The sequence below is a fragment of the Sulfurospirillum sp. UCH001 genome, from assembly GCF_001548035.1.
Lineage (GTDB): Bacteria > Campylobacterota > Campylobacteria > Campylobacterales > Sulfurospirillaceae > Sulfurospirillum.
In genome coordinates, this window is the sequence record NZ_AP014723.1 from 1,384,118 (window position 1) to 1,614,803 (window position 230,686).

Genomic DNA, 230,686 nt, shown 5'->3' on the forward strand with positions numbered 1-230,686 from the left:
CAAAGCTGGACCAACTATGACCGCTGAGAGCTTGATGAAACTCATAAACAAACTCAATCCTGAAAATGAAGCAGGTCGTCTAAACATCATCGTTCGCATGGGTGCAGATAAAATTGAAAAAGAGTTCCCAAAACTCGTTCGTGCAGTTAAAGAAGCGGGTGCAAATGTTTTATGGAGTATTGACCCAATGCATGGCAATACCATCAAAGCTTCTAACAACTATAAAACACGTTCATTTGATGAAGTACTTCGTGAAGTTAAAGGATTCTTTAAAGTTCATGAACAAGAAGGTACCTTCCCTGGTGGTGTTCACTTAGAGATGACTGGTCAAGATGTCACTGAGTGCATCGGTGGTGCACAAGAAATTACAGAAGAAAACCTTGCATGCCGTTACCACACACAGTGTGACCCACGTCTAAATGCAAACCAAGCACTAGAGCTTGCTTTCCTCATTGCAGATTCTCTTAAAGCTGCGCGACAAAGATTTTTAGCGCACTAAAAATAAACTTCTTCCAAGTAAAAGAAAAATCTTTACTTGGAAGATACCTCTTGAAATGTATCAATCTAGCCTACAAAGGATTTAAATGTCAAAAAGTGTTAAAGCTGCATTATTTGCTAATGGTGTCATTGCATTATCGAAAGGAGCAGCAGCATTTTTTACAGGTTCTGCATCAATGATGGCAGAAGCTATCCATAGCACAGCAGATTGTGGCAATCAGGCATTAGTAATGCTGGGTGAAAAGCAAGCATCAAGGGGGCGTTCAGAGTATCACTCATTTGGACAAGGAAAAGCAAACTTTTTTTGGTCTTTTGTTGTAGCCGTTGTTCTTTTTTTGCTTGGTGGTTTATTCTCTCTCTACGAAGGATTTCATCGTATTCAACATCCACAACCTATTGAAAATCCTTTACTTATTTTAGGCATCATCGTTTTATCGATTTTACTTGAGGGCAGTGCTTTAAAAGTTGCTCTTAAAGAGAGCAATTCTACGCTTAAAAATATGTTTTTAACGATCAAAAACAGCTCATCATCTCATATTCTTGTTGTCTTAATTGAAGATACAGGTGCGTTAATCGGTTTGATTATTCTAACGTTAGGACTGGCTTTATCGGTTTTTGTTCATCCTATTTTTGATGGTATCGCAGCATTAATGATAGGTACGCTACTTATAGGACTTTCTAGTATTTTATTTATTGAACTTAAGAAGTTGCTTATTGGTGAAAGCCTCGATAGAGAAACAATAAAACAGATAAAAAATGTGATTAAAAGTGAATCGAATGTATTGGTTCACATCAATGCTGTGCGCAGTATGTTCGTTGGCTCTAATGAAGTTTTATTGATTATCTCAATGAATGTCAAAGATGATGCAACAGGATATGAGATAGAACAAGATATTAAAGAGTTGAAAAATAAGATTCAAAAGATGCTCAAGCACCATAAAATGCAAATTTATGTAGATGTATTTGAATTTTAACGCTTATCGTCCACTCAGCCAATCTTTTAATGAAAAATAGGGATTTTGCTTTTTAAATTCTGCTTCATCAAAATCAAAGCGATAATTTTCCATATACTCTTTAATTAAACGGTACGCATCGTTGATTTCTTGAAATTTGGAAGTATCCCCATTTGGTGCGTCAGGATGAAATTCTCTTGAAAGCGAGAGATAGAGTTTATGAAGGGTCTTTTTATCAGTTTTGGCGACAACGCCCAAGGTTGAAAGTGCTTTTTCAAAATCACTGTACTCTAAACCTTGGAACATTGCCTCTCCTTTAGAACTTTTTTGACTTTCGCTTGTGTTCTTTTTTCTTGTGCAGCCAAATATAAATGACACCGGCAACAACAATAAACGCAATCACAGCAATCGTGATCGTATGTAAATGTTCATTGAGTAATGCTTCGTTTTGTCCAAAAAAATAGCCTAAAAAAGTCAATATACTCACCCAAATTCCAGCACCAAAGCCTGTATAAAAACAAAAAATGCCAAGGTTCATACGTGCAAGACCTGCAGGAAGAGAGATATAATGGCGAATGACAGGAATAAGTCTTCCCGTAAACGTTGAAAAGGAACCGTGTGTTTTGAAGAATACTTCTACTTTTTCAAGAGTTTCTGGCGTAAAAAAAACATAATGACCGTATTTTAAAATGAGTTTTCGGCCCAATTTTACGGCCAAGTAGTAGTTTAATAATGCTCCTGCGATACTTCCAAGCGTACCAAGTGCAATCACTATCCACAACTCCATTTCACCCTTAGCACACAAATACCCAGCAGGAATCATAACCACTTCACTTGGAAGGGGAAAGATACTGCTTTCAATTGCCATCATCACAAAAATACCAAAATAACCTAATGCTCCAACCGTTTGAACAATCCAATCAATAATAACGTGCATTCTATTCCTAATCTAAGATTTTAATTCGATCATGCGATCACTACACCATGAAGCTAAATGTTTGTCATGTGTAATAAGCAATATACCCACTCTGTCTAAAAATTGCATCAACAGCTGCATTACGTGAAGTCCTGTGATGTTATCAAGAGCAGAAGTCGGCTCATCTGCTAAGATAAGATCTGGTTTCATCAAAAGTGCTCTTAAAATTGAGCATCTTTGAAGTTGCCCACCACTGAGTTGATGGGGTTTTTGAGCCAAAACATCGGGATCAAGATCGAGTGCGTGGCAGAGTTGATGAAGGCCTTCTAAGTGTGCTACATCACTGATTTGATTGATGATGGTGTAAGTTGGATGAAACGATGTATAGGGGTCTTGAAAAATCTGCGAGAGTTTCATCGCCCCAATAGTGCCACTTTTAGGTTTGAGATTACCTGTTATCAGCTCAAAAAGCGTGCTTTTACCACTACCGCTCGCTCCTAAAATAGCAACAACTTCTCCCACATTAACATGCAAAGAAAAATTGTTATATAAAAGCTTTGAATTTTTATATCCAAAGGTAAGGTTTTCTACACGTAAAACCTCTTTATTCATTCGCGAATTTGCCCTTTACCGTAAACTTTGAACTTGTAGGTCGTTAAATCATTAATACCCATAGGTCCACGTGCATGAAGTTTGTTTGTACTGATGCCTACTTCTGCACCAAAGCCAAACTCACCACCATCGGTAAAGCGTGTCGAAGCATTGGCATACACACACGCAGCATCGACTTCATTCAAAAATCGTTCAACTAATGTATAGTTTTCACTTAAAATTGCTTCAGAATGAGAAGAACCATACTCAGCGATATGTGTAATCGCTTCATCCATGTTTTCTACAATTTTGATATTTAGGGCATTACATAGATGCTCTGTATGATAATCTTTATCTTCTGCAAGTGGTACATTCAAAAGTTCATGTGTTTTTTCGCACCCTTTTATCTGAGCACCTGTAAGTAAAAGAGCCTCTTTCATACGTGGTAAAAAATCTTTTGCAATGGCTTCATGGACTAAAAGGGTCTCAAGTGAATTACACGCACTTGGACGTTGGCATTTTGCGTTTAAGACAATCTCAATAGCTTTTTCCAAGTTAGCATCTTTATCGACATACGTATGACACACACCTTTATCGTGTTTGACTACAGGAACGGTGGCATTTTCACTCACAAAACGAATGAGTGCTTCTCCTCCACGTGGGATGATAAGATCTACATATTTGTCCATTTTAATGAGCTTTGCAACACCTTCACGACTTGCATCTGGTAAAAGTGAGATAATTTCTTTTGGCAAATGATGTTTTTCTAAGACCTCTTGTAACAGTGAAGCGATGATAGCATTGCTATGAAATGCCTCTTTTCCGCCTTTAAGAACACATGCATTGCCACTTTTGAAGCAAAGTGCAGCAGTATCACTGGTAACATTAGGACGACTTTCATAAATAATGCCAATAACTCCAATAGGAATAGTTACTTTTTCAATCTTAATACCGCTAGGAACAACCCATCCCTCTAAAACTCTTCCAACAGGTTCTTTCAAGCTCGCAATCTCACGAATTGCTTTTGCCATCTCTGCAATGCGCTTGGAATTGAGTAAAAGTCTATCCACCATAGCCGAGCTTAAGTTGTTTTTTTTCGCATTGTCTAAATCTTTTTGGTTTTCAAAAATTATACGCTCGCTTTGTGATTCCAAAGTACCTGCCATGTCTGCTAAAACATCATTTTTTGTTTTCGGATCAAGTGTCGCGATAATACGACTGGCAGATTTGGCATGTTTTAAGAAAGTTTGCACGTTAATTGTTCCTTAGAATGGCATTTGATGGGATTTTACACTTTTTATATTTAATGTGTCATAAGTATGTTCAGAGTATAATAGTTAGCATTAAAAGAGAATAATAGTAAGGATAATAAAATGCAGCAGATTTACGATTTAGTCATTATCGGCGGGGGACCTGGTGGTATTGGTGCAGCAGTTGAAGCTAAAGTTCTTGGTATTAAGCATATTATGATGATTGAGAAGGGTGACAACCACTCACAAACCATCCGTAAATTTTATAAAGATAACAAAAGAGTTGATAAAAACTACAAAGGTCAAGAAATTGAATTAAGAGGTACAATTGACTTTCGTGATGGAACAAAAGAGAGTACACTCAATTATTTTGATTCACTCTTAGATTCAGGTGAAATTGACTCAGCATTTAACAGCGAAGTTGAAAGTATCACACAAGAGGGCGATGAATTTCATATCGTTACAACCAAAGCAGGCTATAGAGCTAAAAACGTTGTTGTAGCTATTGGTACGATGGGTAAACCAAATAAGCCTGATTATACCTTACCGATTTCACTTAAAGAGCGTATCAATTTTAACCTCGACAAATGTTCACAAGGAGAAAAACTTCTCATTGTCGGTGGAGGAAATTCAGCAGTAGAGTATGCTATTGAGCTTTCCAAAACAAATAATGTTACACTGAATTATCGCCGCGATACCTTTAGCAGACTCAATGAAATCAATCTAAAAATGATTCACGAATACAATGGTCAAGAAAAATTACGTTTACGCCTTGGTATGGACATAGTCTCCATTGAAAATGAAAATGGTTTGGTAAAAGTCAACTTTACTGACGGTTATTACACCGTTTATGACCGAGTTGTGTATGCTATTGGTGGAACAACGCCTGTTGACTTCCTCAAAAAATGTGGTATTACATTTGATAGTGAAGGGAAACCAGAGTTTGATGAGCATTTTGAAACAAAAACCAAAGGGCTCTACCTTGCAGGTGACATTGCAGTTAAAAGTGGTGGAAGTATCGCTATTGCACTTAATCACGCATATGAAATTGTAACACATATCTTAAACGCAAAATAATTAAGGCATTGTATTAATGGCAAAAATTGCTCTCTCTTCTTCGCAGATTTTAAATATTGCACTTGGATTAGTCATCGTTGTCGGAGGCTTTGCCTCCGTCCAATATGGTAATTTTGGTGGTGTCTCTTTTGATGAGCTCACAGAAAAATACATCAGTAAAAATGATGTGAAATTCAGTGACTTACCCCTTGACGTACAAAAACAATACATAGATAAAGAAGCGACACTTGAGCAGAGTAAAGATGGTAATTTGTTTGAAGATACCTATTATGATGAGCAAGGTAAGCCAATTGCAGAATCTGAGCTTACCAAACAAGATTTTAAACGTATGATCAATCGTCTTCAAAAAACGCTTCTGTTTGTTCAACATGATAACCTTTTATTGGCAAATGAGAAGAATGAGCTCTCTAAAAAACTTGATGAACAGCAAAACGAACTTGAAGAGCAACGCAATCAATGGACCAATAAAAATACTGAACGCCTTAACGAAGCAGAGCAACAGCATTATCGCAACATTAGCGATTTAACCATGAAAATCAATGAGCTTCAAAAAGAAAATGTTGTTATTGCACAAAAAGCCAATATTGAGGCAAATACATTAAGAGGACAAATCGAAGAGCTAAAAGCAAAAGCTGTCGAAGATGAAGAAAAAAAACAAATTGCTATTAAAAAGGCTAGAGAAGAAGAACAGGCAAAGCTGACAGATTATAAAGAAAAAATCAAATTTTTAAATGATCAGATAGTCCTTTTAAATGAGCAAATGAATACCAATAATGAAACAGCAAAAACAGCGTTTGCTCGTAAGCAGGATGAGATCAATAAGCTCAAAGAAGAGATTGTTCAAGCAGCTAAAGAAAAAAATGATCTTATGAGCAAGCAAACACAAACATTGGTTTTAAACGAACAAAAGTATAAAGAAGAGATAGCAAAATATACAAAAACGATTGAACAACTCAAAGTTGATACGGAAAAACTCATTGCTAAAAATCGTCAAGATATGGTTTTACAAGACGAAGACCATGCTAAAAAAATGGCACAGCAAGAAGAGAAGATAAAAAATGTAAATACTGAACTTGCAAGTGCTAAAAAACACATCGATGCTTTAATGCTTGAGAATGAAAAAGACTTCAATAAATTTAGAACGTATCTCGAAGATGAGAAAAAACTCAACAAAGAGCTTACTGCGGCGAACAAAGCACTTGAAGAAAATGCTCAAAATAATGAAAAAGCCCTTAATGTGTCTATTTTAAAGCTTAAAGAAGAGATTGCTAAAAAAGAGAGCAACATTAAAGAGTTAAGCGATAAGATTGCATCCTTAAACAACGAAAAATTGAACTTTGAAGCAGAAGTAAAAAAACGTGTCGATGAAAATGACAAAGTTCATAATAAAAACTACAAAGCCTTCAATGAAAAAATAGCTAACTTCGACGCATCAAAAAAAGAGTTTGCTGATAAGTTTGAAAAGCAATTGAACGAGTACAAAGCAACGGTTAAAGAAAATAATGAACGCATCCAATTCCATGTGAATGAGCTTACAGCTTCTAACAATGATTTCAAACTCAAAAATGATGAAAAAGAGAAAGAACTTCAAGGTTTAAAAACACAATTAGCTTCTATTCGAACTGAAACGCAAAAATCAAAAGAGGGCGATGAAGCAAAACTAAAAGAACTCCGTACAGCATTGGAAGATGTGAAGTCGAACAGCAAAACAAAAGAGAATGATTACATTGCAAAAATTCAGCTTCTTCAAGCGGATATAAAAGAGAAAGAGGGTGCAATTGTTTCGGCGAAAAAAGAAGAAACGCTTAAAATTGCTGCACTAGAGAAAGAGATTAAAAGCAAGGCTATTGAGCTACAAAAAATTCAAACCGAAAATGCGCGTCATGAAGGAACCATCCAAACACTGACTGTCAAACTAAAAGACGCTGAAGAAAATGCGACGAAGGCGATAAACAAACAAATTGAAGAGCTAAAAGCGAAAGTAGCAACATTTGAAAAAAATCGCGTCAGTGAAGATGCAAAAATGGTAAGTCTAAAAGATGAGCTTCGCCGTAAAGAAATTGAATATCTCGATATTATTAAAGAAAAAGACAAAGAATTAAAAGCAAAAGAAGCTATGATCGCTTCAAATAAAGAAGGCATCAAAAAAGTGGAAGCATTGAAAGCTTCTGTGGAAGAGAATCTAACAAAAACAAAAGAAGAGTTCAAACAAAAAGAGCTACAACGCTTAGCTGAGATTAAAGCACTTCAAGGTGAAATCAAGTCAAAAGATAGTCAATTAAACGCTTCTAATAAAGAAGAAACACTCAAAAGTATTGCCCTTGAGAAAGAGTTAAAAGCGAAAGAGGCAACTATCGTTGCAAATAAAGAGAGTTATAAAAAGACAGAAGCACTGAAAGCTTCTTTAGAAGAAAACTTAGCAAAACTCAAAGAGGAGTTTAAACAAAAAGAGCTCCAGCATTTGGAAGCAACCAAAGCTTTACAAGCGGAGCTAAAAGCAAAAGAGACACAACTTGGTGCGAGTAAAAAAGATGAGACACTTAAAATCATTGCATTGGAAAAAGAGTTAAAACAAAAAGAGAGTGCATTCGCACAAAGTCAAGATGAGTTGAACAAACGTATTGCATCTAATGAGCAAACCATCAAAACACTCAATGAAAAAATTAAACTCTTAGAGACAGCAACACCAAAAGTTGCGACAGCAAAAGTACCTAATACTCCTGCACCAAAAGGTCAAAAATTAACAATGATTGATAAAGTAACGTGTACCGATATGGGAACCGGTGTCAATGCAATCTCTGAAACATGTAAAAAAGAGGTACAAACGTTCCTCGCTAAGTATGATAGTAGTTACTTCTTTGAAGTAGCGCCGATTGTAGACAATGGTGGATTTGCTTCATTGAAACTCATTAAAAGTAAAAAAGTGGGTGTAGAAGACAGTGAGATTGATCGTATCAGTGGGCTTGCAAACATCGGTTTAGGGAAAGCACGTGCAAAAGCAGGTGGTGAGCTTGTTGAATCATACGTAGGAGAAGGTGCAAAAATCAGTTATGCGCTTTCTAATATCGAGCAAGATAAAGCAAGAGGCTTCCAAATCAGGGTATATCATTAAGCTATGAATTTATTTCAACTCGACAAAGGCTATCGATACAACAGCGATACACTACTCCTTTATGATTTCATCAGTACATTTACGCCAAAAGGCGAGGTACTTGATGTGGGGTGTGGCTGTGGTATTTTGGGATTATTGCTTAAACGTGATTTTCCATCTTTAAAAATGCATCTTTTAGATATACAAGAACAAAATTGTACGATTGCATATGCCAATGCAGAACAAAATGGTATAGAGATTGCTAGTGTTATATGTCATGATTTTTTAAGTATCCGATTTGAATGTAAATTTGATATGATCGTTTCAAATCCTCCTTTTTATCACAAAGGCGGAGTAAAGAATGAAGATACATCTCTCTTCTTGAGTCGTCATAGCAGTGCACTCCCTTTTGATGCTTTTGCAAAAAAAGTCACAAAAACACTTAGCAACCGTGGGTATTTTTGTTTTTGTTATGACGCTAAGCAACTCGATCATCTTATGGCAGCCTTACTCGCTAATGGGCTCAACGTTGAAGATATCTGTTTTGTTTATCCAAAAGAAGAAAAAGAGGCATCATTGGTACTTATTCGTGCTCGAAAAAACTCGAAATCACTTTGTAAAGTACATCCACCATTGTTTATATATACTGGTGAAGTCTTTAGTGAGCGTGTTCAATCTATTTTCAAGCGATCTCAAACACAGAGTGTAACATGGAACAATTAATGCGATGTGATGGATACCCTTATGCGTTTGATCCAAAAGCATGTCAAAATTGCTCAGGGAAATGCTGTGTAGGGGAGAGTGGATACATCTGGGTGAGCCCTGAAGAGATTAGCGCAATAGCGCTCAAACTTTCACTGAGTAAAGAAGAATTTATCAATAAGTATTTACTAAAAATTCGCTATCGTTTCACGATCAAAGAGATCGCGTACGAAGGCGGCTATGGTTGCGTCTTTTTTGATATGGAAAAAAAGATGTGTCGTATCTATGACGTACGACCTTCACAGTGCCGTACCTTCCCATTTTGGGAATATTTTAAAGAAAACATTGACGAGGTAGTTTCAGAATGTCCCGGTATTATTCGCTTATAGTCGTTTTATTTTTTTTGGTAGGATGTACCACTAAAGAGGTTGTTGTTACCAGTGAAAGCACTAAAAAAGTTTTTGAAGAGGAAGACAATCTTATATTACAAGCATTAGATTATCAACAAAATGGTGATTATGTAAACGCACGTAAAATTTATCATACACTTTATGAACAGAGCCAAAAGAAAATATACTTGACTGAAGACGCTGGACTTGCTTTTGTTTTGAACGATCCTGATGCACGTGATCTTATTATGCAAGGTATCAAAAAGTATCCTGATGAAAAAAACTTCAATCGCCTACTTGTAGGTCAGCTTGTCAAAGACAAACGTTATGAAGAAGCAGAAAAAGAGATTTTAAAACTTATTGAATACGATAAAACCGTTCAGCATCTTAGTATCGCAGGAAATCTGTATTTACAAATGAAATCGTACGATTTGGCACTTAAATATTTTGAAAGTGCTTACAAACAAGAACAGAATGAAGACCTATTGCTTAACATTGTTGAATTGCTGTACCGATTTTTAGGTCGTAAAGATGATGCAGTAGCTTATCTTGAAACATATGCCAATATGGAAGGTTGCGGTAATCATACTTGTTTTAAATTGATTGAAATCTATGGACGAGATCGCAATGTTCAAGGACTTATCGCTACGTATAAAAAGCTTTATAAAGAGCAGCAAAGCGATGAAATTGCTAAAAAAATTGTAGAACTGATGTTATACATTAAAGACGTCAAAGGTGCTATAACATTTTTGGAAAAAACAGGTTTCAGCCAAGATATGCTGCTTCAGATCTATGCAACACAAAAAAAGTTTACAGAAGCTTATAATTTAGCTCAAAAACTTTATGAAGAGAGCAAAAATCTCGATTATTTAGGCAAAATGGCTATTTATGAATATGAAATCAACAAGACAAAACTTACAGCTGAAGTACTTGAGTCTATTTCTCAAAAATTTGATGAAGTCACAAGTTTACTCAAAGATTCTGTCTATCTTAATTACTATGGCTATTTATTAATTGATCATAATATTAACATTGAAAAAGGCATTACTCTAATCCAAGAAGCCCTTAAAATTGAGCCGAACTCACCCTATTATCTTGATTCACTTGCGTGGGGTTACTATAAAAAAGGACAATGTGAAGAGGCCTATAATATTATGAAATATTTTGGTGAAAACGTTATAGAAGAAGAGGTTGCAACCCATATTGATGCGATTAAAAAATGTTTGAAAGAGAAAAATACTCCATGATTTTAGATGAAATTATTAAACGTACACGTGAAGATTTAGAAAAAAAGAAAAAAGAGTACACCATCGATTGGCTTGGTCGAAGTCTTGCGTTCAATCCTTTTATGCCTCGCGATGTTAAACCATATTTAAAATCGACACCAGACAATCCTTATCGTATGATTGCTGAAGTAAAAAAAGCAAGTCCTAGCAAGGGGATTATTAAAGCAGATTTTGATCCATTGACGATCGCTAAAGCCTATGAATTAGGTGGTGCTGATGCTATATCTGTTTTAACAGAGCCTCACTATTTTCAAGGAAATCTTGAGTATCTAACACAAATCCGCCGTTATGTACCGACACCACTTTTACGAAAAGATTTCATTGTTGATGAATATCAAATCTTAGAAGCCCTTGTTTATGGTGCTGATTTTATTTTATTGATCGCAAAAGCGCTTTCAAAAGCTGAATTAAAACATCTTTTAGAATATGCATTGCGACTTGGACTTGAAGTTTTAGTCGAAATTCATGATAAAGAAGATCTTGTTAAAGCCATTTTTGCAGGTGCAAATATCATTGGTATCAATCACCGCAACTTGGAAACATTTGAAATGGATATGAGTTTAACAGAAAAATTAATGCCACTCATTCCTCAAGGAAAGATCATCGTAGCAGAGAGCGGACTTACCGACAAAGAAACTATCAAACACCTCAGTAAAATTGGTGCTGATGCCTTTTTAATTGGTGAATATTTTATGAGAGAACCTGATATTCAGGCTTCTTTGGAAGCTATCAAAAGAGTCGATTAATGAATTATATGTACGCACCTTGGCGTGATGCTTATTTTAGCGAAAAACCAGAGGGTTGTGTGTTTTGTAACATTTCAAACCATCCAGAAAAGGATGCGGAGCATCATGTTTTATACCGTGATGCACTCTGTTTTATTGTTATGAACCGTTATCCTTATGCACCAGGCCATTTTATGGTTATTCCACATCACCATACCGATGCTATAGAGACACTTGAGCCAGAAGTGTGGCTACACATCTCGTATATTGTTCAACGCTGTGTCAAAATGCTCAAAGAGGGTATTGGTGCGCAAGGCGTTAACCTTGGTATGAATCTTGGTAAAAGCGGAGGTGCAGGCATTGCTGAGCACATTCATTATCATCTCATACCTAGATGGTTGGGTGATACGAATTTCATTACAACCATTGCTGATACAAGGGTATATGGAACGGATTTTGAAAAAATCTATACACATCTACAAGGACTTGTTTCTGAGTATCTTTCATGTTAATTGATTTAGCAATCGATGATTTTATTGCACAAAAATCGACTTTTGACCTTCTTATTGATGCGCGTAGCCCCAAAGAATTTCACGAATCACACGTTTTAAATGCCCAAAATTTTTACGCATTAAATGATGCTGAGCATCAAGAAGTAGGAACACTTTACAAACAAGTCTCACGTAACGACGCTAAAATTTTAGGGGCGCGTTATATCTGCCAAAATATGGCTCTTCACCTTCAACAAATCGCAAAGACGTACAAAATAGGCTCAAAAATTGGTATCTATTGTGCTAGAGGAGGGCTTAGATCTAGTTCTATTGCCATTATTCTCTCACATATTGGTTATCAAGTCTATCGACTCAAAGGTGGCTACAAAAGCTACCGTTTTTATGTGCTTACATATCTTGATCATTTTCCACACAAGCGATTTATCGTTCTAGGTGGTAATACAGGATGTGGAAAAAGCGAACTAATCCAAGTACTCAAACCTTCCATCGATCTTGAAAAATTAGCAAATCACTTAGGTTCTAGCTTTGGCAGTATCAAAGGTGCACAACCCAGCCAAAAAGCTTTTGAAAATATTTTATGCGAAATTTTATGTAAAATTGATCCAAATGACTATATATTCATTGAAGCAGAAAGCAAGAAAATGGGCAAATGTACGATTCCAGCCCTCTTACATGAACGTATCTTGCAAGGCTATCGTGTCGAAATCACAGCACCACTTTCTCAGCGAATAGAGCGCATTTTGAAAGATTATAACTGTATAACTCCAGAATTTTTTTATCACGCTATCGAAATGATTTCGCCCTATATCAAAAAAAGTGTCAAAGCAGAAGTGCTTCTTGCATATGAAAAAGAAGATTTAGCTGAAGTCTCTAAAATACTCCTAGTTGCGTATTATGATCTAGTGTATAAAAAACCACACCATATTGATATGATTCTCGATAATTCAAATCAACAGGTCACGCTTGAGGCACTACATACCTTACGAGAAAAACTTTCTCATCTTTAAATTAAAAATGGTGCATATGGTAGTGGGAATGATGAAAATCTTTGTGTTTATGCGCATGGATATGCAACAAATTTCCCTCTATTAAAATCTTTTTATTGCGCATTAATGCTTCAACTTCACCATTATAGATAAGTTGATGTTTATCGTTCAATACAAAAGCTCTATCGCCTAATTCATACGCTAAAGAGATATTATGCGTTGAAATAAGTGTAGTAATTTTCATCTCTGATAGCAAATCCACGAACCAACCTGTCGTTTTAGGATCCATATTGGCTGTTGGTTCATCTAAAAGTAGAAATTGTGGCTCCAATGCTAAAATAGCACATAGCATTACTTTTTGTTTTTCTCCACCACTAAGTTTCAACGGAGAGCTTTGCAAATGCTGTTGTAAAGAGAATTTTTCTGCCATTGCATGAACTCTCTCATCGACATTTGCAACATCAAATTCTCTCAACCCAAAAGCAATCTCGTCGTATACGGTTGGATTGAACATCATTGTTTCAGGATTTTGAAATAATATACCTATTTCTTTGCGAAAAGATTTATCAACGCTCTTTTTCGTAATCAAACGCTCTTTATAGGTGTAGCTGCCTTCTCCAAAATAAAGCCCTGCAAGAATACGAAGAAGTGTACTTTTTCCACTGCCATTATTTCCAAGGAGAACAACTTTTTCACCTGCTTGAATTTCAAAAGAGAGTTTATCTAAAACACATTTGCTTTCATATTGATACGTTAAATCTTCAATTTTGATCAAAAAATCCCCTTGCCTTGAGCGCTAAACTTTTTTCTTCGCTATCATACAACGCTTTCGTAAAAAAATAACCAAAGACAGAGGTAATAAACTCTTTTTTTGCACGTTCATTCATTTTTTTGATGAGTCTGCTTTTAAGGGCTAGCATAAAATTTTCGTAACTTTTTTGATAACTGTAAATTTGGGAAAGAGAAATACTGAGAAGAAAACTGAGTGTTTTAGAAAAGGAGAGGGCAAGAGCAATATTGACATAATGAGAGAAAAGAAGTGTTGTTAATGTCAGAACAAAAACACGCAGGTTAAATAGGAGTATGTACTCTAACCACACTCTTTCTTGCAATACAGCAATAGCTATATAACCGATGCTAATTGCAATATTGAAAAAGAAAATAGATTTGAGAGCTTTTTTAAGTATCTTTAACCATGATGATCGTGCTAAACATAACAGGGCAATAGCAAAAAAACTTAAGAGATAAAAGGAGTGGCTAGAGAGAATTATCACTAGCCCTAAAAGATAGAAACCAAGGAGGATTCTATCGCGCAAGTTTTTTTCCTAAGAGGTAAAAAATTCCAAAAATAAGGGCAACGCCTAGCATGCCAGAAAGATAGTACGCCACAATACCATTCATACCTTCTATCGTATAATCAGGTGCTAATACTTTAACGTGAAGGGCATTTTCAATTCCTTTAGGAATAAAACCTAATGCTTCTTGGTAATATTCGTTATCCCACTCAGCCCATGCAGGATTTTCACTAATCAATCCCAAAGGAATCAATATAAAAATAATGAGCATTGGATAGAGAATTTTTTTCATGCATTCACTCCTTTATAGATACGATTCTTGACGATATAACGATAAGCGATACCCGTAAATATACCTTCAACCACACCAAAAAAGAGGATATGTGAACCCACAACAGCAGGGAAAGTCACATCAAAGCCAAAAGGGAAATAAAGAGGTTGACCATCTAAAGTCGCAATAAGTGGTTGAATACCTAAGAAAAGCGTCAACACCAAAGACGAACATACAACACTCACCCAGCCGCTTACATAAGGTGCAAACGACTTTGTTTTGAGTATCTGAAAGATATAGTAAGAAGAGAAAGAAGATGCAAAAGCCATTAAAAGGGCATTCGCACCAAAGGTTGTTACTCCTCCATCACCAAAAACAAGCGCTTGGATAAAAAGTACTAAACTCACACATAATGAAGCAATCCATGGACCAAATAAAATAGCGATTAACGAGGCCCCAACAGCGTGTCCACTTGTGCCACCAGGAATGGGGATATTAAACATCATGATAATAAAGCTCAAAGCGCTTAACGAAGCAATCAACGGCAATGTTGTTTCATTGAGATCTTGTTTGAGTTTTTTGAATGCAATGACCCATAAAGGCAAAGCAGCAGCATACGTTGCAATACATGTAATAGGGGAGAGATATCCATCTGGAATATGCATAATTCAGTAACCTCCAAAAATGTAAATCCAAATAATAATTGAGTAATACTTAAATATTACTCAATTTAATTTGGTATTATTATTACATTTCTAGTCTTAGTATTACTTGAATTAAAATGTTAAAAGTGCTTTGCCTGTTGCAAGTTTGACAGCTTCTTTTACAGCATTAATATAACTTAAACATGAAGGATTACCATCTTTGTAAGCGATGTCAAAAGCGGTTCCATGATCTACTGAAGTTCGTACGATGCCTGCATTAAGGCTTACATTGATGCTCTCTTCAAAATAGAGTGTTTTTAAAGGAATTAAACCTTGATCATGATACATACATATATAATACGTAAAATTTTCACGATTCATCTTTGAAAAAGCAGTATCTGGTACCAAAGGACCTACAAAGACCTCACGCTCTAAAAAGTGGTTAGCTTTTACAATCGCCTTTTCAATCTCTTCATCTTCATCACCAATGACACCATGGTCACCTGCATGAGGATTGAGCCCTAACACAGCAATACGCTCAATGCCAAGTTCTTCATAGACTTTCAGTAAAAAAGGCTTGAGTTTTTTTGCTTTTATTTCATGCGGAACATCACGTAATGGAACATGATGTGTGTAAAGAATGGTAAACATCTCTTCACATCCCAACATCATAATCGCTTCGCATCCGAGTAAATCGCTCAAAGCATCAGTATGCCCTTTGTATTCTAGCCCAGCTAATGCCCATGATTCTTTGTTAATAGGAAGGGTCACTATGCCACTGACTTCATTGCTTTTAGCCAGTGCTACTGCGGTAATAAAAGAGTCATACGAACTCTCACCCGCTTCAGCAGAACAAACACCTGCTTCAATTTCAAAGACTTTACCACAATCACGGATTTCAAAGTCAGTAGGAACATCTAATCCCAAAAGAGCAGCACCCCACGCAAGCATATTTTCGTTAATACAATAAATAGGTTGACAATGTTTTTTGACTTCCTCATGTGAACGTAAGGCTATTTCTAAGCCAATTCCATTGAGATCTCCAACACTAATGGCTATTTTTTTCATTTAAGTAATCCTAACATCTCTTTTACCGCTTGTTCAAAACCAGTAAATACAGAACGTGCAATAATACTCTGACCAATGTTTAGCTCACTAATCTCTTTAATTTCTAAAATGCGTTTAACATTTTGGTAGTTTAAACCATGTCCTGCAGCTACTTTAAGCCCTAATTGATGAGCAAGCTTTGAAGCATGTTCAAGTTCATGCGTTGCTTCAAGCAGTTTGATAGTGAGTGTTTCTCTATCGACTTCAAGCTCTTTAATGCTATGACGAGAGCGAGAAAGGTTAGAGTAAAGCATCGCATAAATATTGGCATACAAACCTGTGTGTAGTTCAACCCATTGTGCTTTGATCTCATGGGCAGCTTCAATCATCGCACTGTTTGGATCGATAAAAAGAGAAAGTTCAATATGCTCTTTTTTGAGCCTTTGTGCGATCTCTTTCATTATCTCTTTATTTTTGAGCACATCAAGGCCACCCTCTGTGGTTACTTCTTCACGCTTTTCAGGCACCAATGTAGCGCGGTGAGGGCGAAATTCAATGACTTTTTCGATAATTTCAGGGGTAATCGAACACTCCAAATTGACAGGTAATTGAGAGATTTCAATAATCTTTTTAGCATCATCATCATTAATATGACGTCTATCTTCTCTTAAATGGATGGTAATTTGATCCGCACCAGCACGTTTTGCTAAAGAGAGGGCATCAAGAGGATCTGGGTCATTAATCTTTCGTGCTTCTCTTAACACTGCAATATGATCGATATTTACGCCTAGAAGCATCATCGTATCCTTCGTTTTTAGGAAATATTATAGCTAAAATATAATTTCTAAAAAGTTTCAGCGCTTATTTTGGGATGTGAATGCGTGTATTATCTAAAATTCCATATTCAAAATCAGGATGACAAACAAAACAGTTGGACGCTTTTTTAATAGGAGAAGTTTTAAAAATAGCTTTATCAATACTTTTGTGAGATTCACGCCAGTATGGTACTTTACTCATCGAGATTGGTCGCATATCGCCTAAAGAATCTAATGTTTTAAAGGCTACTTTGTGTGTTGATGACTCCGCACTATGCGTAAGAAGATACTCTTTTATACTGGCTTGTTCACTTTTTGTAATGTTGTTTTCCATAATTTGCTCACCAAAGTGATTATCAAGCCCATCCATAAGGCGTATCCATGAGTCATGAGGTAACATAAAAGGAGGATACGTTTTATGACATTTACTGCATTTTTCATAAAAACTAGGATTTTCTACTTGAAAATTTCGCTTCTCAAATCTACTTTTTGTTAAAAATGTTTCATCTCTTTGAGCAACAAAGTAGAGTGTCAAAATTGACAATACAATGACAGCATATGCAAAAAGATGCCTTACAATAGAAACTTGAGCATCGTTACCTTCTGCTTTTTTATAACCTGTAATCATTGCAAAAAGCATATGTGTTTTATGATAAAACTGCTCAATCAAAACACCAATAATATGGATAATTGCCCATGCAAAAAGCACATAAGAGAGTAGGGAATGAATTGTAAAAAGCGTAGAAGAGAGATAAAAATAGTGTTGATTAAGTTGCCCTAAAAGTCCACTACCTTCTTGAATGCCTTGCAAAAACAATCCACTAATAACACTCCAACTGCCTAGTCCTAGAACAATCAAAGTAAACCAACTGGATGCGGCATTGTGACCAGCATGAATTTTACGCCACCTATTTTTTACTTTTTGCGCAAAATAGTCTTTGAGTTCATGTAAGCTTAGTTTGAATGTTTTGAATGTTGCATAGTTTGGACCAACAAATCCCCAAATAAGGCGAAAAAGTAACACAATGCCAAAGATAAGCCCAAAAGCAAGATGCCATCTAAAGAGATTATGATAAAAAGAAGTGACAAAAGAGAGGAAAAAAGAGCTGGCTATAATCCAGTGAATAATGCGTGTACACAACGGCCAGACAAAAACTTCATGAGCTCTTTTATTCATTGATAACTTTCAGATGTTTTTTGATGCATGAAAGCACCAAAAAACATCATATGGAATTTTATTTAGCGACGTAGAATGTATTGTGCAAGTAGCTTGCCATCATTTTGATATCGTAGTCATAACCTTTTTCAGCCAATTTCTTCATGTTATGCTCCATAACATCATGCTCAGTAGCTGTTGATTGTCCACCAATACCACCATTTTTAATATCAAAAAGTGACATCTCAAGCTCTTGTACACTTTGTTTTGTAAGAGCTGGTGCTTTTTTCTCAGCGATACCTTCACCTTTTGCACCATGACAATGAGCACATGTCTCTGTATAAACTTGTGCTGGGGTGTATTTATATTTGACAACATCTGATTTTGGTTTATCACCACATCCACTTAAAGTAACCAAGAGGACTGCAAACGATAATGCTAAAGTTATTTTTTTCATGCGTTTTTCCTTTTTATGTATCATCAACAAAATTAGGCTCTACCAGAGAGCATACCATACACGGTCATTGGTTTAAGTGCATAGACTTTGAGTAACCACCAAATCCATCTCTCTTGTGTTGGATCAAGAGGGAATGAAGGCGCAGGTTTTGCTGTCCAGTTAAACTCTAAGAGTGCAACGGTTCCAATACTGGTAATTAAAGGACATACGGTATAACCATCGTATGCTGCAGGAAGTTTTTCTTGTTTTTCCATAACAGCGATTAAGTTTTCAGCAACAACATTGTATTGTTTACGTGCGCTTCCTCCTGTTTTTCCCATAGGAACAGCTGCAACGTCACCCAGTGCAAATACATTTTTATACGTAACATGTTGGAGAGTCTCTTTAACGACTGGTACCCAGCCTTTACTTGAGCCAATAGGCGATTTACCAACAACATCAGGCGCTTTTTGAGGAGGGGTAATATGAATAAAATCATATTTTTTCTCAACATTTTTACTCATTGAAATCATGGTGTATTCTTTGAGATCCTCGTCGTATTCACCTTTTTCGAGCCATTTTTTCTCAAAAGTCGCTATCTTTTTCTCTGTATCAATCGCTACTAAATTGGTTTTAAATTCCCATTTAAAATCTCTCGCTTTAAATTGCTCGAAGATTGCTGTGTTGTACTCAGGTACACCAAACATTTTATCGCCTGATGGACAGAATGTTAACTCAACTTTATCGCGTACACCTGCTTTTTTGAGTAAATCATGTGTAATGTACATAATTTTTTTAGGAGCACCTCCACATTTAATGGCTGTATCTGGGTCAGTGAAAAGAGCTTGTAATTTTTCAGGTCCCTTATGTGCTTTTGCTTTTGCGATCAGCTCTTCAATACCTTTTTTTGTATCGACAGCACCATCTGCAAAATAGATAGAATATACGCCATCTTTGCCCACTTTTTTACGGACAACATCATTTGCTCCACTTGAGGTAATTTCACCTTCTAAACCTTTAATCGCAGCAAAATTAAGCGTTAGACCTGTAGCAACAACTAAATAATCATAGCTGATCTCTGTACCATCAGATGTTTTGACTTTGTTATTTTGTGGATCAAAACTTACAACAGAATCTTTAATCCATTTGACACCTTTTGGCATAAAATTAGCAGTTTCATACTCAATGTCACTTTTTTGCCATACACCAGCCGCAATCAACGTTTGCCCAGGTTGATATGAAACTGATTTTGGATTTGGCTCGATGAGCGTAATATTAGGATTTGAAAGTCTACTTGTAAGTTTTGCAGCTGTTGCAACACCTGCTAGACCACCACCAACAATAACAATTTTGCCCGTTGCATTAGAACTTGCAGCATGAGCCTCAGTTGCCGTAGTTGCACTTGCCAAGACACTTGCAGCAATTGGTGAAGCTGCTAACAACTTCATTGCATTACGGCGAGACATTCCACCTTCATGCTTCTCAATCTCAAAGAGTATCTCCTCAATGATTTTGTCTGATTTCATAGTTTTCCCATCCTTTTTGGTTGTATGTTCTCCCCATTCTACTTCCAACAATCTGAGGCTTTCCTTGGTTAAAAATATTATACTTGATTATTTTAGTTGTTTATAATCTTCTGAAATTGTCCTCATAATGTAATGTTATCCAAACCTAACATTAAGTTTCTTTTCTCTAAAATCATCTATTCGATTTTAGAACAAGTAGGGATTATGTTTATACGAGAAGTCATTATTTTTATCGCCATTTTTTTGTTCCTCGCGTTAGGGATGCACATGAATCAATGGCTAACTCACCCCATAGAGCATCTTCAGCAACTTTCAATTCATAAAATGCCTTATCACCCACTTTTGTATTCTACAATTGTCTATATTCTTCTTGGCATCATCCGCGCCATTTTTAATACGTTTATGAAACTCTTTAGACGAAAATAGAGCATACTGATGATTGGCTGTGATTTAGGCTCAAACACCCTACGTATCGTTAAAATAGACTGTCAAAGCAAAGCCCGTATTTTGGCATTTGAACGCATTGTTAGAACAGCAAAAGATTTGCATATTACAGGTAGGATTGGAGAGCAAGCAAAAGAAAACATTTTTAATGCATTGCATGAAGCTTCAGCATTATTTGATTTTAAAAATGAACGCTGTTTTTGTGTGACAACAGAAGCAATGCGTGTCGCTTCTAATGCACAAGAGATTCTTAATGAGATTGAAACTACTTTTGGTCTTACTTTTAGAATTATTACAGGAAAAGAGGAAGCTTTCCTCACATCACTTGCTATTGAAAATGCTTTAAAACGTGAAGGTTTTGACCCTACAATATATGCGCTATTTGACCTTGGTGGAGGTTCAACAGAATTTACCTTTTGTAAAAATGGTGACAAACAATCACAAAGTTTTCCCTTTGGAATTATTAATGTCGCAGAACGTTACAAAACAGATCTTGAGCAAAACATAGCATCAATTGTAGGTTCAATTGATGGATTTATTCAAAAACAAAAAACAACAATTCCTTCTAATTTTTTACAATTAGTAACAACCGCAGGTACGCCTACAACTGTTGCTGCATTTTTAGAAGGTTTAGATTATAACCATTATGATGCAAATGTCGTAAATGGAAAAGTATTACATATCAATGATTTTGAAGAAGCTTATGAGCGTTTGACCACAATGAATTTAGATGAAGCAGAACGTTATACAGGAACAAATCGTAGAGATTTAGTCATCGTGGGTATTTTAATTGTAAAGGCTATTATGAAAAAACTAGGCTTTGAAACGTGTATTGTTATTGACGATGGGCTTAGAGAAGGTGTCGTGTTAGAGCAGTGTTACAATTTGTACAAATCATAAAATATGCCCTAAAAATGAGCCTTCTTTAATCTTTATTTGCTATAATAACCCACTTTTTTTAGAAGAAGTATCATCAACAATATGAAAGGAGAGGTCATGGAGTTAAGCGGTTCCCAAATGGTCATTGAAGCACTACGCAAGGAGAACGTCAGCGTCGTCTTTGGCTATCCTGGTGGTGCTATAATGAATGTTTATGACGAAGTTTATAAACAAAATTATTTTAAACATATACTTACACGACATGAACAAGCAGCTTTGCATGCGGCAGATGGTTACGCCCGTGCAACAGGTGATGTAGGTGTTGCGTTTGTAACCAGTGGTCCTGGATTTACGAATGCTGTTACAGGTCTTGCAACAGCCTATATGGATTCTATTCCGATGGTTGTTATCAGCGGACAGGTTCCTATTAGTATGATTGGTACCGATGCATTTCAAGAGATTGATGCTGTTGGAATTAGCCGTCCATGTGTTAAACACAACTACTTGGTTAAAGATGTTAAAGATTTGCCACGTATATTAAAAGAGGCATTTTATATTGCACGTAGTGGCAGACCTGGTCCTGTTCATGTAGATATCCCTAAAGATGTTACAGCACAAATTGGTCATTTTGCATACCCTAGTGAAATTAAAATGCAGACCTATAAGCCAACCTATAAAGGCAATCCGCGTCAAATTAAAAAAGCAATTGAAGCAATTGCTGCTGCAAAACGTCCTGTCCTTTACATCGGTGGTGGTGCAATCAATTCAAACGCAAGCGCTGAAGTAAGAGAATTTGCCAAAATCTGTGGCATTCCTGCGGTTGAAACATTGATGGCACGTGGTGTTATGGGTGATGAGAATCCATTGCTTCTTGGTATGCTTGGAATGCACGGCTGTTACAGCGCCAATATGGCAATGAGCGAAGCTGATCTTATGATAGCATTTGGTCCACGTTTTGATGACCGTGTTACCGGTAAACTCAGCGAATTTGCGAAACATGCCAAAATTATCCATGTTGATATCGACCCAAGTAGTATTGGTAAAATCGTTCCTATCGATTATCCAATCGTAGGTGATCTTAAAAATGTTGTTGAAGCGATGATTCCTCTTGCAAAAGAGCACGTTGAAGCAGACAAGTACAAGCCTTGGCGTGATCTTCTAAAACGATACAATGAAATCCATCCGCTCAAATATGAAGACTCTAATGAAGTCATTAAACCTCAATGGGCAATTGAGCGTGTTGGACAAATTCTTGGCGATAAAGCCATTATCTGTACTGACGTTGGTCAACACCAAATGTGGGCAGCACAATTTTATCCATTCTCCTATCCACGTCAATGGCTTACTAGCGGTGGCTTAGGAACGATGGGCTATGGACTTCCAGCAGCTATTGGTGCAAAAGTTGCCGTTCCAGAAAAAACAGTTATTAACTTCACGGGCGATGGCTCAATTTTGATGAACATTCAAGAGTTAATGACGGCTGTTGAAAACAAAGTTGGTGTTGTCAATATTATTCTCAATAACCAGTTTTTAGGGATGGTTCGTCAATGGCAAACCTTTTTCTATAATAAACGTTACTCATCAACCGATCTTTCAATGCAACCTGATTTCGTAAAATTAGTTGAGAGTTTTGGAGGACGAGGTTTTAGAGTAAAAACAAAAGAAGAGTTTGATAAAGCTCTTAAAGAGGCAGTTGAAAGCAACACTGTCTGTATGATTGACGTTCAAGTCGATCGCTTCGAAAACGTTTTACCAATGGTTCCAGCAGGTGGAACGCTTTACAATATGATGCTTGAGTATAAGGAGTAAGAGATGGAACATATCAGAAGAGTTTTATCTGTTATCGTTTTAAACGAAGATGGCGTTTTATCGCGCATATCGGGTCTCTTTGCAGGTCGTGGGTACAATATTGACTCATTAACAGTAGCTCCTATACCTAAAACAAATTTATCTAGATTGACTATTGTTACATCGGGTAGTACGCCTGTTTTAGAGCAAATTGTGAAACAGTTGCATAAACTTATTCCAACATATAAAGTTATAGAGTCAGGCCAATTTGTTGAAAAAGAAATGGCACTGGTTAAAATACCACTGAGTGAAGATTTTAATGGTCTTGATGCAATGCTTAAAGCCTATAATGGAACGATAGCAAGTAGTGGTGAAGATTTTATTGTTGTTATGGTAGCAGATGATTATGATCGTATCGATAACTTTTTAAAAGCAGTTAAAAAATACAATCCAACTGACATTGTAAGAAGCGGCTCTGTCGCGATGGACATCTAATGAAACTTAGCCTTTTAGCTCAAGCGATTTCGCTTGAATTTTCAGGTACCGATATGGAAGTCACCTCTTTTGCAACACTCAAAGAGGCGACTTCCTCGCAGATTGCTTTTTTTGAAAATCCTAAGTTTTTAGCTGATTTACAAGCAACACAAGCAGGAGTCGTGATTCTTTCTCCTGCTTATAAAGAGTATCTTCCAAAACATTCACAAGCACTTTTAAGCGACAACCCTCATCTTAGTATGGCATATGCAAGCGCATTTTTTGCCAAAAAAGCTTTTGACACTTCAATCCCTGCAACTATTTCAGATAAAAGTTCAATCGCGCAAAATGTAGTTATTGGGAGCAATAGTATTGTAGAAGAGGGTGCTCACATTATGCCTAATGTCACCATTGGTGCAAATGTTCATATTGGCAAAAATGTCAAAATTTTCCCTAATGTCGTTATTTACGATGATGCCATTATAAAAGATGGATGCATCATTCAAGCAGGTGCCATTATAGGAAGCGATGGTTTTGGCTATGCGCATACAAAAATGGGTGAGCATATTAAAATACATCATAGTGGGAATGTCATTCTTGAAGAAGATGTTGAAGTTGGCTCTAACAGCACTATAGATAGAGCTGTTTTTGGATCTACCATCATTAAAAAAGGGACAAAAATAGACAACCTTGTTCAAATCGGTCATAACTGTGAAATTGGACAAGCGTGTATTTTAGTGGCACAAACAGGTATTTCGGGTTCAACAAAACTGGGCAGAAATGTTGTTATGGGTGGACAAAGCGCAACAGCTGGACATCTGGAAATTGGTGATTTTGCAACCATTGCAGCACGTGGTGGAGTTTCAAAATCGATTGAAGGCGGTAAAATTTACGGCGGTTTCCCTCTTACTTTACAGAACGAGTGGTTAAAAACGCAAGCAAAACTCGCAAAATTTTTTAAAAAGAATTAAAAGGATTACGTCATGGGCGGAAAAAATACAATACTCACAAAATTTCCATTAGCAGGAACAAAAAACGGAATGATTTCTGTTTCTCATTTGGAAGAACCCTATGGAAGTGGATCATTTCCTGTTGTAAGCATTGGTATTGCTTTGAAGAAAAATGGGGAAGAACCAGATTGGAAAGCACATATTCCTTATGAAAATCTTGATGAACTCATTGCAGCACTTCAAGATGCAAAAGCACGTTTCGGAACAGAATCAAAATAAATACGTTTTATGAGTTTTACATGTAAAACATACATGTAAAACTCATCTTTTTTTATAGTGTACCTACATATTCTTCAATAGCAGTAGCAACTCGCTTTGAAAAGGCTACCGCTTCTACAACGGTTCTTGCACCAGTAACAACATCGCCTGAAGCAAATACACCTTCCATCGTGGTACGTCCACTTTCGTCTGTTATAACTAAACCTTTACCGTCTACTTCAATTTGACGTGCAGATTGTACGATATTATTATTTGGACTTTGACTGATAGCGACTAAAATAGAGTCTGCTTCTAAAAGACCTACTTCTTCACTTCCGTCAGTACAACTATATTTAACGCCTTCTTCGGTGATCTCAAGCGGTTGTTTATAGAGTTCAAATTTTACACCATCGATCTTAGCACATTCGATCTCATGTTTGGAAGCAGGCATATCATCCATACCTTTACGGTACATTATAATCACTTCTTTTGCATGATGACGTACAGCGGTTCGAGCAACATCCATTGCCACATTACCAGCACCTAGGATAACGACACGTTTTCCCAATTGATAAACATCCGGGCTTTTGAGATAATCGATCGCAAAATGAACATGTCCTAGACTCTCACCTTTGATACCAAGTTTTTTCGGTGCCCAAACGCCCGTACCAATAAATACAGCTTTGAAATCATCGCGGAATAGATCACCAACGGTGATATTTTTGCCAATGGTAATATTAGGACGAATTGTTACATCTAATTGTCGTAATTTACTCTCAATCGTATCGAGTATCTCTTTATTCAATCTAAAATCGGGTATACCGTAACGAAGTACGCCTCCAATTTTATCGTGAGCATCGTACATTGTTATTTCATATCCTTTAGAAGCAAGAATAACAGCTAATGCAATACCCGCAGGGCCACTACCGATAATAGCAACTTTATGACCATTTTTGGTTGGTTTTTCAAATTGAACGTCATGGATATACAAATCGGAAATATAGTTCTCAATGCTTCCTACACTAACTGCTGTTCCTTTTTTAGTGAGAATACAATGACCTTCACAATGTTTTTCATGTGGGCATACCATAGAACAGATAACAGAAAGAGGATTGTTCTCAAAAAGCATTTTTCCTGCTTCTTTAATATCACCTGCCAAAAAAAGGCGAATCATCTCAGGGATAGGTGTACCTACAGGACATCCTGTACGACATGATGGCTTTTTACAGCCTAAGCAAGTTTTTGCAAGTGTGATGACATATTTATTCATTTGTCTTTAAGCCTTTATCAATATATGTAAAAATAATGTCAGAATTGTACCAAAACTGTATGACTTTTGTAGAATTTTTTAGAAGAGAAGGGCATTTTAAAAATGCCCTTGTAAACATTACTTGTAGTTTTCAACAAACGTACGAATACGTTCAATTCCATCTTTAATGGTTTTATCATCTGTTGCAAAAGAGAGTCTGAAGTAACCATCACTTCCAAAGCCAAGACCAGGAACCACCGCTACACCAGTCTCTTCTAGAAGTTTTGAACAAAACTTCATTGAATCTTCTTCAACTGCTTTGATATTCACATAAAGGTAGAAAGCACCTTCTGGTTTCATGACTGAGAGGCCTTTGATGTTATTGAGCAATTCATAAGCCATATTGCGACGTCTCTCAAATGCTACGCGCATTGCTTCAATATCTTCATCCACAAGACCATTCAATGCTGGAAGTGCCGCTTTTTGAGTAATTGTGTTGATATTAGAAGTACTTTGTCCTTGTAAGTCAACAATCGCATCTACAATCTCTTTAATAGGACATGCTAAATAACCAAAACGCCAGCCTGGCATAGCAACTGATTTACTTAGTCCATTTACAGTAATGGTACGATTGTACATATCTTCGCTAATCGAAGCAACTGAGGTGAATTTTAAGTTATCAAATAAAATCTTTTCATACATCTCATCTGAAACAACTAAGATCTTTGTTCCTTTAAGAACTTCCGCTAAACCTTCAAGTTCAGCCTTTGAATAAACTGATCCTGTTGGATTTGATGGAGTATTAAAAAGAAGGACTTTTGTTTTAGGCGTGATAGCTGCTTTTAGTTGTGCAGGCGTAATTTTAAAACCTGTTGATTCATCTGTCTCAATATAAACAGGAGTACCACCAGAATATTTTACAATTTCAGGATACGTAACCCAATATGGAGAAGGGATAATGACTTCATCACCTTCATCAATAATCGCTTGAAAAATGTTAAACAATGAGTGTTTAGCACCAACATTGACAACGATTTGTGAAGGTTTGTAATCGAGGTTATTTTCACGCTTAAGTTTTCCAGCAACTGCTTTAAGAACTTCGGGTGTACCTGCTACAGCAGTATATTTTGAGCAGCCTTCTTGAATGGCTGTAATAGCAGCATCTTTAACACGTTGTGGTGTGTCAAAATCTGGCTCACCAGCAGAAAAGCTAAGAATGTCTCTTCCTTGAGCTTTAAGATCTCTTGCTAAAGCAGTAATTGCTAAAGTCAAAGAGGGTGATAACACTTGGATTCTTTGTGATAGCATGAAACTTTCCCCTATAAAAATATCGTGCAGATTATAGCGAAAAATTAATCATTTCTTCCCAAAAAATATTTATTCTTTGACCGATTCAAGGTAGCATTTATAAATAGCTTCTAGTTCATCATCTTTGATTTTCAGATCTTTATTGGTTGCCAATACTGCTTCTTCCAAAATCTTAATACGTTTAAACATATAGATAAAAAGCTCTTTATTGATATCAGGAAGTTTATTGTGTGCCATTGGGCTTTTATCACGCCCTTTTTCGATAATACGAGCAGGAATTCCAACTGCAGTAGAATCATCAGGAATGCTTTTAACCACAACAGAATTAGAACCAATACGGCAATTCTCACCAATGGTAATATCGCCCAAAACTTTTGCGCCAGAACCGATAACCGTATGATTTTTGATGGTAGGATGACGCTTCACACCACGCTCTAGGCTCACACCACCGAGAGTTACCCCTTGGTAAATTAAAACATCATCACCTACAATGGCAGTTTCACCAATAACAACACCAAAAGCATGATCAAAAAAAACTCGACGACCAATGGTACATGCTGGATGAATATCTATGTTAGTAATAATTTGTGAAATGCCCATAATAGCGCGTGCAAGGGTTTTGAAGCCCTTGACGTGTAATGCATGAGCAATACGATAATTTACCAGTGCCCAAACACCTGGGTAATTAAAAAAAAGCTCTATTTTCGAGTTAATTGCAGGATCATTCAAAATAGGCTGTGAAAAATCCTCTTTAATTTGTGCCCATAACGAAATATCACTCATGTGCGATAGTGTCCTCATTATTGATAGTTTTCAAATAACCATTGTCATTTAAGAAAAGATAGATCTCACCTAAAATATATTTTTTCTCTTTGTCACTGATAATATCTGATGCCTCGATACGTTCATTAAGGTTCTCTTGTACCTCACGAATATCATAGTCAAGATCTTCTAAAATATCACTAATACTTTGGGATTCAAGCATATTTTCAATCTTATAGCCATCATCATCAATGATAATCGTAGCTTCTGTTGGATGTGTAAAGAGGTTGTGTTTCATACCCAATACTTCCTGATAAGCTCCAACTAAGAAAAAGCCCAAGAAATAGTCACGGTTTTTAATGTCCACATCATGTAAGAAGAGAGGAGTCTCTGTATTAAACCCTATCTCTCCATCACTATCACACGTAATATCCCATAATGAAGCAGAACGTGTTGGTACTTCATCTAAACGATCCAGTGGCATAACAGGAAACGTTTGTCCAATGCCCCAAAAATCAGGCAAACTTTGGAAGAGTGAGAAGTTAACCAAATAGCGTTCTTGCACACGATCTTGAATATCTAAAATCTCGCTAAATTTTTTATCTGCAACAAGTCCAACGGCTTTTTTAATAATAAGATTGACTAAAATCTCCGTATTAGAGCGATCTTGTAAATCAATATAACCCAAATCAAAAAGAGTGAGTAATGATTCCATATGATCAATACTATCGTGTAAGAACTCTAAAGCATTTTTACGGTTCATTGTGCCAAGAAGGTCATACAACTCTTGAACCAATGGAGGATTTTTCTCTTTTAAACGTAATTTCAAGTCAGTATATTCTTGTGAGAAAAGCTCTAAAACAGGCGCTATCAATACGGCATGATGCGCAGCGACAAAACGACCTGATTCGATAAAAATATCAGGTTCATGAACGCCTTTTTGAGTTGCAATGTCTTTAAGTAAATAAACAACGTCGTTAGCATACTCGCTTAGGGTATAGTTTTTATGCAGTGTCGTTTTATGTTGAGAATACTCAACCGCCAAACCACCACCAAGATTAATGGCTCTAAGGTTTGTTGCACCCATGCGGCAAAGCTCAGCATAAATATTTCCAGCTTCACGAAGTGCTTTTTTAAGAGGTGCGATATCTGTAATTTGTGAGCCAATATGAAAGTGAATCATCGTAAATTTATCAAGTAAATTAGCATCTTTAATCATATTTACGGCTTCTAAAAGCTCTGTGGATGTCAAACCAAACTTGGAGTTAATACCACCACTTTTTGCCCAAATACCAATACCTGAACTATGCAGACGAATACGTAAGCCAATATTTGGTACGCAACCAAAACGATCTTTTGCGATGGAAATAATGCTCTCAAGCTCATTAAGACCTTCAATCGTTAAGGTTATATCGTGCCCCATTTCTGCAGCAATAAAGCCTAATGAAATCATCTCATTGTCTTTAAAACCATTAACCGTAATAGGAGAACCTGGATTATTGTACGCCATTGCTAAAATTAGCTCTGCTTTACTACCTGCTTCAAGTCCATAATGATATTTTTGGCCTAAAGAAACAAGATTTTTTACAAAATTAGGGAATTGATTGACTTTGAGAGGATAAACCGCACTAAAGTTACCTTCATATCCAAACTCTCTTTTCGCATCAGCAAAACTCTTATAAATCATACGGATCTGTTTTTGAATCAAGTGAGGAAATCTCAAAAGAATAGGACCACGAATACCGTCTTTGCGTATTTGTTGTATGATCTCTATTAAAGAAGGCTCGCAGCCTATGTTAACTTTTACTTTACCATCTTCGATAAAAAAGTTATCGTTCCCCCAGGTTTTAATTCCGTAATCCAATGTTTTGCTCCTTAAAAATGCGCTATATTAATAATTTTTTCTTCTTTAGTTTCTAGGTCTTTTACCCAAACTGTTTGATTTGAAAGTTCATCTTCCCCAACACATACACAAAATTTTACATTATTTTTATCAGCATTTTTGAGATGATTTTTGAGAGACTTTGCATCATAATCCGTTAAAACTTTTGCTAATTGGCGTTTACGATCAACAAGATCAAATACGACATCTAAAGCTTCATCGCATAATGCACCAATATAATAACCTTCACGCCCAATTTCAGGCATTTTTACCAAATCCATCAAGCGTTCAATTCCCATTGCAAAACCAATACCAGGTGTCGGTTTGCCATCTAAAAATTCTACTAAACGATCGTAACGTCCACCACCTGCAATGGCACTTTGTGCACCGATTTCATTGCTTACAAATTCAAAAGCTGTTTTGGAGTAATAATCTAATCCACGAACCAGTTTTGGATTGACAGTATAGGAAACACTAAACTGATCTAAAATCCCTTTTAATGTAGCAAAATCCTCTTTACACGATGCGCATAAATGATCTACAATGAGTGGAGCATCAGCCAACAATGTCTTACAGTGTTCGTTCTTACAATCAAGCACACGAATAGGATTAGTTAGTTTTCTTCTTTCGCAATCTTCACATAAACCTTCACGTGTCTCTAAAAACTTTACAAGTGTTGTACGATACTGTGGCATACATGCTGGGCAACCAAGAGAATTGATTTCCAAACTATACCCAATACCTAAAGCATCAAAGATCGCTCTAAGCATTAAAATAATCGTAGCATCTTCTCTAACATCACTCTCGCCAAAACTCTCTACACCAAATTGATGGAATTGACGTAAACGACCTTTTTGCGGTCTTTCATAACGAAACATCGGACCATGATAAAAAAAGCGTCTATTGCCACCAGCTTTATCAAATTTTTGTTGAATAAACGCTCTTACAACACCCGCCGTACCTTCAGGACGCAAACAGACATCATTTTCACCTTTATCGATGAATTGATACATCTCTTTACCCACAATGTCACTGCTTTCGCCTACACTGCGTTTAAAAAGCGCTGTCTCTTCTAAAATAGGCGTTTCAATAAATGAAAATCCGTAATTTTGTGCAATACGAGTGCACGTCTCAATAATATGCTGATAGATTTCACTGTGTGGAGAGAGAGTATCTTTCATTCCACGTAATGCATTAATCATTTAAAAATTCCTCAATTCGTGTATAAATTGTTTCAATATCTAATGAAGCATCGACTTCTAAAACCTGAATCGGTAAGGTCTTAACAACGCGACGCATTATATCTTGAATACGTAACAAATAGCTTACACCACGTTCTTCAATCACATCATGTTCTTTATTTCCAAGTCGCGATTTTATAAGTGCTTCATTCGTTAAAAAAAGAACAATTTTTTCGGGGTAAGACTCTTCAAGTGCTAAACAATTCATTTGCAATAAAAATTCACCATCAATATCGCTGTGATTGGCGCACGCATAGGCAATACCTGATAAAAAACCACGATCACTTATGACTAAACGCTCATGTCGTGCAGGTTTTACAACCGTATCGTAGTGCAATGCACGATCCGCTAAAAATAAAAAAAGCTCCGCATTAAAAGAGCTTTTAAGCTCGCCACCTAAAAGCATCTCACGAAATTTAAGACCAGTGGGTGTGCCACCAGGCTCTTTGGTTGCTAAAACATTTTTATGACGTTCGGCAAAAAGTGCAGCTTGTGTGCTTTTGCCTGTCGTATCAATTCCTTCGAAAATCACATACATGTAAATCTACTTTGTAAATAAGGTAAAACAGCACATGGTACGAGATGAGAAACATCACCACCATGTTTTGCGATAGAACGCACTACAGATGAGCTAATAAACGCATTTTTAAGGCTTGGCATAAGATAAACCGTCTCAATCTCACTCCATAAAGAGGCATTCGCATAGCCCATTTGAAGCTCAAACTCAAAGTCACTTACCGCCCTAAGACCTCTAATCATGACACGAATATTTTTCTCTTTAGAAAAATTCACCAAAAGATTATCGAAAGGCTCAACTTCAACCCCATCAATATCTGCAATGGCCGCTTGGACCATCTCAACACGTGTTTTTATATCAAACATAGGACGTTTTTCTTCTGAAATCGCAACGGCAACCAAAACTCTGTCAAAAAGCTTTTTTGCACGCTTGATAACATCCATATGCCCATTGGTAATAGGATCAAAAGTCCCTGGATAAATGGCAACTCTCATGCTCCCTCCCAACGTTGAAAAAGATTATGTTCGATTCCTAGAAGATCGAACCACTTACCAATTAAAAAATTCTCCATATCTTCAAGGGTCCCAGCCTTCGCATAATAGCCCATAACGGGTGGTGCAATATGTATGCCTAGCTGTGAGAGCTTTAACATGTTTTCTAGCGCAATAGCAGAAAAAGGCATTTCACGAGGAGCAAGAAGAAGAGGGCGTTTTTCTTTTATCATCACAGCAGCAGTACGCGTTAAAAGGTTATCTGCAATCCCATGAGTAATCTTAGCCAACGTATTCATACTACAAGGAATGATCGCCATAGCATCTGTTTTAAAAGAACCCGAAGCTGTCACAGCTCCAATATTTTCATCATCAAGTAAAAACGTATTGGACTCTTTTTCAAAAACGATTTTTGCATGATCTGAAACGATAATGTATTTTTCGATTTCTTTTGGGAGTGCTTTAATAAAAGAAAGACCAAGTTCTACACCACTAGCACCACTAATGCCAACAATGATGCGCTTCATTCGAGGATTACCGCTTCTTTTAAAGATACGATTTTTGCATTCAAAATTTTGCCTTGTTCTGTTTTAATCTTGACAATATCTCCGATATCCGCGTCTTCGATAAGTGTCGCTTGCACTTCTATCACCAAGCCACTCTCTTTTAGTAAGGCTCTAATAGTATCTTTTTTAGAGAGTGCTTTTTTCACATCAAAATGATAATCTGTTAAAATTTGTCCCTCTTTTATGGTACTTTTCACCATTGCGTTTTGAGGTATATCCTGAATAACAGCCCTTGGAGGAACACTTTCAAAACTCATCCAAATGCTTTCGTAGTCATCATTTGTAAGGATTTTACCGTTAAGCAAATTACGTTTTGCTTTAAACACCATAACCTTGGCATTCATCTCATAAGTAAAATAGAGCTTTCTTTCTTTATCGCCTACTTTAAAAATAGCGATAAATGAGCCGTTATTTTTTTTAAGCGTTGTTTCTGGAATACTAACACCAACTAATTGATAACGTTGGAAATCAGCAGGAAGTGAAGATTTAACAGATATACGCGGTTTTTCTTCAATAAGAACAGAAGGAGAGACTTCTTGAAATTTTTTCAAAAAAGCTTCTTCAATAGCATCAGCTTTTCCCATTAATGTACAGTTACGTTTAAAAACAACTACACCATCGCTGCTATCAATGATTGTGACATTGTGCTCACTAAACGCAGATCGTATTGAATTAGTCGGAACACTATAATACATACGTTCTTTTGGAATTTGGATAATGATAGGATCAGTATTGCTTTTATAGCCAAAGAAAGAGGCTTTGAGCGTATCTTCTTCAATACAATATGATTTATCGATATAAATAGGTTGAGAAAAAAGTGAAGAAATAAAAAGAAGTATAAAAAGAATGGAGCGGGAAACGAGGTTCGAACTCGCGACCCCAACCTTGGCAAGGTTGTGCTCTACCACTGAGCTATTCCCGCAAAACGGACGGAATTCTATCAAAAAAAACCCTTTATGTCAATCTTTTTGTTCACTAATTGTAGCACAAATAGATTTTAAAGGGCTTAGATAGGAATTTTATACCTTGAAAATAGTCAATTCTTGCTCTAATTCTGCTGATGAAAGATTGAGATTACTGGACACTTCTAATAAATTATCTGCAATCTTTTTATTTTCATGAGCAAGTCCTGTTGCTTCTTCAACACCTGCAGTAAGGTCATCAATTTCTTTTGTAATACTCAGTGCTTTTGCATAAGCAACATTGGTAATTTCTAAACTTTTTGCTGTTTTTTCTTTCGTTTCATTCGCTAATGATGAAATTTTGATAGCATTTTCGTTCAAATCGATCACTTTTTGACTATTTTCTTTAATATTATCACTTGCGGTAGAAACACTTTGTACAACAACACTAATGGTCACATCGATTTCAGCGAGCGATTTTTGCGTTCTTTCAGCTAATTTTCTTACTTCATCCGCAACAACAGCAAAACCTCGTCCATGCTCTCCCGCACGCGCTGCTTCAATCGCAGCATTAAGCGCTAACAAATTGGTTTGTTCAGCAATATCTTTAATCATCTCGATAATTGAACGAATTTGCGCTGTTTGCTCTGCAAGAGTATTCATTTGAGAAGATATATGCTGTTCATCTTGACTGACGCGATTGATACTTTCAACAATATGATCCAATGTTAGAATCATTTGATCTAACATCGCATAATCTTCTTTCATGTACGTTGCTGATGTTTCAGAAATGTTGCGTGATTCTTGTAACTCAGCGTTAATTTTTGATGTCAATTTTTTAACATTTTCAACAATACGGTCTTGATTTTCTGCAACATTTGTGATGGTATGCGCAAATGTTTGCATACTTTTATTGATCTCTGAATTTGAATTCATCGTCATTTTTGCTTTAATCAATGCTTGTTGAAGAGTACTGAGTAGTGTATTGAGATTCTCACTAATATGCCCAATCTCATCTTTGTTTGCCACAACAATAGGGCGGTTTAGCGCTAAATCTTGTGTAATGTCCGATAAATGATCGCCAATGCGTGCAATACGCTTAACAATATAACGGGTAATAGCAAATAAAAGACCAGAAGTAACCACTAAAATCAGTGAAGAAATTACTATAACGATATACAGGTTTTGTTTGAGCTTCGCACTAATTTGTTCACTAATATCTTTCACTCGTTTGGTCGTAAATTTAGACATATTATCAAAACGCTGTGCGATATATTTGCAATCTGCTTCAATTTCAACTGCCATATCACCGATGTCTTCACGATTATCTTTAACATAAAGCTCATAAATACGTGAATATTTTGGAGCAATTTTTTGACTGTAGCGTTCATACGCTTCATTGAGGTTTTGCTTTAGCGTTGGTTCTGCATAAAAATCACTTTGAAGTGCTTTTTCAAAAAAGTCTTTCATATTTTTTTCAATAAGAGGAAGACGATCTTTTGCTTGCCCCGTAGGCAAGAATTCACTTGTAACATGAATCAGATCATTGAGAACCATCTCAAAATTATCACGTGCTGCAGTAATTTCACTATCGGGAACAACATTTTTTTCATAGATTGTTTCGAGGGAATTCTTACCAATAAGACTTGAATTGATACTCACATAGGAGAGAACAATTAAACCAATAACCGTTACGATTGAGATAAAAAGCAGTTTCGTCGAGATCTTTATTTCGTTTAACATCACATACCTTTAAAGTAGCAGTTGTCATTTTTCGTTTTGCCATGTTAGCGAAAAAAACATCAAAAGGTCAAGTTTTTTGAACTAAATTCAAAAAAAGCCTTTTGAATGTTAAAATACTCTCTTAAAAGAGCAAAATACGAATCTCATCTCCTGCTTCAATGCGACTAGTTTTTTCGTCACTAACCCAGAGTGCATTACTATTTATGAGTGGTTTTACCATTCCTGAACCATATTTATTGGCACCAAATACATGAAACATTCCATCCTTAAATGATCCCAAAACTAAGTTTACACGACCTGATTTTAGATTGAATGGTTCAGCATTAGGAACCTTAATGGTATCTAAGTTAAATTTTTTTTGACCTTGAAGTTTTTTCAAAACTGGAATTAAAAATAAAAAAGCATTTACATAAGCGGCCAGCGGATTGCCAGGCATAGAAGCAACGATCGTTTCACCCATCTTACCCATCATCGTTGGTTTGCCAGGTTTAATATTGATACCATGAAACGAAGCTTCAAAGCCATTTTGAATCAGTGCGCGTTCAACAAAATCAGCCTCACCCATACTGACTCCACCACTGGTGATTAAAACATCGTACTGTTTCATACGTGTAAAGTACTCTGTTGCAGCTTCTAAATTATCAGGAATGACCCCACAGTTATGTGCAACAAAACCGTGTTCAGCAAGCAAAGAAATGAGCGCAAGGGCATTGATGTCATAAATTTCATTTTCATTGGCATTTTCCCAAGGTGATTTAAGCTCATCACCAGTTGAAAAAACAGCAATTTGAAGCTTTTTATAGACTTCTACCATGCTAATACCTTGAGAAGCAAGGAGCGCAATGTCACGTGAGTTTAAACATGTACCTTCTTCAAGCAAAATAGACCCCACACGCTCTTCTTCTCCCATTAAACGTAACGCATTGCCTTTTTTGATAGAGGAGGGAAGAACGATTTTGTTTTCATCATACGATACACAATCTTCAAAAGGGATGATGGTATCGGCATCATCAGGTACTTTTGCGCCTGTCATGATTTTATAACATTCAGTCTCACGCAAACAAGGCTCAACAATTTGACCAGCAAGGATGGTTGTTTTAATGTTAAGTTCGCCTAAATTATCGCCATGTTTAAATGCAAAACCATCCATTGCAGCATTATTGTAAGAGGGAAGATTTTTTTTGCACACAATCTCTCTAGCCAACGTGCGTCCTAACGCATCAAATATACTTACCCATGCTTTATGTGGCTTTGACGTAGCTAGGCTCAGACTTAAATTGACGGCTTCATCAAAACTAACGGCTTGCTCTTTGTTCATCTTCTACTCCTCAAGTCTCTCAATACGAGCACCTAATTTGGAAAATTTACCCTCTAAATCTTCATATCCACGATCAAGGTGATAAATTCTGTGAATTTTAGTCGTACCTTCAGCAACCAGTGCGGCTAATATAAGTGCCGAGCTTGCTCTAAGATCTGTTGCCATTACATCCGCAGCATTCAGTTTTATTTTGCCTTCAACTGTTGCGCTGTGCCCTTTAAGCTTGATGTTTGCACCCATACGAGAAAGCTCACTTACGTGCATAAAACGATTTTCAAACAAGCGCTCATCAATGATACTTGTGCCTTTTGCTTGTGTACAAAGTGCCATAAATTGAGCTTGAAGATCGGTTGGAAAACCTGGATATTCTGTTGTTTCAATATCTGAAGGAAGGATTTTCTCCGCAGGATGTATGGTTAAAGTATCTTCTTTTTCATCAATTTTAAAGCCCATTTGCTCTAATTTTAAAATAACGGCATCAAGGTGTCTTGGATTGACATGTTTAAGTGTGATTTTGGACTTTGTGATAGCTCCTGCACACAAGTAGGTTCCTGCTTCAATACGATCTGGAATGACACGAAAATCAGGAATATCTAAAAGCTTTCCACCACTACCTTTAATGACCAGTTTTGAGGTACCAATACCTTCAATACTCACTCCCGCTTCTGCTAAAACTTCGCAGACTTGTACCACTTCAGGTTCTTTTGCAACATTGAACAAAGTCGTTGTTCCATGCGCAAGCGCTGCTGCCATAATGATATTTTCACTTCCAGTGACGGTTACTTTATCAAAAATAATGGTCGCACCTTTAAGGCCTTTTGGTGCTTTAGCTAAAACATATCCTTGCTTGATTTCAATCTCTGCACCCATTTGCTCTAGTGCTTTTAAATGAAGATCAATAGGACGCTGTCCAATAGCACAACCACCAGGAAGTGAAACTTCACAGTGCCCAAAACGAGCCAGTAATGGTCCAAGTGTTAAGATTGAAGCACGCATTTTACGGACAATATCGTAATTTGCACACGCAGAGTTAACGGTCGTTGAATCCACTTCGACAATATTTTTATCTTTATTGGTAAAGCTTGCGCCTAAATTAGTAAGAAGTTGTAACAAAGTTTTAACATCGGCAACTTGAGGTATATTGGATATCGTGATTTTTCGCTTTGAGAGGAGGGTTAACGCTAAAAGAGGGAGTGCGGCATTTTTGGCGCCTGAAATGGTGACGCTTCCGCTAAGTTTTTGTTTCCCTTCGATCGCTAAATAATACATCATTAGAGTGTTCCTTTTAAAAGATGATGTATTGTAGTAAAAAGATGATTAAATTTTCTATGAATTTTGGTAGAATTTGAATTACTATGATTGTGAGGATTTTAGATGCTCTTAGAACAGTTTTTGCATGAAACACGCTATTTGTCTATTGTTCATCTCTCCTTTGGCGAAGAAAAATTAACAATTTTTAATCGTGCAAAAAAAGAACATCCAAACTTTCACTCTTTTGATCTCAATAATGACATCAAATCTACCCCTATGGCTGATATATTTTTTATCGAAATTGGCGAAACAACCAAAGAAAAGCTCAAACTTCTTCTTGGACTGTTTGCGAAGCACAAGCCCATTATTACGTATCTTTTCGCTGATGATGTTGAAAATAGGCTTTTACTAAAGTTTGCACTTCACTTTGGCATTACCGATGTACTTCCTCTGAAAAATGAAGAAAATCTTCTCTTTTCTGTTTTCTCTAAAAATGCCAATAAACTCGATGACAAACTCTATACATTCCAAAAAATTGAGCTTGAGAAAAAAATAGAACATTTTTTTCCATTTCTTGTTTTTCAAGGGGAAACACTTATCTACGCCAATGCCAAAGCAAAAATGCTCTATGAAACCAATGATTTGAATGCTCTTCAAGCAAAAATCAACCGTGATGAAGAGCTATGTGAAGCGCTAAAAGAGAATGAAGATGCACAAGGCAGTATTGTGATAGAAACAGCTTCGTCACAAAAAGAAGTCTATCTGTGTGTCATCAAATCGTTTCCACAAAGCAATGAAAAAATTGTCACACTCATCCAATACGATCCTGAAAGCGAATCTAAAAATTGCTCAACAATTCTGAACCGCTTTGATTTTGTCGATAAACTCAAAGACCGTCTTGCCCAACAAAGTGTGACGCATGCTGCAATTTCACTTATTTTTATCAACATTTCCAATCTTGATAAACTCAGTAAAACCTTTAAAAGTACAACGCTTTATGACGCATTCAAAAACCTTGTAAATAAAATTTTTCAATTTAAAGATGAAACTCAAGATGTCATTCAATGGAGCCCAAATCTCTACATTCTCATGGGCGAGGAAAACAACTTTGAGCATGCGTGTGAACAAACAAAACATCTGCAACAAGAACTTGTACATGCAACAGCGAGCGAAAAAATAACACCTATTATTCTGACTTCTGCATTTCATGTCGAATCAAGTGATCTGAATGAAGTCATTGACTATATTGAAAAGATCAATACCAAAAAACTTTTGCCGCAAGATATTGCTAAAATAAAATATTTTGAGCTTGAGTATTTGGACCATGTCATCGAAGAGCAAGAACAGATAGCCTATTTGATGCACAACTGCGTCAATAACAAAATTCCTATCAAACTGCTCAATATCTATAAAGGGCTTTGTATTAACACAAACTCTTACATCCTTAAAATGGCAGAAGGCACGTACCACATGAGTTGTGAAAACTTGCAAGGTTATGCGATGCAGTTAGAAGGTGAAACTGTCTTACAAGCACCAAATTTTCCAAAAGACATTAAGGCTGAAATCTCTTTAGTCGATATCAAACGCTCTTTAGTCATTATTAAGAATCTTAAATTTATGCCAAATAGTGCAAACAATAGACAACATACCCGTGTTCAAACCAGTATTCGCACACCTGTACTCATCAAATATGCACATCGTTCATCCGCACAAGGCGATATTCTTGATATTTCTGTCAATTCTGTTGCGATGAAAGTGAGTAAAGTTTTCCGTGAAGAAGAGATGCTAAATCAAACAGTACGTCTTAATTTCTCGTTGCCAAATGAAGAGGGCGAGAATGGTTATGTTATTATGGATATAGAGGCTAAGGTCACGCACATCGCTCAAAGAGAGGATCACACCAAAATCGTAGCAATGCTCGACAACCTTCCAAAACCATACGATGACTATCTGTTACGTTATATGTATAACCGTCAAAAAGAGCTTATTTTCGAGATTAAAAAAGCCACTAAAGCCTATAATTAAGGGCTTAAACCCTTAATTATAAATGGTTGATGATACTCGCATTATATGCAGCACCAAAACCATTGTCGATGTTCACAACACTGACACCACTCGCACAACTATTGAGCATAGAAAGAAGTGCCGCAACACCTCCAAAACTTGCACCGTATCCCACACTGGTTGGAACAGCGATGACAGGTTTATCGACCAAACCACCGATGACACTCGCAAGTGCACCTTCCATACCTGCTATGACGATAACGACTTTGGCATTTTGAATGTCATCAAGATGTGCAAATAAACGATGAATCCCCGCCACACCAACATCAACGATTTTTTTAACATTATTGCCTAAAATTCGAGCTGTTTCATACGCTTCTTCAACCACATACAGATCTGAAGTACCAGCTGCGATGATAGCTATATAGCTTGAAGGAGGGGTGACGGTTTCTCTCTCAATTGTAATTGTTCTACCCATAGCGTTATATTTAGCTTCTGGTGCTATCTTTAGAACGGCTAGATACGCTTCTTCATTTGCTCGAGTAATCAGTATATTATTTTCCTTATCCAAAAGCTTTTGGGTAATTTGAGCAATCTGCTCAGGTGTTTTACTCTCGCCGTAAATCACTTCAGGGTATCCCAAACGAATACCTCTATGATGATCAATTTTTGCGAAATCAACATCTTCAAAGGGAAGTGCCTTAATTTTTTTAAGTGCATCAGAAATACTTACATCACCATTTTTTACTGCTTCTAAGAGCTTTTCTATCCCTTGTGCACACATTTTATACTCCTACATTCAAAGATTCCATCACTGAGGCGTGACGATACCCTTCTAAATCTAACGTAACATATGAAAATCCAAGTGATTTTAAATATGAACATATATCACCTAAGCGTTTATCATTTATGAGATGAAGACTATGTTCCATTGGTATTTCAAGTCGTGCTAATCCTTCTACGTAGCGAACACGAATATTTCCATACCCTTGATCAATCATATATGCCTCAGCATGATCAACCATACGAAGTGCCTTTTCATCAATATGCTTATCGTATGGGAAACGCGTGAGCAGACACGCATAGGAGGGTTTATCCCACGTGCTCAGTCCCAATGCATTTGATAAAGCTCTTATCTCTTCTTTCGTAAGCCCTGCATCTAAAAGAGGGGTTTTTATACCCAGTTCTCCTAGTGCCACACGTCCAGGCCTATGCTCTTTGGTATCATCCACATTACTTCCCTCTGCTACAACACTAAAACCTTTTTGATGAGCGACATCGAGCAAAGAGGAAAATAAGGCATGTTTACAGAGATAACATCTCTCTTTTGGATTATTACGAATGGCTTCAATCCAAGGTTTTTGAACTATTTCATGCTTTGCACCAATCTCACGTGCAATGCAGATGGCATCATCGATTTCCCATGTAGCAATATAAGGCGTTGAAGCTGTAATACCTATTGCTTTATCTCCTAAAACATCGTAAGCTATTTTGAGTAAAAATGTGCTATCAACACCACCTGAAAATGCTACAACAAGGCTCTCATACGATGCAATAATTTCTTTTAACTGTTCATATTTTTTATACATCATGTCCTCATTGCCATAGCCACACATTCATAAACCTGCGCAATAGGTACATGATGTGTTAGTGCTGCTTTTTTACACTCTTCAAACTCTGCTTTATACTTCACGATTTTTCCATTTAAAAAAGCACATTTGACACTTATCATTCCATAAGGTGTTGTCACTGTTTTAATTTCACGATTCAATGCAATTTTTTGTACCGCTGAACGTCTAAGCCCAATAGATGAGCTCTCTAAAAAGATTATATCCATCACGTTTGCCTCATTCTCAGCACTGACTAAAACACTAAGCTTAACACCCAAACGATTTTTTTTAGTCGTAATGGCGGTAGTATAAACATCTTTAGCGCCGGCCTCAAAAAGACGCTCTTCCACATAAGAGAGTATTTCAGGGCTCATATCATCGATATTGGTTTCTAAAACAATCTCTTCAGGCACTAAAGAGATAGCATCTTCATGCCCTAACATGACACGCAAAACATTAGGAATTGCAAAATCTTTATGACCAATACCATACCCAATTTTTTCAATCACAAAAGAGGGCTTTTCTTCATACGCTTCAACATTTGCTTTAATGATGGCTGCACCTGTGGGTGTTGTGGTTTCAAATGGCACACGACCTAATGTTACAGGTACATTTTTTAAAATTTCTACGGTTGCCGGAGCAGGGATGGGAAGGGTACCATGTTCACATTGCACAAAACCGCCGCCTAGCTCTATTTTAGAAGCGATGATTTTATCAACTTTTAGGGCTTCTAAACAGATAGCAGCGCTCACGATATCGACAATAGAATCAACAGCACCTACTTCATGAAAACCAACATCCAAAGGCTCTTTTCCATGTATTTTCCCTTCTGCCAAGGCCACTTCCCAAAACATTTTCAAACTTCGTTCTTTAATGGCGTTTGTAAGTGTACTATGGGTGATAATGGCTTCAATATCTCTAAATGTACGATGTTCATGTGAATGATGATGCGTATGTGGATTAGTGTGCCATGTGGAATGCTGATGCGTTAACGTTACATCAACTTTTGTTCCACAAATGCCCATTTTACACCTCTTTTGAATGACAAGCTCAAATGAAGCATCCAAAGAGAGTTTTGAGAGTTCTCGCTTTAAGTAGTCCTCTTCAACACCTAAATCAAGAAGAGCTCCTAAGTGCATATCGCCACTTATACCGCTAAAGCAATCGTAATAAAGAACTCTCATTATTCTCTCCCTTTTCTTAGTTATTTACCAATTTTGGAACCGTAATAGAACCAAATGGCAGCACTATAATGCTTGCATCTTCACCTTTTTCTTTAATGGCATCTTCTAAAGCGATATGCAAATCATGGTATGGTTTGAGATGAACTGCTTTCATCTCTTCATCACTCAGCTCACTCACTGCCCAGCTTTGTGCCCAAAGATTAATTTCTGCCATTTTGGCTGCTTTGTGATAGCCTAATTTATAACCGCATTTGATTTTATTGAGCACTTCTTGCGCGCAGTGCGCAGAACTCATGAGTTTAAAGAAACCTTCTTCACCAATACCGGTTCTACATTTTGCAACCATGATTAGAATACCATTCTCCTTAAGTGCTAATTTGCCGTTATCTAGGGATTTTTGTGACTGATAAAGGTCAATATCCATTGGATAAGGAGCTACAGAGATCACAATATCCGCTTTTTGAGGAATGTTCACACAAAAGACTTCATCCGCTTTATCGATGGCTGCATAAAAAGAATCACTTAAATCACCCGCTCTTACAGCGCAAATATCATGGTCACTATCCAGTACCGTCATGATGGCAAATACATCGATATGTTTAAGCACACCCATTGCATCCATCATATCTTCATGCACTGGATTACCTTTTAAGGAAAGAGCTTGTGCATTGGGATGAAGTGCTAAAAGATGATTTTGCTGAATCGTCTCGTACGCTGCAACACCTGGTAAGAAGGCTTTACGTCCACCTGTATAACCTGCAAAATAATGTGGTTCAACAGAACCGATAGCACACACTTTTTTCGCATTGGCAACGATTTTATTGAGGTACATCTCTGTTCCATTGCTTGACTTACCAAGATAAACCATCTCATCTTTTTTAGAGTCATGGCTCCAAAGACGATTTTTAGCGTTTAAATCTTCGTAAATCTCTTTGCCCAAGATAAAATGCCATTCTTCCTCAGTAGGCGCTCTATGACACCCTGTTGCAACAATAAAATAAATGTCTTTATCTTTGATTTTTGGATAGATGCGCGCAAGAACCTTACGAGTAGGAGTAGGGCGTGTACCATCATTGACAATGAAAACAATACGCTCATTAGTATCAATAAAATGATCAAAACTCTCTTTACCTATTGGTTTTTCTAATGCAACATCAATCGCATGGTTATAATCAATTTTTGCAACACTGTTAGGATTGTAAACACCTACAAGCTGCTGCTCACGAATATCTAAATCAAATTTTTCATCTTTTCCATAACCAACTGTAACTTTCATACATTATCCTTTATCACCGATATCTAATTTGTAAACATATTGAAGGCATAAATACAGCAACAACCTAAAATAAAATATATGTGATATTTTATCACGGATGTAAGACTTTTTTGAAACCTTTATCAAAAGAGTAATGCATCTGGCAAATAATTTTGATAAAAATTTTACGAAAGAACATAAGAGAGTCTAAAATATAGACTCTCTTGCTTTATTTTTAGAGTAATTACAATACTTCGTACTGTGCACGACCAATTTTATAAAGGTCTGCACCATAAGTATCGTTAATAACAGTTAATGGGAAGTCTACAACTTCAAGTCTACGAATTGCTTCAGGGCCTAGTTCTGGGTATGCGATAACTTCAGCACTTTTAATTTGGCGTGCTAGAAGTGCACCCGCACCACCTGTTGCACCAAAGTAAATTGCTTTAGATTTAACACACGCATCAATAACGTCTTGATTACGTTTACCTTTACCAATCATACCTTTAAGACCTTGCTCATTGATAAGTCTTGGAGAGTAAGAGTCCATTCTATAACTTGTTGTAGGGCCAGCACTACCGATTGGATCACCTGGTTTTGGAGGAGTTGGTCCAACAAAATAGATTACTGCGCCATTCATATCAAATGGGAGAGGTTGACCTGCATCTAAAAGATCGATTAATTTTTTATGTGCTGCGTCACGTGCTGTATAAACAACGCCTGTTAAATAAACAATATCGCCTGCTTTAAGTTGTACTACGTCTGCGTCACTAAGTGGTGCTGTTAAATGATAAGTTTTGCTCATAATGTTCTCCTTATAACGTAATATGCATATGTCTAGTACTGTGGCACTGGACGTTAACGCTTACTGGTAAACTTGCGATATGACATGGATTTTTCTCAATGTGAACACCAAGAACAGTTTGTGTTCCGCCCATACCCATAGCACCAATACCTAAGTTATTAAGAAGAACCATCAATTCATCTTCCATTGACTGGAGAACTGGATCTGGGTTTTTGCTACCAAGATCTCTAAAAAGTGCGTGTTTAGATGAGATAACTGCTTTTTCAAATGTACCACCGATACCAACACCAACAGTAAGTGGAGGACATGGATTTGGACCTGCATCAGAAATAACTTGTTTTACGTACTCGATAATACCTTTTCTACCTTTTGCAGGAGGGAATACTGTAGCACGTGAGACGTTTTCAGAACCGCCACCTTTTGCAGCGTATTCAATTTCAATTTTATCGCCTTCAACAATGTCAAAGTGAATAATAGCTGGTAAGTTATAGCCAACTTCATCTTTTAGGTTAGCTCGTGTATCCCAATGACAGGTAGACGCTCTTAAATAACCCTCTTTATAACCTTGTTCTGTTCCTTCGTTGATTGCTTTTTTAAGGCTTCCACCAACAACTTTTACATCTTCACCGACTTTAACAAAGAAAACAGCTAAGCCTGTATCTTGGCAAAGAGGTCTCTCTTCATTTTTAGCGATATCTGCATTCTCTAAGATTTGCTTCAAAACTGCTTTACATACTTCACTTTTTTCATTGTTGTATGCATCTTGCATTGCTTTATAAGCATCTTTAGGCAAGTTTGTTGCACTATAAAGGATCATATCCTTTACACTCTTGACGATGTCTTCGTACTTGATTTCTCTCATTTTTCCTCTCCGAAAAAGTTGGTTTTTGTCACACATAGTACTAGGTGGCAGAGGTGCTTTGTTGAGTTTACATTTAAAAGGAGGGCACCTCTACAAATCTTTACGAATAAAGATTTGTAAAAGTGTACATCCCAAAACTGGGATGTACCTTTCGTATTATACAAAAATGAATACGCCTAAAAGTAATACTGCAAGATAAATAGCAGCAAATAGTGCGCCTAGTGCCCACCAACGTGCTTGGCTGATATAACCAGCACCATACCAAATTGGTGAAGGACCTGTACCATATGGAGTGATAATTCCCATAATACCAAGGCTACCTGCTAAAAGAATCATAAATGCTGGTAATTGATCTGGAGCAATGAATTTAACTGCGATCAAAGCGAAAACTGGAACTAACGCAGAAACGTGCGCAGTAACACTCGCAAAGAAATAGTGTAATAAGAAGAATACTACAATCATCGCAATCATCAATGAAAGTGGAGCAAGTCCTGTTAATGAAGACTCTGCTAAAGTACCGATCCATTTAAGAATACCAACTTTTGCCAAACCACCTGCAAGAGCAACAAGAGTTGAAAACCATACTAAAACGTTCCAAGCACCTTTGTTACCGATGATGTCATCCCAAGAGATAACGTTACAAAGAACCATTAAACCAACAATAGAGATCGCTGCAGTTGTAGCATCAATGCCAAGTTCTTTACCGAAGATCCAAAGAACAAGTGCAAGTACCGCAAACAATAACATCATAATCTCTTTAAAAGTGATAGAACCCATTTTTTTAAGTTCATTCGCTGCCCAAATAGGAGCTTCTGGAGATTGTTTTTGTGTTGGAGGATATACAATGTATGCCAAAAGTGGTGTTAATAAGAAAAGTGGCAACATTAAAGGAATCATGATTTTTGCCCATGCGCCCCATTCAATACTTACTTTAGCACTTTTAGCGATAAGATCGATTGCTAAAAGGTTTGGAGCAAGTGCTGTTAGGAACATAGAACTTGTAACACATGTTGCAGCCATCGCTACCCATGAAATATATGCACCAAGTTTTCTTGGCTCATTTTCTGGAGTAGAGTTAAAAATTTGTGGGATGTTAATTGCGATTGGGAAGATTGTACCACCACTTCTTGCTGTATTTGAAGGCATAAATGGAGCAAGAAGAAGGTCAGCAAACGCAACGGCATAACCAAGGCCTAATGAGCTTTTACCCATAAATTTAACCATGATAAGAGAGATTCTTTTACCAAGACCTGTTTTTTGATAACCAGCCGCAAACATAAATGCAGCGAAGATTAACCAAATAATAGAGTTGGAAAAACCAGAAAGTGCCCATTTAATGCCCTCAGCAGGTTTTGGGTCAATAATGCCCATTAAGGCAACTAAACATACGCCAACCCAACCAACAAGCGCAGCAGGAACTGGCTCAAGAACAAGACCTACGACAACTCCTAAAAAGATTGCCATAAAGTGCCAAGCATTCGCACTCAATCCCTCAGGAGCAGGGATAAACCAAACAACCAACACTACCAATACTGGAATCAGCATGGATATTGCTTTTTTCGACATCGCGAAACCTCCATCAATAAATTTTACTCAACATCTCATAATTAAGACTGCTGTAATTATATGGCGATAAAAGAGATATAAATGAGACTTTTTTGATAAAATTACGAAAAAACATGACATTATACTTACAAAAATCTTAAAAAATATATGTGAACTGTTTTTTTATAGATAAATTTTATATTTGGACTTTTTTGGTAAAATTAAAAAAAAGAATATGACTGGATTTTTATGAAGATATTGAAAATTATAATGGTGCTATTTTGTTATAGCTCATTCTTATATAGTAATGAAATTTTATTGCTGCATTCCTACAATAAAGGTTTAAAATGGAGTGATGGTATTTCACGTGGCGTTGAAGATGTAATGTTAAAACATCCGCATTATGAATTGACAACAGAATATATGGATAGTAAAAAGATAGAATCAGAAAACTATTTTGAAGAACTTCTAGATTTATATAAGAAGAAATTCAAAAATAGAAACTATAAAGCTATCATTGCAGCTGACAACTATGCCTATGACTTTGTGCTTAAATACCATCGTGAACTGTTTCCCAACACACCTGTGGTTTTTTGTGGTGTAGAAAACTTTAACCCAAAAGAGTTAGATACGTACCTTAAACAGTATGTCACAGGCGTCGTTGAATACAAAGATATTCGTAAAAACCTAGAACTTATCTATCAACTTTTCCCTGCCATTAAAATGGTTTATATTATCAGTGACGATGCTTATTCATCGCTTGTGATTAAAGATCAGATCATTGAAGAGTCTAATTATTTCAAAGATAAATTTCGTGTTGTTTTTGACAATCAGATCGATTTTAATATGATTGACGAAAAAATAAATAAACTTCCAAAGCATAGTGCCATATTATTTACCAGTTTTTATCGCGATATGTATGGTGCTTATATACCTTATTATAAACTTCAAGCTTTTTTTCAACGCTCAAAATATCCTGTGTTCGCACTCAATCACATTCACGTAGGTGAGGGGGTCATTGGTGGATTTATGATTAACCCTTATGAGCAAGGCATGCTGGCTGCCAAAAAAGCGTTTGAGATCATAAATGGAAGAAAAATTAGTTCCATACCCGTTGAGACACCTTCAGGAAGCTATTATTTTGATAATAACGTCTTGCGTAAATTTGGCATTGCATTAACCGATGTTCCTAGCCCTTCAGAAATACTCAATGGCGTTGAAAGTTTCTATGAGAAACACCGAAAATTTGTTGAAAATGCTTTTGCACTCATGCCACTGCTTCTTTTACTAACAACCATTTTGGTACTTAACATTATTAAACGTATTTCATTGGAAAAAGAGTTATTGCGACAAGGAAAATTAGACTATGTTCTTTTAAATAACATCCAAAGTGCCATCTTTTGGAAAGCGAATGATGGAAAAATCTTAGGATGTAATGATCTTTTATGTCATATCTTAGAACGTGATAAAATAGATATTATTGGCAAACACGTCAAAGAAGTCATGCCAGGAATTTGTGATGCTATCCAAGAAGTGCCACTTGATTGTCCTAATAGTTCTGAAATAGAGATGCAAATGCCGTTTAAAGATAAAATCATTTTTGCTGTGAGACGTACTTACTATACCGATGAAAACAATCAAGAAGCAGGCGTTGTAACCGTTCTAACAGATATTACTGAGAAAAAGCGTATCGATACAGAACGTAAACGTCACGAACAATTTGTCATTCAACGTTCAAAACAATCTGAAGTAGGCGAGATGATCGCAAGCATCGCACACCAATGGAAAACGCCACTGGTTGAGATATCGGCTATTGCGCAAGAGCTTATCTATAAACGCAGAAGGAAGCCTTTAGATGAGGAAGATACTCAAAAATTCGTTGATGACATCATGACACAAGTCAAATATATGTCAAACACTATCGATGATTTTAGACAATTCATCAAGCCATCATCGATGCAAACAGCGTTTGATGTACGAGAAGCCATCGATACACTCTTAACTGTTGTCAATCATAATGTCAAATATAACTATATTACGATTCATATTCTTCAAAAACAACCAGAACAACTCTTAGCTTTTGGCTATCCTAATGAATTTAAACAGTGCGTTTTAAACATCATTAATAATGCAAAAGATAGTATTGTGAAAAAAAGAGAGACTCAAAGTACAGAAGGTGTGATTGACATCGAACTTGACAGCGATGAAAATCATATCTATCTTTCTATCAGTGATGATGGTTGTGGTATTGAAAAAAACAAACTAGAGTCTATTTTTGATCCGTTTATGAGTACCAAAGCAAATGGAGATGGGTTTGGTCTTTATATGGCTCGTTTGATTATTGAAGATAAAATGGGTGGTAAAATTATCGCAAAACAAAAGAAACATGGTGCACAAATTTGTATTACAATTAAAAAAGCTAAAGGAGCTGCATGAAAATATTGATACTTGAAGATAATGAACGTCTAGCCAATCTCATTGTTGAAGCTTTGGAGCAGAAAAAATACCACGTTAATCTCTTTAGTGATGGTAAACGTGCCCTTGAAGCAATCGATAACGGCTATGACTGTTTTATCTTAGATATCAATGTTCCTGGCATTGATGGACTCAGTCTTCTTAAAGAGATTCGTAGTATGGATGATTCCACTCCTGCAATTATCATCAGTGCCAACGTCGAGCTTGACACTATCCAAGAAGCTTATAGTAAAGGATGTGATGAGTATCTCAAAAAACCTTTTTATATGTATGAACTAGAAACTAAAATTGAAAAACTTTGTAAACCAAAAATCTGCCTTGTAAATTTGCCAGAGGGATTTACGTATTCGATGGAGCATGAACAACTGCTTGATGGAAATGGAGAAGAGGTAAAGTTAGCTAAAAAAGAGATTTTATTACTGAACCTTTTTACGAAAAATCTTAATAAAAATATCTCTTTTGAGCGTATTGAACAGTATGTTTGGGGTGGAGAGCTTACAACAACTGAAAACATTCGTGCCTTAGTAAAAAGACTACGTAAAAAACTTCCTGAAGACACCATCGAAAATCAAGGTGGAATAGGGTACCGACTCAACTATGAACATTAAAGCCTCATTTTTTGCCTCACGTGAGCAGCTACTCTATCTTCTAGCGGCTGCCGTTCCCATTGCATTTACTGCTTGGAACGCTTTGCTCAATAACTTTGTGGTTGAAGTAGCAGGCTTTAATGGCGAGAAAATTGGTTTACTCCAAAGTATTCGTGAAATTCCAGGACTGTTAGCCTTTAGTATTGTTTTTATTCTCATGATTTTTAGGCAACAAACGGCTGCGTATGTTTCACTATTTTTATTAGGATTAGGAACACTTTTAACAGGTTTTTTTCCTTCAACAATTGGGCTCTATGCAACAACGCTGCTTATGTCTGTTGGATTTCATTATCTTGAGACGTTGCATAGCTCACTCTCTTTACAGTGGATTCAAAAAGAACAAGCCCCTTCTTTTTTAGGTAAACTCTCAGCCCTTCGTTCATTTATGGCACTCTTTATTTTGGGGCTTCTCTATATCATGATGCAAATTTTAAATATTGGCTATATCGCTGTGTATGTATTTAGTGGTGGCGTCACTATGCTTTTGGCTGTCATTGCATGGATGGGATTTGAACATTTTAAAGATGATGTAGTACAAGAAACCAGGCTCTTTTTACGTAAAGAGTATTGGCTTTTTTATATCTTGACATTTTTAGCAGGGGCACGTCGCCAAATCGTCGTTGTTTTTGCAGGGTTTTTACTGGTTGAAAAATTTCATTTCAGTGTTGAAAATATGTTACTGCTACTCATAGCCAATACTATCATTAACATGATTTGTGCACCCTATGCTGGTAAACTGATTGAGCGTTTTGGAGAAAATCTCTCCTTGAAATTAGAATATATCTGCATTGTTCTCATTTTTATCCTCTATGGTTTGGTACAATCTCAAATCATGGCAGTGACTTTGTATATCTTAGACAATCTTTTTTATACGATTGCGATTGCTTTAAAAACCTATTTTCAAAAAATAGCCGATCCAAAAGATATTTCAGTGACATCAGGTGTTGCTTCTGCCATTAACCATATTTCTGCGGTTTTTTTACCGTTTACATTGGGTATTATTTGGATTTACTCCACGAGTGCAGTCTTTTTCATAGGCGCTGCTATTGCGATGGTGGCATTTTTGTTAACATTTTTACTACCGAAAAAGGAGTCCGTATGAGTTTGCGCATACAAGAAGATTTTTTGCAATTTGATGACTATCAACACGATGATACTACGTACAATGAAGCCACTTTTTTTGAAGCTGAAGGCAGTGAAAAATTCGATAAAAGTTCTGCAAAACAGATGGTTATGATGATGAACCGTGTTGCGTATGATCTAAGGCTTGATGAGTACTCTATGAAGAAGCTTGAAATCGTCCTTCGTGAAGAGCTTCCTTTCTTTGCGGTCAACCGAAGACTCGTCTTAAATTGGGTCAATGAAAACTTTTTATTTTAATCTCATACTTTCTCGTCTATAATATGAATTGATGAAAGGGTAGTGATGAAAAAGATTTATTTAATCAGACATGCAAAATCAAGCTGGAAAGATGAAACACTCAGTGATTTTGAACGACCACTGAATGGTCGTGGAAAACGCGATGTTGTCTTTATGGGAAAACGTTTAAAAATGTTTCATGTTATGCCTGATCTTATCTATACAAGCCCTGCAAAACGTGCTCTTAAAACAGCTAAAGAGATCGCGAAAGAGATAGATTGTGAGAAAAAACGCATCATTAGCTCAGATGCACTCTATGAAGGCTCATACGAAAGCTATCTAGATCTTATTCATCAAACAGACAATAAACACTCATCTATCTTCATCATTGCACACAACCCTGCTATTACAGAAGTTGGTGAACGTCTAAGTGGTGCCATTTTGAGTAACATTCCTACGTGCGCTATTGTGTGTATTAGCTTTGACGTCTCACATTTTAAAGAGATTACAGAAGAGAGCGGACATATTCTCTTTTTTGACTACCCCAAAAAACATCTCAAAGATAAAGAAGATTAAAGCCTTCTTTTCAAAAAGAGAATCAATCCTGTCATCACTAAAGCACATCCTGCCATTATAAGCGTTACTAAGCTTGTACCATAAGGAATTTCGTTAAAAGGAAGTCCTTGAGAGTTCATACCAAAATAGCCTGCAACAAAGTGTAGTGGTAAAAAAATACCAGAGAGAATGGTCAAAAGATAAATCGTACGATTCATTTTTTCATTGCTACGACTGGTATAAAAGTTGTAAAGGTTGTTCAGCTTATCGGTAGCAAGAAGGGCAGAACGATTTGTTCGGCTGATATGTTCATGAATATCTTTAAAATGAATTGCTAAAAAATCTTCTTCTTTAAGGTAGGTTGTAATAAAAGTATTCAAGACTTCTACGCCTAAATTCAAGACTCTGTGAATTCTACTCAAATCTTTTTTATTTGAAAGCCAATAATGCATAAAATTGGAAAAACGTGTATTGTCATACAGCTTTTCTTCCATCATATCGATGCTTTCATGCATCGTTGCAACCATTTTCATGACATTATTTGTTTTTTCATTAAGAAATTCATACACACGTTGCATCGTTTCAAAATTGACAAACTGAGCTGCTTGTTTATCAAAATAGTAGTATGACTCGTGATCAAACACAAAAGCATGAGATTCCATTTTTAGAGACAAATCCACCATACTTGGAAGCGATAAAATAAGAATATCATATGCTTCTTCTTCAATGAAAATAGAAGGATGTGTAGGGTTTTTGATGTCCGATAGGTGAAAACTATCTACTTTTTCAAAAAGATTTTTCATGAGAGTCCATCCATTGTATCTGCTGCAATTTTTAGTCGTTCTTTATCAAAATGGGTATAAATACGTGACGTGTTCAAATCAGCGTGCCCAAGAGCTTCTTGCACCAAAATAAGATCACGATTTTTTTGGTAAAGCAGTGTCGCAAATGTATGACGAAGCATATGCGCTCCATTTTTTTCTTTGCGTATGCCTGCACTCATAAGGATTTTATCCATAATGTAACTCACATACGCTTGAGTAAGAGGCTTACCGGTTCGGCTTTGAAAAAGAAGCTGACTATCTGAACTGCGATACTCCATCCATTCATGCAAATCATGTTCTATATGCTCACATTTAATCATGGCAGTACGTGGCTTATTGCCTTTGCCTCGAATTTGAAAGACAAAATACTCTCCATCTTTCACCATGTCTTTCACTCTAAGTCCTAATGCCTCACTGACACGCATTCCAGTAAAAATGATGAGTTTAATCAGCAGTCTATTTTTAGCTTGTGCATAGGGCTTAAACTCAGTTTCATCAATGGCTTTAAAGAAGCGAGAAAGTTCTTCTTTGTACATATGAGCAGGCAATTTTTCGCCTTTACGCCCCCCAAGTCCACCCCAGTTTTTCAGCTCAATGCGAAATTGATGAGAATTGCCTTTTTCATCCTCATTTTGTTTATCCATGAATTTAAAAAGTCCTAATAATGCAATTCGGTAGTTTTTTTTCGTAGCATCAGAAAGTGAGCCTGTTTGAGATGCTAAAAATTCACTCAAAAGCTCTTCATCAATCTCTTTTAATGATGAAAGACCCATAGGAACAATGTAATAATAAAACTTCTCCAAAGGATTAATAAAAAGATTAATCCCAATAAGCCCTATATTTCGGGCTTCTTTCGCTAGTTCTTTGAGCTCTTCCATCGTTTTAGAGCCATGATTTAAAGAGCCTATGATGGAAGAGAGTTTGGCATTTTCTTCAACATGGCGGTTGGATAAAGAGGTGAGCTTTGACTTGATGAAACGATCAAGCCAAAAGAGCAAACTTTGCTCAAAACTCTCTTTAGCGTCCACCTTGTAGCGCATTATTTGCCTCGTTTCCTATAGAATTCTGCTTTGAAAGCTTTGAACTCGCCTTTTAATATAGCCTCTCTCATCTGCTTCATCAAAGAAAGATAGTAGTGTAAGTTATGAATAGATGCTAGCCTAAAATAGGTCAGCTCTTTGGCACGGAAAAGATGATGTAAATACCCACGTGAATAGTGCTTACAGGTATAGCAATCACATTCAGGATCAAGAGGACTTTCGTCACGAGCAAATTTCGCATTTTTGATACTTAGTTTGCCAAAAGAGGTAAAGAGTGAACCATTGCGAGCGTTGCGTGTTGGCATAACACAGTCAAACATATCAACACCACGTTCAACATTTTCCACCAAATCCTCAGGCGTTCCAACGCCCATCAAATAACGTGGTTTATCTTTTGGCATCAAAGGAGTGACAAACTCAACGGTTTCATACATCAAATCATTACTTTCACCCACACTAAGACCACCAATAGCAAAGCCATCGAAAGGAAGAGCACAAAGCTCATTTGCACTGATGTGTCTAAACTCTTTATCGGTTCCACCTTGAATAATCGCAAAAATATTTTGATGTAAGCCAACACCCTCAGCTTGTTTTTGTTGATGATACGTTATCGCTCGTTTTGCCCAATCGGTTGTGCGTTTGATGGAGAGAGCAACGCGCTCTTTGGTTGCAGGAAGTGCGACTAAATCATCTAAAATCATCATAATGTCAGAATTGAGGTTGTACTGAATGTCAAGCACTTTTTCAGGTGTAAAGTAGTGCGTTGAACCATCAATGTGGCTTTTAAACATAATACCGTTACTGTCTGCTTTTGAGATATCACTCAAACTAAATGCTTGAAAACCACCACTATCTGTTAAAAAGCTGTTAGGGAATTTTGTAAAGCCATGAAGCCCTCCAAAATGTTTAACTACTTCATCATTAGGGCGCAAATACAGGTGATAGGTATTACCTAAAATAATCTTAGCACCTAGCATTTCATTCATATCGACGGCGTCTAAGCTTTTAACACTGCCAACCGTTCCTACAGGCATAAATACAGGGGTTTGAATGGTACTGTGTGCCGTTTTTATCGTACATGCACGAGCTAATCCATCGGTTTTATCTATCTGAAATTCCATTTTAGTTACAATATCCTCTCGTAATTTAGGAGCAAAGGTAAACCTTTATAATGAAAAAAATTTTAATCATCGCTGATGGCATTCTAGCAAAACAATTTTTAGAAAAGGTTATGGAAACCGAAGCAGGGGAAAATAGCTATACTATTGTGACCTACAAAGAGGAAACTTTACCTAAAAAACGTCCTGAAAATTTCAAATTTTTCGAGTTTGACCCAACCAGTTACGAAAAACTTGCCGTTATTTTGAATGAGCAATTTTTTCAAGTAATGATCATTATGTCTAATGAACTAGACGTTAAAGCAACCTATACCAATATCAGACGTGTCGATAGCAAAGTGCGTATTGTCATCATGGACAGATGGGACTTACAGATCGAAGACAAACGTCTTTTAATGCTCAATTCACGTGAAATTCTCGCTTCTCGTTTTACCGACCATCTACCAAATACACCGATTGTTGCACAAAATATCGGTCTTGGGATTGGTGAAATTATGGAAGTCTCTGTTCCTGTTGGAAGCTCTTACGCCTACCGTCATCTTGCTTCCATTGAACAAAGCAAGTGGCGTATCGCAGCGGTGTACCGTTCAAACACACTGATTTTACCTAGACCTGCACTGATGCTTTTACCAAACGATCTTTTACTTCTTGTGGGTGATCCAAAAGTACTTCAAAGTGTTTTTAAAAGTATTAAACGAGAATTAGGACAATTTCCTTCACCATTTGGTAGCAGTATTTACTGCCTTGTCGATATGCTACGCATGAAAGATGATGAGATTGACGTACTGATTAATGATTCGCTCTTACTGCATTCAAAACTCAATAGCAACAAATTACATATCAAAATCATCAATCCAACCTATTCAAAAACACTTGAGAAAATTAAAAGCTATAGCAATCATCACATCAATGTTCTTATTGACTATTTTGAGACAAATCCACGTAAAGTTTTGCGTGATGATACGGAGAAAATGGATATCGGTCTTATCGTTGTGATGAATACCTTTTTTCAAAAGAACAAACGTACACTGTACAAAACAAAACTTCCTATTTTCAAAATGGGAAAACGTGGCTTTGGTAGCCTAAATCAAGGTGTTGTTCTAAGCAATGATGCTCATGAAATTGAGCAAGAATCTTCTGTCATCTTTGATGTTGCAACACAACTTTCACTAGAGCTGAAACTCTACTCATACAATCCAGATCATGAAAATGAAAAAAATAGCCTCATTGAACACTTTGATAATCTCTCTAAAATTTTTGGACGTGAAGTAGATGTCGTACAAAGTGATAAAAACCCACTGATTAAACTTAGAAATCGCGACAATATTTTGCAATTTTTACCATTTAGCCCAAAAATCTTGGAAGCGAATTTTCTCTCAATTTTTTCAACTGATATGGAAAAACTACACTTTAAACTTGCCGACAATTACCAACTATTCATCCCAATCAATGCATAATTAAGTGCTTTTTGAGTATTATAGAATAAAAAAATTTTGGATAGCGCATGCAAGTCAATGTTGTCTTAAACAAACAGAGTTCGAAAGATTATAGTGTTCATATTGGAAAATTAGAAAAACTTGTATTTGACACAAAAGTTTTAGTCGTAACAAACTCCACCGTTGCGGCTTTGCACCTTGAAACACTCAAAAACCATATTGCTGCAAAAGAACTTCATACCATCATTTTACCTGATGGGGAAATGTACAAAAACTTTGAAAGCCTAAATCTCATTTTAAATGCGTGTTTTGAACATCGATTGGATCGTCAATCCCTGCTGATTGCTTTTGGCGGTGGTGTTATCGGCGATATGACAGGTTTTGCCGCTTCAATTTATCAAAGAGGCATTAACTTTATCCAAATTCCAACAACACTTTTAGCACAAGTCGATGCTAGTGTCGGCGGAAAAACAGGTATCAATAACAGTTATGGCAAAAATCTCATCGGTTCTTTTTGGCAACCACGCGCGGTTTATTGTGACAGCACATTTCTTCAAACTCTACCAAAACGTGAATTTGCTGCAGGTGTTGCTGAGATTATCAAAATGGCAGTAACGTTTGATAAAAACTTTTTTGAATGGCTTGAACGACACGATTTAAGTGATGAAACAAATCTTAAAATCGCAATTCATAAAAGCATCGCGATTAAAGCTGATGTCGTTTCACAAGACGAGACAGAAAAAGGCATACGTGCTGTTTTAAATTATGGTCACACGTTTGCACATGTCATTGAAAATCAGACCCATTACAGTACCTATCTGCATGGAGAAGCCGTTGCTATTGGTATGGTCATGGCAAATACGCTTGCCATCAAACTAAACCTTCTTAATGCGGAAGATGCTTTACGTATCAAAGCTCTCTTAGAGCGTTACGAATTACCAACACACTATAAAATTGATTCGCTAGAAACATTTTATGATGCATTTTTCTTAGATAAAAAAAGTGCCAATGATAAAATCACATTTATTTTCGCCAAGGGTATCGGCGGTAATGAAATGCGTAGTGATGTCCCTAAAGAGACGGTTTTAAAAGCACTAGGAGAAAGCCATGCTTAAAAAAATTCTTTGGCTTGTTTTACTCTCATCGACTCTTCTTTTCGCAACAGATAACAATAGCACCAAACTAGAAGATGCCATCAAAACAGATGCCATTCATCAAAAAATTGCAGCCATTGATGAAGCTATCAAAGATAATTTATGGTTCAAGCGTTATGGAAATTATCTGAGCTATCAAAAGCTCATTGAAGAGCTCTCAACGGTTGATGCTGAGATTAAAAAATTTAAAAACACCAAAGATAAAGTTACTCTTGAAAAATACGAAAAATTGGTCTCTAAACAAGAATCTTTAGAAAAACAGATTGAATTATTGCAAGAGTTCAAAAACTCTCCATTTAGCAAAATGGTTGAGCCTGTTGAGCTTGAAAGTTATCCAAAAATCACCAACCCTTTTGCGATTATTTCAGCACTATCATATGTTAAAAAGATCAAACAAGACAGCATGGATTATAAAGTACGTCTTGATCGTTTGGACTTTTTGGTCGGAAAACTCAAAGAAAAACTCTCGTTACTTGAAGAGTTGTACCAAATTGAACCTATCATGATCAATGAAGATATGGTCTATGAAGCACAAAAAGAGCTCAATGCCTTTATTGCTGCCCAAGAAATAGCCAATACCAGTTACACATTACACGTTAAAAAAGTTGAAGAAGCAACCATCCGTGTTACTCAAGACATTACGTTACAAATGAAACGTGCCTTTAACATTGGTATTTTCATTGTTGTCGTCATCGTTTTCACACTTTTACTCAAATTTGTTGCAAAGCGCTATATTAAGGACAATGATCGTTTTTATACTGCCAATAAAATCATTAACTTTGTAAACGTCACTTTAATTATTCTCATTTTACTTTTTTCTTACATTGAGAACGTTTCCTACCTTGTTACAGTATTAGGATTTGCTTCTGCGGGTATCGCGATTGCAATGAAAGACTGGTTTATGAGCATTCTTGGATGGATGGTGATCATCTTTGGCGGTAGTTTTCATGTTGGCGATCGTATTAAGGTCAAAAAAGATGGTCTTTCATACGTAGGTGACATTGTCGATATCTCTTTGCTTCGTATGACAGTTTTAGAAGACATCACTTTAACAAGCTATCTTGAAAATACACGTGCAGGAAGGATTTTCTTTGTTCCAAACAATCTGATCTTTTCCTCTGTTATTTCCAATTATACGCATAGCACTATGAGAACGGTTTGGGATGGCATCAATATTTATATCACGTTTGATTCAAATCATAAAAAAGCAGTTCATATTGCACGTGAAATTACCAAAAAATATTCAAAAGGTTATACCGATATCGCGAGAAAACAGCTCAATTTACTTCGCAGTCAATACAGCCTTAAAAATACAAATGTAGAACCTCGTATTTTTGCCTTTGTTGAACAACAAGGTTTTTGTATCAATTGTTGGTATATGACCAATTCATATGCGGCGCTTTCTCTTAGAGGTACTATCGGATGCGAAATCATCGATGCATTTAACCAAGAGTCCGATATCACCATTGCTTACCAAACTCAAAATATCAATTTTGGGAAACAAGAAAAACCTGTTCCTTCTGAACCACCAAAGAGTCCCGATGAAAAAAGTCTTTTTTAAAACGTTTGGCTGTCGTACCAACATTTACGATACCCAAGTGATGATGGAAAATCTCACTGATTTTGAAATCACCGAAAATGAACAAAATGCTGACATCATCGTTGTAAACTCATGTACCGTTACCAATGGAGCCGATACGGGTGTGCGTAGCTACATTAACCATGCAACAAAAGAGGGAAAAAAAGTCATCGTTGCAGGCTGTGGCGCGATCAGTAAAGGGGAGAGCCTTTTTAATCAAAAAAAAGTTTTTGGCGTTATGGGGCACTCTGAAAAATCGCAGATCAATACACTCTTAAAACAAGATACACCGTTTTATCAAATCGGTGACCTTACCTCGCTTGATGAAACCATTGTGCATGAATACACAGGTAAAACCAAAGCTTTCATCAAAATCCAAGAAGGGTGTAACTTTAGATGTAGTTACTGCATTATTCCCTACGTTAGGGGTAATGCACGAAGCCAAGACGAAGCAAAAATTATCGAACAAGTGCAAAAATTGGCACTGAATGGCTATGGTGAGTTTGTTCTGACAGGTACAAACATCGGTAGTTACGGTAAAGATAAAGGAAGCTCTCTTGGAAAACTCGTTCAACGCTTAGGCGCTATTAGGGGTGTTCGTCGTATTCGTCTTGGGAGCATTGAGCCTGTACAGATTGACGATAGCTTTAGAGAGATTTTGAGTGAGCCTTGGTTGGAGCGCCATTTACACGTTGCACTTCAGCACACTTCTGAACGTATGCTAGAGCTTATGCGAAGACGCAATAACGTTAAGCGCGACTTGGAACTTTTCACAGAACTTAGTGAGCGTGGTTTTGCTTTAGGAACCGATTTTATCACGGGACACCCAGGAGAGAGTGAAGAAATTTGGCAAGAGGCATATGCCACTTTGGAAAAGTTTCCACTCACACATTTGCATGCTTTTACCTACTCAAAACGTGACGGAACACCTTCTGCGACCATGAAACCAGAAGTCAAAGGCGATATTGCCAAAGAGCGTCTTAAAAGTATTGAAGCGCTTATAGAGTCGAAAAACATAATGTTTAGAGAAAAAAATAATGCAATACCTCTCAATGTCTTAGTCGAAGAGTTCAAGGATGACCACTACATCGGTTATGACCAATTTTTTAATAAAGTCATTATACAAAGTTCAAGAGACCTGCTTAAAGAGTGGGTGACTATCGAAAAATACGAAGTAAAACAGGAGGGAAACTATGCACATTTTTAAATCCCAAAAACTGATGCTCTCTTTAATGGCACTCAGCATTTTTATCGTTTTACTTGCTTTTGGGTATGTGCGAGATTCTGCTAAAATTATTGACCTACCAACCTACCATGCACTTTTAGAAAGTGGTGGCATTAAAAAAGCAAAAGTCGAAGATAACGAAGTATGGTTGTATGGGCTTAAAGATGAATTTGTCATTATCAAAGATGGCATTGACATTGGTGAGCTTCTTAAAAAAGTACCTATTGAAGTTAAAAAATCCAATCCTATTTTTGAAGACCTTATTATTTTAGGCATGCTTGGTAGTTTACTGTTTGCACTGCTTATTTATGCACGCAAAAAACGCGCAGAAGATCTTAAAAAAGAACAAGACAACAACCAAAAGGCTTATGCAAGCTACGATCCTTTTATGAGTAGCATCATTCGTCCAGTTCGTGCACAAGTGAGTTTTAGAGATGTTGCAGGCATCAAAGATGTCAAAGAAGAACTTGAAGAAATCGTGGACTTTCTTAAAAACCCCGCACGCTACAAACGTTATGGCATAACTCTTCCAAAAGGCGTGCTTCTTGTAGGTCCTCCAGGTGTGGGTAAAACGATGATCGCCAAAGCAGTTGCAGGGGAGGCGAGTGTGCCTTTCTTCTATCAAAGTGGCGCTACGTTTGTGCAGATTTACGTTGGTATGGGCGCTAAGAGGGTTAAAGAGCTTTTTTCTCAAGCGAAGGCTCATGCACCATCCATCATCTTTATCGACGAAATTGATGCCGTAGGACGTGCGCGTGGCGGTATGCGTAATGATGAACGCGAATCAACATTGAACCAGCTTCTTACCGAAATGGACGGCTTTGAAGACAGCAGTGGTGTCATCGTCATCGCTGCAACCAATAAAATCGACATTATCGATGAAGCACTGCTTCGCTCAGGACGTTTTGATAGACGCATCTTCATCCCACTTCCCGATAAAAATGACCGCTTAGAGATTTTGAAAACCTATATGCGCAACAAACCGACAGAAGTCGATTTAAACGAGCTTGCCAACATGAGTGTGGGCTTTAGCGGTGCAGCACTGGCAACCTTTGTCAATGAAGCTGCCATCAATGCGCTTCGCCGAGGCTCAACCATCCTAGAACTGGGCGATTTTGTAGCTGTACGCCAAAAAGTCTTGATGGGTAAGAAAAAAGTACTCAGTTTCTCCGATGAAGAGAAGAAAATCCAAGCGTTATACCAAGCTGCGAAAGCGCTGTGTGCGTACTGGTTTGAGATAGACTTCGACAAAATCACCATCGTCAATGACCGACTCAAAGATATGGATCGAGAAATCGAGTCAAAAACCCAAATGCTCTCAAAAATCAAAGTCTATCTTGCAGGTATGGTCGCAACCAAACTGGCTTATAATGAAAAGTTTACCAACGCTACAGAAGATTTGAGTCGTGCGACGGCCATCGCCAAAGAGATGGTCGAAGTCTATGGCATGGGAGAAAAACTCATACCATATGAGAGCGATATACTGCTTATTTTAGAAAATGCACACAAAGAACTGGAGCACTTTTTAGAAGGGATGAATACTGTACTAGAGAAAGTCTCTCATGAGCTTTACACCGTAGAGAGCATCTCCAAAGTGCGCTTAAAAGCCATCATTGATGAAGTTCTTTAGTGGTTTTTGCCTTGCCAATGAGCAAGAACTCTTTGCTCCATACCTCATCCGAAGCGACTTTACCGTTGCTGGGTTTAGTTATGGAGCAATAAAAGCCCTAAAATGCGCTCTTTCCTCTACTACACGCATCGACACACTCCAACTCTTTTCACCTGCCTTTTTTCAGGATAAAGACGCCAAGTTTAAAAAGCTTCAAACCCTCTCATTTTCCAAAAACGGTGAAGCTTATACACAAAATTTTATGCAAAATATTGTGTATCCTTCCTCTTTTAATATGCAACCATTTTTCAAGCAAGGAAGCCTAGAAGAGCTACATGAGCTATTACACTACACATGGGATGAAGCAGCATTAAAGGCTTTAAAAGAGCGTGGTATAAATATCGAAGTGTATGTGGGCGAATGCGACACTATCATCAATGCTATGGCAGTCAAAGAGCTTTTTGTGCCTTATGCTACGGTCTATTATTTCAAGCGTGTTGGGCATATACTTAAAGATTAAAAAGGAAATTTTCATAATGAAAAAATTAGTTTTAGTGGCACTTTTGAGTTTAAATGTTTTTGCAGGTACACCACTGTGTGACTCTGGTAAAGTTATCAAACTACTTAGTGATGACAACGTAGGCAATCGTCACCAACGCTTTATCGTCAAACTTGCTTCTGGCAAAACACTCCTTATAGCCCATAACATAGACCTTGCACCCAAAGTGACGACGTTGCAAGAGGGTGGAGTAGTAAAATTTTGCGGTGATTTGGAAACCAACGATAAAGGCGGCGTAGTACACTGGACACACCGCGACCCACACAATAAACACGTTGCTGGGTACTTAGAATACAATGGGCAGAAATACGAGTAAGATAAAAAAATCCTAGTTCTTCTTGATAAAAAATAAGGATCTTCAATGTTAGGTTATGTAGGAGCACGTCCTTTTGAATTATTTGAACATTTAAATAATGATGTTATAAAAAGCTTACAAATGCTAGAAGATGATAAAGAAAGCCAATGTTTAAGAAGATTTTTTGTGAAAAGTGCTTTTTCTTATATTGAATGTATTCCATATTGTTTAAAATATCATTTGAGAAGAAAATTACATAGAGTATCATATGAATTAAACGAAAAAGAAAAAGATTTATTGTATGAAACTAGTGATTTTAAAATAAGTCTCCTAGATAACTTTAAACAAACGTTTAAATTAGCGAAAAAAATGCTAAATAAGGTAAATTTTGATTTAAAAACCTCAGGACAAGAATTTCAATTATTAAGAAAATCAATTCATGTTAGAGATAAAATAACGCATCCAAAAAAATTTAGAGACATCGAAATATCTGATAAAGAAGTCTATTATGTATTAACATCGGTTAAATATGTTGAAGAAATTTTTTTAGATTTTCTAAGTTACAAAACAAAATAAAGTCAGCTATTACCCCACTCAGTATGATAGCTGACTTTTTAGGGTATGCCAACGCCAAGGCATCATTCGAATGAATAAACCACCAACCCCATCCAAAGAACTACTCGTTCTCAACAAACCTAAGGGCTATGTGGTAACGCGTTCGGATGACCTTGGGCGAAAGACGGTTTATGAGCTGTTACCCCTGTGGGCGTATGATGAGGGGTGGATGCCCATAGGTCGGCTTGATTTGGAGTCAAAAGGGCTTTTACTCTTTACGACCAACAGCAAACTAAACCACGCACTCACCACGCCTAAAAAGTGCATCAAAGTCTATGAGATTTGGGTGAGGGGGCATGTCACAGATGAGCACATCCAAAATGCCTTAAAAGGAGTGCAAAGCCCTGTGGGATTACTTCAAGCGCTAGAGGTTAAGAAAATAAGTACGGGTGGGGCAAAAACAAAACTTCGTGTAAAGATAGACGAGGGAAAAAACCGACACATTCGCCGTCTTTTTGGAGCACTGAAAGACCCAAAATTTGGCACGCCTTTAAAAGTTTTGGAGCTAAGTCGAATCAGCATCGGGAGTTTTAACCTTGACATCCCAAGTGGTGAGTGGCGTTACTTAAGTGTCGATGAAGAAAAGATGCTCATAAAGAACCTTGTTTAATACAAAATGTTTAAGTGATTTAATATTTAAACAATAGAAATTTTTTATGAGAAGAAAAGGCTCAGAGTTTACCTTTTAACCCTCACTTTCTTTAGATGTAACATTTCTCTTTTTGAACACTTTTTATATAATATCTCAAAATAATGTTAAAGGAGGGCATAATGATACTGTTGGAGAACATCAGCAACGATATACTAAAGCTACTAGGTGAATTAGAAAGTATCTTAAAACATGCAAACATCAACGACATTGCGACAAAAACTAACACACAACATCGTACCGTGAAGCAGATCGTCGGTCACCTATGCGATTCGGCATCAAACAACACACACCGCATCGTTCATTTGCAGTATCAAAACAGCCCGCTCATCTTCCCAGATTATGCAAATCTTGGCAAAAACGATCTTTGGATAAAGCTCCAAGACTATAATAACTACGATTGGGAAGACTTGCAAGCACTCCTTAAAGCCGTGACCAAACACGTTGCCCATGTCATTAGAAATATCGACAACTCAAAGCTCCAAAATAAATGGATCAGCGCATTAAACGAGCATATAAGTTTAGAAGCGATGATCGTGGATTATCCACGTCATTTTAAATTGCATCTTGATGAAATCGTTGATTTAACGCATTAAACGATTATTTTAAAGGAGTAAACGATGCCACAACACTTAGAGATCTTCCAACTAGGCGCTCCCATCATCCGCATGGTAGCAAAAAGAGTGCCTGACATCAAAGCAGTAGAGATTCAAACGCTCATCGATGACATGATCCAGACGTGTGTGGAGTCTAAGGGTGTTGGCATCGCAGCGCCACAAATAGGGCATTCTCTAGCCATCATGATTATGGCCTCTTATCCAAATACACGCTATCCATACGCGCCACAGATGGAACCAACCGCGTTGATTAACCCTAGAGTTATTGATTATACGGAAGAACAAGTGAAAGACTGGGAAGGGTGCTTAAGCTTACCTGGCATTAGAGCTCTTGTACCAAGACATACGTATATTGAAGTTCAGTACTTCGACAGAGAGGGCAGGGAACAAACGGTTGTCTTTAGAGACTTTCTTGCACGTCTTTTCCAACATGAATATGACCATCTTATCGGTAAAGTATTTATCGACAGAGTGGAGAGCACACAAGACGTCATTATGGAGAAAGAGTATCAACGTCTTATGCGAAAAGAAATTGACTAATTTTTTTCTTACCCCATATAAATAATTTTAAAATCCATTGACTTTCAAATTGAAAAGATGTAACATTTCATAAAATAAATGACTGACGGTCATTCATTATTGGAGTATTATGGCTAGAATAATAGATAAAGAAGAAAAGCGGTGCGACATAGCACTCTCAGCTATTAATCTTTTTTGCGAAAAGGGCATACAACAAACCAGTATCGACGAAATCGCAAAAAGTGCTGGGGTAGCAAAAGGCACAATTTACCTCTACTTTAAAAACAAAGAAGAGATTGTCTTTGCTATTTGGGATGTAATTGCGGGGCGTCATCGTGAGGCATTTGCAAAACGTGTAAGAGCTGATATGAGCGCTAAAGAGAAAATTTTAGAGTTCTACAACTTTACAGAATGTGAAGAAGAGCAAAACAAAGAACAAGTTCTTATGCTCTATCAACATTTCGTAAGTTCTATGCTCATCGATAAAACAGGGTTATACACAGCATACTTTGAAAGCTTTTTTCAAGAGGATTATGACTTTATCATGAATGCCTTAAATGAGGGCATTGCGCGAAAAGAATTTTGTGTTGACAACATTGAATTACTCACCACAACAATCATTTTACTCTTAAAAGGCGTTTTAATCAGAGCCAAAGCTAACAATATGGGCTTTCATGAAGCTCAAACATCACTCATCAACCATATTACCTATTTACTTGATATAGGAACAAGGAAAGTATCATGAAAAAATTAAGTCTTTTATGTCTCTTTCCACTGCTTGCGTTCTCAGGAAACCTACAACAGCTTCTTACTCTTGCAGAACAAAACAAACACGTGGAATCTTCACGCTATGAGCTTGAAGCAGCAAAAGAAAAAGAGTATGCCACTAAGAGCGGGTATATGCCAAGCCTCAGTTTTGGAGCCAATCAAACATACAATCAAGAAGAGAGTATGCTTTCTCCAGAAAAAAGTCGTACAGGCGCAGCAACACTCTCTTTTACCATTTACGATGGTGGAAAACGTGAAGCACTGTTCAGTCAACAAGAAGCCCTTGTCAAAGCTGCCACATTTTCTCTTGCATCTGTTCAAAATAACGTCTCATTAAATGTCATCTACTACTATTTCAACTACATCAGTACACTTGCAAGCAAAGAATCAACGCTGCAAAAGATGGAACAGTTAGAAGCAGAACGTTATAGACTCGAAAAATACCTTTCAGTAGGCTCCGCAACGGCAGATGAACTTCAAAAGATCATCTCATCCATTGAGCAAACGAAAGTCGATCTTTTAACCCTAGACAACACGCTTAACAACATTTCCAACACCTTAGAGTACTTAACAGGAAAAGAAGTAAGTGTTGAAGCGGGTTCATCCGTTAGACTGCAAGAAACACAAAGTAGCGATGATGCAAAACGTTTCGACATCCAAGCGCTTGAAGAAAGCGTACAAAGTGCTAAAGCGGAAGCAGAAGCTGCAAAAGCTCCTCACTTGCCAACGATCAAAATAGAAGATACATACTCTCGTTTCAAATATGACTATGCTAATCCATTATGGAATTCAGATGCAGATCATCAAAATACTGTGCAACTGAGTATGCAATGGAAAATTTTTGACTTTGGTTCAACCTCAGCCTCTGTACAAGCTGCTCAAAAAAACTATCTTGCTAAGAGCAGTGATTTAGCCTATGAAAAACAAAAAGCCAAAGCAAGTTATAAGAGCGCTCAAAACAGCTATAAAACAGCACTTGCAAAGATAGATGCCGCAAAAGCAAGACTCTCTGCCTCAGAGATGACGTATGAACTTGTTAAAAAGAAATTTCAACAAGGCATTGTCAATAACGTTACGTATCTTGATGCATTGACGGACAAATTCAATGCAAGGTCACAACTTCAAACAGCATTGAATGAAGTCGAATACCAAAAAGCCGTACTACTCTACGAAATGGGTAAAGAAATAAAAGGAGCCATCCAATGAAAAAAACGTTAATAGCCACACTACTTATGTTTCAAGCCCTTGTTGCAGGGGAAGTTTACGCAACATTTGATGTTGTCAGTGAAAAGAGCTCCGAATTAGGACTTTCTATATCAGGTGTTGTAGGCACACTTCATGTAGAAGTGGGAGACCGTGTTAAAAAAGGAGACTTACTTCTTTCTTTACAAAATGCTCAAGAAAAAAATGAGTATGAAATCGCACGCAAAAATGCTGAGCATTCTGTAAAAACCTATGAACGATACGCAAAAATATCAGATGTAATCGATAAAGAAAAGATGGAAAACTATCTCTACGACAAAGATATACAGCTTTTAAATGCCCAAAACAAAGAGATTATCTTCAAAAAAACAGAACTTCGCGCACCTTATGATTTGGTCGTTACAAAGAAAAATACCGAACTTGGTAACATTGTTTTAGGTTCTCAAACCAAACTTTTAACCGTTGAAAGCACACGTGATGTAAAACTTGTTTTAAAATTTGATGAGAAATATTGGACCAAAGTTAAAGTAGGGCAAAAATTTACCTATAAAGTCGATGGAAGCGATAAAAAATATGAAGGTGTCATTAGTAAAATCTATCCTACTATTCTTCAAAGTACACGAGAAATGCAAGCTGAAGTCAAAGCAACAGATCTAATGCCAGGACTCTTTGGTAATGGCATGATTAGCGTGGAATAACCCATGTATAAATTAGCCATCAATCGTCCCATAACCACCCTTATGGGTGTTTTAACCTTTATTGTTTTTGGTTTGATGTCGTACAACACCATGCCAATCAACCTCTACCCAAACGTAGATTTTCCTATTGTTACGGTACAAACAACCTACAATGGGGCAGATCCTTCTACCGTTGAGACAAAAGTAACCGATAAAATTGAAGAAGCGGTTTCTGGAGTTGACGGCATCGATAAACTCATGTCAACCAGTTATGAAGGTCTTAGCGTAGTCACCATTCAGTTTAAACTGACTAAAAACATCGATGTTGCGACCAATGACGTCCGTGATAAAATAGGCGCACTGAACCTTCCTAGTGAAGTTGAAAAACCTGTGGTGAAAAAGCTAGGTGCAACAGGCGGTGTCATCAACCTTTTTGTCGCAAGCGATGGAAAAAATGATATTGCCCTCATGCGTCTTGCCGATGAGAAACTCAAACCAAAACTCCAGAGAGTTAAAGGTGTTGGTGAAGTCAATATTATCGGTTTTCAAGATCGTGAAATTCGCATCTTCCTTGATCCATTTTTACTAAATAAGTACAATCTGAGTGCATCTGATCTTAGTGGCATTATTTCAAGACAAAACGTTAAACAAGGCGCTGGAAAGATGATCAACAAAGATCAAGAGATCATCATCAAAGCCGAAGGAGATGCTGCAAACATACAAGAGATCGAAGAGTTACTTGTCAAGCCCGGTGTTCGTCTTAAAGACATCGCTACCGTTGTAGATGGACTGAGTGATGCTAAGAGCTTTTCTTCTTACAATGGACAAAGAGGTGTTACACTTGAGGTCAAAAAAATCGCAGGTGAGAATGTTTTAAACATTATCGCTGGTGTTAAAAAAATCTTGCCAGATCTTCAACTCTTAGCAGGAAAAAATAACGAAATTAAAATCTTGCAAGACCAATCTGAAAAAATTATGGTCAATATCGACAATGTTCGTTTTGACCTCATCTTTGGTGCATTTTTATCGATTGTTATTGTATTTGCATTTTTACGTAATATGACAGCTACGATTGTTTCTGCCCTTGCAATTCCAACATCTGTTATTGGAACATTTGCCATTATGAATTCACTAGGGTATGACCTTAACCGTCTTACACTTATTGGTCTGACACTTGCAATTGGTATTTTTATCGATGACGCCATCGTTGTTATCGAGAACATCATGAAAAAGATGGAAGAGGGGCAAAAGCCTTTCCAAGCCTCATTTGAGGGTATTAAAGAGGTTGCATTTTCGATTCTCGCTATCTCATCTGTTTTATTAGCTGTATTTATTCCTGTTGCCTTTATGGATGGTATCGTTGGTATGTTCTTTAACTCATTTGCGATGACAGTAGCTTCAGGTATTGTGATTTCATACCTTGTAGCGGTTATGTTTGTTCCTTCCATTGGTGCAAGGCTTTTAAGTGCAAAAGAGAGTAAGTTTTATTATGCAACAGAACCCATTTTAAAAGCCGTCGATAAAGGGTATGTTTCTATCTTAAAACCATTGCTTCGCTTTAAAACACTGACAGTTCTAGCAACGTTTGGATTCTTGTTTGCATCTATGACACTCAAAGTAGGTATGGACTTCCTTCCTATGCAAGATAACAGTGAATTCCAAATCACGATTAAAGGACCCGTAGGCATTAACCTTGAAACAATGAAACAAAAGGTTATTCCTATTGATGAGATGTTAAAAGGCGACCCATCTATCTCTTATTCTATTGTCTCGGTAGGATATGATTCGGCAAAAAGTATCCATAAAGCGCGCATTTATGTAAAACTAAAACCTGTTAAAGAGAGAACCGTTTCACAACTTACACTCATCCAACAATACAGAGAAAAAATGAAAAACATTGAAGGGCTTGTTATCGCTGTTGAAAAAGTAGATGACTTTAACACAGGCGGAACAACAGCACCACTTCAAATCGTTCTCACAGGTGATAAATTTGAAACGTTAGATGAAACTTCAACCAAGTTGATGGAATTTTTAAAATCAACACAAGGCATTGTTGATGTCGATAGAGACTATGAAAGTGGCAAACCTGAGATGAAACTCAGCATTCTTCGAGAAAATGCCCAAAGAGTAGGGGTGAGCGCTAAAGAAATCGCTGCAGTCGTAGGTTCAGCATATTCAAGCGATAGCGCTATCTCATACTATGAAGACAATGGTAAACAATTCGACATTACTGTGCGTTTTAGAGATGACTTTAGAATGTCTCTTGACGATATGAAAAAATTACAAGTTAAAAATGCCAATGGTGAATTTGTAGCACTTGAAGGCTTGATTGATTTTGAAGAGAGTTTGGGAACAGCTTCTATTAATCGTTTCGACCGCGAACGAAAAATCCTCGTAACAGCGAGCACCGTAGGGCTATCACTCGATAAAGTTGTTGTAAAAGTCGAAGAGGAAATGAAGAAAATCTTACCTGAGGGGTATCATTACCGCTTTACGGGTGATGTTGAAAATATGAGTGATACAGGCAAAGCCTTTGGTGCGGCTGTACTTCTAGCAGTTATTTTAATTTACCTGATTCTAGCAGCACTTTACGAATCACTCATTCAACCATTCATCATTATGATTTCTATGCCACTTTCATTAACAGGTATTATGGTTGCCTTATATCTAAGTGGCAATACCTTTAGCCTTTTTGTTATGATTGGTATTATCTTACTCTTGGGTATGGTTGGTAAAAATGCGATTTTGGTTGTTGACTTTGCAAACCGTGCTATAAAAGAGGGCAAAAGTATTGATGATGCCCTACTAGAAGCAGGCGAAAAACGTCTTCGCCCAATTTTAATGACAACCTTTGCGATGATAGGCGCTATGATGCCTCTTGCCTTTGGCAGTGGAGCAGGGCATGAAGCAAACGCGCCTATGGCGCTTGCTATTATTGGTGGTCTTTTAAGTTCTACTATTTTGACATTACTCGTTGTCCCTGCCATCTATAAGTTTATGTACCCTATGGATAGTTGGTTACGTAAATGGTATGAAAAAGGCACGGTTCACTAAACACTTTTTTGAAATGCAAGAGGTAATTTTTCATCAATGCCTCTTGCAAAAACTCCTATTTTCCCTCATTTATTCCAAAATCGGCATACTTTTTGCTTTCATCTTTCCGTATTTTCAATTGTTGCGGTTCTTGGTTATCACACCAAGCGGATAAAAGAGTCTAACTCTTTTTAGGTATGAAAAAATCTCATACCAGTGTCTGAGTTTTCAGGCATGCCTTATTATTGTTTCAAAGGATGAAGATGAAAAAGGTCTTATGTTTGGCTTCAATTGCAGCAGTGCTTGCGTTGAACAGCTATGCGAAAGATTATGGTGAGTATGTACATGGTAGCATTTCTAGTGCCAGTGTTGATGGTGAGCATAAAGCAGCGTACACTATTGGTTATGGTATCACGAAAACTCTTGATAATAAAGTCTTTTTTGGTGTTGCATTTGATGGTGAATATTCCAATTTATCGGATGGTTCACTCTATGGTGCAGGAACTGATTTTAAATTAGGTTACAATGTTTGGGACAAAGTGAATGCTTATGGTATTCTTGGTGCAAAACTCCAATCTGTTGATGGTAATGCAGGTTATGGTTTAGGATATGGACTTGGTGTTGACTATCCAATTACACGAACAATTTCAGCAGCTGTTGAGTATAAAAACTACAATATGAATGCAAGCAACATTCCAGATTATGACTATAAAACTTTAGGTCTTAATCTTAAATACGCGTTCTAAAATTCTTGCAGGGAGGTCAAATCCCTGCACATCTTCTTATTTATTTCTCTTTCTATCTTTTTTTGCTTGCTTTGCTTTTGCTTTTGCCTTTGCTTTTTGGGCATCACTCATTTTGGCTTTGTCTGAATTGACAGCACCAACATTGGTTTGCTTGCCTTGGTACGGAACTGTGTGTTTTTGTTGCGTTGCTAAAGCTGCCATTTTATAGCCATTTTCCATCTTTACACTATTATTAATTAATCCACCCATTATGTATCCTTTCTGATGATTTAAAAGAGTATTGGAGAAAAATCGTTGAGAGTTTTATAACGATATAGTTTTATTATACTTGAATCTTGCTTCAAACCATGTAAAAATAGCTAATACATTTAGCCTTGTTTTCAGCCTAGTTGATTACAATAGCATCTACAATTTACAGCCAAAGAGGGAAATGTATGTTAGAAGAAAACCTACTAAGCATCCAACAATATGCACTCAAACATAAGATGAGCACTTTTGCTGTTGTCAAACTGGTCAATGCAAAAAAACTTAAAACTGTAAAAAAACGTCATGATGGCGAAGAACAAGAATACATCATCGACGATACATTACCACGTCGTAAAGAAACAAACAACGATACGATAATGACAGCAGAATTGGAGCAAAATACAAAAATTGACTACGAAGCCGAATTTCATAAACTTTTAGCAAAATATATTGAAGTTCAAGAAAAATACACCAAATTGATAGAAGAAAATAAAAAAGCTTAAAAGAAGAGGGCATATGTGTATATGCCCTGCAAACTGTAGAAATTTAATGATTTAGAATATCAAGTGTTTTCTCATACACACTCAATTTTTCAAGCTCTTTGTTTAACTCATCGGTTAAACGAGATTGAGATCGAAGTTCATTGGAAATTGTATGACTTTTACCTGCCAAATTCTCCATATCAGAAGAGAGTGCATTACTTTTTGAAGAAACTTCCAGTAACCCACTACTGACACCACTCATCGTTTTACTGATGTTCTCAACCGCTTGAATAATCGTACTGACCGATACATTAGTTTCAGAAAGACTTTTTTGGGTACGTTCTGCTAGCTTTCGTACTTCATCAGCAACGACAGCAAACCCACGACCATGTTCACCTGCACGGGCTGCTTCAATAGCCGCATTCAATGCTAAAAGATTGGTTTGATCTGCGATATCAGAGATCACACTTAAAACAACACGAATATCACGAACGTTATTGGTAAGGTTTTCTACTTCAATGGCAAGATTTGCATTGTCAGCGCTTCCTTTTTCCATACTTGAAGAGAAGATCACAAACTCTTTTTCAACCGTAGAAAGATTTGTTTCTATTGCGTCTATGGCTGCTCCAGCGTGTTGCAGTGTTACGCCGATGGTCTGAAGAACTGGCATACTTTGTTTCATTTGTTCAAGCATCGCTTTGTTGATATTATTGATCATATCTTGGCGATTAATCTTGCGTTGTAAGAAATAGCTTTTAAATCCAGCATATTTTTGAACAAAATTATCAATGTATTCATCTTCAAAATTTGTTCCATCTACCTGATAAAAAAAGATCGCTGTTAATGTTTGGTTGATATTAACACCTAAAAGCTCCCCAAACGTTGAAAAGCCTACAACAGGTATCTCTTTAAATGTAAACAGTTTATTGATCTCTTGGTTATTACACAAACGCCTTAAAACACAATCATTAAAAATTGCGCCAATGCTCTTAGGTTTATTGCGACTAAATTCAGCATAATCATGATTTGTCGTCTGAACAAAATCTGTTTTTTCAAGCAAAATAAGCTCTTCACCAGATTCGATATCACAATAAAAATGAATAGTATCGTTTGCTACATCTATGGCTGCAACAGAACGAATGTAAATCTCTCCATTAATTTCAATACCAAACGTATAATTGGTAAGTTTTGCATTTAATTCATTAGCAGGACACCTAAAATGCTCACTTAAAGCACTCACAACACCGATACCCATATTTGTTTTATGGTCTAAAAAAGCATGAATAGTACGTGCAATCGGATTGGCTGCTAACACAGTAAATGATGTTGATGTTTTTCTGAAATTTTGACTTTTAAAGACACCAAAACGATACTCTGGTGCCAATTTGATGAATGTAACAACTGCATGATGACGTAACGTACGTGTTCCATCATAAATATAAGTGTTTTGAAAATCAAGTTTACCACCAGCACTACCACCAATCAGCAAACAGGGGAATTTAGCTACATTGTAAACGGCTTCCATAAAAAAGCTCTCACTAGCACTTAATCCATCGATGAGTGTATAGCCCAAAGTGTCATCAGAACGCATTTTAAATGGAACACGTACTTTTTTGACCTCTTCAGCAATCATAGCTGAACGCTCAGCTGCTGTTTTTTTACTTGTTGCCATATCTTCGCTTTTTAATGGTATAGAAGCGACATAAACATCACTCACCATGGAAGAAGAAAAAAGCATCAAAACTATATTATCGCCTTCACCAGCATTTGCACCTGAATAGAGGGAGGGAAGGGGATTTGTACCATTAAGACTACATAATTCGCCTGCTGTTGTTGAGAGAATTAGCGTGGTATCATTTGGAAGAACATTTTTTAATTTTGATGAAATTGAATTAAAATCTAAAGAGGACGAAACAAAACCTAAAACAACTTTCGGTTTAAAAGAAACGTTTTCAAGCAACGATGTAATCATAGCTTCTTTTAATGCTAAAGTTACAATGGCGTCATTTGCATTTGCTTGAGATTTATGGAAGGCTGTTTGTTCTTGTGAACGAAAGAAACTTAACATTGGGCTTTCCTTTTTGCATATTGGTATAACTCATAATCTACACAATTATTCATCCTAACTTGGGAATAATAAAGATGTTCTTAAAATCTATTTTCAAAGTATTTTGAAATCACTTAGCTCACATCAGTGTTTCAAAATCGCTTATCTAAAATATAGTACATAAACTGCATAGCATGAAAATAGCGTTCATATCGTCCATAGGTGTTTATAGTTATATTGAAGTCATTGAAAGGAAGTATGGTTACATGCAGTTTATTTAATTATTGAAAACTGTAATTTTCAAAGTTAAATAGATAAAAGAAAGGGTATATAGAGTCAACCATTCTGGCAGACTCTATACAACAAATTAAATACCTAAATCTTGACGTTTGAAGTATTCTTTTCCAACTTTACATAATGGACAAGCATTTGGTGCTTTTTTACCTCTGTGAATATGGCCACACACTTCACATACCCAAATTTCTTCTTCTTCATCAGCGAAGAATCCATCTTCTCTCATTGCGTCTTGAAGTGCTTTGTATTCACGTTCATGTTCAACTTCAACTTTACCAATAGCATTAAAAAGACGTGCAAGTTCTTTATGACCTTCTTCTTCTGCAATTTTTGCAAAACCAGGATACATCGTTTCATGCTCATAATGTTCACCAGCCATTGCTGAATCAAGATTTTTAAGTGTTATTTCTGTTTCTGCACCATCTACTAATTTATGGTATGCTTTAAATTCTGCACGTGCATGCCATTTTTCATTTTCTGCTGCTTCTCTAAAGTGACGTGCAACTGCATGCCAACCCTCTTCTTGTGCAATATCAGCAAATAAGTCATATTTGTTTCGTGCTTGAGATTCACCTGCAAAAGCTTTCATTAAATTGACAGCAGTTAGATCTGTAGTAATACACTCCATTGCTTGTCCACAACAGGTAAGCTTACCGCCACCTACATTTTGAACCTCTACTTCGTTACCGCATTTACTGCACTTATAGGTCTCATACTGTCTCATTTTTTCTCCTTAAAATTTATGGTGTTATTGTAATCAAGAACTACTTAAATAATAATTAATTCTAAATGATAAATTTTATTATCTATAATATCTCTTTTATAGAGAATTATTTTATTGAGAATATTTTTTGCCTTTTACAAGCTTTTTTTTGAGATTTTTTGCTATTCCATACAGTGTAATAATAATCCAAAAGACCTCTATTAAAAATGAACCTAGATTAAAATGTACCAGTAAAGAGATAATTAATGCAATAGCACCTAAAAGATTTAAAAACTGATAACCGATGGAATGTATATCGTATTTGCCTATTTGTAACAAAAAATAGGCTAAAACGATACAAGCCATTCCTAAAAAACCAAGCCACTGATAAAAATCCATCTCAATAGGTGCCATCATTGACTATAAAATTCCTTTTTTACTAAAAAAATCTTCAATTGCTTTCACTGAAAACGCTTTATCATACATATAAAGCTCTTGCCATGTTTTTCCTTCTAAAAACGTCTTTGTTTCGATTTGGTATTTGTGTTTAGTGTATTGAACGAACTCCAAAACAGTGCTAAATAAAAGTGCATACTGTGCAGAAGTAAACTTTTTGAGAAGATCAAATAATCGATAATAATTTACCATCTTTTTACTTGACTCTTCACCCATTCTTAGAGACCAAATGCGCCCAGCAAATTCATGTTGGTACTCAACGCCACTGCGGATTTCTAGAGAAAATTCTCTTAGTCCTTGTAAAAATGTCTCTTTGGGTAAAAAATCTGTAGTATTATGGAAGAAAAGATAGATACTAAACAGAAAGAGATCTTCAGCGCATGGTGCATATGCTTTAATTTCTGCATATGTCTCTTGTTCAACACCTAACTGCATTCGAAGATAGGCCAAGTGTTTTACACGCCAGTTATCTTTTTGTTCTGCCCTCTTCTGCCACTCTATCAATGTCGGTCTTGGTATATCATAACGCTCAACTAAAGGCTTGTAAGACGTCTGCATAGCTTACTCCCAAGTCAGAATACATTATTCTATTACATTTTGTTAAATATTTCAATACTTTAGAGGTGGGTGTGAAAGGTAATGTCAAAAAATGTATATCATTCCTCATCATGAGAAATGATATACAAAAATAGAGAGCTTAAATGTGGAAATGTTTTAAAAATTGTGGATTATTTTCAATCAAACCAAGCTCTATTAAATGACTTATAACAGCCTGATCGCAATCAGTATCTTTTGGCCACTCTCTTGTATAGCCATCCAATGCATTTTTAGTGGTTGCATCGATACCAATAAACTCATCTTCAACAAAAATATCGCGTAGTGCATCGATGTTATTGACCACGCGCCAAATAAGCATATAAGCATTATCGACGTCATTACCATTTTTATCGACAACAACTAAAAGTTTCATATGCTCTTTAAGAGGCTTCAATGCTTCGTAAACCTCTTTTCCTGCTCTTTGTTTATCAATCGTTATCACAGTAATAGGTGTTTTTGTTTCCGTTTTGTACTGTTTTAGTGTACACACTTCTGGAACCAATGTTGTAACTTTTAAGAGTAGTTCTCTATCACTCAAAATGGCTTTAGAAGGAGCATCTACAATCTCACCTGTACAATCAACTCCTAGCTTTCCACCAAAAAGCGCATTCGGAGAAGCATGATCGAGTGCATCACATACGCCTTCGCTGATTAAGAGACGTTTTGCACTGATTCGATTTAAAATATAATCGCTTAGCTTTTCATAATCTTCAAGCTCTGGAGCATTTTCATCGACAAAAATAGCATGTTTCACAAAACTCATCTGTCCAACACCCCAAAATGCGTGCATAAATTGCTTCGCATGCCCTGGATACAGTACATTCATTTTTGCCAAAATCAAGTTATGGAATACCCCATTTTCAGGCATGTTGTAGTCAATCAAATCCGGTGCTGTGGTTTTAAGAAGCGGTAAGAAAATACGCTCTGTCGCCCACCCCATATATTTGTCTTCCAAAGGAGGTTTTCCTACAACGGTTGCTTGATACACAGGCTTTTCTTTACTGGTAATGCACGTCACATCCATTACAGGATACGGCTCTTTTAGTGTGTAATAACCCGTATGATCGCCAAATGGTCCTTCTATTTCCATCTGACTTGGATCAACCCACCCTTCAATGACAATATCTACATCTTCTGGTACGTAAATTGGATTAGTAAGTGACTTCACTAAACGCGCATTTTTATCTTTGATAAATCCATACAATAAAAGCTCAAACATACCAATTGGCATTGGCGCTTGACCACACCAAATGTAGAGCGGATCACCACCAATTCCAATACTAACAGGCATTTTTTTACCTGCTTTTTTATATTCGTGGAAAAAGTGTGCACTGTCTTTATGAATTTGCCAATGCATACCTAAACGGTTCTTATCGTATACTTGTAAACGATACATACCTAAGTTTTGTTTGGTACCATCTAGGCTTTGCGTATATACTTGTCCCATTGTGATAAATGGACCACCATCTTCGCTCCATGTTGTCAAAATCGGAAAATCATAAAGATTTGGCTCTGTATATACCTTTGTTTGGCAAATCCCCTTTCCTGAAAGTCGCTTTGGAAGAGCATTTTTGAGATTGAAAAGTGTACCAAGCATGCCAACCTTATCCATAAAGGATGTTGGGGGCTTCATATGCATCAATGCCTCAATTTGTTTTGAAACATCATTAGGACTTTTACCAAAGATAAGCTCTGTTGCTTTGGGAGAACCAAAAACATTCATCAAAACTGGCATATCAAAATGTTTACCTAATCTTTTACTCACGGGTTTTGTAAAAAGAAGAGCTTTAGAATCTTCTTTTTTAACTTCAACATACGCTAAATGAGGAATTTCTAAATCAATATCTAATTCAGTATCTATGACTCTCAGAAGATTATGGTTACGTAAAAGTTCTATGGTTTTTTGCATATATTCCCTTTAAAATACTTCGCTTAATGCCATTTTTTCAGCACGCTCTAGTAAGCCTTTTGCACCTTTGTCAACAACTTTTTGTGCTAATGTTTTACCTATAGTCAAATAATCTGTACGTGTGCCATTCATTGATTCTGTCATAATTTCAGAACCATCAGGAAGTCCTAAAATAGCCTTCACTTGTATTGAATCGCCCTTCACTTCTGCATTAACACCTATTGGAACTTGACATCCACCTTCTAGAACGGTAATAAATGCACGCTCAACCATCGTCTCAACAATCGCATCTGAATCATTCAATACAGAAACAATACGCTCTACTTCTGGATTATCTACAATCTCAATTCCTAATGCGGCTTGTCCAGAAGCTGGAATCATAATTTCTTTTGAAATAGGACTAAAATAACGCACTTCACTTGCAAGACCAAGACGGTTAATACCAGCACTTGCTAAGATAATTGCGTCAAATTCGCCTTCTTTAAGCTTACGAATACGAGTGTTGACATTACCTCGAAGATTTTTGATGATTAAATCAGGACGTATTTTTAAAAGCTGCATTCTTCTTCTTAAACTTGTAGTACCAACAACGGCACCATTTGGTAATTCGTCAAGGCAACTATATTTTTCAGAAAGCATTGCATCTCTGACATCTTCGCGCTTGGTTATGACGCCTAATTTTAATCCTTCTGGAAATTCCATAGGCACATCTTTTAGACTATGAACTGCGATGTGTGCCTCGCCTCTTAACATTGCTTCTTCAAGTTCTTTAGTAAAAAGACCTTTCCCACCGATTTTTGCTAAAGGGGTATCAAGGATTTTATCACCTTTTGTCATCATTACAGACAACTCAACTTCTAGACCAGGATGCGCTTTTTCAAGCTCAGCTTTAACATGTTCTGATTGCCAAAGAGCAAGTTTACTACCACGTGTTGCAATAACTAATTTTTTCATTTTGTCTCTTTTATAAAATTTCTGTAACTTCGTTTACTATCATCTTTTTTGCCATCAAAATAGATGGTAGGTGTGCCATTAACCATTAAGTTAGTAGCGAGGTCTTGGTCATCGTTTAATTGTTTGAGAATATGTGCTTGATTAATTTGCTCAACCGTAAAGTTTTTATTGAGTGCTTTGTTAAAAATGTCTAGAACGACTTTCTCATCGCTCTCTTTGATATCAAAAAACTCTTTATACACTTTTGCGACAATTTCTTTATCGCCCTTCTCTTCTGCTAGGATCATTGCTTTTACAAGCGTTGGAGCCGCAGGATGAATATTGAGTGGGAAATGATAATAAAAAAGAGCAAATGTTTCAGGATTTTTCTGTACATCCGCAATAACTTCAGGAATAAAATCCATACAGAAAGGACACAAAGGGTCACTGAAAACAACAATTTTATGAGGGGCATTGAAATTTCCAGCTAAAAGATGCTCTTTGTTATACGCTCGGACATCCATATCAAGCGAATACCTTCCTTTAAGGCTTCTGCCACTATTAATGTCTGCAAAATCTTTACTCAAAATCTTTCCATTGGTAAATACAATGTCATTAACAGACAGTTTTTTCCCCTCTTGCTTTGTCAGCATAAGATCAATACGCACAAAATAGACCATCCAACCAGCGAGATCTTTCATCTCCTCTTTTTTGAGAATGACGACTTTATCGAATGTATAGCTCTCGTTAGGTGCAATTGCTTTTTGTAAAAATGTCGTTACTTTTTGATCGAGTTCAGCATTGACATCAGCCGCAAATAGAGAAAAACTACTTAAGGCGATGATTATCGTCAATAACTTCAACATCAATGATCTCATCTTCATTTCCTTGTCTAAAATGGTGTGGAGGATTTTCCTCTTTATCGTGAAAAAATTTTGAAACAAACAACGTTACAATAGAGCTAAATTGCAGCAAAAGACCTACAATATCACCTAAAAAACCAGGCAATATCAATAAAATAGCTCCAACAATCGTCCACAGGTTTAAGCGTTGAAATGATTCAATACTAATCTCTCCTTGCATCAATGCATTAAGATTTTGCATAAGTGTTATACGCATATTGGCAAGTAATATAAGTCCTATAACTGCAGATAAGACAAGTTCAGCAAAAGTTGCAACTGCACCTATGGCCGAAGCCATATTAACACTTACCATCACCTCAAAGAAGAGATAGATCAAAAAGTATTTCACGCTAAAAGTTCCTTCAATTTTGCAAGAGCTTCTTCTTTTTTGACAACTATTTTTTCTAATGTTTTACGCTCAACGATCTCTACAAAACCCTCTTCAAGTTCTTTACCAACAATAAGCGCATACGGTAATCCGATAAGTTCATAATCTTTCATTTTAAAGCCAAAACGCTCATTTCTATCATCAAGAAGTACACTTAATCGCTCAGCTTTTAGAACGTTATAAATACTCTCAGCATAGGCACTCTGCGCTTCATCTTTGCTGTTTGAAACAATGATATCAAGTAGATATGGAGCGGTTTGTTTATTCCAAATACATCCCTTCTCATCGTGACTTGCTTCGATCATTACCGCAACTAAGCGACTCACACCAATACCGTAACATCCCATATAAAACGGCTGTGCTTTACCATTTTTATCTAAAAAGGTTGCGCCCATTGCTTTTGCATATTTTTGTCCGAGTTGAAAAATGTGCCCTACTTCAATACCTTTAGTGATTCCAAGTTCTCCGCCACAACATGCACAACGATCACCTGCTTTGACACTCACTAAATCTTTATAACGATCCTCTTTGAAGTTGAACATTGAAACACCTACCATATGGAAGTCTGTTTCATTGGCGCCACAAATAAGGTTTTTAGCCTCTTTTAATTCTAAATCTATGTAAAATTTTACACATTCTAATCCGACAGGCCCAATAAATCCTGCTTTTAAGCCTGCACGTTCGACTTCCTCAAGGCTTGCATCGACAAGATCAAGTGCACCACATGCATTTTGAGCTTTCGTCTCTTGAAGTTCATCATTACCTCTTACAAAGAAGACAATAACATCTTCTTTATCGACATAGATTGCTTTTTTTACGACTGCTTTAATACTATAAAATGGGTCAACTTTGAAAAAGTTACAGACATCTTCAATCGTTTTCATATCGGGAGTTTTAAATTTAGAGAGATTTGCTTCAGGTGCATCCGCACTTGTTGTTTTAGGAGCACGTTTTGCTGCTTCAATATTGGCAGCGTACGAGCATTGTTGACACACAACGATGTCATCTTCTCCATTTTGTGCCAAAACCATAAACTCTTTACTACCACTACCACCGATAGCACCACTATCTGCTTCAACAGCTCTAAAGTTCAGTCCTAAACGTGTAAAGATTTTGGTATAGGTTTTTTCCATAACGTCAAACTCTTTTTTCATACACGCTTCATCTTCATGAAAACTGTAACCATCTTTCATCGTAAATTCACGACCGCGAAGTAGTCCAAAACGAGGACGCGCTTCATCACGGAATTTGGTTGTTATTTGGTATAAATGAAGAGGGAGTTGTTTGTAACTATTGATACGATTGCGAACAACATCGACAACAACCTCTTCATGTGTCGGTCCTAAAACAAATTCGTTCTCTTTTCGATCTTTAAAACGGCATAACTCTTTGCCAAATACATCATAACGTCCACTTTGTTTCCAAAGTTCAGCAGGTGTGACCACATCCATTTGGATCTCTTGAGCACCTGTTTCATCCATCTCTTCTTTGACAATATTTTTGATTTTGTCAAAAACGATTTTTCCCATCGGCAAAAAGTTATACAGTCCACTTCCTACTTGAGAGATAAAACCGCCACGCACCAAGTATTGATGGCTTGGAAGCGTTGCATCTTTAGGTGCTTCCTTTGTTGTTGGTGCATACAGTTTTGAAAATCTCATTTTATTCCCCCCATTTGGTATTCACATTTATACATATTGATTCGTTTTGTTTGGTCTTCATTAATGTTAAAAATATATTGAACGGCTTGAACAATCGTATCTGCTTCTGGTTTTTCTGCAACTTCTTTGAGATTTTTTGTAGCAGAGTGTAAAAAGGAGTTAAACGCATGATGCAATACTTTAGAAACTTGATCTTGTAATTCTTCAGGAATGTACCCTTTTTTGACTGCTTTTTCTAACTCTTGCATAGAACACTCTTTCGCATGATCACGGATCTCTTTAATGATTGGATCAACACACATGCTTTGCAACCATTTAAAGAAGTCCATTGTTGAGCGACCAACAATAGAATAAGCAATTTTTGCTTGCTCTTCACGAAGTGACATATTTTTATTGACAATTTCTTCAAGGTCATCAACTGCATATACATGCAAATTAGCATGATCTTTGACATCAATATCGCGAGGTACTGCTATATCAAACCAATAACGTGAGAACTCTCTCTCTTCAACCATATCATCTGTAATAACACTATGAGGTGCACCTGTAGCACTAAAAACTAAACGGTAACGGTTGATAAACTCTGTAAGCTTAGAATACGGAGCTGTTGTAGCAAGCTCTCCTAATTCTGTTGCTAAAGCTTGAGCATGCTCTAAATTACGATTAATAATAATAACATTGACACCGTTTGAGACAAGGTGTTTTGCCGCTAACTGACTCATTTCACCAGCACCAACAACCAAGGCGCTTAGTCCACCAATGCTACCTAAGAGATCTTTTGCTTTATTGACAGCTACACTTGATACCGAAACAGGACTTTTTGAGATATCAGTACGGCTGCGCACTTCAGCAGCACAGCGAAACGCATGGTGCATTGCTCGACCGAGTTTTTGTCCACAATAATTGTTTTCAAACGCAAATTTAAACGCTTCTTTAAGTTGTCCTGCGATTTGAGTTTCACCAATAACCAAGCTGTCCAATGAAGAGCAAACGGTAAAAAGATGGTGAATCGCGCCATTATCCTCATAAATATCTGCTCTGCCTTCTAATTCCTCACGCTCTATTCCCGAAACATGACTTAAAAGATCAAACGAATCGCTTAATGCTGAGGCACATTCTGTTACACTTGCGATCACTTCAACACGATTACAGGTTGAAAGTAAAATCACTTCATTTACAGCAGCACAGCTTTTCAATGTTCCCATAAAGTGGCGACATTTTTCTTCTGAATTGAATGCTAATTTTTCACGAATGCTAATATCTGTATTTTTGTGTGTGAAACTAATAGTGAGATAGTGCATATTAAAAATTCCTCTCGATCATCTCTTTTATAATGGAGCTTAAGCCAACATCTTCTTCTTTCTCAATCACTGCTAATGCTTCTAACCCTAATTTTCTTGCATAGAAAATGGAGTCTTCCAATGCTTTTGTTTCATGCATTTTTGACTTAATCCACTCTTTTTGTGCATCGTTAAGTTCTTGTTGGAACAAAGACAGAAGTTGTGTTTGGTCGCCATGAGAAAGTCTTTGATAAAGATAAAGATATGGAAGCGTTGTTTTTCCTTCTTTAAAATCATTAAGTGAAGGTTTACCAAGAGTCTCGCTTGATTGGGTAATATCTAAAATATCGTCTATGATTTGGAAAGCAAGCCCTAAATTTTTGCCGTATAAAGCGTAAATATCGCCATCTTTTCCTGCCAATAAAGCAGCGGCTTTTGCAGAAGCTTCAATCAATGAAGCTGTTTTTTTGTAGATCATATCAAAATAACGCTCTTCACTATCGTTAAATGTATTTGAGAGTTCAACATCTAGAAGCTCACCTACTGAGAGTAACGCAACCGCATGAGAAATGCTGTAAGCAACATCTTGAGGCATAAAAGTAAGTTCACTAAAGCCTTTTGAATACAAAATATCACCGAGCATAATCGCTGTTTTATTGCCAAAAAGCGCATTGATCGAATCCTCACCACGTCTTGTGAATGCATCATCAATCACATCATCATGAAGCAAACTTGCCGCATGAATCAACTCAACAATCGCTGCTAATTTCAACGAAGCATCGCTCACTCCAGCAATTTTCAAAATTAACTTTGCGCGTAAACGTTTACCTTTAGGAACTCTATGAAAGAGCTCAACACTGCGTGCGTCGCCTAAAGAAGCGACCATCTCTACCATTAAATTTTCAACTTTTCCTAGCACCTGCAATCCTACGGTTTCTTTTTAGGTTTAAACTCAACTTCTAAACGTTGCTGATTATCTTCTATAAATATATCTAAAATTGCCTCTTTATTTCTTTTATCGAACTCAGTAAAGACAATTCTTGCATATGTTTTAGAAAGTATCTTATTCTCTCCATCTGGCAAAAGAGGTATAACAATACTCTCTAAAGGGTATTTCTGCTCTAGTACATACTGCGTTGGGTAACCTCTATAGTTGACAAGAAGCGTCAACATATTATTGGTAAAGAGTGTCCAACGAAGTTTGAGCAAATACTCATTATTAGGGTTGTCTGCTGTTGGTTTTTTTGTAACCTCTTTGTGGTTGATTAAAACCAGCCCTACTTCATCTTTTTTGAGAACGAACTTATGTTCGTATTCATACTCAATTTGTGCAAACAATGAAGTTGAACACAACAATACCCCAAAAAACAAACACCGTATTTTATTCATTTTGAGTTAATATTTCCCCAACAGAACTGATAAAAAGATCATTATTATGCTCAACAACAGTATCCAAATCTTCTGTCAGCACTGTGCGAATCATTCCTTCTAAGGCATCAACTCCTACTTGCTTTTCAAGTAAAATTTCCATAGCGCTGTAACGATCGACAATTTCTAAAAGTTTTGTCTTTACAAGTTCGCGGTTAGCATTAAAGAGGATGTCAAAGAACTTGCTCTTAGGGCTCCCCATAAAAAAGTCATCTTCATCTTCATATAACATCAACTTCTCCTATACTTAAAAAAAATGATTATAGCACAGTAAAACTTGCCTCATCTGAAAAATGGACGCTAGATTTGAGAATTTAAAAGAGATTATAGAGCTAACACAATGTTAGTGAGAAAAAATATATCACATAAAAAATAGTTAAAAATATGTCCTAAATATCGATATTTACATATAATTTTATGTATAATAATCTCTATAATTTTTTCTGTTAGTTTCTTTATATTTCATTGGGATTTGCGTATTATTTTCTATTTAATGCGTTTTTTATATTCTATAGATCATTATTCATTTTGCCCTCCTCTTTCTAAAAAATCAATCTCTACTTTTTTAATCATTAGTTTTTTGATAAAGTTACTTGACATTAGAAAAAAAATAGTCTATACTTTCAGCAACAAAACAAAAAAAGGATTTGAAATGAATCAAGAAACTCTCGCTTTACATTATGGATATGACAAGCAACAGTTTGGAACAATGTCAGTTCCTGTCTACCAAACAACAGCATATGATTTTGGAAGCGCAGAGACTGCTGCAAATCGTTTTGCTTTAAAAGAGTTAGGACCTATTTATACACGTCTTAATAACCCAACAACAGATGTTCTTGAAGCTAGAATAGCAGCTGTTGAAAATGGTGAAGCCGCTATTGCTACAGCGAGCGGACAAGCAGCGATCTTTTTTGCCATTGCAAATCTTGCTGAAGCGGGTGATAACATCATTGTTGCTAAGAAAATTTATGGTGGAGCTACAACGCTTTTAACACACACCATTAAACGTTTTGGCATTAAAGCTAAAGTGTTTGATAGTGATAGTGCTGATGACTTAGAAGCATTGATCGATGAGAAAACAAAAGCAATTTTCTTTGAAACACTTTCAAACCCACAAATTGCAATTCCAAATATCGAAAAAATCGTCGAAGTTGCTAAAAAATATAACATTATTACCGTTGCAGATAACACCGTTGCAACCCCTATTCTCTTCCAACCACTTAACCATGGCATTGATGTAAGCGTTCATAGTGCGAGTAAATACATCTCTGGTCAAGGAAGCGCCATTGGTGGTTTAGTCGTTGAGGCAAAAGGGCTTAATGCAAAACTCATTGGCAACCCACGTTACCCACAATTCAACGAACCAGATGAGAGTTACCATGGATTGGTCTATGCAACATTACCATTCCCTATCTTTTCACTCAGAATTCGTCTTTCACTGATTCGTGACATTGGAGCAACGATTGCACCGTTTAACTCTTGGTTACTCATTCAAGGACTTGAGACACTTTCTCTTCGTGTGAAAGAGCATTCACGCAATGCTTATAAAGTGGCATCATTCTTAAAATCGCACCCAAAAGTCAAAAAAGTCTCTTATCCTGGACTTGAGAGTGATCCTTTACATACAAGAGCAAAACAGTACTTCAAAGATGCTCAAACATCAGGACTGTTAAGCTTTGAAGTGGAAGATTTTGAATTTGCAAAACATATCTTAAATTCAACAAAAATCTTCTCAGTCGTTGTGAATATTGGTGACTCTAAGTCTATTATCACGCATCCAGCAAGTACTACACATCAACAGCTCTCTGCTGATGAGTTAGAAAAAGCAGGTGTCAAAGCTGGACTTATTCGCCTTAGTATCGGTCTTGAAAATGCAGATGATTTGATCGAAGATCTTAAAATCGCGCTCGGGTAAGGAGAAAAGTATGTCACTACTCTCAACCAAAGGAATGTATGGCTTAAGTGCCATGTACCAGCTCTTTTTATCGAAGAGCAACAAACCATTACAAATTAAAGAGATCTCAGCACGTGCTGAGATCCCACAAAACTACCTTGAACAACTTTTAATTCTACTACGTCAAGCAGGCTTGGTCAGTAGCGTTAGAGGTGCTTATGGTGGCTATTTGTTAGCAAAAAATGCTGAGGATATTTTGATCAAAGATATTCTTATCGCCCTTGAAGGCAATCTTGTTGTTACAGACGTTGACGTAAAAGACCCAGTTCTTCGTATTTTCTATGAAGAGAGCAATCATAAAATCCAAGAGATTTTCAATGTGCCCTTATCAGAATTTGAAGTCTATTCACAACGTCTTAGTAACCAATTAAACTATAGCATCTAAATCTAATTAAAGGAGATTCCTATGTATGCAAAAAACGTAACAGAACTTATCGGTAACACTCCACTTGTAAAACTTAACCATGCATCAAATGCATCGAATGCTTTAGTGCTTGGAAAATGTGAATTTTTGAATCCATCACATTCAGTAAAAGATCGTATCGGTTTCAACATGATTAAAACAGCCCTAGATAAGGGCTTAATTGATAAAAATTCAATTATTATTGAGCCTACCAGTGGAAACACAGGTATTGGTTTAGCAACCGTGTGTGCAAGTCTTGGTTTAAAACTTATTTTGACAATGCCAAGTTCAATGAGCTTAGAGCGCCGTAAACTCTTAGCAGCACTAGGTGCAGAACTTGTTTTAACAGAACCAACATTAGGCATGAGAGGCGCTGTTGAAAAAGCAACTGAGCTTTCAAAAGAGACACCGAACTCTTTTGTACCACAGCAATTTGCCAATGAATCAAACCCAGCAATCCACTATGCAACCACAGCAGAAGAGATCTGGAAAGATACCGATGGTAAAGTTGATATTTTTGTTGCAGCGGTAGGAACAGGTGGAACGATTACAGGAACAGGAAAAAGACTAAAAGAGCTTAATCCAAATATTAAAATTATTGCTGTTGAGCCAGACACTTCACCCGTTCTTTCAGGAGGAAACCCTGGACCACACAAAATTCAAGGTATCGGTGCAGGATTTGTTCCAGCTGTCCTTGATACAAAAGTGTATGATGAGGTTGTAAAAGTCAGTTATGAAAATGCTATTGAAACATCACGTAATTTAGCGAAACAAGAGGGCTTATTGGTTGGTATTTCAGCAGGTGCCAATGTCTATGTTGCGTCAGCTATCGCACAAAAAGCAGAAAACAAAGGTAAAACTATTGTTACCATTTTATGTGATACAGGCGAGCGTTATTTAAGTGCAGGCTTGTACGAATACAAAGAGTCGTGAAAACGACTCTTTATTTTTTTACCTCTACTTTTTTTACTCTCCACTTTAACAGATTTTATGGTACTATTTCCCCAATACAAAAGGGGTATATAAACTCATGAAAAGAGTACCTAGCATTTTGCTTAAAAAGCCTATTTTACTAGGAACAATAACCTTCATAGTAAATCTTTTCATTAGTACAACACCTGTTTTAATCTTACATGAAAAGCATCTTGATCAATACAAAAACACTTTTGCTCTTTTTGATTTTTTTGATACAAAATTGCTCACGGAACAGCAAGAAATTGTTCAAAGTGCACTCATTTATTCTTTTGTTTTTTCTCTTATTCTCTCTATCCTTATTACATTTTTGGCTATTTTTTTAAAAAAATCTTACCTTGAAGTCGAAAATCTTTCACATTTTGATGGATTGACAGGACTTTACAATCGATTGATGTTTATGACGATCTTCCAAAAGGAGATTCATAAAGTTAAACGCAACCAAGAAAACCTCTTCTTAGTCATTCTTGATATTGACGATTTTAAGCCTATTAATGACACGTATGGACACCTTGTAGGAGATGAGGCCATAAAGACCACTGCACATACCTTGCAACATCTTTTACGTACCTCCGATACCATTGCTCGTTTTGGCGGTGATGAGTTTATTATTAGTATTGTTGATCAGGACAAAGATGCCGCTTCGATCATTGTCAATCGCATATTGAATGAATTTAATCATAAAGTTATTCCTGTGTCACGAAATCATGAACATCAAGAGTTACAAATCAACCTTAGTATCGGCTATACAGCGTATAAAAAAGATGATGATTTTAAAACAATGTTACAACGTGCTGACCAAGCACTTTATATTTCTAAAGAAGCAGGCAAAAATACCGCTACTTACCTTGCTTAAACCAAGTCTTACCCCTCTTTTTGTATAATCCCCTAAAAAATTTATAAGGTATATAAACCTATGAGCGAAAAAAGTACTGTTTACAATCCAAAAGAGATCGAAGAGAGTTACTACAAGATTTGGGAAGATAGAGGCTACTTTGAGATTGATGGAAATAAAACAATCCAAGAGAGCGGTAAAAACTTCTGTATTATGATGCCTCCTCCAAATGTTACAGGAAGCCTTCACATTGGTCACGCCCTCACCTTTACCCTCCAAGACATCATTACACGTTTTAAACGTATGGATGGTTTTAAAACTCTTTGGCAACCAGGAACTGATCATGCGGGTATTGCTACACAAAACGTTGTTGAAAAACAACTTCTTGCACAAGGGATTAAAAAAGAAGAGCTTGGACGCGAGAAATTTTTAGAGAAAGTTTGGGAATGGAAAGCGTACAGTGGCGGACAAATCGTTCATCAGATGCGAAAACTTGGCGTTTCTCCAGCTTGGAGCAGAGAGCGCTTTACGATGGATGAAGGACTCAAACACTCTGTTAAAAAAGCATTTGTAAAATACTACAATGAAGGTATGATCGTTCGTGGCAACTACATGGTTAACTGGTGTACCCACGATGGTGCGCTTAGTGACATCGAAGTAGAGTATGAGCAAAACAAAGGCAAACTCTACCACCTCAAATACTTCCTCAAAGACTCTAACGACTATCTCGTCGTTGCAACGACACGTCCAGAGACTTACTTTGGTGATACGGCTGTTATGGTTCACCCTGAAGATGAGCGCTATAAACACTTGATCGGTCAAAAAGTGGTTCTTCCACTCATTGGTCGTGAAATTGAAATTATCGCTGATGAACACGTTGATATGAGCTTTGGAACAGGTTGTGTTAAAGTAACCCCTGCTCATGATGTTAACGACTACGAAGTTGGCAAACGTCACAATCTAGAATTTATCACTATTTTTGACTCTAACGGTATTTTAAATGACTATTGTGGTGAGTTTAAAGGACAAGAGAGACTAGAGGCGCGTGCTCCTATTATGGCTAAACTCGATGCTGAAGGTTTTGTCGATAAAGTGGAAGACTATGAGAATCAAGTTGGTCACTGCTACCGTTGTAAGAACGTGGTTGAGCCGTATATCTCAAAACAGTGGTTTGTAAAAAAAGAGATCGCAGATGGTGCAATTGCTAAAGTCAATGAACACTTAGCAGAGTTTTATCCTAGCCATTGGATCAACTCATACAATGCATGGATGAAAGACCTACGTGACTGGTGTATCTCGCGCCAACTTTGGTGGGGACATCAAATTCCTGTATTTTACTGTGATGCATGTGGTCACGAATGGGCAAGCGAAAAAGATTGTGAGCATGAATGTCCAAAATGTAAAAGCGCTAAAATCCACCAAGACCCAGACGTTCTAGACACATGGTTTAGCTCGGGTCTCTGGCCATTTTCAACACTGGGTTGGGAAAATGGAGACGCTTATAAAGGCGAGAAATGGAATGAGAATGACTTAAAAGACTTTTACCCAAATACGCTTCTCATCACGGGTTTTGACATCCTTTTCTTCTGGGTTGCGCGTATGATGTTCTCAGGCGAACATACACTTGGAGAACTTCCATTTAAAGACATTTACCTTCATGCCCTTGTTAAAGATGAACACGGTCAAAAAATGAGTAAATCTAAAGGCAATGTCATCGATCCTCTTGACACTATCAGCGAATACAGTGCCGATACTTTACGCTTTACACTTGCTATCTTAGCTGTTCAAGGTCGTGATATTAAACTCAGTGGTGAGAAACTCGAGCAAATTAGAAACTTTACCAACAAACTTTACAATGCGTCACGTTTCTTGCTCATGAATGCAAACTCATTTAAAGATTTGGAAAATATCGAGATTAAAACAGCCCTTGGTGCGTATATGAAAAGCCGTTTAGCTGTTGCGATGGAAGAGGTACGAGCTCACTTTAGCGATTACCGTTTCAATGACGCCGCAACCACCCTTTACCGCTTCTTGTGGGGTGAATTTTGTGACTGGGGCATTGAGCTTAGTAAAGCCGATAAACCTGCGATTTTAGAGTTAGGTTCTATTTACAAAGAAGCGATGAAACTAATCCATCCATTTATGCCATTTATCTCAGAGTTCCTTTACCAAGAGCTCTCAGACACGACACTCGAATCAACAGAGTCCATTATGGTGAAACGCTACCCTCATGCGCTAAAACGTGATGAGCAAATCGAGAAAACCTTTGAACTTGTTATCGAAGCGATTGTTGGCATTCGTCGTGCAAAAGCAAATATCGACCTTGGAAACAAAAAAATCGAACATGCTTACATCAAAGTACCAAATGCAGAAAATCTTAAAGATGCTATTAAATACATTAGTTTATTGGCAAAAGTTGAGAAAATCGACTTTACAGAGACAAAAATTGCAAACTCTGCAACCGATGTTGGCGATAATGTAGAAGTGTTTATTCCTCTTGAAGGCGTTGATCTTAGCCCTATTATTGAGCGTTTGAACAATCAAAAAATCAAACTTGAAAAAGAGATCATGAAGCTTTCAGGTATGCTCTCAAATGAGCGCTTTGTGGCAAATGCCCCAAAAGAGGTTATCGCAGAAAATCAAAAAGGTTTGGATGACGCTAAATCAAAAATGGCAAAAATCGAAGCAGAACTTAACTCTCTTGGAGTGTAAGAATCTCTAAAGAGTAGGAGCTTTTTAGCTCCTACTCTACCCTATTTTAGGCCTTTGGACGAAAAGGCTTAATCACCTCTTCATGACACGTTAAAAATGGTCCTTCTAAAAGATCGATACAATATGGAACAGCTGGGAAAACAGCATCCAAACACTCCCGAATCGACTTTGGTTTTCCAGGAAGATTGATAATCAAACTTTTACCCCTAATTCCTGCAGTCTGACGTGATAAAATGGCTGTTGGCACATACTTAAGGCTTACTTGACGCATCAACTCTCCAAAACCTGGCATCATCTTCTCACATACCGCTTCTGTAGCTTCAGGTGTGACATCACGAAGTGCAGGACCTGTTCCTCCCGTTGTAACGATCAAACAACATTGATCGTGATCTGCCATATGCTCAAGGGCTGCCTCGATTAATGGCTGCTCATCAGGAATGACTTTATAAACACTTTCCCATTCACAACTCAGATACGCATTTAGTGTCTCAATAATCGCTTTGCCTGAGAGATCTTCATACACACCTGCACTTGCACGATCAGAAACAGTTAATATTCCAATTTTTGCTTTCACACTTTTTCTCCCAATTTAAATTCAAGCAATGCCTTAATCGTTTTTGTATAAGGTGCATCGACACCTATTTGATGAAGTGCTCTTATCACAACACCACAGATTTCTTCTATCTCTAATGATCTTCCATGTTCTAAATCTACAAGCATTGATGGCTTAATAGAATCAAACTGTTTGATAAGAGTAAACATTGCGTCAACATCTTCTTGCGAAATCTTAATATGCAAGCTACGAGCTGCATGCGCTGTTTCTTGCATCAATCCATATACCACATCAGCAAGAGAATTTTGCTCAAATAAAACACCTGTTTGCACACGAAGCAAGGCACACAAAGCATTGACACCATTGTTAATGATAAGCTTTTTCCAAAGCTCTTGTTTGATATCGTGTGTTGTTTGTGTAGGAATTTCTGCTTGATTGAAAATCAGCGCGAGTTCTTCTAAAAAACGCTCATTTTCCATTGATGAATGCATCATTCCTAAAATAGTCTCAGCAGTGCCCACAGCCTCAATATAGGCTGGTTTGTTAACATGTGCACCAATTTTGCGTGTCAATCCACCGATGATATACTCCTCAGCAAAGTAATCACACAAAATCGCTTCATTTTCGACACCATTTTGCAATGAAAGAATATAAGGAGGCTTCATTTGGGTACGCAACCATTGTGCAAGATGCATAGACATCTCACGCGTAGCAATGGATTTAGTTGCGAGAATTATCAGATCTATCGAAGTGGCATCCAAATCAGCTAAACTATCAAGATCAAACGCCCTGATTTTTTCTTCAAATTCAAAATGTGGATGCTTGACATGCAAGCCTTCAGTTTGAAGAGCTTCAAGATGTGCGCCTCTTGCCACAAAAGCGACATTATGACCTGCTTGGAGCAGGCGCGCTCCAAAATAGCTACCAACGCCGCCCGCTCCTAAAATAATAATATTCATGGCTGTCTATTTAGAAAGACGAACGCGAACACTTGCTTCGTGTGCGCCAAGACCTTCTGTATGTGCGAGTAATGCACATGCCTCACCAATCTCATCGATGCCTTGTTTACTCATACTAATGATGGATGAACGCTTCAAGAAATTCTCTACCCCTAATGGTGAGTAAAACTTAGCTGTACCGCCCGTTGGAAGCGTATGGTTAGGTCCAGCGATATAATCCCCAATAGGCTCTGGCGTGTAAGAGCCCATAAAAATAGCCCCCGCATGGCGAATTTTAGGCAATAAATCAAAAGGATGTGATGTCACTACTTCTAAGTGCTCTGGCGCAATTTGATTCATTAAATCAACCGCTTCATCCATCGTTGACGTTACAATAATCGCTCCACGCTCTTTAATAGAAACTTCTGCAATCGCTTTTCTATCTAGTTTTTCAAGCCATGCATACACTTCTGTGCGTGTTTTCTCAGCAATTTCTAACGAAGGTGTAATGAGAATAGAACTTGCCATCTCATCATGTTCTGCTTGAGAGAGAAGATCAATCGCTAAATGGTGAGGATTTGCACTCTCATCCGCTAATACGCCAATTTCGCTCGGTCCAGCGATCATATCAATGTTTACTTCACCAAAGACCAACTTTTTAGCGGTTGCAACGAAAATATTTCCTGGTCCTGTGATGACATCAACTTTTGGAATGCTCTGTGTACCGTATGCCATTGCAGCAATAGCGCTAGCCCCTCCCACTTTGTAAGCTTTTTTAATGCCACACAGATGCATAGCAGCAAGCAACAATGGATTGAGTTCATTATTGGGTGCTGGCGTACAGACAACAATCTCTTTAACACCTGCAACAATAGCAGGAATAGCATTCATTAAAAGACTACTTGGATACGCCGCTTTACCACCAGGGATATAAAGGCCTGCACGATCTACTGGAGTAACTTTTTGTCCTAAAACAGTACCATTATTCTCAAAATCAAGCCATGATTTTGGGATAAGTTTTTCATGATATGCATAAATGCGTTTGTACGCAAGCTCTAACGCTTCTTTGAGTTTCACATCAAGCGCATCATAGGCTTTTTTCATATCTAAAGTTTTTACTTCGAGCGCCTCATCACTCTCTACACACCATTTATCGAATTTTTCAATGTGATTTTTTAAAGCGCCATTCCCTTCGGCTTTAATCTCTGCAATTATGTTTAAAACGATCTTTGAGACATTTTCCATATCCATATGTCCACGACGCAAAAGTTCGTCAAATTGGGCTTTGAAATTTGGTTCATTCGTTTTTAAAAGTAACATTGTTCATCCTCTTTATAAGTGCTTTATTATAGTTTTTTTTCGCTTATAGCGTTCTTCCATTGAGCTATTACCCAAAATTCCACCTTGGTGCACGTAGATAGGCGTACCATGAAGATGAGGTAAATGCTCTAAAAGAACACTCCATCCTACAGGATCATACACCAAATCAAACACCACATCCATTTCGTGTTTCAATCTTTGCCAGAGTTCAAACAGCTCTGGATAGAGTTTCCCATAATGAAATTTTTTAGCTGCTGTAAGTATGATGGGGAAATGAGTAGTTTCTGGTTCAACCATCGTCCACTGTTTTTGCAAATAAGTACTATCCCCTACGGTAGGACACGTATATACAGGGAAAGGTAGATGCTTTTGCAAAAAAAGTGCTGTTGTTCCTGTGCCAGAAGGTAAGAAAAGGTATGGGTTTTGAATGTTTTCTCTTTGAATATCAGCTAAGAGCTCTCTCGCCAATACAGCGACACCTTCTTCAGCTTCTTTTTGTCTGCCACCCTCTTCAACATGCACTGTTTTCTCATCACAGTACATTAAAATTTCATCTTCACGTGTATGGGATTCTATAACCTTCATGCCATTCTCACAAGCAGCTTTGTAATTACCTATAGGATTTTCTTTAAGAAAGCTTGGAATATGGTCACACACATAGATAAATTCCCACCCTTTTAGACGCGCTAGTACAGAAAGAGAATACATAGCGTTTGATTGGTTTGATCCTGAGCTCACCACGCGTTTGATAATAGGAAAATCATGCGTCAGAAAGTAGTGAAATTTTCGAGCTTTGTTACCTGAAAAATCTTTATATAAGAGATCATCACGTTTAAGATAAAAAAATTGATTTTGAAAAGAACGTCTCTCAAAAGGGGATGAAGGAAAAAGCATTTAAATGTATTGGAGAAGAAGCCCTATTTTAGGGCTTCTTATAATTAACAACGGTTTAAACAATTCAGATCTTCAAAGGCTTTGAGAAGACGACTTTTGACAGCCTCTTCACCAGGGCGAAGCCATTTACGTGGATCATAATATTTTTTATTTGGTTTATCGTCACCTTCTGGGTTACCAATTTGTCCTTGAAGGTAAGGAGCGTATTTTTCAATATACCCTTTAACACCTTCCCAAAATGCCCATTGAGTGTCGGTGTCGATGTTCATCTTAATAACACCGTATCCTACTGCTTCACGAATGTCAGCAAGTTCACTTCCGCTACCACCATGGAATACAAAATTCACTGGTTTTGCATCGGTTTTAAATTTTTCTTGAATATATTTTTGAGAATTATCCAAGATTTTTGGTGTTAAATGAACATTACCTGGCTTATAAACGCCATGAACATTACCAAAAGATGCTGCTATCGTAAAGTTAGGACTTACTTTCATAAGCTCTTCATACGCATAGGCTACATCTTGAGGTTGTGTGTAGAGGGCAGAGTTATCCAAGTTGGTATTATCAACACCATCTTCTTCTCCACCTGTACAACCAAGTTCAATTTCTAACGTCATACCCATTTTGCTCATACGTTTTAGGTAAGAAACACATGTTTGAACGTTCTCTTCCAAAGACTCTTCAGAGAGATCTAACATATGTGAACTGTAAAGTGGTTTACCTGTTTTTGCAAAATGCATTTCACTTGCACTGAGTAATTCATCAATCCAAGGAAGAAGTTTACGTGCTGCATGATCTGTATGTAAAATTACAGCTACACCATAGGCTTCAGCCACAGTATGAACATGCAATGCACCACTAATAGCGCCAAGAACACCTGCTTTAAGTCCATTGACGCCTTTTCCTGCATAAAATTCAGCTCCACCGTTAGAGAACTGAACAATAATAGGAGAGTTCGCTGCTTTTGCTGCTTCTAAAACTGCATTGATAGAGTTAGTTCCTACAACATTTACAGCTGGGATTGCAAACTGATTTGCTTTTGCGATTGCAAAAACCTTTTGCACATCATTTCCTGTCACAACACCTGGTTTTATACAATCAAAAATTTTCGCATTTACCATAAAATACCTTTGAGTTAATCTGGAATTACTTGATGGTTACTTTTGCATTTTTTCTAAGTGTTTGTGCTTTATCCGCTACTTGAATACGGAATTTTTCCATTTTCAAGCCATTTTCAATTTGTGGTTTAACCGCTTCAAATGTTGCTTTTTCTGCTGGTTTTGTGTCTTCAACTAAGATTACGTGGAAACCAAATTGTGTTTGAACTGGAGTTTTAGTGATTTCACCTTTTTTAAGTGCAAACGCAGCATCTGAGAAAGGTTTTACCATTTGATTTGCAGCAAACCAACCAAGTTCACCACCGCCTTGTCCGCTTGGTCCTGTTGATTTTGTTGTTGCTAATTCAACAAATTTGTCATTAAGTTTTTGACCTGATAAACCATCAAGTTCTTTAATAACATCTTTCGCTTCTTGCTCAGTTTTAACAAGAACGTGTCTTGCTTTTACTGTTGCTGGTTGCATAAATTTGTCTGCATTTTTGTCATAGTAGTCTTTAACATCTTTTGCATCTACTTTGACTGCATCGTAGATTTTCTTCATCCATACTTCAAGGGCAAGGTCTGCTTTAATACGTTTTAACGCTTCAGCATACTCTTTATCTTTCTCTACACCGCTTTTTGTTGCTTCTGTTGTCAATAATTTTCTCTCAACAGCTTGCTCAACGATTTTTTGTTTTGCATCTGCAGGAAGTTCTTCAAACTTTGCGCCTTGCATAGCACGCATAAGAACAGCGATATCTTGATCGTTAACATCTTCACCGTTTACAGTTGCATAAACTGTTGCATTTAAACTTACACCTAATACTGCCGCAGCAATACTACTTAGAATAACTTTTTTCACTAAGATCCTTTATTGAAGTAATTCGCGTATTGTACCCCAAATCTTATTACTATTTCTTAAATGAAATGTTAATTTTAAGGATTGTCGGTATAATTTTTCAAAACGAAGCAAGGTTTGAGATGAAAAAAGCAACCCAAAAAGAGATTGCAGCCATTAAAGCTCTTTTTTTAGAACATTATCCAATAGCGGTTACGGAACTAAAATACACCTCTTTATACGAGCTATTAGTCTGTGTGATGCTCTCAGCACAATGCACAGATAAACGTGTCAACCTCATCACTCCAGCACTTTTTGAGCAATATCCTACGTTAAAAGCGCTTTCAAATGCCAACCTTGATGACATTAAGTCTTTTATCAATTCATGTTCATTTTTCAATAACAAAGCGGTCAATCTTCTCAAGATGGCACAAAAAGTCGTGGAACTCTATGATGGAGAAATTCCTTTAGATGAAAAAAAACTTATGGGACTTGCAGGCGTTGGGCAAAAAACAGCCCACGTTGTGATGATTGAGTATGCCAATGCCAATTTAATGGCGGTTGATACACATGTCTACCGCGTTGCGCATCGATTGGGACTCTCAAGTGCTAAAACAGCGATTAAGACGGAGGAAGATTTAACAAAGATTTTTAAAAGTGAACTGCATACGCTTCACCAAGCAATGGTACTTTTTGGCAGATACACCTGCAAAGCAGTCCATCCCTTATGTGAAGCGTGTTTTTTAAAAGCGTATTGTAAAACGACACAAAGCTTTAAAGTCTGATCATCCAGTAACGGTATCAATCCATTTTATAGAACATCCTTGTGATGGATGCTGAACTTTAGGAGCTTCTTGTTTGCTAAATAAAAGCATGATCGCCTCTCTAAGATCTTCTTCTTTAACGCTACGTGCATCTTGCCAATTATCATCCAAGCGTCCATGATAATAAAGCTTTTCTTCCGCATCAAATAAAAAGATATCTGGTGTACAAACGGCACCTAAACTTTTAGCAACCATTTGGTGCTCATCAATGAGATAAGGGAATTCTATCCCCATCTCTTTAATCTTATCAAGCATGTGAGACGGTGAGTCTTCTGGGTAATTTGGATGAATATTTGGGTTGATAGCAACAGCGGTAATATCGAGTTTTTTAGCAAATTCAGCAACCGCATTAAGACGTTTCCAAATTGCATTGGAATAAGGACAATGATTACACATCACTGCAATTATGAATCCACCTTTACCAAAAAGATCTTTACTTTTGAAAATTTTTCCATTTGGGTCTTCAAGTTCAAAATGTTCTAATGTTTTACCAAGTTCAAGTGAAGCAGAATGTATCAGTGCCATAGCTTAATCCTTATATGTATTAATAATTTTTTGAACAATAAATGCTGTATTGTTAACAGAATTCATATCGCACTCTTCTCTTAATGAATGAGGATAACGAATGGTTGGTCCAATAGAAACAGCTTCTATTTTCTTTGGCTGACGCAAGATTAATTCCCCACATTCAAGCCCCGCATGAATCGCTTTAAACGCGGCATGAGGGTAAAATTCTTTCATCACACCATACACACTCTGTGCAAAAGAAGTCATTTCAGGGTTCCATGCACCATGCCACCCCTCTTGTTTTACATCAAAACCAAGTGCCTTAAAAAAAGCCATTGTTTCATGTGTTAGTATAGCCAAATTTTTATCATCCATAGCACGTGCAGCACAATCAAGTCTAAGAACACCTTCAAAATCAGAAATGATCCCTAAGTTAATACTCATAGAAGGAATATCAAGTGTTCTATCCCATTCACGGACCCCTTGTGCAAAAGCACCAATTGCTTTGATAATAGCGTTAGATTGGACAATAGCACTTGTGTATGTTCCTTCTTCTAAGGCTTTTACACTCAAACGCGTATCTTCAACTTGTAAAGGTGCTTTAGACGCAACAATAGCCTTTGCACTTTTTGGAATAGCATTGCGTCTCTCGCCTCCTTGGAGACTGACCAAAGAGACATCGTGTTTTAATAACTCATACCCCAATGCTTTAATCGCAGAGGGAATTTTTTTATCGATATCTACACCAGAATGACCACCAACAAAATCAAAAGCACTAATTTCATAGAGCTTTGCCTGTTCATCAAGTGGTACATAATGTAATGCTAAAGATGCGATGACATCTACACCACCTGCACAGCCGATATAAATTTCACCCTCTTCTTCGGCATCTAGATTTAAAAGATAAGAGGATTTTAGTGGTAAGCGAAATTGCATAGCGCCAATAAGCCCTACTTCTTCATCTGAAGTAAAAAGACACTCTACGTTTTCATTTCGCTCCATAGCCCAAAACATAATAGCCATACCCATGCCATTATCTGCACCTAAAGTAGAGTTTTTTGCCTTTATAAGGGTATTTTCTAAGACAATTTCAATTTTATGTGTCTCACCAATACACACCATATCGTAATGTGCTTGTAAGCACACCTTAGGTGATCCTTTTTGACAAAGGATGTTTCCAGCATGATCTTCTTGTACTTCAAAACCCAAAGAGAGTGCAAACGTTTTAATATAATCTTTCATTTTAGTTGTATGATGACTACAACGTGGAATTGCCGTTATGGCTCTAAAATGCTCTAATATACGCTCCATCAAAACCCTTGAAAATTTAATAAATGAAATGCTATTATAGCTACTATGAAAACAATATTAATCCTTTTAACAGGTCTTCTTTTTCAAGGTTGTCTCTATTTTAATGACCGTGGAGTATCGGGTCGTTACTATAATGATTGCAAAGAGTACTACGATGGCATGGGTATTTACCATAAAGAATGCGACGAAAATCTTGTTGACTACAAAACAGTAACTGATGGTGTTTCCAAAGGAGTTGACAAGAGTGTTAATGCTACCAAAAGCCTTTTCGAATAATCTTCCATGTCTTTAACTACGATTCGCCAAGAGCGCTTGGCATGGCTTAACTGGAAAGATATTGCACCGATGCGACAAGCTCTCGCGTCTTTGCCTTCCATACAAAATATTCACTACACACTAGGCAATACCGTTACAATAGACTCCTCGCAAATCAATGATGCCGAAAAAGAGGCTATCAAAGAGTGTGCCTTAGCCCTTCGTCCTTGGCGCAAAGGTCCTTTTGAACTTTTTGGAACCTTTATCGATACCGAATGGCAAAGTTTTATAAAATACAATCTTTTAGAGCCCCATTTTAATCTAGAAGGTAAAATTGTAGGAGACATTGGTTGTAATAACGGCTACTATCTTTTCCGTATGCTTTCACAAAACCCAAAAAAATTAGTTGGGTTTGATCCTTCGGCATTGTATAAAACACAATTTGATTTTATCAACCATTTTATGAAGAGTGATATCGTTTATGAAATGCTAGGTGTGGAGCATCTACCTTTATACGAACATAAATTTGATACTCTTTTTTGTTTAGGAGTACTCTACCATCGCAGTGATCCTATTCAAACACTTAAAGCCCTCTACCAAGGACTCAATCCAGAGGGTCAGCTTATTTTGGACACTTTTATGATTGATGGAGATACACCAGTAGCCCTCTGCCCTTCTAAAACGTACTCCAAAATTCCCAATGTCTATTTTGTACCAACAATTCCTGCATTGTATAATTGGCTAGAGCGTGCAAAATTCAGAGACATTGAGCTTTTGGAAATCAAAACAACTGACACAGATGAGCAACGAAAAACAGAATGGATTTACGGAGAGAGTTTGGAGCATTTTTTAGATCCAAACAACCCTGAACTTACTGTCGAAGGCTTTCCTGCACCAAAGAGAGTCTATATTAAAGCAAAACGCTAAATCAGCCGATTTGCACACAATAAAACGAATTAACAGCAAGGATGCTAAATGGTTAAGAGTAAAGCGGGATTAGTCAAAGAGATGATTGATAATACCAGCAATTTTGATGATGAGTTGGAAATATCAGATGACGTCTCACTCGATTCAACCAATTTTTTAAATGATGACATCAAAACACATCAAAAAGTTAAAAGTACTCTTGTTGGGAATCTTGTTGAACTTGCTAAAAACACCTCTAAAGTTGTTTTACAAACTACCAATGACATGAGCGTTGATGAATTTGGACTCATTCACAGTGGTTTTCTTTTTGGCTCGGCAGAATACGCAGCTGTCGCGGCTGTCAATGAACCTAATGTTGTTGTTATTGGATGTCGCACCAAATTTTTTGCCCCAGCTAAAGTGGGTGACTTAGTCAACTTTGAGGCAAAAGGTCGTTTTGAAGATGCAAGAAAGCGAGAGATTAAGGTTATCGGTATGATCAATGAGATTAAGGTGTTTGAAGGTATTTTCCAAGCGGTTATTCTTGAAAGACACATTCTTCAAACACAGATCGATGAACTCCAAGCGAGTTTCAATCCTAAAGATTTTTCATAAAAAATTGAACCAATAAGGTACATTTTTTTGCTCAGCTTTGAGCGTTGTACTGCTTCCATGACCTGGAAAAATTTCCCAATCTGCTTTAATTTTTAGGAATTTTTCCAAACTTTGTCGCATTTGTTCACTGCTACTGTATGGAAAATCATACCGACCAATAGAATTTTTAAAAATAAAATCCCCACTAAAAAGCGCATTTCCAATTAAAATGGCACTACATCCTGGGGTATGCCCTGGGAAATGGAAAAATGCAATATCAATGCCTTCTATCGTGAAGGTTTGATCCCCCTCAACTGCGATATCAGCATGACTCTCTGGTGTACCCTGCGTAAAAGGGTCATTTTCTAGCATAAAACAATCATCTTTTGGGGCATAAATAGGAACATGAAGTTCTTGTACAAGTGCTGCATTACTCCATACATGATCAAAATGGCCATGCGTATTTAAAATAGCTACAGGATGATTGACATTACGCAAAACCCATTCTGTAGCTTCCATACCAGGATCAATAATAATTTCTTTTCCATCAATACTTACAATATAACAATTTGTTCCATAAGCACCACATGCTCTACTTTTTATCTGCATTTATCACTTCTTTCTAGTATTTCTCAAATTTTAACACATCTCATCTTATTTTGCTTTGGAAGCTTAAAAGATTGCATTAATTTTAAGTTTAGTATAATTGAGTCGTTGCTCAAATTGCTTATGAGGTTACTGTCGTGAACAAATACCAATCTATCGAAAATTATTTAGTTAAGTTTCTTCAAGATGAGGTGAAAAAAGCTGGTTTTTCCAAAGTTGTTCTAGGTATTAGTGGTGGTATAGATTCGGCAGTTGTTGCGATTCTTGCACATAAAGCTTTTAAAGACAACCTCTTAGGTATTATGCTTCCCTCCTCTACATCAAGTCGTGCCAGTTTAGAGCATGCAACTGAGCTTTGCCAAAAATTTGGTATCAAAACTGAAAAAATTCCTGTTGGGCCACTAGTAGACACCTATTTCCATGACAAAAAAGATGCTTCAAAACTTCGCATCGGTAATTTTAGTGCACGCATGAGAATGTCTGTCTTATATGATATCTCTGCACGTGAAAATGCTCTTGTCTTAGGAACAGGAAATAAAAGTGAAATCCTTCTTGGATATGGCACTATTTTCGGGGATCTTGCATGTGCGATCAATCCTATCGGCGAACTCTATAAAACTGAAATATTTGAATTTGCAGCCCATCTTGGTGTTCCACACTCCATTCTTACAAAAGCTCCATCAGCGGATCTTTGGGAAAATCAAAGTGACGAAGATGAGTTTGGATTTAGTTATGCTCAAATCGATCAAGTCCTTTACGCTCATATGGAAGAAGGTAAAAACAAAGAAGCTTTATTAGCTGCTGGATTTGAAAGAGCACTTGTCGAGATGACACTTGAGCGTATTGCAAACAATAGATTTAAAGGTAAACTCCCAACCATAGCTGATTTGACAGCGATAAAATAAAGGATAAACATGAAAGAAATACCATTTTATAAACCATTTATCGACCAAAGAGAAAAGACACTTATCAATGAAGTTTTGGATTTGGAAAAAGCAAATAAAGTTGAAACCCTTGAAAAAGAGTTCATAAAATACATCCCTTGTGGCGATGCTATTTCGACTGTCAATGGAACAGCCGCAATGCACCTTGCGATGTGTGCATTAGATCTTAAGCGTGGCGATAAAATTATCTGTTCTGTCAATGCCTTCCCTTCTGTGGCTGAAGTCGTTCGCCACTTTGATGCTGAACCTATTTTTGTGGACATTGACAAAGATGATTTTAATATTGATGTTGAACAACTTGAAAGTGTTTTGAAAAACAATAAAGCAAAAAAACTAAAAGGTGCGTTTATCAGCCATATCGCAGGACAACCTGCAGATCTTGCGCGCATTTATGAACTTGCAAAACTCTATGACATTAAAATTGTTGAAGACGCAACAGCAGCTCTTGGATCAACCTATAATGGTAAAAAAATTGGATCGCTTGATGCAGACATCACAGTCTTTCGTTTCAATCCACAAGCCAACAATTCTGTATCCAGTGCAGGAATTATGACCACAAAAGATCCTGAGCTTGCAGCACGTGCAAGACTTCTTCGTAATCATGCCCTTGTAGGTGAAGGTTGGGATAAATTTGGTAACCTTGGCTATGTTTATGATGTTGTCGATATTGGTCTTAAATATGATCTTAATGAACTCAATGCTGCCTATGCGATTGGTCAATTAGAAAAAAATGAAAGTTTCATTGAAAGACGCATTGAAATTGCAGATATTTACAATCGTGAGCTCGCATCATGTCCTCACGTAAGCACACCTGTAAAAAAACGTGATCATACATATGCTCAGTACATCATCAAAATAGACAAAAACAGAGATAATTTTGCTAAAGAGCTAAAAGAACGTGGTATTTACACAGGTCTTCACTATATTCCATTGCATTTATTAAGCTACTATAAACATAAATACAATCTCCGTGTTAATGACTTTCCAAAAGCACTGAGTAATTATCAACAAATACTATCACTTCCGATTTATTCAAGTCTGAGCGATAAAGACATCTTACATATTTGTGAACAAATCAAAGAGATAGCAAAGAACCGTGTTTAATCGTTCACGTATTGTTCTATGGGTAGAGGCCTATCTCTTCTACCCTACTTCTTTCATACAGCGACTCTTGTCGTATGTTTTACTGCCACTGAGTGCTATCTATTGCGCTATTGTGTTAAGTAAACGCTTTTTTGGCAAAAAGCGAAAACTGTACTTTACTGTTCCTATTGTAAGTATCGGTAATCTTACAGTCGGTGGCAATGGCAAAACTCCTTTTTGTATAGCTTTGGCAAAAGATTATTCAAATATTGCCATTGTTCTAAGAGGCTATGGACGAAAATCACATGGGCTCATTTTGGTTTCAGATAATGGACAAATCATGTGTGATGCCATGGCAAGTGGTGATGAAGCGATGCTTTACGCAAAATCATTACCTGATGCAACCGTCATTGTAAGCGAAGACCGTGTAGAAGCCATTCGTTTTGCAAAAAAAAGAGGTGCAAAAATTATTTTTTTAGATGATGGTTTTTCAAAAAGTTTTATCTCAAAAATTGATATTCTCATGAAACCAATTCCTGAGCCAAAGAACTCGTTTTGTCTTCCAAGTGGCCCCTATAGAGAACCTCGTTTCCTCTATAAGTATGCAGATGTGATTATTTCAGAAGGTGCAGACTTCAAACGTCATGTTGAAGTCCTGAGTCCAACAGAGAAAATGCTCTTAGTCACTGCTATCTCCAAACCAAGTCGTTTGGATGCTTATTTACCAGAAAATGTGATTGCAAAAGTAAGCTTTGAAGATCATTACATGTACAATGAAAAAGAGCTTGAAACACTCTTGCATGAACACAATGCAACCTCCATTTTAACAACACAAAAAGACGCTGTAAAAATGTCTACTTTTGACATTCCACTCTCTATTCTCAAACTCGAAGTAGAAATCTTTCCTGAAACAAAAGCAAAAATCAACGCACTTTTAGCTCCTAAACGCTAAAATAAGGCTTTAACCTTTAACGAAGGATTTGCTGTGCAACATAAAATACAACAAGCACAAATCTTGATGGACGCACTGCCGTACATTAAACACTTTAACAAAAAAACCATTGTCATTAAATACGGTGGAGCCGCACAAATTAACCCAGAACTTAAAGAACAATTTGCAAAAGATATCGTTCTGCTCTATCTTGTTGGCATTAAGCCTGTTATTGTTCACGGTGGTGGTAAAAAAATCAACTCTCTGTTGGATAAACTCGAAGTTAAAAGCAATTTCGTCGATGGACTTCGTGTAACAGACGATCAAGTCATGGAAGTAGTCGAGATGGTTCTTAGCGGAAGTATTAATAAAGAAATCACCACTCTTTTAAACCATCATGGCGCAAAAGCAATTGGTATTACCGGTAAAGATGCTAATTTTATGCGTGCAAAACCAATGGATGATGGAAAATACGGTTTAGTGGGTGATATCACCAAAATCGATAAAAAAGTACTCAAAAACCTTATTAAAGAAAAATTTATTCCTGTGATTGCACCTATCGCAGCAGGAGATGATGTTGATCATCCAGGATATAACATCAATGCTGATTTAGCGGCAAGTAAAATCGCTGTTGCACTCAAAGCAAAAAAAATTATTTTTCTAACAGACACACCGGGCGTACTTGATAAAGAAGGTAATCTTATCTCAAGTCTTGATAAAGCAAAAATCAAAGCGCTTAAAAAAGATGGAACGATTAGCGGTGGTATGATTCCAAAACTAGACGCATGTTTAGAAACCCTTCGTGGTGGCGTTGAACGCGCTCATATTATCGATGGTAGAGTTGAACATTCCATTTTATTAGAGCTCTTTACCAAAGATGGTATTGGCACCATTATTAAAGAATAAGGACAAAAGAATTATGTTTATCGAAACTCGTGGAAATGATGGTGTTAAACCAAATAAAGTTCCTTTTTCATTTGCTATTTTAAATCCAAGTGCAAGTTTTGGCGGACTTTATGTACCAGAGAATTTACCAAAAATAGATACTGCTTTTTTAGAGAGTGCTTCTAAAAAGAGCTATAAAGAGATCACGCTTGATATCTTAAAACTTTTCAACATTGATATCGAAGAAGAAGTCATGAAAAAAGCAGTCGCACTCTACGATGCTTTTGATGATGCAAAAGAGCCTACCCCTCTTTCTCAAATTGAAGATGACCTCTTTGTAAATGAGCTCTATCATGGTCCAACACGTGCATTTAAAGATATGGCATTACAACCTTTTGGCTATATCCTTTCTCATCTTGCTCAAAAACTAGATGAGCAATACCTCATTTTAGCAGCAACCAGTGGTGATACAGGTCCAGCGACACTTGATACTTTTGCAAATAAACCAAACATCAAAGTTGTCTGTTTGTACCCTGATGGCGGTACAAGTGATGTCCAACGACTTCAAATGACCACACAAAAGAGTCCAAATCTGAAAATTATTGGTATTCATGGTAATTTTGATGATGCTCAAAATGCGCTCAAAACACTTCTTGCATCACCAAGTTTTAAAGAAGCACTCAGTAACAAGCATATCAAACTGAGCGCTGCAAATTCAGTTAATTTTGGACGTATTATCTTCCAAATCATCTACCATATTTATGCCTATGTAGCAATGCTCAAACAAGGAAAAGTTGAGCTTGGGAAACCTTTTTACACCATCATTCCAAGTGGAAATTTTGGTAATGCTTTGGGTGCTTATTATGCGAAAAAAATGGGATTACCAATCGAAAAAATCTTGATTGCGTCTAATATCAACAACATTTTAACAGACTTGATAACAACAGGTGTTTATGATCTTCGTAACCGAAGCCTGCTACAAACAACATCTCCAGCGATGGATATTTTGATCTCATCAAACGTTGAGCGTGTTTTATTTGATAAATTTGGTTCAACTCGTACCAAAGAGCTTATGGAAGCACTAAAAGAGCAAAAAATCTATACACTGACAAGCAGTGAACTAGCAAGCTTACAAGAAGATTTTGAAGCCGTTTACTGTGATGATGCTTTTGGCAAAGAGCAAATCAGACATTATGCACAAAAGGGCTATGTAATGGACCCTCATACGGCGACATGCCTTAAAGCCTATCAAACACTAAAAGCAAAGCCACTTCCATGCGTTCTTTGCTCCACTGCAGAATGGACAAAATTTGCTCCAACCATGCTCAACGCCATTAAGCAAGATAGCATCAAATACAGCGATAAAGAGGCGCTTGAGGGCATTAGTAAAGCGCTTCATGTGAGTATTCCAACATGTATTAGCGATCTGTTTAATGAAACTGTTATTCATGATAAAGTGGTCGATAAAGATAAAATTGAAGCGGAAATTTTTGATTTTCTAAATAAGGCAGCGCAATGATCATTATCCCCGCACGTCTTGCTTCAACACGTTTTCCTAATAAAATTTTAGCAAACATTCATGGTCTTCCTATGGTCATTGCAACAGCAAAACGTGTACAAAATCTTGATGATGTTGCCATTGCAGCTGACACGGAAGAAGTGGTAACCCTTGCACATGATTATGGGTTTAAAGCCATTCTTACTTCGCAAAATCATCAAAGTGGAACAGACCGTATCAATGAAGCAGCATCAAAGCTTTCTCTCACAGAAGATGAAATTATTGTCAATGTTCAAGCAGATGAACCCTTCATCGAAGAAGCTGTCGTAAAAAGCGTGATTGAACGAGCTAAAAACACCGATGCGATGATTACCAGTGCGTGTAAGAAGATTGATCTCTCACACGTAAAAGATCCCAATCTTGTCAAAGTTATTTTAAATGCTCATGGCAACGCTATCTATTTTTCAAGAAGTGCAATTCCATATGACCGCGAAGGTGGATTTGATGGATACTTTGGGCATTTAGGCATCTATGCTTTTCGTAAAAAATCGCTTGAGACATTCTGTGCACTTCCTTATGCACCAATTGAGCATATTGAAAAATTAGAGCAATTACGCGCCATTTACCATGGTTATAGCATTGCGATGGTCGAGGTAGAAAGCCAGAGTTTTGGTATTGACACCAAAGAAGATTTAGAGCGAGCACTTACGTTTTTTAAATAGTTTTTTGATACAGGGTAAGAGGAGTTCTTCTTACCCTCCTCTTTCTTAAACTGCTACTTGTTCAAAACTATCGCTTTCAAGATTAAAACGATACGCTTCCATAGGATTTTCCCCTACTTGAAATATGATTTTACATGACTCAAAACCTGATTTTTTAAGCCCTTTGCTAACAACTTCTAAAATAAATGTTCTAGTGCTAAACATATGCGTTGTCGTCTCACCTTCATAGGCAAACACTTCCCCTTCTATAGGCGTAATACCTTCTTTTTTGAGGTGTTTCTCAAAAATAGCTTGATCTTGTAAACCTTCTACTTCAACAATCAATACAACTTTCATTTAAATCCCTAATTTCTCAAGATGTGCTAAAAATTCATCAGCATTTTTAAAACCAACCAATCGTAACTCTACAATTTCTTTTCCCTCTTTAAAAAACAAAATGGCAGGAGGACCATAAATATTAAATGCTTTTTGCAGTGCTTTATCTTCTTCGCTATTTTTTGTGACATCTGCTTTTAAAAGTGTTAGCTTTTCAAGCTTTGCTTTGACACGAGCATCACTAAACGTAAACTGCTCAAATTCAACACAATTAACACACCAGTCTGCATAAAAATCTAACATAACTGGCTTTTGTGCATTTTTCAATGCAAGAGTGAGCTCATCCATATTTTTGATTTTATTAAACGCGGATGATGATGAAGCAGTTGCAACAACATTTTCTTTAGCTGTAAATTTTTCAAAAGGAGTCAGTGGATTGCTCGCGCCACTTAAAAAACCAACAAAAAGTGCTACGCCGTACACTAGAGCCATAAACAAAAAGCTTTTAACGATTTTATGCCACCCTTTAGCGTACTCATGACATGATTCTAATGCACCAAAATAAATAGCACTACTGATGATTAGAACAGCCCAAAGAACCATGCTTATAGAGCCTGGAATAACGCGTGAGAGCATCCAAATAGCAACACCGAGAAGCATCACACCAAAAAATGCAGTGATGTTTTGCATCCAAAGACCCGGGCGAGGCATATAACGACCCGCTGTTGTTCCTATGAGTAAAAGTGGAGCGCCCATACCAAGGCTCATCACAAAGAGTGCTGCCCCACCCAAAATGACATCACCACTTTGTCCAATATAAATCAAAGCACCTGCAAGAGGAGCTGCAACACAAGGACCAACAATAAGCGCTGATAAAAAGCCCATAACGGCAATGCCTAAAATGCCCTGAGTTTGGGCTTCACCTGTTTTTTTGTTTACTCTATTTTGAATGAATGAAGGCATTTTTATCTCATAAAAACCAAACATAGACAGTGAGAGTAAGACAAAAATCGTACTAAAAATACCGATAACCCAAGGGTCCTGCATAGAGGCTTGGAGATTTGCACCAAAGAGTGCTGCAAAAATACCTGCGATAGTATAAGCAAGAGACATTGCTAAAACATAGACTAATGAGAGCCAAAATCCTTTTTTTGCGTTCATAGAAACCGATGGTTGTGAGACAATAATAGAAGATAGAATAGGAATCATCGGGAAAACGCACGGTGTTAGAGAAAGCAAAAGCCCAAACCCAAAAAAACTAAGAAGCACTAACGCTATATTTTCGTTCATTAAACGCGCAGCAATACCATCTTGTTCCGATAAAGGTACTCCATTTTGTACGCTTCCACCTTTTAACTTATAGGTAAACTCTTTACTTTCGGGCTGATAGCAAATACCTAATTCTGAACACCCTTGATACGAGAATTTGAGGGTAAAACTACCTTTTTTGACTTCATTTTCTAAAAGACTCTGTGGTACAAAAAGCTCAAAAGATTTACGTTGTGTCATTGTATCGTGGAAGTATTCGGCTTTTGGTTTTTCTACCATAGCTGAAATATCAATCGCTTTTGGTTTTACAAGTTCCAAAGTAATTTTGTCATCATACAAGTAGATACCTTCACCCAATACAACGCTGATAATCACACCTTGCACATTATGTATTGCTGTGACTTTAAAAGCCTCTTCAGATGTCAAAAGTTTTGGTTTTTCAACGCCAAAAAGTGAAACCACAAGTAGAAAAAATAAAGCAGAGTATCGAAAAATATGTTGCACAAAATCACCTTTGGTAAAATAATGTTTTATTGTAGCAAAGAAGTCTAAATGTTTTTTAAATTACAACGATTTTTAGGGTATGATTGAATGTAAGATGTCAAAGCAGGAGTACGCTGTGGGTAAAAAGAAAAAAGAGAAATTAGTACTACAAAATGAAGAGCTTGTTATGGCAAAAGAGAGTCCAAAAGAGAAAGAAGAAAAAGTTCAAATTTGGGTCAAAAAAAGTGAACTCAAATATGAAAAAGAACTCAAAAAACTTCAAATAGAACTTCTTAAATTTCAAAATCACGTAAAAGACAAAGGATTGAAAGTTCTTATTATCATCGAAGGTCGAGATGCTGCAGGGAAAGGTGGAACCATCAAACGTATCACTGAGCACCTCAATCCAAGAGGTGCACGCATTGTAGCCCTTCCTAAGCCTTCTGATACCGAGCGTTCACAGTGGTATTTTCAACGCTACACACAATACCTTCCCTCAGCTGGAGAAATCGTACTTTTTGACAGATCATGGTATAACCGTGCAGGTGTTGAGCCTGTGATGGGCTTTTGTACGCAAGAAGAGCATAAAGAGTTTTTACGAGAAGTACCAAAATTTGAAACCATGCTTGTAAATGCAGGTATTATTCTCTTTAAATTTTATTTCTCTGTGAGCAAAGAAGAACAAGCAAAACGATTTCGTGAGCGCAAAACAGACCCACTAAAACAGTTTAAACTCTCACCAGTCGATGCAAAATCACAAGAGCTTTGGGATCAATACACTGTTGCAAAATACTCTATGCTTTTAGCGTCAAATACGCCACGCTCTCCTTGGACTATTATTCTCTCTGACGATAAGAAAAAAGCACGTCTCAATACGATAAGACATATTTTAAAGAATGTAGACTATCCTGAAAAAATTAAAAAGAAACACCTAAAAACGGATTCGGATATTGTCCGAACAGCGAAACAAGAGATAGAAATTATGGAGCAAAATCTACCGAGTGAAAATCTTTCACATCTTAACGGTTAAACCGTAATTATCTTAAATGCTTGATTAAGAGCTTGATATAATCAGGATCAAGCCTATTTTTATACTCTTCACGCATAAGAGATAATGCATTATAGGTGCTATATGCCCCTCTGTAGGGTTTAATTGTAATCAATGCATCAAACATATCGCAAATTGCAATAATCTTTGCAAAGGGACTAATTCGTGAACTATCAATTCCATGAGGATATCCACTACCGTCTAATCGTTCATGATGCTGTTTGATAGCATTTAAAACGATTCTGTCTTTCAACCCACTTCGCTTCACTAAATAGACACTTGTCTCAGAGTGCGTTTGGATTTTTCTCTTTTCATCCTCATTCAAAAAGTCAGGTTTGTTTAACAGTGATTCATCCAATTCGCATTTTCCAACATCATGTAACATAGCACTGACTACAAGCTTTTTTTGGTCTGTCATATCGATGCCAATTCTACTTCCAATAATAGAAGCAAAAAATGCAACTTTAACAAAGTGAGCAGCTAAAGAGTCATATTCGTCTAAAAAGTCATTGAATTTTGAAAGCGTTATACGTTCTTGATTGACGACGGAAACCAACTCTTCTGAAAGAATATCAATCGCTTCAATAGGAATATATTTTTCTTCTTTACTTTTTATCCAAGTATCGAAAAGATATTTTGCACTCATATAAATTGCTTTTAATTTTTCGTTGATAGATTTTGCACGTGAGACAATTTGATAAATATTAATACAATTTTTAACTGCATCCTCAAAACTCATGGTTTCATTTTCTTCGAGATGATACGTTTTGGAAAGAGACTCTTCTCGGTATTTTTTATATAAATCATAATTTTTGTTTTCGACATAAATTTGTAAATCACGTTTAATGAGCTTTTGATAAATATCATCGTCAATAAATGTACCACTCTCAATTAAGATAGCAAAACCATTAAATCTTTGAATATAACAGTCAAAATCCAACAGAGTTCCACGTCTGAAGAGGCTATTATCGATAGGTGTAAACCCTTGATTTAAAAATATTTTTACAACTTTGCCCATAATACAACACCTTAAATCAACATGCTTCGTTAAGAAATATTTTTGATAACGTATATTGTATCATCTCAAAGTGAAAAAAATAGGATTATTTGTTTTTAGAAGAAATTTATAAGAAAAAAGGCAGTTCTAGCCAGTTTTGAAACTGGCTAGAACGTGGTATATTATTCTACTTCAGCGTCAATGACATCGTCATCTTTTTTTGCTTTTGGTTTTTCACCACCAGTGCCACCTGCTGCACCTTGATCTTTTTTGTACATTGCTTCAGCCAATTTATGACTTGCTTCGCTCAAAGATTTTACTTTTGCATCGATTTGCTCTTTTGTAGCACTCTCGTTCGCAAGAACCTCTTTAAGGGCTTTAAGCTCTGTTTCAATTTTTGCTTTTTCTTCAGCACTAATCGCTTCGCCCATTTCACCTAAAGATTTCTCTGTTTGGTGAGCCAATGCATCTGCTTGATTTCTAGCATCAACTGCTTCTTTACGTTTTTTGTCTTCTTCTTTGTGAAGCTCAGCATCTTTAACCATTTTTTCGATCTCTGCATCATCAAGTCCTGAACTACCAGAGATTTTAATCTCTTGTGCTTTACCAGTTGCTTTGTCTTTTGCAGATACAGTTAAAATACCGTTCGCATCGATGTCAAAAGAGACTTCAATTTGAGGTACACCACGAGGTGCAGGTGGAATGCTCTCAAGGTTGAACTGTCCTAAAGATTTATTGTCTCTTGCAAATTCACGCTCACCTTGGAGAACATGAATGGTAACTGCTGGTTGATTGTCTTCTGCTGTTGAGAACACTTGTGATTTCTTAACAGGAATCGTTGTACCCTTCTCGATGAGTTTTGTCATAACGCCACCCAAAGTCTCAATACCAAGGCTAAGAGGTGTAACATCTAGAAGAAGAATATCTTTGACATCACCTTTGATAACCGCACCTTGAATTGCTGCACCAATTGCTACAACTTCATCAGGATTTACAGATTTGTTAAGGTCTTTCTCAAAAAATTCTTTTACTTTTTGTTGAACTAAAGGAACACGAGTTGATCCACCAACCATAACGATCTCTTTAATTTCAGCTTTTTTCAAATCAGAGTCATTAACAACTTCTTTGATTTTTTTGATTGTAAGTTCTACTAAATCTTCGATCATTGACTCAAATTTTGCACGAGTCAATTTTTTAACAAGGTGTTTAGGACCTGTTGCATCTGCTGTAATAAATGGTAAGTTTACCTCTGTCTCGTTAGAAGATGAAAGTTCTTTTTTCGCGTTTTCAGCTGCTTCTTTAAGACGTTGAAGAGCCATAACATCAGCTTTAAGATCAATGCCATTTTCATTTTTGAATTCAGTAACTAACCAGTCAATAAGACGGTTATCGAAGTCATCACCACCAAGGAACGCGTCACCACCTGTTGAGAGAACTTCAACGACATTATCACCTGTCTCTAGAACAGTAACGTCAAATGTACCACCACCCAAGTCATAAACTACGATTTTCTCTGCTTCTTTTTTATCTAAACCATAAGACAAAGCCGCTGCAGTAGGTTCGTTGATAATTCTTAAAACATTAAGACCTGCAATTGTACCTGCTTCTTTTGTTGCTTTTCTCTGAGAGTCATTAAAGTATGCTGGAACCGTAATAACCGCATCAGTTACCTCTTCACCAAGGAAAGCTTCTGCATCTTCTTTGAGTTTCATCAAAACTTTTGCGCTGATTTCTTGTGGAGTATACACTTTACCATCAATTTCAATTGCACATGCACCATTTCTATCAACAACTGCATATGGAAGACGTTTTTTAGCCTCATTTGCTTTCTCTTCATTGCTCATAAGACCCATAATTCTTTTGATAGAATAAATTGTTCTTTTAGGGTTTGTTACGGCTTGACGTTTTGCAGTATCACCAACAAGAACTTCTTCTTTATCTGTAAATGCTACAACAGATGGAGTTGTGTTTTTACCCTCTTTATTTGGGATTACTTTACTCTCGCCTCTTTCATAAACACATACACATGAGTTTGTTGTTCCTAAATCTATACCAATTACTTTTCCCATTTTTTATCCTTTGTCATTTTGATTTATTTTACGATACTAACCATTGCTGGTCTTAAAATACGTTCTTTGATTTTATAGCCTTTTTGGAAAACCTGTAAAATCTCGCCCGATTTTTTTTCATCACTCTCTAATTGCATTACCGCTTCATGGAAATTTGGATCAAACGTTCCTTCAATATCAACAAGTTCAACACCATGCTTTTCAAATGCTTTTCTAAACTGTTCAATCGTAAGCTCTAAACCCTCTTTTACTTTTGAAAGAAGTTCACCACTTTCAACATCCGAATTGCCTCCTGCAAGAATTGCCATCTCTAAAGAGTCAATTACAGGTAAAAGATCACGTGCAAATACTTCGTGAGCATAAGAAATGGCTTGCATTTTCTCTTTCTCTAAACGTCGTTTCATATTGTCAAAATCAGCATTTGCTCTTAAATATCGATCTTCAAGTTCAGCAATTTTGGAGTTTAGCACTTCTATTTCATTATTTTGTTCACATTCACACTCTTCATTGTCCCCACAACACTCAGGAACAATTTCTGCAGAGGATTCAGAAATACTCTGCTCTTCTTTTATTTTTTCATCCACATGTTACTCCTTAACTTGATTAAAAAAATCTTCAAAATCACTCTCGATGCGTCCAAAACAGAAGAAATCAACGGTTGTATCTTCATCTTTGAGTTGTGCCTTTTGCTTGACTGCCATGCATCCACGAGGAACAAAACCATCAAAATAAAGCCCATCACGAATAGATTCTACAAAATGAAGCGTTTGAAACCTTTGTATAAACGTATCATTTTGGAGATCTTGAGCAATGGAATACATCTCTCTTTCGCCCTCCTTTAAAATAGGTGCTTGAGAAAAAATTGCAGAGAGTTTTTCGTGCAACTCATAAAGACCTACTTGCGCTGAAATATCTTTCAACTCTCGCATTTGGCACCCTACAAGACGCTGTAAAAACTGTTCTACTTTAGCATTAAACTTTAAAACAACCTCATGTCCATCAAAAACTAATATCAAAAAACGATTCTCTACAGTTACTAACTCTTTAAAAGTTTGCATTGCTGTCTTTTCAACAATACAAAAAAGATTGTGTTCATGTGTAGAACGCTTAATTTTATCAATATTTTTTATCTGCAATGGATGTGTTAAATCTAATTTTTCTTGCCAATATCCCATGAGAGCGCGGTGCGTTGGAACACGTCCACTACTAACATGGAGTTGTTCTAAAGAACCAACATCAGAGAGTTTTTTGAAATAAATGCGTATAGTAGAAGGAGAGATGCCAAGTGTCATCTTCATCTGTAGCTCAGATGAGCCTATAGGCATTCTTGATTTTAGGTACTCTTGGATGATGGCATCTAAAATCAACTCTTGCTTTGAAGGTTTTTTCATTTTTAGCACTCTTAATGTTTAATTGCTGATAAAATTATACAACATTGAGTGTAGTATTGTCAAGCAATAGGCAACAAAAGAACTCATTAAATAGCTATCTGTATTAGAAATGCCATTATATGGGCATTAGTACTTTAAAATTGAAGGAATAGGAATAAAAAAAAGAAAGATGAGTTTAACGGACAGGATGTTTGAGACGTTTTTTATTTCGCATGAATAGAAGTTTTAAAAAATGTTTGATATTACTTTTATTTTCTTTGAGTTTAGAGAAGAAAGTCTCTTTTTCAGTAATAGCAGTAAAGATGTCGTTTAAAGCTTGTCTTTCATTTTGTGACAACGTACTCATTTTTCATCCTTTAATTCTTGTGCTATGCGTCGAATCAAACGTAAAGCATCAACCTCTTCGAGTTCACCTAGCATTTTGAAAATTGCTGATGCTGCTTGAGGTTGAGAATTACCAAGCTTCCAATCTTGGTATGTTCGCATTGATACGCCCAATTTATCTGCCATCTCACGCTGAGAAATCTTCTTGCCAAAAAATTTTGACTCAACAGCATTATGAAGGAGATTAAAAATATCGTTTGTTTTCATGTATAAGATTCTAGCCAAGGCTGGTTTAATTATACATAAATACGATTATTTTATAAGTTATTATATCTTAAAAATAACAATTTACTACATATTTAATACAATAAATTGATATTATTAGTATATTATACATTTTTTTACTCACTTTATGTTTATTTTTATACAGAAAAACGTATAGATTTATTTTGTCTATGGTAATATAGATAAAATGATAGAAAAATTGTGTGTTTAAATTTTAAATAATGTTGCTATGAATGAAGAATAAAAATTAAGATTGAAATGAGAAGTAAAAAGGAAGAGATACGAGATGGCAATTACCATCTCGTATCGTAAAAAAGCGCTGACTATTTATCTCTAATAGAAAGTTCTTTAATAACTTGGCTGTATTTTGCAAAATCTTTTCTTTTAAGATATTGCATCAATCGTTTACGTTGACCAACAAGTTTAAGAAGTCCTAATCTTGAAGAGTGATCTTTTGCATTACTCTTAAGATGTTCTGTCAAATCACTGATTCTTTTAGAAAGAAGTGCGATTTGTACTTCTGGAGAACCTGTGTCTCCTTCTTTTCTGCCAAACTGACTAACAATTGCTTGTTTTTGCGCCGAACCTAAAGCCATGATGACCTCCTGATTGGTATATGAATTTACTTTTAAAATAAAAGCTTGGAATTGTAGCTAAAAAAAGAAAAATTGTCTATTGTGCTTTTACAATACTTCACAAGCATGGTAAAAAGCCTTCTCAACAAAATCAAAGACATCCATGTCTTTAGGAACTATCTTTGTAATTAAAGCTAAATATAACGTTTATTTAGTACAATATTTCTCTTATTTAACCTGATATGTTGAGGAAAACGAATGTTATTAACCAAAGCAAGTGAATATGCACTGCTATCATTGATTATTATTTCTCAAAAAAACACCCCACAAGATGTCGATACACTTTCCAATCAACTTGGTATTTCAAAAAGTTTTTTAGCAAAAATCCTTCAAGCACTTGCTAAAGAAAACATTCTTAGCTCTTTTAAAGGTGCCCATGGTGGTTTTATGCTTGCAAAAAAACCTGAAGAACTTACCTTAAAAATGATCGTAGAGTGTGCAGAAAAAAAACAAACTATGGTTTTTGAATGCTCCCCTTCAACACAAAAATGCCCAGGAGGCAAAGGTACGTATTGTCGTGTTTGGCCTATCTTGAACAAGCTTCAAACGAAAATTGATCTATTTTTGGATAATATGACACTTAAAGATATAATAGAAATTTAAGGGTGTTGATTGGCTAAAAATCAAAATGCGCTTCTAGCTAGAGTTATTCCTTACCTAGAGCCTATTGTCAAAGCAAAAGATCTTACTGTCGTTATTTTTATTGTCGCTATTATGGCGATTATTATTGTCCCTCTTCCTAGTGGTATACTCGATTTCTTCCTAGTTATATCCTTGTCTGTATCAGTGCTTATTATTCTTATATCACTTTATATCCCTAAACCAACGGATCTATCAACGTTTCCAACACTTATTCTGATTATTACACTTTTTAGGCTTTCGTTAAATATCGCTACAACAAGAATGATTCTTACCAACGGTCACTTAGGTCCAGATGCTGTAAGTGACATCGTCTCTAGCTTTGGACAATTTGTTGTTGGTGGTAACTATGTTATCGGTGTTGTTGTCTTTACGATTCTTGTTTTGATTAACTTTATGGTTATTACCAAAGGTTCAACAAGGGTTGCTGAAGTTGCTGCACGTTTTACACTTGATGCGATGCCTGGTAAACAAATGGCAATCGATGCTGACCTCAATGCGGGTTTGATTGATGAAAAAACAGCACGAAAAAGACGTGAAGATATTATTCAAGAAGCAAACTTTTATGGTGCGATGGACGGTTCGAGTAAATTCGTTAAAGGTGATGCTGTTGCTGGTATTATCATCACTATTATTAACATTATCGGCGGCTTCCTCATTGGCTCGTTCCAACATGGACTTGAACTTGGTGTAAGTGCTCAAACCTATACCATTTTAACAATCGGTGATGGTCTTGTATCTCAGCTTCCAGCGCTCATTACATCAACAGCAACCGGTATCTTAATCACCCGTGCCAATAAAGCAGATGACGTTAGCTTCTCTGACGGTGCTGTACAACAACTCTTTGGGGAACATAAAACCCTCTTGATTGTTGGATCTATCTTGGTGCTTTTTGCATTGGTTCCAGGTCTTCCTACCCTTTCACTGATGTTTGTTGGATTTATCTTCTTAGGCTTAGGCTATCTTGTTAAACAAACCAATGACGGTAGTTTCTCTTTACAAAAATTCTTTTCATCGACACCTGCTTCTATGCAAAAAGCAAAACAAGAAGCTGAGACAAAAGCACAACAAGCTAGCACGGCGCCGAAGAAAAGCCCTGAAGAACTCCGTAAAGAAGAAGAGACAACACTTAATGATATTCTTAAATTGGAAATTTTGGAACTCGATTTGGGATATCAGCTCATTAAACTGGCAGATCCTGCACAAGGTGGAGATCTTCTTGATCGTGTTAAAAGTATGCGTCGTAAAATTGCAGCTGACTTTGGTTATCTTATACCACAAGTACGTATTCGCGATAACTTACATCTTGCACCAAATCATTATCAACTTTTGCTCAAAGGTATTGAGATTGGTAGTGGCGAAATCTACCCTGATAAATTTATGGCGATGGACAGTGGACTTACGATCGATAAAGTACAAGGTATTCCTACAAAAGAGCCTGCATTTGGGCTAGATGCTATTTGGATTGAAGCATCAGCCAAAGAAGATGCAATTATTAAAGGTTACACTACGGTTGATCCTGCAACTGTTATTTCAACACACCTTAGTGAGCTTATTAAGAAATATGCAGAAGAGCTTCTTACGCGTCAAGAGGTTCAAAGCCTCATTGATAAGCTGCAAAAAGATTATCCTGTTGTGGTTAATGACTGTCTTAAAGTGGCAAATGTCGGACTTATTCAAAAAGTACTTAAAGCGTTGCTTCATGAAAAGATTCCAATTAAAGATCTTCTTACCATTGTTGAAACCATCAGCGATGTGGCAGAAGTTACCAAAAATATTTCTATTATTGTTGAACAAGTGCGTGCTAAACTTTCTCGTGTTATTACAAAACAATACAAAGATGACAATGGCGTCTTAAAATTATTGACTTTTAATGCAGGAACAGAGCAAAAGCTTCTAGATTCACTCAGAGAGCGTGATGGTGTTCGCGACCTTGTACTCAATATTGGACAGATTAATACCCTAGTTAAGGCATGTAGTGACGAAGCAACCAAGCTTCTTCACAAAGGTATCGCGCCTGTTGTTATTATTGTTGATCCTCTTCTTCGTAAATCACTCTCTGATATTTTCGAAAAATTTGGACTCGATATTGTCGTTCTTTCACATGCAGAGATTGACTCAAGCTCTAAATTTGAAGTCATGGGCTCAATCGAAATCGAAAAGCTCTAAACCAAACATACCCTATATATCACTAAGCATTAAGGATTTTTATGAATTATACATTACACCACCTCTCGCACACAGATTTAGATGGCTACAGTTGCCAGATGGTGAGTGCACACTATTTTGATTCAATTCAATTTTATAACTCTAACTATGGCAAAGAGATCAACGAATGTTTTAATCAAATTTTAGCATCTATTCAAACCTCCACGTCCCAAAAACATGTTATTTTAATCACGGACTTAAACCTTACGATGGATCAAGCAAAAGAGTTTGAATCTAAAGTCAATATTTGCGATAAAGAAATTATGATGTTTGTCTTAGACCATCATAAAACAGGTCAAGAATGCGCAGATGCTTTTGAGTGGTATTTTCTTGATTCTAGCCGCTGTGCCACAAAAATTACCTATGATTTTTTCAGCGCATTGTATGGAAAAGATGAGAAGTTAAGTAAATATGTTGATGTCGTCAATGCCGTCGATATTTGGCTTGAAAATGAGCCGGAATTTGAGTTGGGTAAAGTCTGTATGGGACTTGTAAGTGGTGCTAAAGAAGTTAATAAAGTGATGTTTCCTGATGAGAATAGTCAGTACATCTTTTCATTACTGAATAAAGCACAAGAGTATTTTTCATGCCAAGAAGCACATATCGCTTTAGATGATGCTATACATAGTATGAAAAAATCATTTTTTGTATCCACTAAAAATGACACCTTAAGCAACCTCGTCTCTGCTTATAATGTCATCTTACTTACTCAAAATAAAGAAAAAATGCAGATTAGTTATAAAGAGTATAAAGGCATTTTAACCTATAACATTGGTAATGTCTCTGTCATTGGTAACGACTTTTTAACAGCAAATCCTGATATGGATTTCTTTATGGATATTACCTCCAAAAAAACGATTAGTTTACGCTCTAATGGTAAAGTGGATGTCAGTAAAATCGCAGCACAAATCGCGAACGGTGGCGGACACCACAATGCAAGCGGAGGACTTCTCAGCAACTTCAAAGATGCTTTTATCTATGATAACATCAAATCACAAGTGATGAGTATCATCGCGAATAAAGGATAAAACATGGAAGCCAAAGAACTCCAAAAAGAGCTAGAACGCGCTGAGGTTGAGATCGAAGAGATGGCAATGCAACTGGCTGACATGCTAGGAGCTGCACTCTATTTTGCGGGCGTAAAAAAAGAAGATCTGCCTAAAGCAATTGATTTATATCTCAAAGGACTTGATGAAGTCTTTGATGATGAAGATGAAGACAGTGAGATGGGATTTGAAGAGATAATCGAAGTTATTGAGTTTCTTAAAACCAAACACCCAAAATTATTTCATAAATAATATCTGTGTAGAGAAAACTTTCTCTACACCCTCTTTTTCGCGATGAATGTCGCGAAATTTCCCCATTTAAAAATGGTTTCAATCGTATTAAATCCCGCATTTTTTAACATTGCTTTGTTCTCTTCTTCCGTATAAGGAATCAAAACATTTTCAAGTGCTTCACGTTTTTGAGCGATCTCAAAGTCACTATATCCTTGTTGTCGCTTAAAATCATAATAAAGGTCAATCATCTGTTTGTTAAGCTCTTTATCTTCAAAAACGATCTTTTCACTAAAAATAAAAAGTCCATTAGGATTTAAGGCTTCATAAATTTTAGCAACAAATTCAGGACGCTGAAGTGGACGAATAAATTGAAGCATATAATTAGCAATAATTGCATCGTGCTGGCTTAGTTCTACTTGGGTAATGTCTGCATCTACAAGTTCTATAGAGGCACCATACGCATGTACCTTTTGACGTGCAATGTGTAACATCGCTTCTGCATTATCAATACCCAATAAATGATAGCTTTTATTGCTTTTTTTGTGAAGAGCAAGCAGAGTATTAGCGGTTGAACACCCAAGATCAACAACACTAGATCCTTCTTTTAGATGCAGACAAATCGTTTTACAGGTTAGATCAATCACCTCTTTATAAAAAGGAATTGAGCGCTCTAGCATGTCGTCAAAAACAACGGCAACGTCTTCATCAAATTCAAATTGTTTCGTGATAGGCTTACTAAATACTTTATCCATTACAATACGCTTCCATAGCTTTAAATTCTTGGGGATTATAACAAAATATTAGTTACTATTAAGCATTCTCTTTTTATACTGTGGATATTTACATACAGGTCTTACCATGAACAAGCAACTCCAAGAACTAACTGATCTGACTATCAAAGAAATACGAAATCTTGAAATTGTTTTACCAGAGATCTACCGTGATATTTTTTATACCAAGGCAAAAGAGCTAGGTATCAAACTGAGTGATATTGACAAAGAAGCAGCTATGCTTTATGCCTTGCGAAAAATTCAATTTTTAAAAAATGAAACTGAACGCTCAGCATCGGCACTTAAAGAAAATGTCATCAATGCACGAATAGCCATTACCAACAAAGATAATATGGCTCTTCAGTTTATCGAAAACAACATCATTGAGCTTGAATCAAAAATTATATCGCTACAAGAAGAACTATACATTGATGAGTTAACCCGTTTGTATAATCGAAGGTGGCTTTTTGAAAAATTTCTTCAAGATGACCACTTTAAAACAAATGGTCTTTTAGCCTTTATTGACATTAATGACTTTAAAGAAGTGAACGATCAATTTGGTCATATCATTGGAGACAAAGTCTTACATGTCATAGGAAAAGTTCTCAAAAAAGTTAAAAATACAACAGCAGTTCGTTATGCTGGTGATGAGTTTTTAATTTTGAGTGAAAAACATAACGAAGAAGAAATACATAAAATTTTACATACTGTGAATCAAAATCTTATTAAAACACCTTTTAAACACAATAAAGAAGTCTTTCGCATTGATTTTTCTTTTGGTGTTGCGGCATTCAAAGAGAAAGAAAATTTTAAAAAGGTTCTTGAAGAATCTGATCTTAAAATGTACAATTATAAGAAATCATTGAAATAAAGTTTACACGTTTTTAAATATTTTCTTGCTTCTTTGATATCTTTTTCTATTTGCTGTTTTAGCTCTGTAAGACTACTAAATTTTTGATTATCGCGTAAAAACTCTACAAAAAAGATTTCTACAGCACCTTCAATCGCATCAATAGTTTCATCTAAAATATGAGTTTCTACGGAGAATTGATGGTCCGTGCTTTTACGAACACCAACAAAAGAAACCGAGTGATAAACCTTCTGTCCTATACGTGTACGTGTTGCATAAACCCCTTCACGAGGAATAAGATATTCTAAGACCTTGAGATTGAGTGTAGGAACAAGTTCTTTTTTCCCTAGTCCTTGACCAGAGATTACATCACCTGTAATGGCATATTCGCGCCCTAAAAAACGGTTGGCTTCTTCTAAACGACCTTCTTTAAGGTATTCTCGAATCAAACTAGAATGAACGGAAACACCTTGGTAACTGAACTCTTCAACGATAATGACCTCTCCATCAAAAAGTCGTTTCAGGTCATACGCATTACAGGAACGATGCTGGCCAAAAAAGAAATCATATCCAACAACAATTTTTTTAAGATTGATAAACTCTTTTTTTAGAAGTGCAACAAACTCTTCACCACTGAGATGTTTAATTTTTAAAAAATGAAAAAACATACACGGATAACCCGCATATTCACTGCGCTTAATTCCAGGTGTTAGATTGGCTTGGTCTTTGTCAACGACAAAAAGCGCACCATTTTCACCTAAATGATTAAGAAGCTGTCGGTGTCCTACATGGATGCCATCAAAACTACCAATGGCTAATGTATCAACACTCTCTTTTTTTAAAATAGTAGAACGTCTCAACATTCCCCTCTTTCCCTTTTACAAGTGATTCTCTTTTATCGATTAATTGCCAGCCAAGACTTATCGTTTGTGCTTCAAACTGATGTTGTGCGCGCATAATAGCCGAGCCATCTTTAACGACACCTTTAGTTGTACGTTTAACATCTTTTCCCACTTCGAACTGCGGTTTAAATAAGATAATAATCTCTTTTTTCGCAAGACAGTCAATATGTTCTAAAAGAGCACCTATACCGATAAATGAAACATCACAACTGACCACATCATAGGTTTTTTCAGGTATAAAAAGTCGAATATCAGTATTTTCATGTAAAATAATTCGGTTATCGACTTTTAGGCTTGGATGTAACTGCTCACTTCCCACATCAACAGCGGTCACACTTTTGACATTTTCCTCTAACCAAACCTGTACAAAACCACCTGTACTACTTCCAATATCAAGCACATCAGCATCTTTTACATTCAACGCTAATTCATTAATAAACCCACGAAGTTTTAATCCTGCACGGCTGACGTACTGTGCAATTTTTTCAACTTCAATAGTATCGTTTTCGCCAACTTCTGCAGAGTTTTTACGCTCTACTTTACCATTGAGCCAAACGCTACCCTCTTTAATAAGTTCCGCTGCTTTGTTACGGCTTTGCGCAAAACCTTTTTCAAATAAATAACTATCTAATCTCATAAAATCATCTCATTTAATTCATTTTCACTTAGAGTCTTGACGCCAAGTTCCATTGCTTTATCCAATTTACTGCCTGCTTCTTCACCAAAAATAACAAAATCAGTCTTTTTGGAGACACTTCCACTTACTTTTGCGCCTAATTTTTCAAGCATCTCTTTAATTTCATCACGAGGTTTACTCATTGAGCCTGTAAGGACGACTGTTTTACCTGTGAATACAGACTCCGTAATCTCTAGTTTTGAAGCAATCGGTTTGATAATAGCCATGAGTTCATAGGTTTCTTGTTTATTTACATGAATAAACTCTATGAGGCTCTTTGCCATCTCTTCGCCAAAACCTTCAAGCGCTATAATCTGCTCATAACCAATTTCTAGCCATTCAAGCCCAAAAGCACGTGCAATTTTTTTAGCAGCCACTTCACCGATATGTTCGATTCCCAAAGCATTGATAAATTTTTCTAAACTTACCCCTTTGCTCTGTTCAATGGCTTCTAAAAGGTTGAGTGCTTTTTTCTCTTTAAACCCTTCTAGTGCTAAAAGCTGATCAAGTCTTAGTGCATACAAATCTTTTACATGCAATACAAGTTGTTGTGCATAAAGTTGTTCGACTATTTTATCACCAAGACCGTCAATATTTAGGGCTTTTTTGGATGCAAAGTGAATAATTGCTCCAACAACCCTTGCGTCACATGAGAGATTTTGACATTTGATCAGTGCACCATCATCTAATAGCTCACTGCCACAAACAGGGCAAACTAGCGGTCTTTCTACACTTTTTTCTGTACCATTTCGTCTTTCATGAAGCACTTTGATAATTTTAGGAATCACATCACCACTACGGATGATAATGACACTATCCCCTATGCGAATATCTTTACGTTCTATCTCATCAAAGTTATGCAGCGTTGCTCTCTCAACCACTACCCCTTCGATATTTACCGCTTCTACCTCTGCTACAGGCGTTACGACACCTGTTCGTCCTACTTGAAGGGTAATGTCTTTTAGTATTGTCACTTTTTCAATTGCGGGAAATTTAAAAGCAACCATCCATCTAGGGTACTTAACCGTATAACCTAATTCTTCTTGTAAACTTACATCATCAACCTTAACAACCATGCCATCCATCATCATCTCGATCTCATCACGTTTGGCAATGAGTTCTGCATAAAGCGTATGGACATCATTTACATTTTGTGTTACCACAATTTTAGGGGGTTGCAAGAATCCAAGATGGTAAACAAAGCGCATTTTTTCACTCAAAAAGCTCTGAGGTAGCGTGTTAACGCCAATACCCCATGGATAAAACATCAATTTTCGCTTTGCCGTAATGCGTGTATCAAGTTGTCTTAGACTTCCAGCTGCTGCATTTCGAGGGTTAGCAAAAAGCGGCTCATTACTTAAAAGTCGTTCATGGTTAAGCTTTTCAAAATCTGCTTTTTTAATAACTACTTCACCACGAATTTCAATCAACTCTTTGTAATCAATTTGCAAAGGAATGGAGCCAATAGTTTTGACATTTTCAGTAACATCCTCACCAATACTTCCATCGCCTCTTGTAATCGCTTGTTTCAAAGAGCCATTTTCATAAATGAGATTAAGACTTGCTCCATCAAATTTTGGTTCACAGTAAAATGTAAAGCTCTCTTTGACTTTTTTAACGCGTTCTATCCATGCATCAAGATCAGCTTCATCAAACACATCTTCCATACTCCACATACGTGCTTTATGTTCTGCTTTATTAAAACCTTCAAGTACCATTCCACCGACACGCCTACTAGGGCTATTTTCGTCTGTAAAAAGTGGATTTTCTTGTTCATATTTTAAAATTTCATGATAAAGTTTATCGTACTCTTCATCACTCGCGATAGGCGCATCATTCACATAATACGCCTTTGCCCATGCATTGGCTAAATCAATTTTGGCTAAGTACTCTTCGTGTGTCATGCGATATAGCTACTATAGATCAGTTTTAAAAGTGTTAAGGCGACCATCGTTAAGAAGAATGTGCGGATAAACTTCACTTCTTTTTTAATAACCATATTTGAGCCCATATATGCTCCTATAAGTTGACCAAACCCCATCAACAATCCTACGACAAAAAGAACATTACCGCTCCATAAAAAAACGGCTAGAGAGACAATATTGCTTGTAAAATTCATGACCTTTGTTTGAGCCGTTGCTTTTTTGAGATTAAGTCCTAAAAGTGTTACTAATGCTATCGTCCAGAATGTACCCGTACCTGGACCGAAAAAACCATCATAAAAACCAATGCCAAGTCCAAATATAAAAAAGAAGAGATGTGTACTTAAGTAAGCATGGCGATCATTTTCGCCCATTTTTGGCGATAAAAGCGTGTAGATAAAAATACCTACTAACATCAGTGGAATAATTTTTGAAAGTATGCTTGCATCCATCAACAAAATCGCGTAAGTTCCAAGCGCTGCACCTATAAAGGTATAAATGACACCAATGTACACTTCAGACCATTTTATAAAGCCTTTACGTATAAAATTGATAGAAGCCATACCACTACCAAATGTTCCTTGAAGTTTATTGGTTGCAAGAGCAATATGAGGAGGCATTCCTGATGCTAGAAGCACAGGAATCGTGATAATTCCCCCACCACCTGCAATCGCATCAATAAAACCTGCGACCAGCCCAGTAAGAAGAAAAATAAGATAGTAATAAAACTCAAACTCCATCTTTTTTTATCTCCTTCTCATCTTCATCTATGACTGTCTGTAGTTCTTCCGTACTACGTTCTTCTTGTGAAAAATGATGTTCATGAGTAGAGTTGGTTGTTTCGTTTAATTGATGATGTGTCATTGTAACAGCTTCTGTTTCTGGAGATGGAGTATCATTGTTTTCTTCAGAAACGTCTTCTACAGAACCTTCTAAATGCTCAACTTTTTCTTCTAAAGAGGCTAAAACTTCAGCTTTTTCCTCTGTTTTTTCTTCCTCTAACTTTGCGTAAATATCAAGTGCTTCTTTTGTCGCTGTTGCAACTTCATTATAACTTCCATCACGAATATGTCGCCAAATATCACGTCGAACGAGACTTAAAACATAACGTCTATCGCCACCAATAACACGACCAAGTTCATGACCGCCACATTCAGGGCAAACAAAATAGGTAATTTTATGCTGTAATGTCTCTTCTGAACGACAATTTTCATCATCAACCATCAGCATATTTTGACATTTTGGGCAATAACACCAAAGACCTATGACATCGCCTTTTTTATACTTCCAACGCCACAATACTTTAAATAAAATCAGTTCACGAAACTTATGGTACTTTGGACGCATCAATACACGTGCGATAAATGGAAACGAAATTAAAATAACACAAATAGCAATGGCACCACTGTTGACAATCCATTGGGGAATAGCGTAAAGTTCACTTATACGCGTAAGAAGACTAAGAATTTTTTCCAAAGGAACGTCCTAAATAGTAAGATTAAGTGCTCTTAATACACTAAGAGCTTGTACATGTGCTTTCACATCATGTACACGTAAAATAGTTGCACCATGTTCATATGCCTTTAAATGAAGTGCTAATGAGCCAGCTAAACGCTCAGGAATAGGTGTAGGAATAATTTTATCAATCATTGATTTCCGACTTGCTCCAACAAGCAATGGATAACCAAAATGTAAAAAATGTTCATGATGCTTGAGAAGCTTCAAATTGTGCTCTAAACTCTTTCCAAACCCAATTCCAACGTCTAATACGATTTTTTTAATTCCAAAGCTTTTTGCTTTTGCAATACGTTCTTCAAAAAATGCATCAACCTCTAAAAGGACATTTTCATAAAAGGGTTCTTGTTGCATACTTTGAGGATCTCCTTGCATATGCATCAAAACAACGGTTGCATCGTATTTTGCTGCTACACGAGCAACATCATCATTTGCAAGTGCAGTGATGTCATTAACAATGCTAAAACCTCTTTGAAGAGCATACTCTAAAGACACGGGAGAGTAGCTATCGAGAGAAAAAAGAGCTTTATCAAAAAGCTTATGCTCATAAATAAGATCAATAATAGGCTTTACGCGAGCAAGTTCTTCAAAATCACTTACACCAAGACTTCCTGGTCGGCTTGAGACACCACCAAGATCGATGATGCTTGCACCCTCTTCTATCATTGTTTCAATGTGTTTTAATGCATTCTCACCACTAAAACGACTCCCTTGAAAAAAGCTATCTTCATTGGTATTGATAATACCCATAACATGGAAATCATCTTGAGGACTCACAACAAATTCATTTAAATGTGCTGCGAACTCTTTTAAACCAAAAGGTTGCACTTTTTCTTTGCGGGCTAGCTCTTTTAGCTGTTTATCATTTGCGATTAAAATAGCATCAACCAAAGGGTTTTTACACGTAATCGTCTCTTTAGGCACTGCCAAATCTGCACCTATTGAGAGGGCATCTTGCTTGAGGATGTTGGCAGCTGGGGATTTAAGATCTTTAATATAAATAAAATTAAGATGTGACTTTTGCTCCAAAATAGCACTACCCTCTTTGGTAACACCTAAATTTTGGAACAATGATTTTACATCACTGTTAGAATTGAGTTTATAAAGTTTCATCGGTATTTTCTCAGCATAATTGAAAGTAAAAGGGATGTTAAAATAGTCTGTGCTCTGGTATTAAGCTCAACCAAATGGAGAAGCTTTTGAAAATGCTCTAGCTCTTTTTCACTAAAGCGTAAGTGGTGTTCATTGATAGCTTCAAAAACAATAGCTTGTACAAGCTCTTTGAGAAATGTTTTTTCAACACTTTGATGCTTTTGAATAAAAGGATAAATATCACTAAGATCAAGCTTTGAAAGATTTAGTCCGCTATGGATCACCTCTTGTTCGACCAATAACTCTTTATGAAGTAAACGTGAACGAATGGTTGGTAAAAAAGCTGTTTTGGAAGGTGCAACAACAATGAAAACAATATGCCTTGGTGGCTCTTCAAGAATTTTCAGAAGAGCATTTTGTGCTTCTACACGATACCCTTTAGCAATAAGAATCAGATATTTATTAGCAGATTCCGCAATGTACGCCTCTTTGATAACCTCTTTGGCATCATCAATCAAAAACTCATCTTTAATAAAAAAAAGATGACGCTCTTTAGCGTACTCTTCTTGCAGACTCTCTTTGGCCTTTTCCACATTTTTACAAATTAAAATATGGCTAAGAATCCCTTCATCACTCATTTTCAAAGGTAACCTCAGCAAAAAGTACGGCATCAATACTTTTATCAAGAAGTCTGAAAAGCTGAATTAATTTAATATCTAAACTATCGTCATCACTTAAAAGATAAAAGCTATTTTGAACGTGTTCATCCATAATCCACATAAAACTATCATCTTTACGTTTAGCAATCTGCATTTTTATGTCGCTATTCTTTCCTACATAAAAGAATGTATAACCACTTGGGAATGCTTGTGAGAGCATATTTTCTAGAAGCTCTATATCTTCTTTTGTTTTTACTTGATACAAGTTAGGATAAAGCGTTTGCAGCGATAAAAATGGCAAAAGCGGTCTATTTTTATGGTGATTATTGATGGCTCTAAGCATATAGTGGCAGAACCATGCTCTATCATCGTCCGTAATCACAATAAAAGTATGTCCATCGAGAAGATTTTTCAGCATGGAAGCAGCAAGAGGTACCCATTCGAACCTCTTCTCTTCCATCCAACTCATCGTAGAGCCGTCTTTGCGGATCTCTTCAAGTGTCCACTTTAAAAATTGTTGCATAAATTATTTGTCCAATTGGTATGCGCTATGAAGTGCACGTACTGCTAACTCACCATATTTTGCTTGAATAACCATAGAGATTTTAATCTCGCTGGTACTGATCATTTCGATATTAATTCCCTCTTTAGCCATAGTGTCAAACGCTTTACACGCAACACCGCTGTGTGATTTCATACCAACACCGACAACAGATACTTTTACGATGTCGCTATCGTACTCCATAACATCACTTGCTCTAAGTTCGCTCATAGCAGCTTTTGTCATTTCAAGTTCGTTTTGAGGTACAGTAAATCCAAGATTGGTAGTACCATCGTGTCCAACATTTTGAATAATCATATCAACGTTAACGTTACAATCAGCCAATTTCTTGAAAATCTCAGCTGCAATGCCTGGTTTATCTGTAACACCACGTAAAGTAACTCTAGCTTGATTTTTATCGAGTGCAATACCGCTAACTAATGGTTGTTCCATAATATTATCTTCCTTTGTTATAAGTGTTCCTTCATTGTGGTTAAAACTGCTACGAGTGACCAAATTGACATTCAATTTTTTAGCCATCTCAACAGAGCGACTTTGGAGTACTTTTGCTCCAAGGCTTGCAAGTTCTAACATTTCGTCATAACTGATTTTATCAAGTTTTTTTGCTTTTGGCTCAATACGAGGATCGGTTGTGTAAACACCATCTACATCGGTATAAATCTCGCAAAGATCTGCTTCAAGAGCACCTGCAATTGCTACAGCAGAAAGGTCACTTCCACCACGTCCCAATGTCGTAACTTCACCATTTTCTGTTACACCTTGGAAACCAGCGACAACAATAATCTTGCCCGTTTTTAATGCTGCTTTCATCGCCGCTGTATCGATGTGTTCAATTCTCGCTTTTGTATGTACATCATCCGTTACAATACCTGCTTTACGACCACTCATAGAAACAGCTTCATACCCTTTGGCTTCAAGAGCAATGGCTAAAAGTGCACTGGTTACACGCTCACCTGCACTAAGAAGTACATCAACTTCGCGTTGGTTAGGTGTAGAGCTGTAAAATCCTGCAAAATCTAAAAGCTTATTGGTCTCGCCACTCATCGCTGAAACGACTACAACAAGATCATGCCCTTCTTTTTTGCTCTCAATAACTCTTTGAGCAACGGCATCGATACGCTCAACATTGCCAACACTCGTTCCTCCGTATTTTTGAACGATTAACATCTTAAAGGTACCCTTCTTTCTTGAAATATTCTAACACCTGTTTATATACTGGGCGCTTGAAATAGGTAATAAAATCAAACACCTCTTCTAAACTGACAAATTTAAAGTCGCAAAACTCTGGCTCTTTCGTTGCAAGATTAATCTTGGCATCTTTTTTGAGTCTTACTAAAAAATATTTTTGGCTCTGACCATCAAAAGGGTACATTTTTTGAGCAATTTTTTGAGGAAAGTCATATTGTAGCCATTCAGGATACTCTGCAATAATTTCCACCTCACCTGTACCAATCTCTTCTTCTAATTCACGGTAAAGCGCTTCTCGTGGTGTTTCACCCTCGTCAATTCCTCCTTGTGGGAATTGCCAAGCACCTTCGATATCGCTACGACTCGCAATAAAAAGTTGACATTGAAAAGGGTATTTAGCAGAGACCACCACGGCAGCAACATTTGGTCTGTATCGTTTTGGTGATTCCATAATTACGCATTACCTCTATATTTTTGTTAAAATAGTATCAAAAAAGTCATTAAACTTGCTTGATACAAGGAATTTCGTGTTAGCCTACCTTCATATCCCCTTCTGTGATAGTAAATGCCACTATTGCGCTTTTAACTCCTATGATAATAAATCTTCACTCAAACAAAACTATATGCAACGTATTACAGAGCAACTTCAGTTTGAACTTGAAAAATTTGCTTCACAAAAGAAAAGCATTAGCTCTTTGTTTATTGGAGGAGGAACACCTTCAACCATTCCAGCGTCATGGTATGAGCCTTTTTTTGACATCATTAAACCTTATTCACAAGATGATGCAGAAGTCACGTCAGAAGCCAATCCACACTCAGCTACCCATGAATGGATAGCACACATGCATGCTTTAGGCGTTAATCGTCTTAGCTTTGGAGTTCAAAGTTTCAATGAAAAAAAACTTACTTTTTTAGGGCGCAATCACACACCAAAAATTGCACTTCAAGCCATTGAAAATGCTGCCAAAGAAGGCATTGAGAACATCTCTCTTGATTTGATTTATGGAACAACGCTCGATACTGAAATATTATTGCAAGAAGATTTGCGTATAGCGTCTTCTTTACCCATTAACCACATCAGTGCTTATGCGCTGACTCTTGAAGAAGAAACGCCTTTTTACACGAGAAAAGACGTTGCAAATGGTTCTGAAGAATTAGCACGAAATTTTGTGAAAAATATTATTGAGTCAGGCTTTCCTCAGTACGAAATATCCAATTTCGGTAGATATCAAAGCAAACACAATAAAGGGTATTGGGAACATCAAGACTATCTTGGGATTGGTGCAGGCGCTGTTGGTTTTTTACATAACAGACGTTTTTATCCAACAAAAAGTATAGAAGCATATACACAAAATCCTCTTATACAAGAGACTGAACTATTAAGTAACGAGGACTTACATATAGAGAAAATTTTCTTGGGATTGCGTAGTGTTGTTGGAATTCCTATGGAACATTTCAGTGTTAAAGAGAAGGAAAGAGTCAATCTTTTAATTACAGAAAAAAAACTCATATGGCACGAAAATCGTGTTTTCAATAACGACTATTTTTTAAGCGATGAAATAGCCCTGTTTATCACTCAGTAGGATTTTCTTCTAGTGCCACATGTAGAAGCGCTTTTGCCGCTTCTCTTCCTTCATTAACAATATGTTTTACCTGAAGAGCTTTAAGCAATTTTTTCTCATCATAATCACTGGCTTTAGCGACGATTTTAATTGGTGCGTCAAATGATTTTAAGACTTCACACAAAAGAATCAGTTTTTTTTCATTATTGATCGCAATGATGACCGCTTTTGCATTTTCAACAAATGCATTTTTCAAAATACTTTTCTCAGCGGCATTTCCAAAATAAACAGGCTCGCCCCTACTTTGTCCAAGTTTTACAAGATTGATATCATGCTCTAGTACTAAGTAATTAATATTCATTTTTTTAAGACGATAGACAATCTCTTGTCCAAGCTTTCCATAACCACACACAATGATATGATCTTTAATCCCAGAAGAGTGGATCATAAAGTCACCGTTATTTGGCTCTTTCGTGATAGCATCGACAATTTTCTTCATATTTTTCAAAATAAAAGGCGTTAAAATCATCGATAAGACAACGGTTACAATTAAAATTTGTGATGTTTTAGCACTAATGAGATGGGATGAGCTTGTAAGGGCTAAAATAGCCAAAGAAAACTCACCACCTTGACACAAAGCAAGACCTGTTTTTAGCGCAACTCTACCACCAACCGAGAAGAATAAAATGGCAAAAACAACCAGTGTTTTAAATGCCATCATCGCACCAAGAAAAAGTAAAATCGTCCCATAATTTTGAGCAATAAGGCTTAAGTCTATTTGCATACCTACCGTAATAAAAAAGAGTCCTAAAAGGAGATCACGAAACGGTACAAGGTCGGCTTCAATTTGGTGTTTATATTGCGTTTCTGACATCATCATACCTGCCAGAAAAGCACCTAGCGAGTAAGAAAATCCTAAAGTATGGGCTAAAAATGAAGCACCCACCACCAATAATAAAACAGAAGCAATAAAAATTTCTTGTGTATCTGCCCACACAACTAATGATAAAAAGCGATTGAGAAGGTATTTGCTCACAACATACATCAACCCTAAAATAATGACGGCGCTATAGAGTGTTTGCAACAACAAAGAAGAGAGTGAGCTCGTTTGATTGGAAAAAATATTAATCATCAATAAGATGGGAATAACAGCAATATCTTGAAAAAGAAGAATTCCCAGTGCTTTACGTCCATAAACAGTATGAATCGTTCCACTATCATTGAGAATTTTAAGAACAATTGCAGTCGATGATAGTGCTAATGCGTAACCAATGACAATCGCACTCTTTTTTTCTATGCCAAAAAAATACTCAGAGCCTAATGCAATAACACCACCTACGAGTGAGACTTGCAAGAGACCGTAAAAGAAAACATCTTTTTTCATTCCTAAAAGATGTTTAATGGAAAATTCAAGCCCAATAGTAAACATCAAAAAAACAACGCCAAACTCTGCGATATGGGTGAGAGATTCATTATTACGACCTAAATTATACATATAAGCAATAGCAAACCCAGTGATAATATAACCAATAATCGTTGGTATATTAAAACGTTTCAATAAGATATTGAAAAGAGTTGCTAAAGCGGTTGCACTTAAAATGATCGCTAATAAATTATCCACATTTACTCCCCAAATAAAATAATCTCGTAACTGTTTTTATGTTTTACCAATGGATTTTTAGTTTGTGTACTTTTTTTAGAAAGACCACTCACTTCTAAACGAAGGGTTTCAATCAATGCTTCATATTCATCGATTTTATCTTTGAGCTGCATAATGATGTCAACACCTGCTAAATTAACACCCAAATCACGAGTAAGACGTTGAATCATTTTGATCTTATCGATATCACGTTGTGAGTAAAGCCTCATTTTTCCATCTGTCCTTGAAGGTCTTACCAGCCCTTCTCGTTCATACTGACGAAGGGTTTGAGGATGAATCGTTAAAACCTTTGCTACAACACTAATCAAATAAACAGGTTCTTCATATCCGTGATGCATGATATACTCCTCTTTAATTTAGTTTGGTAAATGTGATTCCATCATTGCTTTCAAGGAACTATCTAATGAAGCAACTGGAGGAAGAACAATATTGGCCACTAAGTATAAATCGCCTTTTGTTTGTGTTTTACGATTTAGTGCACCATACTCTTTTACTCTAAATTTTTGTCCATTTTTTGTATCTTCTTTTACTTTCAGTGTAATCTCTTTGTAAAGTGTATCTACAGTGATTTTACCGCCGAAAAGTGCCGTTTTTAAAGGAACATCAATGGTTTTTATCAAATCATCACCTTCTCTAGTATATTCAGGACTTGAAGCCACTTCAACACTTAAAATGAGATCGCCTTTTTGTCCTTGAAACGATTTTCCTTTATCTTTGACACGCATTTTTTCGCCATTTTTAATACCTGCTGGAATTTTGACATCAAAACTCTCGTTGTTATAAGAGAGGGAATGTTTTCCACCTAAAATAGCGACATTGAAAGGAATAACAATTTTAGCGCTAACATCTAAGTCTGGTTCACCAAAGCCACCAAAACCACCACCGCCAAAACTCGAACCACCAAATCCTCCAAAACCACCTCGACTGCTACTAAAGCCGCCAAAGCCACCGCCGCCACCGAAGATACTACGTAAGATGTCATCGAGATTTGCGCCACCTTGAGAATGTGCAAAGTCATGGAAATTTTGACCACCAAACATACTATCGCCATATTGATCATACTGACGACGTTTTTGTTCATCACTCAAAATTTCATACGCAGCGTTAATCTCTTTGAATTTTTCTTCCGCGCCTGCATCTTTATTGATGTCTGGGTGGTATTTACGCGCTAATCTTCTGTACGCTTTTTTTATTTCATCTGCACTGGCATCTGGGGAGACATCCAATGTTTCATATAAACTTTTACTCATGGGTATTAACCTTATTGTGGACGGTGTTCTGTCCATTAATATTTATAGTGATTATAACATAAAAGTTTAGTCTAGGTCAATCAACTTATATGATTAATTCCTCAATATTTACTATATATTTACCTCTGTTATCTATAATTTCATTTATAGAAACTATCAAGGAGTTTAACAATGAAAAAGATGATTTTTTTATCCCTTATCGCATCCATTTCACTGTATGCGGCTACTATTGAAATAGCCCAAATGCCCAAAGACTCAGAACGTCAAGATGCTACATCTCAAAATGTGATTCTCTCTTATCATAATGCTATTAAAGATGCTAAAAAAAGTGTTGTTAACATTGCAACGACTAAAAAAAGTAAGCAAAATGACCAACTCAATGAGCTTATGCAAAATCCGTTCTTTAAAGAATTTTTTGGCAACCGTTTACCTGAGCTCAAACAACAAGAACGCAAATCTCATTCACTAGGATCTGGCGTTATCATCTCTGCAAATGGTTACATTGTAACTAACAATCACGTTGTTGAAGGTGCCGATGAAATCGTCATCACATTACCTGATGATGAAAAAGAGTATAAAGCAAAAATCATTGGAGAAGACCCTAAAACAGACCTTGCCGTTGTAAAGATTGAAGCAAAAGATCTGCAAGTCGCTAAATTTGGTGACTCGTCCAATCTGCTTGAAGGTGACGTCGTTTTTGCCATCGGTAACCCTTTTGGTGTAGGTGAAACGATTACACAAGGTATTATTTCAGCACTCAATAAAAACAATGTTGGACTAAACCAATACGAAAACTTCATTCAAACCGATGCTTCCATCAACCCTGGTAATTCGGGTGGTGCACTTGTGGATAGTCGTGGTGCTTTGATTGGTATTAACAGTGCTATTCTTTCAAAAGGTGGTGGCAATAACGGCGTTGGTTTTGCTATACCTTCTAACATGGTACAAAAAATTGCTACTTCGTTAGTCGAGACAGGTAAAATTGAGAGAGGTTTTATGGGCGTTTCCATCTCCGACTTGACCAATGATCTTAAAGAGTTGTACGAAAATAAGCAAGGTGCACTCATTTTGATGATAGAGAAAAACTCACCTGCTGAAAAAGGCGGATTACAAGTATCAGACCTCATTCTTGAGGTAGATGGAGTAAAAATCAAAAACTCTAATGAGCTTAAAAACACTGTCGCAAGCATAGCGCCAGATAAAACCATTACGATTACCTACGAGCGCGATAAAAAAGTAAAAACCACCAAAGTCAAACTGGCTAAGATGGATGCTGAACAAGTTGTTGCGAGTGATGGAAAAAGCACAAGCCCTATTGAAGGACTAAGCCTTTTAGATATCAATGATAAAACAAGAATGCAATACCAAATTCCAAAAGAGATTGAAGGTGTACTTGTTTTAGAAGTGAAAGATGAATCAAAAGCTGAAAAAATAGGCTTTAGAGAAGGTGATATTATTATTCAAGTAGAGCAGACACGTATCACATCTCTTAAAGATTTGAATACTGCTTTAAAAGAGTATAAAAACAGTAAAAAACGCGTTATTATCAATCGTCAGAACTATCGCGCTATCCTTGTTATGCCTTAACCTTTAGGAGGCAAATGCCTCCTAAATAGGCTATAATATCCTTTATCTGAAAGGAGTGTGAATGACGAATGTTTTGATGATTGAAGATGATTTAGAACTTGCTGAAATTTTAACGGAATATTTAGAGCAATTTGATATAACCATTACCATTGCAGACGACCCTTATTTAGGACTTTCTACACTTGATACCAAAAAGTTTGACCTTGTGATTTTAGACCTTACGCTTCCAGGACTTGATGGGCTTGAAGTATGTAAAGAGATTCGCAAACGTCATACCATTCCTATCATCATCTCATCAGCACGTACCGACATTACAGATAAAGTCACAGCGCTTGAAAATGGAGCAGATGACTATCTTCCTAAGCCTTACAACCCAAGAGAACTGCAAGCACGTATTATGAGTTTATTGCGTCGTCAAAAAGGCGTTGTTCCAACAGAACAAAGTGTTCAAAAAACAAAAGATCTGATTTTAAATGAAGACCAGATGATTATTTTATTGCATGGCAAAGAGCTCCACCTCACTGCAGCAGAATATGGAATTTTAGGCTATTTGATGAAAAAAGAAGGCGGCGTTGTATCGAGGGAAGAGCTTATTTACAACATTGAAGCTATTAGTGAAGAAACAACCAATAAAAGTATCGATGTTATCATTGGTCGAATTCGACAAAAACTCGGTGAAAACCCTAAAGAACCAACATACATTCATGCCGTTCGTGGTGTAGGATATAAGTTTTTACAATGACAAAATCTTCCATTTTTTACAGTATTACCTTCATCTTTGCCATCAGTATCGTTAGCATTTTTTTGGCCCTCCTCTTTTTATTGGAATATGATAAACAGACCTATACGGAAAAACTCAATACTAAATATTCTATTATTGCTCGAGCAACACTGTTTCATCTGAATAACTTTATTACCAATGATGAACTAAAGCGCCAGGTACAAGGGTATCAAATGCGCGAAATTACCGACAAAGAATCTCAAATACATATTCTTAAAAATGCACAAATTATTCAAAAAATTGTCGATCGTATCGGAACAAGTGCAATTTTACGTTATGACAATGACCACTATTTACATATTGAAACTAAATACTCCTCTCTTCTTCTAAAAGATGAAGATTTTCAACCTTACCGATATGATCTCATTAAAATGATTTTCGGGGTTGTATTTGCCATTATTATTATTGCCTATATTCTAACGATTCGTAAACTCAAACCACTTCGTAAACTCAAACGACAAATGGATCGTTTTGCAAAAGGGGATCTTGATATTAACTGTAAAACTGATGGGGAAGATGAAATCTCACAAGTCGCGAACTCATTTCATAATGCGGTTGAGCAAATCAACAAACTCAATCACTCCAGACAGCTCTTTTTACGTAACATCATGCATGAACTTAAAACACCTATCACCAAAGGACGTATAAGTGCTGAAATGCTTGAAAATGGTAAACAGCGTGATCGTCTGATTGGGACATTTGAGAAGCTTGAACTTTTGATTAATGAGTTTGCTTCTATTGAACAAATTACATCAGGAGAAGGGCTCAAAAATGTCAAACCGTATCGCTTGGTCGATATGCTCGATGAAGCAATTGACCTAGCAATGATTTCACCTTCTCAAATTGAGATCGAACTGGATGATGAGATTATTTTACATGTCGATTTTAGACTCTTTACCACTGCCATGAAAAATGTCATCGACAATGGTATTAAATATTCCATTGATCAGACCATCAAGATTGTGGCAACAAAAGAGAAGATATCGTTTATCAGCCAAGGAAAACCGCTTAAGTACGAACTTGAGCACTATTTGGAGCCTTTTGTACAAGAGAAAAATTCGCATCAAAGTTTCGGACTAGGACTCTATATCGTGCATCATATTGTTAAAGCACATCATATTAGTTTTACCTACGAACACAAAGATGGATATAATTATTTTAATTTTGAAAAAATTGAGTCGTTAGCATAGATTTTAGAGTACAATTAGAAGAAATAGGTACACAAAGGAGTCTCCATGTCAGGTATTGCTTTTTCAAAAATCAATCTTGCCAATCTGATTGATCACCATATTGCTCTTTTAGAGCGTTTTGGTATTAAAGACGAAGTTCCTTTTTCTCTTATCTTTTTTTCATTAGAAGATAGAGAAGAGATGGATAGTTTGGAGATGTTCCAACGCATTCTTCGAAGAACAGATGCTATTTTTAATCACAGCAATCACTATGTTGTTATGCTTACAGGTACAGATTGGAATGGTGCAACAGAAGTACTCTCTGGAATTCAGAATTTTTTAGATCAAGAACCATTTGATAACGTCGTTACGTATCCAGATGATGGAACGGATTCTAAAACACTTTTACATAAACTACGTGAACTCGTCGAAGAAAACTACAATATCACTACTGATTTATTGAAGTAGGCTTTTATAAGCCTACTTTCTACTCATTTCGTAATGTATCTAAAACGTTAATTTGTGTTGCCTTGTAGGCAGGATAGTATGAAGAAAGCGCTACAATGACACTTGTTCCTAAAACAATAAGAACAAAATCGAGCATAGAAAGATCAAGTGGTAACCTTGCGGTACCATAAACATCTGCAGGCAATGAGATAATATCAAAAGAGCCTAAAACAAAAAGTGCCAATGAACCTAAGATAATCCCAAAGAGCATTCCTCCTCCGCCAATAACTAAGCCAAGATAGAAGAACGTATTTTTGATCTCTTGTTTATACGCACCTAAAGAGAGTAACAGAGCAATTTCTTTACGTCTATTCATTACTGTCATTAAAAGTGAGCTAATAATATTGAGTGATGCGATTAAAATGATGAGCATTAATACAATGAAAAGTGCACGTTTTTCAAGTGCTAGCGCAGCAAAGAAATTCCCATTCATTTGCCACCAACCAACAATGCCCAAATCATCAGGAAGTGCTTTTCGAATTTTTTCGATATCCGCAAAAGGATCATCAGAGTAGATATGAATACCATCAAAATGACCTTCGTCATACTGCATAACTTGTGCTAAAGAATCCAGTGTGGTATACATATAGGCTTTGTCATACGCATTCAATCCAGAACGAAATGAACCTTGATAATTAAAGCGTTTCATTTTTGGGATAAGACTCATACCGCCAGGATCATTTTTTGTGAAAATAAGAGTTGCTTTTTCATCGGATGAAAACTGATGATTTTTAGCGATTTCACTACCTGTAATCAGGTCATATTTATCAAGAGTTTTACCCTTGATTGCTTCTGCAATAATGGAATTAATCTTTGCCTCTTGTTCAAAATTAACACCAAATAACATGCCGCCTTCCAAACGATTGCCCTTTTTGATAATCACTTGGGTTGAAATATAAGGGCTAAATTGGAGTTTTGGAAACTGCTCTTTTAATGCATTCAGTTGTGTCTGATTGACAGGGGAAAAACTACGAGAATAAATTGAGAGAGGATAATTCATGGTAAAGAGTTTTTTTTCAAACTCTTTATCAAATCCATTCATAATTGCCATAGCGACCATAAGTACGGTTAAGCCAATAGCAACGCCAAAAAAGGCTAAAAGAGAGATAACCGTAATAAAGGGTTGAGACTTGTCAAATCGTAAATACTTTTTGACAAGATAGATACTAAGATTCTTTTGCACTCAAAACCCTTACGCTAAAAGCCCTTTTTTAGGACCACTCTTGCCACAGCACTGCTTGTATTTTTTGCCGCTTCCACATGGACATGGCTCGTTTCGTGCTGTTTTTTTATCTTTATCATCTTCATCTTCGTCATTGTATGGACTTTGATGTTGTAGTGTTGCATTGGCATTTGCTGCTTCCATTCTACGAATCATCTCTTCCATAGCACGTCTTTCTTCTTCTTCTTTATTATCACGCAATTGAACAATATGAAGTGTTCTAAAACTTTCAAACTTGATCTGTTCTACGAGTTCAATAAAGAGGTTATAACTCTCTTTTTTATATTCAGTCAATGGATCTTTTTGGTTATAGCCACGAAGACCAATACCTGTTTTTAAAATATCCATCTGATACAAATGTGCTCTCCATGCATTGTCAAGTACCTGGAGATATAAAATACGTTCAATTTCTTTACGTTGTGTTTCATCAACAACAGACATTTTTGCATCAAAATTTTTATCGAGAGTATCAACAATCAATGCACGTAAATCTTCAAATTCTAGGCCTTGTAGGGCATCAATCTCAAATGTTTCATTCAAGTCATCTTGAAGAATAGAAATGAGACGTTCGATGTTGTATTCACTTTGAGCAATTCCCTCATAAATTTCCGCTTTAAAGAGCAAATTTGTTACAAATTCAAAACGAATTTCTTTAATTTTGCTGTCAATATCAAAATTTGGATTTAACAATTCATTTCTAAAATTGTAAATTGTTTTACGTTGTTTGTTAGCAACATCATCATACTCTAAAAGGTGTTTACGAGATTCAAAGTGCAATGCTTCAACTTTTTTCTGAGCATTTTCAACAGCACGTGTAACCATTTTTGACTCAATGTGCTCACCTTCTTCAATTCCTAAACGATCCATAATCGATTTAATACGATCACTTCCAAAAATACGTAATAAGTTATCTTCTAGGCTTAAATAAAAACGGCTTTTACCCACGTCACCTTGACGTCCTGAACGTCCACGAAGCTGGTTATCGATACGGCGGCTCTCATGACGCTCTGTACCAATAATATACAGACCACCCAGTGCTTTAATTTCATCCGTAAGCTTAATATCTACACCACGGCCTGCCATATTTGTTGCAATGGTTACAGCACCTTTAACACCTGCATCTTTAATGATTTGAGCTTCTTTTTCATGGTTCTTAGCATTCAAAACAGAGTGTGGCACTTTCTCTTTTTTGAGAAGTGCGTGTAAAAGTTCACTTTTTTCAATAGAGGCAGTACCAACAAGAACAGGTTGTCCTTTTTCATGGCATGCTTTAATATCTTTAATAACCGCTTCAAATTTCTCTCGTTCTGTTTTATAAATGAGATCGTTCATATCTTCTCTACGCATTGGAACATTCGTAGGAATAGAGATAACTTCTAGGTTATAGATTTGTGCAAATTCTGTTGCTTCAGTTTGAGCAGTACCTGTCATACCTGCTAACTTTTTATAAAGTCTAAAATAATTTTGGAACGTAATGTCCGCAAGTGTTTGAGACTCTTCTTTAATCATAACGCCTTCTTTAGCTTCAAGCGCTTGATGTAAGCCTTCGCTAAAACGTCTACCTTCACTTAAACGACCCGTAAATTCATCAACAATAACAATTTCGCCTTCTCTTACAACATAATCAACATCAGCTGTAAAGAGATAACGTGCTTTAAGGGCTTGATCAAGGTGGTGTGAAAGAACAGCATTTTCGAGGCTATAAAGGTTGTCTACACCAAAGAGTTTTTCAGCATTGCTGATACCCTCTTCTGTCATTAAAACGGTACGATTTTTTTCATCAACGGTAAAATCAACCTCTTTTGTTAATTGTTTTGCTACACCATCTGCAATTTTATATCCATCAAGTGTACGATTTGCTGGTCCTGAAATAATAAGAGGTGTTCTTGCTTCATCAATTAAGATAGAATCCACTTCATCGACGATAACGAAGTTATGTTGACGTTGAACTTTTTCATCTAAAGAATAACGCATATTATCGCGCAAATAATCAAAACCAAATTCGTTGTTTGTTCCATAAGTAATGTCTGCATCATACTGTTCTTTACGTTTAGCGTCATTTTCCAGGTCATTGGTTACAACACCAACGCTGAGTCCTAAAAAGTTATAAATACGAGACATATCCGCAGCATCTCTTTTTGCAAGATAATCGTTGACCGTTACAACATGTACACCCTCACCTGTCATCGCATTTAAAACAACAGGAAGTGTTGCGACAAGTGTTTTACCCTCACCTGTTTTCATTTCAGCGATATCTCCACCATGAAGTACTAAACCACCAATCATTTGTACATCAAAATGACGCATACCTGTTGTTCGTTTACTTGCTTCTCGTGTTAGAGCAAAGATATCATTTAAAATATCATCTAATTTTACGCGACCGGCTTGTACATCTGCTTTAAATGCATTAAAGGCTTCTTTTAAGGCTTCATCACTCATCTTTTCATATGTTGGCTCTAAGGCATTGATCTTTTTTACACGCCCCTGCAGTTCTTTGACAACGCGATCGTTTTTAGTGCCAAAAATTTTACGAATAATATTACTCAACATCATGTGATTCCACCTCGATTTTCTTTACTTTTATACGTTTGCTTTTTCTTAAAGCTTGGGATTTTATCATACTTTTACTATCTATTTGATAAAACTCCATATCTTATTATCTTAACAAGGAGTTTTTATGCGATTTTTATGGATATTTGCTTGTTTAACGACGCTCCTTTTTGCCAAAATCGAACATTTCAAGACTATTCAAAGCGATTTTACACAAAAAGTAACTAACGATCAAAATAAAACTATTATCTATCAAGGTACTTTCTTTGCTACAAATGACAAAAAAGCACTCTGGATTTACGAAAAACCTGTAGCAAAGAAAATCTATTTTAACAACACACGTGTTTTAATCATTGAACCTGAATTAGAACAAGTCATTATTACAACACTTGAAAATACGCCAAATATTGCGCAATTACTCCAAGAGGCAAAAGAAGTTTCTCCTCATAAATATATTACAAAATATCAAGAGACAACCTATACTATTTTTACGCAGAAAGAGAATATTGAAAAGGTTGTTTACCGTGATAAACTGGATAACGCTGTCGAAATCCTTTTTTCTAATCAAACAACCAATCTTTTCTTAGATGACGAACTGTTTAAAGCAGAAATCCCAAGAGGATACGACATCGTCCGTGAGTAATCTCTTAAAGCGATGTTGAGGGTGTCGGTTTTCCAAAGAAATAGCCTTGGAAATTCTGACATCCCATTGCTTTAAGTCTTTCAAATTGCTCTTCTGTCTCTACACCTTCAGCAATCACTTCCATATTAAAATTCTTGCCAATTGAAATAATTGTCTCAACAATCAGTGCATCACTACGATTTAACATAAAGTCACGTACAAACGACTGATCGATTTTAAGTTCATCCACATTAAGACATTTCAAGTATTGCAAACTTGAATATCCTGTTCCAAAATCATCGACAGAAAGGGATACACCCAATGCTTTAAGTTCTCTAATTTTTTCTAATGCTTTCGTACTATCCCCAATTAAAAGGCTTTCAGTAAGTTCTAGACGAATTAGTGCAGGATGAATGGCTGTTTCTTCAAGTGTGCTACGTACACTATACACAAAATCTTCGCGCTCAAACTGCTTGGTACTCACATTGATGGAGACTCTCCATTGCGATTTTAGGGCATCATTTTCCCAAAGTTTCACTTGCATCATCGCCTCTTTTAAGACCCATTGACCAAGTGGGACAATAAGCCCTGACTCTTCACACAAACGAATGAACTGCATAGGTGGTATAAGTTCACCATTAGGTTTAGCAAGCCGTATGAGTGCTTCAACACCTATAATATGGGCATTTTGATCAACTTGTGGTTGATAATAAAGCAAAAATTGTTTTGAATCAATAGCATCTCTTAATTGTTGAAGCATTAAAGATTTTTCTTCCATCACTTTTTGAATATAAGGATCAAAAAAGCGAATCGTATTGCGTCCATCAGTTTTAGCCGTATACATTGCACTATCGGCATGGCTGAGTAGTGTAGCGACATCTTCTTCTCCATCAAAAAGACCAATTCCAATACTCACAGTCACATAAAAAGGATGATTATCGATCATAAATGGCTCTTTTGTTGCAACCAAAATTTGCATTGCGATCTCTTCAGCCTTTTTTGCCGCATTTTCAAGCTCAGTATCTAAAGAAGGTAATAAAAGAGCAAATTCATCTCCACCAAAACGTGCGATGCTATTATTATCTTGTGTATAATTCAATAATCTCTGTGCCATCATAATAAGCAATTGATCACCTGTCGCATGCCCTTTGAGATCATTAATAGATTTAAAATTATCCAAATCCATAAATAACAATGCACCATAAGTTTTACTACGCTTATTTGCATGAATACAAAGTTTTATTTGCTCAATAAGCAATGATTTATTGGCGAGATTTGTAAGAGAATCATAATAAGAGAGTCTTACAATGCTCTCTTTTTGCATAAAAGAGTTAATTGCAAATCCAATATCACCTGCTAATTCTTCTATCATAGCACGTTCTTCTGGACTAAATCCCTCTTCCATCGTTGTACAAACGGTAAGAATACCTAATGCTGAACGTGCGAATTTATCACTTTTTAAAACAGTAATATAAGCTTCACTTACATGATAGCGCATCATTGTCGCTTGACAAGTTTGAGGAATATTCTCACTTTTAGGTTTGATAATTAAAGAACCACACTCTTCAAAAACTTTTTGTTCTAAACTATTGACGTCATGTTCTTCATCAAAACCACATGACTCTTTTACCTGTAAAGCGTCTTTATCCCATAATGCTATTTTGACATGAGCAAATGAATCATTAGCAAAAAGACATCGTGCCGTTTCATAGAGTAGTTCATCTAACGTTTGTGTCGTAATCAAAATTTGGTTGCTATCTGCAACTGTACGCAAAACAGAATAAAGATGCTTTTGATGTGCATATGCATTTTCAAGCTCAATACTTTTTTGGGCTAAGTTCTTTGTACGCTCTAACACCAACGCCTCAAGCTCTTTTTTTTGCTCAACGTCACGTTTTGTCAACTCTCTAATAGCAATATACATGAGGCTCAACAAAAGGAGCATCACAACTGAACTAAATAACATCTCTTTCCAGAAAAATGCAATCACTTCATCAAATAAAGTATTTTTGGGAATCTTAATACTTGTTAGACCTCTTACTTCGCCTAGTTTATAGCCATATGCATGTTCGTAACGTTTTGCAATGTATGGTAATACTTCATTTTTTTCACCATGACATACTAAACAATAGGCTTGAATTCGTAAAGGAGAAGCGAAAAAGAAAAATTCTTCATCTCCTTCTTTGACAAGCTCAATGCTCTCATTTTTATCAGGATTTTGATTAAAATAGGCAATGGATTTTCTTTCTAAAGCATCTGCTTGATTCACAGGGTTACGAGGGCGATCAGAAACATTCTGAATGCTAATACCTTGATTTGAGCGTTTTAAAAATTCTTCACTAATATGCGCAGAAGCATGTGCAGGCAAAAATCCAACAGTAGAATCATTAAGGTCAATTCCACTTTCTAAAAATTGTTTGTGGTACACATAACGCATAGATAAAAAATAATCTTGGAGGGTTTTTGCTTTGGAGTAAGCACGCATTTGTGCCAAATTTTCTGCTTGATGATACAGATACAATACCACAAGCCCGTGCGATATAAACACGCAAAAAGCGATGATCCAAAAAAGACGCTTACTGAGGTTAAGTTGTCTCACAAAGTTGATCCCTTTATTTAGACTACAAGACTTTTAGAGATTGTAATCTCTCTTAACTTAGAATTAAGTTATACCGCTTTGAGTGTACTTTTTAAAAAAATATAACCAATAACACCTGAAAGAAAAGAACCTAATAAAATAGCCAATTTATCAGCATAATAAAACAAATTAGTGTCATTGTACGCTAAAGTATTTACAAAAAGACTCATTGTAAAACCTATACCTGTAAGTATTGAAACACCATAGAGTTGTTTAAAACTGCTTCCCGTTGGTAAAGAAGCAAAGCCTAACTTAATTGCAAGAAAGCTAAAGCCAAAAACACCCAGTTGTTTACCCAAAAAGAGCCCTAGGATAATGCCCAATGAGACGTCAGAAAAAAGAGCCATAGGTGAAAGTCCTTTAAGATCGACACCTGCATTAACGAAGGCAAACAATGGAAGAATAAAAAAGGCAACCCAATAATGTAGATCATGTTCCATCTCTTTTAGCATGGAAAAGCGCTTGCCGTTTCTGTTTGTAGAATACAGAGGAATACAAAAAGCCAATACAACGCCTGCAATCGTTGCATGAACGCCTGATTTTAAAACACTGATCCACAGAACAATGCCAACGAGAACATAGGCTGCTTTTTTAATGACTTTTAAATGATTCATAACAACCAGAACAATAATAGCACCAAATGCAACTAAAATGGATACGAGCGATAAATTGCTCGTATAAAATAATGCAATAATCACAATGGCACCAAGATCATCAATGATGGCTAATGCCATTAAAAAAATTTTGAGTGATGCAGGGACACGATTTCCTAATAAAGAGAGAATACCTAAAGCAAAAGCAATATCAGTTGCTGTTGGGATTGCCCAGCCATTCATGGAAAAAGAGTCTTTCAAATTGAAAAAAGTAAAAATGAGAGCGGGTAAAATCATACCACCAAGTGCAGCGATTGCTGGAAGCGCCACTTGCGTCTTAGAAGAAAGCTCACCTTCTAATACTTCACGTTTAACTTCAAGCCCCACTAAAAAAAAGAAAATTGCCATGAGTCCATCATTGACCCACAAAAAAAGTGGCTTTGCAATACCAAACGTTCCTATACTTATTTGAACTGGAGTACGCAAAAAATCAGAATAAAAATCTGTAAAAAAACTATTTTGTAGAAAGAGTGCCAAAAGTGTCACAGCAATGAGTACTACCCCAGATGAAGACTCTTTTTTTATAAACTCTTCTATTGTTGAAAGCATCATAACCCCTTTTTATAGCTCTTTTTATCGTAGCATACCGAGGTAAATAGTTTATAAATGAAGATTATTTACCTAAGCAGAAGTTACTAAACATTTTCTCTAAAATCTCATCACGCTCAAAAGCTGTCGTGATAGAAGAGATACTCGAAATTGCTTCATTGATATGGAAAGCAAAAAGCTCTAACTCCCCTTCTCCTAGGAGTTGATAAGAACTTTGTACATTTTCATATGCCTGTTTTACGGCATCGATTTGGCGCATTGATGTAAGCATAAGGGTATCTTCAACAGCCGTTTGATCTAAAATTGCTTTAAGCCTATCCGTAAGTTCACGACTATGTGTTTGACACGAAAGAGCAATAAAATCTTGATCTAAATGCTGTGTATCAAAGTGGTTAGGAAGGTCTATTTTATTTAAAACTGTAAGAATTTGTTTTGAAGATGCATATTTTTGGAGCAAAGAAAGCATCTCTTCATCTTCATGGTCACAAGGCTTGCTATTATCAAACATTGCAATAACAATCTCAGACTCTTCAATCGCTGCAATAGAACGCTCAATTCCTATTTTTTCAATCACATCATTTGCTTGTCTAATACCAGCAGTATCAACAATGCGAACCAGATGTGAACCAATGCGTAGTTCTTCTTCGATAGTATCACGAGTTGTACCTGCTATATCACTAATGATAGCCCTATCATAACTTAAGAGGTTATTTAAAAGAGAGCTTTTACCAACATTTGGTTTACCGACTATGGCAATTTTAAAACCATTGATCAATCCTTGTCTGCGCTTACTACTTTCATATGTTTTAAAAAGTTCTTTAGCCAATACATCAAGTTTATCTTTGATTTTCTCAATCATATCAAGAGGTAAATCTTCTTCAGCATAATCGATATTGACTTCAACAAAGGCAAGGATTTCTATCAGTAGTTCTCTAACATGTCCAACAAAGTCGCGAAGCTCACCTTTGAGTTGACGGGTTAACATTTTAGCAGCATCAACACTTTTTGTCTCAATAAGAGCGGCAATGGCTTCCGCCTCACTAAGATCAATACGACCATTTAAAAAAGCACGTTTAGAAAATTCACCAGGATTGGCCAATCTTGCACCATGATGAAGAAGTGTTTCTAACACAAGTCCAGCAACAACACTACCACCATGGCATTGAAACTCGACGACATCTTCGGCAGTAAAACTGTGTGGCGCTTTAAAGTAAATAACAATCGCTTGATCAATAGCATCATTCAGTTTGTCATGTAAAAAGCTGAGTGTTGCAAGACGCGGAGTTAATGTCTCTTTTTTTGAGAGTTTTAAAGCCAAGGTAAGGGCATCGGGTCCACTTACACGAACAATCGCGATGGAACCGACCCCTGCACTTGTGGCAATCGCAGCAATAGTATCTATGCGTTTTTCCTATTAAAATCGTTAACAACGATGAATTTACCACCATCTTTCCCTGACTTAATCCCAACGTATTTTTCAGGAAATTCTGTACGGAGTGCTTCAAGAGCAATTTTGATAAGAACACCATCTAAAATTTTGGTCTGTCCTTTACCACTGTTGCGAATACGCTCAATGACAGGAACAAGGTATTTTTCGATCATCTCTTCTTGATTTTTCAAAAATTCAGCAATTTCAAGACGAATATTCAAACCATACTTGAGGTTAATCCAATTATAAAGCAAATAAGAGAGTGCCTTGTAACGATACCCTTCTTTTCCAATCAATAATGCTGCATCTTCTCCACTAAATTCAATTAAGATAGTGTCATCACTGTATTTAGAAACAAGAGGTGTATCTAACGTAAAACAGCTGTATTTAAAAAGGTTTTTGATTTGTAAACGTACTTCATCAATGATATCATTGATTTCGCGTTTTTCTTGATGAAAATTCTGATCAATCGCTGTTGGCGCAATAGTGTGTCTTGGCTCTTTTGCTGGAACAACTTTAGGTGTTTCACCCTTCACTTCTGCCTTTGGTGTTACAGGAGTTTCTTTAACGACCAATGGCTCAGGACGTTTATTTTCAGAAAATTCATTTTTCGAAAATTCTTTATTTCTATTTTTGTTGCGTCTATTTTTAGAACGGCGATTACGATCTCTTCGTTCTTCGCCATTTTCTGTATCTGTTTCATGACGCTCATCTTCTTTACGTGAACTAACAGATTCTTTACGAACATGCTCTTCTTTAAAAGGCTTTGCGCCTTTTCGCTGCACTTCAATGATAGCACTTTTTTTGAAAAGCCCAAGGAATCCGCTTGAGCCATTTTGAATAATATTAATATCTAAATCTACGACCGAACAAGACAACTCACTCGCCGCTTTGGAGTAAGCTTCTTGGAGTGTTGCTGCTTCTACTTTGATCATTTTTCGACCTTTTGCTCTTCATGTTTTTTTGCGAAAAGTTTATTGACGTAAAACTGTTGTACGATAGATGCTAAGTTATTTGTAAACCAGTAAAGTGTTAAACCTGCTGGGAAAGTTACAAAGAAGAATGTAAAGATCAATGGCAAGAACTTCATAATCTTCTCTTGCATAGGATCCGTAAATGTTGTTGGTGTAATACGCTGATGCAAGAACATGGTAATACCCATCAACACAGGAAGAATAAAGTATGGATCTTTAATTGCTAAGTCTTGTACCCAAAAAATCCACGCAGCACCTTTTAACTCAATCGCATTTTGTAAAACACGGTAAACCGCAAAAAAGACAGGAATTTGTAAAAGAATTGGTAAACATCCACCCATTGGGTTTGCGCCATGCTTTTTATAAAGTTCCATCATATGCATATTTAGTTTTTGCTTGTCATCGCCATACTTTTTCTGCAATTCTTTCACTTTTGGTGCTAGCTCTTTGAGCTTGTTCATAGAAACCATACCTTTGTATGTCAAAGGATAAAGCACTAAACGAACGATGATTGTCATTGCAACAATCGCCCAACCCCAGTTTCCAAAAATTCCATGCAAGTATGCAAGTAGTTTGAAGAGTGGTTTAGCAATAAATGTAAAAAAGCCATATTCAACAACATCTGTTAATTCAGGATTAATGGCTTTGAGTTTAACATGCTCTTTTGGTCCAATATAACCACTGAGTTTAAAATCTTCATTACCTTTTACAAATAAAAGAGGATCTTTGTCTTTACCAACAGAAACAACACTCTCTAAACCTTTATCTAGTTCATAGAAAAATGTGGTGTAATATTTGTCAGCGCCAGCGACAACTTTAGCATTTGAAAAACGCTCATCTCCCTTAGCACTACCATCATCGATTGTTTTCACAGTACCATCTGATTTTTTAATAAGTGCTCCATGGAATGTATAACCATCTACAGCTACACTTGGACGGAACCCTGGAGAAACAAAATATTCTTTAGGTGTTGAGAGTTTAATGTGTAAATCATATTTGCCTGATGGGAAAAATGTTAAAGTTTTGGTAATATTTACACTACCAAGTGTTTGTGTTAAAACAACACTACTTCCATTTTCAGTGACATCTACATTGCTTTTATCTGCACTATAAGACATTACAAAGGCATCAGCATTAACGTTTTTATCGCTAAAACGAATTTCAAGTGGTAAAAGGGATTGAGAAGCATCGATAAGCTGAAAACGCTCACCTTTGTCATCTTTGTACTTACCTTCTTCAAGATAAAACTTTGCAATTCTACCAAGTCTGTCGATTTGTACTTCGTAACCCGCAGCTTTGATTGTTGTAATAATTTCACTCTCTTTAGCTGAGCCCATAGGAGCTGATGCAACATCTGCACTACTTGCTGATTTCACTTCAGGCGCACTTGTTGTCGTTGAAGGGGTAGCATTTTGTTCAAGAGATGTGTTTTCAGTCAATGGAGGGTTTTTGGGGATAAAAAAATGATCATACAGAGCAAAAAATAAAAATGATAGTACAGTGGCAAGAATGATGCGCACTTGAGGAGTAAGTTTATCTGTCACGAGATTCCCTTTATTTCGTTGTTTTAAAAGATTTTACCACGTAAAAACTTTGCTTATCTTTTGGTACAAACCAAAAAGTTATAGAATGTGGGTGTGAATGTTTGGGAGACAAAGGAAGAGGAGATGCAAAACACTTTTTGATAACAGGATAATCAATTCCTCCAGCAAAAAGCTGATTACATTTCAGAATGCGTATAAAACTATAAAAGATAGCTTTTAAAAAACTATTGTGTAGAAGTTGTTCTTTCGTATATTGAGAACATGTCGGATAATACCTACAACTTCCATAGCCAATCAGTGTAAAAAACTTCTGATAAAGCTTTATCAACAACAGTGCTAAAGATTTCATTCTTTAACACAGTTCAATTTTTTCATAGACCATATAATCCCTTTTTTAAGAGCATCATACGATATGTGATTGATCTTCTCTTTTGCTACAAAAACATACACGCCATCATTTAAAGTGTGTTGAATTTCTAAAAAAATAGCCCGAAGTCGCCTTTTGGCTAAATTTCGCTTGATAGCATTACCGACTTTCTTGCTCGCCGTAAAGCCAACTCTTTTTGCTGTATCGTTATTGTAAAAGACTAAGGCACCATCAAAGTGCCATTTTTTAGCATGGTTATAAACGTATGAATACTCTCTCGTTGCCTTGAGAGTATCATAATCTTTTAAGCGGCCAATCTGCTTCTACCTTTAGCACGACGTGCTGCAATAACTTTACGTCCGCCTTTAGTTTTCATTCTAAGTCTGAAGCCATGAGTGCGTTTTTTAGGTGTACTATGTGGCTGATACGTTCTTTTCATCAAAAATTCCTTTAACAAAAATAATTTTAAGGTATGGATTTTACCTTAGCTTTACTTAAAATTGCATAAGCTTCGATTAAGCACTGCTCTTAATGTCAGCACTTAGCGAAGTTCCATAACCATCTTCTTCAAAACTTCTTTATCAATTTTTGCTTCACTTGGGCTCGTTTGAGGAAGCTTCTCTTTATAGACAATGATAGAAGGTATCATATGATTTGGTAAATGTTTTTTCAGTTCAAAGACAATTTCGTTTTTCGTCACTTCTCTGATTGCACTATAAACCATTACGATTTCTTCTTCTGTTTTCTCGTTTTCGATTGAAAAAACAGCACATTGATCAATTTGTGGAAGTTTATCGTGAACAACACTCTCAATCTCGTATGGACTGATTCTAAAGCCACTTACTTTGATCATATCATCCTTGCGGGAAACAAAGTAAAGATAGCCCTCTTCATCTCTGTAAACAAAGTCTCCACTCGCGACAACGATTTCATCCGTCAAATCGCCCTCTAAATTTACTACTTTATCCAAGATGGCAATACTTTTATAACGTTTTTGAGTATCTTCTTTTGATTTCCAATACCCTTTATAAATATACCCACCACGATGAATTAACTCACCGATTTCGCGAGGTTTACACTCCAAACCTTGTTCATTAATAACATGGATTTCAACACCAGGAATTGGCTTACCAATTGAATTTGGGCGAATTTTAAGTTGTGCAGGATCAAGATACGTCGAACGAAATGCCTCTGTTAATCCATGCATCGAGTAAAATTTAGCATTAGGGTAACGTTCTTCTATATCTGCGATCATTTTAGGCGTAATTTTTCCACCTGAAGAAGTGACGATACGTACATTTCCTAAAAGCTTGGCATTAGGAATGCGTTTAGGATCACTTTCAAACATCTGCGTAATATGAGGTGGCATCAGTGGAAGAACGGTGACACCATCATTGATAAGATGATTGAAAAAATCTGCTGGAAGCACTAAAGAGTGAAGCGCTAATGTCGCATGATTGTAAATGGAACAAAAGAGTTGGTTTAAACCATAATCCAAAATGAAAGGAAGTGTTCCAGAAATCACATCACTCTCTTTGAGTTCTAGATAATTTGAAGCGACCCTTGCACTATCAATAAGATTTCGATGCGTAATGACAATACCTCTTGGGAAACCTGTCAATCCAAAACTATAAGTAATCGCAGCATTTTTATAATCACCAATGTTACATAAAAAGGCATCACTGCAACATTTATAGATCTCTTCAAATGAGACGATGTCGCGTTCACTCGCTTCATAAGTAATGATTTTGCCGCTAAATTTAATTTCATCAATGCTTTTTATTTTTGATTTGTCAGTAATAATACATGCAATTCCACAATCATTGATAATGTGTTCTACCTGCTCAGGTTTTAACAGCCTTGAGATGGGAACAAAAATATATTCCGTTGAAAGAAGTGCCAAAATAGCGATAATTTGTTCGCTGCTTTTATGTGAATAGATACCGATACGTGAACCACTTGGAAGGGATAATTCACTTAAATAATGAGCAATTTGATTGACTTTGCGAAACAGTTCACTATAGGTTAATTTTTTGGCTCCATCGATAATAGCGACTTTATCAGGACATGTTACTGCCGCTTTTTCAATGAGTGCACGAATACAATTAATTGACATATTAACTCCTCGTATCAGTATTGTTTTCCATTCCTAATGTCCAGATTGCGTAGTCGTAATCCATCACAATGTTTGGAATAGCATGTAAATTCATCACTTTTTTATAGAAGAATTGCATAATCATCTCAACTTCTTCATAAGAGAGCACCTTGGTAATTCCACCCGTTAAAACAATCGTTTTTAAAAGCTCTAGGTGCAATGTAACATACAAAGGATGAAGTCTTGAAACCTTGTAAAGTACTAAAAAAATTGAAAGTTGCATCAAAATACGTAATGCTTTCTCATTCTCTTCTTCTAAAATATTTTCTGTTACATTTAGATATGCTAAGAGTTCATACACAAATTCATTGTTCTTTGCCGCAAAAATAAGTGTTTCTCTAGATTTATAAACACCCAATTTTTTAAAGACCAATCTGTCATAACCACTTTCACTGACAATGTTATCTCTTACTAAATCACGACTGTAGTGAATGTCCGTTGTAGCCCCTCCAATGTCAACGACAATAAAAGGATTTACCACTTCAAAATTTGCATCAATAAGAGGAAGTGAACGGTTAACAATGTAAGGGGTTGAGTAGATTTGATTGGCTGTGATGGCATAGAGATGTTTGATATCTTCTTTTCCAACAATGTCAGCCTGATAGAGGTTTGTGAGGTACTCTTTAAGCTCACCACCATTGACATGCAATTTATCGGTAATGATATTTCCAAGCACTTTTAAATCAGGGATTTGAGCACCTAAAAACGATGCATCTTGTTTTGTACCCACATAAACGATATTGCTGTACTGTACATTTTTGAGATAATCAAACAATTTCTCATCAAATACATTGCCAATACCATCAATGCCACCGACGATAATCACAACATCCACAAGTTCACTAGGAGCTCTACACTCTTCTATTTTGCTGTACAAAATCGTATCGATAATGTTAATGCCTGAATTAAAGGCTATATTCTTTGCAAATTTCAGACTAAATGAGTTCGTAAGCCCAATAATAAGCGTACTTAAGCCACCATTGGCAGAAGAACAGATGAAAATATCTTCTTTCTTATAGTTTGCAAAAATATTGCCGCATTTGGTTACTAAATCATCGTAAATATCTTTTTTAAAATCCCTAAAATATTGGCTAATGCCACTTTCTTGGCATACCTTAAAGTAGGTGCTCCCTACATCAATGAGAAGTTTACTCATAGCATTGCCCCTATGTCATGGATAATTTTATTAATGACTTCTGTTTTGCTCTCAGGTAAATTGACCTTTGATTTTTCATAGGCAAAACAGCGTTCTGGTAACGGTAATTTACCTTTTTCGATGATGCGGATATTACCATTATCATCACGAATCGTAATGACTTCATTGTTATTGATGATATGCGGTGAAAAAGGTACATCGATCAAACCACTTTTGATGGTATTGAACACTTTACGCCATAAAGTATCGGCAGGATCGTTAAAGACAGCATCCATAATTGAGCGTACTTCTAGTTCCAAGTTTTCCTCTTCCTCTGCGTCATGAACAACAGGAAGTCCCTTTAGCGTACGTAGTGTGTACTTGGTATTTGCCACAGATTGGGCATTGCATTGCATTGTTGGAATACCAAAAGCCTCATCACGAGTTTTGATAATAATTTTATCGGCTCTTACCATTGCGGCGATGACGGTATTCGTGTTGATCAGTTGGTCTGAGAGATTTTTATCTCTTGGAAATGCACCCATCCATTGGTGATACACAAGATTGATGATGGCATCGCTTCCACCAAACATATCTGCATATTCACGTGCTAATTTTTTCAGTACATTTGATGTAACAATGTCTTGCATCATAGAACCATTTTGAGAAAAGCTCACAGAGAAGGACTTCACACCCTCTTCAATAGACAGAAGCATTTCAATGAGCTGAATAACAATAACAATACATGGAGGAACAAGCGTTGCGGTCAAAGGACCAAACGACTCTCTATTGATTGGCTCATTAAGCTTTGAGTAAAGCGCACAGACTTTATCCACATACTTCCAATATAAAAAGGCTTTATCGAGTGGAAAGTTTTTAGAGTATGGGAGCATATACGTGATTGGTCCACCCTCTATTTCAAAAATACCAGAAGCTAAAGCCGTCTCAACCAAAAGCCTTGCATCGGGCGTTCCATGACGAAGACTCACAGGTTTGTTAAAATGTGTCATCATCTTACGTGTGGTACGGTAGCCGTGATTAACGAGTGGATAACCATTGAGCATGTCCATCTCATTCTCTTCAGAGAGAGTGAGCATCTTTTTTGCCATAGCATAGTCATTAAGACGGGTGTTACTATCGATTGTAAGAGGTAAGACATCGATGTCCGCTTTCATAAATTCTTCGTAAAGCTCGAACATTTTTTTGTAGGTTGGGAAGCCACCGCGAGGTTGAACTAACAGACGATCGCGCTTTTTAAAATGATGAGAGATGAACATCTCTTTTGGAGCATTGCGTATAAAATTCTCAATCTCATCAAAATCAAAATTATCCGCATATTCATTGCGAGTGATAACATCACGCTCTTTTTGGAGTAAACTCATGCTCGATCCTTTACAAAACGCTCTATTTCATCAAGCCCTGTATTAAGATCGATTTGGTGAAAGACAAGGTCAAACCCATAGGATTTGTATTTGGGAACAATGTCACTTTGAGCCGCTTCACCAACTGCCAAATTGCCACCAATGACGAAAATGACATCTTTCAGTTCGTACTCAGAGCGTAAAAATTGTAAATCCCTACACCAGCCCTCGGCTTCGCCATTAAGCGAAGAGATGAGCAAAATGTCTGCATCCGTTTCAACAACGGCGTCAATAAACTCCTCCAATGAAGTATTAACGCCTAGGTTAAATACTTCAAAACCTCTAGCTTGTAATGATATATCAATAAGTCTGTTAGCGACTACATGAATGTCATTACCCACGACACCTGTGACTACTTTCATGGACTGACCTAAAATTTGAATGATTTTGCATTCTATCTTAACGTTATTAAAGGTATAATTAACACAAATTTTCTAAAGTGGATTCATGTCAAAAAAAGCCTTTTTGTTCCTTATATTTCTCATTTTGAGTTTTCAGAGCATGTTAATTGCGTGTGGAGGAAGCTGTTTGGAGTGTCATTCAAAGCTTCAACCTTACATCAATGACCAAAACCATGTGATTTTAAATGAGTGTATAACCTGTCATAATAAACCTTCTGAGCAAGGACAATGCGGAAAAGACTGTTTTGATTGCCACTCGCGCGACAAAGTCTATGCTCAAAAAGATGTTGTAGCACATCAGGAGCTTAAGATTTGTGGAACATGCCATAAAGAAAAAGTCGATTTTACGATTCCAAAACGCTCAGCCATTTCTAATCAACAAAATTTAATACAACTCTTCAAATAAACTAGGAGCTCTCATGAAATTTTATACCGCAGATCTTTGTGACAAATACCCAGAACATGTTCAGGTTTTAGATCCCATTATGAAATCGTACGGTGGATCAAAACGTGTTATGGGACAAATCGTCACCATTAAACTACCAGGTCACAATAAAACATTAGTCGAACTACTTAAAAGTGAAGGTGCAGGACAAATCGCTGTGGTTGACGTCGATGCCAAATATACCGCTGTCGTAGGTGACAATCTTATGAAATTTGCATATGAGAACAACTGGGCAGGGATTGTTATCAACGGTTATGTACGTGACACGAAAAATACAAAAGAGATTGATGTAGGACTTTTTGCGTTAGGAACATGTCCGAAAAAAACAATGGAAGTTAAAGAAGGCTCATTGCATGACACCGTTAGTTTTGGTGGTATAACGTTTAACGAAGGTGATTATCTTTATGCCGATCGTGATGGCATTATCGTAAGTGCTATGCCTTTGGAGATGTAACAAAACACTTTTGCATGATCTTTTTCCAGTCCACATCAAAGTGTTTACGTATGTAGGCTTTGGTGTGTGGCACACTACACGCCGAACAGTCCAAATGGGAAACCTTCTCGTACACAAAATAGCTACTCTTTTTAGAGTGAATAGAGCATTCGCTTTTATAATTTATACCCTCTTCTACGCTCAATCCTTCATCGTTAAAGCGAAAATGAGGGCATGCACACAAATAGCAATTTAACGCTTGAAGATTGTGGCATTTTTGTTTTTTTGCATACAGTAAGCAAAATTCAGGCTCTTTTTCAACCATATTCTCAAACAAAAAATAGTCAATAATCATCTCTTGTGTATAATTTTGAGTACTCAATTTTTGAACAATAACACGATGTTTGTTAGCATGTGTTTCAAACCATTCCAAATAGCTCATAAAATTGTATTTCCTTTCAAAAATTGGCACCTATCTTAAATATTTTATTGTAAAATTCCGACAAAGGAATGATATGAAAAAGTTTTTAACCATTTTAGCACTTATCTCTAAACTCATTGCTGATGATTCAAGCGATTTAGATGAAATCAAAGAAGAAGACATCCCAAAAATTCTCTCGATCATCAAAGATGGTACAAAAGAGCATTTACCAATGATGTTGGATGATTATACAACGCTTGTAGATATTGTCAGTGTGCAAAATGCTATCGAATACCGTAACCGTATCAATTCCGCAAATGAACATGTCAAAACTATTCTCAAAGCCGATAAAGGTACACTCATTAAAACCACATACGAGAACAATAAAAGTTACCTCTGTAACGACTATGAAACACGCTCACTTCTTAGAAAAGGAGCTGTGTTTATCTATGTTTTCTATGATCTTAACAATGTAGAGCTTTTCAAATTTTCTATTCAAAATAAAGATTGCCAATAATTTCTGGCATGTTCTTTAACATGCCAGAAATATCGCTTTATTACTGTTTATTGATAACGATCTCTCCATTTTTCGCATCAATAACAATACTCTCTCCTTCATGGAGTTTTTCTTCCAAAATAAGTTCAGCCAATTTATCTTCTACCAGCTCATACAGAGCCCGTTTGAGTGGACGAGCGCCATAAACTGGATCAAACCCAGCTTCGGCAATGAGGCTTTTAGCGGCTTTTGTAAGCTCAGCTTTGATCTCTTTGTTAGCAAGCTTCGTCTCTATGTCTTTGAACATAATGCTTACGATCTCACGCAATCCATCTTCTGTGAGTGGATTAAAGATGATGATGTCATCAAGACGGTTCAAAAATTCAGGTTTAAAGTACGCTCTTAGCTCCTTCATCACCTCTTCTTCGCGTCTCTCACCTTCAAATTCCATGATTTTCGCACTTGCAATATTCGATGTGAGAATAATAATAGTGTTTTTAAAATCAATCGTTACACCTTTATTGTCCGTCAAACGCCCTTCATCGAGTACTTGAAGAAGAATGTTAAAGACATCAGGATGCGCTTTTTCGATTTCATCAAATAACACAACACTGTATGGCTTCCTTCGCACCGCTTCAGTGAGTTGACCACCCTCATCATAGCCTACATAACCTGGAGGTGCCCCGACTAAACGACTGACTGAGTGTTTTTCCATATATTCACTCATATCGAAACGAATGAGAGCTTTTGTCGTATCAAACAAGAAATTTGCAAGCGCTTTCGCACTTTGTGTTTTACCAACACCCGTCGGACCTAAGAAAAGAAAACTACCAATCGGTTTATTTTGCTCACTCAGTCCTGCTTTATTACGCTTAATAGCTCTACCTATCGCTTTAATGGCTGCATCTTGACCTACGACTTCTTTTCTTAGATGATCTTCTACGGCTAAGACTTTGGCTTTTTCACCTTGGAGCATTTTATTGACAGGAATGCCTGTCCATTTACTCACAATCGTCGCGATCATCTCTTCATCAACACTGTTTTTCAAGAGTGTTCCGCTCTCAACCATTTTTTCCCATCTGGCTTTAAGATCCTCTTCTTGTTTGACTAACTCAGGTAATTTACCATATTCAATTTCAGCCGCTTTATTGAACTCACTGTTTTTCTTTGCGGTTTCTGCCTCTCTACGAAGGGCTTCTGCTTTTGTTTTAATGGATGCGATGTCGTTAAAAACACTTTTTTCAGTTTCAAATTGCACTTCAAGAGAATGCATCTTCTCTTTTGCATCTCCCAGCTCTTTTTCAATGGCTTTTAGACGCTCATCATTCTTTTTATTTTTCTCCATCAAGAGTGCTTCCTTTTCAACCATCAGTGTACTAATCGCACGTTTGATGCGGCTAAGCTCTGTTGGTTCACTCTCAATCTGCATTTTAAGCTCAGCTGCAGCTTCATCAATAAGGTCAATTGCTTTATCAGGCAAGAAACGATCACTAATGTAACGAGAACTGAGTTTTGCAGCAGCGATCAAAGCAGAGTCTTGAATGCTCACGTTATGGTGCGCCTCAAGATGCTCTTTGATTCCTCGTAAAATCTGTAAAGCTTCGTTAATGCTTGGTTCATTCACCGTTACTGGCTGAAAACGGCGCTGTAACGCGGCATCTTTTTCAAAGTATTTTCGGTACTCTTTGAGTGTAGTTGCACCAATTGTATGAAGCTCACCACGTGCAAGGGCTGGTTTTAAGATGTTTGCAGCATCCATGCTACCTTCACTAGCCCCAGCTCCAACGATGGTATGAATCTCATCGATAAAAAGAATGATATTGCCACTTTTCTTGACTTCATCAATAACGGCTTTAAGGCGGTCTTCAAATTCACCGCGGTATTTTGCACCAGCAATGAGTGCACTCATGTCAAGCGCTACAACACTTTTATTTTGCAGACTCAAAGGCACATCGTTATGCGCAATTCTAAGCGCCAATCCTTCCGCAATCGCTGTTTTACCTGTTCCTGGCTCACCGATTAAGATAGGATTGTTTTTCGTTTTACGAATGAGGATTTGCATCATTCGCCCAATCTCTTCATCACGTCCAATGACAGGATCTAGCTTTCCTTCGCTAGCTAATTTTGTAAGATTAATGCCGTATTTTTCAAGAGATTCAAGGTTTTCATCAGCACTTTGTTTATCAATTTTTTTCCCACCACGAAGCGCTTCAAGATTTTTCTTGAAATGTAAAACATCTAAGTATTTTCCTAAAATCTTCTTCAATGGATCACTATCGATATTAGCAAGTAACCATGTATCTACGGAGAGATAACTATCTCCTTTTTGTTTCATTAAGCCTTCAGCTTTTTGCAAAGTCTCAACAAGGGAGCGAGAAATAGAAATATTTTCTTTGCTAACGTGTGATGCGGTAGGCAGTTTTTGTACTTCACTTTTGATTTCAAGCTCTATAGCACTCTTATCAATATTCATTTTATTAAAGACTTGATTGAGAATGGAAGCTGAGTTTGTAATCAATGCCCAAGTGACATGTAAAGGCGTTGCTTCTTGATTTTTTGAATGCAGTGCAAGGCTGATAGCGCTCTCTATAGCTTCTCGCATTTGGTTCGTTAATTGCTCGAAAAGTGAGTTCATTGCAGCTCCTTCATAATTTTTCTATAATTTTACAACTTTAGTCTATTGATGTCAAGTTTATTTAGCAATAAGGCATTACTTTTATTAAATCACAACTGTCATCTAAACCCTAATATGAGTTAAATTTTTCATACTACATCTTATGCTTTCATAGAAGTTTTAGGGAAACTCCACTATAATCATCCTCCAAAGAATACGCATACCATGCGAGGAGCACATATACGCTATGAAACATCTACCATTTGCTACGGCAGGCTTTATTGCTACGTTTTTGGGTATCACTACCTTTTTTTCATCAACTCTTTTTGCAGCAGACAATGCTGAAGGTGAGAAGAGTCGTCTTGCTTCTTTGGCAAAATTCACACGAGTTTTGGCAACTATCGAAAAATATTATGTTGATGATATCAAAATTGATGACATCATTAAAAAATCAATAGAAGGTCTTTTAACCAATCTAGATGCACACTCTTCTTACTTAGATGAGAAGCATTTTAAAGATCTCAAAATTCAGACAGAAGGTGAATTTGGTGGTCTTGGTATTACAGTAGGTCAAAAAGATGGCGCACTGACTGTTATCGCACCAATGGAAGGAACACCTGCAGATAAAGCAGGCATCAAAGCTGGTGACATCATCCTTAAAATCAATAAACAATCAACACTCAATATGACCATTGATGAAGCGGTTAACTTGATGCGTGGTAAACCAGGTACTGGTATTGAACTTACCGTTGTGCGTGAAGGCGAAACAAAACCTCTTACAATCTCTATTGTACGCGACATCATTAAAATTGAATCTGTTTATTCTAAAATCATCGAGAATGAAAACATCCTATATGTTCGTGTTGTTAACTTCGATAAAAACATCGTTGGTGATGTTCAAGATGCCATTACAAAAAACAAAAATGTTAAAGGTATCGTTTTAGATCTTAGAAACAATCCTGGTGGACTTTTAAATCAAGCAGTTGGACTTGTTGACATCTTCATCGATGAAGGCATTATCGTCTCTCAAAAAGGACGTGTTGAGTCTGAAAATGCTGAATACAAAGCAACCAAATCTGGAACAAACACCAAACTACCACTTGTCGTTTTAGTTAACGGTGGCAGTGCAAGTGCAAGTGAAATTGTCAGTGGTGCATTGCAAGATCATAAACGTGCCATTATTATTGGTGAAAAAACCTTTGGAAAAGGCAGCGTTCAAGCCGTTCTTCCAGTCGTTGACAATGAAGCGATTCGTTTAACCATTGCTCGTTATTATCTCCCAAGTGGACGAACCATCCAAGCAGAGGGTGTAACCCCTGACATTGTTGTATATCCAGGTGATGTTCCACATAAAAACAATGAGCAAGCACTTAAAGAAAAAGATCTTAAAAAACATTTAGAGAGTGAACTCAAAAAAGTAGACGATAATAAAACAGACACAAAAGAGACAAAAACAAAAGCGAAAACAAAAGAGACAACAAAGAGTGACAAAGAGATCGTGAGTCAAGAAAACTTATTCAAAGACTTACAGTTAAAAAGTGCTGTTGATGCTATCAAAGTACTTGCTATCAAAAAATAATTGAGGAGACACAAGTGAATAAAGGTGCTATGTTATACGAAGGCAAAGGTAAAAAACTATTTTTCACAGAAGATGAAAATCTTTTAATTTCTGAATTCAAAGATGATTTGACAGCATTTAATGCTGAAAAAAAAGGTAATGAAGCAGGAAAAGGTGCACTAAACTGCAAAATCAGTACACAACTTTTTCATCTTTTAGAAAAACACGGTATTAAAACACACTTAGTTAAAACACTTGATGACACACATCAATTGATCAAAAAAGTGAAAATTATCCCTATCGAAGTGGTTGTTAGAAATATTGCAACAGGTTCTTTAGCAAAACGCCTTGGTATTAAAGATGGTACCGTTCTTCCATTCACACTTGTTGAGTTTTATTATAAAGATGACGCTCTTGGCGATCCTATTATCAATGATGAGCACTGCTTACTTCTCAATCTTGTAAAAAGCGAATCTGATCTAGAAGAGCTTAAACGTCTTGGTCGTGAAATTAACGTTATTATGAAAAGCTTCTTTGCTGAGCGTAAACTCAAATTGGTTGACTTTAAAGTAGAATTTGGCGTTGACGTTGAAGGCAATATTCTTCTTTCTGATGAAATTAGTCCTGATAGCTGCCGTTTCTGGGATATGGATACTAACGAGAAGTTGGATAAAGACAGATTTAGACAAGGCTTAGGCGATGTTAAAGTTGCTTATGAAGAAGTCTTAAAACGTATCTTAGCTCATTAAAATCAAAGGAAAAAATAAACGATGAAAGTTATTGTCAATATTCAGCTCAAAAATGGCGTTTTAGATCCTCAAGGTAAAGCAGTTCATCATGCACTTGCTTCTTTGAAATTTAACGAAGTCAATGAAGTTCGTATCGGAAAACAAATTATTCTCGACATTGACGAAAGCGATAAAGCAAAAGCACAAGAGAGAGTAACGATCATGTGTGATGAGCTTTTGGCTAACACCGTTATTGAAGATTACACTATTGAGTTCCCAGCATGCTAGTAGCTGTAGCTGTATTTCCAGGCACAAACTGTGAAATCGACACAAAGTATGCTTTTGAAAAACTAGGACAAGAAGTTGTTCTCGTTTTTCATAAAGAAGAAAAATTGCCTGAAGGTACAGATCTTGTTGTACTTCCTGGTGGCTTTAGTTATGGCGACTACTTACGAAGTGCTGCCATTGCTAAGTTCTCTCCTATTATGAAAGCAGTCATTGAATTTGCAAATAATGGCGGAAAAGTTCTTGGAATCTGTAATGGTTTTCAAATGCTTGTTGAAGCACGACTTTTACCAGGAGCTATGAAACGCAATGAGAATGTTCACTTTATCTCTCAGTTTCATCACCTTAAAGTAGTTAATAATGAGAATACGTTTTTAAAGAAATACTCTATTGGTGAACTTTTAAATATACCTATTGCGCATGGTGAAGGAAGTTACTATATTGACGATGCAGGACTTAAAGAACTCTATGCAAACAAGCAAGTCTTATTAACATATTGCGATGAAAAGGGAAATCTAAAAAATCCAAACGGTTCCGTTGATTCAATTGCAGGTATCTGCAATAAAGAAAAAAATGTCTTCGGGCTTATGCCTCACCCTGAGCGTGCAATTGAAAAGATTTTAGGCTCAGATGATGGTGTAAAAATGCTTGAGGGTTTTATAAACTAACGTGATGAAGCAATTTATCACTCTCATTCTGCTCTCTTTAGCACTCTTAGTGCCTAGCTTCGCTGCTGAAGAGAGCGCATTTTCTGGACGCTCAAAATCCCTTTTCCTTTCCGTTGAAGAGACTCCTTCAAAAGTTTATGTAGGTCAAGTATTTTCTATCAAACTTAAAGCCATTGTCGCTAACGATAAGATTGATGCTCTTAGCAATACTTTCTCTAATGCATCCGGTGTTGAAGTTTTAAATCCGCAAAATCCATGGGAACGTTCTCGCGATAATACGTATTACAATACGTTTTATTTTAAAATCAATTCAAAATCAGTTGTAATGCCGAGGTTAAGTGTTTCATTGATTGACCGTCAAGAAGCACTTGAAAGCGAAGTGATTGCACTCAACACTCCTTCACAGCTGATTCAACTTAAAGCTGATCCTTTTTTTAGTAACGTTATAGCACAAAGCTTAACTGTTAATAAGTATAAAACAACAACCTTTGATGCAAAAAATGTCATTGTTGTTCTAGAGATAGAAGCAACAGGTGCAAATCTAAAAGATTTTGCACTTAGTGGAGCACCTAAAAGTGGTATTGACTCTTTCTCCGATAATGGAACCAGTCAAAAAATCTACTATTATGCTATTTTGCCAAACTATCAAAAAAGTTTTGATTTTACCTATTTTGATCTAACCAGCAACAAATTCAATAAAATAGCACTTCCAATGACCATTGAAAGTGATGAAGTTAGTACGCAACTTGGGCTGAATCCAAAAGAGAGTATTTTTGAATTTTACAAAACTGTGGGATATGGTGTTCTTGCATTTATCTTTTTCATCATTCTCCTAAGACGTCGTAAATGGTATTATTTTGTTATTTCATTGATTTTTTTGGCTCTCTTTTTCTTAGACCAAAATCCACTCAATAATGCTAAATTGAAAAGCAATAGCACCATTAGGATTCTACCAATGGATCGTTCAACAGTATTCTTTACAAACGATAAAATCTTAGATATTGAAAAACTAGGCGAAAGAGATAACTATATTAAAATCTTGCTACCAGATGGCAAAATCGGATGGACTGAGCGTGAAAATATTATCAAAAATTAGAGGTTTTTATGTGATGATTGAATTCGTCATCACTGTACTGATTACAATTGTTTTGATGTATACTTTTCGCCAGAACACCCATCCAATCAGACGTGCATGGGGGAAAATGCAAACATTTCTCATGGGCTTCAGTATCAAACAAATAGGTGAAGTAAACCCTAAAACTACGCTTTTAGTTATGAACCATCAAAGCCTTATTGATATTGTTGCTTTAGAGACAATTTACCCAAAAAATCTTTGTTGGATTGCTAAAAAAGAGATTGAAGACATTCCTCTTTTTGGCCATATTATTCCAGCGCCTCGTATGATTTCAATTGACCGTAAAGATAAACGCTCTATCATTAAGATGATTAAAGAAGGTAAAGAGCGTATTAGTGAAGGACGCGTTCTAGCGATGTTTCCGGAAGGAACACGGGGACGTGGTGATAGGCTTCTAAAATTTCAAAGTGGGGCAAAAATCTTAGCGGAGAAATTAGAGCTTATCGTTCAACCTGCTATCATTGTAGGAGCGAGACATATTCTTGATTCTAAAAGCCTTGATGCACATGGTGGAGAAGTTAAAGTTATCTATCTTGATCCTATCGATCCAAAAGAGGATGAAGAGTGGTTTGAAAAAATGTATCGTACCATGGAAGAGAGACTCACTCTCGAATTAGCATCCAAATAATATCCTCGAAAGTCACAAAAGTGGCTTTCGCATTCTCTCATTTTTGCTACAATAACGCGATTTTTTGGATTTATCAAAAAATTTTTGATATAAAACCTTTTGATAAATCCAAATTATACATACATTAAAGGATAGACCATGTCAAAACATCAATTTCAAACCGAAGTTACACAGCTTTTAGATCTGATGATCCATTCGCTATACTCTAACAAAGAGATCTTTTTACGTGAACTTATCTCAAATGCCTCTGACGCATTAGATAAGCTGAACTATCTTACATTGACTGATGACAAATACAAATCACTTTCGTACACTCCTCGCATTGATATCGCCATCAACGAAGAAGCTAAAACATTGACTATTAGCGATAGTGGTATTGGTATGAACGAAGAAGATTTAGTTGAAAATCTAGGGACCATTGCAAAAAGTGGAACCAAATCATTCTTGCAAAACCTTAGCGGTGATAAAAAGAAAGATTCAAGCCTTATTGGCCAATTTGGTGTTGGTTTTTACTCTGCGTTCATGGTTGCAAACAAAATTGAAGTAGTAAGTAAAAAAGCTGGTGAAGAAAATGCATTTATGTGGAGCAGTGAAGCAGGTGCAGAATATGACATCACACCTGTCACAAAAGAGAATCACGGAACGTCTATTACACTTTATCTTAAAGATGATGAAGATGAATTTTTAGAGTTTTACCGTATTCAAAACGTTATTAAAAAATATTCAAATCACATCCCATTCCCAATTTTTATGGATAAAGAAGTCAAAGAATACGATGATGAGGGCAAAGAAAAAAGCAAAGAGATTAAAAATGAGCAAATTAATAAAGCAAGTGCGCTTTGGACAGTAGCAAAAAGTCAAATTAAGCCTGAAGAGTACAAAGACTTTTATCAACAAATCTCTCACGATAGCACCGATCCACTTCTTTGGAGCCATACAAAAGCAGAAGGCAAATTCGAATATACAACCCTTTTCTATATTCCATCAACACCTCCAATGGATTTGTTTAGAATGGACTATAAACCGGGTGTTAAACTCTACGTTAAGCGTGTATTTATCACGGATGATGAGAAAGAGCTTTTACCAACCTATCTTCGTTTCGTTAAGGGTATTATTGATGCGGAAGATTTACCACTTAACGTCAGCCGTGAGATTTTACAACAAAATAAAGTATTAGAAACCATCAAAAAAGCCTCTGTGAAAAAGATCTTGAGTGAACTAAAATCACTTAAAGAAAAAGAGAACGATAAATACCTAGAGTTTTATAAAAACTTTGGTCGTGTCATTAAAGAAGGTCTTTACAATGACTGGGAAAACAAAGAAGCACTTCTTGAATTAGTACTCTTTAAATCTTCAAAACGCGATGGTCTAATAAGCCTAAAAGAGTATAAAGAGGCAATGAAAGAAGATCAAAAAAGCATTTACTACATCACGGGTGAAAATGAGAAGCTTTTACGTAATTCTCCGCTTATCGAGCAATTTAAAGCAAAAGACATTGAAGTCTTGCTGCTTGATGAAGAAGTGGATGCTATCGTCTTCCCAATGGTTGGTGAATACGATAAAACGCCAATTAAACCAGTCAATAACTCAGACATTGATGAAGAGATCAAAGAAGACAAAGCCAAAGTAGAAGAAGATGAGAAAACCTATAAAGAGATCTTGGTCAAAATGAAAGAAATCCTCAAAGATGATGCGAAAGATGTCAAAATCTCTAGCCGTTTGAGTGATTCTCCTTCATGCCTTGTTTACGATAAAAATGACCCTGATTTCCAAATGCAACAGATGCTCAAACAGATGGGACAAGACAATCTCCCAGCAATCAAACCTATCTTAGAGATCAATCCTGAGCATGAAATCTTCAAGAAACTCGGTGCAAAATCTGATCTTTTAGAGCTGAACGATGTTGCTTTCTTACTTCTTGATCAAGCTAAGCTTCAAGAGGGCATGAAAATCGAAGATACCGCAGCGTTTGCAAAACGTTTAAATCGCTTTATCGCAAAAGCACTTTAAAACACTCTCTTTGCCTGTAAGGAAAATCCTTACAGGTAAAGCGCAACTACCCTCACCGCTTCGGGATAGGCATGGGCATACTTTTGAATGCCTGAGCCAAAACTCTCCAACATATCTTTCACTCGAATAGAGAGCGCCATATCATCTTCGATTTTCGCTAATTCAAAGAGATTTTTTATCATGGTTGAGAGCGGGCTTTTGTAGCTGTTATCTTCTAATACTGCTTTTGCCCGAAACGCTTTATCGGAGAGATACCATGTTTCATCTTTATAAAATTTATGCTCTGAATCATGGCTTAGTTTTTTTGCCAATTCTAAGTAGTGCGCTTCTTTGGTATGTGCATAACCACACAGTAATGCCTCAATCACAAAGGCATAATCTTCAAGTAAACCTTCTACTTTAAGGTTTCCACCTAAAACTATTTGATGATATAACAGTCCATTGACATAAAGAGTATCCATCAAAATATCAAGCGTTTGTTTTGCCTTTTCAATCTTTCCAGATTCAAAAAGTGCTGTAATCATAAGTGCATTCCACGCCGTTAAAATCTTCGTATCAATGAATGGATATGCCACTTTTTGGCGCTCCTCTTTTAAAGCCAAAACTGCTTCTTCTAGACGTAAAGGCTTTTCATCTTTGGCAATAACTGGATTGGTTGTTTGATGCTCAAAATTACCAAATTTAGTGATGCCAAAATAGTCCAAAACTTCTTTTGCTTCAGCTTCACTCAGTCCTTTTTTTAACAGAACTTCTTTTGAATGAGCAAATTTAAAAACAAAGTATTTGCCCTCTTCTCCCTCGGAGTCAGCATCACTGGCACTGAGGTAAAGCCCCTCTTTTAAAAAGCGCTCATCCATCGCTTCAATCGTTTTAGTGACAATCTCATCAAAAAATGGTTTTTGAGTCAGCTGATAAAGCTTCGCATAGACTTCGATCAGCTCAGCATTGGTGTAAAGCATCTTTTCAAAATGGGGAATCACCCAAGCTTCATCGACACTGTAACGGTAAAATCCACCTTCTATTTGATCGTTGATGCCCCCTCGTGCCATCGCATTTAAGGCATCTTCACTCATATACAAGACTTCAAGATTACTCGTTTTTTGATAAATATCTAACAGAGCATTCCATGTCGAAGCATGCGGAAATTTTGGTGCACTTCCCACACCTTTTGAAACATCGTCATAACTTGCTTTGACATTGTTGACAAATGCCTCAAGAAGGGCATCTTTATCAATGCGCTCTTTTTGCTCAAAACTGCGTTCATAATGTTTAATAGCCGCTTCTATACTTTGTGCGCTCTTTTGTACTTCCGCAAAATCATCGTCAAACTTACTTTTAATAAAACTCACAAGCTCACGAAATCCCATACGTCCCTGTGCACTTTGTGGGGGAAGATAGGTTCCTGCAAAGATGACCTGCTGGGTTGGTGTCATAATGATACTCAGCGGCCAACCACCACTTCGTTTAGTAAGAAGATAATGCACGTCTTGGTAGTATTTATCCAGATCGGGCATCTCTTCACGATCCACTTTAATGCTGACATAGGAAGCGTTGAGAAGTTTTGCACTCACTTCATCTTCAAAGGTTTCTCTCTCCATGACATGACACCAATGACAGGTGCTATACCCAATAGAAAGAAAGATCAGCTTGTTTTCATCTTTGGCTTTTTGGAGTGCCTTGTCGCTCCATGCCATCCAGTTTACAGGGTTATGCGCGTGTTGCAAGAGGTAAGGAGAATCCTCGTGGATAAGGTCATTAGTGTGCATTGTTTTGCCTATGGTTTATAAGGTTCAGGAGCATAACCTTTAGACATCAAAGACTTCATACCGCCTTTGAGGTTGACAACTTTGTAACCTTGCTTTGATAACAGCTCAGAAACAGCAGAAGTGCGATTGCCTGTACGACAAATAAGTGCAAACTCTTTATCTTTGCTTACATGCTTATCAAGCTCTTTGATAAAAGACTCAGCATCGTATCTACCTTGTTCATCAAAGAACGTAATAGGAATAGCATTTGCAACCAATCCCGTCTCTTTCCATTCAGGCAGCGTTCGTATGTCGATAATTTTTATGCCACTTTTAACGACGTCTTCACTTGCTTCAACATGGCGAAGTTCTGCAAAAAGAAGGGTTGAAAGTAGTGTTATGAGTAGTGAAATTTTGAACATGGAAACTCCTAATATTTTTAGGAGTTATTCTATCTCTTTTAAGTTAGTCGAGACTTAAAAATTAATGTACCATTCCCGCTTCAACTAAAAATGGAGAATGCATGTAGGAAATCTTCTTAATTTTATCGTATTTGGCATAAGAGAGGTAAAGCATATCTTTTGCACGTGTTGTTGCAACATAAAATAAGCGACGCTCTTCTTCAAGGCTTCCACCTTTTTGCATCAATTTACGATTTGGAAAACGTCCATCCATAAGGTCAATGACATATACCTCTTTAAATTCAAGACCTTTACTTGCATGAATACTAAGTAGGTTAACACCTTCGCCTTCGCTCATCTCATTGCTACCAAGGGTCAGCGCATTTAAAAACCGTTCACTTGAAGCATAACCACTTGCCAAATCTTTGAGCAAATGTCCTTTTCTAAAAATGCGAGCACGTGCTTCTTGCTTCATTTTGTCATCTACACTGCCATCTTTTTTAGTAGAACGCTTTATCGCTAACACTTCAGCAATCGCACTGAATACTTCCGAACTTAACACGTGATTGATAAGGCTTTGAGGTGTTTTAATACGTGTTGCGTGCTTCATAAACTTATAAAACTGATGTAGGAACTTCGCACCATCCGTTGTAAGTTTTGGATGTTTTAATATAGGACTTGATAGAAATTGCTCTTCAAAACCAAAATTGTAAAAACGACTTACACTTCCAAGATCGATCACATCATCAAAAAGTCCTAATTGATGGTTTTTTGTGCGCTTTTTAAAAATATCATCAACATCTTCTCGTGGATGAAAAAAACCTTGATAGATATTGCCATCTCCCAGTTTAAAAAGCCCATCAAATAGCTCTTTGGAGAGTGAACTACCTACCCCTCTAGCGTATTCAAAGGTATGAATAAATGCCATCATATCTTTGGGATTGACGACAACGCCCACAAGATCAAGCATGGCTTTGACTTCGGCGGCGTCAAAAAAACTAATGCCTCCTTTTCGTCTACAAGCGATGCCCTGCTCTCTTAATGTTGCTTCAATACCATCTGCGGTTGAATTATTGCGAAAGATAACAGCGATATCTTGGTGCTGATGAACAGAGTGTTTAATGAGCGAAGCAATAGACTGATATTGAGCGAAAAGCTCATCATAAATGAGCAGTTTTGGCGGTTCAAAAGCACCATCACGCGTTACTTCAAGTCTTTTTTCATACAGTCTTGGATTTTTTTCAATGACACGATTGGCTAAAGAAAGAATCTTATGGCTTGAACGATAATTTTTATTGAGTGTAAAAACATTGGCATTGGAATAACGTGTTGCAAATGAGCCAATAATATCAATATTGGCCCCATTAAACGCATAAATACTTTGGTCATAATCGCCCACACAAAAGAGTGATTTCGAGCGAAATGCGTCGATGAGTGAACCTTGAAGGGTATTTGTATCTTGGTACTCATCAATGAGTACTTCATCAAAACTTAACTCTTCACTTGTTTTAAGCGTATCTCGCATGAGAATTAAAAGGTCATTAAAATCCACATAACCAAACTCCCGTTTGAGTGCTTGAAATTCTTCAAAAATATCTTCATAAATATCAAAAAACACACCATGTTCGCTGTCATTTGACTCAAGCCACTCTGTAAAACTTTGCGTTACTGTGCTGTTTTGATACAGTGAGAAAATGTCATAAAGGTATGCCGCACTATAGGCTTTTACCCCTGAATCTATATGGTCAAAACGGCGTCTATCGTGAATACTTTTGAGTAAGATTTTAAGGTCTTTTGGTTGTTTTAAAACAATATTTTTACCCATTTTTTTGAGCAAACGGTAGCTTACCGCATGAAATGTACCTGACTCGATTTGTGAGGTTATATTTTTACCAAAGAAAACACCAACACGTTCCAACATTTCAGCTGCTGCTTTATTGGTGAATGTAAGCAGTAAAATGCGAGATGGTTGTATACCTTGATTTAACAAATGAGCAATACGAGCTACAATCGTAGAGGTTTTACCTGTTCCTGCACTGGCAATAATAAGGTTGTGACCTGAGGGTGCTGTTGCAGCACTTTTTTGCTCAGTATTAAGTCGGCTAAGAGGCATTGATTTCCTAGAGTAAAAAAATTAGAGGTGGGATTGTAGTCAAAAACACCCTAAAACAAAGTAAAGCCTCACAGATACCAGTGACGTTTAACCAACTTGCCATCTTTATTTTCATCAATGTAGACCTTTTTAGGATCATCATCTGAGAGCCATAATAGATAGTTCATTTCAGGAGTTGTAATCTCTATGCGCTTATCAACGACTTCATAATTGCCTTTGGATAACTGTTCAAAGACACGAGAAAGTACATGATTTGTTCGTGGCAGTTTGAGTTCTTTGAGGTTAATAGAATCATTCATAAACTGATAAATAAGCTTTTTTTGAAGGACTAAGGTTGCGAAGTATGAACCACTTTCTCGATACTCTTTTGTACTGACAAGATTTTTTGCAACATTACCCAAAGGGTTTATCGCATCGACCTTAGCACACGCATCACCAATAGCAACTAGGATTTGCTCATTTTTATCGTTTTTGATAAGAAAAGCAGCTCCTTCATTACACACTTTTTCAAAATTTTTTGCCTCATAATCTCTTAAAACATCGTTATAAGAATAGGCATACATGGTACTACATAAAAGACCCAATAATGCTAAAACAACTCTCATTCTTGTCCTTTGTAAAAAATTAGTAGTTCTTCTGCTTCTTTAGAATTAATATAGCTTAAAAATAGTTCCAAAGACCTTATAGCTTCTGCTCGATCACCTAGATAAAATTTTGCTTTTGCATAGAGTATCCATGGTTTTTCAGAGCGTGAATTATGTCGGCTTGCCTCTTTTGCCCATGCTACGACTTCAAGATATGATTTTTGTTCAAAATAAAATTGTGCCAAAGCATAAGCATTATCAAAATTTTGCATAGTGTTATAGCGTTTTAGTAATTGCTGTTCATGGCTCAAGGAACGTGTTGCTGCTTGTGTCTCATCTAAAGGTAATTTTGCATCGTTTTTATAAATGTGTGGAGCAAGAAAAAGTATTTCATCGTCTGTTGATTGCGATAGATTTTGTTCTTCGTTTGAGATGCTTTCATTACTTTCATTGTTTTCAACGACAGGTGCTTGTACAAGAACTATTTGTGGCATAGGGGCTACAGCAGGCACCAAAGACTTGCTTGTACTATGAGACATCCAATAATAACTACCAAAACCTATTAAAAATAAAGAAGCAATGATAAAAACAATACGAATAATACGTGTCTTCTTAAGCTTTGCACAACGTTTTTCTAGCTCTTCAAATCGTGCACTAGTCATGAATAAGTCCTATATCAAGTGCCGCCATCGTTAAAAGACAACTGTTCAGTTTACGATACTTTGATAACCCCTTCTTTTGGGCATAATCAAGTAATTTCATCAATGTATATAAAAACTTTTTAATCATGCGAAAATTACCCTTAGCATACCGAGCGATGACCCTAGCCTCATTTTTAGAAAACATCATAGCGATCTCACCATGCGTGTGTCCCATAAAAAGGGTATGAATGTAGCGAAGTATCTCATTTTCATCAAGATTACCATACTCAATGACAAGTTTAGAACGAGTTTTAAACTGTTTTTTTGCAAGCAGTGCCATTCCTTCATCTTTATGCATGGCAAGAACAAATTGGAACAATTTGGTATCACTTAAAATACGCAAGAATTCAAATTGATCGTCATTTAATAGCTGTGCTTCATCAATAAAAATCGTGCATAATGTTCCCACATACGCCTCAAAAAGCTCATCCATAAACTCGCCTTGAGTTTTATTTTTATCAAAAGGCATACCTCTAGCCTCATATAACTCTTTAAAAAGGTCTCGTGGGTCAAAAAAAGGATGTTCGATAAGTACACTATTGGCAGCCACAGCTGATGAGTAATGCATCACACGCATAATGTGACTTTTTCCAACACCTGGATCACCTATGATAAAAATAAGAGGAATAGAAGGATCGCCGATAGCTTCTTTAAGGTTATTGCGTGCAATCTCAGCGCTGATACTATCAAAATAAAACGAAGGATCAACCGTGTCTTTAAAAAACTCTTTTGCGGCTTCAAAATCTTTCATTCAGACTCTTTGTCAAGCATACGCTTGGATTTATCTTATTTTAGCATATCTTTTTCGATTTTAGCGCGTTAAAAATTAACGGCATTCTCTTCAGGTATAAGTGAACGCTTTGGAAGTGGAGGAGCAAGATTGAGTTGTTGAGAAGGTTGATACTGCTGTTTTGGAGCAGCTGTTTGCTGTTGTTGGAAAACACCCTCTTTTTTAATGGCTTCAACAATTTCTTGTGTTGTTGGATTGGTTTTAACAGTCAATTCTTTAATATAAACAGAATCAATCACTAAACCATGTGTTTTTTTAGCATATGCGATTACGGTGGATTTTAATATCTCTTTACCACGAGAAGTTACAAGATCTTCTGCAAAATAACTACCAATGACAATATTTAGCGCATCAACGACTTTATACTCGTAAAGCTTAACTTCTTTGCCTTCAAAAATAAGACCAACAGTCACTTCCACAGGCTTTTTATCAGATTTTGCAAAGACATTGGCTTTAAAATGCTCCAATGCCAATGTCTCCGCAAACAGGCTTACGTGTAAAAGAAAAAATGCTATCAAAATACGTCTCATTTGAGCCTTTATTAAACCGATGTATCGAGCACACTTCCACCAAGTTCTGCAATCCGTGCATCTACTTTTTCAAGTGCTTTTTGCATCGTAGTATAACTAATTTCAGGTAATTTTTCACCCCAAAGCTTTTCTGCTTCTGCAAAGCCTTGAAGCATTCCAGAGCGTCCTGCTTGCAGTTTAGAGAGGTCATCTCCTGCTCCATTGATGACAAAATCTGCAATACGTGCGCTCGTTTGAGCAATACCAAAAAAGCCATCTTCAGCCACTAATGCTTTTGCCTCATCTTGAGTCAATTCACCTATAGGTTTACCTGTATAGCCAATGTCTGCAAGTGTAAAGGTATTGGCTTGTGTACTAAAGGTTGATTTAGACTCTTTTATGGCTTGTGCCATATACTCAGCAAGATAGCTATTGGTGATCTGCTTGCCTGTGAGCTTTTTATCTTTGCCAGTAATCTCTTGATTGCTTTGTGAGTAGGTTATCAAGCCTTTCGATTCGTATGAAATTTCCAGATTCATGTTTGCCCCCTCTATCTGTTTTCTATATTCTAAATCGTCAAAATTCACCAAAAAGTGAATCGCTCCTAAGCTCTTCTATCTTCAAAACATTCGATTTTGCATAAAACTCTCCAACCTTAGGCGATACCTGCACACAGCGCACCAAATGCTCATGAAAACGCTGATAGTGATAATCCAACAAAAGCTGATTGGGGTAACGAGCACGTGAAATAGCCACATAAAACTGACTCTTTTCAAAAATAGTGTTAATGTTGCACACCAAAGAATCAATACTCATTCCTTGCGACTTGTGAATCGTAATAGCGTACGCCAATTTCAAAGGAAACTGCTCAATGGAGACAAGTGGTTTTTCTTTGATTTCACCTTCCATTACCACATTCTCATGCAATGTATATTCTTGGCGTTCTACTTTTATAAGCTCACCTTTTTTCTCTACCAACACAGTATCGGCATCAATTGACCGCACGATTCCCGTCTCACCATTGTAGTATTTACCCCATTTATTGGTACAAAAAAGCACTTTTGCGCCTATTTTTAGGGTTAAATCAACGGGAATAGGAAGCGCATTTTTCCACCCTTCTATTTTGTTGACATGCAATGTTTTTTCGTGTAACTCTTCCTTGGCTTTTAATACAAACGATTCACTCTCAAGCTCAGCAAGCCTTTTTAGATTGAGTGCTTCAGCTTCCCTATTTCGTCCAAAAAGAACAGTTGGGTCATCTTCCCATACGCTAACATTAGAGCGCAGTGCTTCAAGATAGTCAAACGTATCGCCATCAAGTATACCGCGTCTGATTTTTCCAAGATGTCTAAAAAAAAGCTCATCATGTGTACGTTTGGTAATAGTAAGCTCAACCACCACAGGATCATACGCCTTCCACGAACTACTCTCAAACGCATACTCAAACCCACCCCAAAGGCTATCTGTTTTCCCTTTAGAAACAGGAGGTAATTGAAAAAAGTCACCTACAAAAAGTACGCTTCCTTCAAAACCAGCATTGCGAAGACGATAATAAATCATATCAAGCAAATCAGCTGAAACCATGCTAATTTCATCGATGACTAAAAGATCACATCTAGTGAGTACTTTTTTGATTTCTGCAAGCCTCGCTTTTGCGTAACGATCATGACGCATCAGTTCATCAAGATGGTTACAGATACCAAACGCAAAAAAACTGTGCAGAGTTTGCCCGCCTACATTGACAGCGCTCACCCCAGTACTTCCCAGCACTACTACTTGTTTTCCAGCGTTACGAAGCTCACTCACCACTTCACCGACTAGATAACTCTTGCCCACACCTGCGCCACCTGTGAGCAGAACATTGTCTTTTTTTAAAATGTCGATGAGTTTTTGTGCTAAATTCAAAGAGGCTTCCTAAGTTGTTTTTGGTATTATAGCATTAAGAAAATTCAAGGTTTCAAATATGTCAATACGAAATATTTTTCTGTGCATATGCAGTCTCATTATCTTAACAGGATGTGCCCCAAAAGAGCCCTCATCTGAAGCATTTATTGCTCAAAAAATTGCTTCAAAAGAGATGCTTATCTACCCACAAAACGTAGACTTTTTAGCTCAAAATATTACACCACAAAAGGTCGCACAAGAAGACTTTACGTATCGTTATTACTCTCCGTGGTTTAGAACTCATGTAAGTACAAAAAAAGATGACGCTTTGTGGGCAAATAAATCTTATGGACTTAAAAGTCGCTACTATGGTGAAAATCTTCAACTGATTTCTGATGCAGAGATCGATGCCATTATCAATGAGACCAATCCTGATGCGTATGGTAGTATCAACGCTCATGCCATTATGATTCATAATGCACAAATGCGTAATCTCCCAACAGAAAAACCTTTTTTTAAAAAGACGACACTTCCAGGAGAAGGGTATCCGTTTGACTACTTACAAACCTCGCGCATTCATGTAGCAGAGCCTCTTATTATCTCACATTACAGTAAAGACGGTGCTTGGGCATTTGTAGAGAGTTCGTTTGCTTCTGGTTGGCTTCCTGTAGAAAGCTTTGTTATAGTAGAAGCTAAAGAGCGTATGGAGCTTATCAAAGCAAACAAAATTGCTATCGTAAAAGACAACATCCCTCTTTACAACACTAAACAACGCTTCATTACCTATGCGAAAGTGGGAGCCATTTTACCTATCGTAAGTGAAGATGATGACTTTTTTCACGCCTATATGTACACCAGAGATGCCACATTTAGCGCACAAAAGCTAGAACTGCGCATTCCAAAAAGCTTTGCGCAAGCTGTACCTATAGCGTTTAGTAAAGAGAGCATTAGTAAAATTGGCGATGCGCTTTTAGGCGAAAAATACGGCTGGGGTGGATACCTCGCTAACCGTGATTGTTCTGCTATGACGCGCGATTTTCTCTCCCCTTTTGGTATTTGGATACCACGAAATTCCGCTGCACAAAAAAATTTTGGAGAGTATATCTCACTCAAAGATTTAACACCCAAGGAAAAAGAAGCCATGATTTTGAAAAACGGTATAGCCTTTTTAAGCCTCATCTACCTTAAAGGTCACATTATGCTTTATGCAGGTGAATTTGAAGGCAAACCTCTTGTAATGCACAACGTTTGGGGTGTACGAACAATGGAAAATGGCAATGAAGGACGCAACATTATCGGTAAGGCGGTTATTACAGACTTGTATGTTGGGGCAAATCAACCTAATGTGCCTGAAAACGGACTGCTCATCAACCGTGTTGAGGGCATAACTGTCAAACCAGCAAACCCTAAAAGCAACAATCTTGTTCAAAAGTACCCTAGCATCAAAGTCATCAAAGACAATACCGTCTTTTTTATGGATGGAAGCTCACTCCCTTATGATGATAAAAAAGTAAAAACTTTTGATGAAAAGCTCGAAAATGCAGACATCGAAGATATGTTCGCCCAAGTCTACCCTGCTTTTGCACCTATCACAGATCCCGCACTCAACGATGATCCAGGACGTTTCCGTAATGATGCTTTTTTGAAAAAACTCTATGGCTCAAACAAAAGCGAGATCAAAAAAAATCTAACCACGGTAAACTGGCTTCCAAAACACGGTGGAAAAAAACTGCAATTTAACAAAAACGAAAATGCCGCGCGCCAGCTTCAAAAAGTTTCTGATGAGTTAGACAATCTACCTGAAGAGTTCATGAAGTATCTCAAAAAAGTCGATGGTACTTACTACTTTCGTAAAATTGCAAAAACAGAACGTTTAAGTGCCCATAGCTACGGCATTGCCATCGATCTTGATACCAAATATTCACGCTACTGGCAATGGGACAAAACGCACAATTTTCACAATGAATTTCCTAAAGAGATCGTCGATATTTTTGAGAAATATGGCTTTGTATGGGGTGGTAGATGGTACCACTACGATACCATGCATTTTGAGTATAGACCAGAGCTTTTTGAGAGCATAGACTAATAAGAGCTTTATATAAAGCTCTTATTTCGTAAATCCACACGCCTTAACGTCTTTATCATCCTCTTTCACAACCACTTGCGCTGCGATGACAGTTTGTCCATTAAACGTGACTGATGGGCTTCCATGTAGTTTCCAGCCATTATTTAAAAACTCCGTTACCCTCGCACAAAACGTTGAGTCATCCGGTCCAGTAATAAGTTTATATTGCATACATACTCCTTCATAGATTTACTAAGAAGCAGTATAGCGCATAATCTTTTTAAATGACAAAGTCGTTTTCCTCATAACAAATCACACGATTACGCCCCTGAGACTTTGCTTGATACAAACATTTGTCTCCCAAAACAACTAAGGTGTTAAAATCTTCGATCTCTTCACTGTTACGAATTAAACCAACACTAACGGTAACACGAATCTCTTCTGTATTGTAATGCATTGTCGTTTCTTCGATTTTTATACGTATGCGCTCTGCTATTTCTCTTGCTTCAAGTAGTGTTGTTTGAGGTAGCAAAACACCAAATTCTTCTCCTCCAAGTCGTCCTATGATGTCATATTCTCGCGTCTGCTCCAAAAGAATTTTCGAAACCGTTTGAATGACCATATCACCACATTCATGACCATACGTATCATTGACTCTTTTAAAATGGTCCACATCCAGCATCAAAAACGAACTTCCTTTATCGACTTTCCATTTACGGCGTGACTCTTCATACTATGTACGACGATTTAAGAGGTTAGAGAGACTATCTAAGGACATCAAAACATGGTTTTGCAAAGCATTTTTGTAGGCTTCTTTGCCATTTTTACGGTTCAACCAAACAACAGCAAAAACATATCCCAATAGAGGGAATGCCAAAGAGAGAAATACAGCAATATCTTCTTCTTTTTGGTTAGTCCATATCATCACAGCAAACATAAAAGCAACTTGATACCCTTCCATAATGAAAAAGATTTTTTTTGTAATTAATGGCGTAAGCATCATTGTTGCGATCAAATAAAAAAACCACGAATACACTACAAAGTGAATAGGATTTCCAAATAAAAGATAGGTCAGAGTCACTGCACTAAACCCCATGGTTCCAAAAGTGGTAATTCCTAGAACATTTCGATGCTCAAAAAAAGGATGAGCCGTGGCAAGGACAACCATAATAGCAAAGAAAAAAGTGGTCATTCGTCCACCTAAAATATAATGAAAAATTGGGCTATCGCTATGGAGTTGATAATCAAAAGGAATATAGATAATGGTAAGAAGAACTCCAAACCAACTAAATATCAAAAAATTTTTTGATATACGTTTCCAAAAGTAATCTTCAAAAGAATCAAAATGAACTAAACGGTTCGGAAGGATTTGTGAAGTTTCCATATAAAACTCCTAAAAAAGGGCTTTTCTATAATTTTGTACGATACAGTATGATCTAGTATATCAAAAAAACTAATAAACTACATAATTAAATTCCTAGATGTAGATCAAGGTTTTTTATTTTTAAATGAGATAAAATGACTCTCATATAAAACAATTGAAAGGATACTCATGACGTTTACAGCAAAAATTGACAAAACCGCTCTTAAGGGCACACCCGTAAAGTTGGAAGGAAACTTCCAAGAAGTAGGTAATTATGCGCCTATCGTAAAAGTTGTCACACCAGACTTACAAGAAAAAACCATTGGTGGTGAAGGTAATAAAGCACAACTCATCATTGCAGTACCTTCTTTAGATACACCTGTTTGCGACGCAGAAGCAAGACGCTTCAACCAAGAAGTTGCTAAACATGAGAACATCGATACAACAGTCATTTCAATGGACTTGCCTTTTTCAGCAGCAAAGTTCTGTAACGTAGCAGGTATTGAAAATATCACGGTGGGAAGTGACTTTAGACATAAAGCCTTTGCACGTGCGTATGGTATGCTCATCAGTGATGGTGCACTAGAAGGTTTATGTGCAAGAGCACTCTTTGTTATCAGTAAAGATGGCAAAATCGTTTACAAACAAGTTGTTCCAGAAATCACCGAGGAACCAAATTATGACGAAGCGTTAAATGCCGCTATCGATGCAGCCAACCGAGGGGCTAGTTGTTGTGGTTTTTGTCAGTAGTTTAACCCCACCGCCGCCACCAAAAACGACGGCGCTTCAAAACCTTCAAGCACAACCACACCGCATTTTCTTTTTTGCGGGTGTGGTTCAAGGTGTGCTTTTTGTTTCACTTTTAGGTCTGCATTATGCAGGACTTATCAGTCTCAATGCCAGTGTGGGACTTTACCACGCTTACGCGATGACATTCATCGTCTTTACACAGTTTTTTGCAGGCTTTTTACTCACGACATTCCCACGTTACCTCTCACGCCCTGCTCCTAAACAAAGTGAGTATATGCCTGTTGCATGGTTAATAAACGGCGGTGGTCTACTGTTTATTGTATGTTCTTTTATCTCTGAACTTGCTCTTATAGCAGCCATGATTGTTATCTTGGCTGGATACATCAAGCTCTGTTTACTCTTACTTGATTTTCAGACCAAAAGTACAGTCACTAACAAAGCCGATACCACATGGATGCTTCGTTCTTTTGCTCTAGGAGCTGTGGGACAAGTACTTTTCATCACCGATACATTTGCCCCAACATATGCTATTGCATTGGGCATTAGTTTCTATCTTTATTTGTTTTTTATTGTTCTTATCGTTTCTCAAAAGATGATGCCATTTTTTGCGTCCAATTCCATAGTTGGCTATACGATCAATAAAAGTAAACACTTTTTACTTTCAGTCTTTATAGCATTGATCGCAAAAGTGGTTTTGGAGGCATTAAGTATTAACGCTTTTGTGGCAGATAGCGCGCTTTTTGGCATCATCACGTATGAGCTTCTCAAATGGCGTCTTCCCTTTAAAAAATCACCACCAATTTTATGGGTGCTTTTCCTCTCTATTTGGTGGACACCTATCGGCTTTGGACTTTTTGTCGTGCAAGACTTTAGTTCGCTTTTAGGTCATACGATTTATCTTGAAAAGTCACCATTGCATGCTTTAGCACTAGGGTATTTCACGACAGTACTCATTGGCTTTGGAACAAGGGTTATTTTAGGACATTCAGGACGTACTCCAAAAGCAGATGCGTATGCCATAACACTCTTTGGTCTTATCCAAATTATGGCACTTATTCGTATCATTGCTGGTATTTTCCCACAGTTTGGCTACTTACATGCTGTTCTCACGGTGGCTGGTTTGTGGATTATTATCTTTGGATTATGGTCGAAGCGGTATATTCATATCTTATTTGAGAAGTAATATTAGAAGAGCCCTATTTTAGGGCTCTTTACTTTAAATGCAGTCTTATGAAACGACTTCAAAGCCTGCTTCATCAATCGCTTTTTCAAACACACTGATATCAATCGGCGCATCATACTCAATGATTGTTTTGCCACTAGCAAGGTCAACATTCACACTTTTGACCCCTTTAATACCCTCTAAAACACCCTTGACACTCTTCACACATCCCATACAACTCATACCCTTAACAACTAACGTAATTGTTGCCATTTCTTTTCCTTACGATTATGATTTTATTTTTTCATTTTCCAACGTCTTAACAATAGTGAGTTACTCACCACAGAAACTGAACTCATCGCCATAGCACCACCTGCAACAATGGGGTTTAGCATACCCATAAACGCGAGTGGAATGGCTAAGTTATTATACACAAAAGCTAAAAAGAGATTCTGCTTAATTTTTGACATCGTAGCACGGGAGAGTGCTATGGCATTGACCACAAACAGTGGATCATTTGCAATTAAGATTAGATCAGCGCTTTCAACGGCGATATCGGAACCATTGGACATCGCGATTGCGACATCAGCCACAGCAAGGGCTGGTGCATCGTTGATGCCATCGCCCACCATACAAACAAATTTTCCCTCATTTTTGAGTCTACTAATCGCCTCTGCCTTACCATCAGGTAACACTTCTGCAAAAAAATGTTTAATGCCAAGCTCATGCGCTACTTTTTGGGCACAACGCTCATTATCACCTGTGAGCATATAGACGGCAATACCATCATTTTGCAGCTTCTCAACCGCTATTTTTGCACTTTCTCTAATGGTATCGGCTAACGCGATATATCCTATAATCTCCTCATGTGTAGCAAGAGCTACAATACTGTTGCCCTCATTTAAAAATAGCTTTGCTTTGCTTGAATGCTCCAATGATGTAAACTGCGTAATGAAAGCAGGAGAACCTGCGAAGTAAACCACACCATCAATCTCTCCTGAAACACCAAGCCCAGAATAGTTCTGAAACGTTTGTACACTCAAGCGAGACGTTGTAGGTGCCGCTTTTATAATTGCTTTTGCCAAAGGGTGTTTAGAACCCTCTTCTAATGCTGCGGCGAGTTCTAAAAAAGACTCTTTATCCATACTATTTTTTTCGATGAGTGTATCAACAACATGAGGGTCTGCATATGTCAAAGTTCCTGTTTTATCAAAGACAACTGCAGAGATTTTGCCCACATTTTCCAATACTTCAGCATTTTTAATGAGAATGCCCTCACTAGCGCCTCTTCCAACACCTACCATGATAGCAGTAGGTGTCGCAAGACCAAGTGCACATGGGCACGCGATAACCAAAACAGAAACAGCATTAATAATCGCTTCTTCAAAATTTCCCCCTACCATCCACCATATGCCAAACGTAATGACAGCAATGCCCACAACAATCGGTACAAAGATGCCTGAAATCGTATCGGCAAGGCGTTGGATAGGTGCTTTTGAACCTTGTGCTTCTTCTATGAGTTTGACAATGGCACTTAAGAATGTATCGGCTCCTACTTTTGTTGCTTGGCATTTGAGCATGCCATCGCCATTCTTTGTCGCACCAACGATAGAATCTCCCACCGATTTAAGCACTGGCAGGCTCTCTCCTGTCATCATCGACTCATCGACCATACTTGCACCCTCAAGAACAATGCCATCCGTGGGGATGCTTTCTCCTGCTTTAACGACAAAAACATCATTAACTTTTAGCGCTTCAATGCTAACTTCTTCAAGCTTACCATCTCGTTCAACAAAGGCTTTTTTAGGCTGTAAATGCAGTAATTTTGCAATGGCAAAACCTGTCTTTGCTTTTGCTCTTACCTCTAATAGTTTTCCTAAAAGCACTAAGGTTATAACAGAAACAGAAGCTTCAAAGTAAAGATGTAATGGTAGATTGAAAAGCATCACACATAGGCTTAAAAAGTACGCCGCACTGGTACCAAGAACAACCAATACATCCATATTGGCACTTCCGCTTTTAAGGCTTTTAAGAGCACCCACATAAAATTTTCTACCACAGTAAAACTGTACAATGGTGGCAAGTGCTAATTGAATAAGCGATGAAAGATGTAAATGAATATTCAAAAGCATTGCTACCATTTCAACTAAAAAAGGCAATGTTAAGAGTGCTGAGAGAAGGAATTCTTTGAGAAGCTTTTGATACTCTTGCTCTTTTTCTAAGCTTTTTTGATTTTGGTCAACCTTGGCAGATTCTGTTGCACCAAAACCTGTCTTTTCGATGCTTTGTATGATTTGGGGAAGATCAATTGCAGGATTGTTTGAACTCACAAAGGCTTTTTCAGTTGCTAAGTTGACATTGGCTGTCACACCTTCAAGTTTTCCTAGCACTCGTTCGATACGCGCTGAACATGCAGCGCATGTCATCCCTTTAATGTCAAGCTCAAAATGTTTTTCAGACATTTTTTGTCTCCATTTTTTTTGACATTCTAACGCTTCGTTACTTGTGTCAAGATGAAACAAAAAATGTAAGGTGTTTTAACACAACTGTTTAGAGATATTGAGTTATATCCACCTCGTCTATCTGTTCAGGGCTAAGGTACATTTGGGCGTATTTCATATAAACACCACTTTTTAAAAAAAGCTCAAAAAGATCGCCATCAATATGCTGATCTTTTTTCATCGAGTACAGTATGTTTATTGCCTCTGAAATGGTTTTAGCTTTTTTGTATGGGCGATCATTAGCCGTGAGTGCTTCAAAAATGTCTGCGATAGCGATAATACGCGCAGGTAACGAGATTTGCTCTTTAGTAAGCCCTCTAGGGTAACCTGTTCCTTTCATCGTTTCATGATGCGCACAGGCGTATTCTGGTACTTTTTTAAGATTATCCATAAAAGGTAGCTCAGAAAGCATACGAATACTCATAATGATATGTTCATTGATCTTATAGCGCTCTTCATCGTTAAGGGTTCCTTTTGTAATGCTAAGATTGTAAAGTTCACCTAGATTATTGTAATAGTGTGGAATTTTCATCGTAATACCAAGCTCTGAATAGATATGTTCATCTATTTCATGTGAACGAACAATCAAATGTTCTGGTTTATCTTCTAAAAGTCTTTCTTGACACGGCAAAGGTTTAGCATCAATCTCTTTAAGGCGTTTATGTTCAGCTTCGCTCATACCAAGCCTATCATCAAAATGACATGTCCATGTTATAGCGGCTATTTCTTTAAGGCATTCTATTTTTTTGGCATCCATAAATTCACCACCAATGTTACATTCTGCTAAAAACGCAAAATCATCAAACAGTTTCGCTTCAGCCTCTATGCGTCTTTGTCGTAATAACGCTTTATCCTCTTTTCCTTCTAAGAGTCCCTCTAAATAAGCAATTTGTGCATCTCTCAGCAGCACTTCAAAACGCGTGCGAATCTCATGAATACGGTTATGAATGCTCTCTAGCTTCGTTGCTTTATCGACGACATATTCTGGCGTTGTCACTTTGCCACAATCATGCAAAAGAGCCGCTATACGAAATTCTCGCCATGCATTCTCATTTCGGAAATGAAACTTTTTAAAGATACCCTCTTCACTTTTATTCGCCTCTTCTGCTAACATAGAAGCCAGTTCAGGAACTCTCTCACAATGTCCACCCGTATAAGGTGACTTTTCGTCGATTGCACTTGCGATCAGTTTTATAAAAGACTCCATCAAATTCTCTTGCGCTTTTTCATGCGTTTTGATAGAACGTGCCATCAACACCATCGAATGACTCAGTGCATAAAATTCTTTGATGCGCGTTTTGATATGATGAACCGCATCGTATTGTTTTGCAGCGACACTATCGCTCATGTTTTTTAGTAGATCCACAGGCTGAATGATAATATGCCTTAGTACAAACCACGTCACAACAATGATCATCGCCATAATAAGAAGCGAAATAAAAATCGTCTCAATCGCAATCTCATCTATCTCATGTGTTACCTTTTTCTCTTCTAAATATGTTCCGATATACCACTGTTTACCAAAATCAGCAGGAAATTCAGAAAAAGCAAAAAGATAATTTTCATTATGTGCATTTTGAACACGCCCACGTTTGGTTCCATTTAAAAACTGTTCATAAGATGCTTTTATCTCTTTTGGAAGCTGCTCAATCTTTATCTTTGACTCTTGAGAAGGCAAAGAACTCGCTATTACATCGCCATGTGGATTTACAATAACTATAGGTCCATCAATCACTTTACTTTGTTCTTGCAGTAATTTTGTAATGGAAGCAATTGTCAAGTCAATACCCGCTACTTTTATCTTTTCTCCATCCTCATTGAAAAAAGGATAAGCCACAGTGATACCAATCTCATTCGTTGAAGCAAAAGCATACGGTTCGGACCAATAATAATTTTTATGAGAAGTCGCCTCTTTAAACCATGTTCGTTCACGAGGGTCGTATGTTGCTTCTTTATATTCAAGGCGCACTGTATCAAAATCATTATTTTTATAAGCCCATTCATCAACAGGTTTTTTTACTCTTCTATCAATCGTACGCATGACAAAATCTGGCGTACGCCTTGCTTGAAAAAAATCGCCAAATTTGTCAGCTATATAGATACTCGCAATCTTATCATCAGAAAGTAGCATCTCCCACATCATACGTGTAAAGATTTCTTTTGAAGCAAACAAGTCATCATCTTGTTGGCTGTGTACGAGAACCGTTAAATGCGCTGAAGTTCTTTGCAGAGAATTGGAAATAGTATCGATAATGTTTTTTCGGACTTCAGCATTACGCTTTTGAATCATGCTGTAAGAATTTTTGGAGCTTTGTAGATAATTATGCCCAATAAGAGAGAAAGAAAGAAACCCTGCTAACCCAATAATCAAGGTTATAATGCTAAATGTGAATGTATATCGTTTCGTGTTTTTCATAGCTACTCTCCTAACATAGAGGCGTGTAACGACAGATACCTTAAACAAAGGGATTGTAACACGATTTGACTAAATCATCAACACTGTTATCAAGTTATTCTTCTGTTTTATCCTCTAAAAGAGTTACTTCTTCAATGTCTGTATTGAAGTCTTGGTATTCCAGCTTAGCATCTTTAAGGTTTTTAGTAGCTTTCGCCCCTAAACGTTTTAAATTTTCAACCCTGCCTAAGATGTTACCCGTACCTTCAGTTAACTGTTTTTGAGCATTCTCATAGCTGTTGTTAAGGGTTTGAAGCTGTGTACCCACTCGTTTAAAGCTTTCAGCAAAACCGACCATTTTGTCATACATTTTCCCCGCTTCATCAAAAAGCTTTGTTGCTAAAGTACTAGACTGTTCACTTTGCCAGTAAAGATAGATGGTACGCAGTGAAACTGTTAACGTCGAAGGATTGACAATGGCAATGTGCTTACGAAGGGCATACTCATAGAGTTTTGGGTCTTCATTGATAGCAACAGAAAATGCACCTTCAATAGGAACAAACATAAACACATACTGCAAAGTCCCTTGTTTGTAGTGAGCATAATCTTTACTATCCAAGATATCAATATGTTCACGAAAAGCCTGCATAAGGGCTTTTGAAGCAATACGCTTTTCTTCTTCACTCTCAGTTCTTATAAACTCATCATAACTGTTGAGTGAAACTTTAGAATCAATAATAATGGTACGATCTTGTGGAAGTTTAATGACAACATCAGGACGTTTAATACGCCCTTCTTCATCTTTATAGCTTTCTTGCGTTTCGTAGTGGACTCCTTTTATAAGACCGGAATACTCCAAAACACTCTCCAAGATCATCTCTCCCCAGCTACCTTGACTCTGTTTTTTACCCTTCAGTGCTTTCGTGAGATTTTCAGCCTCTTTAGAGATGTTCATACCTGCTCTTGCGACCAACTCAATCTCTTTAGAAAGTTCAGCGAATTTTTTCGTACTGTTTTCTTGTGAATTTTCAATACTTTTTTTGAAGTTATCAAGATTTTCTTTAAAAGGTTTTAAAAGTGTTTCAAGTGATTTTGTCGATGTTTCATCGAGTTTTTGAAGCTTCTTTTCTAAATGCTGTTCCATGATGGCATTGAGTTTTAGTTCTAGTTTTTTACTTTGTTCTTCAAGATCAAATTTGAGCTTTTGATTGCCCTCTTTTTGAGCATTCAGCTCTGCTTGAAGTTTTGCACTTTGCATATTAAGGGCTAAATTTTCAGAACTTAATTGTTCATTTTTAGCTCTAAGGTCAACTAACTCATATGTTTTTTCTTTCAAAATGGCTTTAATCCAAAGCCCAAAGACAAACAGTCCAATACAAAATATCGCTAAAATAGCTAAAAATAGCATCTCTTTTGGCATTACAACTCCTAATTGGACTTAAAACTATTCGATATAAATGGTGTCTAAAATCTGGTTTTTGAAACGAATATTTTCCAAATTTTGTTTTAAAACGCGGTTCTCTTCTTTAAGAATTGAGTACTCACCATACAGCTTACTAATATCTCGACTCATATAGTAGATTTGATTTTTGATATAAATTTTAGGGAGTATGACCAAAAAAGCAACGAACATCGCCATGTACACAAGCAATAAAAAACGAAAATCAAGGTTTTTTTCAACCTTCTGTTCGGCATCATATTGGTCAAGTAGTTCGTTTTTATCTTCCATTATGCCCTCTTAATTTCAAAGACACGAAGCTTAGCACTACGACTTCTTGGGTTCTTTTTCACTTCAGCATTAGTTGCTTCAATCGGTTTTTTACTAATGAGTTTACCTAAGGCATGGTTATTTCCACACATACAACGCATCACGTGTGCTGGACAAATGCAGTTTTGGGACCAAAGCTTAAATGTCTGTTTTACAATGCGATCTTCTAAAGAATGAAACGAGATAATCCCTACGATACAATGCTCAAAATGTGCATTTTTGATGCTTTCAAGAAGTTCTGTAAGAACACCTAATTCGTTATTGACCTCAATACGAATGGCTTGGAAAAGAAGTGTTGAAGGGTGTATAGTCTTTTTCCCACCAACTTTTTCAGCAATTTTTGAAAGTTCTTTTGCACTGTGCAAAGGCTCTTTAGCTCTTGCTTCACAGATAAGCTGTGCCAATTTTTTATACTCATGAATTTCACCATACTCACGCAAAATAAACTCTAATTCTTCTTTAGAATAGTGATTGACTACTTCGTAAGCACTCAATTCTTGCTGTGGATTCATACGCATATCTAACACATCAGAATCAAACGCAAATCCACGCTCTTTTTTATCAAGTTGCAAGGATGAAACACCAATGTCAGCAAGAATGCCACGAATGGGAAGATCAGTGTATTGTGAAAGAACAGAAGCAAAATTGCCATGATGAAATATAACACGATCACCAAAGCGCTCTAACCTTTTTTTGCTAAATGCTAACGCCTCTTCATCTTGGTCACACCCTATAAGCTTAATGTGAGGATTTTGTTCTAACAAAGCCTCACTATGCCCACCATACCCCAGTGTACAATCCACAATAAACCCTTCTTTAAGGCCAGAAAATGCCTCTTTTACTTCTTCTAAAAGTACGGGAATATGGGGTATGTTCACTGCGTTTCCTTGCTTAAAATGGCTCTATTATACTCAACCAAGACTTACAATCGCCTCATACGCAACGTCCATCATTTTTTCAATCTCTTCATGTGTAATGACATAAGGTGGCATGAAATAGATAACATTCCCAAGAGGACGCAAGATAACACCCTTTTTTAGGGCATAGGTAAAGATCTTCAAGTTTACACGAAAATCCAGAGGGTACTCTTGTAATTCAACCGCTGCTATCATTCCTGTTTGACGAATTTTATTCACAGTTGGGAGAGTTTTAAAACGTTCTAATTTAGAACCAATCAATGCAATTTTTGTTTGGTTTTGCTCCAAAATAGACTCATTTTCAAAGATATCAAGTGTTGCGTTAGCTGCACTGCACGCTAAAGGATTTCCGGTGTAGCTGTGAGAGTGTAAAAACGCCTTAAATTCGGCATAGTCACAATAAAAAGCATCATATATCTTTTGCGTGGTTAATACAACAGAAAGGGGTAGATAACCTCCTGTTAGTCCTTTTGAAAGTGTCATAAAATCAGGACTAACATTGGCATGTTCGCATGCAAACATTTTACCTGTTCTGCCAAAGCCAACAGCGATTTCATCGGCTATAAGGTGAATGCCGTATGTATCACACAGTTTGCGAGCAAGTGAAATGTAGAGTGGATGATACATATTCATTCCGCCAGAGCATTGTACTAATGGCTCAATAATAAATGCTGAAATTTGCCCCGCTTTTTCTTTAAAAATTGTTTCTAACGCTTGAGCTGCCACAATAGCACTTTGCTCACTTTGATCTTTTGGAACAGGCGTTTGTATCGTTTGCAGAAGAATATCTTCAAAAACTTCTTTATACAATTTAACATCACCAACAGCGAGAGCTCCAATAGTTTCACCATGGTAACTGTTTTCCAAAGAAACAAAGAAAGGTCGTTTTTCTCCTCTATTTTTGTGGTATTGAAAGCTCATTTTCAAGGCTACTTCAATCGCACTTGAGCCATTATCAGCATAAAAACATTTTTCAAGACCATAAGGCGCTAAGGCACATAGCCTTTTAGAAAGTTTAATAATTGGTTCATGCGTAAAACCAGCAAAAATAACATGTTCAAGTGTTTCTAATTGCTCTTTAACTTTTTGATTAATGTACGGGTTGCAATGTCCAAAAAGATTGACCCACCATGAACTAACACCATCAATATAACGGTTATCTTCAAAATCATGCAAATAGACCCCTTTCCCACTTTTAATCGGGATAAGTGGAAGTGTCTCGTGGTCTTTCATCTGCGTACACGGATGCCATATATGCTTTAAATCATCCTCAATTAACATTTTTGTGTTCATTGTTACATTTTGCCTTTTTTTGTTAGGAGTTTCACGCGATTTATGGTTATTTAATAACTATGTAGATAGAATTATAGCAAAATACAAAGTTCTCAAAGGGCAAGAATGATTACGTGGATGCAACGTCACAAAAAATACCTGGTCGTCACTATCTGGATTAGCACAATAGCGTTTGTTGGCGCTGGTTTTGTGGGATGGGGAGCTTATGATCTAAATCGAGATCGTGCTGCATCTGTTGCTAAGGTAGGTCACCGAACTATTTCTGTGCAAGAATTTCAATCTGCTTATGCAAACCACTACAACTTCTACAACAACCTACTAGGCGGAAAACTTACTCAAGAACAAGCTGAGCAAATGGGTCTGAATAAGATTGTTATGAACACATTGGTCAATCAAACACTTCTTTTAAATTATGCCGATGAAATTGGTCTTGTCGCTACAAAAGAGGATGTTAAAGAGCGCCTTATCAACAATCCAAATTTCCAAAGCGATGGCGTTTTCAATAAAGATCTTTACTATTCTATCCTTAAATCAAATCGTATTAACCCTAGCGACTATGAGAATGGTCTTGAAAGAGAAATTTTAAATAGTAAACTTGAAAACTTTTTCAAATTAGCACCATCCACAAAAGAGATCGATCTTTTTACCTCTGCTTTCTTTATGGAAGATCGTCTTTCTATTGCAGCAGTTACACTTGATGCTAATGAAGTAACAACCAATGAAGAAGGAATTAAATCGTATTGGGAAAAAAATAAATCAAATTACTTGACTAAAAAAAGTTATACCCTTGAGCTTCTTAATCTTCCTGCATCTCAAACAAAATTTGATGACAAAACACTTGAAGAATTTTACACACAAGAAAAACATAACTACAAATTTGAAGATGGAAAATTGATGACATTTGCTGAAGCAAAGTCTAAAGTCATTGTTGATTTAAGACTAAAAAATGATAAGAAAAATGCATTAGAAGCTTTCCTTACTTTCAAAAAAGGTGAAACTGCTCCAAGCGAAACTAAAGTTATTTATGACGACGATACAACATTCCCACTTGATAAAATCCAAGTTGCAGCAAAAGATGAAGTCCTAAAACCTGTTGTTATTAAAGATAGTTACGTCATTATTAAAGTAAAAGAGATTAAATTCCCAGAGCCTATGTCATATGAAATGGCAAAAAAAGATGCAAGTCGTGATCTTTTGGAAGAATTGAAACAAACAGCCTTAGAAAAGAAAGCTGAAGCAAAGCTTGAAAACTTTGCAGGTAGTGATATTGGTTTTGTTAGTAGAGATTCAGTAAAATCAATTGCAGGACTTAGTGAAGCTAAAAGTGCAGAGTTTTTAAGTCACGTTTTTGATAACACTGCAAAAAAAGGTTATAAAGTTATTGATGGGAAAGCCATTGTTTACGAGATTTTGGAACAAAAGTTGCTTAATAAGGACAAGGCTAAGCAGTATGTTAGTATGATTAGTGAAAATGTTTTACAAGTGAAACAAGCTGAATTAAACCAAAATCTTATTAAAAAGCTCGCTACTGCATACAAAGTCGAGCAATACTACAAAGGAAAATAGTTGAGCACTACGATTTTAGGTATCGACATTGGTTCAACCAAGATTTGCGCTATTATCGCTCAAAAAAACGATGATGGTGACGTCAAGATTTTAGGCGCAGGTATTGCAAAATCTCAAGGTCTTAAAAAAGGTATTATTACCAATATTGACCTTGCTTCAAAATCGATTCGTAATGCACTCAATGATGCAAAAAGAGTCGCTGGTACACAGTACGAGAGAGTGATTGTTTCAATCTCTGGTGCTTACACGAAAAGTGTTGATAGTAGTGGTATTGTCAACATTCCAAACCGCGATATTGGCATCAAAGAGATTAATCGTGCTATGCAAATGGCAGATCATAATGCAAATATCCCAAACGAGTATGAAAAACTGCACGTACTTCCATATAACTTTAAAGTTGATGATCAAGAGTTTATTGAAGATCCACTTGGAATGAATGGTGCTCGTTTAGAAGTACAAGTTCATATTATTACCGCTCAAAAATCATCACTCAGCAATCTTAAAAAAGCTGTCAAATCAGCAGGTGTTGAAATTGACAATATCGTTCTTGGATGTTACGCTTCAGCAATCGCTGTTTTAAACCATGATGAAAGAGAATTAGGTGTTGCCGTTATCGACATGGGTGGCGCTACCTGTAATGTCATGATTCACGCTGGCAATTCAATGCGCTTCAATGACTACTTGGGTGTTGGCTCGCTGAACATTACGAATGATCTTTCAACTGCACTTCATACACCACTTGGTGCAGCCGAAGAGATTAAAATTAACTATGGTTCACTTAAAAGCAATTCCAATGAACTTATTGAACTTCCTGTTATAGGGGATGATGGTTCAACCCATGAGGTATCACTCAATATTGTTTCTAACGTTATTTATGTTCGGGTTGAAGAAACACTTATGATTCTAGCAAAAACACTCGAAGACAGTGGTTTTAAAGAACAAATCGGCGCAGGTGTCGTGTTAACAGGTGGAATGACAAAATTGGATGGTATTAGAGAATTAGCATCTGCAATTTTCGACAATGTTCCAATCAGGATTGCCAAACCAAGAGAGATGGACGGACTTTTTGAGACACTCAGAGATCCAAGCTATTCAACAGCAATTGGTCTTGTGTTATACGGTGGAGGTCACTTTACACCTTATGAGATTGATTCTAATAAAAAATTAAGATATAAAGATGAGACAATAGAACCGACAACGCGACATCATCATCAAGAAGTATTTGATGACGTTGAAGACGTTGAAGAAGGCGAAGTTGGAACACTTCCTGCTTCTGATAATAATGCAAAGGAAAAATTAAAAGATCTTGCAAATATTCAGGAAGAAAATAGTGAGGGTTTTGGCTCAAAACTATGGAATAGACTGACACAATTATTTTAAAGAGGGGTACGAGGTATGAACGGATTTAGCATAGAAGAATCAAAATGTGTTTACGGAGCTAAAATCAAAGTTATCGGTGTTGGCGGCGGTGGTGGTAATATGATTAACCACATGGTAAGAGAAGGTATTGGTGGTATCGATCTTATTGCGGCAAACACAGACGCTCAGGCCCTTGAAAACTGCTTGGCTAAAACAAAAATTCAACTTGGTAAAAAAGGTCTTGGTGCAGGTATGCGCCCTGAAATTGGTAAAGAGTCTGCATTAGAGAGTTATGAAGAAATTAAAAGTTCGTTAGAAAAAGCAGATATCGTATTTATTGCATCTGGTTTTGGTGGGGGCACTGGAACAGGAGCAGCACCTGTCGTAGCTCAAGCGGCTAAAGAAGTAGGTGCTTTAACAGTAGCTGTTGTTACACGTCCTTTTATGTTTGAAGGTAAAAAAAGAGCTAAACTTGCTGAACTTGGTATTAATGAGCTTCGTAAAGAGAGTGATTCTATCGTTATTATTCCTAACGATAAACTTCTTGCGATTGTCGATGCAAAATTTGGTATCAAAGACAGCTTTAAAATTGTTGATGACGTTTTAAGTCGTGCTGTTAGTGGTATGAGTTTAGTTGTTCTTTCATCTGGACAAAGTGATATCAACGTTGACTTCGCTGACGTACAAACCGTTATGAGTCACAGAGGTATGGCACTTATGGGTATTGGCGAAAGTACCGGTGAAGATGCTGCTATGGAAGCTATTAAAAGTGCTATCGAATCTCCTCTTCTTGACAATATGTCTATCAACGGTGCGCTTGGAGTGCTTGTACACTTCCACATTCCACCTAGTTACCCTATTACAGAGATTAGCAATGCTATGCAACTTATTCTTGATTGTGCAGATGAAGATGCTGATGTTATTTTTGGTACAACGACCAGCGAAGATATGGAAGAAAATTCTGTTCGTGTAACAATTGTTGCGACAGGATTTGAAAATAAAATTGAAGCAGCAAAAGAGCTTAAAATGCTTAATAGCAATCAAGAATCAATCAAAAAAGAGCGTATTTTACGCATGAAAAAAGTAAGTGGTGGCTATGAGGGACAAGATGATTATCTTGATATCCCAACATATATCAGACACCAAATGGATTAATAACCCCTCTATCTCTTCTTCTATGCGAAGAGGAAGAAGCTAAAAGCTTCTTCCTCTACTTTTGACTTAATAAACCTCTTCTTACTAACAGTCCAAATTGAGCCAACATCAAAGCTTTCATGACCCATTCACTTTGCTTGTGCATTGTGGCAAATGCTTCTGTTGTTGTTTCAAGAGCACCTAATTGTTGCGCATGAACAATAAATGGCGTATAGTAAAATAAAAAAAGACCTGTTAAAATGATAACAAGAATAGAAGCGATGAATGAAAAGAAATCATAATTTTTTCGCATCATAAAAACTTGCACTTCATAAATAATACTGTACAGTGCTACAAACCCGATGAGAAGATTCATCTTTAAAAAGACTTGTGTCATTAAAATACCACTTTGAAAATGTGTTAATACACCCTCTCCCAAATACTTTTGTGGGAAAAAAATTACAGGGGCAACAAATGCACCTGCTGCAATTTCAACTCCTATGGCAATACCAAGTATTGCTAAATAAATTACGGTTAAACTTCTCATTTTTTCTCCTTAATCCAAAATCCACGATCTAAACTTGCAAGATCTTTATAAAACTCTATTTCGAGTCCTTTTGATTGTGCATACAGACGCATAGGTTCACGTTGGTCGTACCCCATTTCACACGCAAGTGCTTTTGCTTTTCGTTCTTGGAAAAGATCAACGATATGGCATAACATTTCATCCCCTCTACTTCCACCATAGAGTGCTAAAGATGGCTCATATGAAAGTCCAATACCTAAAGGTTCAGCATTTGCAATATAAGGAGGATTTGAGACAATCATATCGATATTTCCATCAACATTATCCAAATAGCTACTTTCAATAAATGTAATATTTTTGTCAACGCCATGCTTCTGTGCATTTTGTTTACTGACATTTAGTGCATCCATAGAAATATCAACGGCTGTCAGTTTTGCATCTGGGAGCAATAAAGAAAGCATGATGGAGATAATTCCACTACCACAGCCAATTTCAACGATATGAGCATTTTGAGGTAATTCTCGTGCAAGTTCTACTGCTTTATCAACAAGAATTTCTGTCTCAGGGCGAGGAATCAGCACGCGAGAATCAACATTGAACTCTTTACCGTAAAAACTAGCTTTTCCTAAAATATACTCTAACGGTTCATGACTAACACGACGTTTGAGTAACTCAAAAAAATGCTCATCAAGTTTTATTTCATTATGACTATGAGTGAGAATCCAACTCGTTTCACAACCTAATACATGAGCTAACAAAATCATCGCCTCTTTTTGAGGAATATCAGTTACTTCTCGTAATTGCTCTGCGCTATATGACAAAAGCTCTTTAATGTGCAAGAGCTTCTCCTTCATTAAACTGCATTCCCAGTTTTTTCAATCTCTCCGTCAATGGTGGATGCGTAAAATACAATGTAATGGTTAATGGATGAGAGAATGGAAAACTCTTATTTTCATCAGCAAGCTTTACAAGAGCAGATGAGAGAGCCTCTTTACTTTCACATTCACTGCCATATTCATCCGCTTTGTATTCATTATAACGGCTTAATAACCCAAATAAAGGCATTAAGACAAATGAAACAAGTGGTGAGAGCAATAGAAAGAGAACCATGATACTACCTGCAGATTTGTTCATATGCAAGGAGTCAAAAAGCTCTTCTGGAAGATTGCCAAAAAGTGCAAACATAATAAAAAGCATCAAAGCACTAGATGCAATGTTTTTAAGAATATCTTTGTGTTTAAAATGCCCTAATTCATGTCCTAAAACTGCAAGCAATTCATGTTTTTCAAGTTTAGCGATAAGTGTATCAAATAATACAACGCGTTTAGAACGCCCAAGACCACCAAAGTAAGCATTGAGTCTATTATCACGTTTACTAGCATCTAAACTAAAAACGCCACTACTTTTAAGCCCTGCCTTTTCCAAAAGTGTTTCAATAGAGCTTCTAAGGCTTTCATCTTCAAGCGGAGTAAGTTTGTTAAAAAGTGGAACAATAACAATAGGATAAATCATATTGATAAATAAAATAACGACAAACGCAAATAAAAAACCAAAAAACCACCAATATTCATATGCCATTACAATAGCACTCATTGCTGCAAAAAAAGCTCCACCAAACAGAATAAACATCAATGCTGATTTTATTTGATCTAAGGCAAAAGTCTTTACATCAATCGTAGAAAAGCCAAATTTCTTATCTAATCCAAAGGTATGGTACAGATCAAAAGGAAGTGATAGAAGATAGTTGATTGCAATAAAGCTCATAATAAACGCAACCGATCGCACTACTTCATTCTCAATCATTATAGTAGTGTCAAGATAAGAGAGTCCAAATGTTATCCAACCAAAGAAAAGAACAAAATCAAAAAATGTTGTCAATATTAAAAGCTTTTGTGAAGCTATTTTATAAGCGGCAGCTTTGAGATAATTCGATGGAGAGAGAATAATCGCTTTTTGACCACGTGCTTTCATCACATAGCCAATTTCCATAAATGCAGCATAGAGTTTAATAATAAGATATACAAGGTAAAAGAGCATAATAAGTTCTAACATAAAGTGTCATTCCTTTGTCAAATTGAAAAACGTTATCATACCAGTTTTTCATCAATATTGCCTAAACGAATACAACTCATTTACAACGATAGAGTGTTATGATTTACACATTAAAGAGCTTTATCGAATGTTTCAACACTTTACAAAATATCTTTAAATATTTTATTAGGAAAATGAGTTTAGAATGAGAAATCAGCACAAAAGGAGTCTACTATGACAATATCTAAACAACTGATGGTTATGTTGGCCATCGCAATTATCGGTACTTGTACGATATTTGGTATCAGTATGAAAAAAATGGATCAAGTTTATGATCAAACAAATTATAGTAACGTCAACTCATTGCCAAGTATTCTCGCTCTTAATGATATCACTGTAAATGCGCTTAGACTTCGTCTTGTGTTATGGGAGCATATTTCCCAAGAAGATAAAGAAACCAATGCAAAAACAGCAGAAGGTGTCAAAAAAGCCCTGGATGAAATTGCTAAAGCATTAAAAGACTATGAAGCTATGCTTACAGATGCGAAGGATAAAGAGTTGTTAAACAAAGACAACGATACCTTTAAGCAATATACAGCAATTGCACAAGAAGTAATGAAGCTTTCTGAAACAGGACATAAATCAGAAGCTGGGATTTTACTCAACAAAAGTAGACCAACATTAAAAAATTTCACGGCAGCTCTTGATTCGCATATGTCTTATAATGCAGAAATTGCGAAAAATTCAGCGATTAGTGCTGCAGATGCAAAACAAAATGCAAATTATATGTTGATTATTCTCTCTCTTATTATTATTGGTTCTACTATCTTCATTAGCGTTCTTATCCGCAATAACATCATGAATGGTGTTCATCTTGTACGTGATGGCATTGGTAATTTTGTACGCAATAAAGATTTGAATTCTCGCATCAATTATGACAAACAAAATGAAATTAAAGAGATGGTCGATAGCTTTAATGAACTCATTGTAACCCTTGAACATACCATCGTTGATGCAAAAGCCTCGTCTAGTGAGAATGCCTCTGTTTCACATGAACTAAGTACCACTAGTATGCAAATAGGTCGTAATGCAGAGCAAAGTTCAAGCATCGTTGCAAATACTATTCAAGAAATTGAAACAATTAAAACCTTTGTTCAAGAAACAGCAACACTGTCTGACAATATGAAACAAAGCATTGCAATTGCGGGAAATAGACTAGATAGTGCAAAAAATGAAGTCATCACACTTCGTAATGAAGTTGAATCAGCAAGTCAAGCCGAAACGGCACTTGCTCATAAACTCGAGCAGATGAGCCACGATGCTGAACAAGTCAAACAAATCCTTACTGTTATCTCTGATATTGCTGACCAAACGAATCTTCTTGCTTTAAATGCGGCTATTGAAGCGGCACGTGCAGGAGAACATGGACGTGGATTTGCGGTTGTTGCTGATGAAGTTAGAAAATTGGCAGAGAGAACACAAACATCATTGACTGAGATTAACGCAACCATCAATATCATTGTACAATCCATTGTAGATTCTTCTGAGCAGATGGGAAGAAACGCTAAAAACATTCAAAGACTCTCTGATGTTTCGAATGGCGTTGAAACGACCATCTTAGGAACAACACAAGTGATGCAAGAAAGTGTTAGTGCGGTCACTACAAGTGCTGAAAATTCACGAAAAATATCACAAGATACTGATAAAATCGTGGATATGGTTTCAAACATCAACACCCTCACCTCTCAAAATGCAAGAAGTGTTGAAGAAATCGCAGCAGCGGCAGACCACCTCTCCCGTTTGGCTGAAAATCTTAACAATAAACTCAATCAATTCCGCTCGTAATTCTCCTTCTTTTGGGGTAAAGCGTAAACGCTCTACCCCATTTCTATACATCTTTATCTTAATGGTATAATACGCGCAAAAAATGAAATAAGGTATATCTTGGCACTCTTAGATTTAATTGGCATTAGTAAAGCATACGAAACACAAAAAATTTTAACAGATATTGATTTTTCGCTCCACGAAGGTGAACGTGTTGCCATTATCGGTAAAAATGGTGGTGGAAAATCCACGCTGATGAAAATCGTTTATGGCACATTAGAAGCAGATGAAGGAAGAAGAATTCTTCAAAAAAACATCAAGGTTGGAATGTTAGATCAAACACCTCGTTTTAAAGAGGGAATGAACGTTAGAGAAGCCATCGAAGAAGAGTTAAGAGAACTTAAAGCAGCAAAAATGCGCTATGAAGACGTATTAAAACTTTTAGAACATGACTATCACAATGAAGCTCTTTTAAGCGAACAAAGCCAACTTGTCTCCTTCCTAGATGTACATGATGCATGGAGCTTGGATGAAAAAATTGAACAAGTGTTACAAGAGTTTGATCTAAAGCAATTTGAACAAAGCGATGTCAACCTCTTAAGTGGAGGTGAGCAACGTCGTGTAACCCTAGCAGGACTCATTCTTCAAAAACCAGATATATTGCTTCTTGATGAACCGACCAACCATTTAGACGTTTATATGGTTGAGTTTTTAGAACAGATGATCCTAAAATCAAAATTTACGCTCCTCTTCATTTCACACGATCGTTATTTTATCGACCATCTTGCAACACGTACTATTGAAATTGATGATGGGAAAGTCAGAAGTTTTGAAGGTGGCTATGAAAATTATCTTACCTGTAAAGAACAGCTTATTCTCTCTTTACAGAAACAGCATGAAAATCTCCTCAAATATCTTAAAGGTGAAGAAGAGTGGCTAAGGCGTGGCGTAAAAGCACGTCTCAAACGTAATGAAGGACGTAAACAGCGTGTTTTTGAACTGCGTGAGTCTGCAAAGAAAAATCCTTCTTTGGTGAAAAAGCTTAAACTTGAATTGGAGAGGGAAAAACATAATTTTAATGGTGAGAAAATTATCAATAAACAAAAAATGCTTTTTGAAATGTATAACATTCATAAAAAATTGGGAGATAAGCTCCTTATTAAAGATTTTAGCACACGAATTTTACAAAAAGATCGTATCGCAATCGTAGGGAAAAATGGTGCAGGAAAATCAACACTGCTTAAAATATTACTCGGCGACATGAGTGTTGATAGTGGTAATTTTAATAAAGGTGAATTTAAAATCGGTTACTTTGATCAACAACGTACCTCCCTTGATGACAACAAAGACCTTATTGAAACTTTTTGCCCAAATGGCGGGGATAGAGTTGATGTCAAAGGTAGAAATATGCATGTCTTTGGCTATCTCAAAAATTTTCTTTTTCCCAAAGAAGATCTCAATAAAAAAATTGGCATCTTAAGTGGTGGAGAAAAAAATCGTGTTGCATTAGCCCTCCTCTTTGCACAAGAAGTCGATTGTTTGATTTTAGATGAACCAACAAATGATTTAGATATTCCTACCATCAATATTCTAGAAGAATATATTCAAAGCTTTGGTGGTGCTGTCATTTTTGTAAGCCATGATCGTTACTTTGTTGATAAGATCGCAAGCAAGCTCTATGTCTTTAAAGGCGAAGGTTTGATTGAAGAGAGTTATCAGAATTACAGCGAATATTTAGAGATTGAAAAAGAGATTAAAGAACTTGAAGCTATGGAGTCAAATCAAGATCTACTTTCAAATGAAAAAGAAGAGCCAAAAGTTCAAAAAACAAAAGAGAGTGCTCCTACTAAATTAAGCTATAAAGAACAACGTGCTCTTGAAACGCTTCCAACCCAAATTCAAGCCTTAGAAGATGAGATTGCTTCTATTAAAAAATGTCTTGAAGATCCAGAGTGTTATCAAAAAATTGGGCTGAGTAAACTAAGTCAAAACCTTGAAGAGAAAGAAGCGCTTTTAGAACCGATGATTGAAGAGTTATTAGAGATAGAAGAAAAAGTTGAAATGATGCAAAGAGGCTAAAGCCTCCTTGCTTTTTATGCTTTAAATGTTGAAAGAGTTGAATCGAGGCTTTGAGAAGATTCTAACATTCTTTGAGAAATGTGAGAAAGTTCAATAGCGATTTTTTCGTTGTTATCCGATAAACTAAGTGTTTTTTTCATCTGTTCCATCATTTGATTGGTAAGATGTGAAATTTCAACAACTTTCTTAGAAGCTTTTTTAGAAACTTCAATGGATTCAATGGTACGATTTTTAGTCTCTTCTGTCGCACTTTGAACCTCGAATGCATTTTGAGAAATGAGGCTGATATTTTGTGCATTTACTTCCATATTTCCACTAAGTTGTGTTACCCCTTGAACGATAACACTAATCGTTGCATCAATCTCAGCAAGTGATTTTTGAGTACGCTCAGCCAATTTTCTAACTTCATCGGCAACAACAGCAAATCCACGTCCATGTTCACCTGCACGTGCTGCCTCAATAGCTGCATTTAAGGCAAGAAGGTTGGTCTGGTCAGCAATATCTTTGATCATTGCCAAAACGCCCTTGATTTGATCCGTTTGAGAAACAACATTTTGGATTTGATGTGCCATCTCTTGTTCTGACTCACTTGCGCCATTAATCTTTTGAACAACTTCATTAAGCGCAATACTCATTTTTTCGAGTACACTAAACGAAGAGTGATTGTCTTCAACCGTATGAATGGCAAGTTCTTCAGAAAGGTCTAAATCTGTCTCAATATCTTTCATCAAGTCAAATGACATCTTAATCTGCTGAGCTTGTTCAACCACACCTTTGGAAAACTCTGACGCATTCATATTCAATGTTTCGCCTGTATGTTCAACATTTTGTGAAATTTTTTGTGAACTTAAAATGATAGATTGAATTTTTTCGATGAAAATATTGATATATTTTGCGATATCACCCATCTCATCTTGACTACTAATCTTAACACGTGCTGTCAAATCACCATTTCCACTTGAAAGGTCATGTACACGTTCCATTAAAATGCCCAATGGATCGCCAACAACGCGTTTTAAAACCCACATAATCAGCACAGAAGTCAAGAGCAATGAAAGAGCAAAAATGCTAATCAATTCCCAACTAACATCTTTAATATAGGCATCAATTTCATCAAACGAAAATGTCATATCCATAACGCCTAGAACATCTCCTTTTTGAGATGTTGCGTGACAGGCTAAACAATCTTGTTCTGCAACTAATGGTTTAAGAAGTCTCAGACGATGACCTTTGTCATCATCCAAAGTAATGTTATGTTGCTTTGGATTTTTGAAGATATCCACAACTGCAGGATCAGTGGAAGGTTTTGCATTGATTCCAAAGGTATCGAGTACAACTTGAGATTGATGAATTTTGAGCTCTTTTATCCCTTTCATTTCACCAGCGTCTTTTAAAGACTTTTCAATGAGGGCTCTATCACCTAAATTCATTGCCGCACGTACGGTTTGAAAAACCGATTGACTGAGCAAATTGAGGTTGTTTTCGCTTTGAATTTGAGAAGATTTTTTGAACTCCCCTACAATAAAAAACTGTAAAATGATAAAACTACCCAATAACAAAGGAATGAGTGTCAAACCTATCTTTAAACCTATTCCTTTACGCATGTGTAGCCCTTTCGTACATTCATAACTTCTATCAAATTCATATCATCTAACATTGTGTAAAGCTCTTCAGAACCTACGTTGACATATAGATTCATTTTATCCATTTTGATTGACTTCATAAGAAAGCCTATCACCGAAGAAGTAATGATGAAAGAGTCTTTAATCATAAGATTTATGATGGCATCTGGATGTTGTTGGTGCGCTTTGTTCACTGCCTCTTTAATCGCTTGTGCATTTGCTATTGTTTTAATTGTCCCTGTGACGATAATCTCTATATGTTCACGGTGCACTTTTGTCACTAAATCCATTTCGCCTCCAAAATCAAAAATCAGTTTTTATTATAGTATATATTTGTTTGATTTTGAAATCAATATATCTTTAAAATGACACAAATTAGCCACACAGTTCCTTTTTAACACGTTCACTAGCCATTGTTATATTCCAAGCTGGCTCCCAAACAATTTCAATGTCACAATTTTTCACACCATCAATTTTTAAAACTGCATCTTTTGTCCACTGCTGAATAAGTTCATGCAATGGGCATCCTTTAGTTGAAAGTGTCATCGTAACATGTACAGAGTCATCTTCAATTTTAACACCATAAATAAGTCCTAGTGAGACAATATCAAACCCAACTTCTGGGTCAATCACGGTTGAAATTGCATTGTATACATCTTCTTCTGTAATCATCATTGGTTATTCCTTAATTTTATAATTAAATGCAAAGACTGCATTAAAAGCCACTAATACTAGTGAGATCAGTAGCAACACACTTCCTATAAAAAATACTTCAGCTAATTGAAAAATGACACCTAAGCATAACACGATAATAGAGATAAAAAGTATCCATGTCTGCGCATCTGCAATTTTCGTATGAATCATTTGATGCAAAAGTGGTACTTTTTGTTTTCCAACGAGCGGTGAAAATTTTTCATACCAAATTAAAAAAGGTAAAATCTTATAAATATGTCCAACAATAAAAGAGAGCAAAAATCCAAAGAAGAAAAGCACTCCTGCAAGCATCCCCATAAAAGGCGTATCTAAAATAAAATAAAGTGTACACGCAACCACAGAAGCTACAAGGCACGTTAATGCAAACATCACATTTTTAGCCCAATAATCATTCTGTTTTCGTGCTCTTTGTTTAAAGATAATGACTATTTGTACGATAAAACAACCAATACCTGCTACCATTAAAACGAGTGCAACTGCTTTTATAAACAATGGAAATTCCGCAATCAAAGAGATCATGCTCAGTGCAACACCGAAACTTTGTAAATATAATGCAGCCTTAATCCACTTCTCTTCAAAACCATGAGAGAGTGAGAACATCGGAATGAGCACCATAGCAACACCCATGACGATCATCATAACAAAACCGCCAAGAGTTCCTATAATGTGGGCTTTAACCCACGCATCTATATCAATGGCAAGGAGTCCATGTCCTAAGCTCATCCCTATCAGTAAGCCTAAAGTAACAGAAATAAATAAAAAGATAGTACCGATCAGTAAAAACTTACTCACAAGCGTAATGTTTTCCAAACGATAAAAAGTGATAAAAACATTAAAACAAAAGATCAACATAGAAAGGTACGTAATGACCGCACCGTAAGGGATTAGCAAATGAAGATCACTAAAAGTAAATCCACTTACCATCAACGAAAAACCAACGATGTACATGTAAAACTGTACATATGCGAAGTCTTTAGAAAAAATGGGCGCTTCAAGAACGACTGGTAAAAGCTGATACATTGCACCAAAGATGACCATCATCACAAAACCAAGTAGATACAAATGTGAAAACGCTGCGAGTGAGGATGAGATAATATATCCTGAAATATCAGAACTCATCATCAAAAGAGCAACACCGCTAAGACTTAAAAAGATTATTCCAGCGATAAAGAAATGAGCAACCAACACAAAGGGAGGAGCCATTTCAGTGGCAAGTGAGACTTTCATGAACTCATCCTGCACACTGTTTTTGACTTAAATCCACTTTATCGCTGACACCTTCTTTGTATGAAAAAATGAGTTGAAGTTTTCCACCTTCAAGTTCTGTAACAGCAATATCATAAAATGATTGTACTTTTGCGAGTAAGCCTACTGGCGAGCGATGATTGATCATCACTACTTTTTTTTGTGCACTATCAAGAAGCTCAAGTGCGATCATAGCATTGACCATTGGTTCTGGTGGCACACACATAGACGTATCAAAGCTTATATATTCGATACCATCTTGTACATATGAGAAAAAAGGAACTGTTGTATTTTCTACATGTAAAAGTTTTGCGTCATGAGGATAATTGTCTGGAGTCATCATAGTTTCATCCTTTTAAATTTTAATGAAACTATAATGCAACAAGAAACAATTTTCCTTAATCTACATCAAGAAAAAGAGAAATATTGTCTTAATTAGTTTTAAATCACTGCTCGTCTTGAAACACCGATCAATTTTTCATTTGGAAAATTATAAAAACTAACAAAACTTGGAGACATATCCTTAATGAGCGCATAGAGTTTCCACCAAATAGAATGTGATACGATTTCTTCATCACCATAAAAGATCGTTCGCTCGTTAATACCTTGGCTTTTCAAAATCTTTTCCATATTGAAAACTTCCATATATCCTACAAAAATGACTAAAAGATCAAGACCAGGCGCTAAATGAGAAAATTCACACTCAATACCTAAAGGCTCACTGGTTGGCTTCATTTTCACAATGACATTTTGCTCATACATAATCCCGTTTTGAAACATGGTTTTGGGAATATACGCAGGAATATTCTCTTTTTTTCGAGCAAAGAAAAGCGCAGTTCCCTCTATATGGGACTCTTTTGCGTATCGCACCTGATACTCCTCTAAAAACGCTTCCTTGTCAACGGATAGAAATGAAGAATAAAGACGCTTTTGACCTTCCGTATATAAAATAATAAGACCTAATGGTACTGAAGCAATCAGCAAAGACCAAAAACCACCGTGAGGAATTTTTAAAAGACATGAAGTAAAAAACACAAAACTGGTCATCGCTGAAAAAACAGCAAATGCCATTTTTATCCATGATTGACGATAGAAAAAAATCATACTCATTAAGGCACCGGTAATGCTCATAGCGCCTGAAACTGCGAGACCATAAGCCGCTGCTAACTGGCTGGATTCTTGAAAAATAAACAGCATCACAATGACACAAAAAAATAAAAACCAATTCACAGAACTCACATAGATTTGAGAGCGAAGTTCATGAGAGGTATATTCCACCCTAAAATGAGGGAAAATACGTGTTGTCATGGCTTGATATAGAACTGAGAAAATACCACTAATCATGGCTTGAGATGCAATGATAGTGGCAATAATGGTTAAAATGAGAAAAGGAATGTACAACATAGGAGCAAACTCTTGCATCATCTCAAATAAAGGACTTCCTGTTAAGTCAGGATGTGTCAGCAAAAATGCACCTTGTCCATAGTAACAAAATACCAATGCTAAAAAGGCAAAAATCCATCCTTTCAAAATAGGCAATCTTCCTAAATGCCCCATATCGGCATACAATGCTTCACCACCGGTAGTTGCAAGGACAATATCTGCTAATATAATAAACGTAATCAGAGGATAATTCATCGCAAAATGAATCGCATACATGGGATTCATTGCCATTAAGATACTCTTTTCTTGTAAGATGTACCACAAACCTACATAACCAAGCGTTAAAAACCACAGTACCATAATAGGACCAAAGGCAGAAGCAACTTTTTCTACACCTTTTTTTGAACAAGAAAAAGCCCAAAAGCAATGATAGAAGCAAAAATGAGAAGATAAAGGCGTGGAGTCTCTTCATAATGAGGAATCAACAAAATACCCTCAACTGCACTTAAAATACTAATGGCAGGAGTGATAACACCATCACCAATCATTAATGAAAGCCCTATAAAACCTAATGCTGAAACAATAGCTGTCATACGAGCATTTTGAAGATACGGTGTTAAAATTTGTACCAAAACAACTGTTCCACCCTCACCTTTTTCACTCAAACTCGTTGCGAGCCATGCATATTGGATAGTTACTAAAACAATTAAAGCCCAAAAGACAAATGACAACATCCCAAAAATACTCTCTACCGTAGGAGGAACAATTAAAAAAATAACCGTCAATGTATAAATAGGACTCGTTCCAATATCACCATAAACAACACCCAATGCCTTGATGACCATCATTTCATTTTTTATGCGTTCGCGTAATGTCATACAACTTCCTCTTTAATGTAAACTAAGCACAAAAAAGATTATAAAGCAGATGGCATCAAAAAAGTATCAAAATTTCAGCAGGAAAGGAGTCTCAAAAAAAGGAGGAAGGAGCATTTTCATGCTCCTAAAAAAGAGTATATTAATGTAAAAAGTGACGTACACCTGTAAAGTAAAGTGCCATTCCATGCTCATTTGCAGCCGCAATAACATCTTCATCACGAATACTACCACCTGGCTCAATGATCGCTTTCACACCAGCTGCTGCTGCTGCATCAATGCTATCTCTAAATGGGAAGAATGCTTCACTCGCAAGTGCTGCACCACTGACATCAATGCCCATATCTTCAGCTTTGCGTAAAGCAGCTTTTGCTGCATCGACACGACTTGTCATACCCATACCAATAGCCACCATAGCGCTATCTTTTACATACACAACACAGTTTGATTTGGTAAGGCTTGCCACTTTATACGCAATTTCAAGATCCGACATCTCTTGTTTGCTTGCTTGGCGTGTTGTTAAACATTTTGCATTTGTGATCTCATCATCACTGACCATATCACTCTCTTGGAATACAAAACCACCATCAACGTGTTTGAAGTCATATGCATCTTCACTAAGAACGAGGTATTTACTCTCTTGTGTAAAGATTTTGATACGTTTTTTATTATCAAAAACATGTAAAGCATCTTCATCAACATTCGCTGCAATAATGACTTCTACGAAAATCTCATTGATTTTCTCAGCGAGTGCTTTATTCAGTGTTCCATTGATCGCTACAACACCACCGTACGCTGAAACAGGGTCACATTTTAGAGCTTTAACATAACTATCTAACAAATCACCACCGATGGCAAAGCCACATGGATTAGCATGTTTGATAATACATACCGCTGGAGCTTCACCAAAAGAAGCAGCAATTTGAACAGCACCGTTAATGTCAGTCATATTGTTGAAGCTTGCTTCACCTTTAAGTGTTTTAAAGTTGTTGGTAAAGAAGTAGTCAAATTCGTATAGAGCACCTTTTTGGTGTGGATTTTCACCATAGCGAGTATCAAATGCTTTGGTTCCTACGATAAACTGTTTATCCCCAAAACCATTGTTAAAACGCTTGTTCATATAGTTAGCAATCATGCTATCGTACGCACCTGTATGCTCAAACGCCTTAATCATCAAATCTCTTCTAAATTCTAAGGTATTTTCTCCAGATTTAAGCGCTTCGATGACTCTGTCGTAGTCTAAAACATCTGTCACAATCATAACATCTGCAAAGTTTTTAGCCGCACTTCTTACCATCGCTGGACCACCAATGTCAATGTTCTCGATGATGTCATCAAAATCATCAGTCTTAGCAATGGTCTCTTTAAACGGATACAGATTAACACATACAAGATCAATACCCTCGATGCCATGCTCTTTTGCAACTTGAACATGTGCAGGTAAGTCTCTTCTATGCAAAATTCCACCATGAATCATAGGATTGAGCGTTTTTACACGTCCATCAAACATCTCAGGGAATTTCGTTACTTCACTGATTTCAAGAGCCTTAATGCCCTCTTCTTTTAAAAGTTTGTATGTTCCGCCCGTTGAAATAATCTCAAAACCTAATGTCGCCAAATCCTTAGCAAACTCAACAATCCCCGTTTTATCGCTGACACTAATTAACGCTCTCACACTTTTCCTTTTTAACGTGTTAAATATTTGTTTATTTATTTATTTTACAATACGTTGGTTTTAGTAACGATTAAATACCATACCCAAAAATTTGGAGCCTTTAATGTCCCAACCACAAAAATCGTCAAATCTTCTCTGGGCAACACTCTTTTTATGTTGGCTTACAGCGATGATTGCGACACTTGGAAGTCTTTTTTTCAGTGAAATCATGCTCTTTCCACCCTGTGTTATGTGCTGGTATCAGCGCATCTGTATGTACCCATTAACAGTTATTTTTCTCGTCGCACTTTTTAGCAACGATAAAAATGTTTTCAAATACGCAATGCCAATTGTTCTTATAGGGCTTTTCTTTGCAATTTATCATAATCTGCTCTATTATGGCATACTACCAGAAAGCGTTGCTCCTTGTTCTCAAGGTGTTTCATGTACCAGTGATTATATTAACTGGTTTGGGTTTATTACGATTCAGTTTCTATCGTTAGTTTCATTTGTTATTGTTTTTGTATTACTACTATTTTTAAAACGAAAGGCTTCTTAACCCATGAAAAAACAGACCATTGTCATTGCGTCTCTTTTTATTCTTCTCCTTCTTTTTGTAGGAGGAAGTTATTTTTATAAAAACGCAGATCACAGCGTTACAGGAGAAAAAACTACGGCACTGATGCGTCCTCATGCTTTTGTTCTAGGCAATCCAAATGCTAAAACAACAATTGTTGAGTTTTTTGACCCTGCATGTGAAACATGTAGAAGTTTTTATCCATTTGTGAAAAATATTCTCAAACAAAACCCAGATAAGATCAAACTCGTTTTTCGTTATGCTCCTTTTCATACAGACTCATACTATGTTGTAGCGATGATTGAAGCGGCACGTTTACAAGGAAAATACCTTGAAGCCATTGAAGTCATCTACAAGTACCAAGACAAATGGGCAAGTCATCATACGCCTAATATCGGGCTTATTTGGAGTTTTTTACCTGAAGCGGGGATTGATATTGAAAAACTAAAAGATGATATGAAAAAACCTGAGATTGATGCACTCATTAAACAAGATATTGCCGATACAAAAACTCTTGGCGTTAAAGCAACTCCAGAGTTCTTCGTCAATGGCAAACCACTCCTTAAATTTGGATTTAAAGAGCTTCAAGCGTTAATCGAATCTGAACTTTAAAAGAAGCCCTTTAACAGGGCTTCTTCTCTTCGTGACATTCACATCCATGCAGTCTTATATCTCTTCGTTTTTTTGCCTCTTTAAAGCGTCTAATTTCATCATCTGTTTTTGGTGCTAGTGGAGGAACAGGTACTGGTTTACCGTGTTCATCGACGGCAACCATTGTAAAAAAGCAGCTGTTTGTATGGGTTGCAATTCCTTTTTGGATATTTTCAGCGATAACTTTAATGCCCACTTCCATAGAAGTACGCCCTGTATAATTTACACTTGCTAAAAACGTCACTAATGTTCCTACAGGAATGGATTGTTTAAAAATAACCTGATCTACGGACATTGTTACAACATAATGTCCACAATAACGTGATGCACACGCATACGCCACTTGATCGAGAAGTTTTAACAAATCTCCTCCGTGAACATTTCCTGAAAAGTTTGCTTTATCGGGTGTCATTAAAACTGACATACTTAAAATATGTTTTTCAAAAGGTGTGGATAACATCTAATTTCTTTCCTTCTTAATCATTTCATAGGCCTCATTAATCTCCTGAAGCTTTGTGGTTGCTGCATCAATAATACTTTGATCTTTTCCCTGCCCCATAAGAATATCAGGATGATACTCTTTAACAAGAGCGCGATACTTCTTCTTAATGCTTTCCATATCCTCATTTTCATCTGCACCTAAAATGGCATAGGCATTTTTGATTCCCATTTGAGTTTGTGTTGCTTTATTAGCGTAAAATTGTTCAAAAGCAGAGATCAATCTTTCAAAATCAGCTCGCTTAATCTCTAAAGCATTGGCAATATCCTCAGTAATCATAAACTCCGTTTGAGAAAACTCATTGTCAATAAAAGCAAGATTGAGCAGATACTCCATCACTTTAAGGCGTTTGGTATAGTCATTTTTAGTAAGTTTGAGATATTTTTGTGAAACAACCAATGTATTATCAAAGCTTTGCATCTCTTGTTGATAAATTGCTTTTAGTTCATCACGCACGGCATCGCTGTTTTCAAAGACACGTGCAATATCCGTAAAAGTATGCTTTAAGAGTTCAGCTTCTAGTTCACACACTCTGCCATCCGCTTTTGCCACTTTTGCCATAAGTGAAACCAAAAGCCCCGCTTCATGTTCACGTAAATCACCTTTTAATGTCTGTTTTACATCGACATTAATATGCTGGTACGCTTCTGTTTGATAGTTTTTTGTAAGCAGATAAAAGACAACAATAACAACTGCAATAATGACATAGGTCATTTTTTCACCTTTAATTCTAAAGTTCAAATTGGGAAAATATGTTACAATCATTACACTAAAAAACAAGACTTCTTTTACAACTCTTTGCATATGTGAGCGTTTAAGGTTTGGTAAAAAGCAAGAAGATGTGACAAAGGACTAGCCAAAGCTAATTCAAGGAGCATCGACACAGCTTTTTAGCAAAATTTAAACGCCCAAAGGGAAGCATGCTCTAAAGACTATCTTTAACCAATGATTTTTTCGCCTTAGCTTTGGCTAGGGCTTCAAAAATTCTTGGCTAAATCTAGCATCATTTCATGCTTCTCACACTGTAAAGAGCTGTAAAAGAAGTCTAAAGGACAATTTGTATGTTTAATTTTGATGAGATCGTCGATAGAACCAAAACTCCCTGTGAAAAATGGAATAAATATAAAGGAGCGGATGTTATCCCTGCATGGGTAGCTGATATGGATTTTAAATCACCTCCATGTGTTATAGAGGCATTGCAACAAAGAGTTGCTGAGGGTGTTTTTGGCTATACCGACATCGATAATGAAACGTATGATGCCATCATTGCTTTTCTTAAACACCATTATCAATGGGAAATTAAAAAAGAGTGGCTTGTCTTTACACATGGTGTTGTAAGTAGCATGAATATTGCATGCTTAACGATAGAAGGACAAAGCGTTATGACCACAACGCCTATTTATCCGCATTTTATTAAAGCTCCTCGTCATGCCAATAAAGAAGTATTAGCGGTTCGTATGAAAGAAGAAAATAATCGCTGGGTTTTGGATTTTGAAGCCATGGAAAGAGCTATCAAACCTACGTGTTCACTCTTTATGCTGTGCAATCCCTACAACCCTGCAGGAACTGTTTTTACAAAAGCTGAGCTAGAACAATTGGGTGCATTTTGTCTGAAACACAACCTAACGATTTGTTCTGATGAAATTCATGCTGATTTATTGTTAAATTCATCAGCAAAACATATCCCTATCGTTTCATTAAGTGCTGATTTAGAACAAAAAAGCATTACGCTCATGGCTCCTAGTAAAACCTTTAATATTGCAGGACTTCAAGCCTCATTTGCTGTAATTCCTAATGCTGAACTTCGTAAAAATTTCAAAAGAGTTATGGGAAGTATGGTCGGAGGTATCAATCTTTTGGGCATTACGGCACTTAAAGCAGCCTACTTAGAGGGCGATGCATGGCTAAGTGAGTTACGTCTCTACTTAGCAGAGAATCTTAAAATGGTACAAGCTTTTGTAGCGCGCAATCCAAAGTTAAAACTTCTAGATCAAGAGGCTACATTTTTAGCATGGATCGATGCGTCAGCTCTTGGGGTAGAAAGCCCTTATGAATTTTTCTTGAACTACGGTGTAGGTCTGAGTGATGGGGAACCTTTTGGCGACAAAAATTTTGTACGATTAAACTTTGGAACACAAAAAAGTGTTTTAGAAACCATCTTAAATCGCATGCAAAAGGCAGTGGACAGCGTATGTTAAAACAATTACTCTTTGGGCTTTTAACCGCCCTTAGTCTTTATGGCGGAACACACATTGTGGTTTTGGGAGATCCTCATCTCCCAGGAAAACATCCTCAAATGAAAGAGGAAGTTTTAGAGCATATCAATGAATGGAAAGACGTTGACATGGTTGTGGCTATGGGTGATCTCTGTTCTAAAACAGGCACTGTTGAGGAATATACTTATATAAAAACCTATTTTGCAAAATTAAAAAAGTCTCTTTCTGTCATTACAGGCAATCATGATTTTATCTACATGGACGAATTAGACAGCAATGACAAGCTTCAACACGCTTCAAAAGAAATTCAAGAGGCAAAACTAAAACGCTTTCAAACAACATTTAATTTGCCAAAACTTTACTACAGTATGGTTAAAGAGTCCTATCTGCTTCTTTTTCTCTCAGCAGACGATCCCAACCATCTTGCAGAACTCTCAAAGGAACAGTTGGCTTGGCTTGAGCAAGAGCTTCAATCACACCCTAAAATGCCAACAATTGTCTTTTTTCATGCACCTCTTGATAATACCTTAGAGACGTATAACCGTTGGGTCAATACTCCTAATTTTGTTGCTCAACCTAAAAAGAAAATTCACGAACTTCTCCAAGCAAACCCACAACTTTTTTTATGGGTGAGTGGACATACACATACTTCTGCGAAAGAAGCAAGTTTTGCCTCAAAAGTCAATCAGTATGAACATGTCACCAACATCCACAACAGTGACATGAATAAAGATATTATTTGGACAAATTCGTTGTTTTTAGAGGAAAATTTTGTTAGCATAAAAACATACGATCATAGCAAACAAGAGTGGATTGATACGCTTGATCGTCATATTGCTGTACCAAAATTTTAGGTAAAAATAGCTAATATGCCGCACATTTTTATGAGGATATGAATGAGACTGTACCTATTTGCCTTATGCACATGCTTGTTTTTATTGAGCGGTTGTGCTCAAAAAGAGTTTACACAAAATGCTCCTGAAGTACCACAAGCGAAGGATGATACTCCAAAACGTCAAGAAATCATCAAAAATGCAATGAAACATCAAGGTAAAAAAGATGGAGGCGATTGTTCAGGCTTTGTCACACTTGTCAATCAAGAAAGCACTCAGCCCTACTTTACAACTGCTGAGCTGAACGGCTATTTTGAAGATGCAAGACGCTCTTTAGCCATCTATAACCTCCTTGATGACCAAAATCGTCTTTATCAAGAAAAACCTAAAGTTGGGGACTTAATCTTTTTTGCAAATACCGTAAAACGATACGCAAAAGCAAAAAAGAGTATTGACAATATCACTCATATTGGTATCATTACTAAAATTGATCCTGATGATACGGTCTATTTTATTCACCACACAAAAGGAAAAAATTTGATTAGCCAAATGAATCTTAACTATCCGACTGTTGCAATGTATGATAATAAAGTGGTCAACTCCTATATGGAAAAATGCCCTAAAAATGAAGGACATCAATGTTTAGCACCTGCCTATTTCAGTGCCTATGGAAAAATTAAATGAGAATTATTTCACTTAGTTTAGCAGCGTTATTATTATGTGGTTGTGCACCAAAAAGTGTCGAAGTTTCTCCTGCCGTTGCTGGGATGCAACAAGAGCATCTAGAACCTAAAATGTATCTTGAAGAGAGACCAACAAAAGAATTTGCACTTAAAAAAGAGCGTGAAAGTTTTGACTTACGTCCAGTTCCTGAACTCTCCAAACGTGAAGCCATTGTTGAAAATGCCATGATGTATCTAGGTAAACGTGATGGAGGCGATTGTTCAGGCTTTGTCAATCTTGTCAATTTCAAATCAGGACTTCCTTTTTATGACAATAAAGAGTTAAGCCAAAGTTATGACAATGCTCGCAAATCGCGTGCTATGTTCAATCTTATGAACAAAAAAGGCAATGCGTTTGAAGCAAGACTCCCTAACATAGGAGACCTTGTCTTTTTTGAAAATACGGAAAGACGCCCTGCTGTAAAACCGCAAAAAACAAAAGGTGGAAAAGAGAAGGCACCTGCAAAGCAGCCTGTGGTCAATGTAACTGAAAACATAACACACGTTGGTATTGTTACAAAAGTAGAGCCTGATGGAACCGTTGAATTTATCCACCATTCAAATGGAAAGAATATCTTAGATTATATGAACTTTAATTTCCCAATGCTCACTCATAAAGATGGCAAAAAAATCAACACCTATATGAAACGCTGCCCTTCTAAAGGTGGTGCTGCTCAGCCACAGTGTATGAATATCGCTTTCTTTGTAGCATATGGAACGTTTTAAAACCTTACATGTAAGGTTTTAAAACATCTTTCTATAACGCCTTAATCCACAAAGCCACTTCTTCCATACTCTCATTCACTGTTCCCATATGGTCTGCATTAACAATTGAATAATGACTTTTAGATGTTTTAGGTAGTGCATCAAAAATTTCCATACCGTTTTTTCAGTCAGTGGATCTTGTTTTCCGACTACATATAAAACAGGTGTATTTTGAGGTAATTGTTTAGCTCTTAATGACATGGCACTTAACCCATCAGGTGAGAAAAAGCTGTAATAAACATCTGCACGCATCTGCCTTGTAAATTGTTTGCCAACGTTAAGATCAGCAAAAGATGCTGTTTCAGAACCTTTCCCCTCATCTATCATTGATTTAGCTAAATCAACACTTGATTTATAAGGAGCAATTGTTTTATCGGGATTATGTCCTGGTGCTAATAATACTAAAGCATCAACGGGATGAAAACTCGCATACGCTAAAGCAACGTTAGAGCCCATACTATGTCCAATAACAACGATCTGCTTCACACCTTTAGCTTTAAGCTCTTTGACACAGTCATCAACTTCTTGTAAGGATGCTTCGTACGTTTTATCAATATACCGATTTTTTGACCATGGCATATCTTTAGCAAGAACAACAAAACCAGCTCGTTCAAAATAACTTTGAAAACTATCCCATGACTTTGATGCTGTTCCTGTTTTGCCATGAAGGAGTAAAACACCTGTCGTTTTGGGTTCAAAAGCAAACAAAGATACACTCAAACACATCATTAAAAAGAACAACTTACGCATTTTTATCTCTCCGTTATACATTTATATCCACTATAACGAAAGAATTTTGAAAAAAATCTATAAAAAAAGAAGTAGCTAAGAGGTGCGCTTGCACCTCTTTAAAGATGGTGTATATTTCGAGGAAAACTAGACTTTTATACTTAATAAGTTTTAATAGCAGGAGCGACAAATCCGAGCATTTTATGAATTAATTGCTCATAGTTATCATCAACATAAAAGACATTTCGTGAGCGTTCTTGCAGAAATTTCTCACGTACCATATGATCAAACAACTCAATGAGTTTATTGTAATAACCATTGATATTTAGAACGCCACAAGGCTTTTGCAATATTCCAATTTGATTCCATGTAAAGACTTCAAAAAATTCTTCCAACGTCCCTGGACCTCCGGGTAAAGCGATAAATCCATCGGCTAATTCCATCATTTTTGCTTTGCGTTCATGCATTGTTTCAACACGAATAAGTTGCGTTAATCCTTTGTGTGCAATTTCTCTTTGCTCTAATAGTGTAGGGATAACACCTATAACCTCTCCGCCTTCAGAAAGTATTGTATCTGCGATTGTGCCCATAATACCAACACTTGCGCCACCATAAATCAATGTAATATTATTTTTGGCTAAGAACTTTCCGAGCGCTATAGCCTGCTCTTTATAAATTTCATGTGCTCCTAGACTTGAGCCACAATAAACTGCAATACGTTTCATCAAAATCCTTTAAACATAAAATACAAGCAACCATAGTATTCTTTTCAGAATTAATAACTAACAAAAAAATTGAAGTGATTTAAAAAATGAAGAAGAGGTGCTTTCACACCTCTTGAAGATCAATTAGATATCTTGCTCAATGACTTCAGCAAAACGGTTGAAGTAACGCTCACAAATGGCTTCTACTGATTTTGAAACATCATTACATGTGAAGTTTGCTCCACCAACTGTACCAATTTTTGCAACATTTAAACCAATAGTCTTTGCCATTGCTTCAAAGCCAGCTTCGTCATTCACTTCAACGATAGCACGAGAGAAACTCTCTGCAAAAATATCTTTGGCATCATTAAGCGCAATCTTTGCTGTAACACCTTTTTTGCTTTTTGCTGCCATTTTAGCAAGTGCAATAGCGATACCACCAACATTGACATCTTTAGCAGCATTGAGGAAGCCTTTTTTATTTGCTTCAATGACAAGTTCCCATAATTTCAACTCTTTATCATAATCAAGAGGAGCAAGTGTACCTTCAACTTTGCCAAACAACTCTTTCATATACAAGCTTCCGCCAAAATCACTATTGGTATCGCCGATGAGATAAAGGCTAGCACCCTCTTTTTGGAAACTAGATGGAAGCGTTTTGTTTGCATCATCGTTTAGTCCTACCATAACAATCGCAGGCGTTGGGAAAACACCAATACCATTGGTTTCATTGTAAAGCGATACGTTACCACTAACAACTGGTGTGTTTAGTTTTGCACATGCCTCTTTGATGCCGTAACATCCCTGTGCAAACTGCCACATAACTTCTGGATTTTCAGGATTACCGTAGTTTAGACAGTCTGTAATAGCAAGAGGTCTAGCACCACTCATTGCAACGTTTCTTCCACTTTCCGCAACAGCTGCTGCTGCGCCCATTTTAGGGTCGATGTAGTTATAACGTGGGTTACAGTCACTACTCATAGAAAGTGCTTTACCATTCTCTTTAATACGAATAACGCTTGCATCTAGGCTACCAGGTGCTTTAATCGTATTGGTTTGAACGGTTGAATCATATTGGTCAAAAATCCATGATTTATCGCTGACTTCTACAGAATTTAACAGGGTATCAAACGCTTTTTGGTTATCTACTTTTGCAAAATCATTAATCGTTGTGTTTTTAATAGAAGCTAAGTAAGCTGGCTCTTGTGTTGGTCTGTCATAAATTGGTGCTTGCTCACTCACTGGTTGTACTGGCATATCGGCTACTTTCTCACCATGCCAGAAGAGCTCCATATGACCTGTATTGGTTACTTCACCGATGATTTCAGCGTTTAGATCCCATTTTCTAAAGATCTCAACCACTTTATCTTCATACCCTTTTTTAGCACAGATAAGCATTCTCTCTTGAGATTCTGAAAGCATAAACTCAAATGGTTGCATGCCCTCTTCACGTGCTGGAACTTTATCTAGGTGCATAATCATACCGCTGCCACTACGTCCTGCCATCTCAAATGAACTTGATGTAAGACCCGCAGCACCCATGTCTTGAATACCCACGATATAGTCTGTTTTAAAGAGCTCTAAACACGCTTCAAGTAAAAGTTTCTCTGCAAATGGATCACCAACTTGAACCGTTGGACGAAGGCTTTTATTCGCTTCTGTAAAGCTATCGCTTGCCATAACCGCACCACCAAGACCATCACGACCTGTTTTTGAACCAACATAAACAACAGGGTTACCGATACCCTCAGCACGTCCGTAGAAAATTTCATCGCTTTTTGCAAGACCAAGGGTAAACGCATTAACCAGAATGTTTCCGTTGTAGCTCTCATCAAAGAATGTCTCACCACCGATGGTTGGAACACCCATACAGTTACCATAACCACCAATGCCCGCAACAACACCGCGCACAAGGTAGCGTTGGTGATGTGAAGTATCGTCATTATTTGTAACATTACCAAAACGAAGAGAGTTCATGTTCGCAACGGGGCGAGCACCCATAGTAAAGACGTCTCTTAAAATTCCACCCACACCTGTTGCTGCTCCTTGATAAGGTTCAATAAAGCTTGGATGGTTGTGAGATTCCATTTTAAAGACAGCAGCCATGCCGTCACCTACATCGATGACACCCGCATTTTCACCTGGTCCTTGAATAACCCATGGTGCTTTCGTTGGAAAACCATTGAGGTATTTTTTGCTAGACTTGTAAGAGCAGTGCTCACTCCACATGGATGAGAAGATACCGATCTCTAGCATATTAGGCTCACGTCCTAAAATGTTCAAAATATTTTCATATTCGTCTTTTGTCAACTTATGTTTTTTTAACACTGCGTCTAAATTTTCCATGGATTGTTGCCCTATGTGATGTAATTAAAATGGGCTTATTGTACAAAAAAGGAGCTAAAAGTTAGTTTTGACGAAACGTTTCCTCCAAAACTTCGCAGCTAAGAGGCTTTGCAAAGAGGTAGCCTTGCATACTATCACATCCATTTTGAATAAGAAATCTTTTTTGTTCTTCTGTCTCAACCCCTTCAGCGAGCACTTCTAATTCAAGTGTTTTGCCTAGAGCTATAATCGCTTTTGAAATTGCTTGATCGTCACTATCATAAGGCAAATCTTTGATAAAAGAGCGATCAATTTTGAGTTTATGTAATGGTAGTTGTTTGAGATAACTCATAGATGAATAGCCTGTTCCAAAATCATCAATTGAAATTTTATAACCAATGTTCTCTAACTTTTGTAGCGTTTTCGAAACATGTTCAGGATTACTCATAAAACAACTTTCTGTCACTTCTAACTCAATTCTTTGAGCATTGATGCCTACTTCTTGACGTATAACTTCTATTTTTTCAACAAACTCTTCTTCTTCGATTTGAACATTAGAGATATTAATGGCCATAATTCCATCAAAGAAAGCATGTTCATCCCAATATTTCATTTTTTGCAATGCTTTTTTAAAGACAAGCAGACCAAGAGGTATAATGAGGCGAGTCTCTTCAGCTCTTGGTATAAAATGGTTAGGTAAAACCAACCCATCGATAGGATGTTGCCATCTTACTAAAGCTTCTAAGCCTACCATTTTGTTATTATGAAGATTGATTTGAGGCTGGTAATAAATTACAAATTCATCATTTTCAATGGCACGTTTAAGTTCATTATCAAGTTTTGAGATATTTAAAAGCTGTTCTGTCATAGATGCCGTATAGAAAACATAACTTTTTTGTAGGTTATTTTTAGCTTCATACATTGCTGTATCAGCGTTTTTGAAGAGTGTTTCAAAACTACTTCCATCTCTTGGCGAACATGTTACACCCATGCTAGCATTGACTTTAAATTGTTCATCTCCTATCTCAATTGGCACTTCTAAGCTCGCAATCAATTTTTTACATAAAAGTTCAACCTCTAAATTTTCACGTGTTAAGATAACAAACTCATCTCCACCTACACGTGCAATAAAATCAGATTCATGCAATACAGACTTCAAACGCTCAGCAACGACTTGGATAACTTTATCGCCAGTGGTGTGTCCATACATATCATTGATGGTTTTAAAACGATCCAAATCTAAAAATAAAAAGCAAAGTTCTGGCTCTTCAATCAAACGTTTTTCGAGTTCTTGTTTTAAATACACACGATTAGGTAACTTTGTTAAAGGATCATTGAGTGCTAAAAAAAGCATCTCTTTTTGTGCATTCTTACGACTACTGATATCACGATGTGTCCCCGCCAATCTTAATGGCTCACCCGTGTTTTCATCGCGTTCAACCACAGCACCTGAGCCTTCAATCCATACCCAATGGCTATCCGCATGACGCATACGAAACTCTATCACATAGGGTAAATTATTTTTAATAGTATATTCAACTGCTTTTTGTGCAATCATCCTATCTTCTGGATGAATTCGCTCTGACCAATCTGTATCCAATTGCTCGATATCTTTACGTTTTAAGCCTAAAAAAGAGAGCCATGTATCATTAACAATATGCTTATGATTGACATAGTCCCAGTCCCAATATCCAAGATTTGCCCCTTGTATAACGTACTCTAGACGTTGTTCATGTTCCTTCAGTTTTTTTTGCATCGATACGATTTGGAAAATTTTTGCTTTAATAAGCCCGTAAAGAAGTAAGGAAGTAATAACAACAAAGAAAAAACCTTTATAGGTTGAAAGCGTTGCAAATACAGTTACATTATCAACAAAATATTCAACTGCATGATCGGAAAAGAAAATCCACAACGTTGCGAAAAGCGCATAAATTAGAACTATTCGCCATGGACTCACACTAATACGACGCATCACTAAGCTCCCACTTTTGAGTTTTCAGTTGTATTATACTGTACGTTCGTGACATTTATATTATTTTGATAAAAATTCAGATAAAATCCAACCTTAATTTAACTTAGAGGCGGTACCTTTTATGTTTGGTATGGGAATAGGAGAAATCCTTGTTATCGCAATTATTGCAATTATATTTTTAGGGCCAGAAAAGCTTCCTGAAGCTATGGTCAAAGGTGCAAAATTTTTCAAATCATTTAAAAACAGCATCAATGACGTCAAAAGTAGCTTTGAGCAAGAGATGAAAATTCAAGAGCTTAAAGAAGAAGCACTTACGTATAAGAAAAAGTTGGATGAAGCTACTAGTAGCGCTCGTAAAGTGATTACATTTGATGAACTCGAAGAAATCAAGAAAACAACGCAAGGTGTTAATGACTCTTTAAAAGAGTTGGAGAACAGTGTAAAAGAGAGTGCATCTCTTGAAGCACCAAAACCTGTAACAACACCAGAGACAATTCAAGTGCAAGCTGTTGAAAAACCAAAAGAGACAAAAAAAGAGGAAAATGTATAATGTTTGATGAGTTAAAACCCCATTTAGCAGAACTTCGCAAAAGACTTTCTATTTCCTTAATCGTTATTCTTGTGATGTTTCTTATGTGTTTTGCCTTTTGGCAACCCATTTTAGCATGGATGATTGCACCACTTAAGGCAGTTTTACCAGAAGGTAGTAATGTCATTTTCACAGGCGTACAAGAGCCTTTCTTCACCGCAATGAAAGTTGCTTTTTTTGCAGGATTTATTCTTTCTTTACCTGTTATTTTTTGGCAATTTTGGCTTTTTGTAGCTCCAGGTTTATACGAGAACGAGAAAAAATTAGTTATTCCGTTTGTCTCTGCTGCCACGATGATGTTCCTTATGGGTGCATCTTTTTGTTACTATGTTGTTGTACCACTTGCTTTTGGCTTTTTGGTTGCATTTGGTAGTGCCCTTTTTACAGCACTTCCTAGCATTGGCGAATATGTTGGCTTTTTTACAAAATTCCTCGTTGGATTTGGCCTCTCTTTTGAAATGCCAGTTGTCATCTTTTTCTTTGCTAAATTAGGACTTGTTGATGACAAAGGGCTCAAAGATTTTTTCCGTTATGCCATTGTTATTATCTTTACACTTTCAGGTATTTTAACGCCTCCAGATATTCTTTCACAATTTTTAATGGCAGTACCTTTACTTATCCTTTATGGGATTTCTATCTTGGTAGCAAAAACCGTTAATCCTTATATCCCACCAGTGGAAGATGAAGAAACGACTGAAACAAAGAGTGAGGAATAAACAATAGACCCGCTTTTAAAATCAACCTACGACTATGTACTTCCACCAGAACTGATCGCCACTCATCCCATAGAACCTAGGGATGAGGCGAGACTTTTGGTGTATGATCGTAAAACTAATACGATTACCCACACTCTCTTTAAAAATCTTTTCGATTTTTTACCTAAAGACATTGGTGTTTTGCTTAATAATACTAAAGTCGTAAAAGCACGTATTTTTGGTAAAAAAGAGAGCGGTGGAGAGATAGAAGTTCTTCTTAATGCTCCACTTCAAGAGAATTTGTATTCTGTTTATATACGAGGGAAAGTTAAACAAGGAACACTCCTCTTTTTTGATGAAAATTTACAAGCAGAAGTGATGGAACTCAAAGTTGATGGCACGCGTGTTGTTGCTTTTAGCCAAGAGGGAAAAGCACTGCATACTAAAGCCCTTTTTGATGTGTTAGAGAACATTGGGCATATTCCACTTCCTCCATACATTAAACGCGAAGATACGAATGATGATAGCGTAGATTACCAAACCGTCTTTGCTAAAGAACAAGGCGCAGTTGCAGCCCCAACGGCTTCATTGCATTTTACTGATGCTATGTTTGAAGAACTTAAAAAGCGCTATGAAACACACTTTTTAACCCTTCATGTAGGAGCAGGAACATTTAAACCTGTCGAAGCTGAACACATTAATGATCATGTCATGCATTCAGAAATTTATGCCATTCCAGAACAAACATGTACGCTGATAGAGAGTAGTAAACATATTTTGGCAGTGGGGACAACTGTAACCCGAACAGTCGAATATTTTGCTCGAACAAAAGAGCCTCTTGGGAAATGCGATCTCTTTTTGCATCCTCACAATCTACCTATACGAGTCAATCATCTCTTGACCAATTTTCATCTTCCAAAATCAACGTTGATCATGTTAGTGGCATCATTTGTAGGGATTGAAAAAACGCTAGAACTTTATGAAGAAGCCGTCAAAGAGAAGTATCGTTTCTTCTCTTACGGCGATGCAATGTTAATTATTTAATTTAGTCTTACAACACTCACAATATCACACTACAGTTGTTGCAAAATTTATTTTGCAACAATGTACTTAAGCTTTCATATCCAGTAAAGACCCTAGCATTTGATCTTGTGTTTGAATAGGCTTGGTATTGGCTTCAAAAGCTGTTTCAAGAGCTATTTGATCTGTCATTTCTGTTGCTAAATCTGTACCTTGTTCTGTTTTACTGCTTTGTGCAACAACTGTATTACCTTGATTTTCAATGGTTGTTTGTGTTGCGTTGTACTTTTCAGTATTTACATTTGCGACATTATTTGCACTATTATTCATCCAATTGGACATAGCCGTCAAGGCATTAGCATTAATTTGCATGATAGCTCCTTTCTCATATTTGCGAACTATACTCTACTTCGCTTGAAAAAGATATAAAGAATTTTTTTACTCTATTTTATAAGGGTTTTGAGGGTTTCATTCATGGCAGTAATGGTTTTTTGATTTGTATCTTTATGAAAAGCAAAGTAGAGATCACTCTCTTTGAGCACATACACAACTTCATAGTCTAATGCATTGCACCCCATCTCTTTTAAGAGTGAAAATGCACCTTCAACACTAAAAGCAATCGCATCAATGCGATTTTCTTTTAGTTTTTTGAATTGTGATGAAACATTAGCAAAACGATCTAACTCATCGGTACGAAAACCAAGCGATAAAAGTGCTTTTTCAGATGCTGTATCAGGTATGGTTCCAATTTTATAACGATGCAGAATGGTAGGTGATGAAACATTCAGTTGTGTGCTTTTCTTCGCAATAATGGCTAACGTCATTTTTCCAATCGGTCCAACCCACTGAAAAAGGGCTTCTCGCTCAGGTGATCGCGCCATACTATACAACATCGTATTTTTCTCATTTAATACTTCATGATAAGCTCTTGCCCAAGGTAAAAGTTGTATCGTATTTTCTGATACTTGATGTCCACATTGTGAAAAAAGTGTTTCAACAAGAGTCGTAGAAATACCCGATACTTTACCTTCATCTATATAGTTATAAGGAGGATTTTGTTCTGTGTAAACTTTAAAAACATCTGCCCATACACTAAAAACAAACAATGTTATAAGCAGAAAATATTTCACTGACTATTCCTTGAACGTTGTAAGGACTTCCACGTGTAAATAAACATATCAAAATTTTCTAGCAAAATATCGGTAATCACAGGATCAAATTGCGATCCTTTCATCATCACAAAATAGTCTCTGACAACCTTTTCTTCCCATGGCTCTTTATAAACCCGTTTATCTAATAACGAGTCAAAAACATCCGATACTGCACAAATTCGACCAACCAAAGAGATCTCATCTCCTTTTTTGCCATACGGATATCCTTCGCCATCCCAACGCTCATGATGTTCTAAAGCAATCATCGCAGCTAAGCGCATAAGTTCAAATTCAGAGTCAATGAGCATTTCATAACCCATGAGAGAGTGTTGTTTCATTACTTTCCACTCTTCATCGTTCAATTTTGCAGGTTTATTAAGAATATCATCACTAATGCCCACTTTGCCGATATCATGCAAAACTGACGCCATTTTAATTTTTTCACATTCGGCTTCATCTTTACCTAAAAACTTGCAAAATAGATAACAAAACTCAGCAACACGCCTTAAATGTTGTCCTGTTTCTTTGGATTTCAACTCAGCAATCGAAGCAGAAAGATAGGTCATTTCATGATTTAATTTACGAATCTCTTCCGTTTGACTATCCACCTGAGCTTGCAAATTGGATTGAAGTTGAAACAATGAGACATGTGTCCTTACCCTTGCCTTCAAAAGGGCAGCATGGAAAGGTTTAGAGATAAAATCGACAGCTCCTAAATTAAAACCTATCTCTTCATAGTCACTTCCATCGTTAGCGGTTAGAAAAATAACAGGAATATGACGTACTTTTTCTATTTGTTTGAGTCTGCGACATACTTCGTATCCTGTCATAAGAGGCATATTAATATCGAGCAAAATAAGATCTGGCTGGACTGTTTCAGCTAAAAGAATCCCTTTTTTTCCCTCTTTAGCAGCATAAACTTCGTATTCACTCAAAATAGAGCTAAGCATTTCGATATACTCAGGAGTATCATCGATTACTAAAATTTTAGCCATTCTTCATATCCTCACTTAAACGCTCGACATTCTCTAAAGCTGTATCAAAATCAAAATTTTTACAAGCAAGCAAAAGTGTTTTAAATGCTTCATGATCACGAAGTGCTTCGTGTGAGGCTAGTTGTTCTAAAAGAACATTAATTTTTGAAACATTGGAAAATTCTAGAGCAGCTTTAAGTTCTTGCAAAATGTCATTTTTTAGTGGTTCAGTTGCATTATCTTTCTCTGTCGCTACGGCAGTATTGAGTTGTGCATGCTCATCTTTGAGTACGTTTAAAAGTGCATCATATTCACTTTGAATAGCGGACAATGGAAGCTCTTGAAATGTTTGGTGTTCTTTTAAAAACTGCTCTAAATCGCTTAAATACTGCTCTAAACGTAAAAGACCGATGGTTCCACTTAACCCTTTGACCGTATGTACGTAATCAATCAAAAGTGTTAACTCTTTTTTCTCAATCAACTCTTTTAGTTTTTGAGGCATTTGCAAATACGTTTCATAGAAACTACTAAAGAGTTTTTGCCATAATGCCGTATTGCCACCCAATTTTTTAATCGCCTCTTTTTTACCAAAAGAAGATTTTGTACGTTTTTTTGCAGTAGCGTGTTGCTTTGGAGCAATAGTAAGACTCACATGCAAGACTTCTAAAAGCGTACCATAGAAATCTTCTACCTCAAAAGGTTTGCCAATATGTGCATCCATGCCTGCTGCTAAACATTTTTCAATATCTTGGATCATAACATTGGCAGTCATAGCAACAATAGGCGTTAAAATATTGAGCTCTTTTCGGATAATACGTGTTGCTTCATAACCATCCATCAATGGCATTTGCACATCCATCAAAATAAGATCAAATGGATGTACCTGCTCCTGAATGATTTCAACGGCTTCTAGTCCATTACGTGCAATTTCAATTTTCGCATGAGTCTCTTTTAGCAGATAGATTGCAACTTCGAGGTTAATGTCATTATCTTCAACCACCAAAATACGCTTAGAAGAAAGATCAATTTTAGAAGGGTCAAAGAGTGGTGTTTGTGCACTAAGGGAACATAAAGAGACTAATTCATCATAAAGCATTGAAGGGTTGATTGGTTTTTTGAGTAACGATTTAATGCCTGTTGCAAAAATGCGGCTCTTAAGTTCAGCATCATCATTAGAAGCAATCATTAAAAAAGGTGGCAATACATCTTGAGAGGCTTGTTGAAGAAGTTGCATATAAAAATCAACGCCATTCACTCCCTTAGCAAGTTCATAATCAAGAATTGCCATATGGTAAGGTTTTGTTGCATCCTTTATTTTACTGACAATAGCTTCATTGCTTTTATGAACAGTAACGAAGAAACCAAAAGATTTTATGAACTCACAAAGTGTGTCACTGACTTTCTTTTGATCTTCAATCAAAAGAATCCGTAGAGGCTCATAAGCGTTTGCACTGTTCTCATGTTGAATGTCTAAGCCTTTTACAATAGGAAGAGTTACCGCTAGACTAAAAAGGCTCCCTCTACCCTCCTCACTCTCTAGACTAATCGTTCCTTTCATCATTGAAGCCAGTTGTGTACAGATAAAAAGACCAAGCCCAGTGCCACCATGTTTGCGTGTGATGGATGCGTCAAGTTGTCCAAAAGCTTTAAAAAGAAGTGATTGTTTCTCTTTTGGAATGCCCATGCCGCTATCTCTAACATTGAACGTTAGGGTTGAAGTCTGTTCTTCTTCATGAATCTCTTCTACAACGCTTAAAATAACAGCGCCCTCTTTGGTAAATTTAATCGCATTACTTAAAAAGTTGTTGACAATTTGCATAATCTTGCAAGGATCACCCTTAAAAAAGCGATTTGTTTCTACAAAATCACATTGAAATTCTATACCCTTTTCTTTCGCGAGCACCGAAAAAATCGAACAACTTTTTTTAAGTTCTTTGTGTAAATCAAAAGCGATAGTTTCGATCTCCATCTTACCCGCTTCAATTTTTGAAAAATCCAAAATATCATTGATAATACGAAGTAGCACAGAAGAAGCTTCTTTGATTTTTCCTACATAATTGGATTGAGTACTATTCATCGCTGTTTTACTCAGCAAATGAGACATACCCATAATCGCATTCATTGGAGTTCGAATTTCATGGCTCATATTGGCTAAAAATTCTGACTTATAACGGCTTGTATCTTCCAGTTCTTTCGTGCGTAATTTTACCTTCTCATCTAGAAGCTCATTTTCGTGTTTGAGTGCTTCAAAAAAGCCTTTAAGTTTAATACGCGTTTTCTCTAAAGCCAAACCAAGCGTACCAATTTCATCGTTTTCATCCCAATGAAAAGGCTCATCCAATTTTTGCTGTGCCAAGAGATTTGAATGCCCCACCAAACGCCTAATAGGACGAATGATTTTGTAATAGTAAATCCATGAGATTACAAGGACTAAAAAGAGCACTTGAAAAAAGAGCATCGTTCCAAAAAGAGTCAAATCCGACATGACTGAATCCATCAGATCTTGACGTTTAAAACCCATCTCTAATGAACCCACAACTACATTATCTTTTTCTAATGTTCTATGCAAAAAGAGTGTGTCATCGTTATTCGCTTTTCTCTCTTTATTTTCCCAACCTAAAAAAAGTTTATCGTCACTGTCTTTCACATAGACAAATTGTACATTAGGGTCTAAAAGAAGTTGATCGAGCATCTTTTGCCCAAGTTCTGGGTAAAAATTCCATAAGGATTCTACAAAAATAGCAGAAGAGAGGTTAAATTTTTTAGTATTGAGCGTTGTAAAAGCTTCTTGCTTGTTTTTATAGGTGCTATTGACATACGTTAGCATTAAAAGAGGCAAAGGCAGCAATAATGAAATAATAATCATCACCGCCAATGCTTGCAGTAAAGATACGCGATATAACATTGCTCTAATCATTTTCTAGGACTCTTTCTAAAGCTATTTTAACGGGCAACCCACCATAAAGGCATTGAAGCTTATAGACCCTATTAGGAAGCAATAAACTAAGTTAAAATAAACTATAACATTTTCAAATTAAAATTACAATTTTAAAGATAAATGGACTCAGCTTTTTTAACAATATGAACCTTACTCTCAACATTTTCTTTCAAATAGGCTTTAAAAAGCTCTAGTTTGTCTAACTCACCATGAATCAAATAAATCGTATTCAATCCTTTAATCTGTTTCACCCAAGAGAGCATATCTGCGCGATCGGCATGGGCTGAGAGACCATTGATGGTATAAAGTTTGGCACGTACTTTAATATCTTCTCCGTAAATGCGAATAAACTGTTCACCATCGATAATATCACGTCCCAATGTCCCTTGTACCTGAAAACCAACAAAAATAATCGCATTTTTTGGATTCCAAATACGTTGTTTAAGATGGTGCAAAACCCTGCCACCATTACACATACCGCTTCCAGCAATGATAATAGCACGTTTTTCTACCTCATTAATTTCCATCGAGTCTTTTTTACGAGGTGTGTAATGAAGCTCCGGAAACGAGAAAGGATCATCGCCTAAACTCACACGTAATCCTAAAGTTTGATTGAGTTGGGCAGGATATTTT

The 230,686-nt window shown here is 36.8% G+C and carries 229 protein-coding genes, 1 tRNA gene and 3 pseudogenes (2 of these 233 cut by a window edge); 93 read left to right on the forward strand and 140 right to left on the reverse strand.

Annotated elements, in window-relative coordinates:
- Positions 1 to 499, forward strand: partial view of a class II 3-deoxy-7-phosphoheptulonate synthase gene (locus UCH001_RS06920; protein WP_067176098.1) — the 3' end only. 866 nt of this gene lie to the left of the window's left edge; only the last 499 of its 1,365 coding nucleotides appear in the window; its start codon lies off the left edge, out of view; the stop codon is at positions 497 to 499.
- An 85-nt stretch (positions 500 to 584) separates the two neighbouring features.
- Positions 585 to 1,472: a cation diffusion facilitator family transporter gene (locus UCH001_RS06925; protein ID WP_067176100.1), complete on the forward strand. Its 888-nt coding sequence runs from the start codon at positions 585 to 587 to the stop codon at positions 1,470 to 1,472.
- A gap of 3 nt (positions 1,473 to 1,475) precedes the next feature.
- Here the strand turns inward: UCH001_RS06925 and UCH001_RS06930 are convergent, their stop codons facing one another.
- The 4 genes from UCH001_RS06930 to UCH001_RS06945 are packed head-to-tail and all read right to left on the reverse strand — an operon-like array spanning position 1,476 to position 4,211.
- A complete protein-coding gene (locus tag UCH001_RS06930; RefSeq protein WP_067176103.1) occupies positions 1,476 to 1,757 on the reverse strand; it encodes a DnaJ domain-containing protein in 282 nt (93 codons plus the stop codon).
- Between the two features lie 10 nt (positions 1,758 to 1,767).
- Complete coding sequence (locus UCH001_RS06935) at positions 1,768 to 2,388, reverse strand: DedA family protein (protein ID WP_067176105.1); 621 nt, start codon at positions 2,386 to 2,388, stop codon at positions 1,768 to 1,770.
- Positions 2,389 to 2,400: 12 nt separating this feature from the next.
- Positions 2,401 to 2,979 (reverse strand): ATP-binding cassette domain-containing protein, encoded by a 579-nt coding sequence (locus UCH001_RS06940; RefSeq protein ID WP_067176108.1) that lies wholly within the window; start codon positions 2,977 to 2,979, stop codon positions 2,401 to 2,403.
- Positions 2,976 to 4,211: a glutamate-5-semialdehyde dehydrogenase gene (locus UCH001_RS06945; RefSeq protein WP_067176111.1), complete on the reverse strand. Its 1,236-nt coding sequence runs from the start codon at positions 4,209 to 4,211 to the stop codon at positions 2,976 to 2,978. Before UCH001_RS06945 ends, UCH001_RS06940 begins: the two co-directional genes overlap by 4 nt.
- A 120-nt stretch (positions 4,212 to 4,331) precedes the next feature.
- Between UCH001_RS06945 and UCH001_RS06950 the strand changes: the two genes are divergently transcribed.
- Genes UCH001_RS06950 through mnmH form a run of 8 tightly spaced genes read left to right on the forward strand, consistent with a single transcriptional unit; the run spans position 4,332 to position 12,997 of the window.
- Complete coding sequence (locus tag UCH001_RS06950; protein WP_067176114.1) at positions 4,332 to 5,285, forward strand: NAD(P)-binding domain-containing protein; 954 nt, start codon at positions 4,332 to 4,334, stop codon at positions 5,283 to 5,285.
- A gap of 16 nt (positions 5,286 to 5,301) precedes the next feature.
- Complete coding sequence (locus tag UCH001_RS06955) at positions 5,302 to 8,397, forward strand: hypothetical protein (protein ID WP_067176117.1); 3,096 nt, start codon at positions 5,302 to 5,304, stop codon at positions 8,395 to 8,397.
- A gap of 3 nt (positions 8,398 to 8,400) precedes the next feature.
- Complete coding sequence (locus UCH001_RS06960) at positions 8,401 to 9,099, forward strand: tRNA1(Val) (adenine(37)-N6)-methyltransferase (protein ID WP_067176120.1); 699 nt, start codon at positions 8,401 to 8,403, stop codon at positions 9,097 to 9,099.
- Positions 9,087 to 9,467: a YkgJ family cysteine cluster protein gene (locus UCH001_RS06965; protein ID WP_067176123.1), complete on the forward strand. Its 381-nt coding sequence runs from the start codon at positions 9,087 to 9,089 to the stop codon at positions 9,465 to 9,467. Before UCH001_RS06960 ends, UCH001_RS06965 begins: the two co-directional genes overlap by 13 nt.
- A complete protein-coding gene (locus UCH001_RS06970; RefSeq protein ID WP_067176125.1) occupies positions 9,443 to 10,714 on the forward strand; it encodes a hypothetical protein in 1,272 nt (423 codons plus the stop codon). Before UCH001_RS06965 ends, UCH001_RS06970 begins: the two co-directional genes overlap by 25 nt.
- The gene (trpC, locus tag UCH001_RS06975; RefSeq protein ID WP_067176128.1) at positions 10,711 to 11,499 is read left to right on the forward strand and encodes an indole-3-glycerol phosphate synthase TrpC; all 789 of its coding nucleotides are present in this window, start codon (positions 10,711 to 10,713) and stop codon (positions 11,497 to 11,499) included. Before UCH001_RS06970 ends, trpC begins: the two co-directional genes overlap by 4 nt.
- Positions 11,499 to 11,990 carry an HIT domain-containing protein gene (locus UCH001_RS06980; protein WP_067176131.1) on the forward strand — a complete coding sequence of 164 codons (492 nt, stop codon included), beginning with the start codon at positions 11,499 to 11,501 and terminating at the stop codon, positions 11,988 to 11,990. Before trpC ends, UCH001_RS06980 begins: the two co-directional genes overlap by 1 nt.
- The gene (gene mnmH / locus UCH001_RS06985) at positions 11,984 to 12,997 is read left to right on the forward strand and encodes a tRNA 2-selenouridine(34) synthase MnmH (RefSeq protein WP_067176132.1); all 1,014 of its coding nucleotides are present in this window, start codon (positions 11,984 to 11,986) and stop codon (positions 12,995 to 12,997) included. Before UCH001_RS06980 ends, mnmH begins: the two co-directional genes overlap by 7 nt.
- Before the next feature lies 1 nt (position 12,998).
- Here the strand turns inward: mnmH and UCH001_RS06990 are convergent, their stop codons facing one another.
- From UCH001_RS06990 to UCH001_RS07030, 9 genes are all read right to left on the reverse strand, one after another.
- A complete protein-coding gene (locus tag UCH001_RS06990; protein WP_067176135.1) occupies positions 12,999 to 13,751 on the reverse strand; it encodes an energy-coupling factor ABC transporter ATP-binding protein in 753 nt (250 codons plus the stop codon).
- Positions 13,738 to 14,292, reverse strand: a complete 555-nt coding sequence (locus UCH001_RS06995) for a hypothetical protein (protein WP_067176136.1) — start codon at positions 14,290 to 14,292, stop codon at positions 13,738 to 13,740. The genes UCH001_RS06990 and UCH001_RS06995 overlap by 14 nt, the downstream gene beginning before the upstream one ends.
- Entirely contained in the window at positions 14,282 to 14,563 is a 282-nt protein-coding gene (locus tag UCH001_RS07000; RefSeq protein ID WP_067176139.1) for a PDGLE domain-containing protein, read from the reverse strand. Before UCH001_RS07000 ends, UCH001_RS06995 begins: the two co-directional genes overlap by 11 nt.
- The gene (cbiM, locus tag UCH001_RS07005; RefSeq protein ID WP_067176142.1) at positions 14,560 to 15,207 is read right to left on the reverse strand and encodes a cobalt transporter CbiM; all 648 of its coding nucleotides are present in this window, start codon (positions 15,205 to 15,207) and stop codon (positions 14,560 to 14,562) included. The genes UCH001_RS07000 and cbiM overlap by 4 nt, the downstream gene beginning before the upstream one ends.
- A gap of 111 nt (positions 15,208 to 15,318) precedes the next feature.
- Positions 15,319 to 16,254 carry a 4-hydroxythreonine-4-phosphate dehydrogenase gene (gene pdxA, locus UCH001_RS07010; protein WP_067176145.1) on the reverse strand — a complete coding sequence of 312 codons (936 nt, stop codon included), beginning with the start codon at positions 16,252 to 16,254 and terminating at the stop codon, positions 15,319 to 15,321.
- Positions 16,251 to 17,030 (reverse strand): pyridoxine 5'-phosphate synthase, encoded by a 780-nt coding sequence (locus UCH001_RS07015; RefSeq protein ID WP_067176146.1) that lies wholly within the window; start codon positions 17,028 to 17,030, stop codon positions 16,251 to 16,253. Before UCH001_RS07015 ends, pdxA begins: the two co-directional genes overlap by 4 nt.
- A 64-nt stretch (positions 17,031 to 17,094) precedes the next feature.
- Positions 17,095 to 18,225, reverse strand: a complete 1,131-nt coding sequence (locus tag UCH001_RS07020; RefSeq protein WP_067176149.1) for a cytochrome b/b6 domain-containing protein — start codon at positions 18,223 to 18,225, stop codon at positions 17,095 to 17,097.
- A gap of 58 nt (positions 18,226 to 18,283) precedes the next feature.
- A complete protein-coding gene (locus tag UCH001_RS07025) occupies positions 18,284 to 18,661 on the reverse strand; it encodes a c-type cytochrome (RefSeq protein WP_067176151.1) in 378 nt (125 codons plus the stop codon).
- Between the two features lie 32 nt (positions 18,662 to 18,693).
- Entirely contained in the window at positions 18,694 to 20,166 is a 1,473-nt protein-coding gene (locus UCH001_RS07030; RefSeq protein WP_067178489.1) for an NAD(P)/FAD-dependent oxidoreductase, read from the reverse strand.
- 204 nt (positions 20,167 to 20,370) lie between these two features.
- Here UCH001_RS07030 and UCH001_RS07035 point away from each other — a divergent pair, with 204 nt between their 5' ends.
- The 6 genes from UCH001_RS07035 (at position 20,371) to UCH001_RS07060 (ending at position 24,980) form a co-directional block, all read left to right on the forward strand.
- Positions 20,371 to 20,592 carry a hypothetical protein gene (locus UCH001_RS07035; protein WP_067176154.1) on the forward strand — a complete coding sequence of 74 codons (222 nt, stop codon included), beginning with the start codon at positions 20,371 to 20,373 and terminating at the stop codon, positions 20,590 to 20,592.
- Between the two features lie 9 nt (positions 20,593 to 20,601).
- Positions 20,602 to 21,510 carry a phosphatase gene (locus UCH001_RS07040; protein ID WP_067176156.1) on the forward strand — a complete coding sequence of 303 codons (909 nt, stop codon included), beginning with the start codon at positions 20,602 to 20,604 and terminating at the stop codon, positions 21,508 to 21,510.
- A 96-nt stretch (positions 21,511 to 21,606) separates the two neighbouring features.
- On the forward strand, positions 21,607 to 23,298 hold the full coding sequence (locus tag UCH001_RS07045; protein ID WP_067176159.1) for an acetolactate synthase large subunit: 1,692 nt from the start codon (positions 21,607 to 21,609) through the stop codon (positions 23,296 to 23,298).
- A gap of 12 nt (positions 23,299 to 23,310) precedes the next feature.
- On the forward strand, positions 23,311 to 23,772 hold the full coding sequence (ilvN, locus tag UCH001_RS07050) for an acetolactate synthase small subunit (protein WP_025344773.1): 462 nt from the start codon (positions 23,311 to 23,313) through the stop codon (positions 23,770 to 23,772).
- Positions 23,772 to 24,722, forward strand: a complete 951-nt coding sequence (gene lpxD, locus UCH001_RS07055) for a UDP-3-O-(3-hydroxymyristoyl)glucosamine N-acyltransferase (RefSeq protein ID WP_067176162.1) — start codon at positions 23,772 to 23,774, stop codon at positions 24,720 to 24,722. The genes ilvN and lpxD overlap by 1 nt, the downstream gene beginning before the upstream one ends.
- Positions 24,723 to 24,734: 12 nt before the next feature.
- Complete coding sequence (locus UCH001_RS07060; protein ID WP_067176165.1) at positions 24,735 to 24,980, forward strand: hypothetical protein; 246 nt, start codon at positions 24,735 to 24,737, stop codon at positions 24,978 to 24,980.
- Between the two features lie 52 nt (positions 24,981 to 25,032).
- Here UCH001_RS07060 and UCH001_RS07065 read toward each other — a convergent pair whose 3' ends face one another.
- From UCH001_RS07065 to murA, 13 genes and pseudogenes are all read right to left on the reverse strand, one after another.
- Positions 25,033 to 26,229: an NAD(P)-dependent oxidoreductase gene (locus UCH001_RS07065; protein WP_067176168.1), complete on the reverse strand. Its 1,197-nt coding sequence runs from the start codon at positions 26,227 to 26,229 to the stop codon at positions 25,033 to 25,035.
- Positions 26,230 to 26,346: 117 nt separating this feature from the next.
- Complete coding sequence (locus tag UCH001_RS07070) at positions 26,347 to 27,516, reverse strand: pyridoxal phosphate-dependent aminotransferase (protein WP_067176171.1); 1,170 nt, start codon at positions 27,514 to 27,516, stop codon at positions 26,347 to 26,349.
- A 69-nt stretch (positions 27,517 to 27,585) separates the two neighbouring features.
- Positions 27,586 to 28,299 carry a serine O-acetyltransferase gene (gene cysE / locus UCH001_RS07075; RefSeq protein ID WP_082705693.1) on the reverse strand — a complete coding sequence of 238 codons (714 nt, stop codon included), beginning with the start codon at positions 28,297 to 28,299 and terminating at the stop codon, positions 27,586 to 27,588.
- Complete coding sequence (gene speA / locus UCH001_RS07080; RefSeq protein WP_067176174.1) at positions 28,292 to 30,142, reverse strand: biosynthetic arginine decarboxylase; 1,851 nt, start codon at positions 30,140 to 30,142, stop codon at positions 28,292 to 28,294. The genes cysE and speA overlap by 8 nt, the downstream gene beginning before the upstream one ends.
- Before the next feature lie 11 nt (positions 30,143 to 30,153).
- The gene (gene hisS / locus UCH001_RS07085; protein WP_067176176.1) at positions 30,154 to 31,362 is read right to left on the reverse strand and encodes a histidine--tRNA ligase; all 1,209 of its coding nucleotides are present in this window, start codon (positions 31,360 to 31,362) and stop codon (positions 30,154 to 30,156) included.
- The gene (tmk, locus tag UCH001_RS07090) at positions 31,355 to 31,939 is read right to left on the reverse strand and encodes a dTMP kinase (RefSeq protein ID WP_067176179.1); all 585 of its coding nucleotides are present in this window, start codon (positions 31,937 to 31,939) and stop codon (positions 31,355 to 31,357) included. The genes hisS and tmk overlap by 8 nt, the downstream gene beginning before the upstream one ends.
- On the reverse strand, positions 31,930 to 32,412 hold the full coding sequence (gene coaD / locus UCH001_RS07095; protein WP_067176181.1) for a pantetheine-phosphate adenylyltransferase: 483 nt from the start codon (positions 32,410 to 32,412) through the stop codon (positions 31,930 to 31,932). The genes tmk and coaD overlap by 10 nt, the downstream gene beginning before the upstream one ends.
- Entirely contained in the window at positions 32,409 to 32,936 is a 528-nt protein-coding gene (locus tag UCH001_RS07100; RefSeq protein WP_067176184.1) for a UbiX family flavin prenyltransferase, read from the reverse strand. Before UCH001_RS07100 ends, coaD begins: the two co-directional genes overlap by 4 nt.
- Complete coding sequence (flgA, locus tag UCH001_RS07105; RefSeq protein ID WP_067176187.1) at positions 32,933 to 33,670, reverse strand: flagellar basal body P-ring formation chaperone FlgA; 738 nt, start codon at positions 33,668 to 33,670, stop codon at positions 32,933 to 32,935. Before flgA ends, UCH001_RS07100 begins: the two co-directional genes overlap by 4 nt.
- Positions 33,671 to 33,822: 152 nt before the next feature.
- Positions 33,823 to 33,897 (reverse strand) — tRNA-Gly (locus UCH001_RS07110).
- 274 nt (positions 33,898 to 34,171) lie between these two features.
- A pseudogene (locus tag UCH001_RS07115) lies at positions 34,172 to 35,548 on the reverse strand (methyl-accepting chemotaxis protein); the annotation flags it as partial.
- 193 nt (positions 35,549 to 35,741) lie between these two features.
- A complete protein-coding gene (locus UCH001_RS07120) occupies positions 35,742 to 36,938 on the reverse strand; it encodes a molybdopterin molybdotransferase MoeA (protein WP_067176192.1) in 1,197 nt (398 codons plus the stop codon).
- A 3-nt stretch (positions 36,939 to 36,941) separates the two neighbouring features.
- Positions 36,942 to 38,210 (reverse strand): UDP-N-acetylglucosamine 1-carboxyvinyltransferase, encoded by a 1,269-nt coding sequence (gene murA / locus UCH001_RS07125; RefSeq protein WP_067176195.1) that lies wholly within the window; start codon positions 38,208 to 38,210, stop codon positions 36,942 to 36,944.
- Between the two features lie 102 nt (positions 38,211 to 38,312).
- Here murA and UCH001_RS07130 point away from each other — a divergent pair, with 102 nt between their 5' ends.
- A complete protein-coding gene (locus UCH001_RS07130) occupies positions 38,313 to 40,214 on the forward strand; it encodes a PilZ domain-containing protein (RefSeq protein WP_067176197.1) in 1,902 nt (633 codons plus the stop codon).
- Positions 40,215 to 40,230: 16 nt separating this feature from the next.
- Here UCH001_RS07130 and larB read toward each other — a convergent pair whose 3' ends face one another.
- From larB to UCH001_RS07165, 7 genes are all read right to left on the reverse strand, one after another.
- A complete protein-coding gene (gene larB / locus UCH001_RS07135) occupies positions 40,231 to 40,977 on the reverse strand; it encodes a nickel pincer cofactor biosynthesis protein LarB (RefSeq protein ID WP_067176199.1) in 747 nt (248 codons plus the stop codon).
- Between the two features lies 1 nt (position 40,978).
- Complete coding sequence (gene larE, locus UCH001_RS07140) at positions 40,979 to 41,782, reverse strand: ATP-dependent sacrificial sulfur transferase LarE (RefSeq protein ID WP_067176202.1); 804 nt, start codon at positions 41,780 to 41,782, stop codon at positions 40,979 to 40,981.
- Positions 41,782 to 42,987, reverse strand: a complete 1,206-nt coding sequence (gene larC / locus UCH001_RS07145) for a nickel pincer cofactor biosynthesis protein LarC (protein ID WP_067176205.1) — start codon at positions 42,985 to 42,987, stop codon at positions 41,782 to 41,784. Before larC ends, larE begins: the two co-directional genes overlap by 1 nt.
- A 16-nt stretch (positions 42,988 to 43,003) precedes the next feature.
- The gene (gene larA, locus UCH001_RS07150; protein ID WP_067176208.1) at positions 43,004 to 44,263 is read right to left on the reverse strand and encodes a nickel-dependent lactate racemase; all 1,260 of its coding nucleotides are present in this window, start codon (positions 44,261 to 44,263) and stop codon (positions 43,004 to 43,006) included.
- Between the two features lie 223 nt (positions 44,264 to 44,486).
- Entirely contained in the window at positions 44,487 to 45,047 is a 561-nt protein-coding gene (locus UCH001_RS07155) for a Fe-S-containing hydro-lyase (RefSeq protein WP_067176209.1), read from the reverse strand.
- Between the two features lie 10 nt (positions 45,048 to 45,057).
- Positions 45,058 to 45,909, reverse strand: a complete 852-nt coding sequence (locus tag UCH001_RS07160) for a fumarate hydratase (RefSeq protein ID WP_067176212.1) — start codon at positions 45,907 to 45,909, stop codon at positions 45,058 to 45,060.
- 156 nt (positions 45,910 to 46,065) lie between these two features.
- The gene (locus UCH001_RS07165) at positions 46,066 to 47,475 is read right to left on the reverse strand and encodes a DASS family sodium-coupled anion symporter (protein ID WP_067176215.1); all 1,410 of its coding nucleotides are present in this window, start codon (positions 47,473 to 47,475) and stop codon (positions 46,066 to 46,068) included.
- A gap of 297 nt (positions 47,476 to 47,772) precedes the next feature.
- On the opposite strand from UCH001_RS07165, the gene UCH001_RS07170 reads away from it, so the two are divergent.
- The 5 genes from UCH001_RS07170 to UCH001_RS07190 are packed head-to-tail and all read left to right on the forward strand — an operon-like array spanning position 47,773 to position 52,511.
- Positions 47,773 to 49,890 carry an ABC transporter substrate binding protein gene (locus UCH001_RS07170; protein WP_231963910.1) on the forward strand — a complete coding sequence of 706 codons (2,118 nt, stop codon included), beginning with the start codon at positions 47,773 to 47,775 and terminating at the stop codon, positions 49,888 to 49,890.
- Positions 49,887 to 50,537 (forward strand): response regulator transcription factor, encoded by a 651-nt coding sequence (locus UCH001_RS07175; RefSeq protein ID WP_067176220.1) that lies wholly within the window; start codon positions 49,887 to 49,889, stop codon positions 50,535 to 50,537. Before UCH001_RS07170 ends, UCH001_RS07175 begins: the two co-directional genes overlap by 4 nt.
- Positions 50,527 to 51,678, forward strand: a complete 1,152-nt coding sequence (locus UCH001_RS07180; protein ID WP_067176223.1) for an MFS transporter — start codon at positions 50,527 to 50,529, stop codon at positions 51,676 to 51,678. Before UCH001_RS07175 ends, UCH001_RS07180 begins: the two co-directional genes overlap by 11 nt.
- On the forward strand, positions 51,675 to 51,956 hold the full coding sequence (locus UCH001_RS07185; protein ID WP_067176225.1) for a hypothetical protein: 282 nt from the start codon (positions 51,675 to 51,677) through the stop codon (positions 51,954 to 51,956). Before UCH001_RS07180 ends, UCH001_RS07185 begins: the two co-directional genes overlap by 4 nt.
- A gap of 45 nt (positions 51,957 to 52,001) precedes the next feature.
- The gene (locus UCH001_RS07190; protein ID WP_067176228.1) at positions 52,002 to 52,511 is read left to right on the forward strand and encodes a histidine phosphatase family protein; all 510 of its coding nucleotides are present in this window, start codon (positions 52,002 to 52,004) and stop codon (positions 52,509 to 52,511) included.
- On the opposite strand, the gene UCH001_RS07195 is transcribed toward UCH001_RS07190, so the two are convergent.
- The 3 genes from UCH001_RS07195 to tgt are packed head-to-tail and all read right to left on the reverse strand — an operon-like array spanning position 52,508 to position 55,475.
- The gene (locus tag UCH001_RS07195) at positions 52,508 to 53,293 is read right to left on the reverse strand and encodes a magnesium transporter CorA family protein (protein WP_067176231.1); all 786 of its coding nucleotides are present in this window, start codon (positions 53,291 to 53,293) and stop codon (positions 52,508 to 52,510) included. The genes UCH001_RS07190 and UCH001_RS07195 overlap by 4 nt on opposite strands.
- Positions 53,290 to 54,354: a tyrosine-type recombinase/integrase gene (locus UCH001_RS07200; protein WP_067176233.1), complete on the reverse strand. Its 1,065-nt coding sequence runs from the start codon at positions 54,352 to 54,354 to the stop codon at positions 53,290 to 53,292. Before UCH001_RS07200 ends, UCH001_RS07195 begins: the two co-directional genes overlap by 4 nt.
- Positions 54,354 to 55,475 carry a tRNA guanosine(34) transglycosylase Tgt gene (gene tgt / locus UCH001_RS07205; protein ID WP_067176235.1) on the reverse strand — a complete coding sequence of 374 codons (1,122 nt, stop codon included), beginning with the start codon at positions 55,473 to 55,475 and terminating at the stop codon, positions 54,354 to 54,356. The genes UCH001_RS07200 and tgt overlap by 1 nt, the downstream gene beginning before the upstream one ends.
- A gap of 50 nt (positions 55,476 to 55,525) precedes the next feature.
- On the opposite strand from tgt, the gene UCH001_RS07210 reads away from it, so the two are divergent.
- The 16 genes from UCH001_RS07210 (at position 55,526) to UCH001_RS07285 (ending at position 72,156) form a co-directional block, all read left to right on the forward strand.
- On the forward strand, positions 55,526 to 56,929 hold the full coding sequence (locus tag UCH001_RS07210; RefSeq protein ID WP_067176238.1) for a COG3400 family protein: 1,404 nt from the start codon (positions 55,526 to 55,528) through the stop codon (positions 56,927 to 56,929).
- A gap of 47 nt (positions 56,930 to 56,976) precedes the next feature.
- Entirely contained in the window at positions 56,977 to 58,023 is a 1,047-nt protein-coding gene (gene aroB / locus UCH001_RS07215; RefSeq protein ID WP_067176240.1) for a 3-dehydroquinate synthase, read from the forward strand.
- Positions 58,016 to 59,623 (forward strand): mechanosensitive ion channel family protein, encoded by a 1,608-nt coding sequence (locus tag UCH001_RS07220; RefSeq protein WP_067176243.1) that lies wholly within the window; start codon positions 58,016 to 58,018, stop codon positions 59,621 to 59,623. The genes aroB and UCH001_RS07220 overlap by 8 nt, the downstream gene beginning before the upstream one ends.
- Positions 59,604 to 60,848 (forward strand): tRNA (N(6)-L-threonylcarbamoyladenosine(37)-C(2))-methylthiotransferase MtaB, encoded by a 1,245-nt coding sequence (mtaB, locus tag UCH001_RS07225; protein WP_067176245.1) that lies wholly within the window; start codon positions 59,604 to 59,606, stop codon positions 60,846 to 60,848. The genes UCH001_RS07220 and mtaB overlap by 20 nt, the downstream gene beginning before the upstream one ends.
- Positions 60,835 to 62,496 carry an AAA family ATPase gene (locus UCH001_RS07230; RefSeq protein ID WP_067176248.1) on the forward strand — a complete coding sequence of 554 codons (1,662 nt, stop codon included), beginning with the start codon at positions 60,835 to 60,837 and terminating at the stop codon, positions 62,494 to 62,496. Before mtaB ends, UCH001_RS07230 begins: the two co-directional genes overlap by 14 nt.
- On the forward strand, positions 62,483 to 62,995 hold the full coding sequence (gene bioV / locus UCH001_RS07235) for a pimelyl-ACP methyl ester esterase BioV (RefSeq protein WP_067176251.1): 513 nt from the start codon (positions 62,483 to 62,485) through the stop codon (positions 62,993 to 62,995). Before UCH001_RS07230 ends, bioV begins: the two co-directional genes overlap by 14 nt.
- Positions 62,996 to 63,011: 16 nt before the next feature.
- A complete protein-coding gene (locus UCH001_RS07240) occupies positions 63,012 to 63,350 on the forward strand; it encodes a DUF3465 domain-containing protein (protein WP_067176253.1) in 339 nt (112 codons plus the stop codon).
- A 45-nt stretch (positions 63,351 to 63,395) separates the two neighbouring features.
- Positions 63,396 to 63,905, forward strand: a complete 510-nt coding sequence (locus UCH001_RS07245) for a hypothetical protein (protein WP_067176256.1) — start codon at positions 63,396 to 63,398, stop codon at positions 63,903 to 63,905.
- A 70-nt stretch (positions 63,906 to 63,975) separates the two neighbouring features.
- Entirely contained in the window at positions 63,976 to 64,554 is a 579-nt protein-coding gene (locus tag UCH001_RS07250; protein ID WP_067176258.1) for a pseudouridine synthase, read from the forward strand.
- Between the two features lie 161 nt (positions 64,555 to 64,715).
- Positions 64,716 to 65,189: a hypothetical protein gene (locus tag UCH001_RS07255; RefSeq protein WP_067176261.1), complete on the forward strand. Its 474-nt coding sequence runs from the start codon at positions 64,716 to 64,718 to the stop codon at positions 65,187 to 65,189.
- Positions 65,190 to 65,213: 24 nt separating this feature from the next.
- On the forward strand, positions 65,214 to 65,750 hold the full coding sequence (def, locus tag UCH001_RS07260) for a peptide deformylase (protein WP_067176264.1): 537 nt from the start codon (positions 65,214 to 65,216) through the stop codon (positions 65,748 to 65,750).
- Between the two features lie 109 nt (positions 65,751 to 65,859).
- Positions 65,860 to 66,474 carry a TetR/AcrR family transcriptional regulator gene (locus UCH001_RS07265; RefSeq protein WP_067176266.1) on the forward strand — a complete coding sequence of 205 codons (615 nt, stop codon included), beginning with the start codon at positions 65,860 to 65,862 and terminating at the stop codon, positions 66,472 to 66,474.
- The gene (locus tag UCH001_RS07270; RefSeq protein WP_067176269.1) at positions 66,471 to 67,703 is read left to right on the forward strand and encodes a TolC family protein; all 1,233 of its coding nucleotides are present in this window, start codon (positions 66,471 to 66,473) and stop codon (positions 67,701 to 67,703) included. The genes UCH001_RS07265 and UCH001_RS07270 overlap by 4 nt, the downstream gene beginning before the upstream one ends.
- Positions 67,700 to 68,398, forward strand: coding sequence for an efflux RND transporter periplasmic adaptor subunit (locus UCH001_RS07275; protein ID WP_067176271.1), 699 nt, complete (start codon positions 67,700 to 67,702; stop codon positions 68,396 to 68,398). The genes UCH001_RS07270 and UCH001_RS07275 overlap by 4 nt, the downstream gene beginning before the upstream one ends.
- 3 nt (positions 68,399 to 68,401) lie before the next feature.
- Entirely contained in the window at positions 68,402 to 71,431 is a 3,030-nt protein-coding gene (locus UCH001_RS07280; protein WP_067176274.1) for an efflux RND transporter permease subunit, read from the forward strand.
- Positions 71,432 to 71,673: 242 nt separating this feature from the next.
- On the forward strand, positions 71,674 to 72,156 hold the full coding sequence (locus UCH001_RS07285; protein ID WP_067176277.1) for an outer membrane beta-barrel protein: 483 nt from the start codon (positions 71,674 to 71,676) through the stop codon (positions 72,154 to 72,156).
- Positions 72,157 to 72,192: 36 nt separating this feature from the next.
- On the opposite strand, the gene UCH001_RS07290 is transcribed toward UCH001_RS07285, so the two are convergent.
- The gene (locus UCH001_RS07290) at positions 72,193 to 72,405 is read right to left on the reverse strand and encodes a hypothetical protein (protein ID WP_067176280.1); all 213 of its coding nucleotides are present in this window, start codon (positions 72,403 to 72,405) and stop codon (positions 72,193 to 72,195) included.
- A gap of 185 nt (positions 72,406 to 72,590) precedes the next feature.
- Here UCH001_RS07290 and UCH001_RS07295 point away from each other — a divergent pair, with 185 nt between their 5' ends.
- Positions 72,591 to 72,905, forward strand: a complete 315-nt coding sequence (locus tag UCH001_RS07295; protein ID WP_067176282.1) for a hypothetical protein — start codon at positions 72,591 to 72,593, stop codon at positions 72,903 to 72,905.
- 43 nt (positions 72,906 to 72,948) lie between these two features.
- Here UCH001_RS07295 and UCH001_RS13565 read toward each other — a convergent pair whose 3' ends face one another.
- The 14 genes and pseudogenes from UCH001_RS13565 to UCH001_RS07360 all read right to left on the reverse strand — a co-directional run bounded on the left by UCH001_RS13565 (position 72,949) and on the right by UCH001_RS07360 (position 85,714).
- Complete coding sequence (locus tag UCH001_RS13565; protein WP_371258014.1) at positions 72,949 to 73,602, reverse strand: methyl-accepting chemotaxis protein; 654 nt, start codon at positions 73,600 to 73,602, stop codon at positions 72,949 to 72,951.
- Between the two features lie 210 nt (positions 73,603 to 73,812).
- Positions 73,813 to 74,952 (reverse strand): annotated as a pseudogene (locus UCH001_RS13570) (FIST signal transduction protein); the annotation flags it as partial.
- Positions 74,953 to 75,298: 346 nt separating this feature from the next.
- Positions 75,299 to 75,949, reverse strand: coding sequence for a ferritin family protein (locus UCH001_RS07305; protein WP_067176287.1), 651 nt, complete (start codon positions 75,947 to 75,949; stop codon positions 75,299 to 75,301).
- A 111-nt stretch (positions 75,950 to 76,060) separates the two neighbouring features.
- The gene (locus UCH001_RS07310; protein ID WP_231963911.1) at positions 76,061 to 76,345 is read right to left on the reverse strand and encodes a hypothetical protein; all 285 of its coding nucleotides are present in this window, start codon (positions 76,343 to 76,345) and stop codon (positions 76,061 to 76,063) included.
- A 3-nt stretch (positions 76,346 to 76,348) separates the two neighbouring features.
- Complete coding sequence (locus tag UCH001_RS07315; protein ID WP_067176290.1) at positions 76,349 to 76,942, reverse strand: hypothetical protein; 594 nt, start codon at positions 76,940 to 76,942, stop codon at positions 76,349 to 76,351.
- A 139-nt stretch (positions 76,943 to 77,081) separates the two neighbouring features.
- Positions 77,082 to 78,890, reverse strand: a complete 1,809-nt coding sequence (locus UCH001_RS07320; RefSeq protein WP_067176292.1) for a menaquinone biosynthesis decarboxylase — start codon at positions 78,888 to 78,890, stop codon at positions 77,082 to 77,084.
- A 9-nt stretch (positions 78,891 to 78,899) separates the two neighbouring features.
- Entirely contained in the window at positions 78,900 to 79,844 is a 945-nt protein-coding gene (gene hemC, locus UCH001_RS07325) for a hydroxymethylbilane synthase (protein WP_067176295.1), read from the reverse strand.
- A complete protein-coding gene (locus UCH001_RS13105; protein ID WP_082705694.1) occupies positions 79,841 to 80,701 on the reverse strand; it encodes a thioredoxin domain-containing protein in 861 nt (286 codons plus the stop codon). The genes hemC and UCH001_RS13105 overlap by 4 nt, the downstream gene beginning before the upstream one ends.
- Positions 80,652 to 81,074: an FxsA family protein gene (locus UCH001_RS07335; RefSeq protein WP_067176297.1), complete on the reverse strand. Its 423-nt coding sequence runs from the start codon at positions 81,072 to 81,074 to the stop codon at positions 80,652 to 80,654. Before UCH001_RS07335 ends, UCH001_RS13105 begins: the two co-directional genes overlap by 50 nt.
- The gene (locus UCH001_RS07340; RefSeq protein ID WP_067176299.1) at positions 81,071 to 82,774 is read right to left on the reverse strand and encodes a proline--tRNA ligase; all 1,704 of its coding nucleotides are present in this window, start codon (positions 82,772 to 82,774) and stop codon (positions 81,071 to 81,073) included. The genes UCH001_RS07335 and UCH001_RS07340 overlap by 4 nt, the downstream gene beginning before the upstream one ends.
- Positions 82,771 to 84,075 carry a glutamyl-tRNA reductase gene (gene hemA, locus UCH001_RS07345; protein ID WP_067176302.1) on the reverse strand — a complete coding sequence of 435 codons (1,305 nt, stop codon included), beginning with the start codon at positions 84,073 to 84,075 and terminating at the stop codon, positions 82,771 to 82,773. Before hemA ends, UCH001_RS07340 begins: the two co-directional genes overlap by 4 nt.
- A gap of 1 nt (position 84,076) precedes the next feature.
- The gene (locus UCH001_RS07350) at positions 84,077 to 84,973 is read right to left on the reverse strand and encodes a polyprenyl synthetase family protein (RefSeq protein WP_082705695.1); all 897 of its coding nucleotides are present in this window, start codon (positions 84,971 to 84,973) and stop codon (positions 84,077 to 84,079) included.
- An 8-nt stretch (positions 84,974 to 84,981) separates the two neighbouring features.
- Positions 84,982 to 85,407: a hypothetical protein gene (locus UCH001_RS07355; RefSeq protein WP_231963912.1), complete on the reverse strand. Its 426-nt coding sequence runs from the start codon at positions 85,405 to 85,407 to the stop codon at positions 84,982 to 84,984.
- A 28-nt stretch (positions 85,408 to 85,435) separates the two neighbouring features.
- A complete protein-coding gene (locus UCH001_RS07360) occupies positions 85,436 to 85,714 on the reverse strand; it encodes a DUF2018 family protein (RefSeq protein WP_067176307.1) in 279 nt (92 codons plus the stop codon).
- 420 nt (positions 85,715 to 86,134) lie between these two features.
- Here UCH001_RS07360 and UCH001_RS07365 point away from each other — a divergent pair, with 420 nt between their 5' ends.
- From UCH001_RS07365 to UCH001_RS07385, 5 genes are all read left to right on the forward strand, one after another.
- On the forward strand, positions 86,135 to 87,397 hold the full coding sequence (locus UCH001_RS07365; protein ID WP_067176309.1) for an O-acetylhomoserine aminocarboxypropyltransferase/cysteine synthase family protein: 1,263 nt from the start codon (positions 86,135 to 86,137) through the stop codon (positions 87,395 to 87,397).
- A gap of 10 nt (positions 87,398 to 87,407) precedes the next feature.
- The gene (locus tag UCH001_RS07370) at positions 87,408 to 87,821 is read left to right on the forward strand and encodes an Rrf2 family transcriptional regulator (protein ID WP_067176312.1); all 414 of its coding nucleotides are present in this window, start codon (positions 87,408 to 87,410) and stop codon (positions 87,819 to 87,821) included.
- Positions 87,822 to 87,842: 21 nt separating this feature from the next.
- Positions 87,843 to 88,772, forward strand: coding sequence for a cysteine synthase A (gene cysK, locus UCH001_RS07375; RefSeq protein ID WP_067176315.1), 930 nt, complete (start codon positions 87,843 to 87,845; stop codon positions 88,770 to 88,772).
- A 97-nt stretch (positions 88,773 to 88,869) separates the two neighbouring features.
- Entirely contained in the window at positions 88,870 to 89,667 is a 798-nt protein-coding gene (locus tag UCH001_RS07380; RefSeq protein ID WP_067176318.1) for a GGDEF domain-containing protein, read from the forward strand.
- A 60-nt stretch (positions 89,668 to 89,727) separates the two neighbouring features.
- Positions 89,728 to 92,358 (forward strand): valine--tRNA ligase, encoded by a 2,631-nt coding sequence (locus UCH001_RS07385; protein ID WP_067176320.1) that lies wholly within the window; start codon positions 89,728 to 89,730, stop codon positions 92,356 to 92,358.
- 46 nt (positions 92,359 to 92,404) lie between these two features.
- Here the strand turns inward: UCH001_RS07385 and mog are convergent, their stop codons facing one another.
- The 6 genes from mog to UCH001_RS07415 are packed head-to-tail and all read right to left on the reverse strand — an operon-like array spanning position 92,405 to position 98,022.
- Complete coding sequence (gene mog / locus UCH001_RS07390; protein ID WP_067176322.1) at positions 92,405 to 92,932, reverse strand: molybdopterin adenylyltransferase; 528 nt, start codon at positions 92,930 to 92,932, stop codon at positions 92,405 to 92,407.
- Positions 92,929 to 93,870 (reverse strand): ketopantoate reductase family protein, encoded by a 942-nt coding sequence (locus tag UCH001_RS07395; protein ID WP_067176325.1) that lies wholly within the window; start codon positions 93,868 to 93,870, stop codon positions 92,929 to 92,931. The genes mog and UCH001_RS07395 overlap by 4 nt, the downstream gene beginning before the upstream one ends.
- Before the next feature lie 6 nt (positions 93,871 to 93,876).
- Positions 93,877 to 95,169 (reverse strand): histidinol dehydrogenase, encoded by a 1,293-nt coding sequence (hisD, locus tag UCH001_RS07400; RefSeq protein ID WP_067176328.1) that lies wholly within the window; start codon positions 95,167 to 95,169, stop codon positions 93,877 to 93,879.
- 12 nt (positions 95,170 to 95,181) lie between these two features.
- The gene (locus tag UCH001_RS07405; RefSeq protein WP_067176330.1) at positions 95,182 to 96,063 is read right to left on the reverse strand and encodes a 1-aminocyclopropane-1-carboxylate deaminase; all 882 of its coding nucleotides are present in this window, start codon (positions 96,061 to 96,063) and stop codon (positions 95,182 to 95,184) included.
- Between the two features lie 44 nt (positions 96,064 to 96,107).
- Entirely contained in the window at positions 96,108 to 97,184 is a 1,077-nt protein-coding gene (gene fbaA / locus UCH001_RS07410) for a class II fructose-bisphosphate aldolase (protein ID WP_067176333.1), read from the reverse strand.
- A gap of 25 nt (positions 97,185 to 97,209) precedes the next feature.
- Positions 97,210 to 98,022 (reverse strand): peptidyl-prolyl cis-trans isomerase, encoded by an 813-nt coding sequence (locus UCH001_RS07415; RefSeq protein ID WP_067176336.1) that lies wholly within the window; start codon positions 98,020 to 98,022, stop codon positions 97,210 to 97,212.
- Positions 98,023 to 98,141: 119 nt separating this feature from the next.
- On the opposite strand from UCH001_RS07415, the gene nth reads away from it, so the two are divergent.
- The gene (nth, locus tag UCH001_RS07420; protein WP_067176339.1) at positions 98,142 to 98,783 is read left to right on the forward strand and encodes an endonuclease III; all 642 of its coding nucleotides are present in this window, start codon (positions 98,142 to 98,144) and stop codon (positions 98,781 to 98,783) included.
- Here the strand turns inward: nth and UCH001_RS07425 are convergent, their stop codons facing one another.
- The gene (locus tag UCH001_RS07425) at positions 98,784 to 99,347 is read right to left on the reverse strand and encodes a thioredoxin family protein (protein ID WP_067176342.1); all 564 of its coding nucleotides are present in this window, start codon (positions 99,345 to 99,347) and stop codon (positions 98,784 to 98,786) included.
- 3 nt (positions 99,348 to 99,350) lie between these two features.
- On the reverse strand, positions 99,351 to 100,640 hold the full coding sequence (locus UCH001_RS07430; protein ID WP_067176344.1) for a Xaa-His dipeptidase: 1,290 nt from the start codon (positions 100,638 to 100,640) through the stop codon (positions 99,351 to 99,353).
- Positions 100,641 to 100,685: 45 nt separating this feature from the next.
- Between UCH001_RS07430 and UCH001_RS07435 the strand changes: the two genes are divergently transcribed.
- Genes UCH001_RS07435 through UCH001_RS07445 form a run of 3 tightly spaced genes read left to right on the forward strand, consistent with a single transcriptional unit; the run spans position 100,686 to position 102,416 of the window.
- A complete protein-coding gene (locus UCH001_RS07435) occupies positions 100,686 to 100,916 on the forward strand; it encodes a hypothetical protein (protein WP_067176347.1) in 231 nt (76 codons plus the stop codon).
- Between the two features lie 6 nt (positions 100,917 to 100,922).
- Positions 100,923 to 101,822, forward strand: a complete 900-nt coding sequence (gene cmoB / locus UCH001_RS07440) for a tRNA 5-methoxyuridine(34)/uridine 5-oxyacetic acid(34) synthase CmoB (RefSeq protein ID WP_067176350.1) — start codon at positions 100,923 to 100,925, stop codon at positions 101,820 to 101,822.
- 48 nt (positions 101,823 to 101,870) lie between these two features.
- Positions 101,871 to 102,416 (forward strand): thioesterase, encoded by a 546-nt coding sequence (locus UCH001_RS07445; RefSeq protein WP_067176353.1) that lies wholly within the window; start codon positions 101,871 to 101,873, stop codon positions 102,414 to 102,416.
- Here UCH001_RS07445 and UCH001_RS07450 read toward each other — a convergent pair.
- Positions 102,411 to 103,004, reverse strand: a complete 594-nt coding sequence (locus tag UCH001_RS07450; protein ID WP_067176356.1) for an MBL fold metallo-hydrolase — start codon at positions 103,002 to 103,004, stop codon at positions 102,411 to 102,413. The genes UCH001_RS07445 and UCH001_RS07450 overlap by 6 nt on opposite strands.
- 134 nt (positions 103,005 to 103,138) lie before the next feature.
- Between UCH001_RS07450 and UCH001_RS07455 the strand changes: the two genes are divergently transcribed.
- Genes UCH001_RS07455 through kdsB form a run of 6 tightly spaced genes read left to right on the forward strand, consistent with a single transcriptional unit; the run spans position 103,139 to position 109,064 of the window.
- The gene (locus UCH001_RS07455) at positions 103,139 to 103,906 is read left to right on the forward strand and encodes an NAD+ synthase (protein WP_067176358.1); all 768 of its coding nucleotides are present in this window, start codon (positions 103,139 to 103,141) and stop codon (positions 103,904 to 103,906) included.
- A 9-nt stretch (positions 103,907 to 103,915) separates the two neighbouring features.
- The gene (locus tag UCH001_RS07460; protein ID WP_067176360.1) at positions 103,916 to 105,049 is read left to right on the forward strand and encodes a DegT/DnrJ/EryC1/StrS aminotransferase family protein; all 1,134 of its coding nucleotides are present in this window, start codon (positions 103,916 to 103,918) and stop codon (positions 105,047 to 105,049) included.
- Positions 105,042 to 105,980: a tetraacyldisaccharide 4'-kinase gene (locus UCH001_RS07465; protein ID WP_067176362.1), complete on the forward strand. Its 939-nt coding sequence runs from the start codon at positions 105,042 to 105,044 to the stop codon at positions 105,978 to 105,980. Before UCH001_RS07460 ends, UCH001_RS07465 begins: the two co-directional genes overlap by 8 nt.
- Positions 105,981 to 106,013: 33 nt before the next feature.
- Positions 106,014 to 106,865 (forward strand): acetylglutamate kinase, encoded by an 852-nt coding sequence (argB, locus tag UCH001_RS07470; RefSeq protein WP_067176364.1) that lies wholly within the window; start codon positions 106,014 to 106,016, stop codon positions 106,863 to 106,865.
- A 10-nt stretch (positions 106,866 to 106,875) separates the two neighbouring features.
- The gene (thrC, locus tag UCH001_RS07475) at positions 106,876 to 108,363 is read left to right on the forward strand and encodes a threonine synthase (protein ID WP_067178493.1); all 1,488 of its coding nucleotides are present in this window, start codon (positions 106,876 to 106,878) and stop codon (positions 108,361 to 108,363) included.
- Positions 108,360 to 109,064, forward strand: coding sequence for a 3-deoxy-manno-octulosonate cytidylyltransferase (kdsB, locus tag UCH001_RS07480; protein ID WP_067176367.1), 705 nt, complete (start codon positions 108,360 to 108,362; stop codon positions 109,062 to 109,064). The genes thrC and kdsB overlap by 4 nt, the downstream gene beginning before the upstream one ends.
- 45 nt (positions 109,065 to 109,109) lie before the next feature.
- On the opposite strand, the gene UCH001_RS13265 is transcribed toward kdsB, so the two are convergent.
- Together UCH001_RS13265 and dsbD are read right to left on the reverse strand one after the other, a co-directional pair.
- Positions 109,110 to 109,400 (reverse strand): hypothetical protein, encoded by a 291-nt coding sequence (locus UCH001_RS13265; RefSeq protein WP_067176371.1) that lies wholly within the window; start codon positions 109,398 to 109,400, stop codon positions 109,110 to 109,112.
- The gene (dsbD, locus tag UCH001_RS07490; protein WP_067176374.1) at positions 109,401 to 111,152 is read right to left on the reverse strand and encodes a protein-disulfide reductase DsbD; all 1,752 of its coding nucleotides are present in this window, start codon (positions 111,150 to 111,152) and stop codon (positions 109,401 to 109,403) included. It abuts the gene before it with no gap.
- A 166-nt stretch (positions 111,153 to 111,318) separates the two neighbouring features.
- On the opposite strand from dsbD, the gene ppk2 reads away from it, so the two are divergent.
- Complete coding sequence (gene ppk2 / locus UCH001_RS07495) at positions 111,319 to 112,161, forward strand: polyphosphate kinase 2 (protein ID WP_231963993.1); 843 nt, start codon at positions 111,319 to 111,321, stop codon at positions 112,159 to 112,161.
- Between the two features lie 7 nt (positions 112,162 to 112,168).
- Here the strand turns inward: ppk2 and UCH001_RS07500 are convergent, their stop codons facing one another.
- From UCH001_RS07500 to rpsO, 7 genes are all read right to left on the reverse strand, one after another.
- Positions 112,169 to 113,197 carry an HD-GYP domain-containing protein gene (locus UCH001_RS07500; RefSeq protein WP_067176377.1) on the reverse strand — a complete coding sequence of 343 codons (1,029 nt, stop codon included), beginning with the start codon at positions 113,195 to 113,197 and terminating at the stop codon, positions 112,169 to 112,171.
- 161 nt (positions 113,198 to 113,358) lie between these two features.
- Positions 113,359 to 115,245 carry a molecular chaperone DnaK gene (dnaK, locus tag UCH001_RS07505; protein WP_067176380.1) on the reverse strand — a complete coding sequence of 629 codons (1,887 nt, stop codon included), beginning with the start codon at positions 115,243 to 115,245 and terminating at the stop codon, positions 113,359 to 113,361.
- Between the two features lie 23 nt (positions 115,246 to 115,268).
- Entirely contained in the window at positions 115,269 to 115,829 is a 561-nt protein-coding gene (gene grpE, locus UCH001_RS07510) for a nucleotide exchange factor GrpE (RefSeq protein ID WP_067176384.1), read from the reverse strand.
- Positions 115,830 to 115,832: 3 nt separating this feature from the next.
- Positions 115,833 to 116,636, reverse strand: coding sequence for an HrcA family transcriptional regulator (locus UCH001_RS07515; protein ID WP_067176387.1), 804 nt, complete (start codon positions 116,634 to 116,636; stop codon positions 115,833 to 115,835).
- 175 nt (positions 116,637 to 116,811) lie between these two features.
- On the reverse strand, positions 116,812 to 116,982 hold the full coding sequence (locus tag UCH001_RS13270; RefSeq protein WP_173636817.1) for a hypothetical protein: 171 nt from the start codon (positions 116,980 to 116,982) through the stop codon (positions 116,812 to 116,814).
- Entirely contained in the window at positions 116,979 to 117,227 is a 249-nt protein-coding gene (locus tag UCH001_RS07520) for a helix-turn-helix transcriptional regulator (protein ID WP_067176389.1), read from the reverse strand. The genes UCH001_RS13270 and UCH001_RS07520 overlap by 4 nt, the downstream gene beginning before the upstream one ends.
- A gap of 341 nt (positions 117,228 to 117,568) precedes the next feature.
- A complete protein-coding gene (gene rpsO / locus UCH001_RS07525; protein ID WP_067176392.1) occupies positions 117,569 to 117,841 on the reverse strand; it encodes a 30S ribosomal protein S15 in 273 nt (90 codons plus the stop codon).
- Positions 117,842 to 118,078: 237 nt separating this feature from the next.
- Here rpsO and UCH001_RS07530 point away from each other — a divergent pair, with 237 nt between their 5' ends.
- Genes UCH001_RS07530 through UCH001_RS07545 form a run of 4 tightly spaced genes read left to right on the forward strand, consistent with a single transcriptional unit; the run spans position 118,079 to position 122,025 of the window.
- The gene (locus UCH001_RS07530) at positions 118,079 to 118,483 is read left to right on the forward strand and encodes an Rrf2 family transcriptional regulator (RefSeq protein WP_067176394.1); all 405 of its coding nucleotides are present in this window, start codon (positions 118,079 to 118,081) and stop codon (positions 118,481 to 118,483) included.
- Positions 118,484 to 118,492: 9 nt separating this feature from the next.
- On the forward strand, positions 118,493 to 120,688 hold the full coding sequence (flhA, locus tag UCH001_RS07535) for a flagellar biosynthesis protein FlhA (RefSeq protein WP_067176397.1): 2,196 nt from the start codon (positions 118,493 to 118,495) through the stop codon (positions 120,686 to 120,688).
- Positions 120,689 to 120,729: 41 nt separating this feature from the next.
- A complete protein-coding gene (locus tag UCH001_RS07540; RefSeq protein ID WP_067176400.1) occupies positions 120,730 to 121,755 on the forward strand; it encodes a DHH family phosphoesterase in 1,026 nt (341 codons plus the stop codon).
- A 3-nt stretch (positions 121,756 to 121,758) separates the two neighbouring features.
- On the forward strand, positions 121,759 to 122,025 hold the full coding sequence (locus UCH001_RS07545) for a hypothetical protein (RefSeq protein ID WP_067176404.1): 267 nt from the start codon (positions 121,759 to 121,761) through the stop codon (positions 122,023 to 122,025).
- Positions 122,026 to 122,048: 23 nt separating this feature from the next.
- On the opposite strand, the gene cmoA is transcribed toward UCH001_RS07545, so the two are convergent.
- The gene (gene cmoA / locus UCH001_RS07550) at positions 122,049 to 122,759 is read right to left on the reverse strand and encodes a carboxy-S-adenosyl-L-methionine synthase CmoA (RefSeq protein WP_067176407.1); all 711 of its coding nucleotides are present in this window, start codon (positions 122,757 to 122,759) and stop codon (positions 122,049 to 122,051) included.
- A gap of 106 nt (positions 122,760 to 122,865) precedes the next feature.
- Between cmoA and UCH001_RS07555 the strand changes: the two genes are divergently transcribed.
- Complete coding sequence (locus UCH001_RS07555; RefSeq protein WP_067176411.1) at positions 122,866 to 123,648, forward strand: GGDEF domain-containing protein; 783 nt, start codon at positions 122,866 to 122,868, stop codon at positions 123,646 to 123,648.
- Here UCH001_RS07555 and UCH001_RS07560 read toward each other — a convergent pair.
- From UCH001_RS07560 to UCH001_RS07605, 10 genes are read right to left on the reverse strand one after another with little or no spacing between them, the layout of a single operon-like run.
- On the reverse strand, positions 123,627 to 124,490 hold the full coding sequence (locus UCH001_RS07560) for a bifunctional riboflavin kinase/FAD synthetase (protein WP_067176415.1): 864 nt from the start codon (positions 124,488 to 124,490) through the stop codon (positions 123,627 to 123,629). The genes UCH001_RS07555 and UCH001_RS07560 overlap by 22 nt on opposite strands.
- Positions 124,450 to 125,166, reverse strand: a complete 717-nt coding sequence (locus UCH001_RS07565; protein ID WP_067176420.1) for a TlyA family RNA methyltransferase — start codon at positions 125,164 to 125,166, stop codon at positions 124,450 to 124,452. Before UCH001_RS07565 ends, UCH001_RS07560 begins: the two co-directional genes overlap by 41 nt.
- Positions 125,163 to 127,109 (reverse strand): NAD-dependent DNA ligase LigA, encoded by a 1,947-nt coding sequence (gene ligA, locus UCH001_RS07570; RefSeq protein WP_067176423.1) that lies wholly within the window; start codon positions 127,107 to 127,109, stop codon positions 125,163 to 125,165. The genes UCH001_RS07565 and ligA overlap by 4 nt, the downstream gene beginning before the upstream one ends.
- The gene (locus tag UCH001_RS07575) at positions 127,106 to 127,867 is read right to left on the reverse strand and encodes a TSUP family transporter (RefSeq protein WP_067176426.1); all 762 of its coding nucleotides are present in this window, start codon (positions 127,865 to 127,867) and stop codon (positions 127,106 to 127,108) included. The genes ligA and UCH001_RS07575 overlap by 4 nt, the downstream gene beginning before the upstream one ends.
- Positions 127,857 to 128,603, reverse strand: a complete 747-nt coding sequence (locus tag UCH001_RS07580; protein WP_197651425.1) for a hypothetical protein — start codon at positions 128,601 to 128,603, stop codon at positions 127,857 to 127,859. Before UCH001_RS07580 ends, UCH001_RS07575 begins: the two co-directional genes overlap by 11 nt.
- Positions 128,604 to 128,612: 9 nt before the next feature.
- Complete coding sequence (folP, locus tag UCH001_RS07585) at positions 128,613 to 129,755, reverse strand: dihydropteroate synthase (RefSeq protein ID WP_067176429.1); 1,143 nt, start codon at positions 129,753 to 129,755, stop codon at positions 128,613 to 128,615.
- On the reverse strand, positions 129,752 to 130,372 hold the full coding sequence (locus UCH001_RS07590; protein ID WP_067178495.1) for a DNA polymerase III subunit delta': 621 nt from the start codon (positions 130,370 to 130,372) through the stop codon (positions 129,752 to 129,754). The genes folP and UCH001_RS07590 overlap by 4 nt, the downstream gene beginning before the upstream one ends.
- Positions 130,365 to 130,916, reverse strand: a complete 552-nt coding sequence (locus tag UCH001_RS07595) for a HobA family DNA replication regulator (RefSeq protein ID WP_067176432.1) — start codon at positions 130,914 to 130,916, stop codon at positions 130,365 to 130,367. The genes UCH001_RS07590 and UCH001_RS07595 overlap by 8 nt, the downstream gene beginning before the upstream one ends.
- Before the next feature lie 3 nt (positions 130,917 to 130,919).
- Entirely contained in the window at positions 130,920 to 132,122 is a 1,203-nt protein-coding gene (locus tag UCH001_RS07600; protein WP_067176437.1) for an aspartate kinase, read from the reverse strand.
- A 1-nt stretch (position 132,123) separates the two neighbouring features.
- Positions 132,124 to 132,594 carry an RNA pyrophosphohydrolase gene (locus UCH001_RS07605; protein ID WP_067176441.1) on the reverse strand — a complete coding sequence of 157 codons (471 nt, stop codon included), beginning with the start codon at positions 132,592 to 132,594 and terminating at the stop codon, positions 132,124 to 132,126.
- Positions 132,595 to 132,670: 76 nt separating this feature from the next.
- Here UCH001_RS07605 and hemW point away from each other — a divergent pair, with 76 nt between their 5' ends.
- Positions 132,671 to 133,726 (forward strand): radical SAM family heme chaperone HemW, encoded by a 1,056-nt coding sequence (gene hemW / locus UCH001_RS07610; RefSeq protein WP_067176444.1) that lies wholly within the window; start codon positions 132,671 to 132,673, stop codon positions 133,724 to 133,726.
- On the opposite strand, the gene UCH001_RS07615 is transcribed toward hemW, so the two are convergent.
- The 3 genes from UCH001_RS07615 to UCH001_RS07625 are packed head-to-tail and all read right to left on the reverse strand — an operon-like array spanning position 133,716 to position 136,615.
- Positions 133,716 to 135,326: a cation:proton antiporter gene (locus UCH001_RS07615; RefSeq protein WP_067176447.1), complete on the reverse strand. Its 1,611-nt coding sequence runs from the start codon at positions 135,324 to 135,326 to the stop codon at positions 133,716 to 133,718. The two genes, hemW and UCH001_RS07615, sit on opposite strands and share 11 nt — an antisense overlap.
- A gap of 2 nt (positions 135,327 to 135,328) precedes the next feature.
- Positions 135,329 to 135,703, reverse strand: coding sequence for a heat shock protein transcriptional repressor HspR (locus tag UCH001_RS07620; RefSeq protein WP_067176452.1), 375 nt, complete (start codon positions 135,701 to 135,703; stop codon positions 135,329 to 135,331).
- A gap of 18 nt (positions 135,704 to 135,721) precedes the next feature.
- Positions 135,722 to 136,615: a DnaJ C-terminal domain-containing protein gene (locus tag UCH001_RS07625; RefSeq protein ID WP_067176455.1), complete on the reverse strand. Its 894-nt coding sequence runs from the start codon at positions 136,613 to 136,615 to the stop codon at positions 135,722 to 135,724.
- 171 nt (positions 136,616 to 136,786) lie between these two features.
- Here UCH001_RS07625 and UCH001_RS07630 point away from each other — a divergent pair, with 171 nt between their 5' ends.
- The 4 genes from UCH001_RS07630 (at position 136,787) to UCH001_RS07645 (ending at position 140,620) form a co-directional block, all read left to right on the forward strand.
- Entirely contained in the window at positions 136,787 to 138,202 is a 1,416-nt protein-coding gene (locus UCH001_RS07630) for a Do family serine endopeptidase (RefSeq protein WP_067176458.1), read from the forward strand.
- Positions 138,203 to 138,263: 61 nt separating this feature from the next.
- Positions 138,264 to 138,944 (forward strand): response regulator transcription factor, encoded by a 681-nt coding sequence (locus UCH001_RS07635; RefSeq protein ID WP_067176461.1) that lies wholly within the window; start codon positions 138,264 to 138,266, stop codon positions 138,942 to 138,944.
- Positions 138,941 to 140,173 carry an ArsS family sensor histidine kinase gene (locus UCH001_RS07640; protein ID WP_067176465.1) on the forward strand — a complete coding sequence of 411 codons (1,233 nt, stop codon included), beginning with the start codon at positions 138,941 to 138,943 and terminating at the stop codon, positions 140,171 to 140,173. The genes UCH001_RS07635 and UCH001_RS07640 overlap by 4 nt, the downstream gene beginning before the upstream one ends.
- Before the next feature lie 45 nt (positions 140,174 to 140,218).
- Positions 140,219 to 140,620: a hypothetical protein gene (locus UCH001_RS07645; RefSeq protein ID WP_067176471.1), complete on the forward strand. Its 402-nt coding sequence runs from the start codon at positions 140,219 to 140,221 to the stop codon at positions 140,618 to 140,620.
- Between the two features lie 19 nt (positions 140,621 to 140,639).
- Here the strand turns inward: UCH001_RS07645 and UCH001_RS07650 are convergent, their stop codons facing one another.
- Positions 140,640 to 141,842 carry an ABC transporter permease gene (locus UCH001_RS07650; protein ID WP_067176474.1) on the reverse strand — a complete coding sequence of 401 codons (1,203 nt, stop codon included), beginning with the start codon at positions 141,840 to 141,842 and terminating at the stop codon, positions 140,640 to 140,642.
- A 9-nt stretch (positions 141,843 to 141,851) separates the two neighbouring features.
- Entirely contained in the window at positions 141,852 to 144,431 is a 2,580-nt protein-coding gene (gene secA / locus UCH001_RS07655) for a preprotein translocase subunit SecA (protein ID WP_067178496.1), read from the reverse strand.
- Between the two features lie 127 nt (positions 144,432 to 144,558).
- On the opposite strand from secA, the gene lolA reads away from it, so the two are divergent.
- Positions 144,559 to 145,074, forward strand: a complete 516-nt coding sequence (gene lolA / locus UCH001_RS07660) for a LolA-like outer membrane lipoprotein chaperone (protein WP_067176478.1) — start codon at positions 144,559 to 144,561, stop codon at positions 145,072 to 145,074.
- Between the two features lie 4 nt (positions 145,075 to 145,078).
- On the opposite strand, the gene UCH001_RS07665 is transcribed toward lolA, so the two are convergent.
- From UCH001_RS07665 to glmS, 12 genes are all read right to left on the reverse strand, one after another.
- Positions 145,079 to 147,652, reverse strand: coding sequence for an EAL domain-containing protein (locus tag UCH001_RS07665; protein ID WP_067176481.1), 2,574 nt, complete (start codon positions 147,650 to 147,652; stop codon positions 145,079 to 145,081).
- A 68-nt stretch (positions 147,653 to 147,720) separates the two neighbouring features.
- Complete coding sequence (gene nhaA, locus UCH001_RS07670; protein ID WP_067176484.1) at positions 147,721 to 148,896, reverse strand: Na+/H+ antiporter NhaA; 1,176 nt, start codon at positions 148,894 to 148,896, stop codon at positions 147,721 to 147,723.
- A 61-nt stretch (positions 148,897 to 148,957) separates the two neighbouring features.
- Complete coding sequence (gene mnmE / locus UCH001_RS07675; RefSeq protein ID WP_067176487.1) at positions 148,958 to 150,295, reverse strand: tRNA uridine-5-carboxymethylaminomethyl(34) synthesis GTPase MnmE; 1,338 nt, start codon at positions 150,293 to 150,295, stop codon at positions 148,958 to 148,960.
- Positions 150,292 to 151,257, reverse strand: coding sequence for a Jag N-terminal domain-containing protein (locus UCH001_RS07680; RefSeq protein ID WP_067176491.1), 966 nt, complete (start codon positions 151,255 to 151,257; stop codon positions 150,292 to 150,294). The genes mnmE and UCH001_RS07680 overlap by 4 nt, the downstream gene beginning before the upstream one ends.
- Entirely contained in the window at positions 151,254 to 152,840 is a 1,587-nt protein-coding gene (yidC, locus tag UCH001_RS07685; protein WP_067176494.1) for a membrane protein insertase YidC, read from the reverse strand. The genes UCH001_RS07680 and yidC overlap by 4 nt, the downstream gene beginning before the upstream one ends.
- Positions 152,841 to 152,850: 10 nt before the next feature.
- Complete coding sequence (gene yidD, locus UCH001_RS07690) at positions 152,851 to 153,189, reverse strand: membrane protein insertion efficiency factor YidD (protein ID WP_067176497.1); 339 nt, start codon at positions 153,187 to 153,189, stop codon at positions 152,851 to 152,853.
- Positions 153,186 to 153,524 (reverse strand): ribonuclease P protein component, encoded by a 339-nt coding sequence (gene rnpA, locus UCH001_RS13110; RefSeq protein ID WP_082705697.1) that lies wholly within the window; start codon positions 153,522 to 153,524, stop codon positions 153,186 to 153,188. The genes yidD and rnpA overlap by 4 nt, the downstream gene beginning before the upstream one ends.
- Positions 153,512 to 153,646: a 50S ribosomal protein L34 gene (gene rpmH / locus UCH001_RS07695; RefSeq protein WP_067176500.1), complete on the reverse strand. Its 135-nt coding sequence runs from the start codon at positions 153,644 to 153,646 to the stop codon at positions 153,512 to 153,514. Before rpmH ends, rnpA begins: the two co-directional genes overlap by 13 nt.
- 102 nt (positions 153,647 to 153,748) lie before the next feature.
- Positions 153,749 to 155,323, reverse strand: coding sequence for an AMP-binding protein (locus tag UCH001_RS07700; RefSeq protein ID WP_067176504.1), 1,575 nt, complete (start codon positions 155,321 to 155,323; stop codon positions 153,749 to 153,751).
- 1 nt (position 155,324) lies between these two features.
- Positions 155,325 to 156,518 carry a glutamate mutase L gene (locus UCH001_RS07705; protein ID WP_067176507.1) on the reverse strand — a complete coding sequence of 398 codons (1,194 nt, stop codon included), beginning with the start codon at positions 156,516 to 156,518 and terminating at the stop codon, positions 155,325 to 155,327.
- Positions 156,515 to 157,879, reverse strand: coding sequence for a methylaspartate mutase (locus UCH001_RS07710; protein WP_067176509.1), 1,365 nt, complete (start codon positions 157,877 to 157,879; stop codon positions 156,515 to 156,517). The genes UCH001_RS07705 and UCH001_RS07710 overlap by 4 nt, the downstream gene beginning before the upstream one ends.
- Positions 157,876 to 158,280, reverse strand: a complete 405-nt coding sequence (gene glmS, locus UCH001_RS07715) for a methylaspartate mutase subunit S (RefSeq protein ID WP_067176512.1) — start codon at positions 158,278 to 158,280, stop codon at positions 157,876 to 157,878. Before glmS ends, UCH001_RS07710 begins: the two co-directional genes overlap by 4 nt.
- Positions 158,281 to 158,365: 85 nt before the next feature.
- Here glmS and UCH001_RS07720 point away from each other — a divergent pair, with 85 nt between their 5' ends.
- Both UCH001_RS07720 and rraA read left to right on the forward strand, forming a co-directional pair.
- Entirely contained in the window at positions 158,366 to 158,725 is a 360-nt protein-coding gene (locus tag UCH001_RS07720; RefSeq protein ID WP_067176515.1) for a hypothetical protein, read from the forward strand.
- A 13-nt stretch (positions 158,726 to 158,738) separates the two neighbouring features.
- Positions 158,739 to 159,218 carry a ribonuclease E activity regulator RraA gene (rraA, locus tag UCH001_RS07725; protein ID WP_067176518.1) on the forward strand — a complete coding sequence of 160 codons (480 nt, stop codon included), beginning with the start codon at positions 158,739 to 158,741 and terminating at the stop codon, positions 159,216 to 159,218.
- On the opposite strand, the gene UCH001_RS07730 is transcribed toward rraA, so the two are convergent.
- Entirely contained in the window at positions 159,199 to 159,639 is a 441-nt protein-coding gene (locus UCH001_RS07730) for a hypothetical protein (protein WP_067176520.1), read from the reverse strand. The two genes, rraA and UCH001_RS07730, sit on opposite strands and share 20 nt — an antisense overlap.
- A 73-nt stretch (positions 159,640 to 159,712) precedes the next feature.
- On the opposite strand from UCH001_RS07730, the gene UCH001_RS07735 reads away from it, so the two are divergent.
- Positions 159,713 to 160,135 (forward strand): hypothetical protein, encoded by a 423-nt coding sequence (locus UCH001_RS07735; RefSeq protein WP_067176524.1) that lies wholly within the window; start codon positions 159,713 to 159,715, stop codon positions 160,133 to 160,135.
- Positions 160,136 to 160,175: 40 nt separating this feature from the next.
- On the opposite strand, the gene UCH001_RS07740 is transcribed toward UCH001_RS07735, so the two are convergent.
- Positions 160,176 to 162,749: an ATP-dependent Clp protease ATP-binding subunit gene (locus UCH001_RS07740; RefSeq protein WP_067176525.1), complete on the reverse strand. Its 2,574-nt coding sequence runs from the start codon at positions 162,747 to 162,749 to the stop codon at positions 160,176 to 160,178.
- Positions 162,750 to 162,975: 226 nt separating this feature from the next.
- Between UCH001_RS07740 and UCH001_RS07745 the strand changes: the two genes are divergently transcribed.
- From UCH001_RS07745 to htpG, 7 genes are all read left to right on the forward strand, one after another.
- Positions 162,976 to 164,307, forward strand: coding sequence for a S41 family peptidase (locus tag UCH001_RS07745; protein WP_067176527.1), 1,332 nt, complete (start codon positions 162,976 to 162,978; stop codon positions 164,305 to 164,307).
- Positions 164,308 to 164,336: 29 nt separating this feature from the next.
- The gene (gene purC, locus UCH001_RS07750; protein WP_371258015.1) at positions 164,337 to 165,035 is read left to right on the forward strand and encodes a phosphoribosylaminoimidazolesuccinocarboxamide synthase; all 699 of its coding nucleotides are present in this window, start codon (positions 164,337 to 164,339) and stop codon (positions 165,033 to 165,035) included.
- 21 nt (positions 165,036 to 165,056) lie between these two features.
- A complete protein-coding gene (gene purS, locus UCH001_RS07755) occupies positions 165,057 to 165,302 on the forward strand; it encodes a phosphoribosylformylglycinamidine synthase subunit PurS (protein WP_067176531.1) in 246 nt (81 codons plus the stop codon).
- On the forward strand, positions 165,296 to 165,967 hold the full coding sequence (gene purQ, locus UCH001_RS07760; RefSeq protein WP_067176533.1) for a phosphoribosylformylglycinamidine synthase subunit PurQ: 672 nt from the start codon (positions 165,296 to 165,298) through the stop codon (positions 165,965 to 165,967). The genes purS and purQ overlap by 7 nt, the downstream gene beginning before the upstream one ends.
- Positions 165,968 to 165,971: 4 nt before the next feature.
- Complete coding sequence (locus UCH001_RS07765) at positions 165,972 to 167,063, forward strand: hypothetical protein (protein ID WP_067176536.1); 1,092 nt, start codon at positions 165,972 to 165,974, stop codon at positions 167,061 to 167,063.
- A 13-nt stretch (positions 167,064 to 167,076) separates the two neighbouring features.
- Positions 167,077 to 167,730, forward strand: a complete 654-nt coding sequence (locus UCH001_RS07770) for a 1-acyl-sn-glycerol-3-phosphate acyltransferase (protein WP_231963994.1) — start codon at positions 167,077 to 167,079, stop codon at positions 167,728 to 167,730.
- A 138-nt stretch (positions 167,731 to 167,868) separates the two neighbouring features.
- Complete coding sequence (gene htpG / locus UCH001_RS07775) at positions 167,869 to 169,740, forward strand: molecular chaperone HtpG (protein ID WP_067176542.1); 1,872 nt, start codon at positions 167,869 to 167,871, stop codon at positions 169,738 to 169,740.
- A gap of 29 nt (positions 169,741 to 169,769) precedes the next feature.
- Here htpG and UCH001_RS07780 read toward each other — a convergent pair whose 3' ends face one another.
- The 9 genes from UCH001_RS07780 to UCH001_RS07820 form a co-directional block, all read right to left on the reverse strand.
- Entirely contained in the window at positions 169,770 to 171,506 is a 1,737-nt protein-coding gene (locus tag UCH001_RS07780; protein ID WP_067176545.1) for a thioredoxin domain-containing protein, read from the reverse strand.
- Between the two features lie 8 nt (positions 171,507 to 171,514).
- Positions 171,515 to 171,907 (reverse strand): rhodanese-like domain-containing protein, encoded by a 393-nt coding sequence (locus UCH001_RS07785; protein WP_067176548.1) that lies wholly within the window; start codon positions 171,905 to 171,907, stop codon positions 171,515 to 171,517.
- Between the two features lie 61 nt (positions 171,908 to 171,968).
- Positions 171,969 to 173,999, reverse strand: coding sequence for an ATP-dependent helicase (locus tag UCH001_RS07790; protein ID WP_067176551.1), 2,031 nt, complete (start codon positions 173,997 to 173,999; stop codon positions 171,969 to 171,971).
- A gap of 68 nt (positions 174,000 to 174,067) precedes the next feature.
- The gene (locus UCH001_RS07795) at positions 174,068 to 174,604 is read right to left on the reverse strand and encodes a hypothetical protein (RefSeq protein WP_067176554.1); all 537 of its coding nucleotides are present in this window, start codon (positions 174,602 to 174,604) and stop codon (positions 174,068 to 174,070) included.
- Positions 174,601 to 175,245: a CDC27 family protein gene (locus tag UCH001_RS07800; RefSeq protein ID WP_067176556.1), complete on the reverse strand. Its 645-nt coding sequence runs from the start codon at positions 175,243 to 175,245 to the stop codon at positions 174,601 to 174,603. The genes UCH001_RS07795 and UCH001_RS07800 overlap by 4 nt, the downstream gene beginning before the upstream one ends.
- On the reverse strand, positions 175,238 to 176,035 hold the full coding sequence (locus tag UCH001_RS07805; protein ID WP_067176559.1) for an ATP-binding protein: 798 nt from the start codon (positions 176,033 to 176,035) through the stop codon (positions 175,238 to 175,240). The genes UCH001_RS07800 and UCH001_RS07805 overlap by 8 nt, the downstream gene beginning before the upstream one ends.
- Before the next feature lie 68 nt (positions 176,036 to 176,103).
- Entirely contained in the window at positions 176,104 to 176,604 is a 501-nt protein-coding gene (locus UCH001_RS07810; RefSeq protein ID WP_067176562.1) for a hypothetical protein, read from the reverse strand.
- Positions 176,605 to 176,615: 11 nt separating this feature from the next.
- Complete coding sequence (locus UCH001_RS07815; protein WP_067176564.1) at positions 176,616 to 177,122, reverse strand: hydrogenase; 507 nt, start codon at positions 177,120 to 177,122, stop codon at positions 176,616 to 176,618.
- A gap of 37 nt (positions 177,123 to 177,159) precedes the next feature.
- The gene (locus UCH001_RS07820) at positions 177,160 to 178,488 is read right to left on the reverse strand and encodes an ATP-dependent RecD-like DNA helicase (RefSeq protein ID WP_067176567.1); all 1,329 of its coding nucleotides are present in this window, start codon (positions 178,486 to 178,488) and stop codon (positions 177,160 to 177,162) included.
- A gap of 58 nt (positions 178,489 to 178,546) precedes the next feature.
- Between UCH001_RS07820 and UCH001_RS07825 the strand changes: the two genes are divergently transcribed.
- Complete coding sequence (locus UCH001_RS07825) at positions 178,547 to 180,553, forward strand: SH3 domain-containing protein (RefSeq protein ID WP_067176570.1); 2,007 nt, start codon at positions 178,547 to 178,549, stop codon at positions 180,551 to 180,553.
- Between the two features lie 21 nt (positions 180,554 to 180,574).
- Here UCH001_RS07825 and UCH001_RS07830 read toward each other — a convergent pair whose 3' ends face one another.
- Genes UCH001_RS07830 through UCH001_RS07840 form a run of 3 tightly spaced genes read right to left on the reverse strand, consistent with a single transcriptional unit; the run spans position 180,575 to position 181,916 of the window.
- Entirely contained in the window at positions 180,575 to 180,763 is a 189-nt protein-coding gene (locus UCH001_RS07830; protein WP_067176574.1) for a DUF1737 domain-containing protein, read from the reverse strand.
- Positions 180,764 to 180,812: 49 nt separating this feature from the next.
- Entirely contained in the window at positions 180,813 to 181,214 is a 402-nt protein-coding gene (locus UCH001_RS07835) for a GGDEF domain-containing protein (protein ID WP_067176577.1), read from the reverse strand.
- A gap of 51 nt (positions 181,215 to 181,265) precedes the next feature.
- The gene (locus tag UCH001_RS07840; protein WP_067176580.1) at positions 181,266 to 181,916 is read right to left on the reverse strand and encodes a hypothetical protein; all 651 of its coding nucleotides are present in this window, start codon (positions 181,914 to 181,916) and stop codon (positions 181,266 to 181,268) included.
- A gap of 168 nt (positions 181,917 to 182,084) precedes the next feature.
- On the opposite strand from UCH001_RS07840, the gene tpx reads away from it, so the two are divergent.
- Together tpx and UCH001_RS07850 are read left to right on the forward strand one after the other, a co-directional pair.
- A complete protein-coding gene (gene tpx / locus UCH001_RS07845) occupies positions 182,085 to 182,645 on the forward strand; it encodes a thiol peroxidase (RefSeq protein WP_067176584.1) in 561 nt (186 codons plus the stop codon).
- Positions 182,602 to 183,828: an NnrS family protein gene (locus UCH001_RS07850; protein WP_231963913.1), complete on the forward strand. Its 1,227-nt coding sequence runs from the start codon at positions 182,602 to 182,604 to the stop codon at positions 183,826 to 183,828. The genes tpx and UCH001_RS07850 overlap by 44 nt, the downstream gene beginning before the upstream one ends.
- A 45-nt stretch (positions 183,829 to 183,873) precedes the next feature.
- On the opposite strand, the gene UCH001_RS07855 is transcribed toward UCH001_RS07850, so the two are convergent.
- The 7 genes from UCH001_RS07855 to UCH001_RS07885 form a co-directional block, all read right to left on the reverse strand.
- Positions 183,874 to 184,080, reverse strand: coding sequence for a heavy-metal-associated domain-containing protein (locus tag UCH001_RS07855; RefSeq protein ID WP_067176590.1), 207 nt, complete (start codon positions 184,078 to 184,080; stop codon positions 183,874 to 183,876).
- A 23-nt stretch (positions 184,081 to 184,103) separates the two neighbouring features.
- The gene (locus UCH001_RS07860; protein WP_067176593.1) at positions 184,104 to 186,269 is read right to left on the reverse strand and encodes a cation-translocating P-type ATPase; all 2,166 of its coding nucleotides are present in this window, start codon (positions 186,267 to 186,269) and stop codon (positions 184,104 to 184,106) included.
- Positions 186,270 to 186,357: 88 nt separating this feature from the next.
- Entirely contained in the window at positions 186,358 to 188,724 is a 2,367-nt protein-coding gene (locus UCH001_RS07865; RefSeq protein WP_067176596.1) for an HD domain-containing phosphohydrolase, read from the reverse strand.
- Positions 188,725 to 188,818: 94 nt separating this feature from the next.
- Entirely contained in the window at positions 188,819 to 190,123 is a 1,305-nt protein-coding gene (gene rmuC, locus UCH001_RS07870) for a DNA recombination protein RmuC (RefSeq protein ID WP_067176598.1), read from the reverse strand.
- A gap of 24 nt (positions 190,124 to 190,147) precedes the next feature.
- On the reverse strand, positions 190,148 to 190,432 hold the full coding sequence (locus UCH001_RS07875; RefSeq protein WP_067176601.1) for a hypothetical protein: 285 nt from the start codon (positions 190,430 to 190,432) through the stop codon (positions 190,148 to 190,150).
- Positions 190,432 to 191,349, reverse strand: a complete 918-nt coding sequence (rsmH, locus tag UCH001_RS07880; protein WP_067176603.1) for a 16S rRNA (cytosine(1402)-N(4))-methyltransferase RsmH — start codon at positions 191,347 to 191,349, stop codon at positions 190,432 to 190,434. The genes UCH001_RS07875 and rsmH overlap by 1 nt, the downstream gene beginning before the upstream one ends.
- Positions 191,350 to 191,382: 33 nt before the next feature.
- Entirely contained in the window at positions 191,383 to 192,681 is a 1,299-nt protein-coding gene (locus tag UCH001_RS07885; RefSeq protein ID WP_067176605.1) for an adenosylmethionine--8-amino-7-oxononanoate transaminase, read from the reverse strand.
- A gap of 105 nt (positions 192,682 to 192,786) precedes the next feature.
- On the opposite strand from UCH001_RS07885, the gene UCH001_RS07890 reads away from it, so the two are divergent.
- The 3 genes from UCH001_RS07890 to ftsZ are packed head-to-tail and all read left to right on the forward strand — an operon-like array spanning position 192,787 to position 196,761.
- Positions 192,787 to 194,247, forward strand: a complete 1,461-nt coding sequence (locus UCH001_RS07890; RefSeq protein ID WP_067176608.1) for a SurA N-terminal domain-containing protein — start codon at positions 192,787 to 192,789, stop codon at positions 194,245 to 194,247.
- Positions 194,248 to 195,627, forward strand: a complete 1,380-nt coding sequence (gene ftsA, locus UCH001_RS07895; protein ID WP_067176611.1) for a cell division protein FtsA — start codon at positions 194,248 to 194,250, stop codon at positions 195,625 to 195,627.
- Between the two features lie 15 nt (positions 195,628 to 195,642).
- Positions 195,643 to 196,761, forward strand: a complete 1,119-nt coding sequence (gene ftsZ / locus UCH001_RS07900) for a cell division protein FtsZ (RefSeq protein ID WP_067176613.1) — start codon at positions 195,643 to 195,645, stop codon at positions 196,759 to 196,761.
- Positions 196,762 to 196,816: 55 nt separating this feature from the next.
- On the opposite strand, the gene UCH001_RS07905 is transcribed toward ftsZ, so the two are convergent.
- Genes UCH001_RS07905 through UCH001_RS07915 form a run of 3 tightly spaced genes read right to left on the reverse strand, consistent with a single transcriptional unit; the run spans position 196,817 to position 199,318 of the window.
- A complete protein-coding gene (locus UCH001_RS07905) occupies positions 196,817 to 197,287 on the reverse strand; it encodes a DUF4149 domain-containing protein (protein ID WP_067176616.1) in 471 nt (156 codons plus the stop codon).
- Positions 197,284 to 198,105: a peptide chain release factor N(5)-glutamine methyltransferase gene (gene prmC / locus UCH001_RS07910; RefSeq protein ID WP_067176619.1), complete on the reverse strand. Its 822-nt coding sequence runs from the start codon at positions 198,103 to 198,105 to the stop codon at positions 197,284 to 197,286. The genes UCH001_RS07905 and prmC overlap by 4 nt, the downstream gene beginning before the upstream one ends.
- On the reverse strand, positions 198,095 to 199,318 hold the full coding sequence (locus UCH001_RS07915; RefSeq protein WP_067176621.1) for a M48 family metallopeptidase: 1,224 nt from the start codon (positions 199,316 to 199,318) through the stop codon (positions 198,095 to 198,097). The genes prmC and UCH001_RS07915 overlap by 11 nt, the downstream gene beginning before the upstream one ends.
- A gap of 213 nt (positions 199,319 to 199,531) precedes the next feature.
- Between UCH001_RS07915 and UCH001_RS07920 the strand changes: the two genes are divergently transcribed.
- Positions 199,532 to 201,142, forward strand: a complete 1,611-nt coding sequence (locus UCH001_RS07920) for a methyl-accepting chemotaxis protein (protein WP_067176624.1) — start codon at positions 199,532 to 199,534, stop codon at positions 201,140 to 201,142.
- A 99-nt stretch (positions 201,143 to 201,241) separates the two neighbouring features.
- Positions 201,242 to 203,200: an ABC-F family ATP-binding cassette domain-containing protein gene (locus UCH001_RS07925; protein WP_067176627.1), complete on the forward strand. Its 1,959-nt coding sequence runs from the start codon at positions 201,242 to 201,244 to the stop codon at positions 203,198 to 203,200.
- Positions 203,201 to 203,214: 14 nt separating this feature from the next.
- On the opposite strand, the gene UCH001_RS13500 is transcribed toward UCH001_RS07925, so the two are convergent.
- The 8 genes and pseudogenes from UCH001_RS13500 to purH form a co-directional block, all read right to left on the reverse strand.
- Entirely contained in the window at positions 203,215 to 204,804 is a 1,590-nt protein-coding gene (locus tag UCH001_RS13500; RefSeq protein WP_067176630.1) for a methyl-accepting chemotaxis protein, read from the reverse strand.
- A complete protein-coding gene (locus UCH001_RS07935; RefSeq protein WP_067176633.1) occupies positions 204,789 to 205,112 on the reverse strand; it encodes a hypothetical protein in 324 nt (107 codons plus the stop codon). Before UCH001_RS07935 ends, UCH001_RS13500 begins: the two co-directional genes overlap by 16 nt.
- Positions 205,113 to 205,197: 85 nt before the next feature.
- Complete coding sequence (locus UCH001_RS07940) at positions 205,198 to 205,494, reverse strand: metal-sulfur cluster assembly factor (RefSeq protein ID WP_067178497.1); 297 nt, start codon at positions 205,492 to 205,494, stop codon at positions 205,198 to 205,200.
- A gap of 6 nt (positions 205,495 to 205,500) precedes the next feature.
- Positions 205,501 to 206,763 (reverse strand): hypothetical protein, encoded by a 1,263-nt coding sequence (locus UCH001_RS07945; protein WP_067176634.1) that lies wholly within the window; start codon positions 206,761 to 206,763, stop codon positions 205,501 to 205,503.
- A 4-nt stretch (positions 206,764 to 206,767) separates the two neighbouring features.
- The gene (locus tag UCH001_RS07950) at positions 206,768 to 207,124 is read right to left on the reverse strand and encodes a hypothetical protein (RefSeq protein ID WP_231963914.1); all 357 of its coding nucleotides are present in this window, start codon (positions 207,122 to 207,124) and stop codon (positions 206,768 to 206,770) included.
- Positions 207,125 to 207,222: 98 nt separating this feature from the next.
- Entirely contained in the window at positions 207,223 to 207,561 is a 339-nt protein-coding gene (locus UCH001_RS13575) for a hypothetical protein (protein WP_371258016.1), read from the reverse strand.
- A 189-nt stretch (positions 207,562 to 207,750) separates the two neighbouring features.
- Positions 207,751 to 209,042, reverse strand: a pseudogene (locus UCH001_RS13580) (KUP/HAK/KT family potassium transporter); the annotation flags it as partial.
- 139 nt (positions 209,043 to 209,181) lie between these two features.
- Positions 209,182 to 210,714, reverse strand: coding sequence for a bifunctional phosphoribosylaminoimidazolecarboxamide formyltransferase/IMP cyclohydrolase (gene purH / locus UCH001_RS07960; protein ID WP_067176637.1), 1,533 nt, complete (start codon positions 210,712 to 210,714; stop codon positions 209,182 to 209,184).
- Positions 210,715 to 210,817: 103 nt separating this feature from the next.
- On the opposite strand from purH, the gene UCH001_RS07965 reads away from it, so the two are divergent.
- Positions 210,818 to 211,252, forward strand: a complete 435-nt coding sequence (locus tag UCH001_RS07965; RefSeq protein ID WP_067176640.1) for a disulfide oxidoreductase — start codon at positions 210,818 to 210,820, stop codon at positions 211,250 to 211,252.
- Between the two features lie 3 nt (positions 211,253 to 211,255).
- Positions 211,256 to 211,882, forward strand: a complete 627-nt coding sequence (locus UCH001_RS07970) for a thioredoxin domain-containing protein (protein ID WP_067176643.1) — start codon at positions 211,256 to 211,258, stop codon at positions 211,880 to 211,882.
- 10 nt (positions 211,883 to 211,892) lie between these two features.
- Here the strand turns inward: UCH001_RS07970 and UCH001_RS07975 are convergent, their stop codons facing one another.
- Entirely contained in the window at positions 211,893 to 212,381 is a 489-nt protein-coding gene (locus tag UCH001_RS07975) for an acyl-CoA thioesterase (RefSeq protein ID WP_067176646.1), read from the reverse strand.
- The gene (locus tag UCH001_RS07980) at positions 212,382 to 213,134 is read right to left on the reverse strand and encodes a TerB family tellurite resistance protein (RefSeq protein ID WP_067176649.1); all 753 of its coding nucleotides are present in this window, start codon (positions 213,132 to 213,134) and stop codon (positions 212,382 to 212,384) included. It abuts the gene before it with no gap.
- Positions 213,135 to 213,481: 347 nt separating this feature from the next.
- Between UCH001_RS07980 and UCH001_RS07985 the strand changes: the two genes are divergently transcribed.
- Genes UCH001_RS07985 through UCH001_RS08000 form a run of 4 tightly spaced genes read left to right on the forward strand, consistent with a single transcriptional unit; the run spans position 213,482 to position 216,917 of the window.
- Positions 213,482 to 214,618 (forward strand): MalY/PatB family protein, encoded by a 1,137-nt coding sequence (locus tag UCH001_RS07985; RefSeq protein WP_067176653.1) that lies wholly within the window; start codon positions 213,482 to 213,484, stop codon positions 214,616 to 214,618.
- On the forward strand, positions 214,612 to 215,490 hold the full coding sequence (locus tag UCH001_RS07990) for a metallophosphoesterase (RefSeq protein WP_067176655.1): 879 nt from the start codon (positions 214,612 to 214,614) through the stop codon (positions 215,488 to 215,490). Before UCH001_RS07985 ends, UCH001_RS07990 begins: the two co-directional genes overlap by 7 nt.
- A 42-nt stretch (positions 215,491 to 215,532) precedes the next feature.
- Positions 215,533 to 216,153, forward strand: a complete 621-nt coding sequence (locus tag UCH001_RS07995) for a CHAP domain-containing protein (RefSeq protein WP_067176658.1) — start codon at positions 215,533 to 215,535, stop codon at positions 216,151 to 216,153.
- Positions 216,150 to 216,917 (forward strand): hypothetical protein, encoded by a 768-nt coding sequence (locus UCH001_RS08000; protein WP_067176661.1) that lies wholly within the window; start codon positions 216,150 to 216,152, stop codon positions 216,915 to 216,917. The genes UCH001_RS07995 and UCH001_RS08000 overlap by 4 nt, the downstream gene beginning before the upstream one ends.
- A 75-nt stretch (positions 216,918 to 216,992) precedes the next feature.
- On the opposite strand, the gene UCH001_RS08005 is transcribed toward UCH001_RS08000, so the two are convergent.
- The 4 genes from UCH001_RS08005 to UCH001_RS08020 form a co-directional block, all read right to left on the reverse strand.
- The gene (locus UCH001_RS08005) at positions 216,993 to 217,706 is read right to left on the reverse strand and encodes an alpha/beta hydrolase (protein WP_067176665.1); all 714 of its coding nucleotides are present in this window, start codon (positions 217,704 to 217,706) and stop codon (positions 216,993 to 216,995) included.
- A gap of 140 nt (positions 217,707 to 217,846) precedes the next feature.
- The gene (locus UCH001_RS08010; protein ID WP_067176668.1) at positions 217,847 to 218,410 is read right to left on the reverse strand and encodes a TIGR00730 family Rossman fold protein; all 564 of its coding nucleotides are present in this window, start codon (positions 218,408 to 218,410) and stop codon (positions 217,847 to 217,849) included.
- 123 nt (positions 218,411 to 218,533) lie between these two features.
- Positions 218,534 to 220,735, reverse strand: coding sequence for a phosphoribosylformylglycinamidine synthase subunit PurL (gene purL, locus UCH001_RS08015; protein WP_067176672.1), 2,202 nt, complete (start codon positions 220,733 to 220,735; stop codon positions 218,534 to 218,536).
- Between the two features lie 61 nt (positions 220,736 to 220,796).
- Positions 220,797 to 222,686 carry a bifunctional diguanylate cyclase/phosphodiesterase gene (locus UCH001_RS08020; protein ID WP_067178499.1) on the reverse strand — a complete coding sequence of 630 codons (1,890 nt, stop codon included), beginning with the start codon at positions 222,684 to 222,686 and terminating at the stop codon, positions 220,797 to 220,799.
- Positions 222,687 to 222,807: 121 nt separating this feature from the next.
- Here UCH001_RS08020 and tatB point away from each other — a divergent pair, with 121 nt between their 5' ends.
- From tatB to queA, 3 genes are read left to right on the forward strand one after another with little or no spacing between them, the layout of a single operon-like run.
- Positions 222,808 to 223,236 carry a Sec-independent protein translocase protein TatB gene (gene tatB, locus UCH001_RS08025; RefSeq protein WP_067176674.1) on the forward strand — a complete coding sequence of 143 codons (429 nt, stop codon included), beginning with the start codon at positions 222,808 to 222,810 and terminating at the stop codon, positions 223,234 to 223,236.
- Positions 223,236 to 223,991, forward strand: coding sequence for a twin-arginine translocase subunit TatC (gene tatC / locus UCH001_RS08030; RefSeq protein WP_067176677.1), 756 nt, complete (start codon positions 223,236 to 223,238; stop codon positions 223,989 to 223,991). Before tatB ends, tatC begins: the two co-directional genes overlap by 1 nt.
- A gap of 3 nt (positions 223,992 to 223,994) precedes the next feature.
- On the forward strand, positions 223,995 to 225,014 hold the full coding sequence (gene queA, locus UCH001_RS08035) for a tRNA preQ1(34) S-adenosylmethionine ribosyltransferase-isomerase QueA (RefSeq protein ID WP_067176680.1): 1,020 nt from the start codon (positions 223,995 to 223,997) through the stop codon (positions 225,012 to 225,014).
- 66 nt (positions 225,015 to 225,080) lie between these two features.
- On the opposite strand, the gene UCH001_RS08040 is transcribed toward queA, so the two are convergent.
- From UCH001_RS08040 to UCH001_RS08060, 5 genes are all read right to left on the reverse strand, one after another.
- Entirely contained in the window at positions 225,081 to 225,362 is a 282-nt protein-coding gene (locus UCH001_RS08040; RefSeq protein WP_067176684.1) for a flagellar basal body rod C-terminal domain-containing protein, read from the reverse strand.
- Positions 225,363 to 225,433: 71 nt separating this feature from the next.
- The gene (locus tag UCH001_RS08045) at positions 225,434 to 226,120 is read right to left on the reverse strand and encodes an ABC transporter substrate-binding protein (RefSeq protein ID WP_067176686.1); all 687 of its coding nucleotides are present in this window, start codon (positions 226,118 to 226,120) and stop codon (positions 225,434 to 225,436) included.
- A complete protein-coding gene (locus UCH001_RS08050) occupies positions 226,117 to 227,136 on the reverse strand; it encodes an HD-GYP domain-containing protein (RefSeq protein ID WP_067176689.1) in 1,020 nt (339 codons plus the stop codon). The genes UCH001_RS08045 and UCH001_RS08050 overlap by 4 nt, the downstream gene beginning before the upstream one ends.
- Complete coding sequence (locus UCH001_RS08055; RefSeq protein ID WP_067176692.1) at positions 227,129 to 230,032, reverse strand: hybrid sensor histidine kinase/response regulator; 2,904 nt, start codon at positions 230,030 to 230,032, stop codon at positions 227,129 to 227,131. Before UCH001_RS08055 ends, UCH001_RS08050 begins: the two co-directional genes overlap by 8 nt.
- A 131-nt stretch (positions 230,033 to 230,163) precedes the next feature.
- Positions 230,164 to 230,686 carry the 3' portion of an MBL fold metallo-hydrolase RNA specificity domain-containing protein gene (locus UCH001_RS08060; protein ID WP_067176695.1) on the reverse strand. It continues 872 nt past the right edge of the window, so 523 of the gene's 1,395 nt are visible here — the last part of the coding sequence; its start codon lies beyond the right edge, outside the window; its stop codon occupies positions 230,164 to 230,166.

Coding starts and splice junctions, on each gene's coding strand:
- UCH001_RS06925 (WP_067176100.1), top strand. CDS start 585: ATGTCAAAAAGTGTTAAAGCTGCATTATTTGCTAATGGTGTCATTGCA.
- UCH001_RS06930 (WP_067176103.1), bottom strand. CDS start 1,757: ATGTTCCAAGGTTTAGAGTACAGTGATTTTGAAAAAGCACTTTCAACC.
- UCH001_RS06935 (WP_067176105.1), bottom strand. CDS start 2,388: ATGCACGTTATTATTGATTGGATTGTTCAAACGGTTGGAGCATTAGGT.
- UCH001_RS06940 (WP_067176108.1), bottom strand. CDS start 2,979: ATGAATAAAGAGGTTTTACGTGTAGAAAACCTTACCTTTGGATATAAA.
- UCH001_RS06950 (WP_067176114.1), top strand. CDS start 4,332: ATGCAGCAGATTTACGATTTAGTCATTATCGGCGGGGGACCTGGTGGT.
- UCH001_RS06955 (WP_067176117.1), top strand. CDS start 5,302: ATGGCAAAAATTGCTCTCTCTTCTTCGCAGATTTTAAATATTGCACTT.
- UCH001_RS06960 (WP_067176120.1), top strand. CDS start 8,401: ATGAATTTATTTCAACTCGACAAAGGCTATCGATACAACAGCGATACA.
- UCH001_RS06965 (WP_067176123.1), top strand. CDS start 9,087: ATGGAACAATTAATGCGATGTGATGGATACCCTTATGCGTTTGATCCA.
- UCH001_RS06970 (WP_067176125.1), top strand. CDS start 9,443: ATGTCCCGGTATTATTCGCTTATAGTCGTTTTATTTTTTTTGGTAGGA.
- trpC (WP_067176128.1), top strand. CDS start 10,711: ATGATTTTAGATGAAATTATTAAACGTACACGTGAAGATTTAGAAAAA.
- UCH001_RS06980 (WP_067176131.1), top strand. CDS start 11,499: ATGAATTATATGTACGCACCTTGGCGTGATGCTTATTTTAGCGAAAAA.
- mnmH (WP_067176132.1), top strand. CDS start 11,984: ATGTTAATTGATTTAGCAATCGATGATTTTATTGCACAAAAATCGACT.
- UCH001_RS07000 (WP_067176139.1), bottom strand. CDS start 14,563: ATGAAAAAAATTCTCTATCCAATGCTCATTATTTTTATATTGATTCCT.
- cbiM (WP_067176142.1), bottom strand. CDS start 15,207: ATGCATATTCCAGATGGATATCTCTCCCCTATTACATGTATTGCAACG.
- pdxA (WP_067176145.1), bottom strand. CDS start 16,254: ATGAAAAAAATAGCCATTAGTGTTGGAGATCTCAATGGAATTGGCTTA.
- UCH001_RS07015 (WP_067176146.1), bottom strand. CDS start 17,030: ATGCTTCTAGGCGTAAATATCGATCATATTGCAGTGTTAAGAGAAGCA.
- UCH001_RS07020 (WP_067176149.1), bottom strand. CDS start 18,225: ATGAATAAAAGAGCTCATGAAGTTTTTGTCTGGCCGTTGTGTACACGC.
- UCH001_RS07025 (WP_067176151.1), bottom strand. CDS start 18,661: ATGAAAAAAATAACTTTAGCATTATCGTTTGCAGTCCTCTTGGTTACT.
- UCH001_RS07030 (WP_067178489.1), bottom strand. CDS start 20,166: ATGAAATCAGACAAAATCATTGAGGAGATACTCTTTGAGATTGAGAAG.
- UCH001_RS07035 (WP_067176154.1), top strand. CDS start 20,371: ATGTTTATACGAGAAGTCATTATTTTTATCGCCATTTTTTTGTTCCTC.
- UCH001_RS07040 (WP_067176156.1), top strand. CDS start 20,602: ATGATTGGCTGTGATTTAGGCTCAAACACCCTACGTATCGTTAAAATA.
- UCH001_RS07045 (WP_067176159.1), top strand. CDS start 21,607: ATGGAGTTAAGCGGTTCCCAAATGGTCATTGAAGCACTACGCAAGGAG.
- lpxD (WP_067176162.1), top strand. CDS start 23,772: ATGAAACTTAGCCTTTTAGCTCAAGCGATTTCGCTTGAATTTTCAGGT.
- UCH001_RS07060 (WP_067176165.1), top strand. CDS start 24,735: ATGGGCGGAAAAAATACAATACTCACAAAATTTCCATTAGCAGGAACA.
- UCH001_RS07065 (WP_067176168.1), bottom strand. CDS start 26,229: ATGAATAAATATGTCATCACACTTGCAAAAACTTGCTTAGGCTGTAAA.
- UCH001_RS07070 (WP_067176171.1), bottom strand. CDS start 27,516: ATGCTATCACAAAGAATCCAAGTGTTATCACCCTCTTTGACTTTAGCA.
- cysE (WP_082705693.1), bottom strand. CDS start 28,299: ATGAGTGATATTTCGTTATGGGCACAAATTAAAGAGGATTTTTCACAG.
- hisS (WP_067176176.1), bottom strand. CDS start 31,362: ATGATTAATGCATTACGTGGAATGAAAGATACTCTCTCTCCACACAGT.
- tmk (WP_067176179.1), bottom strand. CDS start 31,939: ATGTATGTGATTTTCGAAGGAATTGATACGACAGGCAAAAGCACACAA.
- coaD (WP_067176181.1), bottom strand. CDS start 32,412: ATGAGAGTTGCCATTTATCCAGGGACTTTTGATCCTATTACCAATGGG.
- UCH001_RS07100 (WP_067176184.1), bottom strand. CDS start 32,936: ATGAAGCGCATCATTGTTGGCATTAGTGGTGCTAGTGGTGTAGAACTT.
- flgA (WP_067176187.1), bottom strand. CDS start 33,670: ATGTATTATAGTGTTCCGACTAATTCAATACGATCTGCGTTTAGTGAG.
- UCH001_RS07120 (WP_067176192.1), bottom strand. CDS start 36,938: ATGAACAAAGAGCAAGCCGTTAGTTTTGATGAAGCCGTCAATTTAAGT.
- murA (WP_067176195.1), bottom strand. CDS start 38,210: ATGATGTATTATTTAGCGATCGAAGGGAAACAAAAACTTAGCGGAAGC.
- UCH001_RS07130 (WP_067176197.1), top strand. CDS start 38,313: ATGCTCTTAGAACAGTTTTTGCATGAAACACGCTATTTGTCTATTGTT.
- larB (WP_067176199.1), bottom strand. CDS start 40,977: ATGTGTGCACAAGGGATAGAAAAGCTCTTAGAAGCAGTAAAAAATGGT.
- larE (WP_067176202.1), bottom strand. CDS start 41,782: ATGTATAAAAAATATGAACAGTTAAAAGAAATTATTGCATCGTATGAG.
- larC (WP_067176205.1), bottom strand. CDS start 42,987: ATGAGAGTTCTTTATTACGATTGCTTTAGCGGTATAAGTGGCGATATG.
- larA (WP_067176208.1), bottom strand. CDS start 44,263: ATGAAAGTTACAGTTGGTTATGGAAAAGATGAAAAATTTGATTTAGAT.
- UCH001_RS07155 (WP_067176209.1), bottom strand. CDS start 45,047: ATGAGCAAAACTTATCATTTAACAGCACCACTTAGTGACGCAGACGTA.
- UCH001_RS07160 (WP_067176212.1), bottom strand. CDS start 45,909: ATGAGAGAAATCAAGTACGAAGACATCGTCAAGAGTGTAAAGGATATG.
- UCH001_RS07165 (WP_067176215.1), bottom strand. CDS start 47,475: ATGTCGAAAAAAGCAATATCCATGCTGATTCCAGTATTGGTAGTGTTG.
- UCH001_RS07175 (WP_067176220.1), top strand. CDS start 49,887: ATGAAAATATTGATACTTGAAGATAATGAACGTCTAGCCAATCTCATT.
- UCH001_RS07180 (WP_067176223.1), top strand. CDS start 50,527: ATGAACATTAAAGCCTCATTTTTTGCCTCACGTGAGCAGCTACTCTAT.
- UCH001_RS07185 (WP_067176225.1), top strand. CDS start 51,675: ATGAGTTTGCGCATACAAGAAGATTTTTTGCAATTTGATGACTATCAA.
- UCH001_RS07190 (WP_067176228.1), top strand. CDS start 52,002: ATGAAAAAGATTTATTTAATCAGACATGCAAAATCAAGCTGGAAAGAT.
- UCH001_RS07195 (WP_067176231.1), bottom strand. CDS start 53,293: ATGAAAAATCTTTTTGAAAAAGTAGATAGTTTTCACCTATCGGACATC.
- UCH001_RS07200 (WP_067176233.1), bottom strand. CDS start 54,354: ATGCGCTACAAGGTGGACGCTAAAGAGAGTTTTGAGCAAAGTTTGCTC.
- tgt (WP_067176235.1), bottom strand. CDS start 55,475: ATGGAATTTCAGATAGATAAAACCGATGGATTAGCTCGTGCATGTACG.
- UCH001_RS07210 (WP_067176238.1), top strand. CDS start 55,526: ATGAAAAAAATTTTAATCATCGCTGATGGCATTCTAGCAAAACAATTT.
- aroB (WP_067176240.1), top strand. CDS start 56,977: ATGCAAGTCAATGTTGTCTTAAACAAACAGAGTTCGAAAGATTATAGT.
- UCH001_RS07220 (WP_067176243.1), top strand. CDS start 58,016: ATGCTTAAAAAAATTCTTTGGCTTGTTTTACTCTCATCGACTCTTCTT.
- mtaB (WP_067176245.1), top strand. CDS start 59,604: ATGAAAAAAGTCTTTTTTAAAACGTTTGGCTGTCGTACCAACATTTAC.
- UCH001_RS07230 (WP_067176248.1), top strand. CDS start 60,835: ATGCACATTTTTAAATCCCAAAAACTGATGCTCTCTTTAATGGCACTC.
- bioV (WP_067176251.1), top strand. CDS start 62,483: ATGAAGTTCTTTAGTGGTTTTTGCCTTGCCAATGAGCAAGAACTCTTT.
- UCH001_RS07240 (WP_067176253.1), top strand. CDS start 63,012: ATGAAAAAATTAGTTTTAGTGGCACTTTTGAGTTTAAATGTTTTTGCA.
- UCH001_RS07245 (WP_067176256.1), top strand. CDS start 63,396: ATGTTAGGTTATGTAGGAGCACGTCCTTTTGAATTATTTGAACATTTA.
- UCH001_RS07250 (WP_067176258.1), top strand. CDS start 63,976: ATGAATAAACCACCAACCCCATCCAAAGAACTACTCGTTCTCAACAAA.
- UCH001_RS07255 (WP_067176261.1), top strand. CDS start 64,716: ATGATACTGTTGGAGAACATCAGCAACGATATACTAAAGCTACTAGGT.
- def (WP_067176264.1), top strand. CDS start 65,214: ATGCCACAACACTTAGAGATCTTCCAACTAGGCGCTCCCATCATCCGC.
- UCH001_RS07265 (WP_067176266.1), top strand. CDS start 65,860: ATGGCTAGAATAATAGATAAAGAAGAAAAGCGGTGCGACATAGCACTC.
- UCH001_RS07270 (WP_067176269.1), top strand. CDS start 66,471: ATGAAAAAATTAAGTCTTTTATGTCTCTTTCCACTGCTTGCGTTCTCA.
- UCH001_RS07275 (WP_067176271.1), top strand. CDS start 67,700: ATGAAAAAAACGTTAATAGCCACACTACTTATGTTTCAAGCCCTTGTT.
- UCH001_RS07280 (WP_067176274.1), top strand. CDS start 68,402: ATGTATAAATTAGCCATCAATCGTCCCATAACCACCCTTATGGGTGTT.
- UCH001_RS07285 (WP_067176277.1), top strand. CDS start 71,674: ATGAAAAAGGTCTTATGTTTGGCTTCAATTGCAGCAGTGCTTGCGTTG.
- UCH001_RS07290 (WP_067176280.1), bottom strand. CDS start 72,405: ATGGGTGGATTAATTAATAATAGTGTAAAGATGGAAAATGGCTATAAA.
- UCH001_RS07295 (WP_067176282.1), top strand. CDS start 72,591: ATGTTAGAAGAAAACCTACTAAGCATCCAACAATATGCACTCAAACAT.
- UCH001_RS13565 (WP_371258014.1), bottom strand. CDS start 73,602: ATGATCAATAATATCAACAAAGCGATGCTTGAACAAATGAAACAAAGT.
- UCH001_RS07305 (WP_067176287.1), bottom strand. CDS start 75,949: ATGAGACAGTATGAGACCTATAAGTGCAGTAAATGCGGTAACGAAGTA.
- UCH001_RS07310 (WP_231963911.1), bottom strand. CDS start 76,345: ATGATGGCACCTATTGAGATGGATTTTTATCAGTGGCTTGGTTTTTTA.
- UCH001_RS07315 (WP_067176290.1), bottom strand. CDS start 76,942: ATGCAGACGTCTTACAAGCCTTTAGTTGAGCGTTATGATATACCAAGA.
- UCH001_RS07320 (WP_067176292.1), bottom strand. CDS start 78,890: ATGCAAAAAACCATAGAACTTTTACGTAACCATAATCTTCTGAGAGTC.
- hemC (WP_067176295.1), bottom strand. CDS start 79,844: ATGAAAAAATTAGTTATTGCAACACGTGGTAGTAAACTTGCTCTTTGG.
- UCH001_RS13105 (WP_082705694.1), bottom strand. CDS start 80,701: ATGAGATCATTGATGTTGAAGTTATTGACGATAATCATCGCCTTAAGT.
- UCH001_RS07340 (WP_067176299.1), bottom strand. CDS start 82,774: ATGAGATTTTCAAAACTGTATGCACCAACAACAAAGGAAGCACCTAAA.
- hemA (WP_067176302.1), bottom strand. CDS start 84,075: ATGCACTATCTCACTATTAGTTTCACACACAAAAATACAGATATTAGC.
- UCH001_RS07360 (WP_067176307.1), bottom strand. CDS start 85,714: ATGTTATATGAAGATGAAGATGACTTTTTTATGGGGAGCCCTAAGAGC.
- UCH001_RS07365 (WP_067176309.1), top strand. CDS start 86,135: ATGAATCAAGAAACTCTCGCTTTACATTATGGATATGACAAGCAACAG.
- UCH001_RS07370 (WP_067176312.1), top strand. CDS start 87,408: ATGTCACTACTCTCAACCAAAGGAATGTATGGCTTAAGTGCCATGTAC.
- cysK (WP_067176315.1), top strand. CDS start 87,843: ATGTATGCAAAAAACGTAACAGAACTTATCGGTAACACTCCACTTGTA.
- UCH001_RS07380 (WP_067176318.1), top strand. CDS start 88,870: ATGAAAAGAGTACCTAGCATTTTGCTTAAAAAGCCTATTTTACTAGGA.
- UCH001_RS07385 (WP_067176320.1), top strand. CDS start 89,728: ATGAGCGAAAAAAGTACTGTTTACAATCCAAAAGAGATCGAAGAGAGT.
- UCH001_RS07395 (WP_067176325.1), bottom strand. CDS start 93,870: ATGAATATTATTATTTTAGGAGCGGGCGGCGTTGGTAGCTATTTTGGA.
- hisD (WP_067176328.1), bottom strand. CDS start 95,169: ATGTTACTTTTAAAAACGAATGAACCAAATTTCAAAGCCCAATTTGAC.
- UCH001_RS07405 (WP_067176330.1), bottom strand. CDS start 96,063: ATGCTTTTTCCTTCATCCCCTTTTGAGAGACGTTCTTTTCAAAATCAA.
- fbaA (WP_067176333.1), bottom strand. CDS start 97,184: ATGGTAAATGCGAAAATTTTTGATTGTATAAAACCAGGTGTTGTGACA.
- nth (WP_067176339.1), top strand. CDS start 98,142: ATGAAAAAAGCAACCCAAAAAGAGATTGCAGCCATTAAAGCTCTTTTT.
- UCH001_RS07425 (WP_067176342.1), bottom strand. CDS start 99,347: ATGGCACTGATACATTCTGCTTCACTTGAACTTGGTAAAACATTAGAA.
- UCH001_RS07430 (WP_067176344.1), bottom strand. CDS start 100,640: ATGGAGCGTATATTAGAGCATTTTAGAGCCATAACGGCAATTCCACGT.
- UCH001_RS07435 (WP_067176347.1), top strand. CDS start 100,686: ATGAAAACAATATTAATCCTTTTAACAGGTCTTCTTTTTCAAGGTTGT.
- cmoB (WP_067176350.1), top strand. CDS start 100,923: ATGTCTTTAACTACGATTCGCCAAGAGCGCTTGGCATGGCTTAACTGG.
- UCH001_RS07445 (WP_067176353.1), top strand. CDS start 101,871: ATGGTTAAGAGTAAAGCGGGATTAGTCAAAGAGATGATTGATAATACC.
- UCH001_RS07450 (WP_067176356.1), bottom strand. CDS start 103,004: ATGCAGATAAAAAGTAGAGCATGTGGTGCTTATGGAACAAATTGTTAT.
- UCH001_RS07460 (WP_067176360.1), top strand. CDS start 103,916: ATGAAAGAAATACCATTTTATAAACCATTTATCGACCAAAGAGAAAAG.
- kdsB (WP_067176367.1), top strand. CDS start 108,360: ATGATCATTATCCCCGCACGTCTTGCTTCAACACGTTTTCCTAATAAA.
- UCH001_RS13265 (WP_067176371.1), bottom strand. CDS start 109,400: ATGAAAGTTGTATTGATTGTTGAAGTAGAAGGTTTACAAGATCAAGCT.
- ppk2 (WP_231963993.1), top strand. CDS start 111,319: ATGGCAAAAGAGAGTCCAAAAGAGAAAGAAGAAAAAGTTCAAATTTGG.
- UCH001_RS07500 (WP_067176377.1), bottom strand. CDS start 113,197: ATGGGCAAAGTTGTAAAAATATTTTTAAATCAAGGGTTTACACCTATC.
- dnaK (WP_067176380.1), bottom strand. CDS start 115,245: ATGGGAAAAGTAATTGGTATAGATTTAGGAACAACAAACTCATGTGTA.
- UCH001_RS07515 (WP_067176387.1), bottom strand. CDS start 116,636: ATGAAAAAACCTTCAAAGCAAGAGTTGATTTTAGATGCCATCATCCAA.
- UCH001_RS13270 (WP_173636817.1), bottom strand. CDS start 116,982: ATGAGTACGTTGTCACAAAATGAAAGACAAGCTTTAAACGACATCTTT.
- UCH001_RS07520 (WP_067176389.1), bottom strand. CDS start 117,227: ATGAAAACAAACGATATTTTTAATCTCCTTCATAATGCTGTTGAGTCA.
- rpsO (WP_067176392.1), bottom strand. CDS start 117,841: ATGGCTTTAGGTTCGGCGCAAAAACAAGCAATTGTTAGTCAGTTTGGC.
- UCH001_RS07530 (WP_067176394.1), top strand. CDS start 118,079: ATGTTATTAACCAAAGCAAGTGAATATGCACTGCTATCATTGATTATT.
- UCH001_RS07540 (WP_067176400.1), top strand. CDS start 120,730: ATGAATTATACATTACACCACCTCTCGCACACAGATTTAGATGGCTAC.
- UCH001_RS07545 (WP_067176404.1), top strand. CDS start 121,759: ATGGAAGCCAAAGAACTCCAAAAAGAGCTAGAACGCGCTGAGGTTGAG.
- cmoA (WP_067176407.1), bottom strand. CDS start 122,759: ATGGATAAAGTATTTAGTAAGCCTATCACGAAACAATTTGAATTTGAT.
- UCH001_RS07555 (WP_067176411.1), top strand. CDS start 122,866: ATGAACAAGCAACTCCAAGAACTAACTGATCTGACTATCAAAGAAATA.
- UCH001_RS07560 (WP_067176415.1), bottom strand. CDS start 124,490: ATGTTGAGACGTTCTACTATTTTAAAAAAAGAGAGTGTTGATACATTA.
- UCH001_RS07565 (WP_067176420.1), bottom strand. CDS start 125,166: ATGAGATTAGATAGTTATTTATTTGAAAAAGGTTTTGCGCAAAGCCGT.
- ligA (WP_067176423.1), bottom strand. CDS start 127,109: ATGACACACGAAGAGTACTTAGCCAAAATTGATTTAGCCAATGCATGG.
- UCH001_RS07575 (WP_067176426.1), bottom strand. CDS start 127,867: ATGGAGTTTGAGTTTTATTACTATCTTATTTTTCTTCTTACTGGGCTG.
- folP (WP_067176429.1), bottom strand. CDS start 129,755: ATGAAACTTTATAAACTCAATTCTAACAGTGATGTAAAATCATTGTTC.
- UCH001_RS07590 (WP_067178495.1), bottom strand. CDS start 130,372: ATGAGTGATGAAGGGATTCTTAGCCATATTTTAATTTGTAAAAATGTG.
- UCH001_RS07595 (WP_067176432.1), bottom strand. CDS start 130,916: ATGCAACAATTTTTAAAGTGGACACTTGAAGAGATCCGCAAAGACGGC.
- UCH001_RS07600 (WP_067176437.1), bottom strand. CDS start 132,122: ATGTTAATCGTTCAAAAATACGGAGGAACGAGTGTTGGCAATGTTGAG.
- UCH001_RS07605 (WP_067176441.1), bottom strand. CDS start 132,594: ATGGAATCACCAAAACGATACAGACCAAATGTTGCTGCCGTGGTGGTC.
- UCH001_RS07620 (WP_067176452.1), bottom strand. CDS start 135,703: ATGCATCACGGATATGAAGAACCTGTTTATTTGATTAGTGTTGTAGCA.
- UCH001_RS07625 (WP_067176455.1), bottom strand. CDS start 136,615: ATGAGTAAAAGTTTATATGAAACATTGGATGTCTCCCCAGATGCCAGT.
- UCH001_RS07630 (WP_067176458.1), top strand. CDS start 136,787: ATGAAAAAGATGATTTTTTTATCCCTTATCGCATCCATTTCACTGTAT.
- UCH001_RS07635 (WP_067176461.1), top strand. CDS start 138,264: ATGACGAATGTTTTGATGATTGAAGATGATTTAGAACTTGCTGAAATT.
- UCH001_RS07640 (WP_067176465.1), top strand. CDS start 138,941: ATGACAAAATCTTCCATTTTTTACAGTATTACCTTCATCTTTGCCATC.
- UCH001_RS07645 (WP_067176471.1), top strand. CDS start 140,219: ATGTCAGGTATTGCTTTTTCAAAAATCAATCTTGCCAATCTGATTGAT.
- secA (WP_067178496.1), bottom strand. CDS start 144,431: ATGTTGAGTAATATTATTCGTAAAATTTTTGGCACTAAAAACGATCGC.
- lolA (WP_067176478.1), top strand. CDS start 144,559: ATGCGATTTTTATGGATATTTGCTTGTTTAACGACGCTCCTTTTTGCC.
- nhaA (WP_067176484.1), bottom strand. CDS start 148,896: ATGATGCTTTCAACAATAGAAGAGTTTATAAAAAAAGAGTCTTCATCT.
- UCH001_RS07680 (WP_067176491.1), bottom strand. CDS start 151,257: ATGATCAAAGTAGAAGCAGCAACACTCCAAGAAGCTTACTCCAAAGCG.
- yidD (WP_067176497.1), bottom strand. CDS start 153,189: ATGAAATCTTTAGCACTGTTGTTGATAAAGCTTTATCAGAAGTTTTTT.
- rpmH (WP_067176500.1), bottom strand. CDS start 153,646: ATGAAAAGAACGTATCAGCCACATAGTACACCTAAAAAACGCACTCAT.
- UCH001_RS07700 (WP_067176504.1), bottom strand. CDS start 155,323: ATGTCAATTAATTGTATTCGTGCACTCATTGAAAAAGCGGCAGTAACA.
- UCH001_RS07705 (WP_067176507.1), bottom strand. CDS start 156,518: ATGAGTAAACTTCTCATTGATGTAGGGAGCACCTACTTTAAGGTATGC.
- UCH001_RS07710 (WP_067176509.1), bottom strand. CDS start 157,879: ATGAGTTTACTCCAAAAAGAGCGTGATGTTATCACTCGCAATGAATAT.
- glmS (WP_067176512.1), bottom strand. CDS start 158,280: ATGAAAGTAGTCACAGGTGTCGTGGGTAATGACATTCATGTAGTCGCT.
- UCH001_RS07720 (WP_067176515.1), top strand. CDS start 158,366: ATGTCAAAAAAAGCCTTTTTGTTCCTTATATTTCTCATTTTGAGTTTT.
- rraA (WP_067176518.1), top strand. CDS start 158,739: ATGAAATTTTATACCGCAGATCTTTGTGACAAATACCCAGAACATGTT.
- UCH001_RS07730 (WP_067176520.1), bottom strand. CDS start 159,639: ATGAGCTATTTGGAATGGTTTGAAACACATGCTAACAAACATCGTGTT.
- UCH001_RS07735 (WP_067176524.1), top strand. CDS start 159,713: ATGAAAAAGTTTTTAACCATTTTAGCACTTATCTCTAAACTCATTGCT.
- UCH001_RS07740 (WP_067176525.1), bottom strand. CDS start 162,749: ATGAACTCACTTTTCGAGCAATTAACGAACCAAATGCGAGAAGCTATA.
- UCH001_RS07745 (WP_067176527.1), top strand. CDS start 162,976: ATGAAACATCTACCATTTGCTACGGCAGGCTTTATTGCTACGTTTTTG.
- purC (WP_371258015.1), top strand. CDS start 164,337: ATGTTATACGAAGGCAAAGGTAAAAAACTATTTTTCACAGAAGATGAA.
- purS (WP_067176531.1), top strand. CDS start 165,057: ATGAAAGTTATTGTCAATATTCAGCTCAAAAATGGCGTTTTAGATCCT.
- purQ (WP_067176533.1), top strand. CDS start 165,296: ATGCTAGTAGCTGTAGCTGTATTTCCAGGCACAAACTGTGAAATCGAC.
- UCH001_RS07765 (WP_067176536.1), top strand. CDS start 165,972: ATGAAGCAATTTATCACTCTCATTCTGCTCTCTTTAGCACTCTTAGTG.
- UCH001_RS07770 (WP_231963994.1), top strand. CDS start 167,077: ATGATTGAATTCGTCATCACTGTACTGATTACAATTGTTTTGATGTAT.
- htpG (WP_067176542.1), top strand. CDS start 167,869: ATGTCAAAACATCAATTTCAAACCGAAGTTACACAGCTTTTAGATCTG.
- UCH001_RS07780 (WP_067176545.1), bottom strand. CDS start 171,506: ATGCACACTAATGACCTTATCCACGAGGATTCTCCTTACCTCTTGCAA.
- UCH001_RS07785 (WP_067176548.1), bottom strand. CDS start 171,907: ATGTTCAAAATTTCACTACTCATAACACTACTTTCAACCCTTCTTTTT.
- UCH001_RS07790 (WP_067176551.1), bottom strand. CDS start 173,999: ATGCCTCTTAGCCGACTTAATACTGAGCAAAAAAGTGCTGCAACAGCA.
- UCH001_RS07795 (WP_067176554.1), bottom strand. CDS start 174,604: ATGAGAGTTGTTTTAGCATTATTGGGTCTTTTATGTAGTACCATGTAT.
- UCH001_RS07800 (WP_067176556.1), bottom strand. CDS start 175,245: ATGACTAGTGCACGATTTGAAGAGCTAGAAAAACGTTGTGCAAAGCTT.
- UCH001_RS07805 (WP_067176559.1), bottom strand. CDS start 176,035: ATGAAAGATTTTGAAGCCGCAAAAGAGTTTTTTAAAGACACGGTTGAT.
- UCH001_RS07810 (WP_067176562.1), bottom strand. CDS start 176,604: ATGAGACGTATTTTGATAGCATTTTTTCTTTTACACGTAAGCCTGTTT.
- UCH001_RS07815 (WP_067176564.1), bottom strand. CDS start 177,122: ATGAATCTGGAAATTTCATACGAATCGAAAGGCTTGATAACCTACTCA.
- UCH001_RS07825 (WP_067176570.1), top strand. CDS start 178,547: ATGTCAATACGAAATATTTTTCTGTGCATATGCAGTCTCATTATCTTA.
- UCH001_RS07830 (WP_067176574.1), bottom strand. CDS start 180,763: ATGCAATATAAACTTATTACTGGACCGGATGACTCAACGTTTTGTGCG.
- UCH001_RS07835 (WP_067176577.1), bottom strand. CDS start 181,214: ATGCTGGATGTGGACCATTTTAAAAGAGTCAATGATACGTATGGTCAT.
- UCH001_RS07840 (WP_067176580.1), bottom strand. CDS start 181,916: ATGGAAACTTCACAAATCCTTCCGAACCGTTTAGTTCATTTTGATTCT.
- tpx (WP_067176584.1), top strand. CDS start 182,085: ATGACGTTTACAGCAAAAATTGACAAAACCGCTCTTAAGGGCACACCC.
- UCH001_RS07850 (WP_231963913.1), top strand. CDS start 182,602: ATGCAGCCAACCGAGGGGCTAGTTGTTGTGGTTTTTGTCAGTAGTTTA.
- UCH001_RS07855 (WP_067176590.1), bottom strand. CDS start 184,080: ATGGCAACAATTACGTTAGTTGTTAAGGGTATGAGTTGTATGGGATGT.
- UCH001_RS07860 (WP_067176593.1), bottom strand. CDS start 186,269: ATGTCTGAAAAACATTTTGAGCTTGACATTAAAGGGATGACATGCGCT.
- UCH001_RS07865 (WP_067176596.1), bottom strand. CDS start 188,724: ATGAAAAACACGAAACGATATACATTCACATTTAGCATTATAACCTTG.
- rmuC (WP_067176598.1), bottom strand. CDS start 190,123: ATGCCAAAAGAGATGCTATTTTTAGCTATTTTAGCGATATTTTGTATT.
- UCH001_RS07875 (WP_067176601.1), bottom strand. CDS start 190,432: ATGGAAGATAAAAACGAACTACTTGACCAATATGATGCCGAACAGAAG.
- UCH001_RS07885 (WP_067176605.1), bottom strand. CDS start 192,681: ATGAACACAAAAATGTTAATTGAGGATGATTTAAAGCATATATGGCAT.
- UCH001_RS07890 (WP_067176608.1), top strand. CDS start 192,787: ATGATTACGTGGATGCAACGTCACAAAAAATACCTGGTCGTCACTATC.
- ftsZ (WP_067176613.1), top strand. CDS start 195,643: ATGAACGGATTTAGCATAGAAGAATCAAAATGTGTTTACGGAGCTAAA.
- UCH001_RS07905 (WP_067176616.1), bottom strand. CDS start 197,287: ATGAGAAGTTTAACCGTAATTTATTTAGCAATACTTGGTATTGCCATA.
- UCH001_RS07915 (WP_067176621.1), bottom strand. CDS start 199,318: ATGTTAGAACTTATTATGCTCTTTTACCTTGTATATCTTATTATTAAA.
- UCH001_RS07920 (WP_067176624.1), top strand. CDS start 199,532: ATGACAATATCTAAACAACTGATGGTTATGTTGGCCATCGCAATTATC.
- UCH001_RS13500 (WP_067176630.1), bottom strand. CDS start 204,804: ATGCGTAAAGGAATAGGTTTAAAGATAGGTTTGACACTCATTCCTTTG.
- UCH001_RS07935 (WP_067176633.1), bottom strand. CDS start 205,112: ATGGATTTAGTGACAAAAGTGCACCGTGAACATATAGAGATTATCGTC.
- UCH001_RS07940 (WP_067178497.1), bottom strand. CDS start 205,494: ATGATTACAGAAGAAGATGTATACAATGCAATTTCAACCGTGATTGAC.
- UCH001_RS07945 (WP_067176634.1), bottom strand. CDS start 206,763: ATGAAAGTCTCACTTGCCACTGAAATGGCTCCTCCCTTTGTGTTGGTT.
- UCH001_RS07950 (WP_231963914.1), bottom strand. CDS start 207,124: ATGATGACTCCAGACAATTATCCTCATGACGCAAAACTTTTACATGTA.
- UCH001_RS13575 (WP_371258016.1), bottom strand. CDS start 207,561: ATGTTTCAAAACGGGATTATGTATGAGCAAAATGTCATTGTGAAAATG.
- UCH001_RS07965 (WP_067176640.1), top strand. CDS start 210,818: ATGTCCCAACCACAAAAATCGTCAAATCTTCTCTGGGCAACACTCTTT.
- UCH001_RS07970 (WP_067176643.1), top strand. CDS start 211,256: ATGAAAAAACAGACCATTGTCATTGCGTCTCTTTTTATTCTTCTCCTT.
- UCH001_RS07975 (WP_067176646.1), bottom strand. CDS start 212,381: ATGTTATCCACACCTTTTGAAAAACATATTTTAAGTATGTCAGTTTTA.
- UCH001_RS07980 (WP_067176649.1), bottom strand. CDS start 213,134: ATGACCTATGTCATTATTGCAGTTGTTATTGTTGTCTTTTATCTGCTT.
- UCH001_RS07985 (WP_067176653.1), top strand. CDS start 213,482: ATGTTTAATTTTGATGAGATCGTCGATAGAACCAAAACTCCCTGTGAA.
- UCH001_RS07990 (WP_067176655.1), top strand. CDS start 214,612: ATGTTAAAACAATTACTCTTTGGGCTTTTAACCGCCCTTAGTCTTTAT.
- UCH001_RS07995 (WP_067176658.1), top strand. CDS start 215,533: ATGAGACTGTACCTATTTGCCTTATGCACATGCTTGTTTTTATTGAGC.
- UCH001_RS08000 (WP_067176661.1), top strand. CDS start 216,150: ATGAGAATTATTTCACTTAGTTTAGCAGCGTTATTATTATGTGGTTGT.
- UCH001_RS08005 (WP_067176665.1), bottom strand. CDS start 217,706: ATGCGTAAGTTGTTCTTTTTAATGATGTGTTTGAGTGTATCTTTGTTT.
- UCH001_RS08010 (WP_067176668.1), bottom strand. CDS start 218,410: ATGAAACGTATTGCAGTTTATTGTGGCTCAAGTCTAGGAGCACATGAA.
- purL (WP_067176672.1), bottom strand. CDS start 220,735: ATGGAAAATTTAGACGCAGTGTTAAAAAAACATAAGTTGACAAAAGAC.
- UCH001_RS08020 (WP_067178499.1), bottom strand. CDS start 222,686: ATGCGTCGTATTAGTGTGAGTCCATGGCGAATAGTTCTAATTTATGCG.
- tatB (WP_067176674.1), top strand. CDS start 222,808: ATGTTTGGTATGGGAATAGGAGAAATCCTTGTTATCGCAATTATTGCA.
- tatC (WP_067176677.1), top strand. CDS start 223,236: ATGTTTGATGAGTTAAAACCCCATTTAGCAGAACTTCGCAAAAGACTT.
- UCH001_RS08040 (WP_067176684.1), bottom strand. CDS start 225,362: ATGCAAATTAATGCTAATGCCTTGACGGCTATGTCCAATTGGATGAAT.
- UCH001_RS08050 (WP_067176689.1), bottom strand. CDS start 227,136: ATGGCTAAAATTTTAGTAATCGATGATACTCCTGAGTATATCGAAATG.
- UCH001_RS08055 (WP_067176692.1), bottom strand. CDS start 230,032: ATGATTAGAGCAATGTTATATCGCGTATCTTTACTGCAAGCATTGGCG.